The sequence below is a fragment of the Cohaesibacter sp. ES.047 genome, from assembly GCF_900215505.1.
Taxonomy (GTDB): Bacteria; Pseudomonadota; Alphaproteobacteria; order Rhizobiales; family Cohaesibacteraceae; genus Cohaesibacter.
The window spans coordinates 3,968,090-4,195,081 of sequence record NZ_LT907844.1 but is presented as its reverse complement, the minus strand read 5'-3'; the positions used below and the strand labels follow the sequence as shown (position 1 = coordinate 4,195,081).

The 226,992-nt window shown below is 54.4% G+C and carries 229 protein-coding genes, 4 tRNA genes, 1 pseudogene and 2 riboswitches (1 of these 236 running past the window's edge); of the genes and pseudogenes, 94 read left to right on the top strand and 140 right to left on the bottom strand.

The genetic code is table 11. The annotated features are described in order from the left end of the window. Positions 1–318 (bottom strand): IS5 family transposase gene (locus CPH65_RS19250; RefSeq protein ID WP_371359465.1) (it extends 491 nt beyond the left edge of the window). Within the gene, positions 1–318 belong to an annotated coding region that runs on past the window's edge; the region does not span the whole gene. Positions 319–456: 138 nt separating this feature from the next. Between CPH65_RS19250 and CPH65_RS19245 the strand changes: the two genes are divergently transcribed. After that, positions 457–1,575, top strand: coding sequence for an IS110 family transposase (locus tag CPH65_RS19245; protein ID WP_096175353.1), 1,119 nt, complete (start codon positions 457–459; stop codon positions 1,573–1,575). Between the two features lie 621 nt (positions 1,576–2,196). Here the strand turns inward: CPH65_RS19245 and istB are convergent. From istB to CPH65_RS19205, 6 genes are all read right to left on the bottom strand, one after another. Then, complete coding sequence (istB, locus tag CPH65_RS19235) at positions 2,197–2,955, bottom strand: IS21-like element helper ATPase IstB (protein WP_096174854.1); 759 nt, start codon at positions 2,953–2,955, stop codon at positions 2,197–2,199. An 11-nt stretch (positions 2,956–2,966) separates the two neighbouring features. Next, entirely contained in the window at positions 2,967–4,496 is a 1,530-nt protein-coding gene (gene istA, locus CPH65_RS19230) for an IS21 family transposase (protein ID WP_096171580.1), read from the bottom strand. A gap of 653 nt (positions 4,497–5,149) precedes the next feature. After that, positions 5,150–5,224, bottom strand: a tRNA-Glu gene (locus CPH65_RS19220). A 262-nt stretch (positions 5,225–5,486) separates the two neighbouring features. Further along, complete coding sequence (locus tag CPH65_RS19215; RefSeq protein WP_096175351.1) at positions 5,487–5,696, bottom strand: cold-shock protein; 210 nt, start codon at positions 5,694–5,696, stop codon at positions 5,487–5,489. Positions 5,697–6,114: 418 nt separating this feature from the next. Beyond that, on the bottom strand, positions 6,115–6,909 hold the full coding sequence (locus CPH65_RS19210; RefSeq protein WP_157747813.1) for a precorrin-6A/cobalt-precorrin-6A reductase: 795 nt from the start codon (positions 6,907–6,909) through the stop codon (positions 6,115–6,117). A 5-nt stretch (positions 6,910–6,914) separates the two neighbouring features. Continuing rightward, positions 6,915–8,069 (bottom strand): cobalt-precorrin-5B (C(1))-methyltransferase, encoded by a 1,155-nt coding sequence (locus CPH65_RS19205; RefSeq protein WP_371359464.1) that lies wholly within the window; start codon positions 8,067–8,069, stop codon positions 6,915–6,917. Positions 8,070–8,128: 59 nt separating this feature from the next. Between CPH65_RS19205 and cobA the strand changes: the two genes are divergently transcribed. Both cobA and CPH65_RS19195 read left to right on the top strand, forming a co-directional pair. Then, positions 8,129–8,986, top strand: a complete 858-nt coding sequence (cobA, locus tag CPH65_RS19200; protein ID WP_096175348.1) for a uroporphyrinogen-III C-methyltransferase — start codon at positions 8,129–8,131, stop codon at positions 8,984–8,986. A 27-nt stretch (positions 8,987–9,013) separates the two neighbouring features. Then, complete coding sequence (locus tag CPH65_RS19195; RefSeq protein WP_096176511.1) at positions 9,014–10,327, top strand: cobyrinate a,c-diamide synthase; 1,314 nt, start codon at positions 9,014–9,016, stop codon at positions 10,325–10,327. A 251-nt stretch (positions 10,328–10,578) separates the two neighbouring features. Here CPH65_RS19195 and cobM read toward each other — a convergent pair whose 3' ends face one another. The 15 genes from cobM to CPH65_RS19120 all read right to left on the bottom strand — a co-directional run bounded on the left by cobM (position 10,579) and on the right by CPH65_RS19120 (position 27,494). Beyond that, on the bottom strand, positions 10,579–11,373 hold the full coding sequence (gene cobM / locus CPH65_RS19190; RefSeq protein ID WP_096175347.1) for a precorrin-4 C(11)-methyltransferase: 795 nt from the start codon (positions 11,371–11,373) through the stop codon (positions 10,579–10,581). A 42-nt stretch (positions 11,374–11,415) separates the two neighbouring features. Continuing rightward, positions 11,416–13,287, bottom strand: a complete 1,872-nt coding sequence (gene cobJ, locus CPH65_RS19185; protein WP_096175346.1) for a precorrin-3B C(17)-methyltransferase — start codon at positions 13,285–13,287, stop codon at positions 11,416–11,418. Next, on the bottom strand, positions 13,275–13,994 hold the full coding sequence (gene cobI / locus CPH65_RS19180; protein WP_096175345.1) for a precorrin-2 C(20)-methyltransferase: 720 nt from the start codon (positions 13,992–13,994) through the stop codon (positions 13,275–13,277). The genes cobJ and cobI overlap by 13 nt, the downstream gene beginning before the upstream one ends. 35 nt (positions 13,995–14,029) lie before the next feature. Beyond that, on the bottom strand, positions 14,030–15,280 hold the full coding sequence (gene cbiE, locus CPH65_RS19175) for a precorrin-6y C5,15-methyltransferase (decarboxylating) subunit CbiE (protein ID WP_197703890.1): 1,251 nt from the start codon (positions 15,278–15,280) through the stop codon (positions 14,030–14,032). Next, positions 15,277–15,972, bottom strand: a complete 696-nt coding sequence (locus CPH65_RS19170; protein WP_096175344.1) for a precorrin-8X methylmutase — start codon at positions 15,970–15,972, stop codon at positions 15,277–15,279. Before CPH65_RS19170 ends, cbiE begins: the two co-directional genes overlap by 4 nt. Before the next feature lie 14 nt (positions 15,973–15,986). After that, a complete protein-coding gene (locus CPH65_RS19165; RefSeq protein WP_244574662.1) occupies positions 15,987–17,138 on the bottom strand; it encodes a sirohydrochlorin chelatase in 1,152 nt (383 codons plus the stop codon). A gap of 292 nt (positions 17,139–17,430) precedes the next feature. After that, entirely contained in the window at positions 17,431–18,078 is a 648-nt protein-coding gene (locus CPH65_RS19160) for an energy-coupling factor ABC transporter ATP-binding protein (protein WP_096175342.1), read from the bottom strand. After that, positions 18,062–18,874 (bottom strand): cobalt ECF transporter T component CbiQ, encoded by an 813-nt coding sequence (gene cbiQ / locus CPH65_RS19155; protein WP_157747812.1) that lies wholly within the window; start codon positions 18,872–18,874, stop codon positions 18,062–18,064. The genes CPH65_RS19160 and cbiQ overlap by 17 nt, the downstream gene beginning before the upstream one ends. Then, positions 18,874–19,560 (bottom strand): cobalt ABC transporter permease, encoded by a 687-nt coding sequence (locus CPH65_RS19150; protein WP_244574455.1) that lies wholly within the window; start codon positions 19,558–19,560, stop codon positions 18,874–18,876. Before CPH65_RS19150 ends, cbiQ begins: the two co-directional genes overlap by 1 nt. A 2-nt stretch (positions 19,561–19,562) precedes the next feature. Beyond that, the gene (gene cbiM / locus CPH65_RS19145; protein ID WP_096175340.1) at positions 19,563–20,180 is read right to left on the bottom strand and encodes a cobalt transporter CbiM; all 618 of its coding nucleotides are present in this window, start codon (positions 20,178–20,180) and stop codon (positions 19,563–19,565) included. 77 nt (positions 20,181–20,257) lie between these two features. Further along, the gene (locus tag CPH65_RS19140; RefSeq protein WP_244574454.1) at positions 20,258–21,049 is read right to left on the bottom strand and encodes a DUF4198 domain-containing protein; all 792 of its coding nucleotides are present in this window, start codon (positions 21,047–21,049) and stop codon (positions 20,258–20,260) included. 153 nt (positions 21,050–21,202) lie between these two features. Next, positions 21,203–21,428: riboswitch (cobalamin riboswitch) on the bottom strand. Between the two features lie 86 nt (positions 21,429–21,514). Continuing rightward, a complete protein-coding gene (gene cobO, locus CPH65_RS19135) occupies positions 21,515–22,138 on the bottom strand; it encodes a cob(I)yrinic acid a,c-diamide adenosyltransferase (RefSeq protein ID WP_096175338.1) in 624 nt (207 codons plus the stop codon). Continuing rightward, positions 22,135–25,926 (bottom strand): cobaltochelatase subunit CobN, encoded by a 3,792-nt coding sequence (gene cobN, locus CPH65_RS19130; RefSeq protein ID WP_096175337.1) that lies wholly within the window; start codon positions 25,924–25,926, stop codon positions 22,135–22,137. The genes cobO and cobN overlap by 4 nt, the downstream gene beginning before the upstream one ends. 21 nt (positions 25,927–25,947) lie before the next feature. Then, positions 25,948–27,042, bottom strand: a complete 1,095-nt coding sequence (cobW, locus tag CPH65_RS19125) for a cobalamin biosynthesis protein CobW (RefSeq protein ID WP_096175336.1) — start codon at positions 27,040–27,042, stop codon at positions 25,948–25,950. Positions 27,043–27,050: 8 nt separating this feature from the next. Next, positions 27,051–27,494, bottom strand: coding sequence for a DUF1636 domain-containing protein (locus tag CPH65_RS19120; protein ID WP_096175335.1), 444 nt, complete (start codon positions 27,492–27,494; stop codon positions 27,051–27,053). A 114-nt stretch (positions 27,495–27,608) separates the two neighbouring features. After that, positions 27,609–27,820, bottom strand: a riboswitch (cobalamin riboswitch). A gap of 200 nt (positions 27,821–28,020) precedes the next feature. Here CPH65_RS19120 and CPH65_RS19115 point away from each other — a divergent pair. The 4 genes from CPH65_RS19115 to CPH65_RS19100 are packed head-to-tail and all read left to right on the top strand — an operon-like array spanning position 28,021 to position 33,209. Beyond that, the gene (locus CPH65_RS19115) at positions 28,021–29,268 is read left to right on the top strand and encodes a sarcosine oxidase subunit beta family protein (RefSeq protein WP_096175334.1); all 1,248 of its coding nucleotides are present in this window, start codon (positions 28,021–28,023) and stop codon (positions 29,266–29,268) included. A gap of 14 nt (positions 29,269–29,282) precedes the next feature. Then, a complete protein-coding gene (locus CPH65_RS19110; protein ID WP_096175333.1) occupies positions 29,283–29,594 on the top strand; it encodes a sarcosine oxidase subunit delta in 312 nt (103 codons plus the stop codon). Further along, complete coding sequence (locus CPH65_RS19105) at positions 29,591–32,608, top strand: sarcosine oxidase subunit alpha family protein (RefSeq protein WP_096175332.1); 3,018 nt, start codon at positions 29,591–29,593, stop codon at positions 32,606–32,608. Before CPH65_RS19110 ends, CPH65_RS19105 begins: the two co-directional genes overlap by 4 nt. Beyond that, entirely contained in the window at positions 32,601–33,209 is a 609-nt protein-coding gene (locus tag CPH65_RS19100; protein WP_157747810.1) for a sarcosine oxidase subunit gamma, read from the top strand. Before CPH65_RS19105 ends, CPH65_RS19100 begins: the two co-directional genes overlap by 8 nt. 77 nt (positions 33,210–33,286) lie before the next feature. On the opposite strand, the gene CPH65_RS19095 is transcribed toward CPH65_RS19100, so the two are convergent. Together CPH65_RS19095 and folD are read right to left on the bottom strand one after the other, a co-directional pair. After that, on the bottom strand, positions 33,287–33,607 hold the full coding sequence (locus tag CPH65_RS19095) for a DUF1992 domain-containing protein (protein ID WP_096175330.1): 321 nt from the start codon (positions 33,605–33,607) through the stop codon (positions 33,287–33,289). A 129-nt stretch (positions 33,608–33,736) separates the two neighbouring features. Continuing rightward, complete coding sequence (folD, locus tag CPH65_RS19090; RefSeq protein ID WP_096175329.1) at positions 33,737–34,651, bottom strand: bifunctional methylenetetrahydrofolate dehydrogenase/methenyltetrahydrofolate cyclohydrolase FolD; 915 nt, start codon at positions 34,649–34,651, stop codon at positions 33,737–33,739. A gap of 282 nt (positions 34,652–34,933) precedes the next feature. Here folD and CPH65_RS19085 point away from each other — a divergent pair, with 282 nt between their 5' ends. From CPH65_RS19085 to CPH65_RS19070, 3 genes are all read left to right on the top strand, one after another. After that, positions 34,934–35,503, top strand: coding sequence for an NADPH-dependent FMN reductase (locus CPH65_RS19085; protein ID WP_096175328.1), 570 nt, complete (start codon positions 34,934–34,936; stop codon positions 35,501–35,503). A gap of 207 nt (positions 35,504–35,710) precedes the next feature. Then, a complete protein-coding gene (locus CPH65_RS19080) occupies positions 35,711–36,868 on the top strand; it encodes a saccharopine dehydrogenase family protein (RefSeq protein WP_096175327.1) in 1,158 nt (385 codons plus the stop codon). Positions 36,869–37,157: 289 nt separating this feature from the next. Continuing rightward, on the top strand, positions 37,158–38,342 hold the full coding sequence (locus CPH65_RS19070) for a saccharopine dehydrogenase C-terminal domain-containing protein (RefSeq protein ID WP_096175325.1): 1,185 nt from the start codon (positions 37,158–37,160) through the stop codon (positions 38,340–38,342). A 69-nt stretch (positions 38,343–38,411) separates the two neighbouring features. On the opposite strand, the gene CPH65_RS19065 is transcribed toward CPH65_RS19070, so the two are convergent. Beyond that, the gene (locus CPH65_RS19065) at positions 38,412–40,106 is read right to left on the bottom strand and encodes a U32 family peptidase C-terminal domain-containing protein (RefSeq protein ID WP_096175324.1); all 1,695 of its coding nucleotides are present in this window, start codon (positions 40,104–40,106) and stop codon (positions 38,412–38,414) included. A gap of 229 nt (positions 40,107–40,335) precedes the next feature. On the opposite strand from CPH65_RS19065, the gene CPH65_RS19060 reads away from it, so the two are divergent. Further along, complete coding sequence (locus CPH65_RS19060; RefSeq protein WP_096175323.1) at positions 40,336–40,956, top strand: hypothetical protein; 621 nt, start codon at positions 40,336–40,338, stop codon at positions 40,954–40,956. Between the two features lie 48 nt (positions 40,957–41,004). Here the strand turns inward: CPH65_RS19060 and CPH65_RS19055 are convergent, their stop codons facing one another. The 3 genes from CPH65_RS19055 to CPH65_RS19045 form a co-directional block, all read right to left on the bottom strand. Beyond that, positions 41,005–42,831: a monovalent cation:proton antiporter-2 (CPA2) family protein gene (locus CPH65_RS19055; RefSeq protein ID WP_096175322.1), complete on the bottom strand. Its 1,827-nt coding sequence runs from the start codon at positions 42,829–42,831 to the stop codon at positions 41,005–41,007. Positions 42,832–43,086: 255 nt separating this feature from the next. Next, positions 43,087–43,602, bottom strand: coding sequence for a D-Ala-D-Ala carboxypeptidase family metallohydrolase (locus CPH65_RS19050; protein WP_096175321.1), 516 nt, complete (start codon positions 43,600–43,602; stop codon positions 43,087–43,089). A 506-nt stretch (positions 43,603–44,108) separates the two neighbouring features. After that, positions 44,109–44,528: a VOC family protein gene (locus tag CPH65_RS19045; protein ID WP_096175320.1), complete on the bottom strand. Its 420-nt coding sequence runs from the start codon at positions 44,526–44,528 to the stop codon at positions 44,109–44,111. A 61-nt stretch (positions 44,529–44,589) separates the two neighbouring features. Here CPH65_RS19045 and CPH65_RS19040 point away from each other — a divergent pair, with 61 nt between their 5' ends. The 6 genes from CPH65_RS19040 to CPH65_RS19015 all read left to right on the top strand — a co-directional run bounded on the left by CPH65_RS19040 (position 44,590) and on the right by CPH65_RS19015 (position 48,702). Beyond that, the gene (locus CPH65_RS19040; RefSeq protein ID WP_096175319.1) at positions 44,590–45,351 is read left to right on the top strand and encodes a Sir2 family NAD-dependent protein deacetylase; all 762 of its coding nucleotides are present in this window, start codon (positions 44,590–44,592) and stop codon (positions 45,349–45,351) included. A 265-nt stretch (positions 45,352–45,616) separates the two neighbouring features. After that, complete coding sequence (locus CPH65_RS19035; protein WP_096175318.1) at positions 45,617–46,198, top strand: cold-shock protein; 582 nt, start codon at positions 45,617–45,619, stop codon at positions 46,196–46,198. An 80-nt stretch (positions 46,199–46,278) separates the two neighbouring features. Beyond that, on the top strand, positions 46,279–46,845 hold the full coding sequence (locus CPH65_RS19030) for a DUF192 domain-containing protein (RefSeq protein ID WP_096175317.1): 567 nt from the start codon (positions 46,279–46,281) through the stop codon (positions 46,843–46,845). A 106-nt stretch (positions 46,846–46,951) separates the two neighbouring features. Further along, positions 46,952–47,028, top strand: a tRNA-Pro gene (locus CPH65_RS19025). A 74-nt stretch (positions 47,029–47,102) separates the two neighbouring features. Further along, positions 47,103–47,414: an ETC complex I subunit gene (locus tag CPH65_RS19020; RefSeq protein WP_157747809.1), complete on the top strand. Its 312-nt coding sequence runs from the start codon at positions 47,103–47,105 to the stop codon at positions 47,412–47,414. 221 nt (positions 47,415–47,635) lie between these two features. After that, a protein-coding gene (locus tag CPH65_RS19015; RefSeq protein WP_096171592.1) for an IS630 family transposase occupies positions 47,636–48,702 on the top strand; the annotation gives its coding sequence in 2 pieces (ribosomal slippage) (positions 47,636–48,140 and positions 48,140–48,702; 1,068 coding nt in all). 31 nt (positions 48,703–48,733) lie between these two features. Here CPH65_RS19015 and CPH65_RS19010 read toward each other — a convergent pair. Next, entirely contained in the window at positions 48,734–49,642 is a 909-nt protein-coding gene (locus CPH65_RS19010) for a hypothetical protein (protein ID WP_096175315.1), read from the bottom strand. A 53-nt stretch (positions 49,643–49,695) separates the two neighbouring features. Here CPH65_RS19010 and CPH65_RS19005 point away from each other — a divergent pair, with 53 nt between their 5' ends. Genes CPH65_RS19005 through CPH65_RS18995 form a run of 3 tightly spaced genes read left to right on the top strand, consistent with a single transcriptional unit; the run spans position 49,696 to position 52,585 of the window. After that, on the top strand, positions 49,696–50,007 hold the full coding sequence (locus CPH65_RS19005) for a hypothetical protein (RefSeq protein ID WP_096175314.1): 312 nt from the start codon (positions 49,696–49,698) through the stop codon (positions 50,005–50,007). A gap of 41 nt (positions 50,008–50,048) precedes the next feature. After that, positions 50,049–50,741 carry a hypothetical protein gene (locus CPH65_RS19000; RefSeq protein WP_096175313.1) on the top strand — a complete coding sequence of 231 codons (693 nt, stop codon included), beginning with the start codon at positions 50,049–50,051 and terminating at the stop codon, positions 50,739–50,741. 59 nt (positions 50,742–50,800) lie between these two features. Further along, positions 50,801–52,585 (top strand): hypothetical protein, encoded by a 1,785-nt coding sequence (locus CPH65_RS18995; RefSeq protein WP_157747808.1) that lies wholly within the window; start codon positions 50,801–50,803, stop codon positions 52,583–52,585. Positions 52,586–52,587: 2 nt separating this feature from the next. On the opposite strand, the gene CPH65_RS18990 is transcribed toward CPH65_RS18995, so the two are convergent. Then, positions 52,588–52,959, bottom strand: coding sequence for a helix-turn-helix transcriptional regulator (locus tag CPH65_RS18990; protein ID WP_096175311.1), 372 nt, complete (start codon positions 52,957–52,959; stop codon positions 52,588–52,590). Between the two features lie 9 nt (positions 52,960–52,968). After that, the gene (locus CPH65_RS18985) at positions 52,969–53,256 is read right to left on the bottom strand and encodes a type II toxin-antitoxin system RelE/ParE family toxin (protein ID WP_244574453.1); all 288 of its coding nucleotides are present in this window, start codon (positions 53,254–53,256) and stop codon (positions 52,969–52,971) included. Between the two features lie 590 nt (positions 53,257–53,846). Here CPH65_RS18985 and CPH65_RS18980 point away from each other — a divergent pair. From CPH65_RS18980 to CPH65_RS18950, 6 genes are all read left to right on the top strand, one after another. Beyond that, positions 53,847–54,476 (top strand): hypothetical protein, encoded by a 630-nt coding sequence (locus tag CPH65_RS18980; RefSeq protein WP_096175309.1) that lies wholly within the window; start codon positions 53,847–53,849, stop codon positions 54,474–54,476. A 314-nt stretch (positions 54,477–54,790) separates the two neighbouring features. Further along, a complete protein-coding gene (locus tag CPH65_RS18970) occupies positions 54,791–56,368 on the top strand; it encodes a hypothetical protein (RefSeq protein WP_096175307.1) in 1,578 nt (525 codons plus the stop codon). Beyond that, complete coding sequence (locus tag CPH65_RS18965) at positions 56,365–56,847, top strand: hypothetical protein (protein WP_096175306.1); 483 nt, start codon at positions 56,365–56,367, stop codon at positions 56,845–56,847. Before CPH65_RS18970 ends, CPH65_RS18965 begins: the two co-directional genes overlap by 4 nt. Before the next feature lie 109 nt (positions 56,848–56,956). Continuing rightward, on the top strand, positions 56,957–58,561 hold the full coding sequence (locus CPH65_RS18960; protein ID WP_096175305.1) for a portal protein: 1,605 nt from the start codon (positions 56,957–56,959) through the stop codon (positions 58,559–58,561). Next, positions 58,561–58,956 carry a hypothetical protein gene (locus tag CPH65_RS18955; protein WP_096175304.1) on the top strand — a complete coding sequence of 132 codons (396 nt, stop codon included), beginning with the start codon at positions 58,561–58,563 and terminating at the stop codon, positions 58,954–58,956. Before CPH65_RS18960 ends, CPH65_RS18955 begins: the two co-directional genes overlap by 1 nt. Then, positions 58,953–59,792, top strand: a complete 840-nt coding sequence (locus tag CPH65_RS18950; RefSeq protein WP_096175303.1) for a hypothetical protein — start codon at positions 58,953–58,955, stop codon at positions 59,790–59,792. Before CPH65_RS18955 ends, CPH65_RS18950 begins: the two co-directional genes overlap by 4 nt. A gap of 160 nt (positions 59,793–59,952) precedes the next feature. Here CPH65_RS18950 and CPH65_RS18945 read toward each other — a convergent pair. From CPH65_RS18945 to CPH65_RS18930, 4 genes are all read right to left on the bottom strand, one after another. Further along, a protein-coding gene (locus CPH65_RS18945; RefSeq protein WP_096171592.1) for an IS630 family transposase occupies positions 59,953–61,019 on the bottom strand; the annotation gives its coding sequence in 2 pieces (ribosomal slippage) (positions 59,953–60,515 and positions 60,515–61,019; 1,068 coding nt in all). A 60-nt stretch (positions 61,020–61,079) separates the two neighbouring features. Beyond that, positions 61,080–62,167, bottom strand: a protein-coding gene (locus tag CPH65_RS18940; protein ID WP_096175302.1) for an IS630 family transposase whose coding sequence is annotated in 2 segments (ribosomal slippage) — positions 61,080–61,663 and positions 61,663–62,167 — 1,089 coding nt in all. Because the reading frame shifts where the segments join, the coding sequence is not laid out codon by codon here. 60 nt (positions 62,168–62,227) lie between these two features. Then, positions 62,228–63,331 (bottom strand): S8 family serine peptidase, encoded by a 1,104-nt coding sequence (locus CPH65_RS18935; RefSeq protein WP_096175301.1) that lies wholly within the window; start codon positions 63,329–63,331, stop codon positions 62,228–62,230. Between the two features lie 12 nt (positions 63,332–63,343). Then, positions 63,344–64,342 (bottom strand): AAA family ATPase, encoded by a 999-nt coding sequence (locus CPH65_RS18930; RefSeq protein WP_096175300.1) that lies wholly within the window; start codon positions 64,340–64,342, stop codon positions 63,344–63,346. A gap of 339 nt (positions 64,343–64,681) precedes the next feature. Here CPH65_RS18930 and CPH65_RS18925 point away from each other — a divergent pair, with 339 nt between their 5' ends. The 15 genes from CPH65_RS18925 to CPH65_RS18860 all read left to right on the top strand — a co-directional run bounded on the left by CPH65_RS18925 (position 64,682) and on the right by CPH65_RS18860 (position 84,726). Beyond that, entirely contained in the window at positions 64,682–65,587 is a 906-nt protein-coding gene (locus CPH65_RS18925) for a phage capsid protein (protein ID WP_096175299.1), read from the top strand. Between the two features lie 34 nt (positions 65,588–65,621). Continuing rightward, positions 65,622–65,900: a hypothetical protein gene (locus tag CPH65_RS18920; protein ID WP_096175298.1), complete on the top strand. Its 279-nt coding sequence runs from the start codon at positions 65,622–65,624 to the stop codon at positions 65,898–65,900. A 91-nt stretch (positions 65,901–65,991) separates the two neighbouring features. Continuing rightward, positions 65,992–66,609 carry a hypothetical protein gene (locus CPH65_RS18915; protein WP_096175297.1) on the top strand — a complete coding sequence of 206 codons (618 nt, stop codon included), beginning with the start codon at positions 65,992–65,994 and terminating at the stop codon, positions 66,607–66,609. An 11-nt stretch (positions 66,610–66,620) separates the two neighbouring features. After that, on the top strand, positions 66,621–68,648 hold the full coding sequence (locus tag CPH65_RS18910) for a hypothetical protein (protein WP_096175296.1): 2,028 nt from the start codon (positions 66,621–66,623) through the stop codon (positions 68,646–68,648). 11 nt (positions 68,649–68,659) lie between these two features. After that, on the top strand, positions 68,660–69,232 hold the full coding sequence (locus CPH65_RS18905) for a hypothetical protein (protein ID WP_096175295.1): 573 nt from the start codon (positions 68,660–68,662) through the stop codon (positions 69,230–69,232). A gap of 10 nt (positions 69,233–69,242) precedes the next feature. After that, the gene (locus CPH65_RS18900; RefSeq protein WP_157747806.1) at positions 69,243–71,915 is read left to right on the top strand and encodes a hypothetical protein; all 2,673 of its coding nucleotides are present in this window, start codon (positions 69,243–69,245) and stop codon (positions 71,913–71,915) included. Positions 71,916–71,917: 2 nt separating this feature from the next. After that, positions 71,918–77,227 carry an LPD38 domain-containing protein gene (locus tag CPH65_RS18895; protein ID WP_096175293.1) on the top strand — a complete coding sequence of 1,770 codons (5,310 nt, stop codon included), beginning with the start codon at positions 71,918–71,920 and terminating at the stop codon, positions 77,225–77,227. Between the two features lie 53 nt (positions 77,228–77,280). Then, positions 77,281–78,717 carry a pyocin knob domain-containing protein gene (locus CPH65_RS18890; RefSeq protein ID WP_157747805.1) on the top strand — a complete coding sequence of 479 codons (1,437 nt, stop codon included), beginning with the start codon at positions 77,281–77,283 and terminating at the stop codon, positions 78,715–78,717. An 83-nt stretch (positions 78,718–78,800) separates the two neighbouring features. Then, positions 78,801–79,259 carry a hypothetical protein gene (locus tag CPH65_RS18885; protein WP_157747804.1) on the top strand — a complete coding sequence of 153 codons (459 nt, stop codon included), beginning with the start codon at positions 78,801–78,803 and terminating at the stop codon, positions 79,257–79,259. A gap of 97 nt (positions 79,260–79,356) precedes the next feature. Further along, on the top strand, positions 79,357–80,031 hold the full coding sequence (locus CPH65_RS18880) for an N-acetylmuramoyl-L-alanine amidase (RefSeq protein ID WP_096175290.1): 675 nt from the start codon (positions 79,357–79,359) through the stop codon (positions 80,029–80,031). Continuing rightward, on the top strand, positions 80,028–80,270 hold the full coding sequence (locus CPH65_RS18875) for a hypothetical protein (RefSeq protein ID WP_096175289.1): 243 nt from the start codon (positions 80,028–80,030) through the stop codon (positions 80,268–80,270). Before CPH65_RS18880 ends, CPH65_RS18875 begins: the two co-directional genes overlap by 4 nt. Before the next feature lie 125 nt (positions 80,271–80,395). Next, positions 80,396–80,677 (top strand): hypothetical protein, encoded by a 282-nt coding sequence (locus CPH65_RS18870; RefSeq protein WP_096175288.1) that lies wholly within the window; start codon positions 80,396–80,398, stop codon positions 80,675–80,677. Positions 80,678–81,327: 650 nt separating this feature from the next. Next, positions 81,328–82,209 carry a hypothetical protein gene (locus CPH65_RS18865; protein WP_197703889.1) on the top strand — a complete coding sequence of 294 codons (882 nt, stop codon included), beginning with the start codon at positions 81,328–81,330 and terminating at the stop codon, positions 82,207–82,209. Between the two features lie 13 nt (positions 82,210–82,222). Then, positions 82,223–82,399: a hypothetical protein gene (locus CPH65_RS24015; RefSeq protein ID WP_157747803.1), complete on the top strand. Its 177-nt coding sequence runs from the start codon at positions 82,223–82,225 to the stop codon at positions 82,397–82,399. 311 nt (positions 82,400–82,710) lie between these two features. Next, positions 82,711–84,726: a protein rep gene (locus CPH65_RS18860; RefSeq protein WP_157747802.1), complete on the top strand. Its 2,016-nt coding sequence runs from the start codon at positions 82,711–82,713 to the stop codon at positions 84,724–84,726. A 5-nt stretch (positions 84,727–84,731) separates the two neighbouring features. On the opposite strand, the gene CPH65_RS24340 is transcribed toward CPH65_RS18860, so the two are convergent. From CPH65_RS24340 to CPH65_RS18840, 4 genes are all read right to left on the bottom strand, one after another. Next, positions 84,732–85,154, bottom strand: a complete 423-nt coding sequence (locus CPH65_RS24340) for a hypothetical protein (protein WP_197703888.1) — start codon at positions 85,152–85,154, stop codon at positions 84,732–84,734. Further along, positions 85,144–85,611, bottom strand: coding sequence for a Panacea domain-containing protein (locus tag CPH65_RS18850; RefSeq protein ID WP_096175285.1), 468 nt, complete (start codon positions 85,609–85,611; stop codon positions 85,144–85,146). The genes CPH65_RS24340 and CPH65_RS18850 overlap by 11 nt, the downstream gene beginning before the upstream one ends. 208 nt (positions 85,612–85,819) lie before the next feature. Beyond that, positions 85,820–86,875: a plasmid recombination protein gene (locus tag CPH65_RS18845; RefSeq protein WP_096175284.1), complete on the bottom strand. Its 1,056-nt coding sequence runs from the start codon at positions 86,873–86,875 to the stop codon at positions 85,820–85,822. Positions 86,876–87,158: 283 nt separating this feature from the next. Continuing rightward, entirely contained in the window at positions 87,159–87,629 is a 471-nt protein-coding gene (locus CPH65_RS18840; protein ID WP_096175283.1) for a hypothetical protein, read from the bottom strand. A gap of 197 nt (positions 87,630–87,826) precedes the next feature. On the opposite strand from CPH65_RS18840, the gene CPH65_RS24010 reads away from it, so the two are divergent. The 9 genes from CPH65_RS24010 to CPH65_RS18800 all read left to right on the top strand — a co-directional run bounded on the left by CPH65_RS24010 (position 87,827) and on the right by CPH65_RS18800 (position 95,390). Continuing rightward, positions 87,827–88,072 carry a hypothetical protein gene (locus CPH65_RS24010; RefSeq protein WP_157747801.1) on the top strand — a complete coding sequence of 82 codons (246 nt, stop codon included), beginning with the start codon at positions 87,827–87,829 and terminating at the stop codon, positions 88,070–88,072. After that, positions 88,072–89,202, top strand: coding sequence for a tyrosine-type recombinase/integrase (locus tag CPH65_RS18835; RefSeq protein ID WP_096175282.1), 1,131 nt, complete (start codon positions 88,072–88,074; stop codon positions 89,200–89,202). Before CPH65_RS24010 ends, CPH65_RS18835 begins: the two co-directional genes overlap by 1 nt. A 100-nt stretch (positions 89,203–89,302) precedes the next feature. Then, positions 89,303–89,379, top strand: a tRNA-Arg gene (locus tag CPH65_RS18830). Between the two features lie 210 nt (positions 89,380–89,589). Then, positions 89,590–90,564: a hypothetical protein gene (locus CPH65_RS18825; protein WP_096175281.1), complete on the top strand. Its 975-nt coding sequence runs from the start codon at positions 89,590–89,592 to the stop codon at positions 90,562–90,564. Positions 90,565–90,706: 142 nt separating this feature from the next. Further along, positions 90,707–91,321 carry a DUF938 domain-containing protein gene (locus tag CPH65_RS18820; protein ID WP_096175280.1) on the top strand — a complete coding sequence of 205 codons (615 nt, stop codon included), beginning with the start codon at positions 90,707–90,709 and terminating at the stop codon, positions 91,319–91,321. A gap of 166 nt (positions 91,322–91,487) precedes the next feature. Next, positions 91,488–93,275, top strand: coding sequence for a glycosyltransferase family 39 protein (locus CPH65_RS18815; protein ID WP_096175279.1), 1,788 nt, complete (start codon positions 91,488–91,490; stop codon positions 93,273–93,275). Positions 93,276–93,314: 39 nt separating this feature from the next. Continuing rightward, positions 93,315–94,163 (top strand): phosphatase PAP2 family protein, encoded by an 849-nt coding sequence (locus CPH65_RS18810; RefSeq protein ID WP_096175278.1) that lies wholly within the window; start codon positions 93,315–93,317, stop codon positions 94,161–94,163. A gap of 69 nt (positions 94,164–94,232) precedes the next feature. Continuing rightward, the gene (locus CPH65_RS18805) at positions 94,233–94,997 is read left to right on the top strand and encodes a glycosyltransferase family 2 protein (protein ID WP_096175277.1); all 765 of its coding nucleotides are present in this window, start codon (positions 94,233–94,235) and stop codon (positions 94,995–94,997) included. Between the two features lie 39 nt (positions 94,998–95,036). Beyond that, the gene (locus CPH65_RS18800; RefSeq protein WP_096175276.1) at positions 95,037–95,390 is read left to right on the top strand and encodes a lipid-A-disaccharide synthase N-terminal domain-containing protein; all 354 of its coding nucleotides are present in this window, start codon (positions 95,037–95,039) and stop codon (positions 95,388–95,390) included. A gap of 76 nt (positions 95,391–95,466) precedes the next feature. On the opposite strand, the gene metC is transcribed toward CPH65_RS18800, so the two are convergent. Further along, positions 95,467–96,654 (bottom strand): cystathionine beta-lyase, encoded by a 1,188-nt coding sequence (gene metC, locus CPH65_RS18795; protein ID WP_096175275.1) that lies wholly within the window; start codon positions 96,652–96,654, stop codon positions 95,467–95,469. Between the two features lie 322 nt (positions 96,655–96,976). On the opposite strand from metC, the gene CPH65_RS18790 reads away from it, so the two are divergent. From CPH65_RS18790 to CPH65_RS18775, 4 genes are all read left to right on the top strand, one after another. Then, a complete protein-coding gene (locus CPH65_RS18790) occupies positions 96,977–97,993 on the top strand; it encodes an amino acid ABC transporter substrate-binding protein (RefSeq protein WP_096175274.1) in 1,017 nt (338 codons plus the stop codon). Between the two features lie 161 nt (positions 97,994–98,154). Beyond that, complete coding sequence (locus CPH65_RS18785; RefSeq protein ID WP_096175273.1) at positions 98,155–99,348, top strand: amino acid ABC transporter permease; 1,194 nt, start codon at positions 98,155–98,157, stop codon at positions 99,346–99,348. Positions 99,349–99,357: 9 nt separating this feature from the next. Then, on the top strand, positions 99,358–100,653 hold the full coding sequence (locus CPH65_RS18780; protein ID WP_096175272.1) for an amino acid ABC transporter permease: 1,296 nt from the start codon (positions 99,358–99,360) through the stop codon (positions 100,651–100,653). Between the two features lie 25 nt (positions 100,654–100,678). Further along, complete coding sequence (locus CPH65_RS18775) at positions 100,679–101,479, top strand: amino acid ABC transporter ATP-binding protein (protein WP_096175271.1); 801 nt, start codon at positions 100,679–100,681, stop codon at positions 101,477–101,479. 12 nt (positions 101,480–101,491) lie between these two features. Here the strand turns inward: CPH65_RS18775 and CPH65_RS25095 are convergent. The 7 genes and pseudogenes from CPH65_RS25095 to CPH65_RS18740 form a co-directional block, all read right to left on the bottom strand. After that, positions 101,492–102,443: pseudogene (locus tag CPH65_RS25095) on the bottom strand (IS630 family transposase). A 188-nt stretch (positions 102,444–102,631) separates the two neighbouring features. Continuing rightward, entirely contained in the window at positions 102,632–103,285 is a 654-nt protein-coding gene (locus CPH65_RS18765) for an outer membrane protein (protein ID WP_096175270.1), read from the bottom strand. Positions 103,286–103,477: 192 nt separating this feature from the next. Next, the gene (gene sseA, locus CPH65_RS18760) at positions 103,478–104,329 is read right to left on the bottom strand and encodes a 3-mercaptopyruvate sulfurtransferase (RefSeq protein ID WP_096175269.1); all 852 of its coding nucleotides are present in this window, start codon (positions 104,327–104,329) and stop codon (positions 103,478–103,480) included. 244 nt (positions 104,330–104,573) lie between these two features. Beyond that, on the bottom strand, positions 104,574–104,915 hold the full coding sequence (locus CPH65_RS18755) for a carboxymuconolactone decarboxylase family protein (protein ID WP_096175268.1): 342 nt from the start codon (positions 104,913–104,915) through the stop codon (positions 104,574–104,576). 359 nt (positions 104,916–105,274) lie between these two features. Then, complete coding sequence (locus CPH65_RS18750) at positions 105,275–106,312, bottom strand: cysteine synthase A (RefSeq protein ID WP_096175267.1); 1,038 nt, start codon at positions 106,310–106,312, stop codon at positions 105,275–105,277. 284 nt (positions 106,313–106,596) lie between these two features. After that, positions 106,597–108,069: a bifunctional diguanylate cyclase/phosphodiesterase gene (locus CPH65_RS18745; RefSeq protein ID WP_172891548.1), complete on the bottom strand. Its 1,473-nt coding sequence runs from the start codon at positions 108,067–108,069 to the stop codon at positions 106,597–106,599. 530 nt (positions 108,070–108,599) lie between these two features. Beyond that, complete coding sequence (locus CPH65_RS18740) at positions 108,600–109,604, bottom strand: LacI family DNA-binding transcriptional regulator (RefSeq protein WP_096176507.1); 1,005 nt, start codon at positions 109,602–109,604, stop codon at positions 108,600–108,602. A 172-nt stretch (positions 109,605–109,776) separates the two neighbouring features. On the opposite strand from CPH65_RS18740, the gene CPH65_RS18735 reads away from it, so the two are divergent. Genes CPH65_RS18735 through CPH65_RS18720 form a run of 4 tightly spaced genes read left to right on the top strand, consistent with a single transcriptional unit; the run spans position 109,777 to position 113,158 of the window. Beyond that, entirely contained in the window at positions 109,777–110,811 is a 1,035-nt protein-coding gene (locus CPH65_RS18735; RefSeq protein ID WP_244574451.1) for a TRAP transporter substrate-binding protein, read from the top strand. 40 nt (positions 110,812–110,851) lie between these two features. Continuing rightward, positions 110,852–111,334, top strand: a complete 483-nt coding sequence (locus CPH65_RS18730) for a TRAP transporter small permease (RefSeq protein ID WP_157747800.1) — start codon at positions 110,852–110,854, stop codon at positions 111,332–111,334. Then, positions 111,331–112,608: a TRAP transporter large permease gene (locus CPH65_RS18725; protein ID WP_096175263.1), complete on the top strand. Its 1,278-nt coding sequence runs from the start codon at positions 111,331–111,333 to the stop codon at positions 112,606–112,608. The genes CPH65_RS18730 and CPH65_RS18725 overlap by 4 nt, the downstream gene beginning before the upstream one ends. Positions 112,609–112,618: 10 nt before the next feature. Next, positions 112,619–113,158: a VOC family protein gene (locus tag CPH65_RS18720; RefSeq protein WP_096175262.1), complete on the top strand. Its 540-nt coding sequence runs from the start codon at positions 112,619–112,621 to the stop codon at positions 113,156–113,158. A gap of 87 nt (positions 113,159–113,245) precedes the next feature. Here the strand turns inward: CPH65_RS18720 and pdxA are convergent, their stop codons facing one another. The 3 genes from pdxA to mnmD form a co-directional block, all read right to left on the bottom strand. Beyond that, the gene (gene pdxA / locus CPH65_RS18715; protein ID WP_244574450.1) at positions 113,246–114,223 is read right to left on the bottom strand and encodes a 4-hydroxythreonine-4-phosphate dehydrogenase PdxA; all 978 of its coding nucleotides are present in this window, start codon (positions 114,221–114,223) and stop codon (positions 113,246–113,248) included. A 228-nt stretch (positions 114,224–114,451) separates the two neighbouring features. Continuing rightward, complete coding sequence (gene mazG / locus CPH65_RS18710; RefSeq protein WP_096176505.1) at positions 114,452–115,288, bottom strand: nucleoside triphosphate pyrophosphohydrolase; 837 nt, start codon at positions 115,286–115,288, stop codon at positions 114,452–114,454. Between the two features lie 71 nt (positions 115,289–115,359). Beyond that, entirely contained in the window at positions 115,360–116,058 is a 699-nt protein-coding gene (gene mnmD, locus CPH65_RS18705) for a tRNA (5-methylaminomethyl-2-thiouridine)(34)-methyltransferase MnmD (protein ID WP_157747799.1), read from the bottom strand. A 94-nt stretch (positions 116,059–116,152) separates the two neighbouring features. Between mnmD and CPH65_RS18700 the strand changes: the two genes are divergently transcribed. Further along, positions 116,153–117,328 carry an FAD-binding oxidoreductase gene (locus tag CPH65_RS18700; protein WP_096175261.1) on the top strand — a complete coding sequence of 392 codons (1,176 nt, stop codon included), beginning with the start codon at positions 116,153–116,155 and terminating at the stop codon, positions 117,326–117,328. Positions 117,329–117,702: 374 nt separating this feature from the next. After that, positions 117,703–118,395 (top strand): glutathione S-transferase family protein, encoded by a 693-nt coding sequence (locus tag CPH65_RS18695; RefSeq protein WP_096175260.1) that lies wholly within the window; start codon positions 117,703–117,705, stop codon positions 118,393–118,395. Between the two features lie 43 nt (positions 118,396–118,438). Here the strand turns inward: CPH65_RS18695 and CPH65_RS18690 are convergent, their stop codons facing one another. From CPH65_RS18690 to CPH65_RS24880, 7 genes are all read right to left on the bottom strand, one after another. Continuing rightward, positions 118,439–119,242, bottom strand: a complete 804-nt coding sequence (locus CPH65_RS18690; protein ID WP_096175259.1) for an MBL fold metallo-hydrolase — start codon at positions 119,240–119,242, stop codon at positions 118,439–118,441. Positions 119,243–119,262: 20 nt separating this feature from the next. After that, positions 119,263–120,057 (bottom strand): TatD family hydrolase, encoded by a 795-nt coding sequence (locus CPH65_RS18685; protein ID WP_096175258.1) that lies wholly within the window; start codon positions 120,055–120,057, stop codon positions 119,263–119,265. Positions 120,058–120,059: 2 nt separating this feature from the next. After that, positions 120,060–121,625: a methionine--tRNA ligase gene (gene metG / locus CPH65_RS18680; protein ID WP_096175257.1), complete on the bottom strand. Its 1,566-nt coding sequence runs from the start codon at positions 121,623–121,625 to the stop codon at positions 120,060–120,062. A gap of 163 nt (positions 121,626–121,788) precedes the next feature. Then, a complete protein-coding gene (locus tag CPH65_RS18675; RefSeq protein WP_096175256.1) occupies positions 121,789–122,871 on the bottom strand; it encodes a DNA polymerase III subunit delta' in 1,083 nt (360 codons plus the stop codon). After that, a complete protein-coding gene (gene tmk / locus CPH65_RS18670; RefSeq protein WP_096175255.1) occupies positions 122,872–123,585 on the bottom strand; it encodes a dTMP kinase in 714 nt (237 codons plus the stop codon). Positions 123,586–123,738: 153 nt separating this feature from the next. Continuing rightward, positions 123,739–124,857, bottom strand: coding sequence for a D-alanyl-D-alanine carboxypeptidase family protein (locus tag CPH65_RS18665; protein WP_244574449.1), 1,119 nt, complete (start codon positions 124,855–124,857; stop codon positions 123,739–123,741). A gap of 234 nt (positions 124,858–125,091) precedes the next feature. Next, positions 125,092–126,327 (bottom strand): septal ring lytic transglycosylase RlpA family protein, encoded by a 1,236-nt coding sequence (locus CPH65_RS24880; RefSeq protein ID WP_096175253.1) that lies wholly within the window; start codon positions 126,325–126,327, stop codon positions 125,092–125,094. Between the two features lie 543 nt (positions 126,328–126,870). Between CPH65_RS24880 and CPH65_RS18655 the strand changes: the two genes are divergently transcribed. From CPH65_RS18655 to CPH65_RS18645, 4 genes are all read left to right on the top strand, one after another. After that, positions 126,871–126,958: transfer RNA gene (locus CPH65_RS18655), tRNA-Ser, on the top strand. Between the two features lie 132 nt (positions 126,959–127,090). Beyond that, positions 127,091–128,410: a DUF6538 domain-containing protein gene (locus tag CPH65_RS18650; RefSeq protein WP_096175252.1), complete on the top strand. Its 1,320-nt coding sequence runs from the start codon at positions 127,091–127,093 to the stop codon at positions 128,408–128,410. Positions 128,411–128,552: 142 nt separating this feature from the next. Next, positions 128,553–128,717: a hypothetical protein gene (locus tag CPH65_RS24005; RefSeq protein WP_157747798.1), complete on the top strand. Its 165-nt coding sequence runs from the start codon at positions 128,553–128,555 to the stop codon at positions 128,715–128,717. An 80-nt stretch (positions 128,718–128,797) separates the two neighbouring features. Further along, positions 128,798–129,070, top strand: coding sequence for a hypothetical protein (locus CPH65_RS18645; protein ID WP_096175251.1), 273 nt, complete (start codon positions 128,798–128,800; stop codon positions 129,068–129,070). Between the two features lie 40 nt (positions 129,071–129,110). Here CPH65_RS18645 and CPH65_RS18640 read toward each other — a convergent pair whose 3' ends face one another. The 5 genes from CPH65_RS18640 to CPH65_RS18620 form a co-directional block, all read right to left on the bottom strand. Further along, complete coding sequence (locus CPH65_RS18640) at positions 129,111–129,494, bottom strand: hypothetical protein (protein WP_096175250.1); 384 nt, start codon at positions 129,492–129,494, stop codon at positions 129,111–129,113. Continuing rightward, the gene (locus CPH65_RS18635; RefSeq protein WP_157747797.1) at positions 129,495–130,187 is read right to left on the bottom strand and encodes a hypothetical protein; all 693 of its coding nucleotides are present in this window, start codon (positions 130,185–130,187) and stop codon (positions 129,495–129,497) included. Then, on the bottom strand, positions 130,187–130,483 hold the full coding sequence (locus tag CPH65_RS18630) for a hypothetical protein (RefSeq protein WP_157747796.1): 297 nt from the start codon (positions 130,481–130,483) through the stop codon (positions 130,187–130,189). The genes CPH65_RS18635 and CPH65_RS18630 overlap by 1 nt, the downstream gene beginning before the upstream one ends. A 68-nt stretch (positions 130,484–130,551) precedes the next feature. Beyond that, positions 130,552–131,352, bottom strand: coding sequence for a hypothetical protein (locus tag CPH65_RS18625; protein WP_096175247.1), 801 nt, complete (start codon positions 131,350–131,352; stop codon positions 130,552–130,554). Positions 131,353–131,537: 185 nt separating this feature from the next. Further along, positions 131,538–131,978: a D-Ala-D-Ala carboxypeptidase family metallohydrolase gene (locus CPH65_RS18620; protein WP_096175246.1), complete on the bottom strand. Its 441-nt coding sequence runs from the start codon at positions 131,976–131,978 to the stop codon at positions 131,538–131,540. Between the two features lie 292 nt (positions 131,979–132,270). Between CPH65_RS18620 and CPH65_RS18615 the strand changes: the two genes are divergently transcribed. Continuing rightward, complete coding sequence (locus CPH65_RS18615) at positions 132,271–132,477, top strand: hypothetical protein (protein ID WP_096175245.1); 207 nt, start codon at positions 132,271–132,273, stop codon at positions 132,475–132,477. Positions 132,478–132,772: 295 nt separating this feature from the next. Here the strand turns inward: CPH65_RS18615 and CPH65_RS18610 are convergent, their stop codons facing one another. The 47 genes from CPH65_RS18610 to CPH65_RS25090 all read right to left on the bottom strand — a co-directional run bounded on the left by CPH65_RS18610 (position 132,773) and on the right by CPH65_RS25090 (position 170,283). Beyond that, positions 132,773–133,333, bottom strand: coding sequence for a hypothetical protein (locus CPH65_RS18610; RefSeq protein ID WP_096175244.1), 561 nt, complete (start codon positions 133,331–133,333; stop codon positions 132,773–132,775). Between the two features lie 47 nt (positions 133,334–133,380). After that, positions 133,381–133,632: a hypothetical protein gene (locus tag CPH65_RS24155; protein ID WP_096175243.1), complete on the bottom strand. Its 252-nt coding sequence runs from the start codon at positions 133,630–133,632 to the stop codon at positions 133,381–133,383. Between the two features lie 118 nt (positions 133,633–133,750). Further along, positions 133,751–134,869 carry a phage late control D family protein gene (locus tag CPH65_RS18600; protein WP_096175242.1) on the bottom strand — a complete coding sequence of 373 codons (1,119 nt, stop codon included), beginning with the start codon at positions 134,867–134,869 and terminating at the stop codon, positions 133,751–133,753. Between the two features lie 12 nt (positions 134,870–134,881). Next, complete coding sequence (locus tag CPH65_RS18595; RefSeq protein ID WP_096175241.1) at positions 134,882–135,112, bottom strand: tail protein X; 231 nt, start codon at positions 135,110–135,112, stop codon at positions 134,882–134,884. 3 nt (positions 135,113–135,115) lie between these two features. Next, on the bottom strand, positions 135,116–135,568 hold the full coding sequence (locus tag CPH65_RS18590; RefSeq protein ID WP_096175240.1) for a phage tail protein: 453 nt from the start codon (positions 135,566–135,568) through the stop codon (positions 135,116–135,118). Positions 135,569–135,577: 9 nt separating this feature from the next. Next, on the bottom strand, positions 135,578–138,142 hold the full coding sequence (locus tag CPH65_RS18585; protein ID WP_096175239.1) for a phage tail tape measure protein: 2,565 nt from the start codon (positions 138,140–138,142) through the stop codon (positions 135,578–135,580). A 77-nt stretch (positions 138,143–138,219) separates the two neighbouring features. After that, positions 138,220–139,077 carry a BRO family protein gene (locus CPH65_RS18580; protein WP_256385226.1) on the bottom strand — a complete coding sequence of 286 codons (858 nt, stop codon included), beginning with the start codon at positions 139,075–139,077 and terminating at the stop codon, positions 138,220–138,222. A 5-nt stretch (positions 139,078–139,082) separates the two neighbouring features. Beyond that, positions 139,083–139,322 carry a hypothetical protein gene (locus CPH65_RS18575; RefSeq protein WP_096175237.1) on the bottom strand — a complete coding sequence of 80 codons (240 nt, stop codon included), beginning with the start codon at positions 139,320–139,322 and terminating at the stop codon, positions 139,083–139,085. Between the two features lie 285 nt (positions 139,323–139,607). Next, positions 139,608–140,120, bottom strand: coding sequence for a hypothetical protein (locus CPH65_RS18570; protein ID WP_096175236.1), 513 nt, complete (start codon positions 140,118–140,120; stop codon positions 139,608–139,610). 276 nt (positions 140,121–140,396) lie between these two features. Then, the gene (locus CPH65_RS18565; protein WP_157747795.1) at positions 140,397–140,867 is read right to left on the bottom strand and encodes a hypothetical protein; all 471 of its coding nucleotides are present in this window, start codon (positions 140,865–140,867) and stop codon (positions 140,397–140,399) included. A gap of 23 nt (positions 140,868–140,890) precedes the next feature. After that, entirely contained in the window at positions 140,891–141,406 is a 516-nt protein-coding gene (locus CPH65_RS18560; RefSeq protein ID WP_096175234.1) for a phage major tail tube protein, read from the bottom strand. Between the two features lie 10 nt (positions 141,407–141,416). Next, complete coding sequence (locus CPH65_RS18555; protein ID WP_096175233.1) at positions 141,417–142,685, bottom strand: hypothetical protein; 1,269 nt, start codon at positions 142,683–142,685, stop codon at positions 141,417–141,419. A 160-nt stretch (positions 142,686–142,845) separates the two neighbouring features. Further along, positions 142,846–143,664, bottom strand: a complete 819-nt coding sequence (locus tag CPH65_RS18550) for a hypothetical protein (RefSeq protein WP_157747794.1) — start codon at positions 143,662–143,664, stop codon at positions 142,846–142,848. A gap of 79 nt (positions 143,665–143,743) precedes the next feature. Further along, positions 143,744–144,259 carry a DUF4376 domain-containing protein gene (locus tag CPH65_RS18545; RefSeq protein ID WP_096175231.1) on the bottom strand — a complete coding sequence of 172 codons (516 nt, stop codon included), beginning with the start codon at positions 144,257–144,259 and terminating at the stop codon, positions 143,744–143,746. 3 nt (positions 144,260–144,262) lie between these two features. Beyond that, the gene (locus CPH65_RS18540) at positions 144,263–145,417 is read right to left on the bottom strand and encodes a hypothetical protein (protein ID WP_096175230.1); all 1,155 of its coding nucleotides are present in this window, start codon (positions 145,415–145,417) and stop codon (positions 144,263–144,265) included. Positions 145,418–145,428: 11 nt separating this feature from the next. After that, positions 145,429–145,629: a hypothetical protein gene (locus tag CPH65_RS18535; protein ID WP_096175229.1), complete on the bottom strand. Its 201-nt coding sequence runs from the start codon at positions 145,627–145,629 to the stop codon at positions 145,429–145,431. 11 nt (positions 145,630–145,640) lie between these two features. Continuing rightward, complete coding sequence (locus CPH65_RS18530; RefSeq protein WP_096175228.1) at positions 145,641–147,902, bottom strand: hypothetical protein; 2,262 nt, start codon at positions 147,900–147,902, stop codon at positions 145,641–145,643. Between the two features lie 8 nt (positions 147,903–147,910). After that, the gene (locus CPH65_RS18525) at positions 147,911–148,567 is read right to left on the bottom strand and encodes a phage tail protein I (protein WP_096175227.1); all 657 of its coding nucleotides are present in this window, start codon (positions 148,565–148,567) and stop codon (positions 147,911–147,913) included. After that, entirely contained in the window at positions 148,564–149,490 is a 927-nt protein-coding gene (locus CPH65_RS18520) for a baseplate J/gp47 family protein (RefSeq protein WP_096175226.1), read from the bottom strand. The genes CPH65_RS18525 and CPH65_RS18520 overlap by 4 nt, the downstream gene beginning before the upstream one ends. A 13-nt stretch (positions 149,491–149,503) precedes the next feature. After that, positions 149,504–149,872 carry a GPW/gp25 family protein gene (locus tag CPH65_RS18515; protein WP_157747793.1) on the bottom strand — a complete coding sequence of 123 codons (369 nt, stop codon included), beginning with the start codon at positions 149,870–149,872 and terminating at the stop codon, positions 149,504–149,506. After that, positions 149,859–150,158 carry a hypothetical protein gene (locus tag CPH65_RS18510; RefSeq protein WP_096175224.1) on the bottom strand — a complete coding sequence of 100 codons (300 nt, stop codon included), beginning with the start codon at positions 150,156–150,158 and terminating at the stop codon, positions 149,859–149,861. The genes CPH65_RS18515 and CPH65_RS18510 overlap by 14 nt, the downstream gene beginning before the upstream one ends. A 12-nt stretch (positions 150,159–150,170) precedes the next feature. Further along, a complete protein-coding gene (locus CPH65_RS18505; protein WP_157747792.1) occupies positions 150,171–150,758 on the bottom strand; it encodes a phage baseplate assembly protein V in 588 nt (195 codons plus the stop codon). Between the two features lies 1 nt (position 150,759). Then, positions 150,760–151,560, bottom strand: a complete 801-nt coding sequence (locus tag CPH65_RS18500; RefSeq protein WP_096175222.1) for a hypothetical protein — start codon at positions 151,558–151,560, stop codon at positions 150,760–150,762. A 2-nt stretch (positions 151,561–151,562) separates the two neighbouring features. Next, the gene (locus CPH65_RS18495) at positions 151,563–151,967 is read right to left on the bottom strand and encodes a hypothetical protein (RefSeq protein WP_096175221.1); all 405 of its coding nucleotides are present in this window, start codon (positions 151,965–151,967) and stop codon (positions 151,563–151,565) included. Then, positions 151,967–152,362, bottom strand: coding sequence for a hypothetical protein (locus CPH65_RS18490; protein WP_096175220.1), 396 nt, complete (start codon positions 152,360–152,362; stop codon positions 151,967–151,969). The genes CPH65_RS18495 and CPH65_RS18490 overlap by 1 nt, the downstream gene beginning before the upstream one ends. Continuing rightward, positions 152,362–153,420 carry a major capsid protein gene (locus tag CPH65_RS18485; protein WP_096175219.1) on the bottom strand — a complete coding sequence of 353 codons (1,059 nt, stop codon included), beginning with the start codon at positions 153,418–153,420 and terminating at the stop codon, positions 152,362–152,364. The genes CPH65_RS18490 and CPH65_RS18485 overlap by 1 nt, the downstream gene beginning before the upstream one ends. 11 nt (positions 153,421–153,431) lie before the next feature. Further along, positions 153,432–153,779: a hypothetical protein gene (locus tag CPH65_RS18480; protein ID WP_096175218.1), complete on the bottom strand. Its 348-nt coding sequence runs from the start codon at positions 153,777–153,779 to the stop codon at positions 153,432–153,434. Continuing rightward, positions 153,776–155,122, bottom strand: a complete 1,347-nt coding sequence (locus CPH65_RS18475) for a S49 family peptidase (RefSeq protein WP_157747791.1) — start codon at positions 155,120–155,122, stop codon at positions 153,776–153,778. The genes CPH65_RS18480 and CPH65_RS18475 overlap by 4 nt, the downstream gene beginning before the upstream one ends. Continuing rightward, positions 155,115–156,761, bottom strand: a complete 1,647-nt coding sequence (locus tag CPH65_RS18470) for a phage portal protein (RefSeq protein WP_096175216.1) — start codon at positions 156,759–156,761, stop codon at positions 155,115–155,117. Before CPH65_RS18470 ends, CPH65_RS18475 begins: the two co-directional genes overlap by 8 nt. Positions 156,762–156,774: 13 nt before the next feature. Then, complete coding sequence (gpW, locus tag CPH65_RS18465) at positions 156,775–156,996, bottom strand: gpW family head-tail joining protein (RefSeq protein WP_096175215.1); 222 nt, start codon at positions 156,994–156,996, stop codon at positions 156,775–156,777. A gap of 45 nt (positions 156,997–157,041) precedes the next feature. Then, complete coding sequence (locus CPH65_RS18460) at positions 157,042–159,084, bottom strand: phage terminase large subunit family protein (RefSeq protein ID WP_096175214.1); 2,043 nt, start codon at positions 159,082–159,084, stop codon at positions 157,042–157,044. After that, positions 158,987–159,748 carry a hypothetical protein gene (locus tag CPH65_RS18455; RefSeq protein WP_096175213.1) on the bottom strand — a complete coding sequence of 254 codons (762 nt, stop codon included), beginning with the start codon at positions 159,746–159,748 and terminating at the stop codon, positions 158,987–158,989. Before CPH65_RS18455 ends, CPH65_RS18460 begins: the two co-directional genes overlap by 98 nt. Before the next feature lie 400 nt (positions 159,749–160,148). Further along, positions 160,149–160,700 (bottom strand): hypothetical protein, encoded by a 552-nt coding sequence (locus CPH65_RS18450; protein ID WP_096175212.1) that lies wholly within the window; start codon positions 160,698–160,700, stop codon positions 160,149–160,151. A 254-nt stretch (positions 160,701–160,954) separates the two neighbouring features. Continuing rightward, positions 160,955–161,614 (bottom strand): hypothetical protein, encoded by a 660-nt coding sequence (locus CPH65_RS18445; protein WP_096175211.1) that lies wholly within the window; start codon positions 161,612–161,614, stop codon positions 160,955–160,957. 268 nt (positions 161,615–161,882) lie between these two features. Then, positions 161,883–163,661, bottom strand: a complete 1,779-nt coding sequence (locus CPH65_RS18440) for a hypothetical protein (RefSeq protein WP_096175210.1) — start codon at positions 163,659–163,661, stop codon at positions 161,883–161,885. Continuing rightward, positions 163,658–163,933, bottom strand: coding sequence for a hypothetical protein (locus CPH65_RS18435; RefSeq protein ID WP_096175209.1), 276 nt, complete (start codon positions 163,931–163,933; stop codon positions 163,658–163,660). The genes CPH65_RS18440 and CPH65_RS18435 overlap by 4 nt, the downstream gene beginning before the upstream one ends. A 213-nt stretch (positions 163,934–164,146) precedes the next feature. After that, positions 164,147–164,524, bottom strand: a complete 378-nt coding sequence (locus CPH65_RS24335) for a hypothetical protein (RefSeq protein WP_197703887.1) — start codon at positions 164,522–164,524, stop codon at positions 164,147–164,149. Between the two features lies 1 nt (position 164,525). Next, positions 164,526–164,879, bottom strand: a complete 354-nt coding sequence (locus CPH65_RS18425; RefSeq protein WP_096175208.1) for a hypothetical protein — start codon at positions 164,877–164,879, stop codon at positions 164,526–164,528. Between the two features lie 334 nt (positions 164,880–165,213). Continuing rightward, a complete protein-coding gene (locus tag CPH65_RS18415) occupies positions 165,214–165,489 on the bottom strand; it encodes a hypothetical protein (protein ID WP_096175206.1) in 276 nt (91 codons plus the stop codon). After that, positions 165,479–165,979 carry a helix-turn-helix transcriptional regulator gene (locus CPH65_RS18410; RefSeq protein WP_096175205.1) on the bottom strand — a complete coding sequence of 167 codons (501 nt, stop codon included), beginning with the start codon at positions 165,977–165,979 and terminating at the stop codon, positions 165,479–165,481. Before CPH65_RS18410 ends, CPH65_RS18415 begins: the two co-directional genes overlap by 11 nt. Before the next feature lie 196 nt (positions 165,980–166,175). Further along, the gene (locus CPH65_RS18405; RefSeq protein WP_096175204.1) at positions 166,176–166,439 is read right to left on the bottom strand and encodes a hypothetical protein; all 264 of its coding nucleotides are present in this window, start codon (positions 166,437–166,439) and stop codon (positions 166,176–166,178) included. A 67-nt stretch (positions 166,440–166,506) separates the two neighbouring features. Continuing rightward, entirely contained in the window at positions 166,507–167,616 is a 1,110-nt protein-coding gene (locus CPH65_RS18400) for a CHC2 zinc finger domain-containing protein (protein WP_096175203.1), read from the bottom strand. After that, the gene (locus CPH65_RS18395) at positions 167,613–167,810 is read right to left on the bottom strand and encodes a hypothetical protein (RefSeq protein ID WP_096175202.1); all 198 of its coding nucleotides are present in this window, start codon (positions 167,808–167,810) and stop codon (positions 167,613–167,615) included. The genes CPH65_RS18400 and CPH65_RS18395 overlap by 4 nt, the downstream gene beginning before the upstream one ends. Then, positions 167,807–168,511 (bottom strand): hypothetical protein, encoded by a 705-nt coding sequence (locus CPH65_RS18390; protein ID WP_096175201.1) that lies wholly within the window; start codon positions 168,509–168,511, stop codon positions 167,807–167,809. Before CPH65_RS18390 ends, CPH65_RS18395 begins: the two co-directional genes overlap by 4 nt. Further along, the gene (locus tag CPH65_RS18385; protein ID WP_096175200.1) at positions 168,511–169,212 is read right to left on the bottom strand and encodes a hypothetical protein; all 702 of its coding nucleotides are present in this window, start codon (positions 169,210–169,212) and stop codon (positions 168,511–168,513) included. The genes CPH65_RS18390 and CPH65_RS18385 overlap by 1 nt, the downstream gene beginning before the upstream one ends. Further along, the gene (locus CPH65_RS18380) at positions 169,205–169,669 is read right to left on the bottom strand and encodes a phage regulatory CII family protein (RefSeq protein ID WP_157747790.1); all 465 of its coding nucleotides are present in this window, start codon (positions 169,667–169,669) and stop codon (positions 169,205–169,207) included. The genes CPH65_RS18385 and CPH65_RS18380 overlap by 8 nt, the downstream gene beginning before the upstream one ends. Before the next feature lie 347 nt (positions 169,670–170,016). Continuing rightward, complete coding sequence (locus tag CPH65_RS25090; RefSeq protein WP_371359463.1) at positions 170,017–170,283, bottom strand: helix-turn-helix domain-containing protein; 267 nt, start codon at positions 170,281–170,283, stop codon at positions 170,017–170,019. Positions 170,284–170,450: 167 nt separating this feature from the next. On the opposite strand from CPH65_RS25090, the gene CPH65_RS18365 reads away from it, so the two are divergent. Next, a complete protein-coding gene (locus tag CPH65_RS18365) occupies positions 170,451–171,263 on the top strand; it encodes a S24 family peptidase (RefSeq protein ID WP_096175196.1) in 813 nt (270 codons plus the stop codon). 14 nt (positions 171,264–171,277) lie between these two features. Here the strand turns inward: CPH65_RS18365 and CPH65_RS18360 are convergent, their stop codons facing one another. Continuing rightward, the gene (locus CPH65_RS18360; protein ID WP_157747788.1) at positions 171,278–171,757 is read right to left on the bottom strand and encodes a hypothetical protein; all 480 of its coding nucleotides are present in this window, start codon (positions 171,755–171,757) and stop codon (positions 171,278–171,280) included. A 219-nt stretch (positions 171,758–171,976) separates the two neighbouring features. On the opposite strand from CPH65_RS18360, the gene CPH65_RS18355 reads away from it, so the two are divergent. From CPH65_RS18355 to CPH65_RS18300, 12 genes are all read left to right on the top strand, one after another. Continuing rightward, positions 171,977–172,327 (top strand): hypothetical protein, encoded by a 351-nt coding sequence (locus tag CPH65_RS18355; protein WP_157747787.1) that lies wholly within the window; start codon positions 171,977–171,979, stop codon positions 172,325–172,327. A 5-nt stretch (positions 172,328–172,332) separates the two neighbouring features. Then, positions 172,333–172,632 (top strand): DUF2312 domain-containing protein, encoded by a 300-nt coding sequence (locus CPH65_RS18350; RefSeq protein ID WP_096175193.1) that lies wholly within the window; start codon positions 172,333–172,335, stop codon positions 172,630–172,632. Beyond that, positions 172,632–172,946, top strand: coding sequence for a hypothetical protein (locus tag CPH65_RS18345; RefSeq protein ID WP_096175192.1), 315 nt, complete (start codon positions 172,632–172,634; stop codon positions 172,944–172,946). The genes CPH65_RS18350 and CPH65_RS18345 overlap by 1 nt, the downstream gene beginning before the upstream one ends. A 2-nt stretch (positions 172,947–172,948) precedes the next feature. Next, a complete protein-coding gene (locus CPH65_RS18340) occupies positions 172,949–173,281 on the top strand; it encodes an HNH endonuclease signature motif containing protein (RefSeq protein ID WP_172891594.1) in 333 nt (110 codons plus the stop codon). Positions 173,282–173,388: 107 nt separating this feature from the next. Then, a complete protein-coding gene (locus tag CPH65_RS18335) occupies positions 173,389–173,607 on the top strand; it encodes a hypothetical protein (RefSeq protein ID WP_096175190.1) in 219 nt (72 codons plus the stop codon). After that, a complete protein-coding gene (locus tag CPH65_RS18330) occupies positions 173,604–174,329 on the top strand; it encodes a hypothetical protein (protein ID WP_096175189.1) in 726 nt (241 codons plus the stop codon). Before CPH65_RS18335 ends, CPH65_RS18330 begins: the two co-directional genes overlap by 4 nt. A gap of 2 nt (positions 174,330–174,331) precedes the next feature. Then, entirely contained in the window at positions 174,332–174,622 is a 291-nt protein-coding gene (locus tag CPH65_RS18325; protein ID WP_096175188.1) for a hypothetical protein, read from the top strand. Next, complete coding sequence (locus tag CPH65_RS18320; protein WP_096175187.1) at positions 174,612–174,797, top strand: hypothetical protein; 186 nt, start codon at positions 174,612–174,614, stop codon at positions 174,795–174,797. Before CPH65_RS18325 ends, CPH65_RS18320 begins: the two co-directional genes overlap by 11 nt. Further along, the gene (locus CPH65_RS18315; protein ID WP_096175186.1) at positions 174,794–176,029 is read left to right on the top strand and encodes a site-specific DNA-methyltransferase; all 1,236 of its coding nucleotides are present in this window, start codon (positions 174,794–174,796) and stop codon (positions 176,027–176,029) included. The genes CPH65_RS18320 and CPH65_RS18315 overlap by 4 nt, the downstream gene beginning before the upstream one ends. A gap of 29 nt (positions 176,030–176,058) precedes the next feature. Further along, positions 176,059–177,195, top strand: a complete 1,137-nt coding sequence (gene dnaN / locus CPH65_RS18310; RefSeq protein ID WP_096175185.1) for a DNA polymerase III subunit beta — start codon at positions 176,059–176,061, stop codon at positions 177,193–177,195. Beyond that, on the top strand, positions 177,195–177,677 hold the full coding sequence (ssb, locus tag CPH65_RS18305) for a single-stranded DNA-binding protein (RefSeq protein WP_096175184.1): 483 nt from the start codon (positions 177,195–177,197) through the stop codon (positions 177,675–177,677). The genes dnaN and ssb overlap by 1 nt, the downstream gene beginning before the upstream one ends. A gap of 15 nt (positions 177,678–177,692) precedes the next feature. Next, complete coding sequence (locus CPH65_RS18300) at positions 177,693–177,926, top strand: hypothetical protein (RefSeq protein WP_096175183.1); 234 nt, start codon at positions 177,693–177,695, stop codon at positions 177,924–177,926. Between the two features lie 315 nt (positions 177,927–178,241). Here CPH65_RS18300 and CPH65_RS18295 read toward each other — a convergent pair whose 3' ends face one another. Continuing rightward, positions 178,242–179,168: a LysR family transcriptional regulator gene (locus CPH65_RS18295; protein WP_096175182.1), complete on the bottom strand. Its 927-nt coding sequence runs from the start codon at positions 179,166–179,168 to the stop codon at positions 178,242–178,244. A 127-nt stretch (positions 179,169–179,295) separates the two neighbouring features. Here CPH65_RS18295 and CPH65_RS18290 point away from each other — a divergent pair, with 127 nt between their 5' ends. The 7 genes from CPH65_RS18290 (at position 179,296) to CPH65_RS18260 (ending at position 185,374) form a co-directional block, all read left to right on the top strand. Continuing rightward, positions 179,296–180,270: a tripartite tricarboxylate transporter substrate binding protein gene (locus CPH65_RS18290; RefSeq protein ID WP_244574448.1), complete on the top strand. Its 975-nt coding sequence runs from the start codon at positions 179,296–179,298 to the stop codon at positions 180,268–180,270. Positions 180,271–180,330: 60 nt separating this feature from the next. Then, positions 180,331–180,804, top strand: a complete 474-nt coding sequence (locus tag CPH65_RS18285) for a tripartite tricarboxylate transporter TctB family protein (RefSeq protein ID WP_096175181.1) — start codon at positions 180,331–180,333, stop codon at positions 180,802–180,804. A 10-nt stretch (positions 180,805–180,814) separates the two neighbouring features. After that, a complete protein-coding gene (locus CPH65_RS18280) occupies positions 180,815–182,314 on the top strand; it encodes a tripartite tricarboxylate transporter permease (RefSeq protein ID WP_096175180.1) in 1,500 nt (499 codons plus the stop codon). Between the two features lie 22 nt (positions 182,315–182,336). Then, entirely contained in the window at positions 182,337–182,768 is a 432-nt protein-coding gene (locus CPH65_RS18275; RefSeq protein WP_096175179.1) for an HIT family protein, read from the top strand. A gap of 79 nt (positions 182,769–182,847) precedes the next feature. Then, on the top strand, positions 182,848–183,849 hold the full coding sequence (locus CPH65_RS18270; protein ID WP_096175178.1) for a uroporphyrinogen decarboxylase family protein: 1,002 nt from the start codon (positions 182,848–182,850) through the stop codon (positions 183,847–183,849). Between the two features lie 29 nt (positions 183,850–183,878). Then, positions 183,879–184,265: a Rid family detoxifying hydrolase gene (locus CPH65_RS18265; RefSeq protein ID WP_096175177.1), complete on the top strand. Its 387-nt coding sequence runs from the start codon at positions 183,879–183,881 to the stop codon at positions 184,263–184,265. Next, the gene (locus CPH65_RS18260) at positions 184,265–185,374 is read left to right on the top strand and encodes a PLP-dependent cysteine synthase family protein (RefSeq protein WP_096175176.1); all 1,110 of its coding nucleotides are present in this window, start codon (positions 184,265–184,267) and stop codon (positions 185,372–185,374) included. Before CPH65_RS18265 ends, CPH65_RS18260 begins: the two co-directional genes overlap by 1 nt. A gap of 311 nt (positions 185,375–185,685) precedes the next feature. Here CPH65_RS18260 and CPH65_RS18255 read toward each other — a convergent pair whose 3' ends face one another. The 7 genes from CPH65_RS18255 to CPH65_RS18225 form a co-directional block, all read right to left on the bottom strand. Further along, the gene (locus tag CPH65_RS18255; protein WP_244574447.1) at positions 185,686–186,045 is read right to left on the bottom strand and encodes a PRC-barrel domain-containing protein; all 360 of its coding nucleotides are present in this window, start codon (positions 186,043–186,045) and stop codon (positions 185,686–185,688) included. A gap of 145 nt (positions 186,046–186,190) precedes the next feature. Beyond that, a complete protein-coding gene (locus tag CPH65_RS18250) occupies positions 186,191–187,168 on the bottom strand; it encodes a YihY/virulence factor BrkB family protein (protein ID WP_096175174.1) in 978 nt (325 codons plus the stop codon). A gap of 113 nt (positions 187,169–187,281) precedes the next feature. Next, positions 187,282–188,184, bottom strand: coding sequence for an aldose 1-epimerase (locus tag CPH65_RS18245; RefSeq protein ID WP_157747784.1), 903 nt, complete (start codon positions 188,182–188,184; stop codon positions 187,282–187,284). A 95-nt stretch (positions 188,185–188,279) separates the two neighbouring features. Further along, positions 188,280–189,278, bottom strand: a complete 999-nt coding sequence (locus tag CPH65_RS18240) for an ABC transporter permease (RefSeq protein ID WP_096175172.1) — start codon at positions 189,276–189,278, stop codon at positions 188,280–188,282. Between the two features lie 15 nt (positions 189,279–189,293). Next, positions 189,294–190,778: a sugar ABC transporter ATP-binding protein gene (locus CPH65_RS18235; protein ID WP_244574446.1), complete on the bottom strand. Its 1,485-nt coding sequence runs from the start codon at positions 190,776–190,778 to the stop codon at positions 189,294–189,296. A 197-nt stretch (positions 190,779–190,975) separates the two neighbouring features. Beyond that, the gene (locus CPH65_RS18230; protein WP_096175170.1) at positions 190,976–191,950 is read right to left on the bottom strand and encodes a substrate-binding domain-containing protein; all 975 of its coding nucleotides are present in this window, start codon (positions 191,948–191,950) and stop codon (positions 190,976–190,978) included. 32 nt (positions 191,951–191,982) lie between these two features. Then, a complete protein-coding gene (locus CPH65_RS18225; protein WP_096175169.1) occupies positions 191,983–195,393 on the bottom strand; it encodes a DUF5107 domain-containing protein in 3,411 nt (1,136 codons plus the stop codon). Positions 195,394–195,693: 300 nt separating this feature from the next. Between CPH65_RS18225 and CPH65_RS18220 the strand changes: the two genes are divergently transcribed. The 3 genes from CPH65_RS18220 to CPH65_RS18210 all read left to right on the top strand — a co-directional run bounded on the left by CPH65_RS18220 (position 195,694) and on the right by CPH65_RS18210 (position 198,298). Next, positions 195,694–196,599 carry an AraC family transcriptional regulator gene (locus CPH65_RS18220; protein ID WP_096175168.1) on the top strand — a complete coding sequence of 302 codons (906 nt, stop codon included), beginning with the start codon at positions 195,694–195,696 and terminating at the stop codon, positions 196,597–196,599. A gap of 196 nt (positions 196,600–196,795) precedes the next feature. After that, positions 196,796–197,704, top strand: coding sequence for a sulfotransferase (locus tag CPH65_RS18215; RefSeq protein WP_157747783.1), 909 nt, complete (start codon positions 196,796–196,798; stop codon positions 197,702–197,704). Positions 197,705–197,881: 177 nt separating this feature from the next. Further along, positions 197,882–198,298: a universal stress protein gene (locus CPH65_RS18210; RefSeq protein ID WP_096175166.1), complete on the top strand. Its 417-nt coding sequence runs from the start codon at positions 197,882–197,884 to the stop codon at positions 198,296–198,298. 146 nt (positions 198,299–198,444) lie between these two features. Here CPH65_RS18210 and CPH65_RS18205 read toward each other — a convergent pair whose 3' ends face one another. Genes CPH65_RS18205 through CPH65_RS23995 form a run of 3 tightly spaced genes read right to left on the bottom strand, consistent with a single transcriptional unit; the run spans position 198,445 to position 199,449 of the window. Further along, complete coding sequence (locus CPH65_RS18205; RefSeq protein WP_096175165.1) at positions 198,445–198,831, bottom strand: DUF302 domain-containing protein; 387 nt, start codon at positions 198,829–198,831, stop codon at positions 198,445–198,447. Further along, positions 198,815–199,276, bottom strand: a complete 462-nt coding sequence (cueR, locus tag CPH65_RS18200; RefSeq protein ID WP_096175164.1) for a Cu(I)-responsive transcriptional regulator — start codon at positions 199,274–199,276, stop codon at positions 198,815–198,817. The genes CPH65_RS18205 and cueR overlap by 17 nt, the downstream gene beginning before the upstream one ends. Beyond that, a complete protein-coding gene (locus CPH65_RS23995; protein ID WP_157747782.1) occupies positions 199,273–199,449 on the bottom strand; it encodes a hypothetical protein in 177 nt (58 codons plus the stop codon). Before CPH65_RS23995 ends, cueR begins: the two co-directional genes overlap by 4 nt. A 235-nt stretch (positions 199,450–199,684) precedes the next feature. On the opposite strand from CPH65_RS23995, the gene CPH65_RS24150 reads away from it, so the two are divergent. Beyond that, positions 199,685–199,861, top strand: coding sequence for a hypothetical protein (locus tag CPH65_RS24150; protein WP_172891547.1), 177 nt, complete (start codon positions 199,685–199,687; stop codon positions 199,859–199,861). A gap of 42 nt (positions 199,862–199,903) precedes the next feature. Here the strand turns inward: CPH65_RS24150 and CPH65_RS18195 are convergent, their stop codons facing one another. The 10 genes from CPH65_RS18195 to CPH65_RS18145 form a co-directional block, all read right to left on the bottom strand. Continuing rightward, the gene (locus CPH65_RS18195) at positions 199,904–200,974 is read right to left on the bottom strand and encodes an ABC transporter ATP-binding protein (RefSeq protein WP_096175163.1); all 1,071 of its coding nucleotides are present in this window, start codon (positions 200,972–200,974) and stop codon (positions 199,904–199,906) included. Next, positions 200,967–201,965, bottom strand: a complete 999-nt coding sequence (locus CPH65_RS18190) for a levansucrase (RefSeq protein ID WP_096175162.1) — start codon at positions 201,963–201,965, stop codon at positions 200,967–200,969. Before CPH65_RS18190 ends, CPH65_RS18195 begins: the two co-directional genes overlap by 8 nt. A gap of 7 nt (positions 201,966–201,972) precedes the next feature. Next, positions 201,973–202,854, bottom strand: coding sequence for a carbohydrate ABC transporter permease (locus CPH65_RS18185; RefSeq protein WP_096175161.1), 882 nt, complete (start codon positions 202,852–202,854; stop codon positions 201,973–201,975). Next, positions 202,854–203,924 carry a carbohydrate ABC transporter permease gene (locus CPH65_RS18180; RefSeq protein WP_096176501.1) on the bottom strand — a complete coding sequence of 357 codons (1,071 nt, stop codon included), beginning with the start codon at positions 203,922–203,924 and terminating at the stop codon, positions 202,854–202,856. The genes CPH65_RS18185 and CPH65_RS18180 overlap by 1 nt, the downstream gene beginning before the upstream one ends. Positions 203,925–204,094: 170 nt before the next feature. Then, positions 204,095–205,354 (bottom strand): sugar ABC transporter substrate-binding protein, encoded by a 1,260-nt coding sequence (locus CPH65_RS18175; RefSeq protein WP_096175160.1) that lies wholly within the window; start codon positions 205,352–205,354, stop codon positions 204,095–204,097. Further along, positions 205,351–206,433: a LacI family DNA-binding transcriptional regulator gene (locus CPH65_RS18170; protein ID WP_096176500.1), complete on the bottom strand. Its 1,083-nt coding sequence runs from the start codon at positions 206,431–206,433 to the stop codon at positions 205,351–205,353. Before CPH65_RS18170 ends, CPH65_RS18175 begins: the two co-directional genes overlap by 4 nt. A gap of 365 nt (positions 206,434–206,798) precedes the next feature. Beyond that, the gene (locus CPH65_RS18165; protein ID WP_096176499.1) at positions 206,799–207,785 is read right to left on the bottom strand and encodes an NAD(P)H-binding protein; all 987 of its coding nucleotides are present in this window, start codon (positions 207,783–207,785) and stop codon (positions 206,799–206,801) included. Positions 207,786–207,997: 212 nt separating this feature from the next. Next, positions 207,998–209,206 carry a response regulator gene (locus tag CPH65_RS18160; RefSeq protein WP_096175159.1) on the bottom strand — a complete coding sequence of 403 codons (1,209 nt, stop codon included), beginning with the start codon at positions 209,204–209,206 and terminating at the stop codon, positions 207,998–208,000. A gap of 29 nt (positions 209,207–209,235) precedes the next feature. Then, positions 209,236–209,928 (bottom strand): hypothetical protein, encoded by a 693-nt coding sequence (locus CPH65_RS18155; RefSeq protein ID WP_096175158.1) that lies wholly within the window; start codon positions 209,926–209,928, stop codon positions 209,236–209,238. A 433-nt stretch (positions 209,929–210,361) separates the two neighbouring features. Then, positions 210,362–211,582 carry an ATP-binding protein gene (locus tag CPH65_RS18145; protein WP_096175156.1) on the bottom strand — a complete coding sequence of 407 codons (1,221 nt, stop codon included), beginning with the start codon at positions 211,580–211,582 and terminating at the stop codon, positions 210,362–210,364. A gap of 735 nt (positions 211,583–212,317) precedes the next feature. On the opposite strand from CPH65_RS18145, the gene CPH65_RS18140 reads away from it, so the two are divergent. From CPH65_RS18140 to CPH65_RS23990, 3 genes are all read left to right on the top strand, one after another. Further along, positions 212,318–212,662 (top strand): helix-turn-helix transcriptional regulator, encoded by a 345-nt coding sequence (locus CPH65_RS18140; RefSeq protein ID WP_096175155.1) that lies wholly within the window; start codon positions 212,318–212,320, stop codon positions 212,660–212,662. After that, entirely contained in the window at positions 212,655–213,692 is a 1,038-nt protein-coding gene (locus tag CPH65_RS18135) for a permease (RefSeq protein WP_096175154.1), read from the top strand. Before CPH65_RS18140 ends, CPH65_RS18135 begins: the two co-directional genes overlap by 8 nt. A 199-nt stretch (positions 213,693–213,891) precedes the next feature. Then, positions 213,892–214,167, top strand: coding sequence for a hypothetical protein (locus CPH65_RS23990; RefSeq protein ID WP_157747781.1), 276 nt, complete (start codon positions 213,892–213,894; stop codon positions 214,165–214,167). A gap of 296 nt (positions 214,168–214,463) precedes the next feature. On the opposite strand, the gene CPH65_RS18125 is transcribed toward CPH65_RS23990, so the two are convergent. The 8 genes from CPH65_RS18125 to CPH65_RS18090 all read right to left on the bottom strand — a co-directional run bounded on the left by CPH65_RS18125 (position 214,464) and on the right by CPH65_RS18090 (position 223,387). After that, complete coding sequence (locus CPH65_RS18125; RefSeq protein ID WP_096175152.1) at positions 214,464–215,531, bottom strand: BMP family ABC transporter substrate-binding protein; 1,068 nt, start codon at positions 215,529–215,531, stop codon at positions 214,464–214,466. A 170-nt stretch (positions 215,532–215,701) separates the two neighbouring features. Next, positions 215,702–216,622 (bottom strand): ABC transporter permease, encoded by a 921-nt coding sequence (locus CPH65_RS18120; RefSeq protein ID WP_096175151.1) that lies wholly within the window; start codon positions 216,620–216,622, stop codon positions 215,702–215,704. After that, positions 216,622–217,707 (bottom strand): ABC transporter permease, encoded by a 1,086-nt coding sequence (locus CPH65_RS18115; RefSeq protein WP_096175150.1) that lies wholly within the window; start codon positions 217,705–217,707, stop codon positions 216,622–216,624. The genes CPH65_RS18120 and CPH65_RS18115 overlap by 1 nt, the downstream gene beginning before the upstream one ends. Continuing rightward, on the bottom strand, positions 217,697–219,286 hold the full coding sequence (locus tag CPH65_RS18110; RefSeq protein ID WP_096175149.1) for an ABC transporter ATP-binding protein: 1,590 nt from the start codon (positions 219,284–219,286) through the stop codon (positions 217,697–217,699). The genes CPH65_RS18115 and CPH65_RS18110 overlap by 11 nt, the downstream gene beginning before the upstream one ends. Positions 219,287–219,635: 349 nt before the next feature. Beyond that, the gene (locus CPH65_RS18105; RefSeq protein ID WP_096175148.1) at positions 219,636–220,538 is read right to left on the bottom strand and encodes a LysR family transcriptional regulator; all 903 of its coding nucleotides are present in this window, start codon (positions 220,536–220,538) and stop codon (positions 219,636–219,638) included. Positions 220,539–220,729: 191 nt separating this feature from the next. Continuing rightward, a complete protein-coding gene (locus CPH65_RS18100; protein ID WP_096175147.1) occupies positions 220,730–221,494 on the bottom strand; it encodes a TerC family protein in 765 nt (254 codons plus the stop codon). Positions 221,495–221,584: 90 nt separating this feature from the next. Further along, complete coding sequence (locus CPH65_RS18095) at positions 221,585–222,286, bottom strand: phosphatidylcholine/phosphatidylserine synthase (protein ID WP_096175146.1); 702 nt, start codon at positions 222,284–222,286, stop codon at positions 221,585–221,587. Positions 222,287–222,334: 48 nt separating this feature from the next. Beyond that, positions 222,335–223,387, bottom strand: coding sequence for a DUF2182 domain-containing protein (locus CPH65_RS18090; RefSeq protein WP_197703886.1), 1,053 nt, complete (start codon positions 223,385–223,387; stop codon positions 222,335–222,337). 133 nt (positions 223,388–223,520) lie between these two features. On the opposite strand from CPH65_RS18090, the gene CPH65_RS18085 reads away from it, so the two are divergent. Then, positions 223,521–224,756, top strand: a complete 1,236-nt coding sequence (locus CPH65_RS18085; protein ID WP_096175145.1) for a UbiH/UbiF family hydroxylase — start codon at positions 223,521–223,523, stop codon at positions 224,754–224,756. 26 nt (positions 224,757–224,782) lie between these two features. Here CPH65_RS18085 and CPH65_RS18080 read toward each other — a convergent pair whose 3' ends face one another. Beyond that, positions 224,783–225,733 carry an AEC family transporter gene (locus CPH65_RS18080; RefSeq protein WP_096175144.1) on the bottom strand — a complete coding sequence of 317 codons (951 nt, stop codon included), beginning with the start codon at positions 225,731–225,733 and terminating at the stop codon, positions 224,783–224,785. 221 nt (positions 225,734–225,954) lie between these two features. Between CPH65_RS18080 and CPH65_RS18075 the strand changes: the two genes are divergently transcribed. After that, positions 225,955–226,827 carry a lysophospholipid acyltransferase family protein gene (locus CPH65_RS18075; protein WP_157747780.1) on the top strand — a complete coding sequence of 291 codons (873 nt, stop codon included), beginning with the start codon at positions 225,955–225,957 and terminating at the stop codon, positions 226,825–226,827. The last annotated feature ends 165 nt before the right edge of the window (positions 226,828–226,992 follow it).

Sequence of the window (226,992 nt, the reverse complement as noted above, 5' to 3'; positions counted from 1 at the left end):
GCAATGCCCTGCCGGGCAGTGGATGATGGCGCGGGTGACGGTGCTGTCGATCATTTGAACCTGATTTGGTGCGGCGCCACTCTCGTTCAGCGCCTCAAGAACCATTTCCCAGAGACCCGCCAAAGTCCAGCGTCGGAATTGGCGATAGACCGACGACCATTTACCGAACTCCGCCGGCAAGTCACGCCACTGTGCTCCAGTACGAGCAATCCAGAAGACCCCGTCAAGTACCAAGCGATGATCTCCCGCCGGGCGACCGCCACGACCACGGATCGAGTGCATGAAAGGTTCGAAAAATGCCCATTCCGCATCGCTCATCGTCAATCGCAACAAGATAGCCTCCTTGAAAGCTATCTTGAGACCCCATGTCCATGAGAGTGCCGGTGACCCGTCTCGCTATATGCTTAAAACGAGGGTTAACTGAAGCGTCAGAGCCTCAAATATAGGAGACGAGCCGTGGATGATGATATAGCAATTTATGTTGGTTTGGATGTGAGCAAGGAAAAGATAGCCATCGGGCTAGCAGAAGCGGGACGCAAAGGCGAGGTTCGCTATTATGGTGAAATCGCCAACCGTGCTGATGCGGTGCGCAAGTTTGTCGGTAAGCTTGCTGATCGTCATGGTCGCTTGTGTTTTTGTTATGAAGCTGGCCCAACGGGTTATGGCTTGTATCGCCAGCTTACCAGTCTTGGTTATGAATGTCTCGTCGTTGCACCTTCGCTTGTACCCACGCGTCCTGGCAACCAGATCAAAACGGATCGCCGAGACGCTGTGTCTCTTGCAGCCTTTCTGCGCGCAGATGAGCTATCATCGATCTGGGTTCCAGATGAGACACATGAGGCTATGCGAGATCTGTGCCGAGCAAGAGAAGTAGCCGTCTCGAATTTGCGTCGTGCGCGCCAACATCTTCTTTCATTCCTATTGCGCCACGGCAAAATCTTCGAAGGTCGTACCCATTGGAGTAAGGCTCATCGTAATTGGTTGGCTCGACAACGGTTTGAACAACGGGCCCAACAGTTTGCTATGGAAGAGTACATTCACGCGATCAAACAGATTGAAGAACGTCGTGATCGACTTGTCCAGCAAATGCAAGAGCTCCTGCCTGAATGGTCACTTAGTCCAGTGGTTCAGGCGATCCAAGCTCTGCGAGGAGTTGCCCAAATCTCGGCGATGACACTGGTATCGGAAATTGGGGACTTTCGACGTTTCCAAAGTCCTCGCCAGTTCATGGCATGGCTGGGCCTCGTCCCCAAAGAACATTCAACCGGTGCAAGCATATCTCGCGGTTCGATCACCAAAGCTGGTAATACGCGTGCACGACGCATGTTGGTCGAAGGAGCCTGGACCTACAGATTGCCTGCACGCATCAGTCCAGAACTCCTCAAACGGAATGAAGGACTTCCGGAGGAAATCAGAATGATTGCCTGGAAAGTCCAAGTGCGCCTATGCCAGCGCTATCGCCGCATGCAGGCCAGAGGTTGCCTTACCAACATTGTCATAGTTGCGATTGCTCGAGAACTTGCGGCTTTTGTGTGGGCCATTGCCACAACAGTTCTCCTCGCATCACAAAGGTAACGCGACGAAACAGAGTTGGAAAATCATGGACAACAAAAACACAAAGGAGGAGGAGAAGGCTAGTTTATTCCATCAAGCTGCCGATTGTTGGGTGTGGTGGCCGGTCAGGGTAAACCTCGTTGTGATTCTGCGAGCCTGAAACGGTAACACGCGCCAATTTGAGACAGAGGAAGGCCCGAGACGAACCAAAGTCCTGCGGTACCCAATCCGCGTATCAGAGTCTGATCAACCGTCGTCTCAAAGCCGCCACGCCCTACAATCGGCAGCGCATGAATGCAAACGCTGGAAGGCGAGACGAAAACTAATGCCTAAATTCTTGAAAATGGACATCAGAATCATATCTCAGCTGATTTGGGAATACAGTTTGTCAACAGAACCTAGAGCATGCTCTGATCAGTCGATTTGGAACACTTGGTCGTGTCGATCGGGAATTCCTTCTCCGCTCGGACAATGGTTTGGTTTTTACCAGTCGGCACTTCACCGCAATCGTCAAAAGCTACGGGCTCAACCCGCTTGCGCATTCCGGAGCATTCGGCCGGCCATTCCGATAACATCCGGCCACCTAATCCGGAGTATCCGGCCACCTTTGGCGTGCCGTCTTGAGGCCTGAAGATTTAGGTATCAGCTTTTGTTGTTTTCGTCACCCGTTTTGACATGGGTTTTTCGGAAGGACTGGCCTTCGAGTTCGAGGCGATATGCGTTGTGCACGAGCCGATCGAGGATAGCGTCGGCGAAGGTAGGTTCGCCGATAACCTCGTGCCAGGTTTTCAGCGGCAATTGGCTGGTGATCAGGATTGACCCTGCACCATATCGTTCTTCGACGATTTCCATGAGGTCCCGTCTCTGGTTTGCATTCAGACGGTCGGGTCCCCAGTCATCGAGGATCAGGAGTTGGGTTTTGGTAAGGCTTCGAAAGAGGCGCGGGAAGCGCCCGTCTGCATGGGCCATCTCCAATTCGCTAAACAGACGCGGCACACGTTTGTAAAGCACGGTGACACCACTTCGACAAGCGGCCTGGGCGAGCGCACAGGCTAACCAGGTTTTACCGACGCCACATGAGCCGGTGATCATCAAGTTCCGTTTGTCCCGTATCCATTTACCTGTCAGCAGTTGCTGGAACAGCGCCTTGTCCAGCCCACGTCTGGTTTTGTAGTCGACATCTTCTGGGGCGGCTCCGACATGGCGCAGACGTGCGGTTCGCATTCGGCTCTCGAACCGCTTGGTCTCGCGGCTGGCAGCTTCTCTGTCGATGAGTAGCTCCAGCCATTCGGCGTGGGTCAGATCAGCCGTTCCGTCTTGGCTGGCCAGCTCGGTGAAGGCCTCTGCCATGCCGTCGAGCTTGAGGCTATTGAGCTGCTCCAGGGTTGGATGTGTCAGCATATCCTGTCCTTTCAATGGAAGTAATCTGCACCACGGATATTGGGGTGGGTGATCGCGGGGCCGTCCGTGGGCGTTTCTCGGCGTTGTCGATCCAGACCATTCTTGAGAATGGAATGCAGGGATTGGTAGGTGTAGCTGTTGATCTCGAGCGCGCGTTCACAGGCAGCATCGAGGCGAGCATTGCCAAAAGATCGGGCAAGCTTGAGCACGCCCATGCAACTGCGATAGGCTTGTTCTGGGTGTTTGCGTCGGCGCATGACGACCTCAACATAGGTATCGACATTGGGGCCGATGCGGACGGCTTGCCTTCGGATGCTTTCCGGCGTCCAGTCGGCACGATGGCGATGATTGGACGGCATATGTTCTTTCTGGGTGGAATGTTGGCGGTTACCAGAGATGCGGACGTGAGACGCAACCCTCTGACCTTTATGGAAGACTTCGATGGTCCGCGCGGCGACCCGCACCCATAGCCTTTGTTTGATCAGCTGGTAGGGTACCGAGTAATAGTGCCGGTCCACATCGATGTGATAGTCAATCCCAGCACGACACTGCTTCCATTCGGCATAGACGTATGGCTCCCGGGGCACTGGCTTCATGGCTGGTTTGTCCAGGCTCTCAAACAAGGCCCGGCGGCTGGTACCCAGATGCCGGGTGACCTTGGCATTGAGCTGATCTTGTAGAGGGCGAATTGCTGCGTTCAGCTCGTCCAGGCCAAAGAAGGTCTGGTTGCGAAGTCGAGCCAATACCCAGCGCTCGGCCAATTGAACCGCCGTCTCGACCTTGGCTTTGTCCTTGGGTTTATGCGGACGAGCGGGCACAACGGCGGTATCGTAATGTGCAGCCATATCCCCATAGGTGCGGTTGATCGCCGGGTCATGGAAACAGGCCTTGATTACCGCTGACTTCAGATTATCTGAGACAATCATCGCAGGCACACCGCCGAAGAAATCGAAGGCCCGCACATGGCTCGATATCCAATCCGGCAGGCTCTGGGTCCAACTGGCCTCCACATAGGTGTAGTTCGACGCCCCAAGCGTGGCCACAAAGATCTGAGCTGTGCGCACTTCACCGGTCTGAGGACAGATCACATCCACGGTCTGGCCCGCATAATCGACAAACAACCGTTCACCAGCGGGGTGACGCTGGCGCATTACCGGCGAAAGCTTGCCTTCCCACGCTGAATAGCGGGCACAATATTGGCTGTAACCATAGCCGTCAGGATGAACCTCGCGATATTCCTGCCACAACAGAGCCAGCGTCACACCTTTGCGGCGCAGCTCGGCATGCATATGAGCCCAGTCTGGCTGCGGTACCGCGCGAGAGGACGCCCCAGGTTGGGATGGGTAAAGAAGAAGTTCCAGATCACTGTCAGACAAATCAACCGGCAGAGGCCATGCCAAACCAGCCAAATCCGCGCGACGGAAATAGTCCGATATCGTTGCTCGTCCTATCGAAAGGCTTTGCGCCACTCGGCGTCCTGACAAGCCTTCTGCCCGAAGCCGAAGGGCTTCCCGGATCTTGCGCATTGGTAATCTCTTCATGGGGCTTTCTCACGCTCCAAAAGAACACAAGATAGCCGGTGAGTGATTACCTCAAAACGGTCGACAAATCCCCTTCACAAGGGGGGGCCGAATGCTCCGGAATCAATGGCCGGATCAAATCGGAATGGGTGGCCGGATGCTGTCGGAATCAGTGGCCGGATAAGACCGGAATGCGCAACCTAACTCTTCAGGAAATCATGGATCGTTCGAAGGGTGGCAAAGAAGCACTGAAACAGAAACTGGCACAAATCAAGAAAGAGCATTCTGCAAAAGCGGCTGCGCTTTCAAACCTGTATGCAGCGATCGAAGAAGGTCTCATTGACCTTAATGATCCGCAGCTCAAGGAACGCATCACCAAAACAAAAGCATACCGAGACGAGTTGGAAGAGCAGGTAGAGCTTTTGTCGCGACAGATCAGCGATGACGATCTCGCCATCACGCCCGAGAAGTTGGAAGCTTTTGCCAAACTCATGCGCGAAAAGTTTTTCGGCGGAAATCCGAGCATGCAAAAAGCATATTTGAACCTGTTCATAGAACAGATTATGCTGAATGATAATGAAGTGAGGATCAGCGGATCAAAACATGCTCTGGCGCATGCTATTTGCAACCCCGACAAACTAAGCACGTCTATAGTGCCCAGTTTTGTTCGGGAATGGTACGCCCTACGGGACTCGAACCCGTGTTACCGCCGTGAAAGGGCGGCGTCCTAACCGCTAGACGAAGGGCGCTTATGCGGTGAGTGGGGTTATAAAAAGCTTTGCGGTGAATCGCAAGCGCCAAATTCGCTTTTTCCTTGGTAACAAACGCTTATCCCAAAGCCTGACGGAGAGGCCGGCAAGACGACGCCTTTTTAAAGTTGGGACGGGAACAAGAAAAGTCTGGTGAGGGGGAGGGGCAGGTGTCTAGGAGAGCGGGAGCCAAAAGAGAACCCTGATGCGCGGCATCAGGGCCCCCTATTTCATGCGCCTACAATGGAAGCGAGTATGCCTGTTAGCCGATCACTTTCAGGTTGTCTGCATTCTCTTTGCCATTGCGACCCTCGACCATTTCAAATTCAACCTGCTGACCTTCGGTCAGGGTTGTCAGGCCGGAACGCTCAACCGCAGAAATATGAACAAAAGCGTCTTTGCCACCATCGGACGGCTCAATGAAGCCATAGCCTTTGGTTGGGTTGAACCACTTAACAGTTCCGGTTGCCATCTTGACTTTCCTTTTGACTTTTGGGCCTTGTCCCCGTCGCACCTCATATACGAAAGGGGGTAGTCATCTTTTCCGTCTGGCTCGATGCGACCAGCGCGATACACAACGGGCGTTTCGACGTCTCAGAAGAACCAACGGTAGAAGATTACATCATAAGCAACAATTGCGAAAGAATAGATTTGTTGCGAAAATGTGTTTTCATGAGATTGTTACAAATTTTCAATTTTGATCTTGTGAATATACAGCTAATGATATGATTTTTATAATCAAAACCTTAGCGAGTCTGGGCTGCTTTTGACGAAAACACGCTAGGGAACAATATACTTTTGCTTATAAGGCGAGCGTTGGAAGCCCAATTTTTGGCGCATTTGAACAAATGCTTCCAAAACCTCAAACTTGCGCCATCACTAGACTGACATCAGACCTTCAGATCGCTTTCCAGGAGCCATCTGTCGAGCGCAGTTGTATCGGTTATCTCAAGACATTCGGGCAACACTGGCCGCTCGATCATGATGACGGGCAGGCGCAACCGCCGCGCGGCAACAACCTTGAGATAGGATTGGCTCGCGCCGGAATTTTTGGTTACAAGGCACTCAACGCTTCTCGACTGCATCAAAGACAGCTCTTCTTCAACCGTCTGCCCGGGCATGGATCGAACATGTTCGGCATGTCCGGGAAGCTCGCTGGGATCGATGTCGCCAATACTGCGCACGACAAGGTGACAATCCGTTCTGTGCCTGAAGGGATCAAATGACAATCGCCCTACGGCGAGCATGGCAATACAATGAGGAATAAGCTGTTCGGCGGCCTCTTCAAGGCTGGACACCTGGATCCACAGGTCTCCCTCGACTGGCGACCAAGGCGCGCGTGTGTAGCGAATGATCTGTATGCCGGATTGTGCTGCGGCCGCGCAGGCATTCGTGCTCATGGCGTGCGCGAACGGATGTGTTGCATCGATGATCGCAGCAATGCTGTTGCTCGTGATGTAGCGGACCAGCCCCGCCGATCCACCAAACCCTCCAACACTGAAAGAAAGTCGATCGTCCGATGGCAGATCTCCTCTTTGGCGGAAGGCTTTTTCGGGGTCGGTGCCCAGAACGCCTGCGAGTGAGACGATAATCGGATGCTTCGTGTGCAGAACAAGAAACTGAACGACTGTACGCGCTTCCGCCGTGCCGCCAAGAACGAGAACAGGATCTGTCGTGTGCGTCATCGCATTCATCCTGATGGCGAACCGGCGCTGTGTTGCTCAAACGTAAGAGGCTCCGTTTGCGCCAGCAGCGTTCCTGCCCTGTCAATGACGATGATATCCAGAGCGATGGGGCCGTCACCGAGCAGGGCGAGCGCCTTTGCCTGTGCTTCGCTTGCGATCAGCCCGGCGATATCCAGCCCGACCTTTTGGGCCTCTTGGAGAATTTCAAGGGCGGTGTTCGCTGTGTGTGCACGTTCTATCAGGGAGGCATCGGCACCAAGCCTCTGCAAACGCTCGGCCATCCATTCGAAATCCACCTGACTGCGGCCGGAATGCAGATCCATGGCCCCTTGCGCCAGTTTGGAGATCTTGGCAAACCCGCCTCCGATGGTGACGCGCGCAACCGGATTTTTGCGTAGATACTTGAGCATGCCACCCACAAAATCTCCCATGTCGAGCATGGCGAAATCGGGAAGATCATAAAGCCCCTGAACCACCCGTTCGGACGTGGAGCCGGTTGAACCGGCCACATGCGTCTGTCCTTCGGCTATGCAGACATCAACGCCGCGATGAATCGAATGAATCCAGGCCGAGCAGGAAAAGGGAACGACGATGCCGGTTGTCCCTAGAATCGATAGCCCGCCGACGATGCCAAGACGCGGGTTCCAGGTTTTTGCCGCCAGCTTTTCGCCATTGCGGACGGAAATCGTGATTTCCACATCCGGCTGAAGGTCATGGGCGGCAGCAAGACTGTTGACGACCTGTGTCATCAGCGCGCGCGGAACCGGGTTGATCGCAGGCTCGCCAACGCCAATGGGTAGGCCCGGGCGCGTGACCGTCCCCACGCCGTCTCCGGCTCGAAAGACAATTCCGCAGCCTGCTTCCCCAAAAGCCACTTTTACGGTAATCAGGGCGCCATGCGTGACATCTGGATCATCCCCGGCATCCTTTATGATGCTGGCTTCTGCATGATCTTTCTGTAGCGATTCATGAGTAAGCGCAAAGGCAGGCTGTTGTCCTTTGGGTAAAGTAATGACCACCGGATCAGGAAACTCGCCACTGATCAACGCCGTGAGAGCCGCCTTTGTCGCGGCTGTGGCGCACGCACCCGTGGTCCAACCTCTCCGAAGGGCCGTGCCATTTTCTGAATTTTCTAGATGATCCGTCATGGAGTCAGATATATAACGGACCGCACAGCATGCGCCATGCCAAAGGTGCAAGGACAGGAAAAAAGAAAAGTATGTCAACTGAATTCACCAGCGACAGCTATAGCAAAACACTTTTTGAAGGCTTGCCGGAATTCCAGCCCGGCTGGGTCTGGCTCGTGGGCGGCGGTCCGGGAGACAGGGGGCTTCTGACGCTTCATGCCATCAATGCCATTCGGCAGGCAGATGCAATCGTTTATGATGCCCTGGTCGATGAAACGATCCTGTCCTTTGCGCGCCCGAACATTCTGGTTGAATTTGCTGGCAAACGGGGAGGGCGTCCGTCTCCCAAACAGAATGACATCACCTTGCGCCTGATTGCCCTCGCCAAGGAAGGCAAGCGCGTGTTGCGCCTCAAGGGTGGCGACCCGTTCATTTTTGGGCGCGGCGGTGAAGAAGCGCTCGGTCTGGTGGGGGCCGAAGTGCCTTTTCGGGTGGTGCCGGGCATAACCGCGGGGATTGGCGGGCTGTGCTATGCTGGCATCCCGGCCACACATCGCGACATCAACCAGTCGGTCACGTTCCTTACTGGCCACGATCAGACTGGCTCCATGCCTGACGCGCTGAACTGGGACGCCATCGCCAAAGGCTCGCAAGTTATCGTGATGTATATGGCCATGAAGCATCTCAGATCCATAACGGCCAAGCTGCTCGCGGCCGGTCGGGATCCGCACGAAGGGGCCGCGGTTATCTGCAACGCGACCACGCCGCGACAGGCTGTTCTGGTGTCCGACCTGCAGTCCATCGCCGAGGAAACCGAAAAGTCCGGCCTCAAACCGCCCGCCCTGTGCGTGGTTGGCAATGTGGTCCGGATGCGCGATGGGCTCGACTGGCTCGGATTCGCCACCCAAGGCAAGACCCTGACAGCCACGCCGCTCAAACCAAAAGAATAACTTGGCCTAATGTCTGCTTCGACCTTCATTCCCGGTCTCATTCTGGCAGCCGCCAGCTCCAACTCCGGCAAGACAACTCTGTCGCTGGGGCTTCAACGGCTGCTTCAGCGCAAGGGCGTGCGGGTGACGCCGGCAAAATGCGGCCCGGATTATATCGACCCGGCGTTTCATGCTGTGGCCTCAGGACAAACCTCGCTCAATCTCGACCCGTGGGCCATGCGAGCAGAAGATATATGTCTTCGTTCGCAGGCACATGCAGCGCATCGTGATCTCTTGTTTGTTGAAGGGGTCATGGGACTGTTCGACGGGGCAGCTGGCGGCCGAGGGTCCACAGCCAATCTGGCGCGAACACTGAAATTGCCCGTCTTTCTCGTGCTCGACGTCAAAGGGCAGGCGCAGACCGCTGCGGCCATTGCCGCCGGGATCAGGGATCACGACAAGACGCTGTCCATTGCTGGCGTGATCCTCAATAGAGTCGGTTCCGAGATCCATGAAGCGTTGCTCAGGGAGGCTTTTGGCGCCATCTCGATGCCAGTCGTCGGGGCGATAAGGCAGTCTTCAGCGCTTGAATTGCCTTCTCGTCATCTGGGACTCGTGCAGGCCGGCGAATATGAGGCGCTCAGCGACCGGATTGATGCGATCGCGGATCATATGGACAAGGATATAGACCTTGCACTCATGCTGGACATCGCGCGGCAGCAGTCAAATTTGCCGAGTGTGGCGACATCGGACGCATCCCCTTTGCGCCTTCCGCCACTTGGACAGCATATCGCCATTGCCAAGGACGCGGCCTTCACGTTTATCTATCCGCACATTCTTCAAGACTGGAAAGAGCAGGGGGCGAGCCTGTCCTTTTTCTCGCCTTTGGCCGATGAAGAGCCGGACAAAGGCGCGGACGCCATTTATCTGCCGGGGGGCTATCCAGAGCTTCATCTCGACGCACTGAGCACTGCTGATCGCTTCAAGCGGTCGATGAAACAAGCCGCTGCCGAAAACAGGACCATTTTCGCCGAATGTGGTGGCTATATGGTTTTGGGGCATTCGATCATAGGGGTAGGGGGAGAAGAAAAAGAAACCTTAGGGTTCATTCCACTTACGACAAGTTTTTCTAGCCCTAAGTTGAAATTAGGCTATAGAATACTTAGTCCTGCTGCGGGCGACCTGTTTTCATCCGCTATGACCGCCCATGAATTTCACTATGCCACCATTGAATGGCAAGGCGCCTGTGACCCTCTGTTTCATGCAACAACAGCAACGGGCGCGCCGCTACAGCCGATGGGGCAGCGTGTTGGCAGTGTCTGCGGCTCGTTTGCCCATATTATTGGCCTGAAGCCAAGTTGAGGCTGGTTTTGGTGGGCAAAGTGAGGCCGTGAGAAAAAGCTTCTCAAGTTGGGATAGCCAAAGAATCTGGGCCTTCCAATTCGCAAGAACAAGATGCTGTGGCCCAATCGCGTTTGGCAATTGGAACCGCGGGCAGGCAATCAACCCGGCAGCGGCTTTGATTGAAATCTAGTGGCAAACTGAGTGGCCAAGAGCCCGGCGAAGGTACAAAAAATGCCCGCGCCCGGCTCATTGGTGATGGGAATATGTTCCTAGACCTCTTGTTCCTTCGCCTTGTCGACTTCTCCCTTTGATCCAATCCTCAGGATGTGAGAGAAATCCGCATCATAAAGCCGGGAATCCTCAAAGTTCTGAGCGCCGATGGCGGGGCCGACAAGAATGAGGGCTGTCCGCGTGATTTTGGCTTCGCGCACCTTTTGACGAATGTTCGCCAACGTGCCCCGAATGAACATCTGATCAGGCCAACCAACCCGATAGGCAACCACCACCGGACAATCTGCACCATAATGGGGCGTCAGATCCCGCTCAATCTGAGGGATGTTGCGCACCGAAAGATGAATGGCCAGCGTTGCGCCGGATTTGCCCAATGTGTCGAGATTTTCCCGTTCCGGCATCGAAGAGGATTTCATGGCCGTTCGAGTCAGAATGATGGTCTGGGCAATGCCGGGGATTGTCAGTTCCGTCCCCAGGGCCGCTGCCGCTGCCGCAAAGGCTGGCACGCCCGGCACGACTTCATATGGGATTTTCAGCACTTGCAAACGGCGCATCTGCTCGGCCACCGCACCATAGATCGAGGGGTCGCCGGAATGCACCCGGGCAACATCCTCGCCCTTCTCGTGGGCGATCCGCATATCCTCGATGATCTCATCCAGATGCATCGGGGCCGTATCCTTGACAATGGCTTCCTTTGGCGCCTCCGCCACAATGGCTTCCGGCACCAAGGATCCGGCAAACAAACAAACCGGGCAGCGCTGGATGAGCTTTAATCCACGAACCGTGATGAGATCGGGAGCTCCGGGGCCCGCGCCGATAAAATAAACTGTCATTTCAATTCCTTTTGGGTCGGGAGCCGCGCAATTCGGCCAGTGTCAGCTTTTGTCGGCGTCAATGCGCTTGGCATAGCCACGCGGTGTATAGGCAACGGTCCCGTTGTCTCCAACGGATCGGTCTCCAAGCACAAGCGTGCGGGATTGGGAAGAGCCGACCAGCACCACCGTCAGCATGTCGACCTCGTCCACTTCAAGGGTTTCAAGGGTTCGTATCCGCAAGGTTTCATCTGGACGCCCCAGATTTGAGGCAAGGAGAACCGGGGCGCTTCCGGCGCGTTTGGTCAGGAGAATTTCCTTGGCTCTCTGCAACTGAGTGCGGCGCTTGCGCGAGACCGGATTGTAGAAAGCGACCACGAAGTCACCCGCAGCAGCAGCCTCAAGCCGCTGTTCGATTGTTTCCCACGGCGTTAGAAGGTCAGACAGGGAAATCGTGCAGAAATCATGCCCGAGAAAGGCACCAAAGCGCGCCGAGGCTGCCTGCAGCGCAGAAATGCCCGGCACGTGCACAATCTCGGCCCGTTTCGCAGCATCCGACACCCCGCCGTCATCTTCGGCGCGATCCAGTAGCTCCATCACGAGCGTACCCATGGCGTAGATGCCCGCGTCGCCGGAGCAGATCAGCGCCACATCAACGCCTTTGCCTGCCTGCTCCAGAGCATGACGGCAGCGATCCTCTTCGCCGCCGAGCGGGAAATCTTTGCGCTCCTTGCCATCTGCCAGAGAGCCCAGGAGATCTATATAAAGACCGTATCCGACAAGCTCCTGTGCTGCGGCAATTCTGCTGGTGGCTTCCGGCGCACGCCAGTCTCGCTGTCCCGGACCAATGCCAACAACCGACAGAGATCCGCGCCTTTGGCCGGGAAGGGTCGAGCCAAGCGGCGCATTGGCAAGGCCAACCGCACAGGTGGCCTTGTTGGTCTTTTCCTTGGAAACGAGAAGAGTTCCATCAGATCTGACGCCAGCAAGAGCGGCTCCCTCTGCAACGCCGTGGCACCCGACCTCGGCGAATACCACGTCGGACGGGGTGGTGAGGCGACCGGCTTCGGCTTCCAATTCCTCGGCTGAGAAAAACCGTGCGGGCACTTTGAAGTGACGTGCGGCTGCATGAATGGCCGCTTCGTCCATTTTGAGATCAATGGAAGCAAGCATGGCGATGGCTTGCGGCGCCAGATTGTGCGCGTCGAGCGTCGCTTCGATATGGGCGATCAGGTGCGTAGCATCGAGCCCACGTTCGCATCCAACGCCGACGACGAGGGATTGGGGTGCGTAGACCAATTGGTCTAGTCTGTCATCAGCGCAATGAACGTCGGACCGAACGGCAAGGCTTGCTTCATTTGAAAGGACAAGGCCTTTGTCCGACAGCCATGTCAGCGCCGGATCGAGTGCCACCGGTTCGCCATCGACAATCCGGGCCATGATCGGACCAGCGCTCCGCGGGTTCTGCAAGCGCCAGCCCTCAGGCGGCTTGTCAAAGGAGATCCTGTGTTGGCAATCGCCGGCGGTGGTAATAGCAGCATGGGCGTTAAGACCCTGCGCCAGACCCAATGCCAGATCATTGCCGCCATGATGGCCGCCCAGAAGCGGGACGACCGAACGCCCGTTGCGTGCGACCGATAAAACCGGCGGTTCTGAAAACTTGCTGTCGAGAATCGGGCCCAGAGCTCGAATGATGATGCCGCTCGCGCACAGGGCCACGATGCCGTGACCGGCAAGGAACAGATCGCGAAGATGCGTCAGCGTATCCCCAAAACTCCGGTCAGCGGTCTTCACATCGGGCTTGCCATGCAACTCGGCAGCCCAGCCGTCTGCCTTGAGGAGGTCGCGAACCTTGGTCGCCAGCGGTTCCGCAGACGCAGACGGGCACAGGACCACAAGCGAACGCCCGGTTTCTGTCCGCTTCACTTCTTCCATGCTTCACCGCCTTCATAAACGAGGATCATTGAAAAATAGGGCACGCAGCTTTCATCGACCTCAGCAAGGGGCATGATTTTCTCGCTGGGAAGGCTCGCTCTCTCGACATATCCCGCGTTGGCCAAAAGGCCGTTACGCTCCAGCAAAGAGCGGATGCGGGGCAAATGCCGACCAACCTTGATGATGGCGAAGGATCCGCCCAGAGATAATCTTTCTTGCAGTGCGGCGTCGTCCATCGGGCCGGGCAGGATCGTCAGAACGTCGTTGCGACCTGCAAGCGGCTGCGCGAGGCGCCCTGCGCAGGCAACCAGCGAGGAAACGCCCGAGACAATCTCGACATTGAACCGATTGGACAGCCGATTGTGCAGATACATGAAGCTGCCATAAAAGAACGGATCGCCCTCGCAGAGGACGACGACATCCTGCCCTGATGCCAACAGCGCTTCGATGCGCTCGGCGCTCTCGTCATAAACCGACTGGGCTGCGAACCGTTCGGTGCGCATCGGCACGGACATGACAATCTCTTCGCACTCATCTGGAATGTGTCTGGCCACGATCGAGCGGGCAAAGCTCTCGCCACCTTCGGGGGACGGATAGGCCAAAACCTTTGCCTGTTCGATCATGCGGGCGGCCTTCAGCGTCAGAAGTTCGGGGTCTCCCGGTCCAACACCGACACCATAAAGGGTGCCATTTTTTGTTTCGTTCATCGTCTGTCTCTAGTCTTTGTCTATGACCGTCACGCTCACAGCCCGTCGTCCTTGACGAATGCCCATTGCGTAACTGGCATGGCTGTCTTCCAGCCGTAATAGGGGCCAACCGCCTCGGCCTTGGCGATGGAAAGGCGGGTCAGCTCACCGCCGTTGCGTTCAAACATCTCAAGCAAAAGCTTTTCGGAGCCAAGGGTCACTGCATGGGCAACCAACCGCCCGCCCGGCTTGAGCGACCGCATGCAAAAATTGATGACATCGGCAGACAGGCCGCCGCCGACAAACACCGCGTCGGGGTGCGGCTCACCGCGTAAGCTGTCTGGAGCCGTGCCGTTGAGCAAGCGCAGCTTTGGCACGCCCAGCATGTCGGCGTTGTGTTGCGCAAACGCGCGACGCTTTTCCTGTGGCTCGACACCAATGGCCATGCAGCTTGGATGCGCGCGCATCCATTCGATGGCGATGGAACCGCAACCCGTCCCGACATCCCAAAGTAGTGCTCCGGGGTGTGGGGCGAGTTTGGCGAGAGCGCTTGCCCGAATGTCCCGTTTCGTCATCTTGCCATCATGCTCGAAGGCTTCATCTGGCAAACCGGGTACGGCGGGCAACCATCCGTCGAACCGTTCCGGCAGGGACACAGCCAGCAGATTGAGATCGGCAAATTTCAGATCATCCCCGCTGTCATCAAGAAGCTTGGCGGTGCTCTCTATGACCTTTTCTTTCTCGCCACCCAGATGCTCAAGCACCGTAACGGAGGCTTTGTCGAGGCCACGTTCACAAAGGAGCCGCGCCACCAATGCAGGAGAGGTGCCATCCTTGGAAAGGATGAGCAGCCGCGCCCCGGGCATCAGATGGGGAACCAGCGCCGCAGGATTACGCCCATGGATGGTCAGGCGAACCACCTTGTCCAGTGGCCAGCCAAGGATGCTGGCTGCAAGACTGAACGAACTGGGTGAGGGCAGAACACGCATCTCATGCCAATCGAAATGGCGCGTGAGACTGCCCGCGATGCCAAACTCCATCGGATCGCCGCTTGCCAGAATGACGACAGGGGTTCCGCGCAGCTTTTTGAGTTGATCGTAAACGAGAGACAGTGGCGAGGGCCACGTCATGCGCTTGGCCTTGGAGGAAAGCTCGTCGGGCACCATCGCCAAATGGCGTTCGCCACCCAGAATGACCTCTGCGTTGACAAGCAGCGACCAGGCCAGATCACCCAGATCGTCCATTCCGCCTTCACCGATGCCGATGATGGTCAGCCACGGTGCGCTGTTCATGTTGCTCTCTGTCATAGTCTTGCATCCTCCCGGGATGGCTGATCCTTCACGCCAAGGGCCGATATTGCGAGGGCATTGACCGCCGCGCTGGCAAGCGGTGTGCCGCCGCGCCGACCAAGAAGGGCGATGAAATCGACACCTAGAGCCGGAGCTGCCTTTACGAGCGCTTCCTTGGATTCGGCAGCACCGACAAAGCCAACAGGAAAACCGAGCACCAGTGCCGGTTTTGCCGCGCCGTCCTTGAGCATTTCGATCAGCCTGAAAAGGGCCGTTGGCGCATTGCCGATGGCCACGATTGCGCCATCCAAATGCGGTCGCCACAATTCCAATGCGGCGGCCGACCGTGTCGTTTGCATCCGACTGGCGAGATCCGCAACGTCCGGATCATTCAGCGTCACGATCACCTCATTGCCAGCACCTGACATTTGGGGCGATAGAAATCGTCTGGTGATGCCGCCAGCCACCATTTGTGCGTCCACCAAGATCGGAGCGCCGCCCTGTAGTGCTTTGATGCCAGAGGTGATCGCCGAACTGCTGAAACGCAGATCGGCGACAAGATCCGTCTGACCGACAGCGTGCATCAGCCGAACAGCGAGTGGTTCCACATCTGGCGGCAGGGTATCCAGAGCATCAGCCGCCTCATTTCGTATGATCTGAAATGACCGCCGGTAGATCGCGTCTGGATCCCGTTCATAAGGTTCGCTCATGACGTGAAACCCGCCTAGTCCTTCGGATACATGCTTTTGGGACCATGTGGATGATCCGCGTGCGGGTAGGGGTGATGGTGGTGATCGTCATGATCGTGCGAATGATCATGACCATGTGCATGGGAATGACCATGGTCGTGGGAATGCCCGTGATCATGGGAGTGGTCGTGGTCATGGCTGTGTTCATGCCCATGTGCATGATCGTGGGAATGGCTGTGGTCATGATGGTGATGATCTGTGGACGGCTGGTGCTTCAGGCACTCGTTCGTACACTTGTTATCCTCACAATATTCACAGTCCTTGGTGTCGACGCCTTCCACATGATGGTGGTGGCTTTCCTGCTTGAGGCCCACTTCCTGCTCGAACCCGAGAACCTGCGCACGGTATTTGCACAGTTGGCAGTTCATGTTGTTGGTGCCCTCGAGAATCTCGCCAACCCGGTCGACAAAAGTCTCGATCACATAGTCCTGATCGTTGAGATAGCCAGCCTTGATAAACTGGATGTCCGGGTGACGCGCGGCAACTTCATCGGTGAAATTGTAGATCCGGCGCACCAGAATGCCGGTGAAGAGGAAATAGGGGAACACGATGATCCGCTTGTAGCCAAGCTTTGCTGCATGCTCGAGGCCCGGCTCGACGAGCGGGAAGGTCACGCCGGAATAGCAGACTTCGCCCCAACCAAAACCCATGCCTTCCCACAAAAGGCGCATCAGCTTGTTGACGTTGGAGTTGGCATCAGGATCGGACGCCCCACGGCCGACAACCATCAGCATCGTCTCTGTCAGCGATACTTCGCCATGCTCTTCGTTGGCGGCATCAACCGCTTCCTGAACACGGGCGCCTGCGGCCTTGATCATCTTCAGGTCAAGACCCAGCTCGCGGCCATATTCGATGGTTATGCCGGGCGTTTTGGCCTGATAGGCATTGAGGACGGAGGGGATGTCATTCTTGGCGTGGCCTGCAGCAAACAGCATGCCCGGAACCGCGAGAATGCGCGTGCAGCCCTGTTCAACAAGATTGTCGAGACCATTGGAAATCACCGGATTGGCAAATTCAAGATAGCCGTAATCAACTGGCCAATCGGGAAATTTCGGTCTCAGGCGTTTTGCGAGTTGAGCGAACTGCCCGACAGCTTCTTTATTGCGGCTGCCATGGCCGCAAATCATCAGGCCAAGTTTTTCTTCTGGTTTGGAACTGGTCACGTCAGAGTCCCCTTTGTTGTTCATGAGACATCATTATTGATGCCGGTCTGGTTTAACAGCAGGGAGACTATGGCCGCATGCCAAGTCCAGCATGCGAAACCGATAATGCAATCCTGCAGGTCAGTCTTGGTCTCCGGATTGGATCAACCGCACTGACATGTTTTTCAGCTCTCATCTTGCGGGGGTGGTCCGCTTGGGAGAGCACTGCGAATAGGCAACAGAAGCCTAGACTGCCAGTGCGTGCCACAAAAGCACTTTAGCAGATTTGTCCACCTTCCATGAGAATAGTTCTGGTCACGACCTCTTCCCTGAAGGCTCTATCATGGGAGACGATGATCATGGATTGAGGCAGATCAGTGAGAATATCGATCAACCGTTTTCTGGTGTCTTCATCCAGTGCGTTGGTCGGCTCGTCAAGCAAAAGGATCTCTGGCTTCATGGCAAGCACCGTCGCCAGAGAGACGAGCCGCTTCTGCCCGCCGGACAGCTTGTAGGTTACGCGGTCCCTGAACTCGGTGAGACGCAAGGCTTCCAGCGTATCGTCGACAATCACCATTGCCTCTTCCTTGCTGTAGCCCAGATTGAGTGGGCCGAAAGCGATGTCTTCAGCCACAGTGGGACAGAACAACTGGTCGTCAGGATCCTGAAAGACAAGACCGACACGTCGCCGGAGGATACGGAAATCCTCTTCGGTTGCGAAATCCCGCCCAAAGGCCGAAATCGTACCCTCGGAAGGTTTGTCGAGCCCCACGAGCAAATGCAGCAAAGTGCTTTTGCCCGCTCCATTGTCACCCACGAGCCCCAGTCTCTCACCCGAATTCAGCGCAAAACTGACGCCGTCCAGACAGGGAGGAAAGCCCGGATAGGCAAAAACCAGATTTCGGCCCTCAAGCAGCAACGCCATAAACCACCTCAAGAGTGAGCAGCGTTAACAGCGCAAGGCAGGCAAAGCTGGCAAAGACAACGTCCAGCCGAGAGAATTGCATGTTGTCGAGTAGATGAAACTGACCATGGAAGCCTCGGCATTTCATCGCCTTCATAATCCGCTCTGAGCGCTCAAGGGATCGGATCAGCAGCATGCCGACCAGATAGCCGACAGTTCGATAGGTGTGCAAGTTGTTGCCCGGCGCGAACCCACGGCACTTCATTGCTGTGCGGAGACGCTGATACTCTGCGTGCAGCACGTCGATATAGCGCACGGTGAACAGCAACAGATGCACGAGGCGGTCTGGCACCTTGAGGCGGGAGAGGGCATGGCCCAGCGTCACGGCCTCAAGCGTGCCTATCAGTGCCAATGTCGCCATGACAATGGAATTGGCCTTCAGCAGGATGATGACCGCAGCATAGAGACCTTCATAAGACGCGGGAAAGCCCCAAACCGTGAACATGGCCACGCCCGGTGTCGTGAATGGCAACATCACGATCAGAAAGATGATGAAACTGTCCATCATTGCCACACGCTTCAGCGTTGACCAGAAGGGCAGCCGAGCCTGATGCATAAGAATGATCGAGAATGACAGGGCGAGCGCCAGAACGGGCAGGCTGGAGAGTTGCACCACACAGATAGCCATTGTCACCACCGCAACGATGCGGACACGCGGATCGAGTTCACGAAGCCACATGCGAGAGGTGCGATCCACACCACCCTTTGAGATATTGGTATTGTGGGCGCGTCCGGCCCGTTCTAGCACATCAGTCATCAGGCAGTTGTCCCCCCATTGGCGGATGCGGCTTTTTTGCGTTCCATCCGGGCGGCGACATAGAAGCCAACGCCGCATAGTCCGACGATATAGCCAATGCCACCGAGAATGGCCTGCATGTCATTCTTCTCCATGTAGGCAGCGACGGTTTTGCGCAGAGGTTTTGTCTCCTTGCGAACAGCCTTTGCAACAATCGGCTTGATCTGGGCAATCTGATCATTGACTGCGACTTCGATCAGCTCTTTGAGGGCGGCCGGGTCAACGCCTTCTGCTTTCAGCTCGCTTTGAGCAGCTGCGACTTCTTTCGCAGCAGGTGCCTCCACCGGAGCGTTGGCTGAGGCATCAGCCCCGATCCCGTCGGGCAAATCATCGACTTCCATGCGGAATTCGGCAACATGGCCAGCCCCGAGATTGGCCTTGAAAATATGGGGCACCGCTTTTGTTGGCGTGAACTGGAAGATCCCGTCCTCATCGGTTGTCGCCTCGCCAAGCTTGTTGTCTTGGTCATCAAAAACCTCAACCACGGCATCAGTTGCCATGTCACCATTGGAGAAGCCGATTTCACCTTCGATAATCGGGCCTTCAGCATAGGCTGACGCGATCACCTTGTGAGCCTCAGCCGGGACGACAAACCCGCCCACAAGCACCATCAAGGCGCCGAAAAACAGAGTTTTGAAATTGGTCATCACTACACCTTCCGACCCATTGCATCGAGCAATTCAGGTTTAACTTTGAAAATCAGATACATCGCAGCGGCAGACAACAATCCTTCGATGATCATGATCGGGATATGCGCAAAGAACACGAGCTTTGCTGCGGCGATGAAATTGTCGCCAGACAGGCTGAGCGCCACGGCAACAAAGATCGTGGTCAGGGCAATCGCTGCCCCGCCAGCGATCCCGCCTATAATGGCAAAGGTCGTGGCTGAAGAGGTTCCCAACAAAAACGGACGTGCAATCAGGCCCACGATCAGAGCGGGACCTGCGATATTGAGGGTATTAACCCCCAAAACCGTTATGCCGCCGAAGCCAAAGAAGACAGCCTGCAACAAAAGCGCGACAAACAGCGCGGGAAACGCTGCCCATCCCAAAATAATGCCCGCCAGTCCGTTCATGATGAGATGCACGCTGGAGACCCCCAGTGGCACGTGAATAAGAGACGCAACGAAGAACGTGGCACTGAGGACGCCTGCTGCCGGAATCAGATCCATGTGCAGTTTGCGCAGCCCCATGACGAGACCGCCCGCACAAAGCAAAGACCCTCCGATGACCACTTCGTTTGCCAATGCACCATCAACGATATGCATTTGTTTGTTCCTTTCTTCGAACCTTCAAGGCCCGAAGCCACCGGCAGACGAACTGCCGGTGGTGACATGAAGATCGATCAATCGAGGTCGAACGCCTTGATCCAGATGACAGCGTCCTGAGACAGTTCCTTGCCTTCAAATTCGGTGTCCGGACCTGAGCCGAGGGCAGCAAAGCCCCAGAACCCAGCCTTTGGAATACCGAAGGTGAAGTAGCCATTCTCATCGGAGATTGCGACAACAGAGCCGCCTGGAGCAGGGTCTGCCTTCACCTCACCGGGGGCGTTGGCATCCATGTCAGGCTCGGCAGCCATATATTCGATTTCGATTTCAATTCCGGCAGCGGGTTTGCCGTCATTCAACACACGACCTGTGAAGGTGGAGCCCACGAGAATGTTGGTCGGCTTGTTGAGCGGAACAATCTCGGTTTTCAGGCCAACCGGCTCATTCCAACCGGTCGGAATGCCGCCCTTGTTGAGGAAGCTCTTGGTGATCTGCTGAATGTAGATGTCTTCACTGCCTTCATAGTAGGGGGCAGGCTCGACAACCACGATGTAGTCGCCGTTGCGTTTGACAGGAAGGGTCGCATCATAGGCGTCCGCTTCGTTCCCCGAGCCTTTGAAGGTCATCGGCTTGAGGCTGTCCATCAGGTCGATTTTCTTGCCTTTGTGAACCGCGAAGACAGCTTCCGGCTTGCCCATGTCCATGACATGGCCATTTTCAAACGGGTGCCAGAAAATCAACTTGTAGGGGACATCTCCAGCACGCGAGACATTGACGTCTGGTGTGTAGGCAAGCTGGAAATGGGCGAATGCTGCGGTCGAGAACAGCATGGAGGCGGCGAGCGCAGTCGCAGTTACAAATTTGTTCAAAAAAATATCTCCCGTGACAGGTTTGTCAAAGTGGAGACGCGCGAAAAGAAATATTCTTGGAGAAGGGAGGGCCAACGACGAAAGCGAAGAATGCCGTCAGGCGGTCTCTCCACCAAACGCATTCCCCGGCGTCTTGATTAGAGTGTTGATCCGAATGATCAACGTCCTGATGGCAGGTCTCCTGGCTTACGGGTCGTCGCCAATTTCCGCTCAAGCCTTCCCAGTCATAAAGACCAGTGGCAAATCAGGAGCGGCGGCTCGCCGAACACAGTTGCGGGGACAGCCATGGATTTGGTCCCTGATGGGTACACCTCACCATGTTCCCTTTTAATCTCCCAACCACGCTCGGGAAGGGAGAACCATCATGACAATAGTCCTAAAGGACTTTGGTCAGGCAAGTCAACTTGCCCGTATGGTGCAATTCAATGCAAATCACACATTGATGCACCGCATTGGACTTGACCTTTAGAATTCGATCCCTTCCTGCGCCTTGACGCCGGAGCGGAACGGATGCTTGATCAGCGTCATTTCAGTAACAAGATCAGCGATTTCGATCAGTTCGTCCTTGGCGTTGCGGCCGGTGATGACGACGTGTGTATCGTCCGGCTTTTCATCCCTGAGGAAGGCGACGACTTCGTCGATCGGCAGATAATCATAGCGCAGAACGATATTCAGCTCATCGAGCAGCACGAACCGGATTTCCGGATCGAGAATCGCCTCCTTGGCGGCATCCCATGCCGAGCGGGCATTGTCGATGTCCTTCTGGCGATCCTGCGTCTCCCAGGTAAAGCCTTCGCCCATAGACTTGATGGTGACAAGCTCGGGGAATTTTTCCAGAATCTGCTTTTCGCCGGAGTTCCATGCCCCTTTGACGAACTGGATCACCGCAATCTTGTGGCCGTGTCCAAGTGAGCGGAATGCCATCCCGAAGGCTGCGGTCGATTTGCCCTTGCCCTTGCCGGTGTGAACCATCACAAGGCCTTTTTCGATGGTCTTGGTGGCAAGGATCTTGTCTCGGGCTGCCTTCTTTTTTTTCATCTTCTCGGTGTGGCGCGCGTTTTGTGTCTCTTCATTCATGTCATCTGTCATGAAAGCATCTCCATTTGGGGGTCCCCTCGTTTTGACCGGTTTTGATTGAGATGGAAGGCGGCGCTGTTGGATCTTGGTGTCCATAGGCCGCGCTCGATCGCTTCCAAAAAGCGATCCACCATATCGTCATAGGCCGGTCGGTTCTTTTCCTTCAGGAAGTCGGCGACGTCATCATCTTTGATATAGGCCTCATAGAGCTGATCGAAATGATGGTCACCGACTGCGTTTGTGGTGGCTGCAAAGGCAAACAGATAATCAAGGGTCGCCGCCATCTCGAAGGCTCCCTTGTAGCCGTGGCGCATGACGCCGGCGATCCATTTGGGGTTGGCCGCGCGCCCGCGAACCACGCGCGCGATCTCTTCATCCAGCGTGCGAATAACCGGACGTTCTGCGCGAGAATGGTCGTTGTGATAGACCTTAGGAGCGGTCCCCTTCAGGGCCTCGACACTGGCCGCAAGTCCACCCTCGAACTGGTAATAATCATCAGAGTCGAGGATGTCATGCTCCCGATTGTCCTGATTTTGCACCACGGCATCCACCTTGGACAGGCGGGTTTTGAGGCTTTCGGCGGCCCGATCCCCGTATTGACCGGCACCATAGGCAAAGCCGCCCCATGCAACGAAGGCTTCGGCAAAATCAGACCGATTGTCCCAGATCTTCTCGTCAATGAGCGCCTGAAGACCGGCCCCATAGGCACCGGGCATGGAGCCAAACACACGGAATGTGGCCTTGCGTTCAGCGAGGTCGGCATCAAGGCCTTGCTCCTCGGCATCCCGTCGCTCAGTCCGGACCCTTGCTGCGATCGGATTGGCATCATCGGGCTCTTCAAGAGCGGCCACCTGACGCACGGCGCTGTCGAACAAATCAATCTGGTGCGGAAAAGCATCGCGGAAGAAGCCGGAGATCCGCAACGTTACATCGACACGTGGTCGTTGTAGTTCTGACAGCTTGAGCACTTCGATGCCCGTCACGCGACCCGATTGAGGCTCCCAAACCGGTCGAACACCCAGCAGAGCCAAAGCCTGCGCGATATCGTCGCCACCGGTTCGCATGTTTGCGGTTCCCCAGCAGGTGAGGGCGATCGCCTGCAGCCATTCGCCCTCGTCCTGATAGTGCCGCTCGACGAGGCGCTGGGCTGACAATTCGCCAATGGCCCACGCTGTTTTTGAAGGAACGGATCGGACATCGACCGCAAAGAAGTTGCGGCCTGTCGGCAAGACGTCCGGTCTTCCGCGCGTCGGTGCACCGGACGGGCCGGGCGGCACGAAGCGACCGGACAGGCCTTTCAGCAAATTGCCGAACTCTTCTGAACCGCAGGCCTTGATGGTCGGACGCAAATCCTCAGCGATCCAATCAAGGACCGCGCAGGTTTTCTGCCACCCATCGGGGCATGTCATATCCTTTGAAACAAGTTTTCTTGCCAAGATTTCAATGCGCTCGACGGTGTCGCCACAATGACGCCATGGGGCATCAGAAACTGCGGCCAGCTCAGTCGGGCGCGGTCCAGTCCAGACTTTTGCAAAATCGCAGTCAATTGGATCAAACATTTCATTTGCAAGGATAAGATCAAGGTCAGAGGCTATCGCGCGATGGAGCGATGCGTCCCCGGAGCCACCCCCGCGCGGCACGCGCGCAATGGACACGAGAAGGTCGACGAGGAGCCCGTCTGTCGGTGATTGGCCCAGAATGTGCAAACCGTCGCGGATCTGCAGTTCCTTGATATCACAGAGATGGGCGTCGAGTTGTTGCAATGCCTGATCATCGCTGTCATCGGAGGCCACGCCCGCGTCCTTGTCGAGACCGGTTCGGCTCGCCAGAAAGCGAATTTCATCAAGCAACTTGGCCGACCGGCGCGGATCAACCCCTTGCGCGGTATAGAATTCATCGACCAAGGCCTCAAGTTCTTCGCCAGCTCCATGCGCCTCGGCGCGGGTCAGTGGCGGCGTGAGATGATCGATGATGACGGCGGACGTGCGTCGTTTGGCCTGACATCCTTCGCCCGGGTCGTTGACAATGAAGGGGTAGAGATGCGGCACCGGCCCGAGAACGGCTTCCGGGTAGCACGCGTCGCTGAGAGCCAGCGCCTTGCCGGGCAGCCATTCAAGATTGCCATGTTTGCCTGCATGAACGACCGCATGGATACCGAACCGTTCTCTCAGCCAGAAATAGAAGGCAAAATAGTTGTGTGGCGGGACGAGATCCGGATCGTGATAGGTTTCCTTCGGATCGATGTTATAGCCACGCGCTGGCTGAACCCCGACTACCAGATTGCCGAATGATAGAATGGGCAACTGGAATGCGCCCTCGCGCACCATCGGGTCTGACGAAGCATCACCCCAGCGTTCCGATATGGCATCGCGAACGGTCTCGGGCAGCGTCTTGAAAAATGCTTCGTATTCATTGACGAGGAGGCTGAATGCGCTTTTTCGGTTGGCGCTTCCGTCGGCATTGGTTGGCCCGGCGAGGATTTGCGTCATCAGCGCATCGGAATCCTCCGGCGCTCCATCCACGCAATAGCCTTCAGCGATCAGCGTCTTCATCAGGCCGACAACAGAGGCGGGGCTATCGAGGCCAACACCATTGGCTATCCGGCTGTCCTTGTTGGGATAGTTTGCCAGTACGAGCGCGATCTTTCGCTTGTCCGGGGCGGTTACGCGCAAGGTCGCCCAAGCGTGCGCCTGAGCTGCAACAAAGGCAATTCTGTTCTGGTGGGGCACCAGAGTGACAGGCTTGTATTCAGTTGCCGCATCCAGTTCGCCTTCTTCCTTGAACGCGATGGCGCGACTGAGAATGCGCCCGTCGAGCTCCGGCAAGACCACATGCATGGCAAGATCTCGCGCGGATAGTCCTCTGGGGCTTTCCTCCCATGCCTGTTGCGAAGAGCCGGACAGCATGACCTGTAGAACAGGGCAGTCGTAGCCATCCAGAAATGTCGGTTCGGGCGCGCCACCAGCCTTGGACAGTGCAAAGGCCGTGCAATTGAGAAAGACGTCTGGCTTAAGAGACAGAAAGACTTGCTGCAAAAATTCTTGCGCCTCAGAATCCTTAAGGCTCGGAACGAACAGCGCCAATGGATGAAGCCCGAGATCCCTCAAACCATCACATAGATCATCAATCGGAGCCGTCATGGCGCTTTGCACATAGGACCGATAGAAGAGGATCGGGACGACCGGTCGATTTGCCAGCGCCGTGGTTTCCTCGAGATAGCAATTTATGCCCTCGTCACCACTGTAACTCTTGCCCGCAGAATAGATACCAACGCGCGGCAGAGGAGACGGGAAGGGAACCGTGTCCGCCGCACCATCGAAGCAGATCGAGGCGAAGTCCATGAGATGGACAAGGTTTTCTTGCCCTCCCTCAACGAAGTATCGCCAAGCCCGACGCACCTCGGCGACAGGCTCACTGGACAGGGACGCCAGACTCTCATCCCACTTGTCATCGCCGGGCATGACGAAAAGCTTGACGCCAAACCCGCGCGACAGGCGTTGCAATTGCTCCAGCCCGTAGCGCCAATACTCGATGCCGCCCAGCACCCGCACGATGATCACCTTGGCATGCCGCGCCGTCTGCTCGACATAGAGATCAACTGAATAGGGGTGATTGAGCGCCATCAGATTGACGAGGCGCAGGCTCAGATCACGTCTCTGGCGCAAGGCCTCAGACGCACTCAAGGCGGACAGTTCGCTATCGGCGGCCGACAGGATCAGGATGTCGCCGGGCGATTGGCCCAGATCGACAGCGTCCTCTCCGTCATCAATACGGCCTGCCTGCGGAGCGAGTATATGCATATTGGGCTACCTCTTTGTCCGTCAGGACAGCTTGGCGGCAACGGCGGACTGATCGAAATCCTTGAGCCCGATAACCACCAGTCCCGTGGCATCCGACGCAACGCTGTCGAACCAGCAGTCAACACGGCGACCGACCGCCTGCACGACGACCCGTGCCTTCTTGCCCTCGATGGCGGCATATCCCTTGACCCTCAGGATCCCCGGCTGGGTCAGCGTTTCACCGACCGCCGCTTCGATTTCGGCCATCGACTGGAAAACGCGGGGTGGTACCACAACGGAGTGGAAATCATCGTGATGATGATGATGGTGATGATCGTGGTCGTGATCATGATCGTCATCGTCGTGATCATCATCATGGTCGTGGTGGTGATGATAGTGCGCGGCTTCACGTCCCGCCATGTCTTCTTCGGCCTCTGAATCAAGGCCCAAAAGCACCGCGGTGGAGAGATTGCCATTCGTTGACGGGATCATTTTCACACCATCGCGGGCATGATCGGAGACCAGTTTCTCGACGGCTGCCATGGCTTCGGCTGAGACCAGATCGGCCTTTGACAAGACGATGAGATCTGCGCACTTGAGCTGATCATTGAACAATTCGTCGATCGGACTGTCGTGATCAAGACTCTCGTCCGAGGCGCGCTGGCGGGCGATGGCCTCTTCATTTTGGCTGTAATGCCCTTCGCTCAAGGCGGCGGCATCGGCAATCGTTACGACCCCATCGACGGTGACAGATGCCCGGACGCTCGGCCACTGGAATGCCTGAACCAGTGGTTGGGGCAGGGCGAGGCCGGATGTTTCAATCACGATATGGTCCGGTTTTGGGTCCCGCGCGATGAGCTTTTCCATCGTCGGCAGGAAGTCCTCGGCCACCGTGCAGCAAATGCAGCCATTCTTCAGTTCGACCACGTCGTCATCGGTGCAATTCGGATTGCCGCAATCCTTGAGCATGTCACCATCGAATCCCATATCCCCGAACTCGTTGACGATCAGAGCGATGCGCTTGTCACCAGCCTGCGAAATCAGGTTGCGAATGAGTGTTGTCTTGCCGGAACCGAGAAAACCGGTCACGACGGTTGCGGGGATTTTCTTGCCAACAATGGGAGGAGTAAAATTCATGTCGAGCCTCAATCGGATCTTTCGGAGAAATTGGGAGAAGGGTGCAGGCGCACGAGGGTGTTCTTGCGCACATGTGGAGGCCGGGCACGCCATGGTGGGAGCCCATTTTCAGCCTCATGAAAACTTTGGGTAAAGGAGACGATGTCCGCAATGCGCTCTTCGCTTGGGTCCAGTTGGCCAATGACAAAGCCAAATTTCCCTTGCGCGCGCAGGGCAACCGTGCAGGAAGACTGACATCCATTCATGCATTCGACCGGCTCGACGCTAAACGCTTCATCGAGGTCCGGGGTGCGGCCAAAGGCATTCTGTAGCGCCTCGAACAGCTGTTGACCTTCACAGCTCTCGCTGGTCGCATCCGCGCTCTTGGCTTCGTCGTTGGCTGTGTCCGGATCAATCGCACGGGGGCGTTTGCAGCTTACGCAGACCTGCAGCACTCCGGCCTTGGAGGACATGGATGTTCCTTTCTTGAACCCGGCAGTCAAACTGCGGGAATCAAACAGGCCAGCCGAAAGGGAATCAAATGAGGAAGCAAACGCGCTGCCACACCTCCGATACACCCCGACCGGTCGTGAATGGGTTCGGGTGGCAGGTCTCCTGGCTCACGGTCTGACACCTTTTCCCTTCCCGGACCGGGCGGTCCAGTGGCTAAAAAAGGCAATCCGCTTACAGTTGCGGGGGCAGCCATGGCATTGGCCCCGATTTGGGTCGTCCGCACCATGTTCCCTTTTCATCTCTAGCGAGATCCATCTCGCAGAGAACCATCCTGAGCATTCTTGTGCGCGATTGTCATCCCGTTGTCAATGCGGCGCGTTTTCTGATTGCAAATCCGTCGAACTGTTGATGCACAATCTTGCTTTCAAACTGGATTGATCTTGATTTTGACCTCAGGACACTGTGAGATGGTGCTTATATAATCATAATCATGGCACGGTGGTTTCCACTGAACAGCGCAACCGCAATTATTACAGAGATTCATTCATGAAATTTTCCCTTGTCTCTCTTGCCAGAAATGCTCTGAATTATCATCAGGACTGGCCCCGTCAATGGCGCAGCCCGCCACCCAAGAAACAGTATGACGTGGTCATCATCGGCGGCGGGGGACATGGCCTTGCAACAGCCTATTATCTGGCCAAGGAGCACGGGATCACAAATGTTGCTGTGCTCGAAAAAGGCTGGCTCGGCGGCGGCAACACGGGGCGCAACACCACCATCATTCGTTCCAACTATCTGTGGGATGAAGCAGCCCATCTTTATGAGAAATCCCTCTCGCTGTATGAGGGCCTGTCAAAAGATCTCAACTACAACATCATGCTCAGCCAGCGCGGCGTGCTCAATCTTGCCCACACTTTGCAAGATGTGCGCGACACCAAACGGCGGGTCAATGCCAACAAGCTTAACGGCATTGATGCCGAGTGGCTGGATGCTGAGGGCGTGAAGAGCTTCTGCCCGACCATCAGCATCGACAAGGACGCCCGCTATCCCGTGCTCGGCGCATCCTTGCAGAAGCGCGGAGGCACGGCCCGCCATGATGCGATTGCCTGGGCCTATGCAAGAGCCGCCGACGAGCGCGGTGTCGACATCATCCAGAATTGTGAGGTCACGGGCATCACCAGTGATGCGGGCAAGGTCACCGGCGTTGAAACGTCAAAGGGTGCGATCAAGGCCAACAAGGTTGCTATTTGCGTTGCGGGCAACTCTACTGTGCTTGCCGACATGGCAGGCTTTCGCCTTCCCATCGAGAGCTACCCGCTTCAGGCCATGGTGTCCGAACCGATCAAACCTGTGCTCGACTGCGTCGTGATGTCCAATGCGGTCCATGTCTATGTCAGTCAGTCCGATAAGGGAGAGTTGGTGCTCGGGGCCGGGATCGACGCCTATCATTCCTACGCGCAGCGCGGTTCGTTCCATGTGATCGAACACCAGATCGCCGCTCTGACCGAACTCTTCCCGATCTTTTCGCGCCTTCGTCTGATGCGCACATGGGGCGGTATCGTGGACACCTGTCCTGACGCCTGTCCGATCATCAGCAAGACACCGGTTGAGCATCTCTACATGAATGGCGGCTGGGGCACCGGTGGGTTCAAGGCGATCCCCGGTTCGGGCTTTGCCTATGCCCACACGATTGCCCGCGATGATCCGCATCCGCTCAACGCGCCGTTTTCGCTTGAGCGGTTCACCACCGGGCATCTTATCGACGAACATGGCGCCGCAGGCGTCGCGCACTAGGGGAGGGACAACCAATGCTCAAGATCGAATGCCCCTATTGCGGCGAACGGGATGAAATCGAATTTCACTATGGCGGCGAAGCGCACCGCGCTCGCCCCGAGAATCCGGGCAAGCTCAGCGATGAGCAGTGGGCGGATTATCTCTTCATGCGCTCCAACAAGAAGGGCCTCAAGCGCGAGCGCTGGAACCATTCACACGGCTGCCGCCGCTGGTTCAACGTGGTCCGGGATACCACCGATCATACCGTCATCGGCTCTTATGGCATGGGTGAACAGCCAACTCTCGCCGATCTGAAAAAGCGTAAGACCGGAGGCAGCAGCAAATGACAGACAATCGACTCCCGACCGGCGGTCTGATCAATCGCTCTCAGCCGATCCGCTTCCAGTTTAATGGCACCTACTACATGGGCTATGAAGGCGACACGCTGGCTTCGGCCCTGTTGGCCAATGACATCCATATGGTCGCCAGAAGCTTCAAATATGGTCGCCCGCGGGGCATCATGACGGCGGGCCCGGAAGAACCCAACGCGATTGTTCAGTTGAACCGGGTCACGTCAAACTGCACGGAACCGGCCACCAAGGCAACGGAAGTTCCCCTAAGGCCATCGCTCGTCGCTAGCCAGATCACGGCTGCGCCTTCGCTCGACTATGATCTCAAATCCCTTGGCACCCTCATGCACAAGGGCATGGCGGCCGGTTTCTATTACAAGATGATGTTCGGCTCGCGCCTCCTCTGGCATCATCTGTTTGAGCCGATGATCCGTCGGGCTGCCGGTTTTGGCAAGGCACCCCAAGGCGCTGATCCGGACGTCTATGACCACATGCACAGGCATGTTGATATTCTCGTTGTTGGTGCCGGTCCTGCCGGGCTCGCGGCTGCCCGCGAAGCTGCCGCCAGCGGTGCCCGTGTCATGATCGCGGACATGCAAGGCCGTTTTGGCGGATCTTTGATGTCCCAGTCGCGTGAAATCGATGGTCAGCCCGGTCTTGAATGGGTGGATGGTGTGGTCAATGAGCTTGCCGCGAGTGACGAGGTCACGCTGCTGCCCAACACCAATGTATTCGGCTATTACGATCAGAACTATCTGATGGCGGTCGAAAAGCGTCTCGACCATACGGGCGAGGTTTCCTCTCCGGACAACTGCCGCCAACGCCTCTGGCACATTCGGGCCAGCAAGGTCATTCTTGCTACAGGCAGTCACGAAAGACCGCTTGTCTTTGGCGACAATGATCGGCCCGGTATCATGCTTGCCGGATCGGTGCAAACCTACATCAATCGCTATGCCGTGCTCCCCGGCAAACGCGCCATTCTGTTTGCCAACAACGATGCCGCCTATGAAGCGGCTCTCGATTTCCGCAAGGCAGGCGGCGATCTGGTCGCGGTCATCGACAGCCGCTTTGATCCCAGCGGCCCACTCTATGAAGAGGTTTTCGCAACTGGCACCATGATCCTCAGGGGCCATGTGGTCACCAGCACCTTGGGCAACAAGCGGTTCACGGGCCTTGATGCCGCGCCATGGGATGGCGAGGCCTTGATCGGCAAGACGCAGCGGCTGGAAGCTGACATCCTGATGATGTCGGGCGGCTATAGCTCCGTTGTGCATCTCTTCAGTCACGCGGGCGGTAAGTTGAGGTATGACGAGGACGCTGTTTGCTTCCGCCCGGATCGTTATGGCCAGAAAGACGCAGTCTGCGTCGGTGCGGCAAATGGAGAATTCACCCTTGCTGATGCCTTGCGTGCTGGCAGCAGGGAGGGAACAAAAGCCCTCAAGGAAACCGGCTTTGAAGGCCGCAAGACTGCCCGGCGCTATCGTGTCGTTGAGCCCGATACCGGATTGCCCGAGCCATGCTGGCTGGCTCCATCGGACCATCCCGTCGGCAAGGGGCCGAGCAAGCACTTCGTTGATTATCAGAATGATACCACTGCAGCCGATATTCATCTCGCCGCGCGGGAGGGCTTTGAATCCGTAGAACATATGAAGCGCTACACCTTGACCGGATTTGGCACCGATCAGGGCAAGCTGGGCAATGTCAACGGTCTTGCAATCCTGTCTGAAGTGTCCGGCATATCAATCCCAGACACCGGCACCACGACCTTCCGCCCGCCTTACACGCCGGTGACGTTCGGGGCATTGGCTGGCCGGGCCGTGGATGACCTCAGCGATCCGGTCCGCACCACCTCGATTCATGAGGCGCACGTCAAACTGGGCGCCGAGTTTGAAAATGTCGGCCAGTGGAAGCGACCCTGGTTTTACCCCAGAGGCAATGAGGGCATTGACGAAGCGGTGCGGCGAGAGTGTCAGGCGGTGCGTTTCCATGTCGGCATGCTCGATGCTTCGACCCTTGGGAAAATCGACGTAAAAGGCCCGGATGCAGCCGAATTCCTCAACCGTATCTACACCAACAATTTTGCTGCCCTCAAGCCCGGACGGTGCCGATATGGCATCATGTGCGGCGAAGACGGCATGGTGATGGATGACGGTGTGACGGCGCGCCTTGCTAACGACCATTTCACCATGACAACGACGACGGGCGGTGCCGCTGCGGTGCTTGATCATCTGGAGGATTATCTCCAGACGGAATGGCCCGAGCTCGACGTCTATTGCACCTCGGTCACAGAACAATGGGCAACCATTGCCATCAACGGACCGCTGGCCCGGCAGGTCATGCAGGCTTTAAACCCTGACGTCGACTGGTCGGCGGAAGCCTTCCCGTTCATGTCGTTTCAGCAGGTTGACATCGGCGGCGTCAAGGCGCGGGTGTTCCGCATTTCCTTTACTGGCGAGCTTGCGTTCGAAATCAATGTGCCATCACGCTACGGCCTTTCTCTCTGGCGCATGGTCTGTGCCGCAGGCGAGCCTTTTGGCATAACGCCCTATGGCACCGAGACCATGCATGTGCTGAGGGCTGAAAAGGGCTTCATCATCGTCGGTCAGGATACCGATGGCTCTGTCACGCCGCAGGATCTGGATATGGACTGGATCGTCTCCAAGAAGAAGGACGATTTCATCGGAAAGCGCTCCTTTTCGCGCCCCGACACGAGCCGCAGCGATCGCAAGCAGTTGGTTGGTCTGCTGACAGACGATCCAACCTTTGTGCTTGATGAAGGCGCGCAAATTCTTGAAAATCCGGACGCGCCAACGCCGATCCCGATGCTGGGCCATGTCACATCCAGCTACTGGAGTGAGCATCTGGGGCATTCGATCGCCTTTGCTTTGATTAAGAATGGTTTCCGGCGCAAGGGGGACTATCTGCACAGCTTCTCGTTGGGCAACTGGCAGAAGGTCAAAGTCGTTGATCCAATCTTCTATGACAAATCAGGAGCCCGTCGCGATGGCTGAACAAGAGCAAACACGCCTAACGGCCCGGTCGCCATTGGGGGCTTTCCCCGGATTTATCCAGCCTGAACGCTTCACGGATGTAGCTTTGGAAGAAGTCCCGCATCTCACTCAGATCAGCATCAGGGGCAATCCTTCGAACCGAAGCTTCACATCCGGGATCAAGCAGGGTCTTGATGTGGCGCTTCCCATCAAGGCTGGCAATGTGAATGAGAAGGGCGGCAATGCCGCGCTTTGGCTGGGGCCGGATGAATGGCTGATCGTGACGCCGGATGACGATCCCGCCGCCCGTGTCGGTGCGCTGGAAGCAGCCGTCGGCGAGGCCACCTGTTCAATCGTTGATGTCTCGGACAATCGCACCACGTTGAAGCTGTCAGGGCCGAACAGCTGGACGGTCCTAAACAAGGTCAGTTCGCTTGATTTCCATCCAAGTCATTGGAAGAGGGGGACATGTGCCGGTTCCCTGTGTGGCCACGCGCAGGCCTTCTTCTGGCAACGGTCAGCCGAGCCTGAGTTCTATATTCTTGTGCGCAATTCATTCGCTCGCTACACCGCAGCTTTGTTGCTCGATGCCATGCAGGAATTCCGCATTCGCGATGAGTGAGTCACCGCTTCAATTCATCAAAAAAACCGCCTTGCTACCAAGGCGGGTTTTGTCTTTCCAGATTTAGGACCAAAGATCTAGTCGGTATAGAATTTCCGCCGCGCATCCTGCTCAACGCCCAAAACCATCTGCAGCTCGGCGAGCTTGCGAAATTCTTCTTCGCGCTCTTCCTCGGTTTCGACCGTGTTGAGCTTTTCATACTGATCGGCGATTGCCTTCTTCAGCTCAATCTCACGCGGAAGTGCTCCGGTTTCTTCCAGAATCCGGTAGCCGGCCTTCAGAAATGTGTCATCACTCTGCTTGGGCGGATTGGGCTTGCGCGCGCGCTTGTAGCCATCCAGCAAACCTTCGGCTTTCACCTTGGCAACGAGATATTCCGTGACGTCTTTATTGGCCATCCTTCACTCCATCAAAGCGGTTTGCTTCCTCCCTGAAATATAGGAGCAAATCCGTCAATTTTCAATCAACACAAAGCGTTGCCCTCAACAGATAGCGATCTGTTCACTCACAAACGCAAGGGACTGGCGCTAACCGAGCAATTCCGCATAGTCGAGATCGTCAAGTCCTGCCTTGCGGCGCGCCGCTGTCAGCGTGTTCGCCATCAAAAGCGCAATCGTCATCGGCCCGATGCCGCCGGGCACTGGGGTGATATATCCAGCCCGCTCAGCAGCGCTATCATAGTCGACATCTCCAACAAGCCTTGTCTTGCCTTCGCCGCGTTCAGGGGCGGGTATGCGGTTCATGCCCACGTCAAGAACAACCGCGCCCTCCTTGATCCAGTCACCCTTGACCATCTGGGGCCGTCCGACCGCTGCAACAAGAATATCAGCGCCGCGCACGATGTCTTCCAGATTTTGCGTACGGCTGTGCGCGATTGTGACGGTGCAGCTTTCGGCCAACAACAACGCCGCCATCGGCTTGCCCACGATATTGGAGCGCCCGATGACCACGGCATCCTTGCCTGACAGGTTGCCAATGGCTCGTTTGGCTAGAATGAGTGTTCCGGCAGGGGTGCAGGGCACCATGGCCTTGTCCCGCGCGCCTGAGGTGAGCAGCCCGACGTTGATAGGGTGGAACCCGTCGACATCCTTGTCAGGACGGATGAGATCCAGAACCTTGGCTTCATCGATATGATCGGGCAGGGGCAATTGCACCAGAATGCCGTGGATGGCATCGTCTTCATTCAGCTTTGTGATGAGGTCCAGCAACTCGGCTTCGCCGATGTCAGCGGATAGAGCGTGCTCAACCGAATGAAAATGACATTCCTTGGCCGCCTTGCCTTTGGACGCAACATAGACCTTGCTAGCCGGATCCTCACCAACGATCACCACAGCAATGCCGGGCACGACGCCAGTCTCGCCAATCAGCGTTTCGGCCTCCTTGGCGATCTTTTCTCTCAGTTCGGCAGCGATGGCCTTGCCGTCAATGCGCACTGCAGTCATGGCGTTCTCCTGACGTGAATTGGCCCGAGAAGAAACACCGGGCGGAAGAGCTTGTGCCCTTCCTATAGACCGGTTATGGCCGTCCTTCAATCACGCCCGCGCGGAATAGGTGGAAAGATATCGATAAATTCGAGACCAAAGAGAGACCTTTTCCACTCGGAGGCGACCTTGCACCTCGACCTCAATCCCATATATTCAATATGAGGATGATCAAGCGGTGACAATCCATCCGGCTTGGTTGCAGGCATTTCAGCAAATTCAATTATTAGGAACAGAAATATCATGACCCTGAAACTCAAAGTCATTATCGGCTCAACCCGTCCGGGACGCGTCGGCCCCAAGATTGCGACATGGGTCGAAAAGGCGTCCAAGGCCCATGGAAAATTCGATGTTGAACTGGTGGATTTGGCTGATATCAATTTGCCGATACTGGATGAGGCAAAGCATCCGGCCATGCAGGACTATGAACATGAGCACACCAAACGCTGGAGCGCCATCATCGCCGATGCTGATGCCTTTGTTTTCGTCACACCCGAATATGACTTCCATGCACCTGCGTCTCTCGTCAACGCCGTGCAGACCTTGCTGAAGGAATGGGCCTACAAGCCCGCCGGTGTCGTCAGCTACGGCGGCATTTCCGCCGGCCTTCGCTCGGCTCAGGTTCTGCGCTCCCTGCTTGGCAATGTTGGCGTTGCTGCAATTCAGCAGTCCGTGCCCATTCCTTTCTTCCCGGACTTCATTGATGACGATGGTGTCTTTACACCGAACGAGAAAATGGATGAGGGCATGACCCTGATGCTCGTCGAGCTTGAAAAATGGGCCGGAGCGCTCAAGCCCCTACATACGAGCTGATCCTCTCAAGCTTTGGAACATTTTACGGCACCCGAATGACAGGTTCATTCCGGTGCCGTTTCATATTGGCGAGAAGCTCTGCCAAAGCTATGGACCAAGATAGACCAAGACATATGGGGATAAGTTTGCTGCAATTTCCCCTTCATCCCTTTCCCTTAAAAGCCCAAATGCTGTTAAATCGGACCAGCAAATAAAAGGAAAACAAACATGGCTAGAATTCACTGGCTTGGTGCTGGGCTGTCATCCGTGCCCGGCATCCGCCGTTTGATTAGCAACAATCACCCCGTCACCCTGTGGAACCGCACGATCGCCAAAGCCGAAGCCGCAACTGCTGGCCTCACTGGCGATTTCGATATCAAAGCCTTCACGTTCGAAGCGCTGGCTGAATGCCTGAAACCCGGCGACGTTGCGGTCTCCATGCTGCCCGCGACAATGCATCTTGAGGTCGCCAAACTGTGTCTTGAAAAGAAGGCGCATTTTGTATCTTCGTCCTATATCAGCCCCGAAATGGCCGAGCTCGACAAGCAAGCCAAAGCTGAAGGGCTGTGCAATGTGAACGAAGTCGGTCTTGATCCCGGTCTCGATCACCTGCTGGCCCATCTGCTAATGGCCGAGTATCAGGCGAGCGACGCGTTCGATCCGAAAAATTCCCACGAATTCCGGTCCTACTGCGGCGGCTTCCCCGCTGTTGCCAACGACTTCCGCTACAAGTTCAGCTGGTCACCGCTTGGCGTGCTCAAGGCACTGAAAAGCCCGGCCAAGGCCATTATGGGCAATGAAGTCGTCACCACAGAAAAGCCGTGGGACGCCATCAGTGACTATTCCGTCACGCTTCCCAAAGGATCGGAAACCTTCCAGTCCTATCCGAACCGGGACTCCTTGCCCTTCATGTCCCAATATGGCTTTGGCAACGATTGGAACATGCACACCTTCGTTCGCGGCACGCTGCGCCTTGATGGCTGGTCCGATGCCTGGGCCGACATTTTCCAATTTGTCGAGCATGATGCCGATGGGCAGGAGGGCCTTGCCAAACTGGAAGCGCTGAGCGAGCAGCTCTGGACCGATCATTCCTATGATGAAGGCGAGCCGGACCGTGTCGTGCTGGTTGTCGAACTCAAGGCTTCCCGAGATGGCGAAGCTGTCTGGCACAAGGATTATGTACTCGATGCCATCGGCAACAAGGACACGTCAGCCATGGCGCGTCTGGTGTCTGTCCCTGTCAGCCTTGCGATTGAAGCGGTGCTCAATGGCGAATTGCCGGCAGGGGTACAGGCAGGGCCGACCAGTCCTACGACCATTCACCGCTGGTTCGAGGAACTGAAAAAACAGGGCGACGAGTTCCACCTCACCAGCCATGTTGGCTGATGGGGCGTCACCCAATCTGAAATCCATGAAGGCAGTCTTTCCGGAGGCTGCCTTTTTTTGAGTCACCACGACATCAAGACCAAGCGCCAGTTTGCACAAATCTTTGCCATGGTGAAAATATCGGCAAACTGTTTCCTTCACACGACCAACAATCCACTTTGTCAGGCGAACTCCGGCAATCTGACGGAACCGGTATTTGACCGTCTTGCGCACCTTTATTTTTTCCAGCAAAGCTCTGAGAAAACACCGGTTTTCATAACCGGAACAATCATCTTTCTGGAGTAATTTCATGACCAATGAAAAGAGAAGAATCCATTGGCTGGGTGCCGGATTGGCGTCCGTTCCGGGCATAAGGCGGTTGGCCGTGAAGGGCTATCCGCTTCATCTATGGGAACGGGATCTGGACAGGGCGCGCGTCGCCATTCGCGGCTTGGAAGACAGGGTCAATCTTTGCTTGGCTGATGAGGGCGCGCTTGAGAAAGCCGTGCGGGCAGGGGATGTCGTGATCTCCATGCTGCCATCGGCTATGCACGATGAAACTGCAAAACTGTGCCTTGGCAAGGACGCGCACTTCATTTCGTCTTCCTACACATCGCCTGCGATGCGCGCAATGAATGCCAGCGCCAAAGCCAAGGGGCTGTCGTTCGTCAACGAAGTTGGCCTCGATCCCGGCATTGATCATCTCCTTGCCCATCTGCTGATTGACGACTATCGCAACAGCCCTGAGTTCGATCCGCAGAATGCCCACGACTTCCAGTCCTATTGCGGCGGGTTTCCGGCCATTGCCAATGATTTCAAATACAAGTTCAGTTGGTCCCCGTTGGGCGTCCTCAAGGCACTCAAAAGCCCCGCACGCGCCATCCTTGAGGGGCAAACTGTCGATATCGCCCGACCATGGGATGCGGTTGAGGATTACCCAGTGGATCTCAACGGTATGAGCGAGACCTTCCAGTCATACCCCAACCGGGATTCCCTGCCATTCATGGCTCATTACGGCATCGACGATAGCTGGAATGTAGAACGGTTCGTTCGCGGCACCCTGCGCCTTGATGGCTGGGCCGATGCATGGCGCGACATCTTCAAGTCGCTCGAAGCTTCCGACACGACGGAAGACGAGCTCAAAGGCCTCAGTGATCGCCTCTGGGCCGATCACGCCTATCAGGACGGCGAAAGGGATCGTGTGGTGCTGTCGGTGGAACTAAAAGTGACCAATCAAGGGGAAACAGTCTGGCACAAGGCCAAGAGCATTGCTGCCTGCGGCACTGCAAAGAGCAGTGCCATGGCGCGGCTCGTTTCCATCACCATGAGCCTGGCGGCTGAAGCGCTCTGGCGCGGACAACTCGATGCGGGTGTCATCACAACGCCAAAAGATCCCGCCACAATCCGCGCGTGGCTCGAAACCATCGCGGAAAACGGCGATTTGGTCCACCACACCGATTATATGGCCGAAGAACGCATGATCGCGGCTGAGTAAGCCTCGGGAGGAGGAAGGGCAGCCCTAAAAATAACAAACGGGCAGCCCTTCCTCAATAGATCGCCGAGATCAGGATGCTTGCTGAATGACTTCCTGCTGAGCCTGCTGTTTGGTCAGCAACTTGCCCTGTTCGTTGCGGGCCAGAAGCTCCCGCGCCTTGGCATATTTGTCGTCATACCAGAAGATGGTGCAACCGTTGCAGCCTCGGCCGCAGCAGCCCTCTTTGCCCAGACGCGGGCTTTTAATAGACCGTTTGGTCTGGTCGTCATCCATCGCGGTCTGAAGCTTGGCATTCTTGCGCTCATAAAGACCTGCGTCGCCATGGCCAAGCTCGAGATCGTGCGCCTCGGCGTCGTGCTTCAGACGTGCCCATTGGGCCGGTGTCAAGGCCCGTTCCTTGCGCAAAACCGTCATGACCGGCACATGCTCTTTGAGCATGTCGGGATCTTCATGATCGAACAGGGAGTAGGGGACGCGAATATGGGGTTTGGTGCCCGGATTGACCGTATCCAGCACCTTGCCGGACTTGGCATCCTCGAACTCGTAAAGCCGGATTGCGATCGGTGCCCGCAGGTTGGGCGACACCAGCTCGATGACATCACCGGCCTCGAGCTTGTTCTTGACCGCTACGATGAATGCGTCGTCCCGGACTTCCGCTACAAGACCGGCAAACTCCCATTCGGCGAAGGTGGACGTCTCTTCATAGCCATGGGCATAATTGGACAGACGACCTTCGTGGAAGGCAAGGGTGTAACCGCGGTTGGGCACCGTCGCCAATTCTTCCATGTAAGGTTCCGGGTCCCAGCTCTCCGGATCCTTGTACCAGTCATCGATTGCCATGCGATAGGCTCGCGCAACGAGTGCCACATAGTAGGGGCTTTTGCCGCGCCCCTCGACCTTGAGGCTGTCGATGCCGATGGAGAGATAATCGGGCAGTTTGGGCATGATGCAAAGATCACGGCTGTTCAGGATATAAGAGCCGCGTTCATCCTCGACGATCTGCATCAATTCGCCGGGGCGCTGCTCTTCCTCAAGGAAGAAGTCGAACAGTTCGAGATTCTCGTCACTGAGCTTTAGTTCGCGTACGGTGCCATCGCGCAGCTTCATGTGGACCTTGTACTTCCAGCGGCAGCTGTTGGCGCAGGACCCCTGATTGGCGCCACGCTCGGCCATGAAGTTGGACAACAGGCAACGGCCCGAATAGGTCATGCACATGGAGCCATGGACAAAGGCTTCAAGTTTGAGATCGGGGCATTTTTCGCGCACTTCGGCCAATTCCGCGTAAGAGACTTCGCGCCCCATGACCACGAGGCTGGCACCTTGTGTCTCCCAGAATTTGACCGATTGCCATGAGCAGACGTTGGCCTGGGTGGAGACATGAAGCTCCAACTCAGGTGCCTGAGCTTTTACGAACATGAAGACGCCGGGGTCAGCGACGATCAAACCATCCGGCTTGACCTTGCGCACGGTCTCGACATATTGCGGCAGCTTGTCGATATCCTTGTTGTGCGAGAAGAGATTGAGCGTCAGATAAACACGCTTGCCATGGGCATGCGCAAACTCGATGCCTTCGACGACATCCTCCAACGTCATCTGCGACTTCGTCCGCAATGACATATCGGGCGTTCCCATATAGATGGCGTCGGCCCCATAGAGCACTGCGATTTTCAGTTTTTCCAGATTGCCCGCAGGCATCAGCAGCTCCGAGCGTTCTGGGCGCACGGGCTTAACGGGGCTCTTGGCAAGATCCGGATCGACGGACATCGATATCTCCTCGGTTTTCATGAGGCGAGACTATTAGCAAAGTTGCGATGGGCTGACCAGTCCCAAAGAATTGTTCGGTTTCCGACAAAAAGAGTGGATTGGCGTGCTCACTTGATCGAGCTTCTACTATCCGTTCTCTTACCATGGTATTTTGCTCAGGAGAAACCGGCTCTGTCTGACCATTGGTGCCGACACCCCCTCAAGGGGCCGCTTTCTTTTGGAGGCAAGTATGTATCTTTCAGGTGAGCACCGGATCAAGTCCACTCCGGCAAAAGTTCGACGGCAATTTGAAAATCCAGAAACGCTGAAACGCACTGTGCCTCATGCCGTTTCGGCTTATACGAACAGCTCGGGCAAAACCATCATCACAGTCAACAGTCTGCGTTCCGAGGGCGAGGTCGTTCAATATGTGTATTTTGTCGAGCCGGGCGAAACGGTGAATGACTTCACGATCTATTGGAAGCCACTTGATGAAAAGGCTTTGTTTGCGGAAGTCGCCATTCATTGCACGCTCAGACCTGATGGAGACTCTACGGTCGTTTCATTCAACGCAAACCTAGAATTCCTGACGGAAGATCATTATCTTAAGGAGGATAAGAAAAACGCAGTGATGCTTGGCATCACAGAGCTGCTTGAAGAGGTGGCAGACAATATGGATAAGGAGCAAAGGCCCATGACCGACCAGAAATCCGACCTCGAAGAAGCGGTCTCCAAGGCAGAAGACGCCGTCACAGAACTGGAACAGGAAGCTGAAGAAGCCGCGGTCAAAGGCGTTTGGGGTGGCCCTCAAATGTGGGGGTGGATCGCCCTTGCCGTCGTTATTGTCGTTTTGCTGATCTTCTTCCGCTAGACGGTTTCAGCTCAGTGATCAGGGTGGCCGCTCAAGCGACGCATGAGTTTAGGATGCATTTCTGTTGCGATGCGGCGTGACCCGATGCAGGTCCTTTTCCTTTTCGTCCGTTCCGGAAGAGCGGCGGGGTGTTACGCGGTGGAGATCTCGCGATTCCTGCTCGGCTGCGTCACCCGCCTGCGTAACCAGACGCTCAAAGTCTCGCTCACGCACATCATGCTCGATGTCTTCGATCCGTTCGGTCGCAATCCCCATATGATCCAGAGCCTCACGCCCGAAGGTTATCCCACTCTCAAACGTTTCGCGGATGGAGTAATCAACATCGCGCAAGGATAGCTCAAGCGCGTGCGCCCTGTCCGTCGCCCGACAGAAAATCGCAGCCTTCGGAAAGGCCTCCTTGATCACATCAATGGCCTGAGCCATGACCTGTTCGCTTTCCACACACAGCGCAATCAGAATGGCTTCTTCCGCCCCGGCCGCACGCATGACGTCCTCTCGCGTTGCGTCACCATAATAGACGGGCAGGCCGAAACGGCGGGCGTTCGCGATACGGCGGGCATTGTTGTCTATGGCGACAACGCGCAACCCCTCGGCCATCAGCATCTGCGAGGCCACCATGCCGAAACGCCCAAATCCGACGACAAGCACATGTGGCGTGCTGACATCAACGGCGTCGATTTCCTGTTCGGGTATTTCCGGATGCCTTCTCGCGTAATAATCGGACAGCCAGTCGTAGGCCTTGCCAACGAACGGGGTGGCGACCATGGTCAGAATGACGATCGCGGACATGATGGAAAACTGCTCGCTCGCCAGCCCTGCAGCCGTTGCCGAGGCAAACAGCACAAAGGCAAATTCGCCGGCCTGCGGCAGGGCCACGGCGATATGAATTGCATCCGTATGTGAGGAGCCTGTCACGCGAGCAAGCAGCCACAGGATGCCCCCCTTGATCGCCATGACAACCACCACACCCGCCAGAATCAATGGCAGATAGGATAGGGTCACCGACAGATCCAGCGTCATTCCGACGGTCATGAAGAACAATCCCATCAGCAAGGAGCGAAACGGAAAAATATCAGCTTCGAGCGTGTGGCGAAAACTCGATTCAGCCAACATGATGCCGGCCAGAAACGTGCCCAGAGCCATGGATAGCCCGGCCCAGTTCATCAATGCCGCACTGCCCAAGGCGACGAGGAGAGCGGCGGCGAGCATGATTTCGCGCGCACCGGTGTTGGCAAGGAGCGAAAAGAGGTGCGAGAGAACATAGCGCCCGATGACAATCACCAACAGCACTGCCGTCACTGTCACTCCGATCTGTTCAAGAACGCTGCCATCTCGGTGTAAACTGGCAGATGGCGCCAAAATCCCGACCATCGCGAGTAGAGGAACAATCGCAATATCCTGCATCAGAAGGATACCGAAGGCGCGCTGTCCATAGGCAGATGAAAAGTGTCCGCGCTCTTTCAGGATCTGCACGGCAAAGGCCGTGGATGACAAAGCCATGCCAAAGCCGCCAATCAACGCATATTCCTGCGGCAACCCAATCAGCATCATCAGCCCGGCAAGCGCCAACCCGGTGAGGAGGATCTGGCTCGACCCCAAGCCGAAGATATCGCCTTTCATGCGCCAAAGACGGTTGGGTTTGAGCTCGAGTCCCAAAACGAACAACAGCAACACCACACCAAGATCGGCAATGGGCCGAACGCTATCGACACTCTGAATGAAGGACAGTCCGAAGGGGCCGATCACGACACCGGCACCCAGATAGCCGATGATCGCCCCGACGCCAAGCCGTTTGGCAATCGGAACCGCGACGACCGCAGCACCGAGATAAACGATTGCTTCATTGAAAATTGTCGGATCTGCTGTAGCGGCCATGAAAACAATCTTCTGGAATCAAAGAATTACCGATGTTATCCACCTAAGCGGAAGTACCGATTCAGAGTCTACACCAGTCTAGCAGTCTATGGGGTTGAAAATTCCTTTACGTACACTTTTTCAGCTCGGTAAGGGCTACTGAATCAAAACTGCCCGATGCGGGGGACATCGGGCAGTTATGTAACCTATGGGAAATCGTGCCGGACACTCAGACCCGAGACATGATCTCAGGCTGCGACCCATGCTGGACGCATTTTAGGCGCGGCGGCGACGTTTGCCGCATCCCCAATACCAGTCCCGACGTCCGCCCACATCAAGGTGCACAAAGGAAGAGCGGCAATAGATGCCAACCCCGCCAATGCCCGGAAGCGTCTTGGCATATTTGGCGAGAGCCGATTTTGAAACACCTGGAACACGGATATCAGCAGCCTTGCATTGAATATGCTGAGATTTCCGGGCTCCTCTCACGCGCCGATTGTAGGCAGCCGAGCGATAGCCTGAGGTAATGATCACAGGCTTTCCATAGTGGGTTTCGACCTTTTTCAAAAGCTTGACCAGTTTTGGCTTCAGGCAGGAAAGCTGAACCTTGGCATGCGCCACCTGAAATCCTCCCCTTTTTCCTTTTACTGATTTGGTTTCCAGACCGGCATAGGCAGCAACCGAACGATTGGAAAGATCGGTGTGGGTACTGACGGAGCTGGTGGTCGTTTGGCAAGCGGAAATCAGCATGGCCAGCCCGAGAAAGAGGGCAAGGCGAAGTGCAATAGTCATTCAGTCATCACGGAAGCAAAGGGCTATTCCGTGCCCATAATTCGACGACCGGCCCAGATTCAGCATGCATCTGGCATGCGCGAGCCTTCAAAATCGACGCATTCAAGTTGGCCCGAGCACATGCCGACATCAAACGGATGTGACGCACTCGGACGGTTCATTCAGGTCTCGTTCTAGAGACAGTTAAGAGCCGCTCTTCTGAGGAGCTGGACAGGCACTGCAACCTGGGTTCCGTTTCTGGACGATCCCGATCAAGACAGGTTTGAACACCATATCTTGATTTCGCAAAGGAGCCGTACGCGGTGAAACGATGCTAAAAAAACGACGGCATCGCGCACGCCTGTTTTCAGAACCGCGGGGACAGTTGAAACGGAATTTGGGCGCTTTTATGACAGGTTGGGGAGAAAAGAAACCGCAGCAACTGCATAGCAGCCATGAAAAAGCCCTCCGAAAACAGGTTTCGGAGGGCTTTATTAGTTTTTACTCTTTAACACCAGATCTTGTGTTTACCACTTCCCGGTGTTTTCCATCGAAGCCCAAGGCTCGGCCGGGTCGAGAGGCGGGCCTTTTTGCAACAGTTCAATCGAAATGTTGTTCGGCGAGCGAATGAACGCCATATTGCCATCACGGGGCGGGCGATTGATCACGACACCGGCGTCCATCAGGCTCTGGCAGGTCTCGTAGATATTATCGACTTCGTAGGCGAGATGGCCGAAATTGCGGCCCTCGTCATATTCCTCTGGGTCCCAGTTGTACGTCAGTTCGAGGCAATTTTCGTTGGTGCCGTCAGTGGACAGGAAGATAAGCGTAAATCGACCTTTTTCGTTTTCAACACGGCGAACCTCTTTCAGCCCAAGTTTGTTGCAATAAAAGTCGAGAGACTCTTCAACATCGGTCACGCGCACCATAGTATGGAGATATTTCATAAGATCACATCCTTAAAGCTGAATTGGCAAATGGATTTAGGGGAAATATAGGACCAACATAATGGATTGCAAGAGTCACGACGAAAAGCTCGCGCTCCTTGGCGAGATGATCGAAGAGGCAGAAACGATTGTCGCTTTTACCGGCGCAGGCATCAGCACAGAAAGCGGAATCCCGGACTTCCGCTCGCCGAACGGCCTTTGGTCGCAGATGGACCCGATCATGTTTGACGACTTTGTCGCTTCGGAAGAAACGCGGCTGGAGGACTGGCGCCGCCGCTTCATCATGAACAAGGATTTCGCGGTCGCAAAACCCAACGAAGGACACAAGGCGCTGGTCAGGATGGCCAAGTCCGGCAAGCTGATCAGCACGATCACCCAGAACATCGATGGCCTTCATCAACGCAGTGGATTGCCCGAGCATGATGTTGTCGAAATCCATGGCAACAGCACGTATGGGGCCTGTCTTGAGTGTGACAGCCAGGTTGATTTGAAGACGGTTCGCCGAACGATTGACGAGACCGGCGCATCTCCGCGTTGTGATCACTGTGGCGGATTGGTGAAAGCCGCGATCATCAATTTTGGTCAGGCCATGCCCGAGGCAAAGATGCACCGAGCCATGCAGGATGCGGCAGATTGTGATCTGTTTATCGTTCTGGGTTCCTCGCTTCAGGTCTACCCGGCTGCCAACCTGCCACAAATCGCAAAACACCACGACGCAAGGCTCGTCATCATCAACCGAGACCCGACGCCATTTGACAGGATTGCCGATTTATACATCCACGGAGAAATCGGAAGCACGCTCAAGACAATCGCCCGGACCTGACATTATCAAAGCTGTCAAGCGATCCGCGCCATCCAAGCCCTAAACAAGCTATGGGCTTGTTTGGCGCGGTTTTCGGCCATTTTTGGATTTATTGTGTCGGTTAGGCTTTCCGCGAGGGCAATCACGCAAGTAGGTTTGAGAGCCATTCTGCAAAAAAGTAAAAAAAGTCTTGATGCGATAGGTGTAGCAAGTGATATCCTCAACTCGAGAATCGACCAGAGTATTGAGTCGGGAACGAGGCTAGTCAGAGTATCGAGGCACCAAAATGGGGGTGAAACTTTCACCAGAGCGGCAACCGGTTGAAAGTGAGACATCCGAAGATGTTGCGTTGGATGTCACGCAGTTAGCTGGCAAGATCAAGTGGTTTGATGTGGCCAAGGGATTTGGTTTCATTGTTCCCGATGACGGCAGCGCCGATGTGCTGCTCCATGTCACCTGTCTTCGAAGGGATGGCTACCGCACAGCCTATGAAGGCGCGCGCGTCCTTTGCGAAGTGCTGCAGGGCCCCAAGGGACTTCAGGCTCTGCGCATACTCTCCATGGACGAGAGCACAGCCATACATCCCTCCCAATTGCCTCCCGCCAATACTCATGTCAAAGTCACGCCCACCAGCGAGCTGGAAACGGCTTGGGTCAAATGGTTCAATCGTGAAAAGGGCTTTGGTTTCCTCACGCAAGGCGAGGGGACGGAAGATATTTTCATCCATATGGAAACTCTGCGCCTTTATGGATTGACCGAACTGCGCCCGCATCAGGAAGTTCAGGTGCGCTATGGTCCCGGCCCGAAAGGCAAGATGGCAACAGAAATCCGCCCCTCGGATGGCGGCCACATTCCATCTTCCCATTAGCTTCAAACGTCCATATTGCCTGCGCTCAGCTTTCGCTGCCAGACTTCAGCTGCCAGACTTCATATGATCAGGACGGTCTTATGCATAGCACGCCCCGTGTTTCACGCTATCGTCGCCAGATCGTAAAGATCTTCGGTGCGCTGCTGGTCTGTCTGATCGGATGCTCGGCGCTGGTCGCTCCTTCCGTATCGATCGCCAAGGACAGCCGCGTGACTGAGGTACCTGCACCTTTCGCCCCTGACGACCAAGACGCCTGGCTCGCGCGCGACGATCATCTCATCCTGTCCAGCAGCACTGGCGACCATCCCTTTACGGTCGAACTCGCGCTGACCGATGTAGAGCGGGCCAAGGGTCTGATGTATAGAACCAAAATGGCCGACGATCACGGCATGCTGTTTGACTTTGCCCAGTCTGCCCCGGTCTATATGTGGATGAAGAACACCTATATCCCTCTTGATATGCTGTTCATCACCAAGGAAGGGCGTATCCACCATATTGTCACTGGAACAACGCCCTTATCCGAATCGATAATAGGGTCGGGCGGCTCAGTCCGCTATGTTCTTGAGGTCACAAAGGGAACTGTCGCTCGAACCGGCGTTCGGCCGGGCGATTTTGTCAAACACCAATTGTTCACACCCAATGAGTGAAAATAAGGATCGCGCGCGTTTTTGCGCTTGCCCCCCATTGCTGCTGTTGCTAAGCAGGCTCCATTGTGCCCAAGGGAAAACACGTTAATCCCAACGGGGCATGTGTCGGAGCGTAGCGCAGCCTGGTAGCGCATCTGGTTTGGGACCAGAGGGTCGGAGGTTCGAATCCTCTCGCTCCGACCATTTCAATCAAACGGCAAGCAATCGCAAAGGAAGCGTCTGATCTACCGCCAAAGGCGACGATGAGGAAATCGAGCATGACCAGAGCACGCATCTTCCGGCCAGCCAAAAATGCCATGCAGTCGGGCTCCGCCCGCAGCCGCGATTGGCAGCTCAAGTTTGATCAGACCAGTGCCCGTTCTGTTGAACCACTGATGGGCCACACCAGCTCCTCCGACACCAAGCAGCAGATTGCAATGTCCTTTCCCACAAAGGACGATGCCATCGCCTATGCCGAGCGGCACGGGATCGAGTATCAGGTTATCGAACCCAAGCCCCGGAAACGCGTTATCAAGGCCTACGCCGACAATTTCTCGCCCAACCGCATCGATGGCAACTGGACGCACTGATCCTTGCCGTTTTGATAGATGCATACCCTATGAATTTTCCGTGTTAGATGAGATGTTTTGCGCCTAGGGGAAAGAATATCTGCTCTGAATGACAGCGGTACGTAAAGGTGTTTCTGGCTTGGGTCAGCTCGCTCAATGATACCAAGGGCGTGAAGTTCTGACTCTTTAGGGATTCCATTTTTAGCACTGGCGTGATTCAACATGGCAAAGGAGATTTTGCCATGTCTGCCGCTTTGATTCTTAGCGATGCTTTTGACGCCGATAGTTTGCGCCGTCTTGCCAAAGGATGCCGCAATGCCAAACAGAGCCGCCGCCTACTGGCCATTGCGGCTGTCTATGACGGCATGAACCGTGCTGATGCCGCCAAAGTCGGCGGTATGGACCGCCAGACTTTGCGAGATTGGGTTCTTCGCTTCAATGAGCAAGGCACCGATGGTCTTGTCGACATCAAAGCAACCGGCGCTCCCATGCGCTTGAGCCCAGAACAGCTCGAAGAGTTTGTTGCTATCGTTGAAACCGGTCCTGATCCTGAGAAGGACGGCGTCTCTGTCTGGCGTAGCCAGGATCTGGTGCGTGTGATCCAAGAGCGGTTTGGGGTCTCCTACAAGGAACGTGGAGTACGGGATCTTTTGCGCCGCATGGGGTATGTGCGCATATCTGGTCGACCTCAACATCCAGAACAAAAGCCTGAAGTCATTGATGCTTTCAAAAAAACTTCTCCGCAACGTTGGCAGCGCATGTAGGCCATTTGCCAAAGAACAAGCCCATCGAGATTTGGTGGCAAGATGAGGCTAGGCTTGGTCAGAAGAATGGACTGGCCCGACTATGGGCAAAAAAGGGAACCAGACCACGTCTGCCAGCCGATCAGCGATATAAAAATGCCTATCTGTTCGGTGCAATATGTCCAGCGCGTGGCGTTGGCGCGGGATTGATGATGCCTTTTGCAAATACACAGGCCATGCAAATGCACCTCGAAGAAGTCTCAAGGACAGTGGCGCGCGGCGCTCATGCCGTGGTGCTGATGGATCGTGCCGGATGGCATACGACAAGCAGACTCAACGTGCCCAAGAATATCACCATCCTCCTGTTGCCTTCCAAATCACCGGAACTGAACCCAGTTGAGAATATTTGGCAGTATCTGCGCGGTACCTTCCTGTCCAATCGGGTCTTCGAAGACTATGCCGCCATTCTTGATGCTGGTTGCCAAGCATGGAAGAGCCTCTCCGCCAACCCAACCATCATCCATTCAATAGGTATGAGAAAATGGGCTCAAGAAGGTCAGAATTAAATGCCGTTGGTATGAATTGTTGAGGGGCGGGCTATCCCGTCTCCGTGGTCAGCTCGTCATCGGGCAAGGATTTCAATGATTTGTTGAGGGGGGAGTGATGGTCGCGGCTAATCTCATCAATAATTACCCCCCTTCTTTCTTGAAGGGTATTGTATTCGGAGCGGAGTTTCTCTTTTTCTTTATTAAAGAACGTTCTCAATCGCGAAATTGCAGCCTGAGTTTCTTTAAGTTTTTCTGTTTCACTACCAGATTCATCAAAATAGATGTCGAACTTAACACTCTTAGAAATTTTTTTAAAAACAGCTCCGATGTCTTCGCTGAATTTTCCATTCGCAGCGCTCTTCAGTGTTTCAAAAACAACACCAGAATCTTCGCCAAATATGTGAGTATATCTGTATTGATATCTGAGTATTTTGTTTATTTCCGCACCATATTCTTTGTCATAGTCACTGTTAATAAAGTAAACAGAAGAAGCACCCGACATCATGTCCATAGCAGATTTTGCCGCCCTGTAGGATGCCGAAAATTTAGGGGCCAGCATAAGAAAACTACCAAAATTACAGCTCATAAGCTGCACATAATTTTTGTGTATATTCTCCAGTATTCTAAGATTTTTAGTTCTCAAAGAAAAATCAGCGATGTCTCCCCTCAATCTTTCAGATTGCAAATCGAACAACTGGATAGACGCAATATTACTTTGCATCTGCATTTGATGCCATTGATTGCGCATCCAGCGGCTGGAGGAAAGCGCGGCATAACCAGCAGCCACAAGGGCTCCAATACCCGTTATTGCAGTTATCCAATCAGCAAGACTGCCAAAATCTCCGCCCTTCAAAATAAAAAATCCAAAAACAAGAAACAAAACGATCACAAATGCTGCAAGCAAGGCCCCAGCAATTACCTCAATAATCCATTTGTGGTTTCTATTCCCGTTTTCCATAGAACCACCAATACGCGAGTCTTACCCTATTGCCAATCAGGGAGGGCTGCGTGATGGACACTGCCACCAAAAACCTGTTCCGGGAAACCCTGACCCGCGCCCGAGGCAAAGGGCAAGCGCCTGACAAATGGGTGATCAACGGGCATGTGGCCAAAGCGCTGGTGCTCTCCAGCCGCAACCATGACACCAATTTCATAGACGTGGTGGACATCAAGGATCAGACGCTGGAACTGCTCGGGTTACCGGTCGTGAAAAGCTGGAAGATAGACCCGATGATTGTGCTTCTGGCCGAGGGCAAGAAGGGCATTGCCTGCTTTCCCGTTCCGCTGGTTCTGGACCTGACCGAACTGGGGCCAATCGCATGACTTTCGCAGCAAGAAGGCTCATCCCAAACAAGGGTAATATCATGACAAATGAAACGACAGCGCAGGTGCGGTCCGTGATGGACGTGAATGCAAAGAGCGTGGCGATGGCCGTTGGCCATGTTGCGGCGCTGGCTCTGGTGACACAAATGCGGGATGGAGGCCCTGAAGAGCAGGAGCTCTACTACCGCATGTTTCAGTCATTGGAAGAGGGGGCTGACACAGAAGCCGACCTTGAAATGATGGCGGATTATGTGTGCGGTCGGCCCGAGAATGTCTCCGGTGAGCAGCTGTTCCGCAAGGCCGCTGAACTGGCGCTGCATGACGCGCCGGCGTCCAGCTATTTCGAGCAATCCCACGAAGTGCGGGAAGCCTATCGCCTGTTTGCCAAGGCCTGCCGGCTGGTGTTTGTCGATCTGGAAATCTGGCAGCGGGAAGAGCAGGCCCGGCTTGAACGTGTGGCGCAGAAGCGCAAGCCCATTCCGCTCGAGGATCAGACCTATGCGCCGGATGAGCCGCCAATGGTCAAGGATCCGGTGCATGCGGCGGCGCTGAAAGCCATAGCGGAAATGCCCAAGACCAAAGTGGATATGGGGGAGACGGAAGCAGGCACCCAAACCCCGCCTCCGGTGGTGAGTGAGGATCTTCAAAGCCCGATGTCGATCGGCGAACGACCCGTTGCCCATCAGGGCAAACCGCAACGCGGCGGCGCACGCAACCCAAAGACCAATAAATAGACAAAGAAGGCGGGTGCATCGTGACGGCATCGGGTGTGCAGAAAATTCGGGATGCGGTGATGCCGGCGCTTCGAGAGGCGACACGGGAGCAGGAACGGCGCAAGGAGGCCATTCCCATTCCCATGGCGCCGGACTATACGCGCGGCGACGCCTATGCAGGTGAATGGGTGCCAGATGAAAATGGTCTGCCGCCGGATTGCCCGGTGCAGCCGCTCGGCATGGACGGAGACACGATCTTTCTGATCGATGCCATGGGGCAGTTGGCCGCCGTGTCGCCATCGAGCTTCGGGCAGGCCTTCATCCAGCGCCTGTTTGGTCGTCACATCGGCTATGCCTATTGGGCGTGGCCTGCCTATAGCAAAGACAACGGAATTCAGGGCTTCAAGGCCGAAAAGGTGCGGGAAACCTTTTACACTGCCGCAGACAACAAGGGGCTCTGGAATGCGGTCGAAAAGGTGCGCGGCCTTGGTGCCTGGCGCGGCGATGATGGCGAGCTGATCATCCATTGTGGTGATTGCCTATGGATCGATGGCCGGCGCTATGACACGGGCGAGAAAGGGCAGAATTTCTACCCGAGGCGGCCAAGGATCCACGGGCCATGGGAAGAAGCCGTTGGCCACGAGGACAATCCGGCACGGGATCTGTTTCGCCTGCTCAAGACATGGAACTGGCGGCGGCCGGACGTTGATCCGCTGTTGTTTCTGGGCTGGCTCGGGACCGGGATGCTGGGTGGTGCCTTGCCATGGCGGCCGCACATGTTCCTGATCGGCGACAAGGCCGTCGGCAAGTCATCGCTGCAGGACATCGTTAGCCAGGTGCTCGGCAATGGACTTGTATCCACGCCAGACACCACGGCTGCCGGCATCTATCAGCGGGTTGGCAATGGATCATTGCCCATCGCCATCGATGAGCTTGAAGCGGCGGCCGACAACAGGCGGGTGAATGCCGTGGTCAAGCTGGCGCGGCTTGCGTCCAGTGGTGGGTTGATGTTGCGCGGGGGGCAGGATCACTCCGGTGTTGAGTTTCAGGCGCGATCCTCCTTTCTGTTCTCGGCCATCAATCCGCCACCGCTTGAGCCTCAGGATCTGTCACGCATGGCTGTGATCTCCATTGATCGGCTGGATCCGTCCAAGGTGACGGACTTGCCCAAGCTGGACAAGCACACCGGGGCGAAGATCATGCGCCGGCTCGTGGATCAATGGGATCTGTTTGAAGGCACGTGGCAGGCCTATCGCGAGGCGCTACGCGAGGGGGATCACGACAGCCGGGGGCAAGACACCTACGGCACCTTCCTTGCGCTTGCACACCTCATTCTGGGCGATGAAGGCATGGATGAGGCTGGATACAGGGTGGATGATCTGTCCGGTTGGAGTGAGACGCTGGCTGCGCAAGGACTATCGGAGAAAGAAACGGCTGAAGAGAACTGGAAGGCCTGTCTCGAGCATCTGCTGACCAGTCGTGTTGATGCCTGGCGCGGCGGAATGCAGCACACCATCGGGGCGTTGCTGGAAGGCTATCGCGACAACGGCAACAGCTATCTCGACATTGGCAAGACGCGGGAAATGCTGGCGCAAGTGGATCTGGGGCTGCTGCCAAGAGGGCAGAACAAGATCGATGCTGCAAGCGATTTTCTGGCGATCCCGAACAAGGGCCCGAACCTGACGAACCTGTTCGAGGGTATGCCCTGGGGCAATGGCGTCTGGACCTATGCCCTCAGGCAAGGGCCGCCAGAGATCGCGGAATACCGGAAGGAATTCAACAAGGTGAAGATCGGCGGCGTGTCCAGACGCGTGACACTGATCAACCTGACGGCCTTCGAGGCCTATGCAGAGGAGGTGGGGTGATGTCAGACCAGGTCGTCCACATCCACTCCGAGGATATCAGAAAGGGCTTTGACCGTGTCGATAGAGCCTTGGCGCTTGCCGCTTTCGATCAGGGAGATCATCTCCTGCTTGATGCCGACAGAGTCAGCCAGTTGCTTCTGGGTGATGCCGCGATATTTGCGATAGACCTTGACGGGGTTCTCGCCGTCCAGCAGAGCATCGACCACATGGGACGGGAAATACTCGCCTTCTTCGGCCTTGGCCTTGTCATAAAGCTCTTCATCGGAGAGGGTGATGTCAGCGGCGCTCGGATCCAGAGCAACATAGTCTTCCCAGCTCAACTCCACCTTGGAAGGGCGACCTGCTTCGTCATAAATGATGTTTGGAACTGCCATGTTTCACTCCTAGCGCTTGTACACGTCGCCTCTGGGGCCGATCTTCTCGATGGAAATGATCTTGATGCCATCATCCCGATCAAACAGGACGCGATAGTCCCCAACCCTCAATCGAAATCCATCTCTTCCGGACAGTGGCTTGACGTTCAGCGCTGGGCTATCCGGATCTTCAGCCAGCGAATTGATGGCGTTGCGAATGGTCTTGGCCCGCTTTGGCTGTATGCGTCTCAACGCTTTCACTGCCTGCGACTTGTAGGCGACTTGGTACATGTCTGCTTCGTGTCCTTGATACGTCACGAATATAACTATGAGTTATTTTTGTGTCAATACCTTGGAGCGTTGAAACGACGTCGTGGCATAGGTCGCTGTAACAGTCTCCCTGACCCACCGGCAAGATACAGACCTCCTTTTTTTGACCTCAATACCCCGACCCTTTCTTTCAAAAGTGGACCGCGCCACGTCATGGCTTTTGCAAGAGGGCAAAAGCCCTGCCGGGCTGGCGGACAGTTGACCAGGGGTGAGCGGCGCTATGGTCGAATGGCTGCGGAAGTGTTTCCCGTTCAGATGAGCCCGGGGACACTTTGGGGGACACCGGGGACACTTGGAAATCCTTGGTGTCCCCGACATTTCAACATGAAATCAGAGGGTTAGGCGACGGTTCCACTAGGGACACCAAAACAGTCCTCACGTAACACACGCGCGCGCACGTATAGAGATATTGGTGTCCCTAGTGTCCCTAGTGGAACTATAGAGTTAAGTATCTGGGTTCATTGATAAATTGCGGGGACACTTGCGGGGACACCAAGGCATTCAGGTGTCCCCGGACACTCACAAGATCCGCTCTGCGGTCTGCTCGTTTGAATAAAATATCGAGATAAATCAGAGACATGACTGACGATATCGAACAACTGGACCTGCTTCAAACCGGCAAAATAGACGGGTGTGAGAGCACGCCGACGGCGGTTTTCCCGGCTGCGCGGGTGGAAAGTCGTGGTCCGGGCAGGCCAAAGGGCGCGATCAACAAGAAAACCGAGGCGATTGGCAAGCTCTACCAGTCCAAAGGCTTTCGGGATCCGCTGTTGTTCCAGGGCGAGATCCTGTCCAGTCATCCGCTCGACCTGCATCATTGGTTCGTGGTCATGCAGGCAAAGACGCAAGGCATCGAGGCGGATAAGGCTCAGGAAGCCTATCGGGCAGGAACGTTGAACGGTGTGCCATCCATTGCAGAGATCGTCGCGATGCAGACCAAGGTGGCCGATCAGGTGACGCCCTACATGTACGGCAAGAAGCCATTGCAGACCGAGAACAACGATGAACGACTGCCAATGCTGTTCATCGACCTGGGCGATGGCAGTCAATCCGGTGTTGACCAGGCGAATGAGGACAGTCTTTCGATCGGTCAGGCGCTCGAAGATCAAAGTCAACAAAATCAATCGCTTAGCGATAATGAAAGCAGCATGTCTCACGGCTCCATGTCTCATGAAGTAGCCAAGTCATTGAAAGACAAGGGGGAATAGCAAATGTGCCTACTGATAGATTATCAGAAGGAAGCCGGTGCCATTGATGGGGGACCGGCACATTTTGAAGACCCCTCCGAGAAAAATTTCCCCTCGTCCTTGGGTATGCTTGCTCGATCATCAGGGGCACGGGAAGGCCGGTCAGCGGGCGAGCCTTCCCCCGAAGCACCCCCCACCCCCCCATATAGGGGTATGGCGGGCCACACCGTTTCCGATTTTGGATCGGGAGATTTTGAAAATGTCGCGTTTTTCGGGGCCATAGGTCGGGGGTTGGGGATTGGCCCAAACCAAAGTGCCATGGAGGGGGTGAGGGGATGAGCTATCAATTCCCAGGCAAAAGCGAAGCCAATCTTGTCGCTCCGGACAATGTCGATATTCGCAAGCTTGTTCAGCAGTACGAGAAAGACGAAGATTTCGATCCCTACCACTTCAAGCCGGCCGGACCTGTGTCCAGTGCCTTCATCCGTGATGACATCATGTCCAAGTTCATCATGGGCCCCGTTGGGGGCGGCAAGACGGTCTCTTGCGTCTTTGCCCGTGTGCTGGCGGCCGCAAGGATGCCGCCGTGTAAGGATGGCTGGATCCGTGACCGGTTTGTTGTGGTCCGGACCAGCTTTCGCGATGCTGAGCGCACCGTGCTGAACAGCTGGAAGCAATGGTTCTCGAAGGACTATCCCGGGTCGAGCTGGACGGGCGGCAACGACAGGCCGGCAACGCATACGCTGAGATGGCGTTTGCCAAGCGGGCTCAAGGTCGAAGCGGAAACCATGTTCCTTGGCATCGGGGATGCCTCGATTGAGGACATCCTTCGCGGGCTCGAGATCTCGGGCGGCTGGATGAATGAGGCTGATACGCTCGCCAGCAACGTGTTGCGCTATATGGAGCAGCGCACGGGGCGCTATCCCAAGAAGGAAGATCTGGCAGACCCGAGTGCCCAGCGCGTTCGGACCATCCTCGGTGACTATAACGCCCCGGACATGGACAACTGGACCTATGAGGATCTGGTTGAAAATATCGCGCCACACAGACGGCTGTACCGGCAACCATCGGGCCTTTCGCCCAATGCCGAGAACCTGAGCCGGCTTGAGCCGGACTATTACTCGAAAATCGCGGAAGCCGAACCCGATTGGTATGTGCGCCGCATGGTGCACAACGAATATGGCTATAGCCGTGAGGGCCTGCCGGTCTATCGCAGCTTTGACCAGACCCGTCATGTCGCCGCCAAGAAACTGGATCCAGTCGAAGGCCTGCCGCTGTTGATCGGGATGGATGCGGCGCTCAATCCGGCGGCGATCCTCGGGCAACCGATGCCAAATGGTCAAATCCGGATTCTTGACGAACTGGTTCCGGGGCAGGGCTATGGTGCCGCGCGCTTCTCGGAAATGCTGCTTGATCTTCTCGAGCGCCGCTATCCCATGTGCAGCGACATTCGGCCCTGGGCTGATCCAGCCTGCCAATATGGGGCCGATCGGGAAGGGGGCGAACAGTCATGGCTCGAAACCATGCAAGTGGCCCTGGGCATGCCGATCCTCATTCCCGCCAATGGCTCCAACGAACTGGGCCTGAGGCTTGGCGCCGTGGAAGGCGAGTTGACCAAGTTCATCGACGGGCAATCCCCGCGGCTTTTGGTATCGCCCCATTGCCGGATCCTGATCCGCGGCTTCATGTCGGGTTATCGTTTCAAGAAGCTCTCGACCGGCTCCGAGAAGTTCGCGCTTCAACCGGACAAGAACGAATATTCCCACCCGCATGACGGGCTTCAATATCTGGTGCTTGGCTATCGTGGCCGGCCATCCGTGACGGGCATGGGATCGCGAAACCACGGCCAAAGCAGAGCCTCCCAGTCCACTGGCAAAGGGGGGCGGACGTTTGATCCGCACAAATATGCATGAAGATCGTCAGTCCCGCGTCCAATTATGACATTGCCTGCTGTGTTGGCCGCTGCCAATCCATCGTCTGGCAGTGTCTGAAGGCCCAGAGAGCCATGTCCGATACATGGGCCTTGCGGGGCGATGATGGCGAGGCCGTGATCGTGGCGGGCCTTTGGCTGCGCGGGGATGGCATCGCCGAGGCATGGTTTCTGGCCCGTCCTGCCGCCAGCCACCACCTCAAGCTCATTGTCCGCGCCATACGGTTGACCTTGCAGCGCGCGCCCTATGCTGAAATCGAAGTCAGGATTGCCACAAAAGCCGGAGCTCGCATTGCCCGCCTCTGTGGTTTTTCCCTGCATGACACCTTTCAAGGCGTGGAGATTTGGCGGTATGTCAGGACTATTCGGGGGCGGCGACAACGGCGCAGTGGCACTGCAAAAGAAGATCGCAAAGGAAAACCAGAACAAGCAAATCGCGGCGCTGGCCAAGGCCTCCTCTGAAGTCGACCAGACCAAGGCAAAGGCCAAGGGGGGTGGGCGGTCTGCCATGGGCAACCGGCTGTTGACCTTTATCGGCACGTCCGGCGGCCAAAGCACGCTGGGCTGAACCATGGCCAAATCCAGAAAAAAGCCAGCCATAGAGCCACCCAAACCTGACAAGGCGTCGGGCGACGGGGCGACCATCACCAAGCTGAAGCGCCAGTATGAGCGGGCAAACAAGGAATATATCCAATTCAAGCCCCTGCTGGATGAAGCCTTTGATTATGCCATCCCCTACCGGAAAGGATCGTCTGACGGCAAGGGACAGAAGCGCGTCAACAAGGCCTTTGACCAGACCGCCATTGTCGGATCCTTTCGATTTGCCGGTCGTCTCTGGCAGGATTTTGTTTCAGAGGAAATGTTCCGCCTTGCGCCCGGTGACATCCTGTCCGAGGAGGTCAAGACCGAGCTGCGGCCTCATCTGGAAACGACAACGTCCGTTATCACCGGCATGGCCAGCAATGGCGAATTCGATCTTGCGTTTCATGAAATGGCGCTGGATTTGGCCGCCTCGACCGGCGCGATGTATATCCCTGAAGGCGAGGACACAGACAGGCCGGCGCGGTTTATCACCGTGCCAATTGATGAATTGCGGCTGTTGTCCGGCCCATACGGCGACGTCGCGGGGATCTTCTGGGATCGCAAATGGAACAGTTGGGAAATCCGCGACGAATTCTGGGAAGAGCACGAGAAATTCGGCCCCAATCTCAAGGCCAAGCTGGAAGACAACAAGGACCATGAACTGCTGCTCCGCGTTGCCACCACCTTTGACAAGAAGGCAAAGAAGTGGGTCACGGTCACATGGGTGGATTGCGATGATGTGATCATCCGCCGGCAAGAGACCTTGACCAATCCTTGGCTAACCCCTCGCTATTTCCGCGTTCCGGGCGAAACATTCGGGCGAGGCCCGATCATGCTGGCCATGCCGTCCATTAAGACGCTGAACACGGCGCAAAGTCTCACCCTGCAAGCGGCGGCCATTGCCCTGATGGGCATTTGGACCGCCGTTGATGATGGCGTCTTCAACCCAGATCAAAGCGCCATCGAATCCGGTGCGATCTGGCGCGTGGCCCGCAACGGCGGGGTGCTTGGACCGACCATCAACCGAATGCAGGATCCCAATCTGGATACCAACAACATCATCCTCAATGACCTTCGCATGGCCGTGCAGGCCGCTCTCATGGATCAGAGCCTGCCACCAGACGGGGCCTCGGTGCGTTCTGCGACCGAGATCCTGCAAAGGGTCAAAAGGCTCGCATCGGACCATACGGGCGCGTTTGGCCGTCTGGTCTATGAAATCATCGTGCCCCTGGCGCGCCGCCTGATCGAGATCGCCTACAACAAGGGGCTGATCCCCAATGCCATTCCAATCGATCAGGTTTTGGTGAAGGTCAAAATCTCCTCGCCATTGGCTACGGCCCGCGCGGCGGAGCGGCTGGAGAAGATCGTGCAATGGATCGACATGGTTCTGGCCATCCTGCAGGACGGTGCACCGTCGGTCGCGCGGCTTCAGGATGCGCTTGAGCATATTGGCCATGAGCTGGGCGTGCCCTCGCAATTCATCATCACCGCCAAGGAACGGGCCGAAATGGCCGAGCAGGAAGCCGAGGCCAATATGGCCGCAATGGCCGCGCAAGCCATGGCAGCCGGAGAACCAACCACCGAGGGGACATGATGTCGCAAACCGGGATGCAGCTACAGGACATGATCGGCAATTTGCAAGGCGACCACAGCTGGGAAGCGCTGGACAACCTCATGGGCACCTTTGGCCATCCGGAGCGCAAGAAGCTGGCCAAGGAAGATCAGGCGCGGCGAGAGGCTATAGCTAATAGCTATCGCCACGACCTGCTTGCTATCTTCGCGACACCCGAGGGGCGGCGTGTCCTTGATCACATGATCGCAGGCACGCTGGGGCGGCCACCCGTCAATTTCGCACAGGCAGGCCTGTCAGCCGATCAGGTCGGCGTTATGGCCGCCTACAGGGACGGTCAGAACACCGTCGTCCACGCACTACTCACTGACCTGGCAGCCGTCGGGTTCGATCCATCAGACAAAGGAGACGCAGCATGACGCATCTGATGACCACCTATTCGCCCACAATCCTTTATTCCGCCGAAGATGGCACTGGCAACGGAAACGCAGGCAACGGGGGCGAAGAGGCCGCCAATGGGGCAGGAGAAGGCGCTGAGGGCGTTTCCGGACAGGAAGAGCATGGCGGGGACTCGACAGGCCTCTATCGCCCTGAGGGGCTTGATGAGGCCTTTCACGGCGAAACCGATCAGGAAACCATCGACAAGCTCATGGCTGGCATCAGTGACGCCAAGCCGGTTCTGCCCGAGGACATCACCGGGTATGACTATAGCCCGAGCGATGAACTGAAAGACTATTTCGAGGAAAAGGACGATCCGATCCTCAATGCGGCCAAGTCGGCGGCGCTCAAACACGGCATTGCGCCGGATGTGTTCCAGAATTTCATCAATGACACCTTTGGTGATCCGGTGGCCCAAGGGCTGATTGCACCGGCCTATGACCCCAAGAAGGAGATGGACACTCTGGCCAACATGTTGGGCGGTGATGCCAAGGTGGCGGAAAAGGCCATCAACGACGCCGAGGCCGTGGCGGGAAACATCGCACAAACCCTCAAACTGCCCGAAGGGGCAGGGGCCTTTTTCCAAGGGATGGCCGAAACGGCACCGGGCGTGATGATCATCCGTGCGGTGCAGGGGCTGGCAAAAGAGCGCGGCATTCCGCTTGGCGGCAACGATGCCGGGGCCTCGTCGCACTTCTCCAAAGAGCAGCTTGAAAATCTGGGCGCGGATCCGCGCATCAACCCCAGTTCGGGCAAATATGATGCCGAGCTGCGCAAGAAATACGACGCCAGTTTTCAGGCGCTGTATGGGGAGTAGGGGGGGAAGGCGGAAACCACTGGGCTGGAGATACGTTCAATATTTTTGCTATGTAGCAATAACAGAACACACTCTTGGACAATTCGTTGCGCATGATTATATTTAGCACATTAACTCGCACGAGGCTCCTAATACCAACGGCATTTAATACCAACGGCATTTAATTCTGACCTTCTTGAGCCCATTTTCTCATACCTATTGAATGGATGATGGTTGGGTTGGCGGAGAGGCTCTTCCATGCTTGGCAACCAGCATCAAGAATGGCGGCATAGTCTTCGAAGACCCGATTGGACAGGAAGGTACCGCGCAGATACTGCCAAATATTCTCAACTGGGTTCAGTTCCGGTGATTTGGAAGGCAACAGGAGGATGGTGATATTCTTGGGCACGTTGAGTCTGCTTGTCGTATGCCATCCGGCACGATCCATCAGCACCACGGCATGAGCGCCGCGCGCCACTGTCCTTGAGACTTCTTCGAGGTGCATTTGCATGGCCTGTGTATTTGCAAAAGGCATCATCAATCCCGCGCCAACGCCACGCGCTGGACATATTGCACCGAACAGATAGGCATTTTTATATCGCTGATCGGCTGGCAGACGTGGTCTGGTTCCCTTTTTTGCCCATAGTCGGGCCAGTCCATTCTTCTGACCAAGCCTAGCCTCATCTTGCCACCAAATCTCGATGGGCTTGTTCTTTGGCAAATGGCCTACATGCGCTGCCAACGTTGCGGAGAAGTTTTTTTGAAAGCATCAATGACTTCAGGCTTTTGTTCTGGATGTTGAGGTCGACCAGATATGCGCACATACCCCATGCGGCGCAAAAGATCCCGTACTCCACGTTCCTTGTAGGAGACCCCAAACCGCTCTTGGATCACACGCACCAGATCCTGGCTACGCCAGACAGAGACGCCGTCCTTCTCAGGATCAGGACCGGTTTCAACGATAGCAACAAACTCTTCGAGCTGTTCTGGGCTCAAGCGCATGGGAGCGCCGGTTGCTTTGATGTCGACAAGACCATCGGTGCCTTGCTCATTGAAGCGAAGAACCCAATCTCGCAAAGTCTGGCGGTCCATACCGCCGACTTTGGCGGCATCAGCACGGTTCATGCCGTCATAGACAGCCGCAATGGCCAGTAGGCGGCGGCTCTGTTTGGCATTGCGGCATCCTTTGGCAAGACGGCGCAAACTATCGGCGTCAAAAGCATCGCTAAGAATCAAAGCGGCAGACATGGCAAAATCTCCTTTGCCATGTTGAATCACGCCAGTGCTAAAAATGGAATCCCTAAAGAGTCAGAACTTCACGCCCTTGGTATAATTCTGACCTTCTTGAGCCCATTTTCTCATACCTATTGAATGGATGATGGTTGGGTTGGCGGAGAGGCTCTTCCATGCTTGGCAACCAGCATCAAGAATGGCGGCATAGTCTTCGAAGACCCGATTGGACAGGAAGGTACCGCGCAGATACTGCCAAATATTCTCAACTGGGTTCAGTTCCGGTGATTTGGAAGGCAACAGGAGGATGGTGATATTCTTGGGCACGTTGAGTCTGCTTGTCGTATGCCATCCGGCACGATCCATCAGCACCACGGCATGAGCGCCGCGCGCCACTGTCCTTGAGACTTCTTCGAGGTGCATTTGCATGGCCTGTGTATTTGCAAAAGGCATCATCAATCCCGCGCCAACGCCACGCGCTGGACATATTGCACCGAACAGATAGGCATTTTTATATCGCTGATCGGCTGGCAGACGTGGTCTGGTTCCCTTTTTTGCCCATAGTCGGGCCAGTCCATTCTTCTGACCAAGCCTAGCCTCATCTTGCCACCAAATCTCGATGGGCTTGTTCTTTGGCAAATGGCCTACATGCGCTGCCAACGTTGCGGAGAAGTTTTTTTGAAAGCATCAATGACTTCAGGCTTTTGTTCTGGATGTTGAGGTCGACCAGATATGCGCACATACCCCATGCGGCGCAAAAGATCCCGTACTCCACGTTCCTTGTAGGAGACCCCAAACCGCTCTTGGATCACACGCACCAGATCCTGGCTACGCCAGACAGAGACGCCGTCCTTCTCAGGATCAGGACCGGTTTCAACGATAGCAACAAACTCTTCGAGCTGTTCTGGGCTCAAGCGCATGGGAGCGCCGGTTGCTTTGATGTCGACAAGACCATCGGTGCCTTGCTCATTGAAGCGAAGAACCCAATCTCGCAAAGTCTGGCGGTCCATACCGCCGACTTTGGCGGCATCAGCACGGTTCATGCCGTCATAGACAGCCGCAATGGCCAGTAGGCGGCGGCTCTGTTTGGCATTGCGGCATCCTTTGGCAAGACGGCGCAAACTATCGGCGTCAAAAGCATCGCTAAGAATCAAAGCGGCAGACATGGCAAAATCTCCTTTGCCATGTTGAATCACGCCAGTGCTAAAAATGGAATCCCTAAAGAGTCAGAACTTCACGCCCTTGGTATAAGAGCCTGGATCATTGTCTGGAAAGCCATTCGGAGGTAAAATTTTTACAGATTCCACCCTATGTAGAAGTGAAATCGTACTCAGATCTTCAAGACGCGGCGCCAAATCACCAAGCAATGAAATTCCAGCCATGCCGGTACCATGACCGGCATGATCATCAACTTCCCAATCTGGGTTTACCGTCAATAGGTCGTCAGCAGAAACCGCTGGTTCTAGAAGCATATGACCCCGGTTTACTCCCGTATCAAGAACACACACTGATGGAACATCATTTGCAGGCCACGTTACTCTCTCAGCAAGATTTTCTGTCCAATGGATTTGTTCTTCTCGGTCAGCCTCAATGAAAAATACTGGACTTGCGGTCGCTCTCCTAAGTTCAGAAATCCCAGCCGTTGCAAACAAAAGTAACTCGATAGTAACTCTAGGAGCACGGATAGGAATGACAGTGCTTTCTGGAAAGACTAACCAATAATGCTCCTCCGATACGATACAATTGATGCTTTGGGCGGCTTCGGTAACTTTATCTGTGAGTTCGGCATAACACCAAACTTCCCACCAAATTTCGTCTTGGGCATTCTCAGGTAAAGAGTTGGGTTCATCAGTCCAGAATGTCTCCAGACGAGCTTGCCTAATAGACTCAATAGGTTCAATTTTGTCTTTTTGGGGAGGCTCTGAACGAGCATTCAGATCGCCATTTATATATTCGTCCAAAATGCTCTCTAGGACCGGCCTAGCTTTATCAGGAACGAACAAGGCAACTCGCAGATCATTATCTTGGGTTGTCGAAATAGCACCTGGTCGGATCTGATTTGTTTTGCGTTCAAGCGTATTTATGGGATTTGTTCCACGGCGGAGGTCAACCTCGAGAAACACTCCCTCTGGCTCGTCCAATCGATCATCATTCGGTCGAATAGCATCTGCTTGAATAAATGCTTCACGCATTTCAGCTTTAATTCTCTCACCATGCTGAGCTCGGATGCGCGGTGCAGCACCTCCTCCTATATTCTGTCGGGATGCCTGGTATTGACGAGTGTGAGATCGCCTAGAAATATCGATATGTGGTTTGTCAAAATCAGCCATGGGACAGGCACCTTATCTTTCCACCTTCAAGAATACTTCGCGCATTTCTCTCCGGTCATTTAGGCGCTTTAGAACGTCTTCCGACTTAATTGAATCGCGTTCATCCAAAATAGCAGTCTTGACTGCGTCTTCAGAAGCTCGTGCAATTTCTGATTGGCTGAGACCCTCGGCTGCTTGTATGATTTTCTTCCACGCGAGCCTTGGCCGTTTTAATGGTTTAAGATATTTTTCGATAAGAGCTCTAATCTGTTCTTCTGAGGGAGGTGTAAATTCAATTACAGCATCGAACCGCCTAAGCAAAGCACGATCAAGAAGTTCAGGGTGATTAGTTGCACCTAACAATATACTGTCTGTCGCGTTTGGTTGTTCCATGAGCTGAAGAAATGAATTTAACACTCGACGCATTTCCGCCACGTCATTAGTTGCACTGCGACGGCTTCCAATTGCGTCAAATTCATCGAACAAGTAGACCCCTCGATGCTTGAGCGTTTCATCAAAAACCAGACGCAGCTTTGAAGCGGTTTCTCCCATAAATCTTGTAATCAGGGATTCCAATCGGATCACAAACAAGGGGAGATGTAACTCTCCTGCAAGCGCTTCCGCGGTCATGGTTTTGCCAGAGCCTGGAGGACCTAAAAACAGTACACTACGATTTGGTGTTTTTCCATGTTCTCGCAGCCAATCACGTTTGGCTTGCTGACGAATTAAATCTTTTAATTTATCATTGATACACTCGTGCAACACGACATCCTGCATGCGCAGCTTAGGCTCTCTGAGATCAACAAGCGCTTCAAGATCTCCACGTGGTTGGGAAAACGGAATCGCAACACTAGCGTTTCGCGATTTTAAAGCTCTCGCCTCATCTACAGCAGAACGCAAATCGTCTGCCGTGGAGCGGCGGCCTTGTCTTGCTTCAGCAGCGGCGATCTGCAGAGCTATAGAATAAAATTGCTCATCATCTCCTGAGGCTCTGCTTCTGAGCATCGCTAATATATGCTTCGTGTTTGACATATTTGGTTTGCCTGTGCCCACATAAACGTGGCCTGAACTCTATTTGCTGAATCAATCTTAACCTATCAGTGATTTGGTTGAAATTGGTTTTTTCGAGCGTACGACTGGGAGATCATAACCGTTTGATATTTTACAGCTATCACACAGATCGATGAGCGACATTTTCCATGAATGAGTGAAAAGCTAAGGATACTAGCCCCCCAAAGCCCCCCCTCCATCGGTTGACCTCATTCCCGGCCCGTTAGCATCGGGTTCAAGCCAGAGCTCAATGCGCCGCCCTTTTCCGCAGCCGGTTTTCGAGCCTCTGGCGTGACACTCACGCTATAGAAGGCTGAAGACATGAGCATTGATGCACCGACCTGGTTTGTTGAACAATACAACAACGGGGTGATCCAGAAATTCCAGTCCGGCGGCTTCCTCATGCAGAGCACTGTTTCTGCTGCTGCCAGCATCGTTGGCACGAAGGCCCATTTCAACATTATGGGCAAGGGCAAGGCGCACAAGAAAAAGCGCGGACAGGCTGCCATCCCGATGAACGCCAAGAAGGGCCGCGAAGAAACCAACCTCGAAACCTGGGAGGCCTTTGACGAGGTTTACACCTTCGACCTGTCCCGCATGACCGCCAACGAAAAAGAATCCATCTCCGATGCCGGCTCCAAGGCGCTGGGGCGTGCTGTCGATGAAGAGCTGTTTGGCCTGTTCAATGCCAGGATGAGTTCAAGCCCCGGGACGGGCGTCGGCGCGGCCCCCAATCTCGATGCCAATGGCCTGCCGGGCATGATCGGCGGCAATGCGGTTGACTTCGAGCTGAAGCATCTGCTCCTGATGAGCAACGCCCTTCAGGCCGCCGATGTGCCATGGGATGGTAATATCTTCTGCCCGCTGCCTTCGGGCATCTGGAATCAGGCGATGGCCTACAAACAGTTCAACTCCGCCGACTGGACCGGGGATGATCTGTCGTTCCGCAAGACGACCGTTTCCAAGTTCTGGAATGGTGTCCACTTCTTCCTCGCTCCCAATGAATATTTCATTCAGAACGAGGAGGGCCACTATGACCTCCAGATGTATCACCGCAGCGGGGCCGGCTGGGCAAACAATACCAAACTGAAGTCCATCTGGGACTGGGACAACCGCCTTGGCTGCTGGACGGTCCGCATGGAATCCGAAGGTGCTGCTGCTGGTCTTCTGCCAGAGGGCATGGTGCGCGGGCGCTTCAAGATCCCCACCGACATCACTCTGAACTGATCCCGACATCCTCCAAATTTGAGAAAGAGAAACCATGGCTTTCAATCTTGATGGCTTCAAACGCCTAGCCTCTGTTGGTGCGATCGGAACCGGCTCGGGCTCCGTGAAGGCGCTTTGCACCTACCACACCAATGACGATGCCGCCGCCGTTGAAGCGGCTGGCTATTTCAACAGTCTGGCACCCGATGACGTGCGCACCGGCGACATTATCATGGCCGGCCTCGACATTGACGGGGCTCCGGCGCTCAAGACTTACATCGTCACCAACGTCACGGCATCGACGGTCGCCATCGCGGCACAAACCACCGCCTAAGCGATCGGCTTTATGCTGATCCTCCCAAGGTCAATGGCGGTCCGGTGTCAGATGCGCCGGGCCGCCTTTTGTTTGAACAAACAGGTGTCGCATGATCGATGAATTGGAAATTGTCCGGGCGGCCTGCAATCGCATTGGCCTTGAGGCTCCGGAAGACTTGTCTTCAGAGGTGCAAAGCGGAATCACGGCGCTGCGTGCCTACAACCTCGAAGCTCGGGCGGCGCTGGCTCTTTATCCCTGGTCTTTTGCGCAAAAGCTCTATCGTCTGTCCCGCTCGGCTGACGCGCCAATCGCTGGCTATCGCCATATCCACCAGTTGCCCGTCGAAGACATCGTGCTGGGCGCGGATCGCCTCATAGATGATCCGACCGTCGAGGATGACAATTTCACGACCTACAAGAAAGTTGGCACACGGATCTATTCGAACGTCGAGGATCTGTTCGCGATCATGCGGGTGGACGCCGGTCCGCACCTCTGGAATCCGATTTTCGCCAAGGCTGTTTCGACCGGACTTGCCGGGTTTCTGGCAGAAGCGATCGCCAGCGATGGCAAGACAGCCGACCGCCTCATCCGGGAAGCCTATGGAGATCCGCGAGAAGAACGCCGGGGCGGCTTGATGCGTGCCGCCATCAACGCGGACGGATATACGACACCGAACCGCAGGATGCGCAAGGGCAATAATCCGCTCTCTGCCGCATACATGAGCTGAGGATCCGCAAGATGGTAGCAAGACCGGGGCGGATCCAGACCACCTACACGGCAGGCGAGCTTGATCCGCATGAGACGGATCGAACCGAGCTCAAATATTACAACACCGGTGCGAAGCACTTCGAGAATGCCAAAGTCCATCCTCAAGGGGGCTTTAGTCTTCGGGACGGATTGCGCCACAAAACGGGCCTCTATCCCACCTCCGGGCGTCTTCTGCCGTTCAAGAACTCGCTAGGGACGGCCTACGAAATCGCGCTGCGTGATGGGCATGCAGATGTCATCGATGCGGACGGGATCACGGATACAGTCGCGGTGCCGCTGACCACAGACCAGTTGCCTCATGTGACCAACACGCACCGGCAGGACACGACTTTTCTGTTTCATCAGGAAGTGCCGTCCATCCGCATTGTGCAGGCCACTGATAGTTGGCAGGTCGATCAGCTGCCTTATGATGGCCTACCGAACTACGACTATGGCGCGTCCTACTCAAACGGTGTGCCTGCCGAATGGGAAATCAACTTCATCGGCTTTGATGCCGGCAAACGCTTCCGGCTGACGGTCTCCGGGCAACAGACAATCTCGATTACCTACAGCACGGACGCGGGTGCCCTGGCGGGATTGATCGAAGCCGCAATCCTTGAGCTTCCCAATGTCGCACCGGGGATCGTCGTTTCGGTCCTTGCTGGAACGAATATCAAGATCATTTTTTCCGGCACCGAGAACCAGGGCGACGGCTGGGCGGTGTCGGGAACCCCGATTGATGATGCGGATGGAGCCATTCCGGCTTTCAAGCTCAAGACGGGTATCCCGCCTGGTGAACCAATCATTTCCAACACGCGGGGCTGGCCGCGCTGTGGCCTGTTCATCCAACAGCGCTTGCTGACAGGCGGCTTCAAATCACGCGCCAGCAATTGGATGGCCTCCATCATTGGCCGCTACTTTTCCTTCAGCACGGATCTGGATGAAGCCAATGGGGCCTTTGTCGTGCCGCTCGACAGTGAGGGCGGGGAAACCATCAACCATCTGGTCGATGCCCACAATCTGCTGGTTCTGACCTCTGAGCGCGAATACTGGATCGCCGATCGCACCATCGACAAGACGGTGCCGACAAATCATGTCGAAGCCTCGACCAACGGCTGCAAGGAGGGGGTGCCGGTGGTCAAGAATGAGGGCGCATCGATCTATTGCCACAAGTCCGGCTCCGTTCTTTCCGAGATCCGCTACACCGACATTGACAGTTTTGTCAGCTCGCCGATCACATTGCTTTCCTCGCACCTGTTTGAAGACGTGTGCGACTTGGCGGTGCGACGGGCCAAGCGCTCGACCGACACCAACACATTGGGCGTCATCGATGAGCGTGGCCGGATGCGCATGGGGCACCTTTTGCGCGAACAGGATGTGACGGCTTTTGGCCGGGTTACCTCATATGATGCCCTGTTCCGGGCGGTTGCCGTCAATGCCCGCGATGAAATGTCCGTCATCTCTGAGCGTTCGGGATCGAGACGCCTTGAGCGGTTCGAGCGGGGGCTGTTGCTCGATGCCGCACATTCCTTCTCGTTCGACGCGCCTCAAATGGATATCACCGGTCTTGATCATCTGGAAGGCCTGAATGTCTGGGTGCTTGGGGACGGCAATGTCTATGGGCCCTATATCGTCACCGCTGCCCGGATCACCGTGGACGTTGAGGTGCAGTCCGGTGAGGTTGGCCTGTTTTTCCCGCCAAAGGTGGAGACCTTGCCGCCGCCGCGCGACATCGGCCCCAGAACGGTCTTGCGCCGCAAGGCCCGGATCCATTCGGTCTGGATTTCAGTCGTTGATACTACGTCTCTGGCGGTCGCGGTCAATGGCAAGGATCCGGTTGATGTGCCCTTGCGCACCTATGATCCGGATCTTGAAAAGCCCGAGCTCGAGGACGGCTACACAGGCCTGATCGAATTGCGGGGCCTGACCGGCTATTCCGACGAACCGACAGTCACCATCACACAACTGCGCCCCGGGCGGCTGACCGTTCGATCAATCACGGCTGAAGCAAAGCTATAGGAGAGTGACCAATGATGCTTGTGAGTGGAATTGGCGCAATGCTGGGCGGCACCGGCACAGCCGCCGCGGCAGCAGGCGCGGCAACCGCCGGAGCCGGAGCAGCAACCGCTGCGACCACTGCCGCGACGGCATCAACCGGACTTTTTGGCAGCGGCATTTCAGCCGGCACCATTCTTAAGGGTGTGGCCGGCTTTGCCAGTGCTGTTGCCGGCATGACCGGCGCGAATGCTCAGGCCGAACAGTTCGAGATGCAGGCCGATCAATCGGAAATGCAGGCAACAGACGAAGAGGCCAAGGGGCTGCAACGGACAACCGACATCAAGCGGCAATTGATGAAGTCACTTGGTGAGAATGCCGTCAAGTTTGCCGCCTCCGGCCAGCTGGTCGGTGAGGGTGTCTCGGAAGATATGGAGCTCGCCTTGGAAGATCGCGCGGCTCAGGACATCACTGTTGATCGGGCCGACACTGACGCCCGCAAAGCCATGCTCCGCGCCCGTGCTGCGGGATGGCGCCGGGTGGCAGGAAGAACAAAATCCGCTGGTGGGCTGAGCGCTCTGGCGGGATTTGCTGGTGCATTTGGCTAAGGAGTGAGATATGCCCAATCGCAATTCACGATCACCGGGAAAGCTGTCTCGTTTGGACACAGCCGGGCAGGTGAGCACGAAACCGGGCTTTGCCGTCGATGCCAATGCTGGTGTGTGGCGATCGCTCGCCTCTGATTTGCGCCAAACGGGCAGGTCATTGGGACGCCTTGCTGACAATGCCTTGAAGCGGCGCGAGCAGGCAAGCATCGAGGCCGGAAAGACGCAAGGCTTCTATGACGGCTACAACGCGGATCTTGGTACCAACAGTGAGGCAGACGGGGACACCTCAACAGCCGCACCCATGCCCGAAGGTCTGAAGGTTGTTGACGCTGGAAAGGGATTTACCACGATCCGTCACAAGGATGGATCAGTCGTTCGATATTCCGGGGCAAGGAATTGGCGCAACAACAATCCGGGCAATCTGGAATTTGGCGACTTCGCCAAGTCGCACGGAGCCATTGGCACAGACGGGCGGTTTGCTGTTTTTCCGGACTATGAGACTGGAAGGAAGGCAAAAGCCTCCTTGTTGTTCGAGTCGGGCTCCTACAAGAGCAAGTCCATCGCGTCCGCCATTTCTCGCTATGCACCTGCTTCGGAAAACAACACCAAGGCCTACTATTCAGCGATAGCCGAAGCGGTCGGCGTGCCAGCTTCAACCCCTCTTGGCAGCCTGTCCAAACAGCAGCGCACTGTCATGCTCGATGCCATGGAGCGGATGGAGGGATTTCGCGTTGGCAAGACGGAAACCCTTGGGACAGAGCAGAGACAACCCACCACAGCCGGAACCGGCCGCCCCGGTCCGTCTGGTCCCGCCCTTGCCTTGCGCAAGGACAAGTCCCTTCAGGGCGAAGCCTACCAGCACGCGCAAAACAGGGCGATCAGTCGCCGGCTGCCTTTGGAGGTCAGCCAGCAGCTTGAGGCGCTTTATGATGAGCACAAAGAGGATCCGGCCGCGCTTTCAAAGGCATTTGATGAGGCTGAAAGCGGCGTGCTCGAACGGCTCAACACACTGTCCGGAGACCCTGAGCTCTTGCTTCTGGGGCGAGAAACCTTTGCCCGTAAAAGGCGTGTTTATGAGAAATCGGCGCGGGCAGAAGAAGACAAACGGGTGCGCGATGGCGAGCGGGCCGACTATGACGAAGTTCTGAAATCCTCTCGCACCAGTTTGCAAAGACAGGCTTATCTCGTTGGCGATGATGAGGAAGCAGGGGCTGATCTCGATGTGGCTATGAATGAAAACCTGGCCAACATCGAAGACGCGCTCGAAGCCGGGCTGATTTCGCCGCAACTGGCCAGCAAACAGCAAAAAGTGATTTTCGACACGGTCACCCTTGCCCGGATCGACGGGGTGTTCGACAGCCTGCCGGGGCCTGATGAAAAGCAAGCCTTTGTCGAAGGCCTGAAAGACGAATGGAAAGAGGGCGAAGGCTTCCTGAAGGATCTGAGCCTTGAACAGGTCGACGGGCTGGATCGCAAATACTCAGGGGCAATCAGGGCAGAGCGCCAGCAGGCGACCGCCGATGTGAAACTGCAAACGAAGAAAATGCAGCGATTGCTCGTAGATGATCTCGCATCGATCGGAGAGACCGGCGTCGGCCTGTCCATCGATGGCGAAGAACTGAACTTTGATCAGGTCAAGGCAACGCTGGGTGAAGAAGCGGCAACGGACTGGCAGCGAAAGCGGCAAGTCCAGACTGCCACATTTGATGCAACGGCCGGACTGGACCTTCTTCCAACTGACGAGATCCTGATGAAGTTGGATGGCCTTGAACCCGAGCCGGGCAGTCTTGGCTATGTGGATCAGGTGGCGGTTCTGAACGCGACGAAGGCCGAAGCCAAACGCATTACAAAATTACGCAAGGAAGATCCCGCCGAAGCGGTTGATCAGGCGTTTGAAGATCTGAAAGGCCTAAAACAGCAGGCCTATGACGGCGATCCGGTTGCTCTGGAAGAGCTGATCAAGGGACGGCTGGATGCACAAGCCTCGCTTGATATTCCAGAAGCGGCACAGGCTGTTCTGACCAATGGTGAGTTGGGAAGAATTTTGGAAGGGCTTCCGGATGAAGCCGATAAGGCTGAATGGATGAAGCTTGCCAAAAGCTTCGATCAAACGTTTGGCCCATACTCGGGCGATGTGATGACCCAAGTATTCCAGTCCAAGGGACTGCATCGTGATTTGGTCAATGCGGCAAAGGCCTACTTGAAAGATTGGGAAGGAGAGGGGCCAAGCCTAAGTGAGCAGAAAGCGATCGGAGAAAAGGCCGAAGCGGCGACAGCTGATCAGGCGATGAATGGATGGGCTGCTATGAAGATGCAGCAACAGTCCCAGTATGATGACGTAATCGAAGCGAACTCGAAAGCCCGTGATCAACGTGGGCGCAAAGTCGAGCGGCCGGCACCGCCTGAAGTTCTTTGGCCCAACATAGACGCCATCACGGCTCTCGTTTCCAACCCAGAAAAAGCAAGCGATTTTGATGCGGCATTTGGCGCTGGTGCTGCCGACTATTTTCTGCAACGGCACGAAGCCTCAAAACAAGATCTTAAGGCCTATCTGGAAGCGGCCAGACATGATGAAGCCCTTTCATATGAAGATTGGCTGAAAGACCAAGAACCCCGAAAACCCAAGGCAGCAACAAAGCCGCCAAAACAAAAGCGTGACCACAGAGGACGTGTGAGGAACTAGATATGGCAGATAAACAGGAAAGTTCTTCACCAATTCCAAAAGACAATTTTTTTGCTCAATATTATCAAGATGACGAGCAAACGCTGAAGGAAGCCCCGCGTCCGGGTCTTGCCGAACGGTTCTATATCAACATGGAAGCAGCGACCCGGCAGGGAACTGCTGTTGGCGCATTGCGCGATGTTTCAAGGCCGGACAATCGTCATCGGTTTGATAGCCGTTATGAGAGCTTCCCTGACTACGATGGCGCGTTGGAGGGTACGGCGGCCTTGGCCGGACAGTTGGCCGGTACCATTTTTGATGCCGAGCGTGGTGCAACTCATCTTGAAAACCTGCTTCCGATCGGATTGGGAGAGAAGGCTGTTGCCCTGACTGGACGTGGCCTCGCAACCGTGCGCGCCAGAGTGTTTGCCGGTGCGATCGATGCGGCGGCAGTCAATGCGGCGACAGACACAGCTATTCAAGGCATCGAACTGGGGGCTGGGTTTCGAGAGGAATTCGATCCGATCCAACTGGGAGCCTCAGTCGGATTGGGGGCCGTTGCTGGTGGTGTCATGGGGCCTGTCACGCACCGGGCAAGCCGTGAAAGTCAAGCGGCTGGTGAGATTTCAGAATGGGCGAAAGATCAGAACCTCGCTGAAGCGCCCCGGCAATTAGATCTGATTGACAGTGCGGTGCGCTCCGAGCCCATCAATGCGCCCGAAATGGACGTTGCTGCACCCGAAGGCAAAACTCTGGACTTTGGTAAAGCTGCGCCGCTCACTGAGGCAAAACGCGCTCTGAGGGCATCTGAGGCCGATTTGGAGCCTGTTGCCCTTGGAGACCGATTGCAGCCAAAGCCTGAGCGTCCGGACGTCCAGAAGATGGCGGTCGATGACAGTGCAACGCCCACCAATGGGAAATGGTCGCTCGATGACCCCGATATCATCGGGGAAGGGGTGTTTGGCCCGGTGCTGGATATCGAGGCCCATGGCAAAGACTGGGGCAAGGTTGCTGCCCGTCTCAAAGACATGGAAACAGGAGAAGCACCAAGGGCGCTCGATCATCCGGAGATTGGCGACATCGATGTGATTTGGGGCAGCTATGATCCTAAAACCCGAAAAGGATCGGGTTTGAAAAAGGTTTTCGAAAAGCATCCTGAAGTCGTAGACAACCTGCCAGCGATCATTCGCCAAGCGGAAGTTTACACGCAAAGCCAAAACCGGATCCGATTGACTGACGGTGATCACAACATTGTTGTGCGTCTGGACTATGACGGTCAGGCCAAGACCTGGCTAATGACTGCATTTGAAAAAAGGAAAGACCGGCATACCAAGGGTACTACGGAGCGCCTTGATAGTCTCCAGGTGGACGCACACAGCTCCTCCACCTTGCCGGCAAAGGAAAAGATACAGCCAAACAGCAGCAAAGGCAAGGAAAGCCAGCGTGTAGAGGGTAGCTCTGAGCGCTCCGACAACCACCATTCAGACACACACAGCTCCTCTGCCCCCTCAGCCGATAAAACGCTGCGCCCATCCGGAACCGATGGCAAGACAGATCCAGATCTTCAAGCGATGATTGCCCAAATCGATGCAGAAGTGGATCCGACCCTTGAAGCGCGTCAGGTCAAAATCACGGGTGAACTCCGTCGCAGTGAAGACGGTGTGGCGCGCGGGACAGCGATAACGAACCACAAGGCAACCGGATTGCGTTTGGTTGATATTACAAACCGGTTGATTGACCAGACAGGTGTCGCGGCGGTTCGTCAGGGCATCAAGATGCCTCTGGGCAAGCGCAAGACAGGCGTGCTGGGCACCCATCACACAAAGACCGGTGTGATCCGTCTCGCCGATATGGAAGATTTCGAGGTCTTTTCGCATGAAGTGGGACACCACATCGACAAGCGACTGGGGCAGGACTTCTCCGATTTGATGGTTCTTTATCGCGGAGAATTGGAAGCAATGGCTCCGAGGGGCTATCATCCGTCCTTGTGGTTGTCTGAAGGATTTGCCGAATTTTTCCGGTCTTTCATGACCAATCCGAACTATGCTTCAAAGCATGCTCCGCGCTTCAATAAGGCCTTCACCGACTATCTGGCAAAAAACAATCCGGACTGGCTGAAGGGGCTTGTCGACATACAGGACACCTATCACGCCTGGCGCACCATGCCATCCGGTGAAGCCGTCTCGAACTCCATCATCACGACCAAGCGCAAAGGGCTGATCGGGCAGGTGCTTGAGGAAGCGAAAAGAACCGGCATCGGCCAGACAATCGGGGATCGTTTTCATGATGCCTATACAAACTTCAGCGACGGCAAGCATCCGATCCAGCAGGCCGTTACCGAACTGGCCAAAGTGTTTCATGAAAACACGGGCAAAAAGCTGGATCTCAAGGTCAAGGATGATCCTTATAAACTTGCTCGCATGATGGAAGGCGCACAAAGCGCCGGGCATATGGACCTGATGCATGGAGTGCACGGTTATCAAAGTCTCAACGCGGAAGGCCCTGCCTTGCGGGATGCGATCATATTTTCCCAAGGTGGTGGCAACGTATTGTCGAAATTCGATGACGCCGTGGTGAAAGATTTCGACTCCTATCTCTGGTCCCGTCGCTCCTTGGGGGAACATGATAGATTAGAAGCTGGCGACATTCCGAATATGCCGGACAAATTCACCAAGGGTGATCACCAACTGGTTGTCCAAGAGATGGAAGCGGTGCACCCGCATTTCGTGCGGGCTGCTGAAATGGTCTATGAATGGAACCGCAACCTTTGGAAAAAGAAGTACGATGCCGGTCTGATCAGTCAGGAACAGTTTCTTGATGGCTTGGCAATCAAGGACTATGTGCCGGGCCTCCGAAAGCAGGACTATCCGGGCAACACCAAGACCGAAGGCAAAGGCGTGCGAACAGGTAAGCAGGCGCAAGTCAATCGCTTCAAGGGATCCAATCTGGACGTGATCAGTCCGGTTGAAAGCCTGATGATGGATGCCTACGAAACCTCCGCCGCCATCGCCCACAATGACATGATCAAGAGCCTCAAGCGTTTGGGTGATATGGCCGGCCATGGATCGGGCCGCATCGTCGAAGAGATCCCGGCGCGGGAAATGCGCGCCATGATCATTGACCCGATCGAGGCGGTGGAAGCGGCGGCGAAACAGAAGGGCTATTCCAAACAGGATTTCGCCATTGTCCGCGATGCACTGGAAGCCTCCCTTGGGGACGAGAAGGCAAGACTGTTCCGGCCAGAAGTCATTTCAGAGAACGGACAACCGATCGTGTTCTATCGCGAGGGTGGCCAACTCCGTGCCTTCCGCCTGGCCGATGGCGAGCTTGGGCAACATCTGTTCCGAACATTCACGATGATGAACAAGATAGAGCAAAGCATGCTGACAAACATTCTGGCGGCATCTGCCAGCATGTTGCGCACCGGTGTAACGGCGGCACCAGAATTCATTGCCGCCAATATTATTCGCGATCAGGTCATGGCCGCCATCTTCTATGGCAAACCGTTCCAACGTTTGAAGGCGACAGCGCAAGGGGCAATAGACGAATTGTATGGCCGAGATGCTGCCCGCAAATACAATGTCATGGGTGGCATCATGGGTGGTGAGAACGTCGCATCCCTTCGCAACGGTGCTTTAAAACGTGACCTCAAAGCATTGGAAAAGAAAGGGTTTGTCACATCGAAACTGGCCAATCCCGTAACCAGTCCTTATCAGTTTGCCAAAGGGCTGGCATCCATCACGGAAATCTCGGAAATCTCGGAAACCTCTACCCGGCTCGGGCTTAACAAGACATTCTTCGAAGAAGCGAAATTGCGTGGGCTGGATGATTTTGAAGCGGCGGCCGAGGCAGCTTATCTCGCACGAGATCACATCGACTTTGATCGTCGCGGCCTGCAAATGGTGGCTCTTTCACGCCTTGTGCCGTTCCTAAACGCCAGCCTGCAGGGCATCGATAAAAGTTCGCGCTTGATGCTGATGCCTTTGGCCAAAAAGGCGATGGGCAAGGTTTTGACCGCAGAAGACGAAAAAGCCCTGCCGCTGGCGATCAAGGCATGGGCCCGGCTTGGTGTTTTGACTGTTGTGGGAATGGGCCTACACGCCCTGATGAGCCGCCATGATGAATACCACGAGATTTCGGAAACCACTCGTGCAACGCACTGGATGGTCAAGACTGGGAACAAATGGACCGCCATCCCGAAACCGTTCGAAATGGCCATGGTTCTCAACATCGGGGAAGCGGTGTTCGATGCGGTGATTGCCTCAGACCCGACCGCCTATGAGCGCTATATGGATGGTCTGTTCCAAGTGTTGCTTCCTCCCAATGTCATGGAAAGCAACCCGATTGTAAAAAGCTATTTTGAAAGCAAGAGCAATACGGACTTCTTCACTGGTGCACCGATCATTCCGGATCATATGCAGGGGCTGGAACCCCACTTGCAATACACGGCTCGCACCTCGGAATTAACCAAACAGATCGGGGACGTGATGGGCTGGTCGCCGGCGCTGACCGAAAAGATGATGATCAATTTCACCGGTGGTCTCGGACGATCCGCCCTTTCGCTTTATGATGCCTTTGGCAGCGACAAGCCGGGACAGTCGATTGATGACATGGCGATCCTGCGCCGCTTCATCAAATCAGCCTCCAAAGGCTCTCGCTCGATGCGCAAATTCTGGGCGCTGGTTGCCCCCAGTACCGGTGAATTCGAGGGGGCTGTCAAAAGCTATGACGCCATGTTGGACGCTGGTGACGAGGCGGGGGCGGCTGAGTATCTTTCCGGGCTTGGTGAGGAACAGCGAGTGTATTTGGTCTCCCGCAACCTTGACCGCAAAGAGGCCAAGATCAAGAAACTGCATCCTCTTGATCGTGCGCGACGTGCTGTGCGGGCCATCTCGAAATTGCGCAAGGATCTGGCAGACGATACCGTGACCGGAGCGGGTGGAGATGTGACAGGGATTTCGCAGAATGATCGCGGGGCTGTGGTGGACATTCTCGAAAATCTCGCAGTCAAAGAAGCGCGCAATGCCCTCGTGATGCTCAATCAACCCGGCTGGGTGCATCGCGGGCTCATGGATATCGAGGGGCATTATCGGGAACTCAAGGCAATCGATCCGGCTATTCTTCAGGTGCTGGCGGATCGCTACGCGACCGGGGGTGTCGTTCCGTTCGAGACTGTGAAAGAGGTTTGGCCGGACTATCGCAAGAGACTGCTCGAGGATGGCACAAACGCACCACTGGGCGATCTGGTTGCACGGACAAAGCAGGGCTATGAATTGAATGGCAATAGGATCAAACGGACAGCCAAGGCTGTTGTGCCGGGATTGATCAATTAGGCGACGGTTGACGCCTTGGCGAAAAGGACATGATAGGCACAAAGGAGCCTTTCATGTCCGAAAACGCCATCACTCAAGATAATCGCGAAAAATTCTATACGTCGGTTGCGGGCCAGACAGAATTTCCTGTGACCTTCAAATTCCAGCAGGACGATGATCTTGAATTCGGCATCATCGCGGAAGATGGCCTGTTTGGCGCACTTGTCCTGGGAGCTGACTTCTCGGTTAGTGGTGCCGAGAATGATGCCGGGGGCACAGTCACACTATTGGCTCCTGCTATTGCAGGCACTCAATATCGGCTTCGCGGGAAAGCCACACTAGAACTCAACAAGAAACTGACGGGTGCTCGCTATAGTCCAGAGACAACAAACAGTCTCTTCGAGCGTTCACTGATTTGGATCGTTGAGCAGGTGCGAGATGTAAACGCGATTAATCTTGCTTTTGACCACTTCACCGGCGTTACTCTTCCTGTTTTTTATAGCATTCGCGACCAAATTTCAGAACAATTACAGACCATTATCGGTCTTGAGGCGTCGACTCTAGCCGCAAAAAACGATGCTGTTTCAGCCAAAGACTCCGCCGTGTCGGCTAAAACAAATGCTGAAACAGCGAACAGTCAAGCTCAGGTTGCCAAATTCGGATCTGAGACTGCTCGCGACATTGCGCAATCCAGTGCCTCTTCGGCCACCTCAAAGGCCGCTGAGAGCGCTTATAGTGCGATTGCCGCCGAAGCCTCACGTCAGGTGTCTGAAGCCGCTCAGGATGCCTCCGAGGGTGCACGGGATCGGGCTGAGATCGCTGCCACCAATGCCGAAGCAGATGCTATTCTGACTGCTGCTGACCGTATACAGACCGGCCTTGATCGTCAGGCTGCTGCTGAAAGTGCTGCAGTAGCCGAACTGCACCAGCCCATTGAAGCTACGGCGTCTGGTCGGACGCTGATCAATCAGCCAAACTACACGACCATGCGTGACTTGCTGGAGCTCCCTTCCATCTTTGCACGTATAAGCCCCGCCACTCAAGACACTGGCCGTGAGGTTGACGATTGGGACAATGCCAACTCGAATGGCATTTGGATGGGTGATGATGCAGCTAATGCCCCTAAGGCTGGCTGGTTTATTGGGGAGGTTCAAAGCCATAATAAGCTTTGGCTAACCCAGCGCGTTTGGGGTTTCAGCTCCGATCATAAAGAGTATTTGCGCTTTAGCGCAAATGGCACATGGAGTGGATGGATGGTGGTCACTGGGGACTATCACAAAGTCTGGCATCCAGACAATGACGGCCACGGGTCAGGTTTGGATGCAGACACGCTGGATGGCTTTCACGCCAGCCAGTTTGCGAGAGATATCAGGCTCGGCTCCCAATGGACCCTTCCGAAATCGTCTGATCAGCCCGGCTATGTTGTTGTAGGATTCGCGGGCACACAGATGCAGGTTCGGCCTCTTCAGCGCTGGATTGATGGTGGTTGGTATACAGTAGGAGTGGCATAAATGAACAAGCTAGGTACTTTTCACACCTACACCCCAGTGAACCCCACAGAAGCCCAACAGGGGCTCATCGATAATGGGGGGTCTTGCTCTTCAAAAACGAGAAGGGGGAGGACTTCTACGGAATGATGCCTCTTGAGGGCGTCTTCGTGGGAATGATCGACGGGGCTGTTTGCTGTACAACGACTGATATCTCAGCCATCGCTCCACATGATTTGACGCTCTATCAATTGGTAGAGGGAGAGGAAGTGCCCCACATAGGCTGGGTTTTGGAGAATGATGCGTTTGTAAAACCGGAGCCGCCACTCACACCTCTCTCGTCCCGACAGATCAGACTTATTCTCAACCGGCACAACTATCTGTCGCAGGTGGAGCCAGCAATTAAAGCAATCCCTGATGAGATAACCCGCAACGAGGCCCACATTGAATGGACCTATGCGTCCTCTTTCGACTCCTCACATCCGCTCATTGAAACCATGCGTGTTGCCCTCGGTATCTCCGAAGCCGACATGGAGACGATGTGGCGTGAGGGTATGGTGCTCTGAAGGCGTCTTCAATGTTCCAATAATTCTCAAGGGAGGTTGACGAGCAATAGGACCGGGTATCCTACGTGCAGGACAACAGTAGTTTTGGAAAAACGTCATGCGCGAAATCAATGAACTCATCTGGCATTGCACAGATACCCCCGAAGGGCGGGAAGTCTCTGTTGCAGAAATCGATCAATGGCACAAACAAAGGGGATGGTGGGGCATTGGCTACCATAAGGTCGTGCATCTGGATGGCTCAGTGTCCGATGGCCGGCCAATCTGGAAGATGGGCGCGCATGTAAGTGGCCACAATCGCGGGACTATCGGTTATGTTTATGTGGGCGGTGTTGATAAGCACATGAGCCCGAAAGACACTCGGACCACGGCCCAGAAAGAAACCATGCGTCGGCTGACTCGTGAGGCCATTTCAGAGTACGGCATCAAGAAAGTCTCCGGTCACCGCGACTATGCGGCCAGGGCCTGTCCGTGCTTTGATGCTCCGGGCGAATATGGGTGGATGGTGAACAGCATGGCCTTCAATGATCCCGCCAGTTTGAAAACGTCCCGGACTGCGAAAGGTGCCACGATGGCCACCCTTGCAGGCACAGGTCTGACAGTTGACGCGGCGGCCAACACTGTCAATGAGGTGCAGGACGGTTTGGATCAGATCTCCGTGGGCAACGTGGTCTCTGTGGTTGTTGGCCTTGTCGTGATCACAGGGGCTTTGCTGGCGCTCTATGCCCGTTGGGATGATGCTGGCCGGCCAACGCTGAAAGAGATCATCACATGATGAACCTGCTTGCTTGGCTGGCAGGATCCCGATTGGGGCGATGGCTTGCGTCCTCCCTCATTGCCCTGATCGGGTATGTCGCCACTTCCTTCTATCGAAGGGGACTGAAAGCTGATCAGGCCAGACAGACCACCGAGGCCCTGAAGCGCCTGAAAGAGAGGATCCGGACAAATGAGGATATTCGCCGCATGTCTACTGATGAGCGTCGTAAGCGCCTGTCAGACGACTGGGTCAGTTGATTGCGGGGGATTGTCCCCGATCATTCCGAACAAGCAGGATGTTGAAACAATGCCCGCCTACCTGGTTGAGCAGATCCTTATCAACAATGAAACCGGACGAAAGAACTGTGGCTGGAAGCGGAACAATGAGCGATAGCAATTCTCAAGGATGGGTTCTGGACAAGCGGGTTCCTGTTGCCATCATCTTCGGCCTTGTCCTTCAGGCCATGGGTGCGATCTGGTGGGCAGCCACAATGGAGGGGCGTGTGGTTGCGCTGGAAGCCCGTTGGGCACAACAGGCAATGCAGTCTGAGACCATCATGTCTCAAGACAGGCGAGTGACGATTTTGGAGATAAAAATCGATGGTCTTACACAAGGGATCAAAGAGCTGAAAAATCTCATTGAAAAGCGCTACAGAGACCCTTAAAAGGAGCACTCAAATCGGTAAAGTCTCATATGAGACATGAGACATTGTTTTAGGTGTCTCACAGACCATCTCAAGAAACGAAATAAGTTATTTATTTCAAATAGATGGCCCCTTAGCTCAGTTGGATAGAGCAGCTGACTTCTAATCATTAATTATATCAATAATGACAACAACTTATATGTAAACCGTGTTGAAAATCGGCTATTACAAATCAATGCCTTACCAAAACGACTGTAAACCAAAACAAGGGCATTTTTCCTTATGTGAAATCATTCATTGATTGATCATTCTTTCGTTAAGGTTATCAATTATCGTATGTAATAGCAGGGATGCGTCGTCGCATGTTGTGATGCAATATGTTGACATATATCGTTTGATATAAGTGTGAGTTGTATTAAGGTTATTCATGCTTCGGGAGGACTCCCGACACATCGAGTCGGAAGAGGAGCAACACAAATGCCTGTAGGACCGAGAGGCCCCGAATATCCAGCTGACGTGATATGCAATGCATATACGGTAGCTCAGACTGAAACTGGCGAAATCGAAGAGAAAACTATTTGCGCTCGCTCAGTAACAGCTGAGGCAAGGGTCAGCTCATTCAATCTAACCGCAGATGAATGCCACGAAATAGCAAAACTTTCAGTGGAGGCTTGCTGAAGAAAATGAGCTTGGATCTATTTGACCGTTCCATTTTTGACCTCGTCAATGAACGAGCCAAGACACTTGAGGATCATTTAAAGGCAGATATCATCTTCTATAGCGGGGGCATAAATCCAAACTATTTTCGGAATTTTCGAGATTACGTTGAGGAGATGAAATCACGGAGCGACAGGCAAGACAATGCGGTGGCAGTTTTCTTAAGAACCGGTGGCGGATCGGCAGAAACCGCCGAGAGAATGGTTGCCGCACTACGAAAGCACTACGGCCTTGTCTATTTTGTAGTTCCTGATTTAGCGATGTCCGCAGGCACCATTCTTTGCATGGCTGGCGATAAGATATACATGGACTATTCATCAAGTCTCGGCCCTATCGACCCTCAAGTTCCCGCGCCGGATACGGGTGATTACGTTCCGGCGATGGGATATTTAGATAAGGTCAAGGAAATCACGGAGAAGGGTGAACTCGCTCCGGCAGATGTTGTTCTTCTGCGTAGTATGGATTTAGGAAAGCTTGCACTTTTCGAGCAAGCCCGAGATCTTTCAAAAGATCTGCTGAAACACTGGCTTGTAGAATACAAATTTAAGGATTGGACCCATCACCGAACCAACAATCCGGGATCGCCGGTAACAATTGACGAAAAGCGGGTACGCGCTGAGGAAATAGCAACTGCTCTGGGTGACCACACCCTGTGGCGCTCACACGGACGTAGCATCGATTTGCCAAAGCTGGCCGCGATGAGAATCGAAATTGACGATTACTCAGACGATGTTCCACTCCGCAATCTAATTCGAGAGTATAACGACCCACTGACTGGTTTTATCGATCGTATGGGGTTGGGATACTTTATACACAATCACAGAGTCGGACTATAAATGGAGAAGGCAAATGACTTTGGTCGAAGAGGTCAAGAAACGATTGGCTGGTTTGGAAGTTAATGAAGTTAGCAAGTCTAAGGCGATGCGTCGAGCCGAAGAACTTGCTGAAGAATTTTCTTATATTCAACCGAAGACCGACGTTCCCACTCCAGAAAGGTATTTCGGGCTACCATCGTTTTCAAAATGAGCTTTTGCCTGATTTTTGAATTTGTCGCTTCACGTCAAGAGCATGAGTAAACTGCCTTGATAACTGGATCGATGCTGGTCGAAGGACCCTCGATGCGATCTGTCAGGATCGCTTGAAAAAATAATCTCTTCGTATAAGGAGCGCTTTTTTTTAAAAAGCGCTCTTTTTTTGTCTTTTGGTTTCCGAGTCCTAAATTTCGAACCTATTTCCCAATCACCAAAAAACAAAGGCCGTCGACAAAATCGAACAGCCTTAAAAAATGATGCTGATCACCGGATTGCCGTCCGCATCAGCACTGCAAGGTGATTGAGATGAATAAACCCTACAGCAACCGTTACACTCTATCTGCGCCTGATCAACAAAGCAATATCCATCATCTGCGACCTGCCGATCCCAATATCCCTCTTTCTCAACAACTCGACAAACTATTTGCCGGAAAAAAGCAGGCCAGCCCGAAGGGCGGGGCGGCTCTTGGTACTATAATGGGTTTTGCTGATAGTGAAAATCGTTGTGGCACCATCCAACCAACTGAAAGAACGAATGAAAATCAGAAATCAAACAACGAAAAAGCAACGTTTGAAAATGAATACAGATTTTTCAGCAGTCTTTGCGGTGAAAATTTTTCAGACTATGAGAATAATCTTTCTGCAGCTCAGTTGTCTAGGCGCGAGAACTATCGACAAATGCACGTATCGGCCAAATATCTTCGCGGTATGAATACCAAAATCCTGAAAGACACAGCTGAGCGCATTGACTACGAAACCGGTGAAATAGTCGAGGAGCGAAAAGTTAGATATACAGGGGTGTGTTCTTGCCGAAAGTATCTGTCATATGGTCATTCTGGCGTGGATATCGAACTTTACAATGACCGGGCACGTTATGGGCACCTCGCTTCTTGCGGTAGGATTTGGCAATGCCCCGTCTGTTCCAGAAATATTTGCATGCAAAGAGAGCGCGAAATTCGCCATGCATGGAACTATATCGTCAATCTGACCGGCAAAAACGAAAAACCTACGTACACGGCAGTGATGATGACGCTCACATTTCAGCATAATCGCAGTGATGATTTACAGGATTTGGTCAAAAGAGCCCGCGATGCCTTACGTGGTTTTACTGCCTCCGCCAAAATGAAAAAGCTTCGTAAAAATGGCGATTTGTTGGGTAGCATTTGGGCGCTTGAAGTAACCTGGAGTTACAAGAACGGCTGGCACCCACATTTCCACGTGCTGCTTTTTTACCGTTCCGGTACCTTAAAACAGTCAATTCGGGAACTTTCGTGCCTGAGAAAAGAGTGGTCAAAGTGTCTCACGAAGCAAGAGCTTAAAGGCGGCAATCACGCATTCAACCTGACCGGCAGGGACATTTCAGCAGACAATAAGAATTCTCGCATTGAAGAATACATTGCAAAATTTTCTGAGAAGGCAGGGGTCAGTCTTGACGAAATTGAGGATAAGCGCAAATGGGCAACAAAGAATGCGGAAGAGATTCTTGCAAAGGGAGAAAGATGGGGAGTTGCTAACGAACTTGTAGGTGCATCGGGCAAAACAGGATCGAGCATCACCCTGACAGAGAAGATTTCCTACACACCATGGGAAATTCTCGCAATCCTTACCGCATATGAGAAAGGCAAAACAGTCAACCTTAAAGGCGCACCATCACATAAACAGGCAATTCGCTTGTGGCAGACCTTTAATAAGGCAATGTATCAACGACAGCAGATAAACTGGTCACGTGGTCTGAAAGACTTTGTTGGTCTCAATGACCTTACAGATGAACAACTGGCCGAACGAGATGAAGAATTTGAGCATGGCTATGCGCCAGAAATCCTTGCAACAATTGTCTGGCGGGACTGGTCTGATTTCTGCCATGCGGTTGGATCAAAGGCTTATCTATTGGAAATCGCCGAAAAGCAAGGAATGGACGGAATTTGGCACGAACTGGAACGCGTTCTTGGGCGGCGCGTCTGTCGATCTGCAGATGCCGAAAGGCGTCAGGTTGCCAACTCCCAACAGGCTTCGGCCAAAGAGTTGGCCGAACGGCGAAAGAACCATCATCTACACCGTGCCAAGCTTTGTGAAAAAATCGACCAAAACTCCGAAAAAGGTGAAAGTGACATTCAAGAAAACAGTCGCCCGAACAAATTGCTTTTTACGAAGAACGGCGCTTTATATCGTATCAAGGCACCAGAAACGAGGAGACAACGCAGAGAGCGTGTTCGAAGAAACAATCTTGAAGACCTGTTGATACCACCAAAGTCATCGGATGAATTGATTAGCCGTGTTTTTGCACGACTCGATGCTAAATATCGAATCATCCGTGTAGCGTAAATTTCCTATCCGGGATAAACGGCATGGTTACAATCAAGCCATACGACGTAAAAGCAGCTGCCGATCAAGAAACCATGAACTCTACCATATTCGTTTGCAGATAAACAAAACTGATATGGAGTATAGGCTTGGTATTGCTCATTTAATTGTACAAAACCGTCAGGTCTACTTGTTTTGTCCCAATTTATAGGATGACTGCGTATCGACCTGCTACGATTGCCGGTAAAATCGGAAACACGCCAAGACGAAAGGCTTTTGAGCCGATCCATAAGAGTTTGAGTATATCCAGCTTGAAATTCCGCGGGGCACACTTCAACATCAGTTGCATCAAAAAACTTAAAAGAAAACCGCAATATATCATCATCAGCAACGGCCGCCTTGACACCCGTACTTGAAACTATTTGGTTTTTTTTCTTTTTAATCGGCAATTTTCTGATAGAACTCTTTGGTGATTTTCTTTGAGATATAGGCGTTACAAGGCTCATCTTCCGAAATATCGCCACGAGCGGAAATCCATGGGCGCTCTTTATGCGTCATTATTTCCAAAGCAACCGCAGTTTCAGAGCCGAAAACATCAATAACCTCATCAATGTGTTTCTTCAGTTCCACCTTGAGATCAGGCTTCTCGATTTCTTCGTCGATAGGACGCCATTTGTAGCCCTTAAAACGATGATATTGAGACAAGGCCACAGGGCCATGGACCCATGCTTGAAACTGTTCCGGGGTTATCTCTTTGTCATAAAGCGCCAAATGCCAAGCGTCAGCATAATACATGAGCTTTTGAAGCTTAAGCGGAGTCAACAGTTCTCCACGCTCGCGTGATTCACATATTAAGTAATCTGCAAGAAGGGTGGATTCCTGATATTTTTCAGCTTCGCAAATCATATTAGGACCTCAACGCAGAAAAGCCACAAGGCAATCCTACCTTATGGAAATTAAAGACTCGTTCTTATATTGCGCCCGTAACGCATGTTATAAGATGAATAAATCAGCGCCATTGTCAATGACGCGACGAAAAATAGTGTTTCACAAATTGTTACACCAAGCGGATGCGCGTACAAAATTTCATTATATAAAACATGGTCAACCGTTTTTATCGTGAATTTTCACGTCTTTGCCTCTCCCTTGCGCTCATCAGAACAGCAATGCTTATTGTCTTTTCTCGTTCTGTAATTAAAAACTCTTTTTCGTTAAGCGTTTTTTCTCTTTCGTATATATATTTCATCTTTTTATTATATTCTTTTTCCAATTTATACTTTGTATCGCGAAGTTTAGATATTATTTTAGAGATCAAGCTTGAAACAGAACCTCTGGATTCAATGATTGATAGGTCCTTTTTACTTATCCCGTGAGGAGGACAAATTTCAATAGTTCCGCGCTCGAAAGCATCAAACTCACTTTGATCGCCACCTTCTTTGATAAAGAACGCGTCAACGCTTTCTTCAACCGCGTTCACGATCCTATTTCGTGAATATTCGAGAAACTCGACAGAGTGTTTCTGCAATCGTCGCGATATTTGAAGTTCAGTTTCAGCTGCGTTCAGCATTTCCGTGGCATGTTGACTTTTGGTTGTTGGTGATCTCGTATCTGTTGAACGGCTCCTTCTCAAGCCTAAAGGCTTGCAGACCGCCTCATATGAATCAAGCAGTCGATGATAGCTATCACGACCGGCAAACACAGGGTGTTCATGGTGGCTGACGTAAACTTTGCCGGGCTTTCCTTTGCGGAATTTTTGATAGGTAGGCACCACGGTTAAATGAGCGTGTTTGGTTTTTTCATCCTCATGAAATTCAAGATAAACCGCATTACTGCCGAATGTTTCCAACACCCATTTGGTGGTAATATTTTCCCATCTAGTGGAATTTTCAGGATTTAAATCGAAAAATTCAGGAGAAGCAGTCAGGATCAAAGAAGTGTATGGTGTTTCATTTCTTTTATGGATATGTGCCTTCTGAGATTCAATATAGTTTTTCGCTGATTGATAAGGGTCTTTCTCGATACCAATTACCGTTTTATTCAGCTTCGTTCTTTTTAGATCACAGTGGTCAATTCTACCTCTGGAACGACGACAATGATCCGTTTGTGACTTTAACTTACCGTCAGAAATTCGTTTTATATCTATAACAATATAGTTCTTTTCGTAATTCATCTACGGGCCCCATATCAATTTATTATTATAATGGGGAAATAGGAATTTTTTTAAAATAACGAAGGAATTTTTACATTGCTCACAAGGGAAAATGGATCCTCCTGAAGGCTCCTCCATTTTCCGTGAGCCAGAACCGCTGATCGCTCTTTCTGGACTTTCCGATTTCGGTCGGACTTCCGACCGATCATGCAATATCAATTCCGATATATATGTGTCTACATTGATATTGCATGATGCCTTTGCCAATCCATCGAAGGGCAAAGGCATGTGTTGGTTTGCAAAATCAGTGCATCAGGTGGCAATCCAGCCCTGTTTTCACGCTGATCTTTTCACAGGAATAGACTGTACCCTTATCCTGATCGATTATCGTGTATTTCCCGGGGTGGTCGAGACCGACTTTGGCGTTGCCATAAGGCAATGCCCATATACCGATCATCGTAACCGTTGCCCAGACGGGTATCATCAATATCACCGCGATAAGGATCTTGCGATTTGACACCACATGAAAGGATCTCTGCTTTCGAACAATATCCTCAAACTCCTTTTCTACCTTCTTCATCCCGCGCAGCATCCGGTCCATGATGGAGTTCGCAAGTGTCGCAACTTCCGTCATGGACGACCCCATTGCCTTGACGTGCTTCTCCGATTGTATCGTGGACTCCAGAAACTGATGTTTCTGTGTTTTGGCTATCTCGCTTTCGCGATTCAATAGGCGTTTAACAATGTCTTCTTCGTTGAATTTTTCGTCTGACAATTCAATTCTCCTCAACTGTTCGGTGGTCGTTGTTGGGGAAATAGGGCCTTTGTCTGTGATCGCATGTCATTTTGAAAAAATTAACCATAACCTTGATTAAAGTTGCCATTTTGTTCCGAATTTCCGGAGCCAGCCAATGATTCCGATGAGCGGCCATTTTTTGGTCCTCATTCCAAATTTGGTTGAAGGAAAAGCACTTGGATAAACGTCTTTTGAAACGGAAAGAAGCCGCCGCATATTGCAATATGTGCGCAACCACATTCTCTCACTATGTGACTATAGGAATGCTGCCAAAATCAATACCAGTTATTGGCCTTTATGATCGTAAAGCAATCGATTTGTGCCTTGATGCAATCAGTGGCTTGTCATCTAATGATCCTGACGATGACCCGTCAAATGCGGCATACAAACGTCGCCAAAGTCGGAAGAGCAGGGGGCTGTGATGGTGGCTGCAAAACTAAAAGGCATACATAAATATTCTAAAAAGCTCGCCGACGGGACGTGTACGTATTATTACAAGGTCAATCGCGAGAAAGGATCTCCGGTGTTTTGGCGGAGCAAGAACAAACCAGAACCTGAGCCTGTCAGCGACCAGTTTCTTGATGCGTACAATAACGCCAAGGCTTCCCTCAACGTCAACGGCACCCTTCCAAAATCGTTCTTCTCTATTAATGATCTGATTACAGAATTTCGAAGATCTGGAGAATGGGCTAAGCTCGCGCGAGATACCAAGCGGGGGTACGAAGAAGTATTCGCGCTTATCTCTGATGAATTTGGTGATGATGATATCAAGATTTTCGAGGCTACAGACTTTTTTGGTGACGTATTGGAATGGCAATATCAATGGTCCGATCGTCCTCGAAAAGCCGACCGACTTGTTCAGGGTCTTACCCGCCTTGCTAATTTTGCCAAATACATGAAGAAGATCGACAATCACGTATTGTCTGGTATCAAAAGACTGCATAGAGCTGATCGCTCTGACATTATCTGGACAACAGAAGAAATTGAAAGGTTTTGTGCAGATGCGAGCCCGCAGCTAAGGTGGGGATTGTTACTGGCCAAATATACCGGTCTTCGTCGGCACGATCTGGTGTCTATAAAAACCGACGCAGACAAAGGTTACAAGTTTGATTGGCACTCACACAAGAGCAAACGTCGTAATTCAAATGGAAGTATTGCGAAACAGAAAAGATTAGCCATTCCTATACATTCAGAAATACGAAAGATCCTTGAAGAAATAGCCCATTATAAAGGTTCGAGAAGCATTCCTGTTTCGACTCTTACGATACTTTGTAATGAAAATGGAAGAGCGTGGACCAAGGATGGGTTTTCTACCAGTTTTAATCGCCATCGCGATAAGCATGGGATTGATAAACATCTGCATGATCTCAGGGGTAATGCATGTACGGAGTTTAAATTGGCTGGCTTTTCCAATGATGAAATTGCACGTATCCTCGGATGGGAAAGGGAGCGTGTTGAAAAGTTGATTGAATTGTATGTTTCGGATAAAGAAATTGCAAAAAGCCAGAAGGAACGTTATGAACGCGCAACAGAAAGAGAACAGATTCTGTAAACCAGCTGTAAACCCGCTGTAAACCTCAGTTTCCGTTCTTTTTTGTTCTCCATAGCACCGCGCATCAAACATCTGTTTTTATTTGATGTTTTTGTGATGAGGCCCCTTAGCTCAGTTGGATAGAGCAGCTGACTTCTAATCAGCAGGTCGAGGGTTCGAATCCTTCAGGGGTCGCCATTTTCTCCATGGCCTTTCCGGTAACAGCTTCTGCAGGTGACGAATCCCTAAAGGTTTGTCCATTTAACCCTTGTTTTGGGTCAGAATCCCCTACTGTTTTGTCTATCCTAAGTTGCGTACAGAGTCTTAGATAATAATTTCTGTATCAAGAATAAGAAAACATTGCTTTTTGTCGGTCGAGCCTCAATCATATTCGCCTAGAGGTAGCAGATGACAGACTATTCAAACCAACTTATCGACTTTATGTATGTGGACCGTCCCAAGGTTTCTAGCTTCCTAGCTCAGTTCATGGCCGAAGGGCTAGTTGTAGAGCACAATATTTCTCAAGAGACAGAGGCGAATAGGAAGCTGGGCCTATCTACATCCGCTAGGATTGCCAGTTTTCTGGGAATGTCTGTCGATGCATCTGGAGAATATGAAAGAGGCTCAGCCGATAAGTCCTCAGAAACAATAAAGAAGAACCCAGAGTGGGCCCAGGCCAAAGCTCTTATACAATATGTAGCCGATGCGCAGGTGCAAGAGCCGGATGATCTGAAAGTTGGAACATTAAGAATTCTTATCGGTAAACTCCAAATATATGACCTAACACCATTCAGGCAAATAGCCGACAATTCTCGTCTTCTTGATGCAATAACAAAGGCCATAATGCTGAGACCTGAAACCTTGGTGCCAGATCTAAGTAGAATAGATGACGAAATTGCATCCTTGGATACAGGAAATTTAGGCCGAAATTGCTTAAAATCTGCTCCCCAAAAACGAAAGGAGCTTAAGCAGCAAAGAGAAACAATTATTGGCAATTTCAATATCTACCTCGACGCAATAGTGGAAGGCATTAGCCACGTTGTTCGGTATTCACCATTCTCGGTGGTTGCCGTGCTGGAAACATCTGACGACTGCTATTGGTTCTCATTAAAGCAAGAATCATTGCTGCACGATCAAGGCGATACTCTGTTGAAATATGGTTACGCCATTGATGGAGATTGGTCTGTCGCCTGTATACTTGACGGAGACTCCAAAGATTTTGAAAGCCGAGAAGAGGATGAACCGGCGGATGAAGCAATCATATGGGCAACGTTAGCCAGACCAATTGCAATTGCTGGTCGGAAAGTGGTCGGGAGGCCAGATCACTTTAGAAGTTTAATGCCTCTGGTTGTGTTTCGTAGCCTGGGGCAAATATTAAGATAAAACAACTGGAGTTTTTTGGCGGACAGAACAATGAGGAATTCCTGACCAAACCTTTTCCGCGCGTTTAAAAAATCTCAATGAAATCAAGGGCTGAAAATTGGCTTTTGGACAAACCTATCGGGATTCTACAGCAGGAGCGCCTATGTCCGGTTCCGCATCAAAACTCTCCAGTCCATCCGCTCAACGCAACCGCGAGCCAATTCGCTTGCTTTTGCAAGACGTTCTGCCAACAAGCGGTCTCGTTCTCGAGCTGGCCAGTGGCACCGGCGAGCATATCATTCATTTCGCACAGCATTTTTCCCACCTGATCTGGCAACCGTCTGATCCATCAGAAGAAGCACGGGCTTCCATCGCGGCATGGATCGAAGACGTGGAACGCGACAATTTGCGCCAACCATTGACGATTGATGCCTCACGTGAGGATTGGACCATCGAAGCGGCAGATGCGATCATCGCCATCAATATGGTTCACATCAGCCCATGGGCCGCAACTGAAGGGATGATGAAGACTGCCGGAAAGCTGTTGCCACAGGGTGGCAAGCTCATTCTTTACGGGCCCTATCGACAGAAGGGACAGCCCTTTGTCGAGAGCAACGCTGCATTTGACGGCTCATTGCGCGAACGCAATCCCGAGTGGGGTGTCCGTCATCTTGAAGATGTCGTTGATCTGGCAAAGCGCTCCGAATTGGACCTTGTCAGAACAGAAACCATGCCCGCCAACAATCTGTGTGTCGTGTTTGAGCGCCAATCGGCTTAAGCCACCGATGCCATCGATGCGCTTGCCTGAGAAAATGGGGCAGGGTTCTTTTTAGTTTTTGCACCCTGCGCCGGATCGCCCTGTGCAATCGGGAACAAATCCGTTATAGGATCGGGCAGACCCAACCATCCAGCGCCTATCAAAGGCTCAAGCCGGTGAGAGACACATGTCAGACCTTGGCCAATTCCCTCAGGATCCCAACCGCCCTGAAGGCCATCCAATGCCCAATACCAAGACCGGAGCGCATTGGCACCAATCCGGCGACAGGCACCCTGTTGAGCCTGATTGGATCACGTCCCTGAGCGATGCCATCCAGAACGGCCTCAATAGTTTGTGTTCCTCGCGCATCAGGTCTTTTCTTGCCCTGATGTTGTTCGCTCTGGTCTGCTTCCTGCCGGGCTTCAATTCCATTCCGCCGGTTGACCGCGACGAGGCGCGATTTGCTCAAGCCTCCAAGCAGATGATGGAGGCGGGCGACTATGTCGATATCCGTTTTCAGGATGGCACACGCTACAAGAAACCGGTCGGGATCTATTGGTTGCAGGTGCTCAGCGCAAAGGCGACGGGACAGGGGGAAAATGCCCCGATCTGGGCCTATCGCATTCCGTCTCTTGTCGGCGCGCTATTGAGTGTCGGGCTGACTTTCCTCATTGGGATGCGCATGGCTTCTGTGCGTGTTGGTTTTCTGGCCGGATTGGGCATGGCGGCGGCTATCCTTTTAGGGGTGGAAGCGCGCCTCGCCAAGACGGACGCCATGCTGTTGGCAACGATCCTCGCTGTGCAATGGCTGCTTTGGGAGCTTTATGATCAACGCTCGGGCCTCAAACGCTGGCAGGGGATCCTGCTGTGGGCCTCACTGGGCGTTGCCGTGCTGATCAAGGGGCCGATCATCCTGATGGTGTCCGGCCTGACCATTCTGTTTGTCACGCTACAAGAGCGCTCCATTGGCTGGCTGAGGGGGACGGGCTGGAAGATTGGTATTCCGCTCTTTCTCGTCATAACGTTGCCGTGGTTTATCGCCATTGGCATTCACACCGACTGGGGCTTCTATCTTGAATCCGTCGGCAAGGACATGATCGGCAAGGTGGCCTCAGGCAAAGAGTCGCACGGCGCACCTCCGGGCACCTATCTTGCCGCCACGATTGGCACCTTCTGGCCGGTTTCGGTCTTTCTGATCCTCTCGGTCGTCTGGATCTGGAAGCAGAAGAAGCTCAAGTCCGTCCGCTTTGCCCTCTCATGGATCGTGCCGACATGGATCCTGTTCGAGCTTGTGCCCACCAAGTTGCCGCATTACATCCTGCCGGTGCTGCCTGCGCTGGCGATTCTGACCGCAGCCGCTCTTGAAAACCTTGCAACCATCTGGCGTCCGCTTTGGGCGCGGATTGTCGCTCTGCTTATTCCGATCATCAGCATCGTGCTCGGTCTCGGTGCGCCCATTGCTCTCATCGTGCTTGAGGGCGCGATCAATCCCGCAGCGTTTGGGCTGGGGCTTGTCGCCTCTGGACTTGGCCTGTTGTGCTATGCTGTTTTCATCCGCGGGCGCGTGATGGCGGCCTTCATTCTGGCTGCCACTGTGGCGCCGATCCTCTACCTCTCGATCCACGGAACGATTTTCCCGTCCTTCCGATCCGTCTGGCTTTCGAACCAGCTTGAGGAAACGGTCAATCGGGTCAAGCCATGCGAAAGCGTGGAAGTGGCCAGTGCCGGCTATTCCGAACCCAGTCTGGTTTTCCTTCTGGGCACCGATACGCAGTTCAGGGGCGGGCAGTCAGCCGCAAAATTCCTGACCGAGGCCGGTTGCCGCATCGCCATCGTCGAGCGTCACGAGGAAAAGGGCTTTTTCGAAGTGATTGATAAGCAGCAGGCTCAGATCGAGGAAATCGCGCGTGTGGACGGTTACAAGCTGAACGGCGGTAAATGGCAATCCTTTGGCCTCTATCGCCTCAAGATGTAAGCTGGCACCGCACAATCAAACTGGATTAGACTGATAAGCATGGCAATTCTCGACGCTCTGACATCCGCCGCCAAACGCCTTGGACAACAATACCGGGCCTTTTCCCTTGTGCGCAGGAAACGAGGTTTTCGGGCGCGATCCGGACTTGATCTTCCAGCTATTCAACATCCGAATTGGCAGTTGATTCTGGTGGTGATGGCCAGCCTTGTGGCGCTCGGTTTCCTGTTTTTCGATGAAGCCGCTGGCCATTGGCGGAGCACCATTTCGGGCGAGACTTATCACTTCTTTCGCGCCTATACTGATTTTGCCAAATCCGAGGTTATCCTCGTACCAGCCGGGATCACTGTGCTCGCTCTTGGTCTGTTGCCATGGCACCGCCTCGACAAGGCATCAGTGGCCGTTGTGACCCGGTTCCAGATGTTCGGCCTCTATGCCTTTGTCGCGGTTGCCGGGTCGGGCATATCCAACAATCTCATCAAAATGATGATCGGGCGGGCGCGGCCACGTTACTTCGATCAATTGGGGCCGCACCACTTCGATCCCCCGGGCTTTTCCTCGGGCTTTCAGAGTTTTCCATCAGGCCATTCGGCGACTGCCGGAGCAATGGCCATCATCTTCATCCTGTTGTTCCCTCGGCTCAAGTGGATCTGGCTCGGTGTTGCCTTCTGGATCGGTGTGTCGCGGATCGTGGTTGGAGCCCATTACCCCTCTGATACGGTGGCAGGTCTGACTTATGGTGCCTCATTTGCATGGCTGCTCGCCCTTTGGTGTGCCAATCGCCGTCTGCTGTTTCGGTCAGAAGCCGGATTAATCAGGATCCCAAAAACAAGCGCACTATCTCTTGGCAAACTCTACAAGGCTCTTCACATGATGCGCCAAAAAGCCTAAGAGAAAGCGACTTCGGCGCAGTCACTGTGCCGGTCGATACCCATTTGCGTCTTGAGTCAGGACATCCTCATGCTGGACACCTTGCCACCGATATCCCACGCCTGCGATGTATCAGTCATCATCCCGTGCAAGAACGAACGCGACAACCTGGCGTTCCTGATCGACGAGGTTGGCAATGCACTGACAGATCTGAGCTTCGAACTCATCATCGTCGACGATGGCTCGGATGATGATACCGACACGTTGCTTCGGGACTATGCAAGGACGCGCCCATGGCTGCGACACCTTCGGCACGCGACATCTTGCGGCCAGTCAAACGCAGTGAGAACGGGTCTTTTGCATGCGCGCGGCGAATTCATCGCTACTCTTGATGGCGACGGGCAGAATGATCCTGCCTTTTTCCCGCAAATGGTCGCCGCCCTGAGAGAGAAGGGCCCTGACTATGCGCTTGCGGCAGGCCAGCGTATGAAGAGAACGGACGGTTTCGTGAAAAAACACGGATCCCGACTGGCCAACGCCATTCGCCAAAAGCTGCTCAAGGACAACACCCGCGATTCCGGCTGTGGTCTCAAGGTCATCCGCCGTCAGGTCTTTCTCAACCTGCCATTCTTTGAAGCCTGGCACCGGTTTCTTCCGGCGCTCGTGGTGCGGGAAGGACTCAAGATCGTCCATATCGACGTGATTGACCGCGGCCGTAGCCATGGCAATTCAAAATATGGAATCTTTGACCGGCTCTGGGTTGGCATCATCGACATGCTGGGGGTTTATTGGTTGCGGAAACGGCGTCAGAAAATACCCACCATTACCGAAATCGATCTTGGCAACTCTAATTAGACACAGGCAGCATCCGCGCACTCGTCAGAAAGACAGACAATGCTAGAGACCCTCTGGATCGACCTTTCCAACTGGCTTCATACCGTCTTTGTTCAGCAATTCGATGTTTGGCTCATTCTTGGCTTTCTGGCCCAGGCCATGTTTACCATGCGCTTCGTCGTACAGTGGATTGCGAGCGAACGGGTCGGGCGGTCTGTTGTTCCGGTGGCTTTCTGGTTTTTTTCTATCGGGGGCGGCGCGCTTCTGTTTATTTATGCGCTCAAGCGCGGTGATCCTGTCTTCATTGTGGGGCAGGGTGCCGGTCTTTTCATCTACCTTAGAAACGTGCGCCTCATTTATAAGGAGCACAAGTCCAACAAGCTGATGGAAAACTCGCCCGTCGAGAAAAGCTGATCCGATCACGTTCGCGTCTCGACAAAAAAATGGCGGCTCATTGGCCGCCATTGATGTTTGAAGTGGTCTTCACGGCTCAGCGTGCCGCCGCTTTAAAGGCAGCGAACCCCTGTTCGAGGTCGGCTTTGAGATCCTCGATATCTTCCAGCCCGACATGCAGCCGCAACAACTGGTTCGTCTCTTGCCAATTGGTTGCCGTGCGATGCTTTTTCGGTGCTGGATGAGTGACCAGGCTTTCGAACCCACCCCAGCTGAACCCGAAGCCAAAGAGGTCGAGCGCATCAATCATCGCGCGGGCCTGACTGACCGTGCTGTCCTTGAGCACCAGACCAAACAATCCGCAAGACCCCGTAAAGTCACGTTTCCACAGGGCATGCCCCGGATGGCTTGCGAGGCCAGGGTGCAGGACGCGATCAACCTCTGGCCGCGCTTCGAGCCAGCGCGCAATCTCCAACGCATTCTGTTCATGCTGGCGCAGGCGCATCGGCATGGTTCTAAGGCCCCGCAGCGCCAGATAGATATCGTCCGGTCCCACGTGATACCCCAGCGCACCGTGCACATCGAGGAGGCGCGACCAGTGCTTTTCATTGGCGGACACAGTCCCCAGCATCGCGTCGGAATGCCCCACGATATACTTGGTACCGGCAGTCACAGATATGTCGACCCCATGGGCGAAGGCATCGAAGAACAGCTGCGTACCCCATGTGTTGTCGAGAACAACCGCGATATCTTTGGCGTGGGCAGCTTCGACAATCGCTGGAATATCCTGAATTTCAAAGGTCTCGGACCCCGGCGACTCGGTGTAGACCGCGACCGTATTATCCTTGAACAGCTTGGCAATCTCCGAGCCGAGCAACGGATCGTAATATTCGACCTCGACCCCCATGGGAATGAGAATGGTATCTGCAAAATGCCGGGTTGGTTCATAGGCTGTATCGGTGATCAGAACATGCTCACCGGTTTTCACTACAGACAGCAATGCCAGAGTACAGGCAGATAGTCCGGAAGGGGTGAGCACCGTGCCATGGGCGCCTTCCAACTCGGCAACAGCCTGTGTCAACGCGTCGATGGTGGGACTGCTGCGACGGCCGTAATAGTATTTTGCCTTCTGAAGATAGAGGTCTTCGGTCTTTTCGAAAACAACGGTTGAACCATGGACGACCGGTGGATTTACAAATCCGTGATTGTCCGAAGGGGACCGTCCGGAAAGAACAAATTGGGTGTCCTTTCCGTATGATTTCTTATCTTTTGATTTGTCGCTCATTGCTTTGGCCAACCTCTGCTCTTCGCTGTTCTACATTCATGTGAAATAATCGTCGGAAACTCAGCCTAAAAGAACCAAATATTTCCGTTTAGCACCAATAGAGAACATTTTTCGTGTGTTTTATTCAAATTCGTGGATATCACTGCATATTTCCTCTTGACCGAAGTCGAATAATTTCCTTCGATGTCAAAGTCAATCGTCCGTGTGGCGATGTGACCAAGCAATCTCTTAGCAGTGCCGTCAGGCTTCACCCATAAAAAGAAGCCGGCGAGACTGTACAATAATGCAATCAAATTCTTTTGGGCAACAAATAGGCTGCAACATGAAAAAAGCTCTTACTTCCGTACTTCTGGGTTCTGTCTTCGCGATCGGTGCAACCGCTGCATCTGCTGCGACCCTTGATGATGTAAAAGAAAAAGATGCCGTTCAGTGCGGTGTGAGCCAGGGTCTGCCGGGCTTCTCCAATCCTGATGCTGAAGGCAACTGGACCGGCCTTGACGTAGACTTCTGTCGTGCAATGGCAGCTGCCATCTTCGGTGACGACACCAAAGCCAAATACTCGCCCCTTTCTGCCAAAGAACGCTTCACGGCTCTGCAGTCCGGCGAGATCGACGTTCTGCCGCGCAATACCACCTGGACCATGACCCGCGACACCGCTCTGGGCCTGAACTTCGCTGGCGTCAATTACTATGACGGTCAGGGCTTCATGATTCGCAAGTCCCTTGGTGTTACCTCCGCTCTGGAGTTGTCCGGCGCATCTGTTTGCACCAACACCGGCACCACCACCGAGCTGAACGTGACCGACTACTTCCGCTCCAACAACATGGAGCTGGAACTCGTTCAGTTCGAAAAATCGGACGAAGTTGTTCAGGCCTATGATGGCGGTCGCTGTGACGTATACACCACAGATGCTTCCGGCCTCTATGCACAGCGCCTGAAACTCACCAACGCCGACGATCATGTCGTTCTGCCGGAAATCATTTCCAAAGAGCCACTTGGCCCGGTTGTTCGTCAGGGTGATGACCAGTGGTTCAACATTGCCAAATGGGTGCTGTTCGCCATGGTCAATGCTGAAGAGCTCGGTGTGACCTCGGAAAACGTTGACGAAATGAAGGAAAGCAAAAACCCATCGATCCGTCGCCTGCTTGGTGTTGAAGGCTCCTTTGGCGAAAACCTCGGTCTCGGCAACGACTGGGCTTACAACATCATCAAAGAGGTTGGCAACTACGGCGAAAGCTTCGAAGCCAACGTTGGCCCGGAAACCCCGCTTGGTATCGCACGTGGCGTGAACGCCCTGTGGTCCAAAGGCGGTCTGATGTATGCGCCTCCAATCCGCTAAAATGCGTTGATTATGCCCCGGCAGGACGATTCCGTCCGCCGGGGTTTTTTGTCCGTGGCGCAGAAGAACTACAATTGCATAATCCCCGGTTTACAAGGGGTAACGCCACGTACCCGATCGTTCGGTCGACCTGACGGCGACCGGCCTTGGACGAGGTCATCATGGCTGCAAACACTCATGAGGTCGCCGATACGGCGCCCGCCAAGGGATCCATATTCAATGATCCCATGGTCAGAGGGATAGTTTATCAGGTCGCGCTGATTGGCGGTCTGGCTTATCTCGCTTGGAATATCATTCAAAACGCTGCCCACAACCTGGAAAAACAGAATATTGCCTCCGGTATGGGCTTCATGGACAACACGGCTGGGTTCCTTCCGAACCAGTCACTGATCGAACTGAGCGCCACCTCCACCTACGGTCAAGCGCTGCTGGCCGGTCTGCTCAACACGCTTCTTGTTGCTGTCATCGGCATCTTTTTTGCCACCCTTGTCGGCTTCATCGTCGGCATTGCCCGCCTCTCCAACAACTGGGTGATCTCGAAGCTGGCGACGGTCTATATCGAAATCATTCGAAACATCCCTTTGCTGCTTCAGATATTCTTTTGGTATTTTGCCGTTCTGCGCGCACTGCCCAATCCGCGCAACTCGTGGGATATGGGAGCCGACTTCTTCCTCAACAACCGCGGCCTCTATATGCCCAAGCCCATGTTCGGCGAGGGATCCGGACTCATCCTGATTGCCTTTGTTATAGCAATCGTCGGATCAATTGGCGTGTCCTACTGGGCGAAAAAGCGTCAGATGGCGACCGGGCAACGCTTCCCCGCCTTCTGGACGAGTGTGGGCATGATCATAGGTCTTCCCATTCTGGCCTATTTCATTGCCGGTATGCCTATCAACCTTGATGCACCGGGCCTTAAAGGCTTTAACTTTGCCGGTGGCATGAAGGTGATCCCCGAATTTGTCGGACTTCTCCTGGCTCTGACGATCTACACTGCGTCATTTATCGCGGAAATCGTGCGGGCGGGCATTCTCGCCGTTAATCATGGGCAAACTGAAGCCGCGCATGCGCTAGGCATCAGAAACGGGCCGACGCTGCGACTGGTCATCATTCCGCAAGCCATGCGGGTGATCATTCCGCCGCTCACATCGCAATATCTGAACCTGACGAAAAACTCGTCACTGGCCGTGGCCATCGCCTATCCGGACATCGTCTCGGTCGGCGGTACGGTGCTCAACCAGACAGGGCAGGCGGTGGAAATCATCGGCATCTGGATGATTGTCTATCTGTCGATATCTTTGTTCACATCCATGCTGATGAACTGGTACAACCGGTCCATCGCATTGGTCGAGCGCTAGGAGAAAACCATGTCTGAACACTCTTTCTCCTATGTCAGAAAATATATGGAAGAGGAACGTCCGGCTCCGTTGAGTACAACCGGAGCAGGGCACTGGATCAAAACCAAACTATTCTCTTCCATCCCGAATACGATCCTCACGTTCATCGGGCTCTATCTGATCTATCTGATTGTCCCGACACTCATCGAGTTTGCTTTCATCAACGCGGTCTGGACCGGTCAGGATCGTGACGCCTGCGCCGGTATTGACGGAGCTTGCTGGGCGTATGTGAGGGACTATTTCAATCTCTTCGTCTATGGACGTTATCCGCCGGAAGAATACTGGCGCGTGAATATCGTTTTTGTGGTGGGCGTGCTGGGCCTGATCCCGGCACTGATCCCCGATGCACCGTTCAAGCGTGAAAACATCCTTTTCATGCTGATCGGCTATCCGGTCATGACGTTCATTCTGCTCACGGGTGGCAATTTGGCGTTCGAAGCCTTTCTTTTCGAATATGCCATCCTGTTCCTTGTGATTGTTGGCCTTGGCGCGCTCATCGCCTATGCAACTCAAAGCGCAGTCAAACCGGTTGTGCTGTTGCTCGGCAGCATCGGAATTGCGATCGCCATCATCTTCGGGATCATGTCGTTCGATTTCGGTCTCGTGCCAGTTGAAACAGCTCGTTGGGGTGGCTTCCTCGTCACGCTCGTGATTGCTGTCACCGGGATTGCGGCTTCGTTGCCGCTTGGCATTGCTCTCGCCTTGGGTCGCCGGTCGAAGATGCCGGTCGTCCGTCTGGTTTCGGTGATTTTCATCGAATTCTGGCGAGGCGTCCCACTGATCACGGTTCTCTTCATGTCGTCGGTCGTGTTGCCGCTCTTCCTTCCAGACGGCGTCACCTTCGACAAGTTGCTTCGTGCCCTGATCGGGGTTGCGCTCTTCTCGGCCGCCTATATGGCCGAGGTGGTCCGCGGTGGTCTTCAGGCCATCCCGAAAGGGCAATATGAGGGGGCTGATGCCCTTGGCCTGACCTTCTGGCAGTCCACATCCCTTATCACCATGCCGCAAGCGCTCAAGCTTGTGATCCCCGGCATCGTGAACACCTTCATCGGTCTGTTCAAGGATACGACCCTTGTTCTCATTATCGGTCTGTTCGACCTTCTGGGGCAGGTGCAGAACTCTTTCTCAGACTCCACATGGGCCACCTCGACCCAGAGCCACACAGGCTATCTCTTTACGGCGACTGTCTTCTGGCTCTTCTGTTTCGGCATGTCCCGCTATTCAATTTTCATGGAAAACCGGCTACATACCGGTCACAAACGATAAGTTGCCCGGAAAGGTATTTAGTCCTATGTCAGAAACCGCTGTAGAAACCACCGAGCACCGCGAAGAACGCATCAAGATGCAGGTGTCTGAAACCGACGTTGCGATCGAAATCGAGAAAATGAACAAGTGGTATGGTGACTTCCACGTTCTGCGCGACATCAATCTCAAGGTCATGCAGGGTGAACGGATTGTCATCGCAGGTCCTTCAGGGTCGGGCAAGTCAACCATGATCCGCTGTATCAATCGCCTTGAGGAACATCAGGAAGGCAAGATCGTCGTTGATGGCATCGAGCTGACCAACGATCTCAAGAAGATCGACGAGATCCGCCGCGAGGTGGGCATGGTGTTCCAGCACTTCAATCTCTTTCCGCATCTCACCATTCTGGAAAATCTTACCCTGGCTCCGATCTGGGTACGCAAGATGCCCAAGAAGGAAGCCGAAGAGATTGCGATGCACTATCTGGAGCGGGTCAAGATCCCCGAACAGGCCCTCAAATATCCCGGCCAGCTCTCGGGTGGTCAGCAGCAACGTGTGGCCATCGCCCGTTCTCTGTGCATGAACCCACGCATCATGCTGTTCGACGAGCCAACCTCGGCCCTCGATCCGGAGATGATCAAGGAAGTGCTCGACGTGATGGTCGGCCTTGCTGAAGAGGGCATGACCATGTTGTGCGTGACCCACGAAATGGGCTTTGCGCGTCAGGTTGCCAACCGGGTCATCTTCATGGATGCCGGTCAGATTGTTGAGCAGAATGAGCCCGAGGCCTTCTTCACCAATCCGCAACACGAGCGGACCAAGCTGTTCCTCAGCCAGATCCTGCACTAAAGCATATCGCAATTAATTAACCTCATACCCGGCAGCTTTGAAGTAGTTCAGACACTCCTTGGCAGAATAGAGGTCACAAATGTCACCGATCGCGTCTGAGATTGTATCGAAGCTTCTGGCTGCTCGCTTGCGCAGCAGTGTCTTGAGTTTGGAATATGCCATTTCGATGGGATTGAGGTCCGGTGAATATGGCGGAAGAAACAGCAGCCATGCTCCCTTTGATTTGACGAGCTTTTGAGCTTTCTCACTTTTGTGGAAGGCGACATTATCGAGGATGACGATGTCGCCAGCTGACAGGGTCGGCAGTAGTTGAGTTTCAATCCAAGTTTCAAAGATACGTCGGTTCATCGGAGCATTGACGATCCAGGGCGCAACCATCCCACGGGATCTCAAACCAGCGATGAAGGTCTGGGATTTCCAATGACCAAAAGAAGCGTGGGCGCGATAGCGCTGTCCTTTTGGTGACCATCCAGACCGTTTGGTCAGCTTCGTGTTGGTTGATGTCTCATCGATAAAGATCAATCGGGACAATGCTTTGTTGAAGAAAGGCCGGCGCTGATTGATCCATACATACCGATCATGAGCAATCGCGGCCCGTAGCTGTTCAGTGGCTACCAGACTTTTTTTTATGGCTCAGGCCGAGCCTGTGAAGCACGCGCCCAACGCTAGAGCGATGCACATGGACCCCGCGTTCAGCCAATTCCAGACAAAGCTCATCAAGCGTCAGATCGCCATTCTCAGACATGCGCCTTGTGATCCATTCATGATGCACACCCAACTTGCCTTTGTCTGGTCGGCCTTGCTTGCGAGGCTGCACAGAACCCGTCTCTTTCTTGAGAAGCATCAGGTTATTGACAAACCGTGGTGACACGCGGAAATGGCTGGCGGCCGCCCGATGCGAATGACCGGCATCAACAAATGAAGCAACACGTTCGCGCAATGCAATAGGAAGTGATTTGCCCATGATGATCCCCTTTTCTCAAAGGGAATCACAATTGGCAAAAAATGGGAATCCTGAATCTCATTAACTGCGACACGCTTTAGAAGCAAGGATTACAGACAAACAAAAAGAGCCCGAACAAATCTGTCCGGGCTCTTTTTGTCTTTAAAGGTCAGTGGGGCCGGTCTGGCCCTGTCGCAAACAGGTCGACGTTAGAACTGGAACGTCAGACCGACTTTGGCGACCGCACCATCAATGTCTGTTTTGGAGCTGGACCCTGCAAAATTGTAGGTTTGGTCATTGGACCAGCGATAGCCGGCCTCAGCACGCAAGGAGATATTCTCGGCAACCATGGCTTCGACACCGCCGGTGGTGCTGATAAAGGTATGAACATTGTCGTCAGACGTGCCCGTTGCACGATCCGTCAACTTGCCATCCTGAAGACCTACGCCAAGGGCCGCATAGGGCAGAACGCCACCCATGTCATAGCCGACGCGTGCTCTGATCTCGGTATCCCAAGTGCTTTCGAAGCGGGACGTTGCACTGCTGTCATCGATGTTGTTGTAGTTGGCAGAAATCTCTGGGCCGAAGACGAAGCCGTCCTGAGCAAAGTTGTAACCGGCATAGCCGCCAATCGTACCACCATCGCCATCAACAGATGCTGCGCTACCGTTGGTGTCAGTGTCGCTCCAGATCCAGCCTGCGGCCACACCAGCATAGGCACCTTCCCACGGATTGCCAGACATCACTTCAGCAGGAGCCGGCGGCGCTGAATAGATAGGCTCCGACTGTGGCAGGTCTGCAGCCATGCTGGCGCCGGTTGCTGCCATTACCAATGCCGCGCTTGAAACTATTACTCTTTTCATTTTACTCACCGCTAGTTTGTTGTCATTCTGTGTGACTTCCTAATGACAAAACGTATAGCGGCGAGAGTTGTTCCTTTCGTGGTCGAATTATGCCATTTTTATGGCAGCCCAGTTCGTCGCATAAATGCAACAGTCTGGATGCCAACCCGCCGAAAACCGAGCCTTCGGCCTGTGCATTTCGTGGTTAAGACGTCAGTCTCGCTCGATAATGCTGTCTTCGCGGCTGGCCCATTCGGTCCAGGATCCGTCATAAAGGCCCAGACTCTTCACCCCAATGGTATCAAGAGCCAGCGTCAGAACAGCAGCCGTCACCCCCGATCCGCATGACGTGATGATGCGCTTGGACAGATCAACGCCCGCATCAAGAAATTGCTGACGCATGACTTCGGTGTCCTTGAGGCATCCCGACTCATCGATCAGTCCAACAAATGGCACATTCTTCGACCCAGGCATTCGGCCGGAACTCAACCCTGGCCGCGGTTCTGGGTCAGTTCCTCTCCACCGCCCGTTGGATCGCGCGTCAACGACTTCCACGTCCGGAATATCGATCGCCCTGAGCATTTCGGCATGATTGCACACCGCACCACGATCAAAGCGGGCTGCGAATTTGCCCTTTGTGATGATCGTCGTCTCATCAGTGACCGGGCGTCCTTCAGCTTTCCATTTGGGCAGGCCACCATCCAGAATATAGACATCCTCCACACCCATGATCCGGAAAGTCCACCAGATACGCGGTGCCGTCCTAATCCCGGCGACATCATAAATGATGATCGTTTTGCCATTGCTGATGCCCAGCTGTTCAACGGCCTTGGCGAACGCTTCGGAGGTCGGCAGCATATGAGGCAGATCGGTTGTCAGATCCGCAATGCCGTCCAGATCGAAAAAGACTGAACCGGGAATGTGCTCGGCGTTATACTCTGCTTCTGGATCGCGCTCTTCTGCTGGCATGTGCCAAGAGCCATCGACAACCACCACATCAGGGCTGTCGAGGTGAGCCTCCAGCCATTCCGTATCAACAAGCCATTTGTTTCGCTCACCCATCATGCTGCTCCTGATTTCTTAAAGGGCCGTGGAGGGACGCTGGGGTCTGACATCTGTCTAACTCTCTGCGCTCTCCTCTGGCGGTCAGAATGAACGAAGTCGTTGCGCGAAGCCATATGCATCTCACTGCAAACAAGGAGAAATTCTACATCTGTGGACATAAGCAAGCGGCCACGAGAAAGGGCCGACCCATGGTCGACCCTTTCAAAAACACGACATGTCGTCCCGCAGGACCAGTCAGCAAGCCTTAGTCGCTCAGCTGTTCCCAGCAGTCCATGGCTTTTGCTGCATACATCAGGGACGGTCCGCCACCCATATAGATCGCGGTGCCAAGGCATTCTTCGAATTCTTCCTTGGTGCAGCCCAGCTTGATCAGAGAGCGGGTGTGAAAAGCAATGCAAGGCTCACAGCGCTGCCCGATGGCAATGCCCAAAGCGACGAATTCCTTGGTCTTGGAATCAAGAGCACCCGGCTTGTCGGCACCAGACGACATGGACGAGAAACCACCCATGGTGTCAGGGATGTCCTTGTGGAGAGTGCCGACCTGTTTGGAAATGTCTGACATCAGCTGTTTGAAATCGGTCGCCATGATAATCCTCTTTTGGCCTTGTTCCGCCCGAACGGACGGAACCTGTTGAAAGATCTGGCACCTTTAATATCATTATATTCTAATATTGCAATATTTAAGTCCGAATAGCAGCTGTTCCGAAATTGGATGGATGCTCAATTTAGCTTGCGGGAAAACGCCGTTCAGGTTCAGCTCAAAAAAGGGGGGCTCAATAAACACAATATATTTCATGTGTTTAGCATGACTGAAGGTCTGGTTTGCGCATGCTGACGGTCTGGGAACGGTTTTGAATGATAGTGTCCATAATTCACAGCCCCGGCAATAGGTCGCATGGTGCGAGTGGGCGGGGGCTGAACCACATGTGCAAAAGCCACCAAAGGCTATTCCGCTTCAAATGGAATCGTGATGTCCGACGTGCGCGTCATCCATTCCGGCACGGGCAGTCCCTTGGCCTTCAGGAAGTCCGGATTGTAGAGCTTTGACTGATAGCGGGTGCCGTAGTCGCACAAAATGGTCACGATGACATGGCCGGGCCCAAGGTCCTTGGCGAGGTTGACCGCTCCGGCGACATTGATCGCCGACGATCCACCAAGGCACAGGCCTTCCTTGTCCAGAAGTTCGAAGGCATAGGGCAGGGCGTCCCTGTCGGCGATGCGATAGGCATGATCGACCTCAAGGCCTTCAAGGTTTCCGGTGATCCGTCCCTGACCAATCCCTTCGGAGATCGACGATCCTTCGGATTTCAAGACGCCTTCGGTGTAGTAGCTGTAAAGGGCTGCGCCTTCCGGATCGGCAAGACCGATCTTGATGTCCGGCTTGTGTGATCTGAGGCCCAGTGCTGTCCCGGCCAGTGTTCCGCCGGTTCCGACGGCGCAGATGAAGCCGTCCACCTTGCCGTCTGTCTGGTGCCAGATTTCCTCGGACGTGGTCTCCGCATGGGCGCGCCGGTTGGCGACATTGTCGAACTGGTTGGCCCAAACGGCTCCATTGGGCTCGGTCTGTGCCAGCTGCTGCGCAAGGCGTGCAGAAACCTTCACATAGTTGTTCGGATTGCGATAGGGGACCGCTGGCACCTCGATAAGGTCGGCACCGGCCAGACGCAGCATGTATTTCTTTTCCTGCGACTGGGTTTCGGGGATCACGATGACGCATTTGTAGCCAAGCGCATTGGCAATGAGCGCAAGACCGATCCCGGTGTTTCCGGCCGTTCCCTCAACGATGGTGCCGCCGGGCTTCAAGGCGCCGGATTCCACCGCATCACGAATGATGTATAGTGCTGCGCGATCCTTGACCGATTGGCCGGGATTGAGAAACTCGGCCTTTCCGAGTATTTCGCAGCCGGTCAGCTTGCTGACGCCATTGAGGCGAATAAGAGGGGTGTTCCCGATGGCATCAATCACACTGGTTCGCACGTCCATTGGCCTATCGTCCTTTCGTAAGGGCGCAACTCATCACCCATATTTATGGAACGTGGAGGCATCCCGCAAGCGCTGCACGCGGTGTCAGGGTATGCGAAGTGGGCCATTTTCCGCAAAATTGCCATTTGCCAACACGGCTTGGCAGGCAATCCACGCAGCGAAAAATCATTTCACCGAGGAGGGCTGCAAAAGGCAAGACTATTTCATGCACATGCGCCGCATCCACGACGCAAGGTCTGGATCAACGCGTTCCTTTGATGCTTAAGCTTCAAAGAGCCGTCAAATCATCCGGCCTGATCAAGAGACTGCCTAAGGTCACTGCGCTTTCGATGCTGAGCGACGAGGTCGAGAGCGGATGCAGAATCAACGGGCCGACCGAGAAGATATCCCTGCCCACAGCCACAACCGAGTTCCTTGAGTATGGCAAGCTGCTCACGGTTTTCAATGCCCTCGGCGGTGGTGCTCAACCCCAGAGATTCACTGAGCAACAGGATCGTCTTGACGATCGCCATCTGTTTCTCATTATCTTTGAAGTTGCTGATGAAGCTCTGGTCCACCTTCAGGCGATCAAAATCCAGCTGAGACAATTGTGACAGACTGGAATAGCCGGTTCCGAAATCATCAAGCGACAGCTTCACACCGATCGAGCGCAATTGGGACACAATCTCGGAGGCATGCTCAACATCCTGAACCAGAGCGCTCTCTGTAATCTCCAGCTCCAGTCTGTGCGAAGGAAAGCCGACTTGATTGATAATCTTTACAATCCGGAGGCCCAGAAGCGGATCCTTCAACTGCACAGGGGAGAGGTTGAAGGACAGAATGATGTCATTCGGCCATTCCATCGCGTCGATGCATGCCAACCGCAACAACTCTTCGGACAAACGGGTGATAATCCCCATGTCCTCAGCAACCCGAATGAAGTGCTCCGGCGACACATTGCCGTGACCCGGTCGCTCCCAGCGTGCCAGAGCTTCAAATCCATAGACTTCGTTGCTGGTAAGGTCAATCAGAGGCTGGTAATGCGGGCGAATCTCGCCATCATCAAGTGCCTTTTGAAGATCCTTCTCGATCTTGGCCCGCTCATCGTTTGCTGCCAACATGCCCGCGTTGAACCGCATAACGGTCTCATCACCCATCCGCTTGATCGCATACATCGCCAGATCGGCAAAATGGATGACATCATCGAAAGTCTTGCTATCGTCCGGATAGCAGGCCACGCCCATACTGGCTCCGATCGCATGAACGACCCCTTCGCATTTGACGGGTTGGCTCAGGGTATCACGCAAGGTCTCAGCGACTTCCATCAGATCATAGCCACCTGATAGATCCACCAGACCGACAAACTCATCACCACCAAGCCGAAAGACATGTTTTAATGGGGCAAAAGAAGACAGTCGTTTTGCCACTTCGATAAGCACGATATCGCCACCAGCGTGCCCGAGCAGGTCATTGGCTTTCTTGAAGCCATCGAGGTCAATCGAAAGCACACCAACATGACCACCAGCCTCGTCTGTGTAACCTTGAATGACTTCTTGCAAGTAGCGACGGTTGGGCAGCCCTGTGAGACTGTCGTGTTTCGATAGCCAGTTCAGCTCCTCTTCGGCAGAAATACGCCGCTTGATCTCTTGCTTCTTGCGCATTTCCGAGCGAAGGGCATAGGCATGGCCGGCAGTTCCCAAAAGAAACAGCAACAGAATTGCTTCATCAATTTCGTAAGCATCATATGGACGGCTCCATTGATGAAACCATTCATACAAGTCTCTCTCAGCGGCACCCCACCATAAGAGGAGAGCAACTCCAAAAAAGAGCAGAGGCTCGATAAAACGGCCTAATTTCATTGATCGTTTCATTACTTGCTTCATGACACACCATGACAATCACCGGAACATGCGCCGGAAAATCGGGCAAAGATGGTCCGTCCGAACTTTACCGCTATCGTAATACTACGCAGACATTTGTATACAGCTCGTTGATTTCCTGCACGGATCGGCGAAACACCAGAACTGATCGAATATATAATAAACAATCAATTATCAGATATTCAATTTACGCGAGCATTTATGAGTTTCAGCTAAGTATAAAGGTTGCATTATTAACCTTCTGAAAGCTTATCACGCGCATTTCCAGTTGTTTTGTAAAGTATAGAGCAAAACGAAACGAAACCAAGGCGATTCAAAGTTTCCTTCAAGCGCTGCCGACATCGATTTGTCGCCTTGATGCGAATTTTTTGGGGGGGGCTTTCATGGTTCTGCCTAAAAAGGAAGGTTTGAAAAAGAACGTTAGCAGCTCAACTCGCTGGCATCAGGTTTTCCCTTAGAAAAATGTCCATCTTCACCGCATGCCGTGATCGGGTGGCGCTAGGGTTGACGACAAGCCGTAAGGCGGTTTCCAGGATATACTCGGGGTCGGAATCGATGACTGCGTCCATGGTTCCGTCGATCAACATGCGGCGGGTGTCCGATGTCAGTCCATGGCCGACGAACACCAGATCGTGGCGCATCTTTTTTGTGATGGCCCGTGCGATGCCATCGGATGCGCCACCCACATTGTAAATTCCCACCAGATCCGGAGTATTGTCGATGACCGATATCGTGTGGTGATAATTTTCAGCCGCGTTATCATGACCCTCACGCATTCCGATCACTTTAAGGCCGGGAAACATCTCTTCCATCAAGGCATGAAACCCTGCAACGCGCTCGGAGTGGGCGCGATAGTTGCGGCTGCCGGCCACCATTGCGACACTTCCTGTATCCGCCCGAATGAAACGCCCCATCAAAAGACCTGCCGTTCGACCGGCCATCTGGTTCTCAAGGCCGACATAGGCACTGCGGGCAGGGTGCGGCAAGTCGGTGATGACGGTCACCACGCGCGTTCCATTTGATGTGATATCCTCGATGGCGGCGCGCACGGCTGGATGGTCGATGGCCATGAAGATGATGCCATCCGCCCACGCGGCGTGATGTCGCAGCGCCGAAGCCAATGCATGGGCATCAAAGCTCTCGATAAAGAAGCATCGAAGGGAAACCGTGTCCTGAATCGGCATGGCTGCACGCTCGTGAACCTTCTCACCCAACAGCCTCAAATAGGGATTTGTCCCGGCGGGAAGCAGCACCGCGACATTCATGGGGCCTTTGCCGGACAGGGACGCATATTCTTCATTCGAAATGAAGCCCAAGTCCAGTGCTATCGCCAAAACTCTTTGCAATGTTCTAGGCTTAACGCCCTTGCGCCGGTTCAGTGCCCGATCCACTGTCGCCAGCGAAACCTGAGCCTTTTGTGCAATATCCGACATCCCGCAGGACTTTTTTTTATTCGAAGCCGTCAATACATCAAAACCCATCATTGAATGCTGTTTGACTTGAAGTTGACCAACTCACAAACTCGTCGTCAAGCCAATTGTTTTGGAAGGACTTCAGTTGGAATAGGTGTAGTTAGCACCTCAGAAGACATCATGGGAGGTAATTTTGACTAACAGGAATTCAAAGAAAGGCCTGTCGGGCCTAACCCGTCGGCTTGCGCTGACGATGGGGGTCGCCATTGGTCTCGCAGCCATGGCTCCGCTGAGTGCCAGTGCGCAGTCGTTGACCTTGCGCTACGGCCACAACAATGAGCCGGCTTCCGTAGCAGGCGCTCAGGCAGACTGGTTCGCAGAAGCCCTTGCAAAGGCATCCAATGGCGATATCAAGGTGCAGGTGTTCCCGGCGTCCCAGCTGGGCAAGCTGCAGGAGCTTGCCGAAGCCGTCTCGATCGGCTCGATCGCCTTCTCACACAATACCGCAGGTGGCATCGGATCCCTTTATGAACCGTTCGCTGCGCTCGATACCCCCTATCTTTATCGCGACATCGATCACCTGATGAAAGTGACCGACGTTGATTCTCCGGTCATGCAGGAACTGAACAAGGGCCTGATCGAAGCTGCGAACGTTCGCGTGATCTACGCCCATTATTTCGGTCGCCGTCACATGACTGCCAACATGGCCGTGAAATCTCCGAAAGATCTGGCTGGCGTGAAGATCCGTGCCGTGCCGTTCCCCATCTATACGACCGCAGTTGAAGGTATGGGCGCCGTGCCGATCCCGGTTGACTGGTCCGAAGTCCCAACCGCTCTGGCAACTGGCGTCGCTCAGGGGCAGGAAAACCCTGTCAACGTTGTGCTGTCCGTCAAGCTCTATGACGTGCAAAGCCACCTGATGCTCACGGGGCATATGTCCAACGCCGAAGTCGTCGTGATGAACGAAGACGTCTGGCAGAGCCTGACCGACGAGCAGAAAGCTGCCGTGAAACAGGCTGCTGAAGAAACCCGGCAGAAAGCCACCAAGGCCATTCAGGACAAGGAAGAAGAGGAAACTCAGGCCTTGCGGGATCTTGGCATGACTGTCATCGGCCCGGACGAAGGTCTGGACATTGAAGCATTCCGTGCTTCTGTGAAGGCTCTTGTGCAGGAACGCTTCGGTGAGAAATATGGCGACCTTTACGAAAAAATCGCAGCGATAAAGTGACGATATGCAATCGAAATTGATAACAAAGGGCCGTGTCATCATGACACGGCTCAGCCAAACCGGCGTTTGGGCAGGCATGCTGCTTCTTGCGCTCCTAGCAAGTCTCATCGTCATTCAGGTGGTGGCGCGTAACTTCTTCGACAAGGGGCTGCCCTGGGCTGACGAACTCGCACGGTTCAGCTGTTTCTCTCTGGTGTTTCTGTCTGTCCCGCTTTTGGCTCTCAAGCGTGCAATGGTCTCGGTGACCTTGTTTCAGGAGTTGGTAGGAGACGCAGTCCGCCGCTGGTTACAGCTGCTCAGCGAAATGTCCCTGCTTGCTTTTGCCGGGTTCATGCTCTGGGGGTTCGCCGCCTATCTGCCGCGTGCGGGCAAGTTTCTGACGCCTGCAATGGGAATGCCCAACTGGTGGTTCTACAGTCTCGCACTGATCGGCACCATCGTTCTGGCCATTGTCGCACTTTTGCTGATTGCCGAGACGCTGACGAATGCCTCTCCCTCCAAACCTCGGGAGTCCGAACAATGAGCGTTACGCTACTTCTGCTCTTCCTTGTTTTGCTGATTGTCGGCGCGCCGGTTGCCGCCGCTCTCGGGCTCTCCTCTGCTCTGATGGTTGTCTTGAACAACCTCCCGGTCAGCGTGTTGGCTCAGCGCGCCGTGAACTCGCTTGACAGTTCCCCCTTGCTGGCCGTGCCGCTGTTCATCCTCGCAGCAAACCTGCTCAACTCAATGGGTGTCACAACGCATCTTTTTGATCTCGTCCGCATGGTTTTGGGGCGCATCAGAGGGGCCGTCGCCCAGGTCGGCGTGCTTGTTTCTCTCGTGTTCTCTGGCATTTCGGGTGCCGCGCTTGCCGATATCGGTGCTCTTGGTGCCATCCAGATCGGCCAGATGAAAGCGCAGGGCTATCGCGAAGACTTTGCTGCAGGGCTTACAATCGCTGCGGCCACCATCGGTCCGATCTTCCCGCCGTCCATTCCCATCATCATCTATGCCAGCGTGGCGAACGTTTCGGCCGTCAAACTGCTGCTTGCCGGGATTGTTCCCGCATTGCTGCTGACAGGTCTTTTGATGGTGCAGATCGGCATCATGGCCCGCATGTTCAATCTGCCGCGTGATACGGTCAAGCCGACACGCAAGGCTATCGCATTCAAGTTTGTCTACTCTTTCCCAGCCCTTATGGCGCCGATCCTGCTTGTCGGCGGTCTGGTGAGCGGCTATTTCGGCCCAACTGAAGTTGCTGGCATGACCGTGGCCTATGCGGTTCTGATTGGCATATTCATCTATCGGACGCTCACTCTTCGGAAAATGCTCGACTGTCTGGTCGAGACTGTTGAGGCCACGGCGAACATTCTTCTCATCGTTGCCGCCGCCGCGCTCTTTGCCTGGGTTCTGACACTCGATCAGGTGCCCATGAAAGCCAGCGCTCTCTTGCTGAGCATAACGGACAGCCCGTTCCTGCTGCTCCTGCTGGTCAATGTGATGCTGCTCGTCGTCGGCATGATCCTTGAATCAATCGCAGCCATTCTTATCATCGCTCCGATCATTGCTCCGGCATTGGTTGCCGCCGGTGTCGATCCCCTTCAACTGGGTATCGTCTTCGTCCTCAACCTGATGATCGGTCTGCTGACCCCTCCGGTCGGAATGAGCCTTTATATGGTTGCCATCATCACCAAGATGCCGGTGGCGCAAGTCATCCGCGGTGTGATGCCCTTCTTTGTGCCTCTGTTGTTGGCGTTGGTTCTGGTTTCGGCCGTTCCAGAGCTTTCCAATTGGCTACCAAACATAATGATTAAGTGAGGAAAGCTCCATGAGCAAACATATCGGGCCAATTCGGCAGCTTGGATTTGTCGTCGATGACATCGAAGCGGAAATGGAATACTGGTCCACCGTTATGGGTGTTGGTCCCTGGTTCTACAACCCGCATGTTCCCATTGAAGAGTACGCGTTCGATGGAGAGCACCACGAAGTGCATAACTCCGTCGCTCTGGCCAACGATGGCTACATTCAGGTGGAGCTCATCCAGACGCGCAATGATGCGCCGTCCATGTATCGCGACTTCAAGGGCAGGGGCCTGCGTGGCCTGCAGCATGTCGCCTATTGGACCAAGGCCTTCGATAAGGATCTGCAAGGGATGCTTGATGATGGTTTCACGGTCAAGATGAGCGGCAAAGTCGGTGATGACGGACGGTTCGTCTATTTCGGTCAGGAAAGCCACCCGGGAACCGTCATTGAACTCTCTGAGGTAATGGGCCCGAAAGGTCGCATGTTCGATCTGATCCGTGAAGCCTGCGAAAACTGGGATGGCAGCGATCCCGTTCGTCCATTCCCTGATCTGTCCAAGATCTAGACCCGGTCGCGCATATTGCCAGAAAAAACTAAAGCCCGCTGAGATGCTCTCTCAGCGGGCTTTTTTTTGATGGATTCACGAGCCGGATCAGGCCTGCTTGATGGGTTTCATCTTGCGCGCCATGGCGATGGCGGCCTGCATGTTCCCCGGATCGGCCACGCCCTTCCAGGCAATATCAAATGCTGTGCCGTGATCGACGGATGTGCGCAGGATCGGCAGTCCGGCGGTGATGTTGACGCATTCATGCCCACCGATCAGCTTGGCCGGAATGTGCCCCTGATCGTGATACTGGGCGACGACAATATCATAGCGTCCTGCAATGGCTTGTTCGAAAACCAGATCGCCCGGAATGGGACCGTAGGTATCGATGCCTTCTTCGCGCGCGGCAGCAACGGCAGGAACGACATAGTCATCATCTTCAGAACCGTAGTGGCCATTCTCACCACAATGCGGATTTAAACCGGCTACGGCAACGCGCGGCTTGGCAATGCCTGTTGTTTTGACATGTTCGTTGGCCACCCGGATGGTTTCGAGGACCGTTTCGGTGGTGCAGTATTTGGCTGCATCGGCCAGTGAAACATGGGTCGAGACATGAATGACCGAGAGTTTCGGGCCCGCGAGAACCGCGAAGTTTTTCTTCACCCCGGTGAACAGCTTGAGCAATCCGGCGTGGCCGCTCAGATTGTAGCCCGCATCGCGCAAAGCGGTTTTGTGCAGGGAAGCGGTGCACACGACATCGATCTCGCCAGCGAGCGCAAGGTCGACGGCCTTCTTCACACAGCGGCAGGCTGCTTCTCCTGCGTCGGGCTGAATTTCACCGTCGCGGATATCCTTGGCATTGGGTGCGTCGACCTGAAGAAGGGGAACCGCGCCCTTGGGCGGTGTCGCATCTGTCGAGAAGTGAAAATCAGCATCGATCAGATCTCTGGCTCTGTTCATGAACAACTGGTCCCCAATGACGAGCACGCCGGCGCGTTCTTCTGCGGACATCACGTTCAAAGCCTTGCAGACGACTTCAGGGCCGATCCCGGCCGGGTCGCCCATTGTGATCCCGATTTTATTCATTGCAGACACATCCTTCTTTTCGTTCCTGACATTGGGATTGTCGCGCTGAGGCCAAATCCCTGCCATTTAAATCAGCGTGCATTTCATATCACATTTAGTGATTTATATAGCACAAATTCTGTTACGATGACATGGATATGTGCGGTTTCTGGCCATATTTATGTTACATTTCCATAGATACGGCGGAAGCATGTTGTTTTGTGGACGAAAGGCTTATCTGAGCGCTGGCTACTTCTTCTTGGCCTGTTGCCACAGGGTTTCCATCTCTCCAAGAGTGGCCTCATCAAGGGATGAACCCTCACGGGTCAACTGCTCTTCGATATAGCCGAAGCGGGTGCGGAATTTCTGATTGGCGCTGGCGAGGGCCTCATCCGGGTCGACGTGGGCATGACGGGCGAGATTGGCCACGGCAAACAGAAGATCGCCGATCTCTTCCTTGATCGCCTGTTCATTCTCTTCCATGCCTTTGTTGATTTCCACGCGCACTTCCTCGACTTCCTCGGTGATCTTGTCGAGGACGAGCATCGGATCGTTCCAGTCAAAGCCGACCTTGCTTGCCTGCTTTTGCAGTTTGACGGCGGCCAGAAGCGAGGGGAACCCGCGTGGCACATCATCAAGAAAGGCCTTGGCCTCATCGGTGATGCCCATCTCGGCCCGGCGTTCGGCGCGTTCGGCCTTTTCTTCCTGCTTGATCGCTTCCCATGCACCGCGCACCAGTGCCTTGCCGCGCTGGCCGACATCGCCAAAGACGTGTGGGTGGCGACGGATCATCTTTTTGGTGATGGCGTGGACCACATCGCCGAAGTCGAACCGGGCAGGGTGGTCGTCCATTTCACTGGCCATCTGAGCATGGAAGATCACCTGAAGCAGCAGGTCTCCCAACTCGTCACGCATATCATCAAGGTCGTCGCGTTCGATCGCGTCCTGCACCTCATAGGCTTCCTCGATCGTGTAGGGAATGATCGAAGCGAAGGTTTGTTCTACGTCCCACGGACAGCCGGTCTCCTTGTCCCTGAGGCGGCGCATGATTTCGATGAGCATGTCGATGTCACGGGACGGGGCAATGGATTTGGTATCTGCTGACATGGGACCAATCGGGCTTTGTTGGAAAATGCGGCTGAGATCGTGAGGCAAGATCACCGTTTTGTGCCGGTGATCATATCCCGTTTATGCCCAAAGCCCTTGCGCTTTGCAATGGCAAAGCCCGCTGCGTCCAGATTGCGCCGGACCCAGCCCGCAGCGGTATAGCTGGCCAATGTCGCGTTCGGATTGGATGCATCTGCGACTGCCTGCATGAGATCAAGCGACCAGAGGTCGGGATTGGTCTTGGGGTTGAAGCCATCCAGAAACCATGCGTCGATCGCCATCGGCATGGAGCTGAGCGCATCTGTTGCGTCGCCAATGAAAAGATGGAGCGTTGCAGAGCGCAAGCTTAATTGCTGCCAGCCTTCGGCGTCTGGTTGCCAAGCACCGATGAGCTGATCGGCGAGGGGGGCAATGTCCTCCCATGGCGATAGAGCCTTGGCGAGGCTGTCGCGATCCAAGGGATACTTTTCGACTGAGACGAACGTCAGGGCCGGATCCTTGGTGGCGCCATTCGCATGTGCCACCATCCATGCCTGCCATGTCACGAGGAAGTTGAGGCCGGTGCCGAACCCCAACTCTCCGATGGTCGGTGCCTCGCCGCTCTTCCAGCGCGCGGCAAGCGCATTGCCATCAACAAAGACATACCGACTTTCCTCTATGCCGCTCTCGCGGGTGTAGTAGGTGTCGTTAAAGCGTGTGGATTTCGGTGTCAGATTGTCGAGCCAGACAAGCTCGGGGGACTGGGGCATATTGAATTTTCCCCTCGAAGGAGTAGGGTGCGGCAACTGTCGCTCAAGGTCCGAGACCTGTTGTTCCTCCCTTTCATAAGAAGAAATCGCACCGATGCCAAGTCCTCTTTCTCCCACCGAAACTGCCTCCCGTCCAGACTGCCTCATCATTGGAGGCGGTGTCTTTGGTCTGTCCATCGCCCGCGCCTGTCTTGGGGCTGGCATGCGTGTCACTCTGGTCGATAAGGGGGAGATCGGGCAGGGTGCCAGCTACGGTCTTCTGGGTGCGCTTCTACCCCATATGTCTGAGCGATGGAATGAGAAAAAAGAGTTTCAATTCAGAGCCTTGAAGAACCTTTCTGAAGTTAAGGTAGCACTTGAAGAAGAGGTTGGAATCTCAATAGGCTATGATCGTTGCGGTCGGGTCGTGCCGCTTGGCACAGAGAACCTCAGGGAGCGTCATTTCGTGCGCTCAAAAGAGGCGGAAACCTTGTGGCACGGGGCCGAGACCGGCTTTTACCACAAGGTGTTTGATGACACGAACCTGCATGGATGGATCAATACGGATCTGTGCCCGCAAGGCTACGCCTTTGACAATTTCTCGGCGCGAGCCAATCCAAGAGCCTATTGCGAAGCTGCCAAGGCCTCTGTGCTCAAGCGCGGTGGTCAGATCCTTGAGAACAGGGCGGTCCTCGACATCGAGGATCTTGGCGAAAGCGCCAGCGTGACGCTGGACAATGGCGACCGGCTTGAGGCTGGTGTGGTGGTCATGGCGGCCGGGTTCAGAAGCTTTCCCATGGTCGAGCAGCTGACGGGCATGCAAGAGCTTGGCAAGGGCGTTAAGGGACAGGCGCTGATCGCCAAGGTTGGGCAGGAGCCGGGTCTGCCGATCCTTTATGATCGCAGCGTCTATGTCGTGCCGCATGACGGCGGCGTCTGTGCCATCGGCAGCACGTCAGAGGAACACTGGGACGACGAACACAGTACGGATCATCAATGCGATGAAATCTGGCAGAAGGCGCTCAATCTGTGTCCGATGCTTGAAGGGGCCGAGATTCTGACCCGCTGGGCTGGTGTTCGGCCAAAGGCGTCGAAGCGTGATCCGATGGTCGGCTTTCTACCGGGATCAAAAAGCCTGTTCGTAGCGACTGGTGGCTTCAAGATCGGTTTTGGTATCGCTCACGCCATTGCCGAGGTTTCCAGAGAACGCATTGCTGGTCTTGCACCAACTTTGATGCTGCCTGCAAGCTTTGAAGCATCGCATCATCTTGATGGCAAACCCTGGTCGTAAACCACCGGCCGAAAGGCTGAGACACGTTCGTTCGGGATCAGTTGATTTTGTCTGGTTCCGAACGCGCTAGATGAGCGCTGAATCATCCTTGAGTGGGGGAGAGATGTTCTTGCGACTCTTGGTAACGCTTTTCTAAGGATGTTTGGATAGTTACAAATCACTGTTGATCAATGATTCGCATAATCTATATTATGGAACTTTATTAGTTCGCTCTGATATTTCTGTTGGCCTTCGTGAGCGCTGAAACTCTATAAGAATCAATCATTAAATGATGATCCTTGAAGTTTTTGTTCGTTGTCTCAACTGCGCACCGTGTGATCTTCTTTTCCCTTTGTCACGTATATGCTTCAACGACATTTGAAGAAAGGCTCACGATGATCCGCGTCCATTATCTCGAAGAATCCCGCGCCCACCGCATCCTGTGGCTTCTGGAGGAACTGTCCGTTGAGTATGACGTGATCGTCTACAAGCGCACGAAGGACTTTCGTGCACCGGATAGCTTGAAGTCTGTTCACCCTCTCGGCAAATCGCCTGTGATCGAGGATGGTGATCGGGTTCTGGCTGAAAGCGGAGCCATGATTGAGTATCTCGTCGATACCTATGGATCTGACGGCGGATCAGGCAACACGCTGAGACCCGCACGGGATACGGACGCCTATCACGACTATCTCTACTGGCTGCATTATAGCGAAGGTTCAGCCATGCCTTTGGTGACCAACAAGCTGCTTTTTCAGATGCTGCCAAAGAAGGTTCCAGTGCTGATCCGACCGATTGCGTCTTTGATTTGCAAGGGCGTAACAGACAGTCTGATCGATCCGCAATTGGTTGACCATGTGACATTCTGGAATGACACTCTGGCTCGTGATGGCTGGTTCGCAGGTGGCCAATTCAGTGCGGCGGATATTGCGATGGGATTTGTCGTTGAAGCGACCATGGATCGGTTCGCCGTTGATGGCGCGCCGAATGATCGTATCGAGGCTTACATTGATGCCATACAGGCGCGGCCCGCCTATCAGCGCGCACTGAAACGCGGTGGCAACAATTACAGCCTGTCGCAAAAGCGGTGATCCGCTTTGCTGGTTCAGCTTAGGCTTTGAGGCTGTTGTTTCGTCAGAAGGAAAAGACCATGCCGTCATGGGCCGGGACAACGCCGTCCGGCAAGTTTCGCACGAGCGTTTCGTAATCCATGTCGACATGCATGTGCGTCAGGATGGTTTTCTTCGGCTTGAGGCGGTCGACCCATTCAAGAACCTGATCGAGCATGAAGTGGCTTGGGTGCGGTGCATAACGCAAGGCGTCGACAATCCATACATCGAGCCCTTGGAGAAGATCGACCGTCGAAGGCTCCAGATCACTGACATCCGAGGAATAGGCCAGATCGCCGATGCGAAATCCCAGCGAGACGATGTCGCCATGGATCTGATTGTATGGCATGGCAACGATGTCGCCAGCAGGTCCCGAGATGGTAACCGGCGTGCCATGGTCAATGAGCTGGGCTTCAAGAATGGGCGGATAGGAACTGCCTTCTGGTGTTTCGAGGCAATAGCCGAAGGCTTCCCGAATGCGGTTGAGGGTCAGATCATTGGCGTAGATCTGAACACGCTCGCGGCGATTGAAGACAAAGGCTCGAAGGTCATCAATGCCATGCAAATGATCGGCATGCGGATGGGTATAAAGAACGCCATCAACCCAGCTGATGCCGGTCTGGAGCATCTGCTGACGAAAATCCGGGCCGGTATCGATCAGCGCCCGCGTGACCTCATTCCCGTCTGCCTTTTCGATCAGGACCGAACAACGCATACGGCGGTTCTTCGGATTGGATGGATCGCACTTTCCCCAGTCATTGCCGACACGCGGCACGCCCGGTGAAGAGCCGCAGCCCAGAATGTGCATTGTCAATCCGCTGTTCGCCATGGGGTGTTCGATCTATCCCTTTATCCTGCTTGTCCGCTGACGGGCTTTGCCTTTGAAAAGAAACGGAAAAAGTTGTCCGTCGTGATGCGCGTGATTTCCTCAAGGGATACGCCCTTGACCTCGGCCAGTACGGCGGCGGTGTGTGCCACATAGGCCGGTTCGTTGCGTTTGCCGCGATATGGCATCGGCGCAAGATAAGGAGCGTCGGTCTCCACCAGCAAGCGATCCAGCGGCACATCGGCCACGATATCCCGGATATCCTGACTGCGTCTAAAGGTCAGAATGCCGGAAAGGGAGACATACATGCCCATGTCGACGGCTCGCATGGCCAGTTCGCGCCCGGACGAAAAGCAATGGAGAAGTGCGGGGTAGGCCCCCTCCTCCATGCCTTCGCTCAGGATTGAGATCATGTCTTCGTCTGCATCGCGGGAATGGATCACCAGCGGCAGTCCGGTCATGCGGGCAGCGTTGATGTGGGTTCGCAGGCCTTGCGCCTGTGCTTCTCGCGGGGCGTTGTCATAGAAATAGTCAAGGCCAGCCTCGCCAATGGCAACGCATTTGGGATGCTCGGCTAGTTTGGCGATGTCTTCGGCTGAAAAGTCGAGTTCCTCATCAGCATTGTGCGGATGGGTGCCGACCGAGCAGAAGATGTTGTCATGAGCCTCGGCAATCGCCTTGACCTGATCGAACTGGCGGATGCGTGTGCTGATGGTGACCATATGGCCGACACCCGCCAATTCGGCGCGACGGATCACGTCGCCCAATTCTTCCTTGAAGTCGGGAAAGTCGAGATGGCAATGGCTGTCGACCAGCATGATCAGGCCTTTTCTTCTTCTTCGCTCTTCTCGACATAGCGCGGGAAGACCGGACTTGGTTTTTCAATTGGCGTGCCCGGCTTCAAGCGTCCTGTGTCACCAAGCGAGGCAAAGTTGCGATCAGCCGCATCAAGGGCAAACAGATCAAGTAGCTTTTCTGCCGATGCCGGAATGAAGGGCTGGGCCAGAATGCCAACCTGACGAATGACCTCGGCGGTGACATAGAGCACAGTTTTCATGCGATCGAAATCGGTTTTGCGAAGCGCCCAAGGTTCCTGGCTGGCAAAATAGCGGTTCGCTTCGCCAACGGTGTCCCAGATGGTTTCCAGTGCCTTGTGAATGAGGTTCTTGTCCATGAAGGCCTGACACTTGGCGCGCATGGCGTCGGCCTGATCAAGGATTGCCTTATCTTCGTCGCTGAAGGCGCTAGGTTCCGGCAGGGCATTGTCGCAGTTTTTGGCGATCATCGACAGCGAACGGCTGGCAAGGTTGCCAAGATCATTGGCGAGATCGGCATTGGTGCGGTTGACGATGGCTTCGTGGCTGTAGTTGCCATCCTGCCCGAAAGGCACTTCACGCATGAAGAAGAAACGCGTCTGATCAAGGCCATATTCTTCAATCAATCCAAAGGGATCGATGACGTTGCCGACCGATTTGGACATCTTTTCGCCGCGGTTGAACAGGAAGCCGTGGGCATAGACACGCTTGGGCAGAGGCACACCGGCAGACATCAGGAAGGCCGGCCAGTAGACGGCGTGAAAACGGATGATGTCCTTGCCGATGATGTGGGTCGCGTTGGACCAGAAATGCTTGAATTTTTCACTCTCGGTATCGGGATATCCAATCGAGGTGATGTAGTTCGTCAGGGCGTCAACCCAGACATACATGACGTGATTGTCCGTGCCCGGAACCGGAATGCCCCAGTCGAACGTAGTGCGGGAAATGGACAGATCGCGCAAGCCACCCTTGACGAAGCTGATGACTTCGTTGCGGCGCTCGGACGGGCCCATGAAATCCGGATTGGCTTCGTAAAGCTCCAGCAGTTTGTCCTGATAGCTCGAGAGCCGGAAGAAATAGCTCTCTTCTTCGGTCCATTCAACCGGTGACCCCTGCGGGCCATAGCGCACACCATCCTCGCGGACTTCAGTTTCGCTTTCGGCATAAAAGGCCTCGTCACGGACCGAATACCAGCCGGCGTAGCTGTCCAGATAGATGTCGCCGTTGGCTTCCATCGCCTTCCAGATCGCTTTTGACGCCTCGTGATGGCGCGGTTGGGTCGTGCGGATGAAGTCATCGTTGGAGCAATTGAGTGCCTTGGCCATGGCTTCGAACACCGGAGCGTTGCGGTCGGCCAGTTCAGCTGCGGTCAGGCCGATCTTCTCGGCAGTCTGCTGCATCTTCTGGCCGTGCTCGTCGGTTCCGGTCACGAAGAAAACATCAAAGCCATCCAGTCGCTTGAAGCGCGCCATCGCGTCCGTCGCCATCATCTCATAGGCGTGACCAATGTGTGGTGCGCCGTTGGGATAAGAGATTGCTGTAGAGATGAAGAACGGTTTTCTGTCTGTCATGCCGATGGTCGTTTTCTAATGTTCGATTGATGAGGGAGTGGCTGTTGGCACACCGGGTTTTAGGGCGTTGCCTTCATTCTGCTCCAAAAGTCCATAGTGGTTTTGGGCGATGGTGCCTTTGCCGTCAAGGCCTTTTGTCGTTTTCTCGGTGGACAGCGGACAGTCAGGAACCCTTGGACGCCTTTGCGATCATGCGCATCACTTCGATGACGGTCTGCTTCTTGTCGAGATTGAAAATCTGGGTTTGCCGGATCATCTCGCCACTTTCCTCCCATGCTTGGGACAGCGGATACAGATCGGCATTTCTGATGCCATCCTTGTTGTGCTGTTCATGCAGTCGTTTGGAGAGATAGCGCTGAACGAGATCGGCAAAGCCGGAAAAGCGCTCTTCCTTGCCGCGTTGGCTAATCATCTCGGCGAACGCATTCATGCTCTCATAGTCCGGTGCAAAGGGTGGCTTGAGCAGACGCTCGAAGGCATGCACGACAATGAGCCCATCCTCGGATTGCATTTCGGCGGCCCGTCGAACGGAGCCATCACATATTTCGCTCAGGCGTTCGGCGTCTTTGCCTTCGGCGATTTCAAGATCTGTGATCGCCTCTGTCAGCTCTGGGTTCTCTAACGGTGTAAAGGGCAGTTTGCGGCAGCGGGACCGGATTGTCGGTAGAAGGCGTCCCGGCGCATGAGAGATCAGGAAGAACACCGTGCGTTCGGGCGGCTCTTCGAGGATTTTCAGCAGCGCATTGGCCGCGTTGCTGTTGAGATCATCTGCCGGATCGACAATGCACACACGCCAGGTGTTTTCCCCTGCCGTGGAGCCAAAAAAGCCAACTGTGCGGCGGACTTCATCGACGGTGATCTCGGTCTTGAACTTCTTGCCCTTCTGGTCATAGGGACGGTCGATCAGCAAAAGGTTCGGATGAGCCAAATTGCCCACCTGCCGCGTGATGCTGCTCTCCGGGTTCACATCAAGGCTTTGTGCTCCTGCGTCATCAAGAAGCCCTCCTCCAGTGTTCTGCAGACGGCCTTCTGCGAACATGAAGCGGGCGGCCCGAAAGGCGAACGTGGCTTTGCCGATCCCTTTGGGGCCTGTGAGCAGCCAAGCGTGATGCATTTTGGATGATTGCCAGGTCGACAGAAAGGTCTGCTCGGCCTCGGCATGGCCGTGAAAGGCGAGTTGCAAATGAGGTGGTGGCAGGGTCTGCAACTGGTCAAAGACCTGATTGTCGGTGTTTTGATCTGCCATCTAGGCCTCTTCTGCCTCATTTTGCTCCGATGTCTGATCGGCATCGCGTTTTTCTTGCTCGGCCTTCGCCGGCTTGATCAGCACATTTTCGACCGTCCGCCAGATATCGAAGGCGATTTCGTCAATCGTCTGGGATGCATCGATGACGCGGCAGCGATCCGGATTGCGCGTCGCCAGTTGAAGAAAGGCGTTGCGGCGATTTTCGTGGATGGTGATATCCTCGCGCTCAAACCGATCAACGGCTTCGCTTGCCTTTCGGCGGGCATTGGCCCTGTGCAGACCGACATCGGCCCTGAGATCAAGAATGAATGTCAGATCCGGCTTGTGTCCATTGATGGCGATGCGTTCGAGACTGTCGACCAGTTCGGGCGCAACGTCGTCGCTTTCGCCCTGATAGACACGGGTGGAGTCCATGAAACGGTCACACAGAACCCACTTGCCCTGCTCAAGCGCAGGTTCGATCTTGCTGTCAACATGATCGGCCCGTGCTGCAGCGAACAGAATGGCCTCTCCGCTTGGGCCCAGTCCCATCTTGTCGGCCAGACCCGAAAGAAGAACATGGCGCACCGCTTCCGCCCATGGAGATCCGCCGGGTTCACGTGAGGAGATACACTCAATGCCCTTGGTCTTCAAATACTCGGAAAGCAGGCGTATCTGGGTCGTTTTGCCGACCCCTTCCCCACCTTCAAAGGTTATGAATTTTCCTCGTTGCATTCGCGACTCATTCCATGCGGACCCTAGTTGGGGGACAATATTATTCAAATGACGCGCCGTTGCACCCTCTTGGGGGAGCGAAAAGTGCGTCTGTCCCTGAAATTATGGTCTTCGCATGCAGGTTGGCTGCCCAGTTGGGTGGTCAGCTGACAGCTAGAGCCAGCCGAGCAGAAGCTCTTCGACGCCATCGATCGCACGCTGGGTCATGCTGCCCATACCGATGGATTCTCCGGTGATGAGAGACGTTTCGAGGATGAGCTTATCATCCGCCCAGACCTTGAGCGTTGCCACTTCCTGCCCTTCATCAATGGGGGCTTCGAGCGGACCATTGTAGTAGACGCGGGCTTTCAGGCGTCCTTGATTGGCGCGCGCCATGAACAGATTGACCGGCCGTTCGCTGACGAGAACGACCTCGGATTTGTTGCCGCCATGCACGCTGGCAAAGGCGATTTCCTCGTCGGCGTCATAGATGCGCTTCGAGACGAACGCCCTGAAGCCCCAGTCGATGATCTTTCGGGCTTCTTCGCGCCGTTCCTTCTTGGATTTCATGCCACCCAGAACGGCAATCAGGCGCTGGTTGTTACGAGCCGCTGAGGCGACAACACCATATCCGGCCGCTTGGGTATGTCCCGTTTTCAGGCCGTCAGCGCCTTCTGTTGCGCCAAGGATCGGATTGCGGTTGCGTTGGGTGATATTGTTCCAGGTAAATTCGGGAATGGCGAAATAATGATAGAGATCGGGATATTCTTCGATCAGATGACGGGCGAGATGGGCCAGATCGCGCGCCGTGACATATTGATCTTCCGCGGGTAAGCCGGTTGAATTGGCAAAGCGTGAGTGCTTGAGGCCGATTTCTTCCGCTCTCCGGTTCATCAACTGGGCGAAGGTGGCCTCGTTACCTGCCATCCCTTCGGCTACGGCGATGCAGGCATCGTTGCCGGACTGTACGATGATGCCATGAAGAAGATCATCGAGGGAAACAGAAGAGTCGAGTTTGGCAAACATCGTCGAGCCGCCAGAATTGGCGCCGCCTTTGCGCCAGGCGTTTTCGGAAATCAGGAATTCGTCATCAAGACTCAATTCGTTGTTCTTCAGAGCATGAAATACGACTTCGATGGTCATCAACTTGGCCAGAGATGCTGGTGGCATCTGCTCGTCTTCATCCTTGGAGAAGAGGGTGGCGCCGGAGTCGAAGTCCATCAGTGTGGCGTGTTTGGCGCTGGTCTGATAGAGCTGCGCTGCGGATGGCATGACCATCAGAGTAAGGCTCATTCCGACAAATATAGAATAAATAGCCAAACGTCTTGTAATATCGTTGAGCATACATCCCCTCCCAGCGCACAATAACTCTTTACTCAAACAGACCTATGCGAAAGCATGGACAGTAAATGCCTGTACGCGGATCCCACACAGCTATGGCGATACTACATAAGCTGGTGCAAAAGTGAAAGGATCCTTACCGAAATCGGCAAGGATTTGAAATGAAATTTTGTTGAACTTGACCGATCAACTGCTTTTGAGGCCAAATTTTTCCTTCAACTGATCGATATCAGACCACAAAACGCCGGATTTCAATCTGGTGATCCGCAAGGACACCAGACCACTGCCTTCTGCTGAAAGATCAACCGCAGCCAAAGCTGCAAATTCCTCGGCAATCCGCCGCGCATATGCCGGTTCTAAGGAACCGATGATCCTGTTGGTTGCCACGGATGGAGCGGGCTTTTTGCCTGATGTCTTCTTCCGCTTCAGGGCCTGCTGCAAGGCGTTTTGTTTGGGGGTGTCGAACAGCATGGCAATGGCTTCATGCGCCCTTCTCACACGCTGGGAGCTTTGTTCGGCATAGTTGAGCTGAACCGGGGCAATCTGAGCGAAGTTGATCGGCGCGGCCGGGTTGGCCTCATCTGGCGGAAAGTAGCCGTCCCCCACAAGATCAATCGGTGCCCAACCGTTTTCGGGAGCCTCAGCGAGTTGCACGGGCGTGGGAAAGGACAAAGAGGTTTTGGGGGCGTCCGGCTCACCCAGATTTGGCAGGTGCGCCAACAGGAAGGTGCCGCGCTGTTTGGAGGGCTTCTTCTTGGCCGGCGCTGCAGAGGCGACCATCACCTCAGGCGCCGCACGGTCCTGACCTTCAGCCGGTACGGCCCGGCGGTCGTCGCCGATTTTCTGTCCGGGTGCGCGATAAGACGCTTCAAGATATCTCGCATCCTTGCCATCCATGCGGGCCTTGCCAACATACTTCACACGGACATTCGCGATGCCGTCGTTTTTAAAGCTGAGCACTTCGGCGACGCGTTTGGAAAGGTCGATGACGCGGTTATGGGCGTATGGGCCACGATCGTTCACCCGGACGATGACCGAGCGGCCGTTCTTCAGATTGGTCACGCGCACATAGGACGGCAGTGGCAGCGTCGGATGAGCCGCCGTCAATTCATTCATGTTGAAGATTTCGCCGTTGGCGGTCAGGCGGCCATGAAAGTCATCCCCGTACCAAGATGCCTTGCCGGTCTTTTCGTAATTCGGCTGATGCTTGGGGACATAGGTCCGGCCGGCGACCTTGTAAGGTCGGCCGATTTTGTAGTGCCCTCCACCCTTTTTGAAATGGCTCTTGTCCGTGGCGACGCGTGTACTGGCGGATACGCCATACTTGGGGTCGTAGCGCCCCTTTTTGTTTTTGGACGTCGTGCCGGAGCAGGCAACCAGCGAAACGGACAGCGCCGCGATCGCAAAGAAGCGTAAAGACATTAAAGGTGTCCCTTGAGCGTTAAGAGGCGGCTGTAGGTCCCTTTTGAGGACCCATCTGATCAAATCTGACATGTCGACAGCACTCACAACTGTTTCGCCGACCAAGCGTTTCTCTTGCGAAGTAACCTAAAGCATCAAGGTTAATGGCACAAGGCGCTCGCGTCTGTGGCCTCATTCTAGCTCGCAAAGAATTGTTATGAATGAAGTGCGCATGAGATGCCAGCAAATTTAACGAATTCGTGCTTCTATGGTAAAGAATTCGTTAGTATGCAAGGGAAAAAGCGCGCAATGTCGATAACCTTGTTGACGCCCGCGGGGCTTTGCCCTGTGGAGCAATCCTCCCTTGTTTCCTGCCCTGCCCCAGGTTTTCTCGCTTACTGATTCCTCGTCGGATCATGCGGCAGCAAGTGAGCGGTTCCATCTGACCGACATGTTTTGCGCAAGGCCTTTTCAACAATCATTTCATAAACTGGATGCAAACTGGATATGCAGACTTGCATTTGGTGGGAAATAGCGGCAAAAGGGCGTCCATCATCTGACGCCGGAGGGGTGGCAGAGTGGTCGATTGCGGCGGTCTTGAAAACCGTTGGGCTTCACGGTCCCGGGGGTTCGAATCCCTCCCCCTCCGCCATTTGATTTTATCCTAAGATGTTGTTTTCATTGATTTAATCTGAGTTTATGCACACTCGATTTTGCCATTCATTGCCAATTGTACTACTAAATGTACTGCATTTTGTACTACAATTTGAGATGGTCTATAGGAATGGCTGACTATTTACAGCGTCGTGGGCGACATTATTACTATAATCGCCGTGTGCCAAAACGTCTTGTTGAAATCGAGGGTGCGACAGATATCAAGCTCTCTCTCAAAACTGACTCCTATGACTTAGCGAAGTCAAAAGCAATCGCAATCAATAGCAAAATCGAGCTTCGTTGGGATGCGCTACTGGCCTCGCGATCAGGTGATGCCGAGGAGCAATGGCAGGCTGCTCAAAAACTCGCGCGCTCTTTTGGCGTAACTTACGTCTCAGCGGATAAATTGCTAGAGGATGAGGTATCTGGCCTTGTTAGGCGGCTGGAGCTCATTGAGCAGTCAGGAAGGATCGAAAGCAAAGTTGTTGCTGATGCTCTCTTGGGGACAGCGGATCAACCGAGCCTAACTTTATCAAAGGCACTCTCTTATTTTTGGGATCTCAGCAAGACGGATACGCAAGGAAAAAGCCCTAACCAGGTCCGTAAATATAAAAATCCCCGCGAGAAGGCATTTCGAAACTATATCGCCATCAAGGGCGATCAGGTGCTTACGAGTGTGACGCGGGCCGATGCTCTTGATTTTCGGGATTGGTGGGCAGACCGCATCGTCAATGAAGGACTCACGCCAAACAGCGCCAACAAAGACATTGGATATCTGGATATCATTTGCAATCGCGTTTGTGATGCCAAGCGGTTGGAATGGGAGAAGCCATTCAAGGGGCTGAAATTCCGTGAAACTGAGCCTCTCAAAACACCACCTTACTCAACTGAGTTTTTGACTGCCAATTTCTTCAATCGGCAGTCTCTTAGCACTCTGAATGAAGATCAACAGCTCATGTTTTATATGTTAATAGAGACCGGCGCGCGACCGGGCGAAATCATCAACATGAAGCCGGAGCAGATAAAACTAAACCATCCCATTCCTCACATCGAGATCCGGCCATCCAATGGTCGTGAGTTAAAAACTAGAAATGCCGTCAGGTCTATTCCATTGGTTGGCATATCCCTTTGGGCTGCAAAGCAGCGGCCAGAAGGGTTTCCAGTTTATGCGGACAGGGAAGATGCGGTCAGTGCAAACATCAATAAGTATCTGCGCGAGCATCAACTAAGAGAGACGCCGGGGCATACGGTCTATTCGCTGAGGGCGTCATTTCAAGATAGGCTTATTGCATTGCGCCACCCTGAATTAGGTCAGGTGCCAGAGCGAGTTCAGGCCGATCTGATGGGCCATGCGACCAACCGGCCTAAATATGGCCAAGGGGAAACCCTTGAGACCATGCAAAAATACTTATCTCACATGGCTTTATGTTTACCAATTTGGGCGAAATGACTAGTGTCTTTGTTATTGCTGTATCACTCAGGTTGGATTGTTCGCGCACAGTTAGGACTTTTCTAAAGTACCAACCCTCAATCGGTAGATTTGACAATGTTCTGGTTTAATAACCACTCATAGGAGTGATGAGTGGTTAGAAATGAAGCAAGAAAAACAAGACTGCCAAAGAGCATTTATTGAATTACTCGAACACCTTGATGTTATACAGTCGCAAGATGGCGTTGTAATTTATGGTGAAATACCAGATGGCTTGTGGAGCCGCATTCTCTGCATCCAAAAATGCATCACGTTGCGCAAAAAGTAGTATGCTATTAATGGTTGATTTACCTTGACCTATTGATGCGCTGTTGCTTCTATACAACTCTATTTAAGAAGAGTTGTAGTATGGTGTTGAGTGAGCGTGAGATGCTGCTGAAACAGCAGCGGGGCCTGAGTGCCATTATTGAAAATGCCAAATTAAACGTCAGAAAAGATGGGCGCGGAGCTACGTTATTTGTCATACTTGATGGCGATGAATTGGAGGCTCTCATAGAGGCCTGTGGTCAAGTCGATGACCTTGAGCCGGACATGGATGAGCAGAGCTTATCTGACGCTAACTCCTGCAGGGCACTAGCGCCTGATATGCGCGAACCTCAGATTGATAAAAACCAGACATAAAAAAAGCCCGCCGGATCACTCCAGCGGGCCACAGTCAACATCATCTTTTCCCAAGCGGTAACCTCGGATTCTCGCTCCAAGCTTTGGCCATTTTAAGCGCGCCTTCAAGCAGGGCAATGCCTGCAAAGCCGGTTATAAATGCGGCGGACGTGCGAGGATGCTCGATCGCGATGCCTATCGTCCCGAGCAGCTTGACCATCACCGGCTCGGTGATATCGGTCAGATAGGCGGCTGTCATCAGCCCGACAGCCAGAGCACCGATAAAATAGCAGGCCGCCCGAAAGACAACCAGACACCCCTCCCCCTTCAAGATCATCCGCCAGCTGACCACGATGGCCCGAGCCAGGGCACCAAAAAAACCCGGCACAAGATCCGGGCGTGAGCTTTGAGTGAGACCCAGAAGCTCCAAAAGCTTATCGGGCATTCAGTCGCGCTCCTCTTCTGGTGGCTTGGACGTTTTGCCGTCACACCACCAGGCACCCTTGGTCAGGGCGTTTCTGTCCTCGATCAGGCGGCCATTCTTCAGCCGCGCCCCATAGATCACGGCCATGCCCTCTTTATAGAGCTTCATGGCGAGGGATTGCCAGACAACCGGGTTCTTTGTGCCCTCGACCGGATAGAGCAAATCGCCAACCACCCGGCCAAAATACTTGCCGCCATGGATTTCGGTCAGGATGACAGGGTCGCCCGGATGCAACAGGCCCGCTTGTCGCGGCTCGCCTTGCAGCAGGGCTTTGCACTTCTTGCTCTTGACGGCATCAGTTCCCGCTACAAAAGCGGTCGCGCGACAGCCGAGCAGATTCTCATGTGCCTTGACATCATCAGGCACTTTTCCGTCGTGCCAAAGTGGGTGCATGGTGCAGCCGGTGCCGGACTTCTCGGGCGTATCAATGCCGGCAATGCGGACGGCGACATCTTCGACCTTGATATCAAGCCAGGGGCGCACATCGACCGATACCGTGTCCGCATCGATCACACGGCGCACGATGGCCGGAGTTCGCTTGCCTTCTCGAAACAGGGTTTCTCGATCCTGTTTCCAACCAGCCACCGCTCCGGAAATATGCCAGAACACCAAAAGCGTCAAACCGGACGCAACAAGACGGACAAGGTGTCGCATCATTTCGATTGCCTCATGAGTTGACAGGCGGGCTGCTGGCCATTGATAGCACAGATTTGCCGCCTGAGTGTGTATAGATCCGCCGCACAGACGCGTGACGCACTGTCGATCGGCATGGCTTCAAGCTCGTCGGCCAGCCGGTCGACAAACGCCTTTTCATAGGTTTTGAGCCGTGGCACAGGCAGCGCCGCTGGTCCCGAAGATCCAGGGCGCGGGCCGTCAGAGGTGACCCTCCCGGCGCAGGCGGTCAACAATGCCATCTGGGCCATCAGGACCAGGATTATCCAGCGCTGCATCTGCCGCCCTCCCTTCTGCCTCGCGGGCGCGCTGCTCTGCATCCGCACGGTGTTTTAGATCGTCGGCCCTATCGGCCTTGCGGCGCAGGATCCATTGGTCCAGACCGGCCATAAGGAGACGCAGGGCGAAGGTTAAAACCAGTTTCAGTGTTGACATCAGACCGAGACTCCAAGTTCATCAATTCCCGCCTGAAATTGCCCGCGATATAGGCCTCAAGCGCCTTTGGCGTCAGCCCGAAATGTTTGACCGCCTGTGGCCCCCGCTCGACGATATAGTCGGCAACAGTTTGCAAAATCTGATGACGGGTATAATAGGTTGGTGCGTGGGCGCTGACTTGCTCAAAAGCAATCTGATTGAGTTTGCTGGCGGCAATCTGCGCCAGACTTTCCCGGTGCTTTTCATCCAGCTCAACGCCGACATATTTTTTAAGCAGCTTTGCAACGATGCCCAGCAACGCCGTGAAGGCCGCAAGGATGACCGGTTCAAAAAACGGCATGATGAGATCAATCATCGGCTTGGTATCGATCGCATATGTCTCAGCCGCAAAAGCCGGACGCCCGATGGCGAGTCCGCCCGCCAGCGCCGCGCCGAACAGCAGCAAGAGGCGGATTTTGCGCGGCACTTCGAGCAGCCACAAGAGAATGACTGCTGGAAATACAATCACCAGCGGCAGCAAGACCTCTGCTCGCTTGGACATCGCGAACAAGGCACAACCCAAGACCAGACCAGCACAGACCGAAGCCAACGCCGAATAGACGCCGCCAGAGGGATAGCCCGCCAACAGAGGCGAAAAATGGACGTTGGAAAAGACAATGGCCAGCAGGGCGAAAATGACGAGCGGAACCGTCGCGAAAGATGAAATTCGCATGGGTAACTCCTATAAGACAAGGCGCGAATGCGCCGACGGCGCAAGCACGCGCCAGTCAAGGCAAGCCGCAACAGCGGCGACGCCGTAAGCACGCGCCAGTTAATTCCGCGCCAGTTAATTCCGCGCAGCGGAAATAACGAGAGCGTTAGGGTGATGTGATTTTGAGGTTTACGGAATTGAGGTGCTTAGCCGTGCCAGTCGGCATCCACGCCGCGCGTGTCGATGTGAACGAATGTGTCGTACAGCCCTATCCCGCCACTGAACGCGCCTCTGTCACGCCGCCACATCAGGCGGTCATAGCAATATTTCGGGGATCGGGTCGCGGCAGTGAAATCAAGCGCCGTGAATTCCATGTGTTGGCTGGCAGCTGCTTTGCTAATCACAGCATTGTAGGCCGGTGACCGATAAGCGCTGACGATCCGGATCGGCTCGCCAATGTCGCGCCGCAGCCATTCCAGCTGCTCAACCGTCTTGATAATGTTCCACCAAAGCTCGGGCGGAGGGTCGGTGTTGAGACCAAAGCCGGGATGTTGCGGATTGACATGAGCATCACCCTTGAAAAACGCCTCCGAAGCGGTGAAGTATGAGAAACCAAACCCCGCGAAGAATTGTTCAAAGCTCATCATGGCTTTTTCCTTTCGGCTTTGCTTTTACTGTTGGGATTGTAGAAATTGCAGCCACACCGCAGGCGCGCCTATGCGCTCTGGCGAATTCTTCACGTGATGGGGCGGGTGGCGGAATGTAACTAGAGCCACACGAAAGCAATCGGGCGAGAACAGCACGCAGCCACCCTCGCCCGCGATAAAACGCCAGCGTGATCATGGATCACCTCCAACAATGTAGGGAAAGCGCCGCCATTGCCAATCAGCAGCAATTGCGGTAGCAAAGTCTACGGGTAAAACCAAAAGGGGCATTCGAATGACCGATCAGCCGACCAATCCAGAGGATCCGTGGTTCAAGGTCATCACCCTGATCAACCGCGCGCTGCTCCTCACCGAAGGCAACACAAATGCCGCCGTCGTGAACTATCTACTGGCAATGGCAAAACAAGAGGCAGAGACCCAGCAGGAAGCCGGATCAGCTATGTTGCCGCGCCCAGAAGATACCCCGACACTGCTCAACTGATTGCGTTCGCAAAAAGACTAACTTCGATTTAGTCGTCGGTATACCGCATCATGCGGGCCAACATCGAGCAGTCTAAATCTTGTTTGATGAATTTGGAGAATGACCAATCTGTCGCTTCGGCCTGAACGAATGGTCCAACAATCGCGCAGGCCTTTGAACTTGTGCCTACGCAAACCGGGATGGTCGGGATCGGTACTTAGCTTTTTGACCGTCTCTGTCAGTCGCTTTTGCTGCTGTTGCGAAAGCTTTTTAAATGCACTGACAAACTGTTCGGTATACTCGATCTCGCAAGTCACTAATCCATCAACGCCTCTAGAAAAGAGACCGTATCCTGAGGTGAATTCGTTTTCGCGATGACCTTGTTGGTTGGATCATGTTTACCACGTAAAAACCTGACACCATCAGCATAAATCAGGATCACATCAATCTCGCGCTTGTAAAGACCCAAAACAACATCAAAATCCGCCTTTAAGTCCGATGCATGCGCAGGAGAAAGTCTTCTACATTCCTTCACAAGAGTGCTGACTTCCTTTTGGGATTTTCGATACAAAGCTACATATTTATCAGCACGATCTTCAATAATCTCAACGAGTCGATTCAGCGAGGAGATATGCTGACCAGACAACTCGTGTTCTGAGAAAGCGGTATCCAAGCTATGTAGTATCATTTGCCCGTCTCGTTCATATTTATCGAGAGACGCCCGTAAACTCGCAATCTGTTTCTGATTGGATTCCTTCATTGCAGCAAATCCAGCGTCGGCATCAAAAAACGGGCGTATGATTGCTGGTGGATCGCCTATGCGCTGAAGCGCAGCAGCCTCCAAAAGAGCGTGATCAATGCTTACATCCATATCCATACCCGCTTTTCTAGCACATTGTTGCTTATCTAACCACTTACAAGATCTCAACTGATCAGCTTCACAGCGCTCCACATGATTTCCTTGTTGTCACCACAGGCACGGCAACGAAACTTGTATTCAATTTCCTTCAACCGCATATACGGCGGATGGTGGGCATGCATCCGCTCGGTGCTGACCACAGCCTCATGCCCGCACGGGCACTTGAGACGCAACCATATGCCGGGCAAAAAGTCCCGCACCCGTACCTGCCATCGCGGCCCCAGGATTACAGTTTCCCACTCTTCAGATTTTTCCATTAGCCATCAGACCCGCTTGAGCAACCGGATCCGAATGTATGCCCGTTTTGTCAACCAGCACAAGAACAAAATAAGAACTTTTAAGGTCTTAAAGCCCTCTGCGTTGCAGAAGTGCCGATCACCCGTTGCCATACCATTTCTCTGCATAATTCGAGATCTTGCTTGGCGTGGTGCTTTTCGTGCTGCTAGTGCTGTTGGCTGTCTTTTTCGGTTTGCGCTTGTCTTTTCCAGCCTCACCTTGCGGCTGTTCGACATGGCAATTCGCAATCCAGCCCCCCGTGCTCAGGGTCATGTTGCATGACTTGATCCGATAGGTGCCATCGGACAGGCTGTCGGCACCGGATAGCACCAGCGGCGCACCTGCAAAAATATTAGCGTCGCCATCCAGCGTGACTGTGCCGGTTCCGTCAGCCCTGTCAGCGCCGTCTTTCTCTGAGGTGGCGCTTTGCTTTGCTTCGGCCTCGGTTGCCCGTGCGCCCGGTCGCTGGGCTTTGGCTTTGCCATCCTCTTTCTGATCAACATCTGCAATGGCCCATTCACCTTTTTCAAAGTCGAACCACGGCGCGGATTGTTTTTGATAGTTGGCGCGCGAAACGCGCGGCGTGATCTGCCAACTGATGAGATTGACGCCCCAAGTAGCCTGAACTGTTGGCAGTGTCTGACCGCTTACTGATTGGCCGCTGTTGGCGGCCACAAGAACCGGTACCCTCCCAAACAACTTGAAGCGAGCGCCTAACTCCTTGGCAATCCTATAAGATCCCTCTTCAAAACTTTCTCCGTCAAAAAGCTCATCATCCCGGATGATCTTAGCAATTGATTGGTCGATCTTTGGCGTCATAAGATCGGCCTTTTTCGCGGCGTCGCCGAGAATGTGCTCGATCGATTTTCTCTTGTAGGATAGCTGTAAGGGCTCTTTGCTCTTGCTAGTCGGATCGCCGGATGAACAATTGACCGTACATATCCGCCCGCCGCCGACGCTGCCTGACATGGCGGGCCGATCGACAAAACCGATGAAGCGGGTCACCATGCCTGCCCGTGTCCGTCCGATCCGGATCATAACCGGGTCATTCTTCTGTGGGCCAAAAATGCGGTCATCAGTATTGTCGAGCGTAATCGACGCGGTGTCACTGCCCTCGCCGTCCGCATCGTTGATGGTGATCGATTGAACATCGCTAAGGCTCGATCCGGAGATCATCACCGATCCGCCGACGATCACCTCATAATAAAAGGTCTGCATAGCGTCCGCCTATCAGCTGAAAATTTGGATCGGCTCGTCAGTGATCGAACTGATGTCATCCTCGATATAGGGGATCTTGATTTCCGTTCCGACGGCCAGCTTCATTTCGCCCGACAGACCGGGATTGAGATCAAGGGTGGTCTCCAAAAGGCCCGTCACCCGCAATCTGCCCCTGTGTCGCCACAGGAGCCGCGATAGAGTGAGGCCGATGGTCTTGACGATAACAGTTTCATAATCGGCCATGAATCACCTAAACAGCTCGCCAATGATGGATGTAATCCTGTTGAGGATTGTCGAAACCGTACCAAGCTTTGTCGGGCTTTCCGTTGCCTCTAGTTGGATAGAAAAATCAATCAAGCGACCAATGCCATCGATATCAATATGACGGTGACCGTTATTGATGCTGGTCACAACATACCAACCCAAAGGCTCCGTTACCCCGCGCGTAACAAAGATCGGCACAGCATCACGACAGGCGGATTGCAAATAGCGCATATGTCGCAATCCGCCGAATTGCTTGGGAGCGATCTTGCCGGATATTTCCAGCACATCATCCCCCTGCTTGGTTTTTTCATGGCGTGCCTTTGCGCCAAGGATCTCTTTGCGCACTGAGCCGCTAGTGGTGTTTTCGCTGACAGTCATGCCACCAAAAAGCCACCCCTCAACGATTAGTCCGTCAATCACAAATATCTCGGACATGTTGTCACCTTATGCAAAGCTTGAGGATCCATAGGATTCGCTTTCCGCGTCGCCAAGCATTTTAATGATCAGGGATGCGAGCGCGTTTTCATCCATCCCTGCGGCGGGATAGATGTTCTGGACAATTGAACGCCCCTGCCCCTTACCAGCCATCGACCGTAGAGCCGCGTTTGAAGCAACGTGACCACTTTGCCCCATGGTTATGACCTCACGGCCATTCTCACCAACTTCCAGTGTATCTCCGGCATTGAAATCGCCGCCATGCGCCCGCTTTTTGTCGACCAGAGAATCCCCAATCACACGCGGACCACTAAATACCACACTGCGAATCTTCGCCGCCTGATCCCGCATTGCATTAGGAATCCCTGAATTGGCAATTTCGCCGCTCAGCTTTTGCGACGCCGCTCGCATTTCCTCAACAGCCGATTGCGCATTGGCCCGGATCTTGGCCCGATCCTCCTCGCTGGCCTCACGATAGAATTTGAGCCTCTGGCGTAGCTTCTCCACCTCATTGGTTGGAGCCATACCGTCGCCGATACGCTGCGACTGTTGCCAGGCCATGGCCCGCTCGACCTCGTCGCGAGGTTGAACACCCTGAAACTTCTTCAACCAAGCATCAGGATCCGCGTGCGCTCGTACCCGATCTTGCGCCCCCATCGCGAGCAAAGCGGCTGTGGCACTTGCCGCCGCAGTCGCTGGGACGGCCCGGCTAAGGACTGTCGTCGACGGCACGATACTGCGTCGCGCGCCTTTCTTACTAGCTTTGCCAGTATCAAGGATGCCATCACTAACCCGCTTGGATTTGTTCTCGAGGGTGGTGTACCGTTCGATTAGGCCGTCAAGCCCCTGTGTCAGGGCGATCCAGCCACCTTGCACCAGAGCCTTGGTGAGTCCGGCACCGGCGACAGCCAGCGTCAGCCCGGCAACAGCCCCCGTCGCACCGACGACGCTGGCCCCGACATTAGTCATGGTAGTCAGCGCATCGCCGTTCTTGTCCATCCAAGCTTCAAGTTTATCGAGGTATGGCTGGACCGTGTCGGAAAGCTTGCTCATACTGCTAAGAAACGACCCTGAGATCTTGCCGGAAATCCGCTCCCAACTCTGGGCCATCTTATCCATTTTGGCTTGAGGATCATTGAGGACCTCAGTCAGGTCGCTATCCAGTTTCCCGGCCCCTTCGAAGCCCGCTTTCTTATAAGCCTGATACTCATCGATCTGCGTCATTAGCGCTTGAGCAAAATTACGCGCCTGCTCATCTCCAAACATTTCATCGAGCCGGAATTTGTCACTTTTGGCCGCCTCCCTAATCACTTTACCCATGTGCAAAATGGGATCTTTGCCGTATTTCAGCGCCCCTTTCCATTCGGTCTCGGTATCGATGCCTTTTTCCCTGAAGCGCTTTTTGGTTTCATTTGATCCGAGAGCGGTAAAAAAGTTGCTGAAATTGTTGGCGGCTATTGCGGCGTCATTTGTACTATTCATAGATACCTGAAACGCAGCTGCCTGAGACGCCACCGCATCCATACCGGTGTACTTTAAACCCTCATATTTGGATGCCAGTTTCGCGCCATATTTGGCCATTGAGTCCATCTCGAACTTGCCGGACTTGCCAATAGAATATTGAATTGCCAACGCTTTTTCGATCTGTTTTGGATCAATTTTCAGATTGCGCAAATGCGAGTCCGTCAGATTGACCAGATCCCTTGTGTCCGCCCCGCCGACCTTGGCGACACGGCCCCAAGATGGCAAACTCTTTTGAATATTGCTGTTGGACATACCTGCTTCGATGGCCGCAAAGGCAGCCTCAGCGACCTGAGACCGATCAAGGGCCACTTTTGCGGAAACGCGATCAACGATCCGTTTGGTGTCCTCCGTTTCCTTGCCCGACAGCTCGCCCTTGATTTTATATTGCGTGAAACCGGCCTTATATTCCGCAGCGCTGTACACTTGACGCGCAGCGGCTCCTGTCAGCCTTTTGGTGCCGTAAAGCACTCCACCACTCACCAGCGCCCGACGGCCCCACTTGTCGCGGTTCTGCTCGATCTTGGATAGCTTCTCTTGCGCGCGGCGAGCCGATTCCGCGCGGCGCTCCCAAGCGGTGCGGTTGCGATTGATGTGGCTTTCAGTCTGTTTCAGCTCAGCTTGCAGGCGGTTTTCTGCGCTCGCGATATTGCGCACCGAAATGCCCATGCTGTCAAGGCTGTGCTTGGCCCGGAGTGTCTGTTGCGCATGCCGCTGCGTCGCGCGCCCCGCCTTCTCGACCGCCCGTGTTGCGCGCTCATACTCGGCCCGCATCTTGGCGGTGACTTTGCCACCCTTGGAAAGCTCGCTATGCAACTTTTTTTGGTGCTGCCGGAGCTTATCGAGGTTTTTGCGGCTGTCTTTCCATTCCTTGTCGAGCTTCTTATAGGCCTCAATCGATTTGATAGGGCCTTTAAGATCTTCGAGCTTTTTAAGCGCGCCACCGGCACGCTTGGCAAACTGCTCACATTGTTTCGCGCCACGGTCCAGCGGCCCCTTGATTTTCATCAGGGCACCAACCGACAGTTTGACATCAACCTGTTTGGTTGCCATGACTCACACCTTTCCATGCGCAAGCGGCCCACACCGCTGATGCGGGCAGGCTGTTGCTCTTGCTCGATTTTTCGCTTTTACCAGTCGATATGCCGCTGGGGGATGATCACCGCACGCGAGGGTCGCTTGCCAAATTTCATCGGGTTACCGGATCTGCACGCCCCATCAAGGGACAATAAGGCATCCCGCCAGTTGCCAGCCCACTGCGTTCCCTCAAACACACCCGACAAAAAGGGGTGTGTGTTGGAGATAGCGATGCAAGACTGCCGCCTCGGAACATCCACCTTGCACCCGACCCGGTGCGCGCCGTTCGTTGTCCGGTCATGCAAGGCGTTGGACAGCACTTGTTTGACCGTCATACCGCCACCAGCGCTTTGGTTGAGGAGATGCTTCAAGCATCCCTCCCCGTCATCGCGCGCCGTTCCGGCCAGCTCATTCACCCCGTCCCGTGCCACATCCGGCAGGCCGAGCATGGGCCACAAGGACATCGCCGCCTCGCGCCCAAAGGTTGTGCGACATTCCCGGATCATCGCAGCTCTGGCGTTCATCTCATTGTTGAGCAAAGCCCTGTCCGCATTGACCGGCACGGCAATCACCGGCTCGGGCGCCGGAGCATAAGACCCGGTCTTTCTGAGACTCGGCAGCACTTCACCGGTCACCCATTTGCGAAAACGGTGTTGTGGCGTCCCCGGCGTCACTGCCTTTCGGCTACGCAGTGTTAACGTGTAAAGTCCTGATTCTGTTACGTATATCATGTTCTTGGTAACAGGAGTCCGTATTAAACACGTACCTCTTTCGTCGTCATCCAGCTTCCGCACAGCTACTTCTGCGTCTTGAATTTCCAGACAATCGCAGACATCTCTCGCAACAAAGCAATGCTCACCATCCTTCTCGAACGTGCGCAAGGCATTTCCGTTGAAATCAAATGTGGTCATCTCGTTCATGACGCCATCCTCCGGCCTTCAGTTTTGAAGTGATCCAGCTGCTGTCGCGCCAGGCGCAACCGATCATTCATCGCCATTTGCATGGCGGTGGCGACCTTGTTGGCGGGCGCATTGGGCGGCATGTCGCAACAGGCATCGAACAGCACATCAAGATACTGTTCGAAATCAACGAATGCCGATTCCATGGATGTGAAAATATCTTCAGGTTTAGGGTCTGCGACCAGTCTCGGGGTCATGGCGAAAGCCTCTTTGTAAGCGTTTCAACGCCACTCACCAGCGCGCATTCTAAGACCCGCTGGTGAGCGGGAGGTTAGAAACCTGTACAAAGTCAGGCGGGCTTATTCCCCCGAAGGGTATTCTATTCACCGCCCTCCCGCCCATAGAATCACACGAGAAGCTGCCAAAAGCAGAAAATGGGCACAAAAATACCGCTGACTGACGGGTGCGGTATCCGCTTTGTAAAGGTTTCTACGCCTCATTTTTGAGTATGTTGCAACCCTGAGCGGCTGTCAAGTCCCTGACTATTTCTCAGGAGGTGGAGGTGGCATTTCGCAGGTGTTTATCATTTCCCTGATCGCAACCGTACTGCCTTCTACTGGGAAGGTGTGAATTCGCTCTCGCAAACGTATGGCTATCGTCTTTTTTGCCGCCCCTACATCTTTGAAAAAATAGAAAAGGTTGCTGTCACTTCCAGCTCGGAGAGTCAACAGCATCGTGTTTCCCTTGAAAAACTGGGCAGATAGTTTGAAGGATCTTACCTTTCCCTTATCCACCCTTGTATCGATAGAAATACCTTTGGTATCTAGCAAGCCCTCGATGTCAGGTTCATTTGCAATGGAAATGCCCATCAAAGTCGCACTTGGAATCCCTTGCCAACACTTGAATACAAGTTCTGATTGATTGAAGTCAGAAGCCGCCATTGCGGCCGCGATCTTAGTGTCCTCAAAAGGATCTTCGTCAATCAAAAATTCCCAACCTGCATAAGATGGGTTTGACCAAATTGCCAACAAAAGTGTCAGTACGATTTTGTGCATAACAGACCCGATTCCCCTTCGAGCGCTTGCGGTATCTGAATTACAACCACACAAAACGCCTGCTGACAACCCTGCGTGGATTGGTTGGGTTTTTCGTGTCTCTTGGTCTGGCCTATCTGGTCTGTCTGAACAATTAACCTTTTGCGCCTGCCAAAACAGCCCGAAGCTCCAGCGCATTCTCAGCGCGGCGTGACCACGCAAAAAGCTCTTGCATGGTCAACGCATCATACTGGTCATAGGTGAACATCATCGGGAAGATCCCGGCGACGGTTGCAATCAGGTCGTCACGCCCTGCCAGATCATCAGCTCGGCTGGATCTGTAAAAAAATTAAACGCCGCCTCGCACACCCGGTCGAAATCAGGCCCTTGCAGATCATAGATCTGATCGAGCGAGTATCCGCTGATCTTGACCGCACATTCCGCACGCAAATCTATAAGGGTCTTTTCACCAGAAACAACAGCCCGGCCACCTTCATCGACAATGAGCTGAGTGGCAAACCAGCTGCTTTCGCGACCAGTTGGCGTCTTGAGCTTGACCGATTTAACGACCTTGCCGTCGACGACCCACTCAAAGTCGATTGGCACCTCGGTCTCTTTCCAATAGTCCTCAACCTTTGGCTCCGGCTTGAGCTGGTCAATCCTGCTGTCGAGCACCAGCTTGATGGCCTCAAGGTCTGGGAGAGAGAGGAAGGCGTCACCGCCCTCCAGTAGATCAAGGATCTTATCCTTGGTTGTTGCTGTTTTCATTTCATTTGACATGAATAGTTCCCTTATCCGAGGATTGCCCGATTTTCGGCATCCACGTCAACACCTGCGATCTTCATGCCGCCCTTGACAGTCCAGGCGTAAAGCTGCTGGCCATTCGATGAGATCGCATAAGACATGACACCCCGGAATGCATATTCGTGATGATGCAGGCTTTTGCCGCTCCTCGCCTCTGGCGAGATTTTGGCCAACTGACCTTTATAGGTCATTTTGTAGCCCGTTTTTTCACCGGTGTTGGCGTTGACCACCACCCCATTGATGGTCCAGTTGGCGGCGGTCAGAAATGCCTTATACAGCTGGTCAAGATTGCCGACCAGCTTGAGCGTTGGCTCTACGGCCTGCAGCCGACCGGTCCCGATTTGCAACGTATGCCCGGACATGCCGGCGCTTTCGAAATCCTCGAAATCAGCCTCAAGATTAGGCAGGCCAAGTTCTGCAATCTCGAGGCGGATGACCTCATCAGGAAATAAATCGCAAAGTGCGGAAACATCCTGCAAGGTCTTGATATCATGGTAGGCCATCAGGCGCTCCTTATGCGGTCAAGTTTTTAGCGAAAGCTTCAAGCTGAGCGATCTCGATTTCGATGCCAGCGATATCCGGCGCGAGGGCCTGATCTGTGCGCATCAGTGGCGAGCGGAATTCCACACCACCAGACAGCTTGAGAACGCCCTCGCGCCAGTCATCAACCGACCCGCTATTCGGGATGAAATCGATATGCGGAGCGGTGTAGATATGCCGCTCATCTGCCAGCTCATTCAGCCAACCCTGGGCACCGGTGATCATGTTTTTGAACACCGCATAGTCGGTGTTGTTGATCAGATTGTGCTCAGCGTAATAGCGGGCCAACGTCAGCAACACATAGCTTTTCATGCGCGCTTTGTTGTAAAATTTCAGCTGGCTGTCATTCGACATGGAATGCGCACCGCGATACATGGTGCCGCCATCGCCGGTGGCGTTGTCATCAAGGCCGTTGCCAAGCGTTAGGATGCCGAGGCCCTGCGCAAGCAGGCGCTGGCCTTCGCAGGCGTCGCTGAAATCATTGTAGGCGATTTCGCGAGCCGGTCCTGAACACCTGATGGTACGCCCTCCAGCCACATGACTGGGGACGCCGTCATGCTTGAAGTCAACGCCAATCTGGAGTCCGGCAATATAGCCGGACGCGCCGCGCGTCACGGGATTGCCAGAACTATCCACGTCGAGGACATGGGTCTCGATCATGTGAGCGTTGACCATGTCATAAAGCGCACGTGCCGCAAGCGCGTCCGTCTCGTCAGTGTTGGTGCCGTTGACAAAGGTGAAGCCAAAATCGAAGGCGTTGACCTCGTCGAGGTTGTTGATGATGAGATTGGCCCCATTGGTAACGTCCGCATCATAGAGACCAGCAATGGTCTTGATGCGGGCCGTCTTGGCGCGGTGCGCTGCTGCCATCGTGAAGGCGTAGGCGCCAGAGCCATCAGCTGATGACCCCGCCAGATTGGCAATGGTCTCGGCATGCTTTGTCGCCTCGTCGGCGTTTTCACTTTCCGGCGCAATGACAACCGTCACATTGGTGGCAGAAACATCCTCGGTCAGACCGGCAGCGATGCTTTGGATTTGATCAAGGACATCACCCTCACCAAACCTCTCAAGCAAATCGCGGTCAGCAGTGGAGACGGTGTAACAGCGGTTATATTCAACACCGCTCGCCTTGTTTGGCGAAGTGCCCAGAACACCCGGAATGGACATGTCCATATCTTTGACGATCTGAACCGTCTGGCTGGTGTCATAAATGGCCGTCGCGCCTACAGTTGGTTTTCCCATTGGGTTACCTCATAAAAGACAAGGCGCGAATGCGCCGAAATCGATAGCCAGCGTCAGCTCATTGCACCGCAATGCGCGAGAGCGACCATCATTAAAAATCCCGCTCACGGCAGCCGTGGCGGGTGGTTCGGTTTTGATTGTGGGATTGACTATCCGGCGTTTACTCGGTCTTCTCAGCCTCATGAAAACGGCCAAGGTTATTGACAACAAAGTAGAGCTTTGCCTCATCGGCATGCCACTGCCGATAAAAGTCAACAGCAGCTTTGACCGTTGTATCTTTCAACAAGTCTGGTCCAAGTGCTTCTGCAATTGCGTCAGGCTCGCGCGGGGCATCCTTGCCAAGCAAATGCAACACCAGTTGATTAAATTGTTCTTTTTCGAGCCTCTCAGTTTTTTCGACAGCCTTCAAAACCATCGACTGGATGATCCTGCCAGCGATATTTGGATCATCAAATTTGGCAAAATCAGATGCCTCTTTTTTGTCAAAGCCGAGTTCTTTGAGACGCTCAGCCAACATTTTTCTGACCCGGTCATTCTGAGAGAGCGAACCGCCACCAAGCACGCCGCGCGACCTATTTCCGATATCGATAGCAATCTCTGCCAAGAGCTGAGCCAAAGCCTTGGCCTGCGCAGCATCCTTGGCAACAGCTTCCAGTTTAAATTGAAGATCAAGTCCCAAACCAGATAGCTTCATTTGCGAAAACTTTGTTCGAAATGTCAACACAGCTCCTACCGTTGCCCCAGCTAGAAAGCCTAAGCCGATGGTGACTGAGCTTGGCAAAAGATACTTCATTAAAACTGCGCCACCAGCTGCGCCGCCGAACATAAGCACAGCGCCCCTTAGATCATCCAACAAGTTTGCGTATGCTTTTTTCATATCCGACCAGAACCAATCCGATGGCAAATGAAGGATTGCTATCAGCTCCATCTTGGTTGGAAAGTCGTGTAGAGTCGATAGGTCTACTTCTGGTTTAGACATAAGAAGCATTCCTTACAAAAAATCCCGCTCACGGCAGCCGTGGCGGGTGGTTCGGTTTTGGATTTGGGTTTGGTTTTACCTACGGCACCGGCCAATAGGCGTCGTCGGTGTAGTCGGACGGGATCGGCGTTGCGGCCTTGAGATCCCAAGACGCCTGCATCACGGCAGAGATGAAAGTCGCCCCACCCTGCCAAAGCTCAAGGACTTGAGATGGTGTCAAATCATGATCGACGTTGTCGGCATCCCGAAATGTAATAGTCGTGGTGTCCCCAGAAGCGATATGGAGCTGAGCGCCTGTCACCAAACCCAAAAGATTGGTCTGATCTTGCGGACGCCCCTGCAAAGGGATTGGATCAACAACGCCAGTAACAGAAACACTGCACCCGGACTCGATCCGCCGCGACCTCTCGGCATTGACGTCATTACCGGTGGTTGCTTGGGCGGTATTAGGAGCAATAATACCGCCATCAGCCTCCCATTCAGAAAGAATTTGGCGGTGCCTATTGGTTGGATGATCAGGCACGGTCAAAACTCGCCCGTCAATGACCGCATTGATCGAACCATCTTGAAGATATTTTGCACTTTCGACCGGCATTTTTTAAATCTCCGCATCCAGTTCTACTATTGCTGAGTAGTAACTATCTCCATCAGAAGGTACATTTGTATACACCCTAAGACTTGCATCTGTGATCGGACCAAAGTTTATTGCGCCGATGTTTTGGCTCTCTAGCACCGACATTACACTGACTGCTGGTATAACTCTTTTCTTCGTTGGATATGTTACATGGCTTCCTACAAACCCATTCGAAACAACGTTCCCTATGAAAAAAACCGTTAGTTTTTCATAGTATCTTCGGCAAAGCTCAGCTTCAGCTTGATAAGATCTACAATCATAATCATAAGTCATCGCCCGGCAGTCGCCCTTGCAGACAGAAACCCGTGCCGCATCGGACGGAACAACGACAGACGTCTGGCCACCAGAAAGCCCGGTGACGTAGATCGGACTTGCCGCCGTCACGCCGCCAATTGTTCCCGTGCCACCACCGGTCCATGTCAGTGTGTAGTCACCGGCTGGCAGGCTTTCGATCATCTGCTCCAAGCCGTCGGCATGGCCTTTCCATCGGTCATAGCCATAAACGCCTATCCCCGGATTGCGAGTGCCGCCGCGCCGGTTGACCGTGAAGTCACCGTTGATAATCCAGTTCCAGCCTCCGCCTAGCCCGATGTTCGCCTGTGCCTGCCCCTTCTGGGCCTCAGTCAGCGCTTGGGCGTTGGCAAAGTCCAGATATTGATCCGCCGCAGCCTCTTGACTTAGAAAGAGGTTATCAGCCGCTTCCTTTGTGTAGCGATCAGCAATAGCCGCCGCTGCTGCACCGAGCGCCTGAGACAGTTCCAATATGGCCGCATCGAGTGTCTCCGCCTCGACACCGGATCCGTCCGGAATGCCCACATTCGTCGCCGAGATCCCGCCCTGCTGGATCGTGAGCAATTGATCCTTGGCGAGATTGATATCGGCAACCAGCTCTGTCAGTTTGGCTTGTTCGTTGGCCAGCTGTGGCGCGATCGTGTCCGTGATGTTCTGCAGGGCCGCCGACACGCCAGACGCCTCCAGCGCCTCAAAATCAGCCACCTTGTCAAGACAGGTCTGAAGCGACGAAAACACCGGACCAAAGATGTCCTGATAGAGTTGCCCCGTAAGGTGGGTGTCGCCGTCAATCCCATTGACCGTGTTGATTGCATCCTGCAGAGTCATGATGGATCCCCTTAGTCTTTGGTGCTATTGGCTTCAATCAATTCAGCACTTTTGATCTTGTCGCCGTCCCCCTGAGCGATGATCGCGTTAAGCGTCGAGCCTTTCATGTCCAGCTTGGTCTGGCGAGGGCGATAGACAAAAACCCCCGCCTCGACTTTCTTGCTGAAGCGCACCAGATAGCGCGCCTCGTCGATGTAGCTTGTTTCAGCCATGACGATACTTCCTAAAATGCGTTGATCTGGATGCTTTCGCCGAACGGCAACAGGATGTCGCTATCAGACGTTGCGTCGATCCGCCCGGCGAGCGTAGTAACGGCAGCGCCAAGCGTGAAGTTTGCCGTCACCTTGACGCGGGTGTCGCTTTCGCGATCAGGCTTGTAATCGATCGCGTCCGCATCGATAACCGAACCACCCACAATCAGCTTGGGCGCGACTGTGTGGTGGACCTCGTCAAACTCATCCATGTAGACAACAAGACTGACACTGTCAGTGGTCTCCTCGAATGTGTAATCCTCGGTGATGGCGACCATGTCGGTGCCCATCCGACCGCAGATGATCCGCGCGTCGGCATCAAGAATGATGAAAGGCGCATTGTCTGGCGTGCCAACAAGGACCGCCTGATAGGCACAAAGCACCGGTTTGGTGGCGAGCGGATTGTCTTCCCGCCCGTCCATGTCGATCCACTCATCAGTGCCAACGGGTTTGACCTGCCACGAGAGAGAAGCCGACCCGGTCTGCACCGCAGCGTAGGCCATCTGGATCTCGGTCATCCCGTTCTCCAGGCTGACCGGCTCCATCGGCACAACAGTCCGATTGTTCTTGAACTCGGCCATGATCAGGCGATGAGAAAGATCGTTCTCGTTCGAGCCCTGTGCCCACACACCATCCGTAGAGGCAAAACTCGTCCCCTCAGGAAAGGCGTTTCCGGTTGTCATCGAAATCGAGTGGTTGCCGGTTGTGACCGTAAACCATCCGTATCGATTGCCCGGCTCTTGCGCGACAGCCCCCAGATCAAACTCAACCCAACCCTCCCTGAGATCCACATGAGCCACCGTCGCGGTCTTCAACACGCTTTCAAAGTCCGGCGTGCCATCCACCCGAACCTCACACAGGCAGAGCGTCACATCGCCTGTCGATCCCACATGCGTGAAATACAACTGGACGCCCAGAAGGATCCCGTATTGAGAGCAAGGGAAGGTCTGCGCATAGATCGCCCCGGTCAGGCCAACCTCGGTTGTGATGTAGTCGGTGTAAGTCTTGGTCTCAGTGTAACGGATGATGCGCTTCAGGTTGTAGCCATAATAGCCGGAATGGGGCTTTTCCTTTTTCGTGATCGTATATTCCTGCCCGTTGATATAGACCAACTCGCCGACGTTCCGACCCCGCAGTGCACGCCATTGCGCTTGGTTGGAGCAGACCGAAATGGTCTCCCCATAGCGCATGGACTCGTAACTGACCGTCTTCTCGATCGCCGTCAGGACAGAGTAGGTCGTATTCGAAAGGTTCTGTTCACTGCCGCCCTTGGGCAGTTCGAACCGCACCACGCGATCATGCGCAGGCATGACAATCTTATTGTCATAGATGACGATGTCATCGCTTGCTGCATCCAACAGCTCGATGCGATCATTCGACATATTCACATAAGGAAAGCGGATCCCCTCCATAATGCGAAAATTCGCATTAGGATGATCGAGATCCCAAAAATCCTTTACCAATCCGTAGTCCGACTTGTAGTTGAAGGCCTCGTCTGGCATGTCCAACTCTTCGCGGATCTCCGCCTGCCCTCGCACCAGTTGATACGTCAGCCAGGGCGGCGGACCATCTTCGATCTGCTGGGCGATGCCAGCAACATCGGTCTTTATGGTGGTCACACTGTTGTTGATATTGGCGATATTTGCCTCTGCAGCTTGCAGGCGGATCTCGATCTCATAGACAGATTTGACCCGTGCATCCTCGCTGGCGACGATATCCTCGACGCCGGTCGACTTGAGCAAGACAAAGGCTATGCAGCAATCATCTTCGTCGATGGTTGGCTTAACCGCCGTTGGGCTGATCTCGCCGAGCTGCACGGTGATGCTGGCCGTTCGGGTGATGACCTTGGGAACGGACTGCGTCACTGGCTCTGAGCTATTGAGCGGCTCATCGCTCGTCTCCAGACGACGGTTTTTGTTGATCGTATCCTCATTGGCCCGTGCCAGCAGGGCGACCCATCGCCCGTCGCTTGCCACCAGAGGCTTGTAGACCTCAAGGTTTAGATCCTCAGCCTCAACATGATTATAAGTCGCGGAGCCATTGTAATAGCGCCCGATGCCGATGGTCACAGAGTCCGCATCAGCCGCCTGACTAACCGTGAAGCTGCTATAATGCGCAGGCCAGCCTAGGGCCTTGGCGGCGTTCTCGTCGAAATCATCGCGCGCATTCTCGCTGAGCGCGGTGAAGTCTTCAGGCTCGACGATCTCGGCCTCATTGAATTTAATGATGTCCATGGGTGAACCTACAAATGTTCGCGATCAAGGAAAGGACTGATCGTGTAAGAGCCATCAAGCGGCAAGGCATCCCCAAAGGTTGCGCGGCGCTTGTATGAAAAATTGACGAGATATTCGACATGTTCGGCCTTGGCAATGCGTGCCGCTTTCTTGGCTCGCTGCAGGGGTGTCAAATCGACCGGACGTGCCGCCGCCAGCCCCAATGCACTACGGCCCAGCACAAAGCTGTTCGCCTTGCGCACAACAAGCACCCTGATCAGATACCGCGCCTTGAAGGCCGGGAATTGCAGAGGCGTAAAGGACGGGCTTGACCGCCCCAGAACGAACCGGCACGGATAGGCGATCCGATCGACGATCTCAGCATCAACAAACCACAGATAACGCTTGAGACCTTCGAAGGTGCCCTTGAATTCTGCCAGCTGCTCACCCGGATGAATGACAGACAGCCCAGCGCATTGCGCGACCATCTCGCGTTTGCGATCCTCCGGCCAATCAGAGAACCACAAATCGACCGAATAGTGCGCCGCCAAACTCGGCAGCCAATCAGCTGGTGTCCGGTACGGATCCATAATAGTTGCATAATCAACCGGCAGATCATCGGACATTCCAGCTGTGATAGCTTTTTCGAACGGCATAGCATTGGTGCGCGTGGGGAGTGAGGTCATTCTGCAACCTCATACTTAATTGTGATGGATCCAAGCACCGGCACCAAATAGGGACTCGACGCGATAACCACTGGAGCATTGTCCAATACAGTCAGTACATTGCTGCCATAAGCGGCCCCTGCCAGCAGCCCGGTCGGAATCTGCCCACCGATCAGCGCACGTGCCAGAGCAGCTTTACGCACGCGGTCGAACACTTCCCCAACGACAACCTCAGGATCCGGACCAACACCGGGAACGACAATCTTTAGGTCAACGTCGTAAGCCTGTTGCGTAGCTTTAAGGACCGCCACACTGGCCGCCTCGGGCATCCGATAGGCATGCCGGACAGCAGCAGCCACCTGATCACGCTCGGCATCAGTAGGCAGAGCGCCATCAAGACCACAGATGACCACATCCGTATCCCCGCGCCGACCATGCACCAACTGGCCATTGACCCTTGCGTCGCCCATTGAAGGCCACGCAGTCCAGGCGTCGAACAGATATCGCCCCGCCGACCCGCTCGCAGGAACATCAAAGCTCAAAAGATAGCGACGTAGTAAATTCAGGTCTGTTTCCATAACCACATCGCTCGTCGCGGATGCTTCAGAAACAATAAGGCGCGAGATATTGCGACTTGCAACCAGATTATCAAGATCTGTGCCAGTGGAATAGGGAGCCAAAAGCGCCTTAATCGCGTCATTCACCCGACTGCGGTCGAGTAGACGCAGATAACTAAAGGCACGCCCGACTATCTTGGCCGGGTCGGTCTCCAGCAAATCAACATCATAATCCGGCAGGCTTTCGTCTGTAGCCTGCTCCTCGGCCCAGATTTCCAGAAATCGGTCACGATACCCGTCAAAAAGATCTTCAAAAGACAAAGCCTCAAGAACGGCAGGTCCTGGCACGTTGGACAGGTCGATCACTGTCGGAGCATAAAAAGCCATGGGAAACTCCAGCCTATACGCGGATTGTCACGTTGGCCTTGGCAACCGTGAAATCGCCAAGGTGCGCACGCGGCATGAAACTGCCGAGAATGCCAAAACTGAAAACGCCATCGCGGCGCTTGTCGACCGTCTCGTCTGGGATAAACCGAGTGAGCCTAAAACGGGGTTCCCAGAGGTCGATTGCAAGCGCAATAATCCAGTAGATCAGCGCGGCGGTACGATTGTCTTGGTTTTCCCGAAGCAACAGGGAGGTGACAAAGGAGCCAAATTCTTCCAGTTGCACCAACTCGCCAAACTTGGTTTGCAGTATAATTTCGATGCTTTGCACCACATGCTCGATCCCGACAAGTGGCTTGCCGGTCCGGCCATTAGTCCCCGCCATTGGTCGAACCATCCGGCTGCACCGACGCCTCGGAGCTTTCCGCTACAGCTTCCTTTTTCATCTTGGCGGCAAACTTTTTCCTACTGGCCTCACGTGACGCATTGGTCACTTGGCCGGTGCGCAGGAACGGCTCCATCTGCTTGGTCGTCATCTCGATCGGATCTTTGGCAACGCGTGGCTTTTTGCTCGCCACCTCGACAAGGACAACCTTGGTGGTGCCCGGAATGACAGGCTGCCCCAGCATGCGATTTGCCGCTTTCTTGGTTATAAAGTGATCAGTGCTCATGACACTCCCTTTCTATTGTGGTTTTCCGGTCAACGCGCCTCCGGGCAGCACATCCGTGTGCTTGTGTGTCTTGTCGATCGCATGACCGTCATTTTTGACATAGCCACCATTGAGATCGACGTTACCCGTGGTCGTAATGCCTGAGCCGTCAAGCAACAGGCTGGTGCCGCCGACCGACGCCTCCAGCTTGCCCGCTGTGATGTCGAGCTTGGAATCGCCAACAGAGGCTAAAAATCTGTCAGCTGTGATTTGCAGCTTGGCGTCACCATTGGTGAGCAACACCTCATCAGCCTCAGAGGATGGGCTTTGATTTTTCCCGGACCAGTCGCCGGGCTGGGCAAAGGCTTGCCTCGCATCGCCATTGGGGCAGAACAGTGTCACGACCTGCCCCACCGATGGCGTCACCCGGATTTTGATCGCCCCCGAAGCCAAAGACGGCCAGCGGGCATCAATCGGATCCCCATCACCAACTTTGACTTTGACCCTGTCGCCTTCATTGTCGACTTCGGTGATATTTCCGATACGGATGATTTTAGCGCTCACATGCTCAAGCCGCGAAATGCGATTAAACAGCCGTCGCACAGGGTCAGGAATCATCATTTCATTCCTCCGGCGGCGCAGTCTCGGTGACCAGGCCATCCATGGAAACACCAAGCGAACCGGTGATTTCCTTCACCCTGATCGGCACAAGCGCTTGCGTCCGGTTATAATCCTCGCGACTGTCGAGCCCAAGAATGATCGCGCTGGATCGATCTAGCCCAATCTGCTCGATGCCACGCACCCAATCGGCAAGATTGCCGGTGCCCTCGAAAACTTTGCGCATCAAAGTCGCAATGGCTTTATATTGCTCAAGACCATCGCTCTCGAACTTGCTAACCACGTCAGCCCAGACGCCCACCAGAGCGCCGCCGCGCACCGGTGACGGGTAGACGGACATTGGCATCACGATACGCCTCAGTGACCGCTTGTGGCCTTTTGCGTCAACTCCGCAATAACTTCTGACCGGCCCACTGAAATCAGCAAAGGAGCGCCAAAGCTCCGCCCACTCACCGCTGATCGACCGCATATGCGCGTCAATGTCATCCTCGACCAGATCGCACATCAGCTCAGCTTTGGCATTCATGCGCTCAGGGATGACCACCACCTCGCCGTCTGGCGTTGTGAAACTGTCCTGAACACCGGCAAGCAGGTCAATTGCAAGATCGACAATCGGCTTGCGCTGGCCCCCAAAATCCCTGTCCAAATTTTCGGTATAGACCGACGCCATAACATCAGGCCATTTGCGCGCATCCTTACCGTCATCAAGCGGCGCGATCAGGCTGTCCTCAACATTGGTCTTGAGCGATGGGATCTCCATCAGCATCTGGACCGTCAGCATGCGCAAGAGCGTCTTGGTCAGCATCTTTATGACTCCATGGAACAGCCGCAAATAATCCAGCCGTTACCCTCGTCGAGAATTTCATCGACGACATAAGCAACAGCCTCCAGATCCTCATCCTTATAGAAGCGATCGAGTTGGTGCGGCGCGCGCACCAGACCCGGCTGATCGGTGTGGATCGAAATAACAAATTCATGGTTGGCCAGCATGATCCGCATGCCGTCCTGCATATTGCGCAAATCCGCGCTATCAAGACGCTGTGTCGCAACCAGATCCGCCTTGACCTCAACTGGATCATCGTCCGCACCACTGGCCGACATGGATGACCAGCCGTCCGAATTGACACCAACAAAGAAAAGAGGCTTGCCGAAATACTCAGCAAGCCCCTTTGAGCGAGTTGCGAACCGCTCGCCGAATGACGAGCGCGCCATTATTTGGCAGCCGTGCCAGATGCGCCGTCTTTCTCGGTGCCGGACTTACCGTCAGCCTCGGTGCTAGACTTGCCGCCAGTTTCGGTCTCAGCGCCAGACTGGCCGTCTTTCTCGCCAGTGACGCCTCCCGTCTGATTGGACCCACCGGATCCGTCACCAGCTGTCGCCGCTTTCTTTCCCGACTCGTCATCATCCTTGCCGACTGCAACCGCCGTCACTTCTTTTTCCGTCACAGCCTTGTAGGTGTCGACAAGCTCTTTCAGCTCTTTGGTCGGGTTGCCCGTCTTTGTGAACAGCTTGGCATGCGTATCAGGCAGGATCTCGGTCCCAGCCGCAATCTTGCCAGCAGAAGTCACCAAGGCGCACGCCGCAACGTGAATTTTCACTTTTGCCATCAGATCAGTCCTTTGATTTTCATGGTGCCATTCGGGCGACCGGGAATCATGAGCGGAGCCGACTGTGTCATGGCAACATCCATTGATGGGTTGTCCTGTTCATAGACGCGCGGGAAAATAGGCAAAGCCTGAAGCCCGGCCTTTTTATCCTCGATCATACCAAACCCGCGAACACCATAAACGCCCTCGGTCCCCGTTGCGCCGACCGGAGCAACCATCAGAACCTCATCAGCCGCCAGATACCGTTTGGTCTGGTTGTCGAGCGGATCCCGATAGGTGCCATTATGCACATAGATATAGAACTCGCCGACCATGCCTTTGAAGGTGACGGGATTGGTCGGGTCGTCAGCAGTTGGCGACGTGACGATGGTGGAGACGTTGCGGATCGTGGTATCAAGCTCCTCCTTGATGGAGTTGTTTTTCTTGAATACCCTCCAAATATCGTTTGTCATGTAGACATCAGTCAACGGAGAGCCACACTGTGCCGCGCCTGCGCTGGACCAATTCTCAAGATCGCTCTTGATATCATGATCCACATCGGACCACTTTTCGGTCGGTTCGGTAACAACAATGGTGTTGTTGGCATTGCGACCAAAATCAACCAGTTTCGACGGATAGTCATCACCAACGATGGTCACCTGAGAATTGATCAGAGCCATCTGGGCGAGCCATTCCCAACGCCCCGTGATCTGCAATTTCTGACGCGCCAGCACCTGCAAGGCAGCCTGCTCCATCCGGTCCATCGCGCTCATGACACCGCCAAACGGCTCACCCGCCAAGCGAGTCTGAGCGTCACTTGGGCGAATGTTATCGATCGGTTTGAGATAGGCGGGAGCAAATGATTTGACCTCAAATCCTTCGCGACTTTGCGGGCGACCCGCCGAGGTCGGGATGACGAACGGTGCCAGCGTCACCTGCCCCTTGAACACGTCGTCAAAGTAGATTTTCGGCTTGTCGGACCGATGCTCAACCTTGAAATACTTGTCAAGGAAATGCGTCTTAGGGACGATGATGGTGTCGATCACCGAGATCAGCTCATGGAGCGTAAAAAGGTCCATATCGGATCACCTCATGCAGGAGTGTAGGAACGGCAATAAATGCCAACAGCGCGAAAGGCCCGCTTGACCACGGTCAGGTCAAGCTCGCCAATATTGATTAGATCCTCATTGAGATCATCGACCTCAACAATGACCGGGACTTTCTGATCGGCGGCGATAGTCATACCCTCCATGATCACCGCGTCGGCGTTGGCAGCGGTCGCAATCGGGATATAACGCCCATTTGCAGCATCCCATTCCAGCACGTCGCCGCGCTCATAGGTGCCAGCCAGAACCGTGAATACGGCGGTCTTGACATTCAGCCCATGCAGGATCTCAACCGTGCTGGAACCATGATTGGTGAAGCTGGCCAAGGTCATTTGACACCCCCATACTGTTTCTGAGCACGAGCCAGAAGGCGTCCGCCCTCAGACTTGCCGCCGGTTGCACCAGCGCCGAGATCCGGCTGGTTACTTTCTGCTTTCTGACGGCTGGCCGCATACTGTGCCGCCCCATCATCGGCGAGATCACCCGGCTTGGTGTCGTCAGTCGCAGCCTCCACCTTGGGGAGACTATCAAGCGTAGCCTTGGCTTGCTCGACGGTTTGGCCAGAGTGGATAGCAGCAAGAGCAACCGCGCCATGTTCCTTGGCACTTTCAAGGCCAAGGATGCCAGTCACCCGATCCTGCTCTGCCTTGATCCCTTCCTTCATCCCGTCCTCAAGAGCAGCCGCCACAGCAGCCCCCAATTCAGCCTGCGTGACCTGACCTTCGCCAGATGCCGCAGCCTGTCCGTTTTTCGTTGTCATGGACAAACCTCTGTGTTGCGCGGTGGTCACCGCAGTGTCATCGTAAAAAGCGGCCAGCGCATCGTCAAACGATCCGACCGCATCGATCAGCCCAAACTGCAAGGCATCCGGGCCATTAAAGGTACGCGCCTCAGTGGCGCGGACCGCATCGGCAGATAGGTGACGATGTGACACCACATGGTCGACAAACTGCTCATAAACTGTGTTGATTTCCGCCTGTAAGTCGGCCTGCGTTTCCGCAGACAACGGCGCATGCGGATGACCATCAACCTTGTGCGCCCCGGCGTGAATAAGGGTCGGCTTCACACCTTCCATTTCGTTTCTGGTTGACCGGTCAACATGCATCAGAACGACGCCGATAGAGCCAACCGCACCGCTCTGGATCGCCGTGACAAGATCACAGGCGGAAGCAAGGATGTAGGCCGCCGAACAAGCCATTCCGTCGGCGACCGCATGGATCGGCTTGACCACGCAGCATCTGGCGATATGGGCTGCCAATTCAAAACAACCCCAGACCTCGCCACCCGGACTTTCAAGGTCGAGCAGGATGCCTTTGACATCCTTGTCACTCATAGCCAAGTCAATCTGAGCTCTAAGACCCTCATAGGACTGCAAGCCGGAATAAGCGCCAACCCAAGCCCCTTTATTGATCAGAGCACCGTCGACCGTGATCACTGCCACCCCATCGACTAGGCGGAAATACTCTCGATGGTCATATTGACCACCAACACCACGCGACTCGCCAATGAAGCGCGAGGTACTTGGCGTTCGCTCGCCATCGGGCGCAGAAGGCGCAATCACATCAAGACCGATCCGACCACCAAGAACAGCCATCACCGTCTCTGCCTTGTTAGGCGTCAACAGCAGCGGTCTATTCAGCACACGATCAGCCAGTCGCAAGAGATCCTTACTCATCCTCATCCCCTTTGTTGCTGGCCGGAGCATCATCCCGCATCAACTCAGGCTCGATCGGCGGAGGATCACCCTCCGCCGGGTGCCGGATCCCGCGTTTTTGATGGTCTTCAATTTCAGCCATCAGATTGTCCATGTGTTCGTCGTAATCCTCGCCACGCTCGGCCAGGATCTTGCGTTTGGTCTTTACACCAATCTTCATTTCCAGATCCTCGGCGCGACCATCTTTGTAAGGATCCGCAGAGCCTCGACCCGGCCCAATCCAATCGCCGGATAGATAGGCCGACGGCATATCCCAGAAGGACGGCGCGCCACGCGGCACCCTGATCTTGCCGCGCGCAATGCCCTCCTCGATCACCACTCGGAACCACGGACGGACAAAAGTTGCCTCGAAGCCGGATCGTTCACAGGTCACCCCACGCCAAATGTTTGTGATCGCGCCCCGCCAACCCGAATAGCTGAGCTTGGAATAATCTGCCGTCAGCATTTCAAGGCTGAGGTTGGTCGCGCTGGCAACGTTCCGAAGCGCCGCCATCTCAAACTTGTCATAACCAGCTGAGGGTCGCGCCGGATTGGTGAAATTGACTTTTTCGCCAATCGCGGTTTGCATGAAGCGGACTCCATCCATTTCCAGCGGATTGGTCTGTCGGTAGACCTCTTGCTGAGCCGCCAGCGTGTCAAAGTAAGTGGCGACCCCAGCCTCGGCCTGCTCAATGCTGTCCGCATCACCGATCAAATGCTCGATCACGTCATGCTTCGCATCGGTCTCGACAAAGGCCGCAAGGATTGCATTCAGTGTCGCCGCCTGCAGCTCAGCCTCGTCAAACTTCGCCAGCTGGCGGAGCTTCTTGACGATCGGTGCCAACAGTGACCGCCCCCTAAATTCGCCCGGCTCTTGCGGCGTGAAGTAATGCAGAATCCGGCGGGTGCCATCCTCGTCATACTTGGCAATACGCACGCTTTCCGTCTGCCTGAATAGCGACAGCGTGTCATTTGGATGCGCAACCGTAAACCAATAGGCCAGAGCCTCATTGTGTTGCCCCAGCTCGATCCCGTCCCGAAAGCGATCGGTCGGCGGCGTGCCAAGCGGTTGCTTGAGCCGCGCCGAATGGATCAGCTCAAGTGCTGTGTGAGCTTCCCCACCTCGCTCTAGATAATGAAGCCTACCAAGAGCGTCGCCCGTAACCAGACAATGCTTGAACGCAGATCCCATCTGCATAGCAACGGACTCGCGCTGAGCCGCATCATTGCGCAGCTCCGTGTCACCGCAATAAGCTGCAATCCAAGCCTCGATTTCGTCGCTGAGATCGCGGGCCTGCTCCTTGCTGATACCCAATCGCTTGCTGTTTGGGCGGCTGGCAAATTTCCATCCAATACCAATCACCATTTCCAGCTTGCGCTGGAGGGCAGCCGATGCCCATGGATTGTTGCGGCCCATATCTTCTGTGCGAGCAACCATCATGTTGCGATCAACAGAGAGCGCCGACTGTGGGGCATGGCGCTGAGGACGCCAACCGCCATGACTTTGGCTTGTCAGGCTAGCAGCCTCATAAGCGCGCCCGATTGCTGCACGGGTTGCGACCTTTGGCCGGTGTGTAGCCAGAGGAGAACCGTGCTTGTCAATCAACGTCTTTGATTGCATGTCAGCTCCTCATCTAGAAACGAATACGTCGGTTGTGGTGACGGCGCGAAACAGGCCGACCAAGCTGCTGTTTCAAATCGTCGATATAAGCCCGAAGTTTGCTTTCGCTGGGCAGGTTAAAACTGGCTGATTTGCCGCCTTGCGACATTTCCCGCTCAAGATCACCGGTTAGCAACTTGTGCAAGGTGTTTTCCGCCTCGGCCAGTCGTGCCGTTAGCGTCTCGGTGTCAGCCATGTCGTCGCCTCTGTTTCACGGGAACTGAACGTGAAACAAGGGGCACTATGGCCCCTTGTTCTTTTTGCGCGCTTCTCGCCTCTCGCGTATTGCGCGTAAGGTCGGGCTTTCCACTTTGTCTGGATCGGGCGGCTTGTTATCGTCGATCGGCCCGGTCTGTTTCTGCAGATCCGTTAAGGCGGCATGCAGTTTGTCAGCTGTATCTGCAATGACAGCCGTTTCGCTGCCATGCCTTGTCATCATGTCCTCAATATCCATCTGAGCATCCGGGTCAGGCTGGCCAAGCTTGGCCTCCAGCATGTCCCAATACTCATCGGATACATCAAACACCCCAGACCGCCGCGCGGCGACCTCGGCCTGATTGAGCATATCCAGCGCCTCGTTTGCCTGATTAGGATCTTTCTCCCAGACATATTTGACAAAACCGGTCTTAGTGACTTTTCGGACTCGCTTCTCTGCTGCAACCTGATCGAAATAATCATCATCCAGCCCGCGCGGAAAGGCGACGTAGGAACGGCTGGCCGGGTCGTCGATTTTGGTCAGAGATCGGTAAAGAGCCCATTTGAAAGACCCGGCATTGAAGTGAAAGAACTGCCCGCGATATCGGTTGACTTTACGCTTGCCGCGCTTGCTGGTCTCCCACTTCACCTCCATAAGCGGTGGAACATTTTCACTTTGATGACCGCGCACCATGATCACTTTGGCTTTGCCGTAACGCGTCGCCCAATCCCCTACATCATCGCGAAAAGCGTTTGCGTCGATCGCGGTGCATTTGACCTCAAGATAATGACCAGCAAAATTGCGCCAGCGCCGTTTGACCAGATCGTCAAGTGCCGCCTTGGCCTCATCCTCTGAGATATGATGCGGAATAATGCCTTTCTGGATCACCGCCCGGCGGACATTCCTGCCATAAGCAACCAGCGTCCACTCGACGCGATTGTCCTGACAGTCGATACCATAGAAGAGCTCATAAAATCCGGCAGGCACCGCGCCGAGATCGTAGTCGGAATTTTCCGACCGCAGTTTGAGATCCTCAACCTTTGCACCAATCCCGGCCACCTCATAGGCGACGCCGACGTCGTTATTCATAAACACCTGTTCGGCGGTTGGAATACCACGCACCCGGATCCACTTGCGGGCAATCGAGCCGAAACTTTGCAAGGGCGAATGTGCCGTCCAGAGATAGAAACTACGGTGAATGGTCATTGCCTTTGGGTTGCGCGCAACAAACCGCCCCTTTGGCATGACCTGCGGGCGATGATAATCATGGATCTCGCAACCGCAATGAATGCAGGTAAAATGCGAATTATCCGGATTGTCCTCGTCGATATTGGCCTTGAAATTCTCCCATTCGAGCGCCTGATAGTCACCACAGTGCGGGCAAGGAACTTCCCATTCCTCTTGTGACCCGTCCCGGTAATTCTTGGTGATCTTGCAGCCCGGCCACAAAAGTGGCGTTGAGACCTTCAGGATCTTGCGAAATTCATAGGCACGCGATCGGTCGTCGGCCTGTTCCTCCGGATCACCGGCGGCGTTTTCTTCCCACTTCGACAGGTCATCCTGCGCCTGCTTTGGTCGCGACACTTGCGCCAGGTCATCCTTTGATTGCGCGCTGACCGCCTCAATCTTGCCGCGCCCGTCCTCGGTCGCCTTCTCCTGATCGGTATTCTTGGCCTTTGAACTGTTATCTAGAAACAACCGGCGCAGGGCTGGAACACCTTTCAGCAGAGGCCCCATCTTTTCCGAGAGCCATTTCTTGGCGGCACTTTCCGTCGCCTGTACATACATGAAATGAATCGGCCCGGTGATCATCGAGACCGCAACAAAAATCACGATGATGATCGTCCCGCCGAGCTGAGCCGACTTCATGATCGTTACGATCTGGCAAGGATCGTCATCCGACAGCGCATCCAGAATGGGCGGAAAGTATGGAAACTTTTCATCATTGTACGGGCCTGGGAAAGGCTCATCCGGACCAAAGACGATATTCTCACGCGCCCACTGGTTGTGGTCGATTTTCGGTGCTGGCTTGATCTTGCTCGCCGATGTCAGCTTTAGACGTTTCGCCGGGTTGGCCCACTGCAACATCACCTTCAGCCCCGCCACTCAACAGATCAGCTGCAACCAGATCCGGCTCTATTTCCGCCAGCCGGGTCAACTCGTCACTGATGTGAATCCGTAGATCCCGATAGGCATTACGCAGGAAGAACACCAGCGACCGCTTGTCACCGATCTCAAATTGCGCTGCCAGCTCATCACCAAGGCGATCAGGGTGACCCGTCAAAATGTCTGTAATCACCCCGACAATTCGCTCCATCTCCAGCACAGCGTCATCGGTTTTCATGAGCCGCCCGACCCTCAGCAACTCCTCCTCCTGCGCCTGCCGATCCTTGCGCTCGGCATCGCGCAGTTTGAATTCTCGCAGGCGGCGATTGAGGATTTCATCCTCGGATGGCTCCCTTTGCAGACGCGGACTGGTGTGGTCAGGATTCACTGACTGGGCAATGCCACCACTATCGTTCGGACCTAAATTCGGGTTTAGGTTTGTGGTTGCCCCATTGCCAAGGCTTTGGCCGATGTCGCGCCGGATGCCTATCTGCTTGCAGGCAACCTCAACATCGATCTTGGCGCGGCGTCCCTCACCATGCACAGCTTCGCCGGAAATCTTTCCCTCATTCAACATCTGGGAAACGCGAGCGGCACTAACGCCAATCCGCTTTGCAAATTCTGATTTGGAAACAATGTCGGCCATAACGCTCTAAGGATCCGTCCGGCCCTCACCTCTGTTTACCAAAACCAAAGACATCCCCCACAAGGCATCCCGCCCAGCCTTACAACAATCACCCACGACAAACGTGAGGCTTCAATTGTCCGGGCGGGTCGCCACTCCGGCGCGGCCACTCTTTCGGTGCATGGCTCAGGCTACTCCAAGGGAGGTTCCTTTATTGCATCGCTGCGATTTTCCGATGCCGCCGGACAACTTAAGCAAGCCGTGTGAAACGACTTTGTGAAACACCGACTTAAATTAAGTTTTTAAGGCTTTTTTTAAGCCAAATTTTCCGACATCCCCAACGGTCACATTCGCCCGCACCTTATGGCGAAGGACTGGAAAGGACCCGTGAAACAATCCCATGAAACATCTTTTGAATTGATCAAAGGGCGCGCTCCAGTAGGTCGTTGGCGAATTGTTCTAGGGCTTGAGCGGCGCGATCACCGCCATGTTCGAGCGCTTCAGAATTGTCGCGCTCAATTTCGCGCATGGGGTTGAGACCCCACAGCTCACGGACAGGAAAGCGCGCCGATCCGACGCGGGTGAAGATGCCACGGTGACCGCTGCCCATCGTGGCTTTGAATGTGCCGCGAAAGTAACCTAGTTTATTGGTGATCCCGCCACCGCCTTTGCGACCAAGGCCGTGATCCGCAAGACGAAACCAACCCGACGACATGATTGCGTCGGATGTCATGCTGCCGCCATTGAAATAGGCAACGGCAATAGACCGACGAACCTTTGATCTGGAAAGCCCTGTATCGGCCAAGTCGGAGGCGGTATCATCAAGCACCACATCAACACCCTGCTTGAGGGCTTTGCGGGTCACGCGAGCGATTGCTTTTCCGCCGATCCTTTTCTTGGCATTGTTCAGCGCATCGGCCAACTGGCTTAGATCCTCCAGCCGGGCATGCACCTGAAAATTTACGCTAGACATTGATCATACCCCAAAGGCGAACGGACCGGCGAAAAGCGCGGCCCGCTCTAACTCAACTCGACTCAAACGAACTTGGTGCCGAACTTGGGATATCTGCTACATCTCTTCACCTCTCGGTTGGGACTATGCATCATGCGTTTCCAGCGTCCAATGGAAGCCAGGCAAAGAAAAACCCGGCAGCGCCGTGCGCTCCGGGTTATCTTCTTTCTGGCCTTTTCCAGTGTCCTTAGTGTTGTCAAACTTTTTCCCGTCCGTCAATAGCTGACGGAAGAATGGCGGTTTTCTGCGACCAGCCACATGTCCGGGTTGTTGGTTCCGGTTCTATCGATTCCATTCCATGGTTCGGCGGGCAGTGTGCAGGGGGTTGGTTGGTAGGTGTTCAGTACGTCCGTTTTAGCTAATCGCTCATAGACAAGGTCAATTGAGGTGCGCCACAGCGCAAAATCCACACGGGCCTCGGTGATCAGGTCGAAGTCGCCGCCAAGCCACGGGATGACACAGGCAATCGGGTCGGCGGATCGCACTGGATTAGCATAAACCATCTTGATCCTGATTTTCCCCTTGGCGGCGCGTGGATCGATGTAGACATACTCGTCGGCCAGCGGGTCGGGATGATTGCGTAAAATCCCGTGCATCATAACCAGCTCGATGGCTCGGCGGTCCGGCAAATCCAGAACCTCGGCATGAACGGCGGCGGCGTCTGGATGAACCTCCCAGCCAAGCATCTGGTTGTCAGGGGTGCCACCGCCCGATGAGACCATGCAGCCAAGGGCGGCAAGATTGGCAAAGGCGTTCCAGTTGCTACCGCACCCACTCGGTGTGGACCAATGAGCGCCGGTCACCTCTGCCATATGGGCCATTTCGATGGCGTACGCCCATTCAATCAGTTTGTCGATCGCTATTGGTCTGGTCATATCTAGGCCCTTTGTTGTCGATGATCAGGGGTAACGGAGGTTTTTGAAGCGTTACCCCCGACCGTTACCCCTTATCTCTTTGATGCAACTAAACTAATCAATCAGGGGTAACGAAGGTAACGGGGTAACGGTATGTTTGATAGACAGGCGCGCACACATTAAGGGTGTGCATTTGTGGCGTTACCCCCGTTACCTTTGCAGATTTGCAAATAGTATCAATGCACTAGAGGTAACGGTGAGGGGTAACGGCGAGGTAACGGCGTTACCCCTATGGAATGCCCGGATCGTCCGTTTTCTGCGGTTCTGGCAAAAATTCAAGCGGAATGAAGGTGCTCTTTGCTGGTGTGCCAGCAAATTTCTTGACCTTGCCAAGTGCGTGCGCTCCATCGATGTAACGCAACGCCTGTTGCCACTGCTTTTTTGCCCATTTGGTACCTGAAAAAATTTCCTCTAACCTTGGGTGAGTGTTCGCGACCAATAGCCCCGGCGGCTCCCCTTCTTTGGCCTTGAACTCAGGCGTGATCCTCAACCCCATCCGGGCTAGTGCCTTTTCGTTTAGGTCGTTACCCGCCAAAGCCTGCCCGATCATTTCGCCAATTGTCAGCGTATTGTTGATGCGCAGCATCGATAGCGGCATCATCAGAATCTGGTTGAGACACTGGATGCCCTCGCCATCGTTGCCGTCTGACAAGGTTTGATCAATCAGCGGTTTGTAGAGCGCCGCCTCGGTGTCATAATAGTCGCCATCGAGCATGTCGTCATGCAGGGCGATGTCCCGGCCCGCAAGGACCGTCGAGAAGCGCAAGGCGTCGCGGGCACGGATGCCCATCTTGGCAAAGGATGCACGGTAAGCGGCGATGGAATGGTTGAACCGTTCCCAATTGTCAAAGGCTCGCCGCCTCAAGCGCGGCGACAGCTCATCAGTGCGGGCCAGCATGCGGTTGACCTTTTCCTCATTGGCCATTCCCTCACTCCCTTTGACGAGCGGACCGAGGTGGATCTCTACAAAGCGCGATCTATCCTGCGGTTCAAGCATGGGGGGCAGGATGGCCGTGAGGTAGGCGACGCCAAGCACAACGAATGTGCTTGACTTACCGCCAGCCGAGCCGCGCAAGGTGACCGCGCCAGCGCCGCCCGACATGCGCCGGATCAATTCGACAATGCGGGCGACAGACCCGCCCTCCTCCTTGCCTTCCACCTCGTCATAGATGATTGCGCCCGACCGACCGGCAGCACTTTGCCTGATCCCGGCCTCTGTTGCTTCGTTGACGAATTGTGCAAGCCCGCCGAGAAGCCCTTCAAGCAGCTGAGCCAAGGTCGATTTACCCGCCCCGTTTTCCGCCCCTGCCATCATGTGGACGCGCCACTCCGGCGCGCCGCCATATTGTGCGGCCATCATCCAGCCGAGCCAGAGGTTAGGCCCGCGCGGGCCGTCCTTGAATGTCCAGGTCTTGACCACGTCGAGGATTTCCTCGCAATCCGCAACGCTGGCGGCATCGGCAGGCTTGCTCATGCGCGGGATGGCGTTGGAAATGAGATAGAATGCCCCTTCTTTCTGAAACCCCGGATCCAGCTCGCGCCCGTCAAAATAGATGTGACTTCCTAGGTGAGCCAGCAGACGCGAATCCTCGCCGGTGCCGACTCGCCAAATGCCGGTCTTTCTGAGCTTGTGCTGTGCGGGGTCAAAATACCCCTTGATGCTGCATTCCATCATGATCCAGTTGAGCGCTTCCAGCCGGTCAAAATCCTGTCGGTGATCGCGCGGCGGGAACCGGTCCCTAAACCAAGAAATATCTCCATGCACCAAAGCGGCTTGTGTCGATTGTTTCTCCAATTGTGTTGGCGACAGGCTAACCAGTTCACCGGCGGCGTTGAGAAGGTGGTAATTCTGACCAGAAAAGCCAAGTGCCGTGAAGGGGCATTGCGCGTCCAGCTCGGCCTTGAAATCCTCGGTCGTGTGTCCCGTGCTGGCGATCGGCGGCGCGTCCAGCGGATTGGGCGCATTATGCGTCCGCGCGGTGTGGGCGATGGTTCCGGTGTCGGTCATGGAGCGATACCTGTGTCCCAAGAGTATGTTTCTGGCCCGTCTTCTCCTTTACAGGCTTTCTTTACGAGCTTTTGATATTCCTTACTTTCGCCTTGTGCGGTGTAGGTGTAAGGCCTGCCCTTACAATCTATTGCTTTTCCAGTAACATCTGGACAGCCGGTTAGGGCGCGCACCATTTGGTCAATAGCCCACGCCTTGTGATGAGCGCCATCTATGCCTCCCCATCGCACGGCGATTTCAATGGCTTTTGCAATCCGCTTTTTCTTACTCATCGGTCGATTTCCTTTTTAATTCTACTCTGGCGATCGCAACGCATTCCTTGGCGATGGATTTGAGCGACTCGCATGGCGTGCGCAGATGGTGGTTCTTGCAAGTGCAATTCCGGCGACCGTTGGCAAATTCGCAAATTCTATAGGCAACCTCTGTTGAGGCTGAGCGGATCGGTTCGGTCGTCGGAATTGGGCGGCGCGGCTTTCTTGGTGGCATCAGTCGCCACCAGTGGTATCCAGCGACCTCTCGCCAAATGCCTTGATGTCAGCGAGGGCGAAGTCGCGCATCTCATTCTTTTCGAGGTCGAACGCCTTCAAAAACCATTGCGGATCCGGATGCCATTCCGTTCTGCCGCACCAAATAAATATCGGCTCGACCTTTCTTATCGAGGTAACGCCGCGCCAATTGGTGTATGTGAATTGCAGGGTTGGAGTGTTAGTCAAACTAGCCCCCTCCTCCCACGCTTGCGGCAAGGGCGAATGTTTGGGCTTGCTGGCCTGTTTTTCGCGGATCGCCTCCTCAATGCGCGGAGTCAAAAGCTCTCGCTCGATGCCCTCTGGCGGGCGTTCCGGGCTGGTAAATCTCTCGGTCATGTCACTCGCCTCCGAGATTGTCTTGCTGCAACACAACAAAGCAACCGTCGAGAAACTCGGACACGGGGCGAACCCAAACGCGGCGATCCCGGTTCTCATAGATCACAACCGGCTCCAAATCGGCCTCAAGGAGGCCAACGTGAAGCACGCAGTATTTTTCGCCTGATTTGAGATTAACATGGGTCGGACGCCACAGGGTGGCAGGTGGAATAAGCTGGTCACCCATCGAAAGCAAAACGTCCTGAATATTCATAAGCCTCTCGAAACTGTCCGGATCACCGTAACCGGCCCCGTTGAGATAAATCTTGGTGTCCTTCAGTGCCTTGCGGTACTTTTCTTGAATATGTTCGGTCATGCGTCAGCCTCTCCCCGGATCTTTCGTTTCAGCCTAAAGATGAAATTGGAAACGTGAAAAGCGGCGCGACCATTCTTGTTGATGTATCGGCGCTTAGGTCCAGGCCAAAAGCAAAGGGAGTATCGCAGCGGGTTAAATTTCTTCCGCGCCGGAATGCATTTCCAGCTAGGATAGTCCGCAGACGTGTGAAGGATGACCATCACAAAGTTGCTATCAAAAACAATCATTTCCGGACAAAACATCAAGTACCTCCTGTTTGGTTGGTCGCTCTCACTGGTCGCCACAGCGACCAGTTGGCGCTGGCGTCGACGGCGGCGGCGATGCCGCCTTGTCGCTAGACCAACTCCCCGCTTTTGTGCAGTCCGTGCAGCATGGTGATGGACAGGGGGTATTTTTTGCCGACCAACAACTTGCGAAAGGCCATCAGATCAAGGCCGAGCGATCGGGCCGCTTCATTCTCGTTGCCGTGCATCTCAAGTGCCAGCTTGGCCCCGTATACCTTGTCCTGAATGGTCAGGCCATGCAGGCAGACCGGAGCATTCCTCCGGGTATCAGCGCTAACCGGATGCACCCCGAATGCACAAGAAACACGGGCGGCCTCAAGCGGCACGGGTTGGCCGGGTCTTGAACGCGGGCGGCGTGGCCTTTGAATGGTTGCGGTCATGGCTGGACTCCTTGGTCGGGTTGAGAAAGAAGGAAATCGGGTTGAGTGGGATGGCTTTGCACAGGGCGAGCATGGTGACGCTTTCAAGCGTGCGGCCTTGTTCAGCATTGCGCAGGGCAGTGCGGCTGATGGCGGCGCGGCTTGCCGCCTCCTCCTCGGTCAGATCGAGGCACTCACGCCAATAGCGCACATGGCCGCTGAAATCCGACCAGTCGACGGACGGCCCGCCCTCGCGTGGCTTGGTCAGATCCTCCAGCCGTGACACTTTGAGGCCGATGCGTTTGGCATGGGCCAATATACCGTTGTAAACGGTCGTGTGATGCTTGAGATCACAGGCAGCGGCGATGGCGTGGGTCGACTGACCATCTTCAACATGTGCCTTGAACCAAGCCGCATGGCGCTGACGCGTAGCGGCGCGCGATCTGTCGAGTTTCATGGCAGCACCTCGCATTCTAAGGCTGACCAATCGTCGATAGGGTCCAAATAAACCGATGAGAAATAGTCATTGCAACGCCAGCAAAAACCATCGCCCCGGTGGTCATCCTCTTCTGTCAAAGAGTTGCCGCAGGAGGAGCAAAACGTATTGCGATGATCTTCTAACTCATGCTCTACAAAGTGACGATCAACCTTACTCATGCCGCGACCCTCGCCTGTCCAGGATCCTGCCAACTCAGCACTTCAAAGCCCTCGCCGGTCCACGCCATGACTTTTTTTAGGGTGTAGGCGCTGCAAGGTTGTTGGCTTTCGATCCGGCGGACGGTCTTTGTGCAGACGCCAAGCTTGTCGGCGAGATCCCCCTCGCTCATGCAGTCGGCGACCCGGCGCGCATTGACGATGAGGCCGACAACACGCCAATTGACGGCGCGCAATGCGGTGCTTGAAAGGGCTTTCGTCATGGTGATTTCCTCCGGCGTCAAAAATAGGCGTTAAACTTCTGAAATGTTTACCTAAATGGGTTATTTCCTACTGACCGGTTGCGAGCGCATGGTGCAGCAATTGCTTGAGGTGCCAGTCATTCAGGTCATAGCCCGGCGGTGCTGGCTTGATATCCACATCGACATTGTGCTTGAGCCGCTGGCGATGCATGGTGTCGCACAGCTTCTCTTGATGCATCAGGGCGGCTTTTGGGGTTTTGGAGTCGCTGTCGCTGATAATGATCATGTGCTTGGTAACGGGCAAAAGCGGCATTGCGCCAAAGGCATTGAGAGAGACCGCAACCCAAACATGCCTGTAAGGCCCCAACTCCAGCGCCGTGAGGCCGTTTTCGATCCCCTCGGTGACCGCCAGCGTCTCGTCTGGCTGCGTCAGCATGATTGCGCCCCGGCCAAAATAGTCGCCATCGATCTTTTTGCGGGCGATCTCGCGGACCTTTCCGTCCGGCGCGGTGTAGATGATTTTTGGTTTGCCTTGGTGCTCATCGAGGTCAAACCACGTCCGGTGCAGAGCAAGAAAACGATGCTTGCCCCCGGAGTTTGGTTCAACCTCCTGAATGGCGGTCAGCAGGCAAGGCCAGCGCCCAACCATGACCGGCTTTTTCAGCCGGTCGCACCAGATCCAGCGCTCATGATTGTCGATGAAGCGGAATGGCATGCCAGTAAAGTCAACCGTGCGAATGCCGCGACAGTCGCGCAAATAGGTCTCGGCCTTGGTCCCCTCGATTGGTCGACCTTTTCGCCAATTACGAATGGCTTTTTGTCGGCGTTCTTCAGAGTTGGCCTTGATCTTTTCGCCGCGTTTGGCGGTGTCATGTTGCGGCAATGTCGTCGCGACCGAATGATCGCCCACAATGTCCTGCACCCGGCGAAAGACTTGGAGAAAATCCGCTTGTGGATCCAGTTGGTCAGTGTGCGCCACCCAATCAAATATGTCGCCGTGCGCACCACATGCGTGACAGATATAGCGCCCGCTGACGTCGCTGACCGAAAAACTCGGATTGTGATCCTCATGGAACGGACAGAGGCCGGTCATCCACGTACCACCTTGATGCAACTTGACTGACTTGCCGATTACATCGGAAAGGACGATCTGTTTCTTGAGCGCGGTGATAGCGTTGCGGTCGATAGTCAGGGTCATTGTTTTGCCCCCTCCCTGATTTCCTTGATCGCCAAGCTCAACTTATCGCGCAGCTCGATCGCCTCGGAGAGAGACAGGCCGCGATGGTAATAGTTTTCAGACTGGTTGGGCGCGATAACCCCGACCAACGGTGTCGATGAATAGCCCGGTTTGAACAGGCTCACATGAACCTTGTTGATGCGATCGTTACTCATGCCGCCCTCCTCTGCTCGCCCGCCTCGATCACCGGTGTCCATTGGTTGGCCATGGCGGTGGCGATGCCGGGAAAGAAGCGTGAGCGCTCTTTGCTTCGGTTGGCGCTGCGTCCCATACGATGAACCACCGACCAAGCTTTGTGTTCGTCGGTGCCGCGCTTTGGTGGCGTCAGGCGATCGGTTGCCACAAGTGGTGGCAGTTTGTGCAAATAAAGGCCGGTGCCCTTGAATTGCGGCTCACCAAACCACCACGGTTGCACGGTCTGCGTCGCGGGCTGATAGTTGATAATGCGCGCCTTGGCATGCGGATGCATGACCGGGTTTTCGACTGCAACATGGGGGATGTCGGCGTTCCAGAGCTTGGAAAACAACTCGGCCCCTTTGTCCAACTCGGACCACATAAAGGCGAGTTGATCAGTCTCCGTCCAGGTCTCATAGTCATCAGGGTAGCCCGGCTGGCGGTTTTTCGGCGGCTTGGTCAGCCAGCGCACACCGCTGTTGCAAAGCCGCGTGCAAGGCGGGTGTGCAACGATCAGACAATCCCAGCCGTCATCCAATATCTCGCGCACATCGCATTGAATGTGCCGATTGGATGGCGTCTCGCTTGGTAAAACGTCGCATGACCATGCATCGTGTCCCAGAGCCAGAAAGGCATCGCGAACCGTGCCGGAAAATTCACAAGCCACAAGAACTTTGGCCATTATCCAGCCCTCCGGTGATGCACTTGTTTGTGGATCCGGCTGCGGAAAAATCCCGTCGCCTTGGCAATGTCGCAAATATCAATCTTGTGCTGCCAGAACATGCGCTGTAGGAAAACTCGACGCGCCCTCTGCAACAGATCGGCCTGACCATGAAACACAGCCAGAGGCGTCACATCTAATGCCTTGGCTACGTTGCGCAGCTCGACCCGATAGACCTCTGGCAAAATGGGCTCTGGCGGCTCGATTGGTGGCTTTTGCCGGTTCCGGCACTCGCCATCAAACCGTCTGGCGGTCACCGGGGTCACGCCGATCAAGCTGGCAACATCTTTGATATGAAGGCCCCAACGTCGACGGAGGTTGAAAGTTAGTGTGCGGCGCGCCTCTAGGGCGTTGCCATCAAAAGGCTTGCCGAGCTGAGTCCGTTCAATCTTGTGAAGCCTCAAAACCCATTCGATCAATTCGTTGATGCTTTGATCAAGAGCAGCCTGCCAGTCCGGACTCTCGAGGACTGAATCCGAGAACGCCTCGCGTGGCTGATCGTCGCTTCCCTGTTTGACCATGTTGATGAGTGGAACGTGCAGGATAGACCGGATCTCATCAACCGGCAGATCATAGAAGCGAGCCAACATGCGCTCGCTGTTGCCGTGCTGGCGGTGGCGCAGGCGGATCTCGGCGTTGCGCTTGGCATGGCGATCAATCATCAATCTGGCCTCCACGCTCATTTTCACGGTCGACCATGGCCCGGATCTGCAAGAGGGTGACGATTGCCTCATCCAGCTCGCCATCAATGTGCCATTGGCGGATTTCGTCAGCATCGATCCGCCCGCCATTAGCAAAGGCTTGCAGGACCACATTCAGGGCCTCGCCGGTCTCCTTGCTCATGCTACCGACAGCAAGCGCCCAATCTTTTGGCGCAACGACCTCAGGCAATTTAACCAACTCATAACCGTGCAACCGAGCCATCGCCTGCGTCACCTCTGGCGTCTCGACATCCGCCTCAAGATCAAGAATTTCGCGCAGCGGCGGCCATTTGTTCATGTGTTCGCGATCAGGGCTGGCAAACTCGGAATATGCCTGACGACGAGCCCGGCCTGTCACTCGGCAGCAATCGGCGTCACCGCCGACCAGTTTGATCAACCTGCGAAGCGCAGCCTTCACTGACCTGTATTCACGTATGGAAAGAAAAAAATCAGACATAGACATCGCCCCGGACAATTTCGCCGTGTGACCGTGTGACAGAGTGCTGATCGTCTGTGACGATCAGGCCGCAACCATGTAGCCAAAAGGGATTTTTGAGATGGAGAAGGAAGCCGAGACCCGTGGTCGCCTTAGACTGATCATCAGCCAACGGCATGTGCTTGATTGGAACAAGGGGCCGGGCTCTGCCTATAAGCCAAGAGGCTTGGAGAGGATCGGCAGGCCCGGCACCGCATCGCCAAGTGCGCGGGAGGAGAGCGCGCCAAGCTTTGCGGAAGAAAGAGGAAGGTTTGGAAATGCTTGGGGCTTCACACATGGCGCATCTCCGAGGTGGAGTGGGCGCGCGTGTGGCTGGCCAAGGCGAGTTTGGGGATGTCAAAGAAGTCATTGGGCAATACGCGCCATTCGAGCGCGCGGCAAATTGCAAAAATAGTGCCGCCCGTGGCGTTCTCGTTGCTGAGCGCACGATGGATCGTCTTGTGATGCAATCCAGTTTGAGACGCCAACCAAGCGCGATTCTTGCCTTCTTTATGCAAAATCAGGTCAACCGGATGATCTTTTATGCAAGTCGTCATATGTGCCTCCATGCCATACGACGATATTTAGCGCATATATGCGCATTTGTAAATAATGAATGCGATATTAATCGCCTTAAAAAGTTGCGCTTAAAAGAGCCGCGCTTTTAAGCGCATGCCTTGGCATAATCAACCACTACAAAGAGCAAGAAAAATCGAGGAGCATTATGGCCAGAGATACCGGTGCACTAAAGGAAAAAGCCAAACGTCTGTTTGTGGAGATTGAAGCAAAATTTGATGCCAGTCCGTCGAGAATCGCCAAGTTGGCAGGTTTTGCTCCGTCCACACTCAATAAATCCTTGAACGATCCGGACTACAGACCCCCCAGCAGCAAAACTCTTTCCAAGGTTTTGGCGTGGTTGAGGACTCGCGATCTTGATCTTGATGGTGCGCAGAAAATCGCATCTCTCAAGATACAGGCAGACATGGCTAGTTTGATGAGCGACATCATCGCGTGGGAGAGTGATGGATTCGTTTCTAGTCATACCAGAGACATAGTGCAAATGGTCAAAGCTGTGGATTCCAAGGCGGCTGGTAGCTCCTATGGCCATGTTCCTGTTTTTGGAACCGCAGCCGGGTCGGTATTTGGTGCAATGCAATTGGAGGAAGGGATGCAGGTTGACCACATCGAGCGACCTGCGGGACTGAGATCCAGTCCGCACGCCTATGCCCTGAAGGTGGTTGGTGAGAGTATGTCACCGAAATTTGAGCCAGGAGATCTAATTTTTGCGGATCCACATAGACGCGTCGACATTGGTGATGTGGTTGTTATTCAGACCAAAAATTTCAACAAATTTTCGGACGATCCGGTACAGGCCTATATCAAGTTTTTCAAAGGCATAACTGACAAGAAGTTACTGGCACACCAACTAAATCCAGCGCTGGATATCGAGTACACTCGCAAAACCGAAAAAGATAATCAGGAAATCGTCTATGCCTACCATCGGGTGTTGAGTGTACGCGAGTTGTTTGATGTCTGAAATTCTCGTCACCTTCAACGCCAATCAGGTGCAATCTCTCGACCGTAAATCACCTCAAACAGGCGCGCTGCCTGCCCTTTTGTGACGCTCAAAGAAGCACCGTCTAGCCCGGCAGTGCAGATTTCAAGATTGGCAACGTCAACATCTGTTATCTCGACGTGACCTGACGCCAAGATGACAATCCGCCAAGCGCAGGATAGGGTTTTATTTAGAAACAGCGCAGCATCGCACCCACTTTCAAGACAATAAGCCAAGTTGCGCTGGGCTTGAAAGTCTCCATCATAGGCCTGCTTGAGATCCGCCAAAAGCCGCGCCTGTTCATAGGCGCACTCGGAATTATCATCCCCACAAAAACCAAGCCGCAAAGTGTAGCCATCCGGCATGGGATCGCTCTTATGTTGCTCTATATAGGTCTTGACTGCGCCTATGTCTTTTAGTGACGGCATTTCATAGGCAGGAGCCTGGCTTGACACCGTCATCAGACCGATCAGCAAACACCACCAAGCAATCAACAGTCGCATCGAAACACCTGCTATAACTCTGGCGACTCACGTCGCCATCAAATCACAGCCAAAGCCAGCCAAAAAGCGCAAGGATAACAATATTATACCTATTCGCGAATGCAATAGACGATAAATATCGCTTTACAAAAGCGCATTTAAGCGCATATTACTAATGCGATTTATATCGTCTTTATGATTTTGCGAGGTTCGATGTCCATGAACGCAGCCCTGCCTTACGCGCCCCCACCGCCCGGCAATCGCCCTCTATTCCGCCAGCTTCGCCCGGAAAGTGCCATCCTGTCACCCGGTCAGGCGATCAATATGACCGGCATAGCCGCTCGATCTGCCTTTGAGGATGTGGCGACATGGTCCGAGATCGACAGCAGATCCCCTCTTTTGGTGCTTGATCACCCACCCTGCCAGAGGTTGGCCAAGGCGTCGCCCGCTCACATGCTTTTGCGTCGCCTGAAGCGCGGTTTGCGCCTCGCTGCCCACGCCACCGCCAGCCTCATCGGCACCGGCGCGATCGTCCTGTCCCTTTATCTCTTTTTCGGAGCGTGACGAGCATGGCCAATCAATCATCCAATGCAGGCGGCGTCGCCAGTGATCAACTGCGCGCATTCATTGAGCGTGTCGAACGGCTTGAGGAAGAAAAGAAGGCCCTCGCCGATGACATCAAGGACGTCTATGCCGAGGCCAAGGGCAACGGCTATGACGTTGCCGTCATGCGAATTTGCGTTCGCCTGCGCAAGATGAACCCGGACCTGCGCGCCGAGCAAGAGGCCATCACGGATCTGTATTTGCATGCGCTCGGAATGGCAGGCGACCGTGATCCTCAGCCCTCCAGCGAAACAGGAGGTGCGTGATGGGCGCTTCTGTATCCGGCGGCGCAGCACAGCGCCAGATCGAAAGGGCTCTTGTCACTCAACAGAAGGCCGCACGGGCTTTGGAGAACACGGCCAACGAATGCCTGCGACCTGGTGCGGTTGTTGAGTGGCGATTGCGCAGAGACTCCGGTGACTACCTACATCGCGGCGTCATCATTCGCACAGTGGGCGCGCGGGCGTTGGTTCAGAACCTAGAAACTGGAAAGCGTAAGTTTCGATACGTCTCCGACTTCACCAAGTCCATGGGTGGCCGCGTCGTCTCTCTGCCGGTCACGGTCGAGGTGGGACAATGAGCATCGCGACCCGCCGGGATGACATCATCAAAAAGATCATGCAGCGCGTCGTCAAGACCGAGGATGGCTGCTGGATCTGGCAAGGGCCAACGTCTGGCGACGGTCGCGGCGGCGGTTATCCGCGCATGAACCTCGACGGTCAGACGGTCGCGGTGCATCGGGTGATCTTTACGTGCTTTTTCGGCTTCATTCCGGGCAAAAAGCAGATCGATCACACTTGTCGCAATCGCCTTTGCTGCAATCCTGAGCACCTCGAAATGGTGACGCACAAGAAAAACCAGCTGAGACGCGACCTCGCCAACCGGCAGGCGCGCACCCAATCCATAAGCCCCTGAAACCCATTCCGGCTTTTGCCAAAAAGGCGGAGGCCGCGCGCCGGGCCGGTTGAGGTCAGCCGCAAGGCTTCCAGTCCGGCGTCTCCCTCTCTTGAAAAGGTGATCTGATGAAAAGCTGCACTGTTTCCTTTCCCGTCTCGATCAATGATCGGGTGTTTGACCCTGATATCGGCAGAGTTGGACGCGTGTCCTCGTTGACCTTCTCCGATGGAGGCAGCCTCAAGGCTCGCGTGAGCTACATTGACAACAGCGGCAAGCCTGCCAGCCACTGGATCCCGATCTCTCTATTGCGTGAACCGCGCCAGCCAGTGGATGTGGCCAAATGATCAATCATCAGGAAATAAACGCGCGCACCACCGGCGCAGCCCAAGCATCAACCACCTTTGATTTCGACAACTACAACGGCGCGTTCAAATATCTCAAACGCGGCGGATATTGGTTGTTTGATTCACCAGAGCACAGCAAGTGGGACTGGCGCGGGATGGCCGAAAGCCTTGGCATGATCAACCGCTATGATGGTGCGACGCACTACCCTTATTCGGTCGCACAGCACTGCTGTCTCGGTCATGACTATGCGCCGCCGGAAATCCGCTTTCATTTCCTGATGCACGATTTGCCGGAGGTCATCATCGGCGACAAGACACAGCCAGTGAAAGACAATGAGGCGCGGCAATTCGACCGCCTCTTTCACAGCCTTCAAGAGGTGATGGATCGCGCCAAGGCCGAAGTATGGCTTCAGCGTGAGATTGAGTTAGGCTTTGTGATTGCTCGCCGCCTACATGCCGCCGAGGATGAACGAGTACTGCGCACGCTCTATCGGAGGGCTGGTGTTCCGCTGCCGAACGAAGGTGAGTGCGCCGCGATCAAGACCGTTGATCAGCGCATGCTGGCGACCGAAGTGCGCGACCTGATGGAAACCCCGCCTGCCAGCCTCCAACTTAATATTCCGGGCTGGATAGCGCCATATCCTCATGCCATCAAGCAGTGGTCATGGGACAAGGCTGCGGATGAATTTCTCAAGCGCTTGGCGCTCTACATCAAGGTGTGACCATGGCCAAAATCCCCCATTACGTCCGCAAGGCTGCGACTGCCCTCGTGGATGGTGCAGCCCTCTGTCGCCAGACAAGCCGCACCGCCCAAGGCCGCAAGGGGGGCGGATATGTCTATTTCCTCTCGCCTGGCGGCACCCCCTTCCCGCCCACCTCAGGCCGCTATCTCGTCGAGCATAGTCTGGTCTCGCCGCATGGCCCCGGCCTCCTACCTGATATGCCGCAAAGCTATCAACTGACGGCTGATGCGCGACAAAAGATGGAAAATCAGGAGGGTTGGCATGTCGACTAAAGCCACTCTCATCATCAGGGTCGACACTCGATCGCTTGCGCGAATGCGCCGCCTGATGCGCGGCTGGAATGCAATGATGGCGATGCAGGTCTTTCCGTCAGTCGATTGCGACGTTGACGCGATCGCGCAGGATGTAGTCGAGGGCCGCATCATGGACTGGAGGCGCGCGCAATGACCACTCCGACCCTGTTTCATGATGGCAAGGTTGCCCTTTATGGCGGCGATTGCATGGCTCTGCTCGACGAGCTGGAGCCGGACAGTATCGACAGCGTGGTCAGTGATCCGCCTTATCACCTCACCTCAATTGTCGCTCGTTTTGGTGGCAAGAGTGCGGCCCCGGCCATCTCGAATGGCCCCAGCGGTGTCTATGCGCGCGCCTCAAAGGGCTTTATGGGGCAACAATGGGATGGCGGCGACATCGCCTTTCAGGTCGCCCTGTGGCGCAAGATCTATCGCGCCATGAAGCCCGGTGCGTGGCTGATTGCCTTCTCCGCAACCCGGACCTATCACCGCATGGTCACAGCTGCCGAGGAGGCGGGTTTCGATGTCCGCGACATGGTGCCTTGGCTCTATGGCTGCGGCTTTCCCAAAAGCCTCGATATCAGCAAGGCGATCGACAAAAAGATCGGCTTGGAGCGCGAGGTGATAGGGGTTGTCAATCGAACCGGCAAAGAAACGGGAACATACGGAGCGATGAGCGGGGTGTGTCCAATTACAGCCCCCGCCAGCCCAGACGCCAAAAAATGGGATGGCTGGGGCACGGCGCTCAAGCCTGCTCTGGAGCCAGCCCTGCTTGCCCGTAAGCCGACGCCTCTGTCCTATGCAGACAATGTTCTGCAGCACGGCGTTGGTGGCCTCGATATCGCGAGATGTCGGATCGAGGCTGAAAAACAAACCGGATGGGGTGGCGCAGCTGCGGGTGCCCATACTTGGAACGAAACAAACAGCGGCCTTAGTAAGAGCGGTGAGGCTCGCCCTGTATATGGTCGCTGGCCTGCCAATGTGCTCTGGGATGGATCGGAGGCGGTGCGGCTGGCTTTTGTCGAGCATCACGTCGAGGACGCCCTCAACTTTTTCTATTCAGCCAAAGCCGACGCCGCCGACCGGCTCGGCAGCAAGCACCCGACAATCAAGCCACTTGATCTGATGCGCTATCTGGTGCGCCTCGTCACGCCGACTGGCGGCACGGTGCTGGATATGTTTGCGGGCACCGGCACCACCGGCGAGGCGGCGCTGCTGGAGGGTGCGCGCGCCATCCTGTTCGAGCGCGAAAAGCAGTATCAGGCCGACATCGCCAACCGCATGGCCTTTACAGGCATGAACAAAGCGCTGCGCAAAGCCTATCACAACAATCAGCGCCAGCCGCAAAGTGCCGCCGAGAAGGCGGGCCAAACCACCTTTTTTTGACCAGTCACCCATCACCACGGAGCAAGCGGATGCACATCATCGTTGATGCCAATATCCTGAAACCAACCCTCCAAAAACTTTGTACGATCGCTAATCGGTCCAGCAGTGTTCCTATCCTCAATTGCGTCTCGATCCGCACCCTGTCGCAAGACCGAGTACAGCTCACCGCGACCGATCAGGATGCGGAGCTGATCGTCACGATTCCGGCTGAGGTGATTGAGAGTGGCTATTGGGCAATTGAAGCGCACCGGCTCGCCAACGCGATCGCATCGGCTGCGGATGGTTCACAGATCAAGTTGAAACTTGTCAAGGACAATCACCGCATCGAGGTGCGGCATGGGCGCAGTGGATTCAAGTTGCCCTGCTTGCTGGGGGATGACATGCCTCATCTCAATTTCACCGGTGCTGAGTGGCGCATTGATCTCGCCGGTGTCGAGCTGACATCTCTGCTTGATGTGTGCAGTTTTGCAGAACCGGCCAAAGGACACCGACTTTACCTTCAAGGCGTCCAGTTGCGCACCCTCGATGGAAAACTGTGTAGTTATGCGTCTGATGGACATCGAGCTGCACGATCGCCAAGTGATATCGAGGTGCCAGATGGCTTTTGCGATGTCATCGTTCCGACCGGGAATTGCCACCGGATTATGTCGCTTTTCAAGGATTCAACAGATCTCAGCTTGATGGCGCATAAGCGCATGATTTTCGTTGGTGGTGGCGACTATCAGCTGATCAGTAAGTTGATTGATGCCGAGCCGATCGACATAGAGCGAATTATCCCGAAGCAACGTGAGCACGTTGTTAGGGTTGATCGAAAGCGCCTCATTGCCACCATCGACAGCCTGATTGGCCTTACCGACAAAGAGACGCGCACCTTGCGCTTTGTTGTGATGGAGGACGGTCTTTATATCTGCCTATCGGAAAAGACCGACGCCGAGGGCGAAAGCGTTCTGGAGGCGAAGTGTCAGGCCGCCGCTATGACGGTTGGCATCAATGGATCCTACGTCAAGGATGTTTGTGCCGCGTTTGATACCGCAGAACTAGATATCCATTTTGACAACCAGTCGGCAAATCTCTTTGTCGCCAACGGCAACCAAAAAACGACATGCGTCATGCCTATCCGCGTCCAGGATGTCGATATCAACAAAATCGGATTAGGGGCGGACTGATGGCTGGAAGTTTGAACCAGGTCGAATTGATCGGAAATCTGGGCGCGGATCCAGATATCAGAACGTTTCCTGATGGCGGAAAGGTTGCAACGCTTTCTATCGCCACGAGCGAAACGTGGCGAGATCGCAGCAGCGGTGAAGTGCGCGAACGAACCGAATGGCATCGCGTCAACATTCGCAATAGCGGTCTGGTTGGTGTTGTTGAACGCTTTCTCGCCAAAGGTGGGAAAGTCTATATCTCAGGCCAGCTAGAGACCCGTAAATGGCAAGACCAGAACGGTCAGGATAGATATAGCACCGAGGTCGTCGTCAAGGGATATTCCGGTAAACTCCTCCTGCTTGGCGGCAACAACAGTCAAGGCGGTCATCCCGATAACAACGCCAGCGGATCCCGATCAGGCGGGCAGGTTGGAGGATTCCAAAGCCAACCCCAAACGGGCGGCCATTTCCGCGATGAGATGGATGACGATATCCCGTTTTGACAGGCAGCAGAAGCAATGACCAACCCCATGACATTAGAAAGATTAAGGCACTGTCGCGACATCGCCGCGACTGTTGTCCATCTTCATGGCGATCAGTATCTGCCACACTTTGAGAAAATGCAAAAAGAAGTTGAGGTCCGTGAACGATCTGAAAACGTACGCGCCCTAGCCGCCAAATTCGCCAACCCAAACCTTTTGAAACGCCGTTCAAAAAAGCTCTCAGGGCACGCCAATGGAGCGGGTACTTGACCGGAATTTGTACTACTAAATGAACTACATAACGCACTACATGTGATAGCTAAAAACTGAAATAATACTTTAAAAACAATATTATAATTAAATCCATCAATTAAGTGCAAATCCCTCCCCCTCCGCCATTTGTTCTCGTAATTCTTTGTAGCGTTTCGCGCGGTTTTGCCACTTCTCAAGAACAGAAAGCGTGATGTCAAGACGTTCTGGAGCGTTCAAATAGATTCAGATATCGAGACCTGCGCCCTCAAAGCCCTGCTCATGAACTGACTTTGCGTCAAGTTCAGCGAAATGAATGCAGCTTTGGAAAGTTTGCTACGTGAGTAGCCTGCCGCTTAGTTCTCCTGCAGCCACAGCATCCTGAATCAGGTCTTCAATCAGGGACTTTGTTGCGAGAGCTGCATTTGATAGCTCAATGTCGTTGCGGAACACGATGCTCATAATGCGTTCGAGGGTTGGATTGACGATCTTGTGGGCCGACAGAATTCCCGCCTCGATGTCATGCGCAAAAATCGAATATGGCACGATCGTATAGATCTCTCCGCATCGAACGATTTCATGATAAATGGCTGAAGCATCTTGTTCATATTCGATATTGATAGCGTAACCATGCTTCATCGCTGTGGTTTGCAATTCAATTCTGAGTTGGTCATTTCTACCGCCCATGACCAATGGGTAGCGGTGTAGGTCTTTGAATTCTAAGTGGTTTGACTGAGAATCTCGGGTTTGTTTGGGACCAACAAGATATAGATCTTGCGCAATGAGTGGGAAGATCGTTACATCCTCAAGCGCCGGGGCATTTGGCAAAAGCCCAAAATCCACTTCACGGGTTTGAATCAACTCGCGTGAGTTTTTGACTGAAAGGTCTAGTAGGCGCAAATTGATTTTGGGAAAGCGCTCATGACAACGCCAGAAGAGTTTTCCTGCTAAAGGCGGCACCATAGATTTTGACAAAGCCACGACAACTTGACCCGACGGTTCCGAGCCCGCCTGAACCACTTCCTCACGTGCCTGTTCCACATGACGTAGAAGCGCGTCTGCATGTCTTTTGAGCTTTTTCCCTGCATCGGTGAGTTTGATACCGCGCACAGACCGCTCAAAAAGGACCGTACTCAAATTCTCTTCAAGTTGACGCATGTGAACGCTCAATGCCGGCTGAGCAATGGACGCAGCCCTGGCCGCCCCAGAGATTGAGCCATGTTGAGCGATCAGAAGGAAAAGACGTAATTGTTCAAGACGCATGGATTTCAAGAGGTATATGAATTTATTATGGGAGCTATATTAAACAAATATTTTTCTTAGAGCAAGGTTGTCAGTAAGCTTTCGAAAAAAGCAATTCAACAATGGCAATTACCAATAGGAGAACGCAATGTTCAATATGAAAAAGGTCGTTTCAGCGGGTGCTGCGCTGCTGCTTGCGGGGACAATTTCCGCAACATCAGCATATGCTGGCGACTATCCAGAAGAATCAATCGATGTGATCGTTGCTTTCGGGCCGGGTGGTGGCACCGACGTGGCCGCTCGCACGATTCAGCCATTCATCGAAAAATACCTCGGTGCCGATCTTGTTGTGATCAACAAGCCGGGCGCAGGCGGTGAAATCGGTTTCTCTTTGCTCGCTTCAGCCAAACCCGATGGCTATACGATTGGCTTCATCAACCTGCCTGCCATGTATGGCTATTCCTACGAGCGTGAAACCGCCTATACCCCGAAAAGCTTCAAGGGCGTTGCAAACCTTGTCTATGATCCCGGCATCATCGCTGTTCCCGCAGATAGCGATATCAAGGATCTCAAGCAGCTGATCCAGTTCGGCATCGATAGCCCGGGCGCTCTTCCGATTGGCACCTCCGGTTCCGTTGGTTCGAGTGAGCACATTGCTATTCTGCAAATGCAGGAAAAAACCGGCGCCAAATTCAACCATGTGCCTTTCGGTAGCACCGCTCCTCTGCGCACCGCGTTGCTGGGTGGCCATATTCCCGCAGCAGCCTTTAACCTGAGTGAAGCTGTTGAATATATGAACGAAGGGAGCCTGCGTATTCTTGGGGTCATGGCCAACGAGCGCTCCGAATGGGTGCCTGAGGTTCCAACCTTCAAAGAACTGGGTATTGATGTTGTGAACGGCTCTTCCCGCGGGCTCGCCGTGCCTACCGGAACACCGGAAGATATTGTTACGAAGCTGAGCGCTGCGGTAGAGAAAGCGATTACCGATCCTGAATATGTGAAAAAAGCGAAATCCGCTGGTGTTCCGGTCAAGTATCTCAACGACAAGGATTATGACCAGTTCTTGCTGGATACGAGCACGCGTCTGGATGCCATCTGGGAAAAGACTCCTTGGACCAAATAACAAGACTGAATCCGCCGGCAGCTTTCACAAGCTGTCGGCTGGTTTTTAAGGATCGGGAAAATGAATTATAAAATCGCTGAAATCAGTGTTTCGGTAGTATTTCTGATTGCTTCGTTTGTTTTTTGGTTTTCTATCAAGGACATCCCTGCGGACGCACAAATGTTCCCCAATTTCATCTTGGGTGGCATCGCTGTCTGTTCGGTCTTGATGATCATCAGAAGCATAACGGGAGCATCCCAGAAGGCTCTTGGTGAGGAGCTGAACGGTTGGACTTTCGCCATTAGCTGGAAGCGCGTCCTAGGTGGCTTTTTTATTTTCGTCGCCTACCTGCTGGTCGTTGACCACATTGGCTATTTCACCGCTTCTGCGTTGATGGTGATTGTAATGGCACGCTTTGCCGGTTTCAAGAATTGGGTTGCCCTGATTGGATCGGCAGCAGGTTTCTGCGTGTTTGTGTATCTTGTTTTCTCTGTGCTCTTCGACAGACCACTGCCGCAAGAGCTCATAGTAGCCCTCTTCACAAGCTCGAACTAAGGATACCGCTATGACTGATACAATTGCAGCCATCTTTCATGCTCTTCCTTATGTTCTGGAATGGCAAAATCTTCTGGGCATGTTGATCGGCGTTTTCTCAGGTATGGTGGTGGGGGCCCTCCCCGGTCTGACAGCGACGATGGCGATTGCTGTCCTCATTCCCCTTACTTTTGCGATGCAGCCGCTGGTGGCTTTGGGTATGATGGCCGGCATCTATAACGGAGCCATGTATGGCGGCTCCATTCCGGCAATTCTTCTCAATATCCCTGGCACGCCCCCTTCTATCGTCACCACGTTTGACGGCAACCCTCTTGCTCAACAGGGACGAGCCGCATTTGCAATGAAAGTTGCCTGCTGGTCTTCGGCTGTGGGCGGTGCGGTCAGCGCAATCTCACTGATGCTGTTTGCTCCACCTTTGGTGAAAGTGACTTTGCTTTTCGGCCCTGCCGAATATTTCTGGGTTGGTGTTTTTGGCCTCTCAGCCATTGCCGTGCTCTTGGGTAAAGATCCGATCAAAGGTCTTGTTGCCGGCCTGCTGGGCCTGATGTTCGGTGCCGTTGGCTCCGACGTCGTTACCGGCGCGGATCGCTTCGTGTTCGACCAGCGTGAGTTGCTTGACGGCATAAACATCCTGATCATTCTAACTGGCCTATACGCTGTTCCTCCAGCTCTCCGCATGGTGGAAAAGAAAATTGTCGATATCTCACAAAAGATCAAGATCGAGTCCGGTCCCGAAGACAGCTTCTGGAAAAATGTGGGACAGCTTATCCCAACCTGGATCCGAAGCTCGCTGATTGGCATCTGGGTTGGCATTCTGCCTGCAACGGGTGGCTCCATGGCGGCCTTCATTGCCTATAACGAAACCAAACGTGTCTCGGATGATCCTGACAGCTTTGGCAAGGGCAATCCGAAAGGTGTCGCTGCGGCCGAATGCGGCAACAACGCTGACAATGCGGCGGCCATGATTCCGGCTCTGGTGCTGGGTGTTCCGGGCAGTGGTGTTGCAGCGGTTATTCTCGCTGGTCTTCTCGTGCACGGATTGCAGCCAGGACCTCAGTTGTTCCGCAACACGCCTGATATTGCCTACGGCTTTATGTGGCAGATGCTGTTTACATCCATTGTTCTGTTTGCTTTCGGCGGTACCGTCTCGATCAAGCTGTTTGCCTACGTCATGCGACTTCCGCAAACTGTTCTTGCTCCGATGATCCTGTCACTGACTTTCGTTGGTATCTATGCCCTGTCAAACAACATGTTCAACTGTTGGCTGATGCTTGGTTTCGGTGTCATCGGTTATGTGCTCAATCGCGTGCATTTCCCATTGGCTCCCATTGTTCTGGGCTTGGTGCTGGGTGATATGGTCGAGAAGAACCTCCGCCTGACGCTATTGATAAACCAGGGCGATCCGACATCTTTGGTCGCATCTCCCCTGTCCTGGCTGCTGGTCACCCTGAGCCTTCTGGTTCTTGGCTATCCTCTGTACGGATACTTCCGTGACCGTCGGGCACACTAAGTCGCAGTTTAGGAGAAAAGAAATGACTGATGGAACATTCTCTCTGCATGAACGCCTAATCAAGGCAACGCGGCCTCTGTTGCAAACGGAGCTTAGCGATATCCTGATGATGGAAGAGCGCAGAATTCCCTGGCTTCTCCTTGTGCCAAGAAGAGAAGGGGTTGAGGAGTTCCATCATTTGTCCGCTGACGATCGCCAGATTTTCATTGAAGAAATCGCGGCGATCACCAGCGGGCTTGAAAAGGAATTCAACCCGGTCCGGATCAACGTTGGCGATCTGGGCAATATCGTCGGCCAGATGCATCTGCATCTGGTTGCACGCCAGACCGATGATCCTTTTTGGCCCAAGGTGGTCTGGAGCCGAGAACGTGAGCCTTTCAGAAATGATGAGGAAGCCGAAAGCATGCGCCAGCGCTTGATGCGTGCTTGCGGTTCATTTCTGCCGCCGGGCTGACGCTCCTCTCACTTTCTAAAACAACAATTCAAGCAATGCATAACTGCCCAATAGCGGCAGAACAGGAAGATATTGTCCGATGGCATACTCATCCCTCATCAAAGAAGTCTTCGGAAAACGTGCCGAAAAAGGTCCGCTGTTTTCGTTTTGGACGCATTTCCCCCAATGTGACATGGATCCGGCGGCGCTGGCAGAAGCCTCGATAGAGAACCAGAAGAAATTTGACTTGGACTTCGTAAAGGCAGCCCCCAACGGCATGTACACCATCGAAGATTATGGCGTTGATGTCGATTTCTCAGAGGTTCCAAAAGGTGGAATTGCCAAACTTGTAGATACGCCATTCAAAACGGCTTCTGACTGGAAAAACTTGCAGGAAATCGAACCGGACACCGGCGCTTTGGCTCGTGAAGTCCAGTCGATTAAAATCATGCGGCAGAACATGCCGGATGTGCCTATCTTTTTCTCTTCTTTCAGTCCGATGACGACCGCTTCCAAACTGAGCAACAACCGGATTCGCGAACAGCTGAAAGATCGTGAAAATGCCCCTCTCATCCATGAGGCACTTTCTCGCATAGCTTCGACAACCCAAAAGACAATTGCCGCGGCCATTGAAGCCGGCGCAACAGGCGTGTTCTTTGCGCATCAGGACACATCGCGCGAGTTGTTCAGCTATGACGATTTCAGCGAGTTTGTGGCTCCTTACGACCATGAAGCTCTGCTTGGAGCTGCGCATGCTCCCTTCAACATTCTGCATATTCACGGCTCATCGATCCGCTTCAACGAACTGCTTGATTACAATGTGCAGGCCTTCAACTGGCATGCATGGGAAACCCTTCCAAGCACAAGTGCCGGGCTTATGAGGTCTGGCCGCTGTGTTCTGAGCGGCATTGATCGCCGTTCTATCACCAATAACGATCTTGATGCCCTGAAACACCAAGTCAAAGCCTCGATTGAATCCGCACAAGGGTTTGGTGACCTGATCCTCACGCCCAGCTGCATTGTTCGTGCCGGTTTCAACGAAGAAACGGTACGCCAGCTCAGCGATTATGTTCATTCATACCGGATTGGCGTCGCAGCTTGAGCGATTTAGATTTAAGGAAAGGATGTGCCATGAAAGCCATCAGTACAAATAAAGCACCAAGTGCAATCGGTCCCTATTCTCAAGCGGTTTCTGCTTCGGGGCTCCTGTTCGTCTCCGGCCAGTTGCCGATTAACCCCGAAAGCGGGGCTATCGAAGCGACCGATGTGGTTGGCCAGCTTCACCAAAGCATGAAGAATATTGCCGCGATTGCGCAAGAAGCCGGAACCTCGCTCAAGAACACCGTCAAGACGACGATCCTGATGCAGGATCTCTCGGAATTCGCCGCGGTCAACGATGCTTATGGGTCTTATCTCAATGAACCTTATCCCGCTCGTGCCGCCTATGCGGTTGCTGCCCTGCCAAAGGGTGCGCTTATCGAGATTGAAGCGGTGATTGCCCTTGAAGGAGATGAATGATGCAACAGGTGCTTCAAGTGGCGGAAGCCAATCCCCAATACAGTCTTTGTCAGCATAACACCCATCAGGCTTGGGCGAGTGCAGCCCTTGATAAGCTGGAACGCGAGAAACAGCGCGCCGTTGATACGCATTTGATCATGCTGGATTTGCCCGGTTTTGAAGAGACGCCGATCTATTTCAAGGACGAGAGCACGCATCCTACGGGAAGTCTGAAACATCGGTTGGCTCAGTCCCTGTTTGCAAACGCAATCTGCCATGGTTATGTCGGCCCCAAAACAACGGTTATCGAAGCTTCTTCGGGGTCAACGGCTGTCAGTGAAGCCTATTTTGCTCAGCTCCTCGGGCTCCCGTTCATCGCGGTCATGCAGAAGGATACCTCACCGACAAAGATCAATTCGATCAAGCACTATGGTGGGAAATGTCATCTGGTAGAGCGCGGCGATCAGGTCTATGCCGAATCTGAACGCTTGGCAAAGGAAACCAATGGTCACTATATGGACCAGTTCACCAATGCAGCGGTGGCAACAGACTGGCGCAGTGACAAGTGCATTGCCGGTAGCATCCTGAGCCAGATGGAACGTGAGCCAAATCCGGTCCCTGCATGGATCGTTATGGCTGCTGGTACCGGTGGGAACTCTGCCACCATTGGCCGCTATCTGCGGTACCACAAACTCGCCACGAAACTCTGTGTGCCCGATGTCGAAAATTCGGTCTTCATGGACGCTTGGACAACGGGTGACAACAGCATCACATGTGACCTCGGTTCGCGCATCGAGGGCATTGGCCGCCCACGCGTGGAGCCTGCCTTCAAGCCCGATGTGGTCGACGCGATGATCAAGGTTCCAGATGCCGCGTCTGTCGCCGTGATGCTCAAGCTGTCTGAATTGCTGGGGCGTCCTGTCGGGCCTTCAAGCGGAACAAACTTCTATGGGGCATTGATCATTGCCAAAAAGATGCAGGAAGACGGCGAAAAAGGCCCGATTGTCTCTGTGATTTGTGACGGCGGCTATCGCTATCTGGATACCTATCACAATCGCGAATGGCGCTTGCAGAAAAACTTGGAGAGCCCGCGCTTTGTTGCGGAAGTAGAAGACTTGCTGCATCGATAGAAACCCAATACTGAGCCAAATTCCGATTTTGGTCAGGGATTTGTGAGGCTTTTCGGGTTGGTTCAGTTGAGTCGCATTCATCGCTTGGATTCAAGTTTCCAAGCGATGAATGCGGCATTTTTTCTCGGGGGCTCTGGTCTTGAGACGTCCAATTCCACTGCGTTTCGCCAGATCAACTGGCTCTTGCCAGAGCACCCTTCTCTCATCTGTATCAAACAGACCAACTCCGGCCTTCCGTGCCGGGGGATCACGAAAAGCCAGAGCTTACTTGTGCGGCCAGAGCCTAATTGTGCGGTATGGAGCAGGATGAACTAGATCATCCAATAGGGTGGAATGCCGTAATATCCATAGACGTTACGCCCCAATTCTGGTGTCCATGCGGAGTCTGATTCCGGATATTTCGGTGCGCCTTCAATGTCTTGGCGCGAAACATCCAAGCGATAGGCGTCCAGTTTCTCGTCATACTCGAGCTTCTCCCAAGGCAATGGATATTGGTCACCACCCAAGCCAAATACGTCACCGAATTTCACCACGGCATAAGCGACCCGTCCCGTCTGCTTTTCCAGCATGAGCTTGTCGATGTGGCCGATCTCAACGTTTTCCTTGTCATAGACATAGGTGCCTTCGACCCTATCGCTACCAATAAGATTGTGATTTTCAGAGTGTGCCATTGTGTCCTCCTTTGCGAACAGGCTCATTGTGCCCGTTGTAAGGGAAACGAATTCTTCAGGGATTGAGTTCCAAACTTTTTTGTATCATGGGTGTCCTATTGCCACCCGGCAGCCGCAGAATAATCGGCAAAACCGGTCTCAGGCACTATTCCCCCAGCGTGTCAGCGACAAAGGCCCCCCGTTCGCCCATGGGCTTTTCGGGTGGCTTGGTGGTGTCCATGGCGGTCTGATGCTCGGCTTCGGCGTTCAGCTTTCCACCCATGACCACAACGATCACTGAAATCCAGAGCCATGTAAGAAAGCCTATGGGAGCGCCCAGCGAGCCGTAGCTCGCGCCATAGTTGGCGAAATTGGACATGTACCACGAGAAGACCACAGACGTTGCGATAACGGCAATCGCGGCAAAACCGGCTCCCGGTGTGACCCAGCGCCATTTTGCGCCTGCCCTGTTCGGTCCCCAACGATAGATGGCGGACAGGCCCAACACGATGCCGATAGCAAACACCAGATAGCTGACGATGCGAACGAGCCATTCAAGCCCGGAACCAAGCTGCACGAACGAGACGATTGCCGGCAAGAGCACAACGGTCGCCAACGCGAAGAACGCCAACAGCGCTCCACCCAGCGTAAACATAAAGGCGAGGCCTGTCAGGGTAAAGAAATTCCGTTTTTCTTTCTCGCCATAAACAACGTTCATCGCTTCAAACATACCCTTCGCTCCCAGACTTGCACTCCACAGAGAAATCAGTAGGGCAATGATGAACGCCCTGTTCAGTTCACTGTCATTCTGAGCGGAGATTCGGACGAGTTGCGCTCGGATAAGGTCAAGGGTCTCTGCCGGCACCAAGCCTTGCAACAGAGCGATCTGATCCGGAATCGATTGCGGGTCTGATACAAGACCGTAGATGGACACGAAGAGGCTTAATCCCGGCACCATCGCAAGCAGGACGTAAAGGGTTACACCTGCTGAGATCAGCATCACCCGATTTTCCGCGAAGCTGGTGACTGTGCGCCTGAAGATATAAAACCAGCCTTTAAAAGGGATTTTGCGTACATGGCGCGCCTGTCTTCCGATCCCGGACTCAGTTGCTCCATGCTCGTTTTGTTCTGTCTGGTTTGCCATCTGTTTCTCTGCCTATAAAAACTCACTAAATATAATGGTGAACCGTTGAACGGGCAGATTGTTCCAATTTACTGATTGGCTGGGGCCTGTTTCTGATGACAGCGCTTCGCACGTCAGAGTGAAGTGGGACGGGGCGTCAGTGTCATGGTTCCGGACAGGGTTCCGCCGGGTGCCAGACGTTGCAGTCCCCCTCCACCGGCTTGATTGTGTGCATCAATGGCGTGTGACATCGGCTCAAAGCAGAAAAAGGTCCCGGCATTCTGCGGATCCCGTTCATGGTCTGGTCGATAGAGAACATATCGCTCAATTTCCCGACTCGTATCAATCTGAAGGGCGATCCCCTGCTCCGGCCATGTGATCTCTGCCCTGTTGTCCCAGCCTTCAAAGCCATTGTTGATCCAACGGTCAGGGATCGCGCCGGGCTGGTTGAAATCGAGATCAACGGGCAATTTTTCAAGCTTAGTGGGCAGATGATGCTCATTTTCCTGCCAGTAGGCCGTTGCACTCGCCTTGAGATGCGTATCGGGTGTCAGGGTAAAGAAGGGATGCCAGCCGATCCCGAACGGCAAGGCAACCGCACCTGTGTTCATCACAGACAGTCCGAGGATGAGGCTATCGTCTCTGATCCTGATGTTCTGTCTGGCGCAATAGGCATAGGGCGAGCGATCTTTACCGTCAAATTCGAAGTCAAGGGTGGCGCCACTTCCGCTTCTCTGGCTGATCGTCCAGTCCGACAACCAGCCATCTCCGTGCAGATAAAGCGGATCGCTGTCCGTGTTGGAGTGAAGGGAATAGTCTTTGCCTTCGAAGGAAAAGCGATTTTCGCGGATGCGATTGCCAAAGGGCACCAGCGGGAAGCAGCCTGATTGTGCCGCTTTGTCTCTTTCACGATCGCCACGCGCATTGAGGATCGGGATTGTGTTCTGTCGATGCTCGTAGTCGAATGACCAGATGGCGCCGCCTCTAGTAGAGATGACAGCGGAACAGGCTCCGTCCTTGAGCTTTAGACAAGACATCCCGACTGTCTCCGGTTTGATGAAAGAGATATAACACAAGCACATGAAGGAGACGCATGGCCTCCTTCATGTCTTTATCGCTTTACTGGATCGCTTTACTGGCGGTTCTGCTGGAATTCAGCGAAGACCACCGCAAGGATCAGCAAGGAGCCCTTGGCAAGCAGCTGATAGAAGGTCGGGACAGAGGTCAGGATCATGCCATTGTTCAGGATCCCGATCACGGCCACCCCGAGCAACGCACCGATGACACTGCCCTTGCCTCCCTGCATGGCACAGCCACCAAGGAAGGCAGCCGTGATGGCCTCAAGTTCCAACCCTTGCGAGCCGGAAATCGGCTGGCCAGACCCGGTGCGGGCTGCCAGCAGGATGCCGCCAATCCCCGCCACAGCGCCACTCATGACGAACGTGCCGATGCTGTAGCGATTGAGGTTGATCCCGGCGAAGCGGGCAACGATCGGGTTGCCGCCAATGGCATAGAAATTCCGGCCGATGATGGACTTGGACAGGAAGATGTGGAACACCACCGCCGTCATGATCAGCACCCAGATTGGCATTGGGATGCCAAGAAACCGGCCAATACCGATTGTCCGGAAGGTGTCGTTGAAGATCGAAATCGACTGCCCGTCGGAAATGATGAAGGCAACCCCGCGGAAGATCGCCATGGTGCCGAGGGTCACAATGATGTGGTTGACGCGGCCATAGGTGATGATGACACCGTTGAAGAGGCCTGCGAGCCCGCCGACAACAATGCCGAACACGATCCCCAAAAAGGCAGAACCCGTGATCTGGATCGCCGAAGCGACAGCAACCGTGGTCAGACCAACAATCGAGCCAACGGAGATATCCATGCGTCCAGAAATCACCACCGTGGTCTGAGAAATAGCCAGAACCCCGAGGATGGCGATGCCCATGCCCATGTTCAGAATGTTGCGCATGGAGAAGAAGACATCCCCGCGCAGGGAGCCGAACAGGACGAGGAGTGCCAGAAGGGCCAGGATCAGACTGACGTTGTGGACCCCGATGCGGCCGACTGTCGCTTCGTAGAAGGATTGGCGCGCATTTGCGCTGTTTGTGTTGAGCGTTTCTTCAGTCATTTTTCTGTTTCCCGTTCAGGCGACCATGGATGCTGATGGCATCGCGTGACGCAGAATTTCTTCTTCATTGACGGCCTCACCAGTCAGTTCGGCGGTGATGCGGCCCTCAGCCATGACCAGCACGCGGTCGGCAAGACCGATCAACTCCGGCATTTCCGAGGAGATCAGCATGATGGCGATGCCGCTCGCGGCCAGATCATCAATGAGTTTGTAGATTTCCGATTTGGCACCAACATCAATGCCGCGTGTCGGTTCATCAAGAATGAGCAGTTTGGGCGAGCGGGCCAGCCAGCGGGCAAGAACCACCTTCTGCTGATTGCCACCCGAAAGGTCAGCCACTTCCGTATCGAGGCTGGGGGCCTTGATCTTCATCGCACGGGCCGCCTCACCCACCAGCGACTTGGCTGCATTCCGGTCGAAAAAGCCGAAATTGGACACCAGATCGGGAATGACGATGGAGGCATTGTCCAGAATGGAGCGCATCAACAAAAGCGCCTCATGCTTGCGGTCTTCCGGTGCAAAACCGACCCCGGCGAGAATGGCGGCAGCCGTGTTCTGCTGCGGCAGGGTCTTGCCCTCCATGGACACACTGCCACTGGAAATGCGGTCATAGCCGAAAATCGCCTTGGCAAGCTCAGAGCGCCCTGCCCCCATCAAGCCTCCAAGTCCGACAACTTCGCCGGCCTTGATATGCATGGAAATGTCCGAGATAGCATCAGACGACAGGTTTTCGACCTTGAGGATCGTGCGGTCCTGCGTGCTGGGCGTGCGCTTGAACAGGGTGTTCAGCTCGCGTCCAACCATTTTCTGGGCAATGGTTTCTGTCGTCTCTTCACTGGTTTCCGTCACAGACACGATGCGACCATCGCGTAGAACTGCGACCCTGTCGGATAGATCAATCACTTCATTGAGGCGGTGAGAAATGTAGATGACCGCTTTGCCTTCGCTTCGAAGATCGCGGATGATCCGGAACAGGCGCCGTGCCTCGTCATCGGTCAGAGAGGACGTTGGTTCATCAAAAGCGATAAGCTGGCCGCCTGCGCGAATTGCGCGCATGATTTCAATCATCTGGCGCTGGGCAGGCCCCAACTTCTCGCACAATTGGTCGGGATCGAGCTCATCGCCCATGCCGAATTCCTGCAACAGCGCCGCAGTGTCCTTGCGAAGGCGGGAGCGATCAAGAAAGTTGCCAGCTATGCGCGGGAAATCTCCGATATAGACATTTTCGGCGACGCTCATTGTGGGAACGATTTCCGGCTCCTGATGAATGACGCGAATGCCCATGGAATGGGCTTCCCTGCTCTGGGAGAATTTAACCGGCGCGCCATCGAAGAGAACAGACCCGGTATCGGGCGGAAAGACGCCCTCCAGAATGCGCATCAGGGTTGATTTTCCCGCGCCATTCTCGCCAACCAGTGCAAGCACTTCTCCCGGTGTGAAATCGACTTGAACATCAGCCAAGGCCTGAACCACGCCAAAGCGTTTGGAGATGTTGGTCATTCCGAATATTTTTTGCATTTCGCCTCCTATCCAGATGCGAAGACCAGGTTGCTCGTCCTTGTGGCATGTAGAACTGCGCAGCGCGGCCGTGACATTTGTCTCTTGGCAATCCGCTGTTCTCAAAATCGAGGCGCATTGCCAAATGTCATCGTAAATCCTGAGACGGCCCCGCAGCGATGCGGAGCCGTCATGGCAGGTTAGTTACAAAGACGCTCCTTGTAGTCAGCGAAATTGCTCATGTTGACCAGTTCCGGAGACGAGTAGGTATTCTCTGGCAGCTCCTTGCCATCCTTGATGGCTCCGAGCAGGAGATTGACTGCAACCTTGCCCTGATTTTCAGGATTGAACCACATGGTTCCCTTGAAGGCAGACTCGCGATCATTGCCGAAAGCATCACAGGCGCGGCTGCCATCAATGCCGACACCAATGCCGTTTTCAGGCGCATAGCCGGAGTTTTCCATGGCGCGGGCAGCACCCAGAACGCCATCGTCGTTGCAGGAGTAGAAAATCCAGTTGGTGATCTGGGGATTGGCCGTCAGGGTCGTGGTCATGACGTCAATGGAATTGACCATGGTGTTGTCATAGGCAACGCGAGCAATGTCTTCGCGTTTGAACTCGGGATTGGCTTCGAGGAAGGCATCCTCGGCGCCCTTGTTGCGCAGCATGCAAGTGTCTGCCTTGCGGTCTTCGATGGAAGCGATTTTGACAGTGCTCGCGTCCCAGCCAGAGGCCTTGTAAAGGTTGGACAATTCGTCACCAACGGCAAGACCGATGTTGTAGGAATCAAGGCCAACGAAAGGAACCTTGGTGCCATCTTCATGGTAGATGTCATCATCGACGGCTACGAGTTTGACGCCGGCTTCCTTGGCACGGGCAGCGATAACCGGTCCGATACCGCGATCAGGCACAACAATCGCGATGCCCTTGACGCCGTCACCGATCATCGTGTCGACAGCCGTGATCGCCATGTCGGCGTTGAACTGTACATCCTGAGAGACCAGCGATGCGCCAGCGGCTTCAGCGGCTTTCTTTGCACCTACGACCTCTGCCACAAACCATGGATGATCACCCATTTTATTGATGTAGCCGATTTTGATATCGTCAGCATTTGCGACGTTGGCCAAGCTGCAAAGCGCAACTGCAGACCCTAGTAGTTTGGTGTATTTTCCCATTGTATCTCCTCCACAATGACTGGTTTCTTTCTTTAGACTGACGCAGAAGGTCGAATGTTCTGCGCCCCTTCAACTTCTTGATAAAGCTCGGTAGCAAGGGCGTGGTTGGGATCCCCTTCCAATGCCTTGTCGAGCCAGCTTGACGCCACTTCCTTCTGTCCACGCGCAAGAGCGACCTGAGCCAGCATCACATAGGCGGAAATATTCTGCCTGAGCTGGATGTCGTCTTCGAAAATCAACATCGTGGGAAGAGAGGTAGCAAAATAGTCGATGCTTGCCTTGCTCTCAAGCAAGTTTTGGGCAAATGCCTCCAATGCGTCACAGATGCTTTCTGCTTCCAACAATCTGTCCAATTCCCGCATCGACAAAATCGAATAGTAGGTTTTCTCCGAGAAAGCGCGTACCTCCATGCTCTGGAAGTCGCCCTTGAAGTTTGCTGCACTCTCCCAATGCTGGCTCGCAGCCTCATGGTCGCCTGCCTCGGCGTAAGCCATGCCTGCCCAATAGTGCGCATCGGACTGGTTGGCGAGCAAATGCCTTGCTTCGCCGAGGTTTTCCGGGCTGGTCATGGAGGCTTCGAAGGCTTCGAAGGCGGTCGTGGCATCACCGGCTCGGAGCGCGGACTGACCCTTGAGCAACCAGGCACGTGTGAATTGGTCTAGCACCATCCCCTCGCCGCCTTCCCAAGGCTGGAAGTTGCGGTTCTCGATGATTGTCAGTGCCCTGTCCGGCTGTGCGGTCTGGTTGAGCAACGCTGCATATTCGATGGTCAGAGCGTCGCGCTGTCCGACCAGTGCAAGATTGGCTTCGATTTCAACCAACCGCGCCTGAGGCGTTTCGCCGATCCGTTTCCAAAGCTGATCCCGCTCGTAGAGAAGGCACGCGTCGTGCGGGTTGGCAGCGAAGGCCTTGTCAAAAGCGTCGAGCGCCGCTTGGGTGTCATTGCGGATATTGTGATAGGCGATACCGAGGTTGCGCCAAGGAATGGAAAACGCTGGCTGAAGCGCAACGGATTGTTCCCAAAGCGCAATGGCTTCTTCATAGCGCTTTTTGTCGTAGAAGAGATTGCCCAGATAATAGGGCGCCATGGGATCATCCGGCGCTGCCTTGATGGCATCGGACAGAATGGCGATTTCTTCCAGCCGACACGGGAAGCAATAGTCGCTGCAGGCGTTTTGGGCCAGTTGGCGCTGTTTGGCGGCTTCCTCGGCCTGCCCGATGCGGTCGGCGAAATAGGCCGCGTAGTAATGCGCCATAGGTTGGGCACCGGCAGAAGGCGCGGTCATGAAGCGGCTGGTCAACTCGAAGGCCCGCGTGAAATGTCCCATGCGGGCATAATCGAGCGACAGATCAAGAAGGATCTGAGGATCCAAGCTGAGGGATTGGCCCATGGCATCACGGGCCAGATAATCGAGGGGATCAAGCGCCAGCGTGCTGCGGAAGATCGCGTCTGCCTCGTCGCTGCACCCAAGGGAGCGAAGGCAGAAAGCCTTGAAATTGCGCGCCCTGAGATTATCAGAGCCATGCAGCAGAACGATCTCGACGCGCGTCAGTGCCTCCGTCCAGTCGCCGCGCCGTGCATCAATCTCGGCCATCTCCATGTGGCTTTGTGCAATGAAGGCAATGTTCCAGCTTGCCTTGCCAAAGGCATCATAGGCAGATTCCTCAAGGCCCAGATAGCGCAATGTCAGGCCAAGATTGTAGAAGGCTTCCCCATCGATCGGATTGGGATTGAGCGTCCGCAGGCGTTTGAGTGTTTTCCGAAAATAGGTTTCAGCCGTTTCGAATTCGCCGCGGCGGAAGTGCCAAAGCCCCATGGCATTGTTGCAGCGGCTTTCCATCGGATCGCGTTTCAACGCCTCGCGCCAATAGGCTTCGGGCGCACGGGTCGCGTGGCGATACTGGCTTAGGTGCAATCCCGTAAGATAGAGCTCTTCGACACTGACGACGGCCTCAGGAGCAGCTGGTTCGCTGGCTGATTCAGTGGGATCGTCATCCCGCTCAGCGAACCGTCCCCACTGTAGAAGTGGCATCCCGGCCTCGTCGAGAACAACAAGTTCCAGATCCTCGCGGGCAACATCAGTCTTCAAGGTGGTGTCTAGGAACACCGCCGCTGTCGGGTCTGCATCTGTGCTCCAGGTCGCGACCGTCTCGCCTTTTGCCTTCAGTTGCACCAACAGGTTCGAAAGGGCGACCACGGCATGAAGTCCGATCTGAACTTTGCGACCGTCGAGCGCAACGCTGATCGCCATTTCCGACGACGCCTGATCGGCGGGGCCAATATCGCGAATGCCATACCAGTGCTGAACAAAAACCTTTGTCTCGCCCGGCGCGATGAAGGCAAAATCCGGCTGGTTGTCAGTGTAGACACCGGCCATCAACTCGATATAGGGCCGGTAAATTCCGTTGTCGTCCGGGTCGGTGAGATTGCGATCCCACGCATAACCGAATTCGTGATTGCCCCATGTCCATTGCTTCTTGCCCGGCGAGATATGGCGGTCAGCCACATGCACCAAGCCCGCCTTTGTTGCATGATCATATCCACCAAAGAACGAAGCGGTTGTATCGACGCACATATAGGAGGTGGGGACAGGAATGTTGGCATACCAACGCATGTCGTTCGGCGCATAATCGCCTTCAGGTACGAACTGCCGAGGCGCCTCCGATTGGGGCACCCCGGTTTTTGCACGCTCACCATAATTCACGCCATAATAATGTCCGTCGCAATGGGGGAAGGAAATCATTGCCCGTTTGGCATGATCGGCAACGTGATTGACGTCACCCGGGAAAAAGCTCTGATAATGCTCGTGTACTTCAGTCGCGGCGTTTGCCCACCACATTATGGTCTGTGTGAGCGAGGTCCGGTTGTAAAGGCGGACCAGAACGTCGAAGCGGGCCACGTCCGGTTTGAGCTGAATGCCGTGCATGCCTTTCATGCGGTTCATCGGCTCATGTTCACTGAGCCAAACTGTGCGGCTGCCGTCGTCGCCTTCCTCAATGGTCCAGTCTGTGGGCATATAGGTACTTGGCCGGTGGTGCTGTGGCCAGTTGAACTCGATGCCGCCGGATACCCATGGACCAGCAAGTCCCACAAGGGCGGGCTTGATCACCTGATTGCGGTAGATGATGTCGTAACCATTCACCTTGTCGATTGCAGCATAAATGCGCCCGCCGATTTCCGGCAGAACGATCACCCGGAGATAGTCATTCTCTATGAAGAGTGCCGTCCATTCATGATCGACCGGATCGCTTTCGACGCGGTCAATGAAAGGAAGCGGATAAACGCGCCCTGACGAGCCCTGAAACACCCGTTTCTCGAGGAACATCGGATTGCGCTCGGCCTCGGCTGGCTCGTATGTCGGCAGAACCAGTGTCTGGACCCATGCTTTTACCGGTCCCGTTTCCGCAGCCGGTGCTGGGGCAAGATGAGAATAGTCTGTCATTGCTGCTTTTGTCTCGACAGCCGTTTATCCTCAAGGCTGGAGACATCCTCCACCTTTACTGTTGCTCGAAAAGATGCGGATTTGAATGGCATATTTCCTGAACCCTATGGATTATATTCTGATCTATTGCGGAAGTCGGCCAATCATCCTTCGAACCTGTCTGTTTGATATGCTCAAATTTGCGAGCGATACGTTGATGCTCAGCTTCTTGCTATGGATTATTGTCCGGTTTATACTTCTGTATAAGAGGACGTTTTCGCGAATGAAAAAAACAGCGGGAAAGTCCAGAAAGGACAAGGGATGGATCGGCTTTTATTGCATGGACAACCGCAGATCCGTGACGGCTTCCCCGGTCAGCGTTCAGCGGTTCTGCCCAGATCCGTTGTATCATCCTGGCTTGCCGGCGATCCGCTGTTGGACATGGTTCCAAGCGATGTGGGGTATTACCCTTCAGCAGAGTCACACTTTGTGGACAGGCCAAAAGGATCAGCCCAGTTGATCCTCATCTATTGCTTTGCTGGTGAGGGTTGGGCGCAGATTGCGGGCAACGACTTTCGGATTGAATCGGGACAGGTGCTGGTGGTGCCACCCAATGCGCCTCACATGTATGGGGCACACCAATATGATCCCTGGACTATCTACTGGATTCATCTGGCTGGAAGGAAGACCAAAACCCTCTTGCGCCTTCTGGAGTTGGGAGAAACGGGCGCCACGCTCTACCCTGGTCACGACCCTGCCCTGCCGTCGCTGTTCGAGCGCATCTGGCATCTATTGAACAGAGACTATTCCGAAGAAAGCCTTCAGTCGGCTTCCACAGCGTGCCATCAATTGGCGGCCCATCTCATTGCCATGCGGCATCGTTTGCAGGATGGGGAAGATGGCCATAGCACACGGATCAAGGATGTCATAGAAGTCATGCATCAGGCACTTGATCGCAAATTGTCGCTCGAAGAGCTCGCGCAGACTGCGAACATGTCCAAGTCGCATTTTGCCTTTGTCTTCAAGAAACGAACCGGCTTTGCGCCGCTTGACTATTTCATGCGACTAAAAATGCAGCGCGCCTGTTTTCTTCTCGACACGACCAACATGCCAGTCAAGGCCATCGCTTCGGTGCTCGCCTTTGAGGATTCGCTCTATTTCTCTCGGCGTTTCAGGCACATCCACAATTGCTCACCTGTTCAATATAGAGCCATTCAAAAAGGCTGATTCCCGCCTGTATGGTATGAAGTTTCAGGGGGACTCTGATCTGCTTTTTTGCCGACAGGTTCGGCGCCGGGTAATGCTGCTTGTTGCTGTTGGGGGTGTTCAGAATAGCCCTTCTTTTTGTCATTCGTTATGCAAAATATGGTACGCAGTTTTGGATTGTTTGTACGACCGTGGATTGATATAGAACTACGATGCAGTGCTAGGTGATGGGCTTGTTAAGGCAAATCAGGCTCATGCATGGTTTATTTTTCTATGCGGCACCAAATCTCCGGTAACGGCCAACCCAACAGGCTCTGAAATCATGCGAAGCATTAGCAACACTGCCGAGTTATCAGGTAACTTCACGCCAATCTTTGTCTCCGGTAGTCCGAGAAGTGGCACGACCGTTTGCCATGGGATGCTGTGTACATCGCCGAATGTAAATGACTATATCGCCGAATGTTCCTATTTGACCGGAATGCTCGATAATATAGAGGCCGCCGTAAACAACCCGGTTCACACGGAGGGCCTTTTTGGATCCATTGATGGGTTCTCTGACTTGGCGCGCGAGCAGATCTCATCCTTTGTATTCAATGTCTGGCTCAACTTGGGATCACCACAATTCCTGGCATTTAAAGATCCGATGATGCTTGGCACCTTCAAATGGATCCATGAATTCATACCGCGGGCCAAGCTGGTTGTAACTGTCAGAGATCCCTTCGAGACGATCGCTTCCTATTTGTCTGTCGACAAAAAACTCGGTGTTGAGATAACCGATGAGTTTGTTGCTCATCGTTCGACCGAATATGCCAACAGGTTGCTGTTTACCAAGGAACTGGTGTCAACCAAGCCAGATCAAACGGTTCTGATCCATTACGATGACTTTTTTACCGGTGCATACAAGTCTAAATTCAAGGAAATTTCCGACGACATAGAGGTCGATGAAAGCCGTCTTTGGGAAAGCCAGTATGTTCCTGAGATGCCGCAAACTGCTTGGGTTACAGAGAACCATCGTAAAAAGCTTTCTGCTGTGAAACGATCACAGCCTGATCTGACATCGAACCAACGATCCATTGTCGAAGACATTGCCTCGGCGATCTATGCCGAATTTATGGGCGACATCTGATTGAATAGCGCAGATTTCTGCCTTGGTCTCATGGATAAGTGTGCTTGAATTCGTCCACTGACGGCTCCGTAGTGGATCAGAAATTTTTGCCTAAATACATTGAACCATTTCGGTTTTTTCGCATTTCTGTTAATATGAATTCTAGCAGACATCCTTTGGAAACGTGAGGTAGAGACAATGTTCAAAACGATCATGGTTCCGGTGGATTTGCGTCATGTAGCCAAATTGGACAAGGCGTTGACCATCGCTGCCGACATGGCAAAAAAAGACGAAGCAGACGTGATCTATGTGGGAATAACCGGACCGGAACCGGGCGCACTGGGGCACACTCCAAAAGAGTATGGCGACAAGCTGGACGCTTTTGCGGCTTCTCAAACCAAGGCGCATGGCATCAAGGCGACGACGCACATGATCGTCGCCAATGATCCCAGCATCGATATCGACAAGAAGCTGCTTGAAGCCGCAAAAGAGATTTCGGCAGATCTGGTCGTCATGGCGACCCATGTCCCCAACTTCTCGGATGCGATCTGGCCCTCTCATGGAGGACATCTCGCCAGCCACACGGATGCATCGATCTTTCTCGTGCGCGGCTAATACCTATTCAACGAGAAGCGGATGCGCAACACACAGTACATGGCTTGCATGAAAGCCAGAGTGTTGCGCATCAAATGAACAAAGGTCGCTCCTGTTTCGTTGCTCACTCGAATTTCATGCGATGTGGGGAATGGATGTGTTCTGGCCTAAATTTTGGCCACAACGTCGCTCAAAAGCTGCTGCACTTCGGTTGCAACTTCGATCAGGGCCGGATTGTCGACGGCGCTCATGGATGCGATCGGGTCTACCGCATTGACTTCCGTTCCGTTTTCCAACTCTCTCAAGATGACATTGCAGGGCAACATCACGCCGATCTTCGGCTCGGCCATCATGGCTTTATGAGCCAGGGCCGGATTGCAGGCGCCAAGAATCTTGTAGGGAGCGACGTCTTCATCGATCTTCTTTTTCAAGGTTGCCTTGACGTCGATTTCCGTCAGAACGCCAAAGCCCTTTGCAGAAAGAGCTTCACGGGTGCGGGCTTCCGCTTCCTCGATTTTAACTCCTTCAAGCATGCGATCAATCGTGTAGCTCATGTTCTTTCTCCCTTTCGCAACACCCTGTTTGAGTGGTGTTTCGGTTTGACCAATCTTCAGTGTCGCTGGAAAGACCGTCAAGAATGGGGCAGTCGGGCATGTTGTCACCATGACAGTGCGCGACCAGTTCGGACAAGGTCGATTTGAGTGATTGAAGCTCGGCTATTTTCTGGTCGATCTGGGAAATCTTGGCTTGAGCAATCACTTTGACGTCAGCGCTGGCGCGGTGCTCATCGTCGTAGAGCGACAACAGCACACGGCATTCATCAATGCTGAAGCCCAGACTGCGGGATCGCTTGAGGAAAATCAGTCGATGGATATCCTGATCCGAGTAGGTCCGATAGCCGTTCTCCGCCCGGACTGGCGATACAAGATCGATCTCCTCGTAATAGCGGATCGTCTTGGCGGGCAATTCCGTTTTGTGTGCAACCTGCCCGATATTCATTTCATCTCTCGATCGATGTGTGAGGCATACATGGCTTTGAGCCTTTTGATTTCCTGATCCGAAAAACCAAGGGACTCGGCCTTGGCCAGCAGAGCTGGCAAGGTCTCCTTCGTCTTTAATTCCTTGAGCTCTTTTGTACCCAGATCAAGCCCGGGCTGATCCAAATCGGCCATGCCAACCTCTCTTGTTTCCTCCTTAAGATAAAGGTTGCCATAGCAGGAAGGTCAAGGTGCAAAGCTGATAACTTTTGTCTCAAGCCGGAATGAGCCACCCGGCACGCGAAGCACGAGGATCAGGCCAAACGCTCTCTAGAGGTCACTGGCGCAGGCATAATCTGCATCTCTGTGTCGCGGTTGTTGGGGGCTGTTTGGTGGCATTTTTAAGGGCAAATTGAAAGGATCAAAAAAGATGCACGGAAATGGGATGGGGTTTGGCATGGGATTCGGCTTCGGCTTCGGCGGAATCGTCATGTGGCTTGTTCTTATCATCGGCATTCTGGTGATTGCCGCGCTGATCAAGTATCAGCTGAAGTCGCTTTGTTTTTCCCATAAGCGTTTGCGCCTCAGCAAGGTTTGGGCTTGCTGAGGCGGGTCTTGTTAACGGAGCTTGACGCTTGCTGGTTACCGCTCACTCGTCGGCGGTAAACAGATGAGCCTGCTCTGGATCGAAGATCAGGTCGAGGGGCTCACCGGGATTGACAATCAGGTCTTCGTCAAAAGATGCGATGACCTTGCCGCCGCTTTTAAGGGCTATATCGACCACGGTTTCGGTGCCAAGTCTTTCAGACAGGGTGACTGTTCCGTGCAACATGCCCGAGCCAGCCGGGGCCATTTTGAGATATTGCGGCCGGACACCGAGCACGGCCTTGTCGCCTTTCGAGAATGACCGCCCTTTCGTCTTGACCTTGGTCTGCTCAAGGGCCTCGTTGCTGACCGTTGCGTGCTCATCGCTCAGATCCGTGATGTCTACATCGAGGAAGTTCATGGATGGGGCGCCAAGGAAGCCGGCAACGAACTTGTTGGCAGGCTCGTGGTAAAGCTCCATCGGCTTACCCACCTGCATCACCTTGCCATCCTTGAGAACGACAATCTTGTCAGCAAGGGTCATGGCCTCGACCTGATCATGGGTCACATAGATCATGGTCGTTTTCAGCTGATTGTGCAGTTGGCCGATTTCCATACGCATGTCCATGCGAAGGGCAGCGTCGAGGTTGGACAGCGGTTCATCGAACAGGAAGACCGCAGGTTTGCGCGTGATCGCTCGACCAATGGCCACCCTCTGGCGTTGGCCACCGGACAGCTGGCTCGGTTTGCGGTCGAGCAGATCTTCCATTTGAAGTATACGGGCAGCTTCCTGCACCTTGGCCTCTTTTTCTTCCTTGGAAGCGCCGGAGATCGTCAGGCCGAAGGCCATATTCTCACGCACGGTCATGTGCGGGAAGATGGCATAGCTCTGGAAGACCATCGCAATGCCGCGTTCCTTTGGCTGGATGTCGTTGACGACTTTGCCGCCAATTTCCAGCGTGCCGTCTGTGATGTCCTCAAGGCCTGCAATCATGCGCAGCAAGGTGGATTTGCCACAGCCTGACGGGCCAACAAAGACAACGAACTCGCCGTCTTCGATGGTGATGTCGACACCCTTGATGACGTGCGCCTTGCCAAAGTTCTTGCGCACTTGTTTGAGAATGACGTCACCCATTGCGTCCCCCTTCCCCGCTGCTATCAGCGACATGCAGATACCCATGATCGTCGACTTCGACCGGCTCGGGATCTCGCACCTTACCGACGAAATTCTCTTTGCCGTTGTCGTCAAAGCCCATGATGACCAGCCCGGCTTCGGTCTTCAGAATCCGGCCTGCATACCGGCGGCAGGGCAAGGCGCCATCCAGAAAGCCCGGCGCGATCGTCCATGGGCCGCGCGGGTCATCGGCGATGAGATAGTGATTGCCAGTCACTGGCGGGACGCCGGCTTCCGCGATCCGCTGTTTGGACCAATGTTCGGCGGCGGTGCAAAAGAGGCAGTACCATTTATCGCCAACCTTGAAGACTTGTGGCACCTCAAGCTGCCCGAACCCACCGACGAACACGGGCGGCTGAAGGGACCAGTTCATCAGGTCTGACGATGTTGCAAAGCCGATAGCGCCGGCCGCATTGGCCTCTTCGATACCGGGCGCTCTGGCGGTGAAGAACATCAACCAGCCATTGCCGTCCGGATCAGCCATGACCCAGGGGTCACGCATGGCACGATCGTGCCAGTGGCCGACCGCGTGGTCGGCTTCATAGTGCACGGCATTGGGGCCGGTGAGGTCAAGGCATAGCCCATCCCCTACCCGCTGCCAATTGTGCATGTCGTCAGAGACGGCGTGGCCGATCCTTTGATACATGGCACCGTCGCCCTTGGACGCACCGGTATAGAAAAGATGCCATGTCCCGTCCGGGCCCTGAAGCACGGATCCTGTCCAAGTGGTCTTGTCATCAAAGGCCGGGCCTTCAGATGGCTTCAGGCATGTCCCCAGATGGGTCCAGTTGATCAGGTCGGTGCTGGTGGCATGACCCTGACTGACGTTCCAGTGCCTGAGATCAGGATCCCCCAAAGACTTGTCTGCCTTGAGAAAATATCCATGCCAGCGCTCGCCGTCATGGGCGTACCAGCTGTCCCAGATCCATTGGTTTTCGAGTTCAATTGTCATTGTATTTTCAACCTTTAACCCCAGTGGAAGCGATGGAGGCGATGAATGCCCGTTGCATGATCAGGTAGAAAAGCAGGACGGGGATGGAAATGAGGGTGAGGTAGGCCATCAATTCTCCCCATGCAACATCAAGCTGGAAGAAATACCCCAGACCCACCATGATGGGGCGGTGTGATTCGTCCTGCACCACGATCAGCGGCCAGAGATATTGTTCATTGTACATCTTGAGCGATTTGAGGATGGCGGCAGTCGCCAGCACCGGGCCAGAAAGCGGCATCACGACGCGGCGGTAGATCTGCAACCAACTGGCGCCTTCGGCTCTGGCCGCTTCGATGAGTTCGCGCGGCAGATCCTTGAAATACTGCACGAAAAGGAACACCGTCAGGGCGTCAACAACCCATGGAATGATTTGGACCCGATAGGTATTCAGCCAGCCCCATTCCATGCCTTCAAGCCCCAACCACGGCAAGCGAGAAACCAGCAGCAGGAGCGGCACAGCAATCGTTTCAAATGGAATGATCAATGTCGCCAGAATGACCGAAAGCAGAATGTTTCGACCGGTCCACTCGAGGAAAACGAAGGAGAAGGCCGCAATCGAACAGATGGCAATCGAAAGGACGACGGTTGTGATGGTGACAAACACCGAGTTGAGCATGAAGCGTCCAATGGGCGCTCTTTCAAAGGCGGCGAAGTAATTCTCCAAACTCACATCCCCAACGGGCAGGAAGGCTCTGAATGAGCTTGTGTCCGACAGCAATTGGGCATCCGGTTTGAGGGATGACACCATCATGAAGATGAGCGGAAAGAGAAAGATTGCCGCAACCAGCGCCAGAACAAGATAGCGCGAGAGAAGCCGGAAGCCTTCGTTTTGGGGTGATACCTGTGCCATTAGCGTTTCTCCCGTGTCAGGTAACGCTGGATCAGCGAAATCAGCAGGACGATGAAGAAGAGGATGACCGAAATGGTCGAGCCGCCGGAGATGTCCTGTTTGCCATAGCCGCGTTCAACCGCCTGGAAGACAAGCGTCTGGGTGGAATCGAGCGGTCCGCCGTTGGTCATGACATCGATCTGGGCAAACAGCGCGAAGGATTGCATGGTGATAACAATCAGCACCAGCACGGCGGTGTTTCTCAGCCCCGGCCACGTCACATAGCGGAAGGTCTGCCAGCTTGAGGAGCCTTCGATGGCGGCAACCTCGTAAAGCGTTGCGGGGATCGTCTGAAGCCCTGAAAGCCAGATCACCATATGAAAGCCCATGGCCTGCCATGCGGACATGACGATGATCGAGCCAAGCGCCGTATCCGAGTTGCCCAGCCAGTCGACCGGTTCAAATGCTCCAAAAGTCAAGGCAGCAAGGATATTGTTGAGCAATCCATCCTGTCCGTCATAGATGAAGCGCCAAAGAAGCGAGATGACGACGATGGAGATCACGACGGGCGTGAAATAGATGGCTCGGAAAGCGTTGATGCCCCTCAGCTTCTGATTGATCAGCAAGGCCAGTCCTAAAGCCCCTCCCCCTTGCAGCGGGACGATGATCAAGGCGAACAACAATGTGTTCGTCAGGGCTTTCATGAAGACAACATCCTTGGCCACCACGACCGTTGCATTGTCGCCGCTTTGCCATCGGAACCATTCGCGCATGCCTTTATACTGCGGAAAATCCGCATTGCGCGTGATGGTGCGGACCCTTGGATAGGCGATTTCGCCATCACTGTCTCTGACGACAGCACCAGCGTCGTCGCGCTCTGGCTCAAGTGTAATGACAGATACGCCCAACAGATTCTCATAGTTCGACAATCCAACAAATTCAGTCGGATTGGGTGAGATCAGCCGCTGGTTGGTCAGCGAAAACCAGAAGGCGAAAAAGAAGGGCAGAATGATGAACATGAACAGCAGGATGAAACCTGGCAGGGCAAAGGCCCATCCGGCTCCATTCGAGCGGGTAAGCTTCGAAGCCATCATAGTCTCCGGTTCAGCTGGATAGAGGCCGAGGTTTGCCAATTTCGCTTTGGCAGACCTTGGCAGTTCAAAGCCCACCTTGAATTGGCAAGGTGCGCCGCGATAATGCCCCGTAGCTAATCAGGGACGAAAGGCAGGGCCCGCCGATCTGTGGCGGGCCCGAAACCGGATCAATGGCCGTAGCCGTTGTTTTTCTCGATGTCGGCATTGATTTCATCAACCGCTGCATCGAGCGTATCGGGAACATCCGCACCGTTCGCCAAATCAGCTATGGCTTTGGTGAAGACCTTGGACTGAACCACATAGCCCGGAGTGACCGGACGCACCTTTGCTTGTTCGGAAGACAGGTCATAGAAGACCGCCAGAGGACCACCCTTTTTGTAGTTCTTGGTCATCTCGGCCGCGGACGCGGTGGATGGAATGAGGCCGATACCATCGGAGAAGGCTGCCATATATTTGTCCTGAATGGCAAATTCGATAAAGGCAGACGCCCCATCTGGATGCTCGGACGTTTCCGCAACGCCAAACTGCCACGAGCCTGCGCCGATCGCTGAGCCCTCACCAAAATCTGGGGCCGGTAGGAAGACGACATCATCCACTTCAGCCATGGTTGCCACTGCGCGCCAGTTGCCATTCCACTGGAAGGCAAAGCTGCCATCAATGAAGCCGGTTTGCTGATCTGCGGGGCTTTCAGATGTTCCCGGGGCGTAGCCTTCGGTAAACAGCATCTGCCACCATTCGCCGAATTCGAGGGCTGCATCGCCGTTGAGAGCGCCTTCTGCGGTCTGATAGGTGGAACGATCAATGATGTCGCCACCAAAGCTCTGCAGGAAGGGCGAGAAGGCATAAGGGTACCATTCTCCCTGATCATTCATGCCCAGATCGAGAGCATAGTCATATTTGCCCGAGTCCTTGGCTTTCTTCAGAGCTTCGTTGAACTCTTCCTTGCTCCATGGCTTTTCGAGGGTCGGAGTGCGCAGGCCCAGCTCTTCCAATGTGGACTTGCGGGCATAAAGTGCAACCGCGGCATCCCAAAGGCCGATGGAGTAGAGCTTGCCATCCCACATGCCCTTTGTGCCGGGCAGGAAGTCGGTGATTTTGCTTTCATCGATCTGCAGAGGCTGCATGTAACCGGACCATGCCCAGTTCGGCATGACAGGGCCGTCAACATCGATGATGTCCGGCAGGTTGCCAGCAAGGGCGGCCGCGACGACGGAATCGTTGTAGCTGGTCTGCGGGAAGCTTTCGATGGTGACTTTCCAGTCGTCCTGACTTGCGTTGAAATCATCGACGATCTGGTTGATGATCTTGCTTTCCACATCGTTGCCTGCGCCGTGATACCACATGGTCAGGTCTGTCTGGGCAAAAGCCGCACCGGACATCAGGGTCGAAGCGCAGAGTGTGGCCAAGAGTGTCTTGGTGAGTTTCATTGGTTATTCCTCCCTTTTGGATTTAATACACTTACAGAGTTCAAAGCAGTGATCGACGAGCGCCAGCAAACCGGACCTTCTACCAGTCTCGGTTTTTCCGGCTTATGGTCACTGTCCGAAATCAGTTTCAGCAAATGTTTTGCGGCGATCTGCCCCATTGAGAGATAGGGCAGCTCGACTGTGGTGAGCGGCGGGAAAAGTGTGTCGGCGATCACCTGGTAATTGTCATAACCGGCAACGGAGATTTCTTCCGGCACCTTGATCCCGCGAGAGCGCAGCAGGCCATACAGCCGCAACGCCATTTCGTCATTGCCACAGCAAATGACAGTGGGTGGTTCCTTGAGTGACAGGAGACGCTCCAGCGCCCGCATCAGGATCTGGCTCTCCTTCTCCTGACCTTCCTCGTAGCCCATGGTCACCAATTCGTCGGCATAGGGAATATCCGCTTCGGCCAATGCTTCCCGATAGCCGCGATAGCGCAAACCGGTAGCAACGAGGGTCCGGTCGAGCGTTAAATAACCGATGCGTCGGTGGCCGCTCTGAATGAGTTTGGATATCAGGTCCTTCTGTCCTTTTCTGTCGTCCGGCAGGATGGACGCGTGCCCTTCACTGTCGAAGCAATTGGCCAGAACAATCGGGAAATCATCAGGGACTTGCGGCAGCGTCACTTGCTTGTGGTGATCGGCCACATAGATGATGCCCTCGACCCGGTGTTGCAGGAAGGTCCGTATCAGGTGCGGGACGCGCTCTGATACGCCATCTGTATCGGCAATCATCAGGGTCTTGCCGCTGGCGCCCATGATCTGCTGGATGCCTTGAACGATGAAGAGATCGGGAAGACCTTGCGGCTCGGTCGGCTCGATGCCGTGGGAAATGGCGCCGGTGATTAGACCGACCAGTCCAGACTTGTTGGAGCGCATCATACGGGCTGCATTGGAGGGAACGTAGCCAAGTTCCAGCATGGCTGTTTCAACCGCATCTTTGGTCTGCTTCTTGACGGGGGCATCCCCGTTAAGCACCCGTGAGACTGTCTTGGGCGAGACCCCTGCCAGCTTTGCCACATCATAAATTGTCGTCACGGAGCCCTCACCTAATTCGCTTTGTGACCCGGTCATTTACTTATGACATCGGTGTCAGACATCGATGTCATAACTGGCACTTCATAAATTGTCAAGGATCGGCGGCCATCCCGAAGCTGCGACTTTCGTGTCAGAAACCGGCGGGAATTCGACTAATTATCTGAAAATAGGAGGATTTCAAATTTATGCACGTTGTGCGGATTCTTCCCCAGCCGTATGAGGTCTGGCGGCAGAGGGGCTGCTTTCGGCATGGGTAGAACAAAGTGGGGATTCGCGATGGCTCGCTTTGATGGGCCAAAGGAAGCGCCGACCTGTAAAGGCCCATCCGTGACGGGCCCCTCATCTTCGTTTCGGTACTGACGTTATTAGCCGAACGGGCGGGACTTTAGCCATTCGCTGACTTCGGCAATGGTTGTTTCGGAATCGCGCATTTCGACGCCCAGACTGTCGCGGCGCGTGAAGTCAAAGCGGGTCGGCTCTTCGGGGTCTCCTTCGAATGGTGCGGGCAGAACCGATGCCGGGATGTGCTTGGCCAGTTCGCTGTAAAGCTCCCTCCAGGGCAAGCTGTCATAGACAGCAAAGAAGCGCCCGGCGGCCCCTGTCTCATAGGCGTTGAGAAAGAGCTTTGCGACATCCCCCACATGGGCAAGGGACATGGAGCCTTTGGGCACGCGCTCGTGGTTGGCCTTGCCCTCCAGGATCGGGCGGGCCAGAAACCCCTGATGCTCTCTAATATGCTGAGGCAGGATCACCTGACCGAGCATCATGGTGGGCAGGAAGATCGCAAGGCGCATGTTGTGGCGAACGCAAAAATCACGCGCCGCTGTTTCCATGACGATCTTTTCCGCCGAGGTGAATTTCTTCTCGGCCATCTGGAATTCGGCATCTGAGATGGCGTTGGTCTCTGTTTTCACCGCAACGCCTTCGGGCGGGTTGGTTGACGAGGTCGAAGAGCAGAGCATAACATGCTTGACCCCTGCCCGCTTCGTCGCTTCCAGAACATTGAGACAGCCATCTCGGACCGGTGCGACGATTTCCTGATAGCCCCTTTCGCGGTCGAGCTCACGCGCGGGTGTGCCGTCTGAAGCGAAATAGATGGGCGGGAAGCATGCAATGAAGATGGCGTCGGCTCCTTCGAGTGCCGGGCCAAAACTGTTGCTATCTCTCGCATCGGCCGAGAAGAGCTTGAGGCGCTCTGCAGCTCCCGGAAGGGCCATCAACCATTTGGTCTTTTCGGTGTCTTGGGCATCGCGCATGGTACCGTTGACCTTGTAGCCGCGTTCCAGTGCTTCTCTAATGATGTTAGAGCCAACGAGGCCGGAAGCCCCTGCGACTGTCACGGTGGTTGTCATGGCGATGTCTCCAAATGATTGATCGGTTGGCATGGTTGATGTCGACGATCCGCAAGCGCCGGACAGTTTCAAGATCATCTGATCAAACATGTCATGATGATGCGGCCGGTTTCAACCGCCTCAGTCAGCGAGATCGGACAAACCTATGCAAAAAGGCGATGGCAAGAAGAGCCGCTCTCGTTGCGATCAGCCCTATGCGTCCTTGAATGCATTCAGTTCAGGAGGTCCTGATTGAGGGGGATACGGCACCTGATTTCCAGATTCTCGCCTGATTTGCCGATATTCCAACTGCCCCTGAGCTTATGGAGCATGCTTTCGGCGACTAAGAGGCTGCCAGTTCGCTCCGAGCCGAACAGGTTCGCAAACTGAATGGCACTCGGGATATCAAGCTCGTAGTTGCTGACTTCCGGGTCCTCGCTATTTCCGAACTCGGAGATATAGATCTCCAGATGCTCCGGGCCCAGCTCGTAGCTGACCGAGACATCGGACTGTTCTTCAGCATAGCGCAAAGCCCCCCGCAACAGCACCGTCAACAACTCCTTCAGCAGCCGGTCATCGCTCAGAATGATCGAATCCGCGATCTGCTCATAGAAGCTGAGTTGCTTTCCAACCTGTTCGGCTTCGATACGGCAATCCTCAACCGCTTCGGCCAAAAGGGTGCTGACATCGAAAGGTCTTAGGTTGAGATCTCCCGCGCTTTGACGCGAGGTCATTCCAAGTTGGACGTAGGAGGTTTCGTTTCTCAGTTCCGACATGCGATCAATGGCTTGGGACAGCAAATGCTCAACAGTTTCGACGTCGCCGGATTTCAAGGCGTTTAGTGCAAGTGCAGCAAAGCCGTGTGAGCTGTCCAGCATGTTGCGCAGATGCTTGGTCCAGTCGGCGATCTTCTCGGCATCCAGCAACCGTTGGTCCCGCACTGACTGGGTTTTTGACGCTGCCTGCACAATGTTGCGCAACATGAGCTCCAACGTCTGTTTCGAGAGCTCTTGCTTGGCCAGAAACAGATCGGCCCCGGATTGCATGCTCACTTCCTGAAATGCCTGATCATCAAGGGAGGACATCACCACGATGGTGCTGGAGCCTTTGCAGGCATCATTAAGGCTTTCGAGCAGGGAAACCGATGATTCCTCGCCCATCCAATAGTCCAGAAGATAAAGGTCAAACCGCTCGTCGGTGCAGATGCTTCTGGCTTCTTGCAGAGTATGTGCCGACTTTATATCGAGCTGGAAGCCGGTCATTTGCTGCAAGAGCCAGCTGACATATCGGCGGTCGATCGGATCGTCATCAAGCAGAAAACAGGACAGCTGGATGGCCATACCCGACGACGCTGCATCAGGTGTTCCACCGATTGGTGCGTTGGCGCTCCCGTCTTTCCATGCGGCGCACATGATCAGACCTCCGTGATCGTATTGAACCATTCCGTTGACCCTAGGAAAAAAACAATCGTCTATAAATACAGATTCATGGAAAGCTCATTATTGTTGTTCGTGTGCAGAAAAATCTTCCAACCCAGACGGTCTGCCAATTGTGAGCTTTCAATAATAGCGAGACTTTGAAGTAGATCTCCTCGCGCAAATGTCGAAAGCTCGAGCAAAGACATTTTGTTAGGTATTTCAAGAGGAAAATCAGGAATTCTTAGCATCAGACCAAGACTCGAATGCACATCTTCATTGAGCTTGAGACTTGCATTTTCTATCTGACCAGACCCAAGGGGCAGAAAGAAATTCTGGAAGAGATTGTAAAAAAAAATTGAAAAGAGTTCCGGGTCTGTCCAAATCGAAGGGGCATTATCGATCTTTAGAAGGTTTGGTGGAAGCTTTGAGTCGATTTCAATCTCTTCCAGAAGACAGTCGAGTTCGATCTGCTGCATGTTCAATTCACGTAAGAACGCATTGGACAGGGAGCGCACCGAGTTAACAAGGTGGGCCATGGTTGAGGCGCGTTCACGCATCATGATTAGCGACTTAAGGGATTCTTCGTCCAGCTTGTCCGCGTTGTCCTCAAGGATGATTTCCGAGAGTTGTGAAATCTGGCGGATTGGTGCCTTCAGATCATGGGTGATCCGTCTTGTAAGATCATAATAGAATGAGTTGTCGCCAATTGTCTTTCTGCCGTCCGTCATATTGTTCCGCCGATTCATGCCACCCCTCCAATCTGGACTTGGAATGGTGTGGTGAAAGCCTCGTCACGTCAACCTCGGGCTTTGCAGCCGCTTCGGTCTATTGCTATGATTTGCAGGAAGGTTTGTCTCTTCGCATGACCTGTTCCCATACGAAGGGTTCAAATGCCTTTGTCAGACATTTGCAGTTTTGCACTTCGGACCGGGCTAGATATCAAAATTGATCACAGGTCCTGCAGGGGATTGAAGCGATCGATATCCGGTCAGAGCTGCTGTCGATCTTCAAAGTCATCGACAAACGCAAGGACATGATCCTTGGAGTTTTAAGAGCTCTTTTGACAAGGAAGATGTCTGCAACGGCATCCTCAACCAACAGGCCTGTGGTGGTTTTGTTTTGATTTGCAGCCAAAGTTTGCACAAGTCGCTTTTGGGTGTGCGACGTCGCGAACCGTTATCAGCCAATCACCAACATGCGTAGGGTAACGCAGGTTCCATCAGCAGGATAGCTCTTGATTTCCATTTCGCCATCATGGCAGGACATGATTTTGTCGACGATGGGAAGTCCCAATCCCGTTCCGTCCTGAGACTGATGGATCGGTAGCCTGACGCGACCATAGGGGGTTCTGGCCAGCTCTATGTCGTCTTCGCTCATGCCGATGCCATTGTCTTGAACTCTTACCATGGCTTCGCTGTCCGTCGTCGTTACGCGGATATTGACCTCGCCTCTTTCCGGCGTGTATTTTATGGCGTTGGATAGAATATTGACGATGGCCTGCGTCATCAGCGAGCTTTTGCACGCGATGTAGATCGGCTCGTCGGGCGCGTGAAGTCTGACTCTTATGTTCTTCTGCTCGGCAAAGATGCGCAACAAATCCATGCCCTTTCGAGCGATGTCTATCAGGTCCGCTTTTTCAAATTCGGTGCGCATTTCTTCAAGCGCGTCGCCGTTGGACAAGACGATATTGTTAATGACTTCGAGCAAATGCAGGCCACCTGACATGATGCGGACTGCAAATTCCTGATAGCGCGAGGGGACCGACAAATCGAGCGTGTTTTGTGAGATCAGTTCGGCATAGCCGAGGATTGCGTTGAGCGGGGTTCTCAGATCATGGCCCATGCTGGCATAGAAGTGATCTTTAGCCTCGTTTGCCTCGCGCAACTGCTCAATCGTTTTCTTGAGTTCACTCTTCAGACCCTGCGTGTGTTGAGCGCTGCGGAAGGTTGTCTCCATAAGCACCGGGCTCAGGTGATCCTTGTTGATGCAATGCACGACGCCTGCTTTGAGCGCAATTTTCTGGATATCTTCTCCTGGCATCCCGGTGAGCAGGATGAGGGCAGCGTTTGACTCTTCGCCACCAAAGACATTGATGACCGGCACTCCGGTCTCCATGCCAAGGCAGAAATCAATCAGGACGATGTCATAGTCTGTCCTTTGAGCAGCGAGCTGCGCCTCTCTCAAGTCACATGCTCGATCGATTTCCGGTTCATAGGAATCCAGTTGCAGGAGAACCTTGCGGGTAATGCGAAAGTCGAGATCATCGTCTTCAACGACGAGTACCTTTGTCTTCGGTTTGAATTGATCTGCTTCGACAATCAATACATTCCGCTGTTCGACTTCACTTTGAGCAAAACCTGCTTCTAACACATTGCTCCGTGCTGTATTTGCAGACCGCATGGAAATGTCTCCTTGGATTGAAATACACACGAATTGACAAAATGCGCTGTAGAGCGATTCTTTCGATTTCTTTGAATTGTTAATAGAATACTAACATGCAGTTCGCCTGTTTCAAACTCTCAATTGTAAGATCATCTAAATAAAACCTGAGGAACTGCCGTTTGACTTCAATTACTTACGGGCATGCTTGATAATAAATTTTGATAAACTCTGGCCAATACTCGACAAAAATATCCACTTTTAATTGTACAAAATTCATTTTCTACTTTGTTTGAGATTGTCCAATATAGGCCGCGTAATGCAGACCTTAAGTTGCGCTCAATATTGTGCTAAAATTATGAAATGATTCATTCATGGAGATGGACGATCCATAATTCACTTTGATTTGGTTCGTCACATGCTCACTTTCGAGACCTTCTAATTAGGCTGCATCCCTTAGTACAAAGGGATGGGGTGCGTGGGATATTTGCGTCCAGTTTTCTTCTCTTGTTCCATTTTGTTCCTTTTTTGTTTTGTACAGCTGATGCTAGTATACCGTAACGTCATATGCGTTATGTGGTCTCATGGCGAGGTCTTGACCTCTTTGAAAACTGAAGAGACCTGCGTCTGACATTGGCGCAGATATGGAATCCTGACCGAGAGAGATACAATCATAGGATGGTGAATGGGTGTATCTTGACATTCTCAAAAGAAACTATAAAACTAGTTATATAGATTCACACAAAGGAGATGAGGATGAAAATCGAACTGGCTGCTCAGGGATTTGCCTCCATGGGATCGGAAGCGCGGCTCACCGTATTGCGCTGTCTTGTCCGTGCAGGTGAATCCGGTCTCAGTATTGGTGATATTCAGGACCGAACACGAATCGCGCCATCAACGCTCGCCCATCATCTCAAATTCCTCACCGGAGCGGAGTTGGTGCAGCAGGAAAAGCAGGGGCGGACAATCATCAACCGGGCCAACTTCGAACGGTTGCGTCTTCTCGCCTCCTTCATTCTGAGCGAATGCTGTGCCGATACGGTCGACCTCAGCGCGCTTGGCGACTTGACTTCCAATGATAACGAGGACCGGCATGGCTGATACCTCTCTCTTGCGTTCAGGTGGTCGGGACTTGCTTGCCGCGATCAGAACCCCTTGGACCGTCGTCATATTGGCACCAATGCTTGTTGCCTTGCTCGACAGTGCAAGCTTCGTGCCGGTGATCAGCATCGCCGTGCGGGCCTTTGTTGGCACGCTTCCCGTCATCGTTTTTGCCGTGCTGTTGATTGCCTATCTCAAGGCTGCGGGCGCTGAGGCTATGGTTGCCGAGGCCTTCAAGGGTAAGGAAGTGCGGATGATCTTTCTGGCCGCCCTGCTCGGCGGGCTCGCTCCCTTTTGCTCCTGTGAGGTTATTCCCTTCATTGCGGGGCTTCTGGCGCTTGGCGCGCCCTTGTCGGCGGTGATGGCCTTCTGGCTGTCTTCGCCACTCATTGATCCCCCGACCCTCCTCATCACCGCATCCGCGCTCGGCTGGCCGTTTGCCGTGGGCAAGGCCGTAGCAGCGGTTGCTTTGGGCCTGTTTGGCGGATTTGTGGTGCTTCAATTGTTGCGCATGGGCCTGTTTGGCGATCCACTCAAGCAGAATACGGTCGGCTGTTCGTCCTGCGGCTGTGGCCCCTCCCCGTTTAGCGGCAAGCCACAGTGGGCCTTTTGGCACGAAGAGGCGCGCGTGACGACATTCCGCCAAGAAGCCAAAAGCAATGCACTCTTCCTGATCAAGTGGCTCGCCCTTGCCTATGTCCTTGAGGGGCTGCTTATCACCTATGTGCCGGCAGAGTTCATCGCCGGAATTGTCGGAGGGGAAGGATTGTTCCCCATTGGCATCGCGGCCCTTGTGGGCATTCCGGCCTATCTGAACGGCTACATTGCACCGCCCCTTCTTGCCGGGCTTATGGAGCAGGGCATGGGGTCTGGTGCGGCCATGTCGTTCATGGTGGCTGGTTCTGTCAGCTCCATTCCGGCAATGACGGCGGTGTGGTCCCTGGTCAAGCCCGGCGTCTTTGCGGCCTATCTCGGTCTGGGTGTGTTTGGTGCGATCCTGTCCGGCGTGTTGTTCGAGTTTCTGGTCTGATGGACATGATTGGAGCAATGCCCCTTGCAGCAAAGCAGAAGTTTTTTGTTTCTTGAGGAAGCAAAAATCTTTCCACTTGAATGGCGAGGAGTTCTGTGGATAGGCGTGACTAGAATTTAATTACTACCAGTTACGTCTGTCCAGTGGCATTTTTATGGGTGTCCTTATGAATTGAAGCAAAACCTTGCTCCCAGCCGTTATGGTTTCCACTGTTGCTTCGCTTTGCATCGTCCCGGCAGAAGCACAATGGATGAAAAACCACCGGCCAGCGATGAGAGAGGTGAAGAAAATGAGGCGAGCTGGCATGATGCCCGCTTCGATGTTCTGCTGCAATTCTCCCAAAGCGGGGTCATTGCTCAAGCCTGAAGTGAGCTTTAAAACCAAGAAGAACACGGAAAATCAGGCATGGGTCGTTTTCGCCTATTTTGGTGATCTGGACTGGAAGCCCGGCGGCGTCGGTCAGAAGCAGATGTAGCGAAAGCTCTATGGCAAGCGCATTGGTGCTTCGGGCAGCGGGAAAACTTTCAATTGTTCGCTATGGGGCGGGCCGAAGGGATCGTTGAAAGCCATGAAAAACACGCGCTATTGGGCACAGTCGGGCGGGAGTGTGGTTAGCATGAGATAGCAGGTGTGATACCGCAATTTGCGGAAACATTGATATCTGATTGCTTTGGCCGGGGTTGATGTGGCCACGAAAAAGCCCCCTGAGATGTGCATCTCAGGGGGCTCTTTTTTTTGGAAAATGCCGAAGCATTCGAATGCTGTTGAGGCTTATTCGGGCACTTTGCCGTCAACACCTTTGACGTACCAGTTCATGCCCAGGAGCGTGCCGTCGTCAAGGGTTTCGCCTTCGCCGATGACCTGCGTGCCGTCCTGTTTGAAGATCGGGCCATTGAAGGGATGCAGTTCGCCGGATTTGATGGCAGCTTCGGTTTCCATCGCCATTTTGGCAACGTCTTCGGGCATGTTGGTGAAGTCGGCCATGTGGACCATTTCAGCGTCAAAGCCACCCCAGGTGTCTTCGGACTTCCAGGTGCCATCAAGAACCGCCTGAACGCGGGAAATATAATAATCATCCCAGTTGTCGACAATCGCGGTGAGCTGGTTGTCAGGAGCGAACTTGATCATGTTGGACGCCTGACCGAAACCATAGACGCCGCGCTCTGCTGCGATCTGCAGGGGCGCTGCTGAGTCAGTGTGCTGGGCAATGATGTCAGCGCCCTGATCGATGAGAGCTTTGGCAGCGTCTGCTTCCTTGCCCGGGTCGAACCAGCTGTTGACCCAAACGATTTTGACTTTCATGTCCGGATCGATGGATTGTGCACCGAGCATGAAGGCGTTGATGCCGCGGATCACTTCCGGGATCGGGGTTGAGCCGATGTAGCCGATGGTTTTCGACTTGGACATCTTGGCGGCAATCTGGCCAATGACGTAGCGGCCTTCATAGAAGCGTGCGGCATAGGTGGAGACGTTGTCGGAGCGTTTGTAGCCAGTGGCGTGCTCGAACTTCACATCCGGATATTTCTTCGCGACCTTGAGGGTCGGGTTCATGTAACCGAAGGAGGTGGTGAAGATGAGGTCGGCGCCATCGCGGGCCAGTTTCTCGATGACGCGTTCGGCGTCAGGGCCTTCGGAAACGCTCTCGACAAAAACGGTTTCAACCTTGTCGCCGAACTTCTTTTCGACTGCAAGGCGACCCTGATCGTGCTGATAGGACCAGCCCATGTCACCGACTGGGCCGACATAGATGAAGCCGACCTTGACCGGGTCAGCGGCCTGTGCCATCGCGGCAGTCAGACCAAGTGCTACAGCTGCAGCCGCTGCGAATAGCTTACGCATTTGTTGCATCCCTCTTCGTTGGTGGATCCGCTTGTGCGGATCGATTTTGATTGTCTGTGTGATGCATGTCCCGAAAGTTATGTTCCCGGGAGATGCTTCCGATGATCCACCTTGCCAGAAAGGCAGATCATCCGGTTCAAGAAACCGCCGGATACCGGCAGCGTAACCCACTAGCGGTCTGGCACAAAAGCCTGACCAAGGCATGAGGGGGTGTTGATCCGTGCGACCGATCTGTTCCGTGAAATGATGACAAGGGCCAGAATGGTCGCCAGATAAGGCAATGCCGCCAGAAACTGGGTGGGGATAGCCCACCCTGCCCCTTGGGCATGGTACTGAAGAATTGAGACGGTGCCAAACAGATAAGCACCAACGATGATGCGTCCGGGCAACCAGGACGCAAAGACAACAAGAGCCAGTGCGATCCAGCCGCGTCCGGCGGTCATATTCTCGATCCAGAGCGAGGTGTAGACAAGCGACAGATAGGCACCGGAAAGCCCGCAACACAAGCCGCCGAACAAAACTGCAAAATAGCGTACCTTGATGACATCATACCCAAGCGCGTGCGCCGAATGGTGGTTTTCTCCGACCGCTCTGAGGATCAGCCCCCAGCGAGACTTGAATAAGAGCCAGCTCACGCCGACAACGAGCGCCAGCGAGAGATAGAACAGAATATCCTGCGCGAACAGGCTCTTGCCAACCACAGGCAGGTCCGACAAAAACGGAATGTCGATCGTGGGCAACTTGATGCCCGGTGTTCCGACGAAATGCTCGCCAATCATGCCTGACAGACCAAGGCCGAGCAACGTCAGGGCAAGTCCGGTTGCAACCTGATTGGCCACCAGCGTCAGGGTCAGAAAGCCGAACAACAGGGACATGGCGATGCCGCCAAACATGCCCGCCAGAACGCCTAGATAGGGGTTGCCCGTAACCAGTGACGTTGCAAAGGCACACACCGCGCCCATGATCATCATGCCTTCGACACCAAGATTGAGAACGCCAGACCGCTCGGTCACCAACTCGCCAATTGACGCCAGCAACAGCGGCGTTGAGGCCGTGATAATCGAAATCAGCAATGCTTCTGCGAATTCCATCAGGCGGCCTCTTTCTTGTTTGCCTTGCTGGTAACAAGACGAATGCGATAGTGGATGAGCGTGTCGCAAGCGAGCACATAGAAGAGAAGGATGCCCTGAAAGGCCTTGGAGGTCTTCTCGGACACGCCGAGCTCAACCTGAGCGGCTTCTCCGCCGATATAGGACAGGGCCAGCAAGAGACCGGCAAGGATCGCACCGAGCGGATTGAGACGCCCCAGAAAGGCAACGATGATCGCGGTAAAGCCATAGCCGGGCGAAATGGTCGGGCGCAACTGGCCGATGGGGCCTGCGACTTCGATGATGCCGGCAAGACCGGCCAGCGCACCCGAGACCACGAAGGCAAAGGTCGTCATGCGTTCTCGGGAGAAACCCGCGAACTTGCCTGCCCGCGGTGTGACGCCGAGCACCTTGATTTCGAAGCCTTTGAGTGTCCGCGCATACAGAACGAAGACGGCGACGGCTGCGAGGATCGCAAACAGCGCGCCAATATGCATCCGGCTGCCCGCAATCAGGCTGGGCGCGGTGGCGGAATCACTGAACAGAAGGCTTTCGGGGAAGTTGTAACCATCGGGATCCTTCCATGGACCGCGCACCAGATAGTCCAGCATCAACAGAGCGACATAGGAAAGCATCAGGCTGGTAAGGATTTCGTTGGCACCAAACCGGTTCTTGAGCACGGCCGGGATATAGGCAAACATCCCACCACCAGCAGCGCCAAGCGCGAGCATGACGGGAAAGACCAGCGGATCCTGCCATCCGGGCATCATGACCGGCACGATTGCTCCGCATATGGCGCCGACTGTGAATTGGCCTTCGGCTCCGATGTTCCAGTTGTTGGAGCGATAGCAGATCGTCAGGCCGACACCGATCAGAACAAGCGGAGAGGCTTTGACCACCAGTTCCTGAAGGCTCCACGGATCAAGCAGGGGTTCGACGAAATAGACGAAAAGGGCCTCTGCAGGATCAAAGCCGAGGAGCGCGAAGATTACGGCTCCCGTGATGACGGTGAGAAAAATGGCCAGCACCGGTGACATCAGCGCCATGGTTTTAGACGAAGCTGTGCGTTTTTCCAGTTCAAGATGCATGAGCACCTCCCGAGTTCGCGCCGTCCGTGCTCGGGATGGAGGCTGAGGCGGTCTTGTGCGGGTCTTCTCCATGTACGCCGCCCATCAGCAGACCGACTTTTTCAAGGGTCATGATCTCTGCCGGATCCGCCGGTGACATGGTGCCCTGATTGATCACTGCGATACGGTCGGCGATTTCGAAGATTTCATCAAGATCCTGCGAGATGATCAGCACGGCAGCACCTTCGCGTGCAAGATCGAGCAGGGATTGACGAATGAGTGCCGCAGCTCCGGCATCGACGCCCCATGTGGGTTGAGAAACAACAAGTACGCTGGGATTGCGGTCTATCTCACGGCCCACGACAAATTTCTGCAAGTTCCCGCCGGAGAGGCTGCCAGCCTGCGGGTCGGGCTCACCCTTGCGAACATCAAAGTTGCTGGAAATCCGTTTTCCGATCTCTCCTGCCTGGGTGCGCTTGAGAAAAACACCGCGTCTTGTCAGACCCTTGTCCGAGCCATGGCGAGTCAGCAGGACATTCTCAGAAAGGCTGAGCCCGGGCACAGCGGCATGGCCCAGACGCTCTTCCGGCACGAATGCCGCGCCAAGATTGCGGCGTGCCGTCACACTTTTCGTGCCAACCGGCTCGTCGTTGATCACGACGGCATCGGGCAGAACCTCGCGCTCACCGGAGAGCGCGTCGAACAATTCGGACTGGCCATTGCCTGCGATGCCTGCGATGGCGACGACTTCGCCGCCCCTGACTTCCAAAGAAATATCCTTCAGTTCGACAGAAAACGGACCAGCCGGAACCAGATCAAGCCGATCTAGACGCAGGCGAACGGGCGCGCGTGACAGGTCGGGTTTGATCCGTTCCACCGCCTGAACATTCGTTCCCACCATCAGGGTGGCAAGGGACGAGGCCGTCTCTTCGGACGGTGTGCAATGGGCAACCAGCTTGCCATGACGCAGGATGGTGGCCGTGTCGCAGATCCGTTGCACCTCTTCGAGGCGATGGCTGATATAAAGGATGGACTTTCCTTCGGAGGCCAGACGCTCGAGCGTTTCGAACAGCAGTTCGGTCTCCTGCGGTGTGAGAACCGATGTCGGCTCGTCCATGATGATCAGTTCGGGCTCCTGCAGCAGGCAGCGAACGATCTCAATGCGCTGGCGCTCGCCAACGGACAGGTCGGCAACCAGATTGGTGGCGGTTAGCGGCAGGCCGTAGTTTCTCGAAACGGTCTCGATCCGCTTGGCCAGATCAGACATTTTCTGGCCCTTTGGCATGGCAAGGGCAATGTTCTCAACCACTGTCAGGCTGTCAAACAGGGAAAAATGCTGGAACACCATGCCGATGCCAAGCTTGCGGGCCTCGGACGGATCGGACAGGTTGACCGCTTGCCCTTTCCAAAAAATCTGGCCCTCCGTGGGAGACAGAGAGCCATAGAGCATCTTCACGAGGGTGGATTTGCCAGCGCCGTTTTCTCCCAGCAAAGCGTGAATTTCGCCTGGCTGGACCAAAAGGTCCACAGAGTCGTTGGCAAGGAGGCTTCCAAAGGCTTTGGTGAGGCCTCTTGCCTCTAGTAGGGGCTCATTTGTCATGTCGACCTGTCTGACAAAGATGAACTTGTTGGGGGACTGTCGCTTATTGCATCTCGTGCATTTGCTGGCGATTCAACCGCAGCCTTGCTGCTCCAACCCACCCGCAAAACGGCGCCATTGTCCCCTGTGACGTATCTTACGGTCATGTTTAAGTGACATCTCAGCGACAATCCATATGGAACTCACGCAAGCTTGCAAAAATAGTAAGCTTATGCCGAGCTTTTATGCTCGCAAATTGAGCAAAAAGCGCATTTGTGCTCAAATCGTGATCAGTGCCCGGGTGACTGGTCTCAAAACGAGAGTGATCAACCCATATCCGATGACTAAGGATTCTTGCGGTGTCTATAAATCAGTCAATGGTGAGATCCTGCCCGAACAAATCGGAGAAGAACTGATTGGCATGGGTGAGAAACATCGCCGGGGCCAGCTTGAGCTGACGCTGTTGATGAGTGACGATGGACAGGCGATTGTGTTGCAGCTGTTCATCGGTCAGGGGAATGAACACCAGTTCCGATTGATCCATGGTGTCGGTCAGGCCGATCCGAGTCTGAAAGCAAAGGCCCAGATTGCGTGCGGTCAGGCGACGCATCATGTGCAGGGTGCTGACTTCTGCGAAGATTGATGGCTCAGTCGATGTATCTGAAAGCAATTTGTCGATTGCGGTGCGCAGGGATAGTCCTTTTGAAGGCAGGATGATCGGATACTGCAGGCAGTCCTCGAAGGAACAGGCGCTCTGCCGCGTCAGGGGATGGGCTTTGGGAGCAACCGCCCCGATCTCGAAAGCGTGGGAAAAGTTGTTTGCCAGTTGAGCATCGTCGGGCGGATCGAACGTGAATCCGATGTCCGCTTCCGAGTCGAGGACCTGCCGCGCTATCTTGTCAGAATGGGTGACCTGGATGCGCAACTGGATATCGGGATAGGCCTTGCCGAACGAGGCAGCAAGATCGGACAGCAATTCTGTCGCGACGCTTTCAACGCTGGCGATGCGGACGATCCCGCGTTTAAGGCCTCTGAGTGCATCAAGCTCCGATGCCGTCTGTTCGAAATCTTGCAGAACGTGCTTGACGTGGCGCAGCAGAATGTCCCCGGCAGGGGACAGTTGCAAACGCCGCCCTACCCGCTCGAACAAAGGCATGCCCAGACTGTCCTCCAGCCAGAGGATCTGGCGATTGACGGCGGATGAGGCCACATTCAGTTCGCGGCTGGCGGCGCGAATGGCTCCATGCTCCGCAACGGCAGCAAAATACCGCATGGCGGGCGAATATAACAGGCGTGCGCGGTCCAGGATCTCACTCCTTGATCATTTCGGGCTTGCTCAGAGCTTGGCATATTCAACAGGTCTAAACAAGCGGGGGCTTTATGGCGTTTATGGAAAAAAGTAAAGAAATCATGGCGCTTGACGGATTCGGAAGATAATCGAGGCGGCTATGCAAACTTGAGCCGTCATGCGGCATCAATGTGATTTTTCTGCATGGCCAGTTTGCGTCTACGGTGGGCGTCCAATGCAAAGATGTTCAGAATTTCGACCAGCACGGCAAAGCCCATCATCGCATAGATGTATCCGCGCGGAATATGCATGCCGACGCCATCGCCAACCAGAGCAAAGCCGATCAGCATCAGAAACGATAGAGCCAGCATCTTGGTGGTCTTGTGCCGCTCGATGAAATGGGCAATCGGGCCCGAGGCTGCATACATGACGGCCATGGCAATGACCATCGCGGTGATCATGACTTCAACGTGCTTGGCCATGCCAATGGCGGTGACGATCGAGTCAATCGAGAAGACCAGATCAATGATGACGATCTGAAGGATCGCAGCTCCGAACACCATCTCCGCCTTGCCTGTTCGGATCTTGGTCTCGTCGCTTTGAGAAAACTCGACTTCGAGATGGATCTCTGCCAGTGCCTTGTAGATGAGGAACAGGCCGCCGGCGATCATGATCAGGTCCCGCCAAGAGAAGGCAAGGTCAAACAGCGTGAAAACCGGCTCGGTCAAACCGATGAGCCACGTCAGTGCAAGCAGAAGGGCGATGCGGAACACCAGCGCCAGCAGAATACCAATGGCGCGTGCGCGCTTGGCCATATCGGCTGGCAGTTTGCTGACAAGCACAGAGATGAAGACCACATTGTCGATGCCCAGAACGATTTCCATAGCCGTCAGGGTCAGAAGACTGGCAAGAATGGTTGGGTCTAACAGGTTTTGGAACATTGTGCCGTCCTGATTGGCTGGATGTGACCGGCCCGCCGCACTTTGTGCAGCGGATCGCAGAAGCTCAATCTAGGCGAGCCGGAGATCCAATCAAGAGGCTGGGGACTTTGACTTGCGCATATATTGCAAAATCATCCCAACAAAGAAGAAATAAGCGCCGGTGAGGACAAGAATGCCCTTGTCGAGGGACGTGGCGCTCATGTCCGCAAAAATCACGCGCATGGAAATAGCCAGCCAGACAAAGGTCAGCGCGATGGAAATCCATCTGAGCTTTTTCACCCGGACCGGGTGGACAAAGTCGAGCGGCACAAATTGCGCGATTGCTAGAAGTATGATGATCACCCCGGCGATCCCGGTGGGCACCTGAAACACGAACAGATAGAAGACCACACAGTTCCAGACAGCGGGAAATCCGAGAAAGGCGTTGTTGTCGGTTTTCATGCTGTCGTCGGCGAAGTAGAGCCCGCCAGTCAGAACGATGACAAAACCAAGCAGATAGCCGTAGATCTCGGGGAAGTAGCCCGAATGCACCAGTGCAAAGGCGGGAATGAAGACATAGGTCGCATAGTCGATGACGAAATCGAGGCTGGACCCGTCCCAGCTGGGATAGCGTTTCTTGAGCTCGAAGTGGCGGGCCAGAGGACCGTCAATGGAATCGATTACCTGAGCTGCGATGAGCCAGAGGAACATGTCACTCCATTGCCGATTGGCCACAGCGATGGTGGCCAAGAGCGCAAAACATGCGCCTGATGCCGTTAGGAAATGGATGAGAAAGGTTAGTTTATTGCGCATTGACGAACTGACAGCTTTCGCTCTTAAGATACGTTGCCTGTGGCTTTATCACAAGCCCAACAGGGTTCGGCCGGCGGGAGAGATGGATAGAACGAGCAGTCCCCACATGATCAGGAAAAGACCAATCCCTCTGGTCACCCATGGATTGGGAACAACTTTCTCGATCCCCATCAACAGGCCCAGTATGGCCATCCATATAACATTCATGACGCCAACGGCGAACATGACCACCATCAGCGCCCAAGTGCATCCGGTACAAAAGAAGCCCTGCTCCAGCCCCATAACGTAGGAGCCGGCAAAGGATCGAAAGTATCCCTGCTCGGAACGCCGGTTGAAATATGGGAATGGCAGTTGACAGCGCAAAAGGCAAGCCTGTTTTGCAGGTGTAAACTGGTAAAATCCCGCCAACAATAGGGTTGAGGCAGAAAATACCATGGATGCGGGTGCCATTACCGATGACATTGCCTGTATCTCGGTCAGTCCCCACTGCGCCAACGTTGCGACCAATGCAAAGCTGATCCAGACACTCAGATAGCCCAGCGCCAGCAACAGAACGGAAAACGGGCCGACCGGTTCGCCCCGCCCTTCGCGCACGCTGGCGTAGCTCTTGAGGATCGGAGCTGCGGTGGGCAGCATCATCGCGATGGCCATCATCACCCACATGCCAAAGACGATCATCAGATCCTCGATACCCCATGCGCCAAGACTGGGCATGCCGAAATGCCCCAGAGCTGCCGACGGAGCACAAACCGCAGCAATGAAGGCGCGTGTCGTGGCATCGAGGCTTTCAAATCCGTTAAAGACATTGAAGGCCGACATCCCCGGCCCCAGGGAACGCATGTCCATGTCGGGCGCCATGTCGATAACCATGGCGACCAGATAGGTCCAGGCGAACAGCGAGGCAACGGCAATGGCCAGAAATAGCACGATGCGGGGCTTTTTCTCGGCGCGTGCGAGATCCGGATGTTCGGCGCGAAACCGCTTCATCTGGTCTTGAAGTTGCTTGGCATTGCTGTTGTCAAAGAAGTCGTTGAGAAATGTCATCCGCTCAGGCACCGTTGGCGTATCAGGATTAGTCAGAGCATTTGGCGCAAAATCCATCCCATTCGCAAGCCCAACAATGTCAGATGTGCTGGAATGTCTCAGATAAATTGGGTATAGCCATTGCGAGTTCGGATCGCTAGAGCTTTTTTCAAAAGGCGAAAATCAAAATCAACACAGGCAAGAGAACACCATGAGCAACGAGCGCGAGATAGACATTGCCATCGTCGGTAGCGGGCCGGCGGGTCACGTGGCAGCCCTCCAAATGGCGCGACTTGGCTTCTCTACGGTGTTGATTGGCCCTGCGCATGCAGGCACGGATGGACGTACAACCGCTCTCCTTGGCAGTTCAGCGCAATATCTCGAGAGCCTTGGTTTGTGGGATGCTGTCCGTGCACGCGGGCAGGCCTTGCGCGTGATGCGGCTCGTTGATGATACCGGACGGCTGTTTCGTGCTCCGACAACCGAATTTGACAGCTCGGAAATTGGTCTTGAGGCCTTTGGCTACAATATTGACAACAATTTGCTGGTCGAGGCGCTGGATGAGGGCCTTGAGGGGATCGATTCATCGCTTTTGCATCAGGATCAGCAATTTGCCAAATCGGTCGAACTCCATGATGACCATGCTCTCATCGAAATGGCAGACGGATCGGCGTGGCGCGCGAAGCTGGCCATTGCAGCCGATGGGCGCAAGTCTTTGGTCAAGGACGCCGCAGGCATCGAGATGCGCAAGTGGGGCTACCCCCAAGCCGCCATGGTGGTCAATCTCTCCCACCCTTCCACGCCGCACGGCAACGCTTCGACGGAGTTTCACACGCCTACCGGTCCCTTTACCCTTGTTCCCTACCGGGATGGCCGAACGTCCAGCCTTGTGTGCGTTGTAACGTCCGAGACAGCGGAGCGCTTGAAGGCGATGGACAAGGACGCTCTTGAGGCCGAACTGGAACGACGGGCCCATTCCATCTACGGGGCTTTCGAGTTGGCAAGTGAGCCGCAGGTCTTTCCGCTCTCGGGCATGGTCGCCAAGGCCTTTCATGGCAAGCGTGCTGCCATGATCGCGGAAAGTGCGCATGTCTTCCCGCCCATTGGGGCACAGGGGCTCAATCTGTCCTTGAGAGACATTGAGGCGCTCGCCAAGGCCATAACCTCTCAAGGTGAGCAGGACGGCACAAGAGACCCCGGCAGTGATCAGGTGCTGTCCTCTTATGGCAGCGCAAGGCTTGCTGATATCTGGTCGCGAACCGCAGGGGTGCATATGCTCAATATGTCCCTTCTATCCTCCCTGCCCTTCGGGCAAGGCGCAAGAACCGCCGGGCTGGCACTGGCCAACATGGTGCCGCCCTTACGCAAGTTCATGATGAAAGCGGGACTGGATGCGCCGACACGGATCGGCAAACTGGGCAATGCTCTGCGAAAATCCGATCTCTGAACGCACAGGCAGAGAAGACGGGCCATTTAGACCGGCAACAGGTTTTGCGTGATGAGATAGAGAAAGAGCGTCACGGTAACGATGGAGGCGATCGTTCCGACCATCACAGCCGATGATGCCCGTTCCACATAGACATTGTATTGTTGGGCGATGATGAAGACATTGGCCGCTGGCGGGAGACAGGCCATCAGCACCGCTGTCTGGACCCATGCCGGAGGAATGCCGCCAACGGTCTTGAGCAGCAGAAACAGCAGCAGCGGGTGTAGCAACAGCTTGATCGGTAGGAGCACCGAAAGCTCCACGGGTACCCGCTTGAGCTTTCTGAGGCCAACATTCACCCCCATGGCAAACAGGGCACAGGGCGCTGCCGCGTTGGAGAGATGCTCCAGCATGGTGTTGATCCAAGTCGGTGGCTGAACCTTCAGAGCCGCGGCAAGCACCGCGATGATTGTCGCCAGAACGAAGGGATGGAGAAACACTTTCCTGAGGACCAGAATGATCAGTTCCCGCCAGTTCTTGTTGTCCGTCCCGGCCAGTGCCATGAAGATCGGGATCAGGGTGAACAGCAGCATCGAATCAAAACAGAAGATGAGCGCCGTCGGTACGGTTGCCGCCGGTCCCAGTGCTGCAAGGGTCAGCCCCGGTCCCATGTAACCGATATTGGAGTAGCTACCTGCCAGCCCCTGTATGGTTGCCTCTGCCATGTTGCCACCTGAGCGCCAAAGACCAAAGGCAAAAGCCAGAATGAACATGAGGTAGGTCATGGTCGTCGTTGCCAGAACGAAACTCCAATTGCTCAATTCCTCAAGTGGCGTGCGGGAGATCAGCCGGAAGAAGAGCGCCGGCAAAGCGATATAGACAACGAAGAAATTGAGCCAACTGAGCCCGGCTTCCGGCAAGTCGGCAATCTTGCCAGACAGGAAGCCCAGAACGATGAGGCCGAAGAAGGGCAAGGCCAGTGTAAAAACGTCGCTCATATTGTACTCGAATGGGTCTTTGGGGTTGGGCGCGATGTGCTCTGGCGTTTGACAGCATGAATTCTGTCTGTTGCGCAAGGCCCGTGTCTTTCAAAACGCGAGGATATGCAATGAAACCTTGTTTCACAGGTCTCTCACCTGTCCACATCAAGCGTTGCGCTTTGATCCAAGTGAGATTAAACGGGAGAACACCTGCCCCCGACCCGACCTTGCGAGCATCAATGCGAAAGATCACTCTTACCCACAGACTGGAGTATGCGGTCCTCATCACCGTGGTGTTCCTGTTGCGTGCCATGCCGTTGTGGATGGCGTCCGGCCTGATGGGGTGGTGCTGGCGCATGGTGGCGCCCAGACTGTCACGGCAGAAGCGGGCAATGGATCACTTGCGGCTCTGTTTCCCCAATAAGAGCGAAGACGAGCTCTACAGGCTCACCCTTGGCATGTGGGACAATCTGGGGCGGACCTTCGCGGAGAGTTTGCTGGCCGAGAAATTCATGCTTGCGGCGCATGATCTGGTCGAGATGCCCGAAGACATTACCGACCTTGTTGAGCGTATGCATGAAGTCGGTGGCGTGATCGTTTCCCTGCACTCCGGGAACTGGGAGCTCGGGGGCGTGCTTTCCGCCGCTTATGGCTTCAATTGCGCTGTGATCATCCAGAAGCTCAAGAACCCGCTGGTGCACGACTTCATGGTATCCCAGCGTGGCTCAACCTTCCGAGGCGGCATCTTTGCCAAGGGGGATAGAGCTGGTATGCGCATCATGAACACGTTGAAAGGTGGCATTCTTGCAGCCGTGATGGGGGATTTGCGCGATGGACGTGGTGTGACGATCCCATTCTTTGGCATGCCTGCCAAGACCAACCAGTTCGCCGCCCTGCTCGCCCGGCAACAGAATGTTCCGCTCGTGGCTGTGCGGATCCTGCGCACTGACGGCATTCACTTCAAGCTCGAGCTGACCGAGATTGATGTGCCGCGCACGGATGATGCCGATGGGGATATTCTAAAAGGCACCATGCGCATGACAGCCCAGTTCGAAGACTGGATTCGTGCGCACCCCGAGCAATGGATGTGGGCGCACAAGCGCTGGAGCTGATCGCTCTGTCCCATTTCACTCGTCGAAAATGCTTCTCTCAGGAGACTTGATCATCAGTCTTATTGCATTGCAGCAATTTTTGCGCTGCAAATAGACATGAAGTTCAAGTCGCGCCACGCAGCCATGCCATCAAGAGCAACAGTGCGCGCACCACCGGGGAGGAAT

Excerpts from the sequence above, each read along its gene's own strand:
- CPH65_RS18725 (WP_096175263.1), top strand. The coding sequence starts at position 111,331 with ATGAGCGTTACGCTACTTCTGCTCTTCCTTGTTTTGCTGATTGTCGGC.
- CPH65_RS19095 (WP_096175330.1), bottom strand. The coding sequence starts at position 33,607 with ATGGCCAATAAAGACGTCACGGAATATCTCGTTGCCAAGGTGAAAGCC.
- CPH65_RS18515 (WP_157747793.1), bottom strand. The coding sequence starts at position 149,872 with ATGGCGGGGACTAATGGCCGGACCGGCAAGCCACTTGTCGGGATCGAG.
- CPH65_RS19080 (WP_096175327.1), top strand. The coding sequence starts at position 35,711 with ATGGCTAGAATTCACTGGCTTGGTGCTGGGCTGTCATCCGTGCCCGGC.
- istA (WP_096171580.1), bottom strand. The coding sequence starts at position 4,496 with ATGAAGAGATTACCAATGCGCAAGATCCGGGAAGCCCTTCGGCTTCGG.
- CPH65_RS18665 (WP_244574449.1), bottom strand. The coding sequence starts at position 124,857 with ATGAGCCTTACTCTGATGGTCATGCCATCCGCAGCGCAGCTCTATCAG.
- CPH65_RS18565 (WP_157747795.1), bottom strand. The coding sequence starts at position 140,867 with ATGAAAACAGCAACAACCAAGGATAAGATCCTTGATCTACTGGAGGGC.
- CPH65_RS19065 (WP_096175324.1), bottom strand. The coding sequence starts at position 40,106 with ATGTCCGTCGATCCGGATCTTGCCAAGAGCCCCGTTAAGCCCGTGCGC.
- CPH65_RS18675 (WP_096175256.1), bottom strand. The coding sequence starts at position 122,871 with ATGGCAGATCAAAACACCGACAATCAGGTCTTTGACCAGTTGCAGACC.
- CPH65_RS18255 (WP_244574447.1), bottom strand. The coding sequence starts at position 186,045 with ATGGCACACTCTGAAAATCACAATCTTATTGGTAGCGATAGGGTCGAA.
- CPH65_RS18155 (WP_096175158.1), bottom strand. The coding sequence starts at position 209,928 with ATGAATCGGCGGAACAATATGACGGACGGCAGAAAGACAATTGGCGAC.
- CPH65_RS18995 (WP_157747808.1), top strand. The coding sequence starts at position 50,801 with ATGCCGGCGCTTCGAGAGGCGACACGGGAGCAGGAACGGCGCAAGGAG.
- CPH65_RS18185 (WP_096175161.1), bottom strand. The coding sequence starts at position 202,854 with ATGGCACAGGTATCACCCCAAAACGAAGGCTTCCGGCTTCTCTCGCGC.
- CPH65_RS18580 (WP_256385226.1), bottom strand. The coding sequence starts at position 139,077 with ATGACCACATTTGATTTCAACGGAAATGCCTTGCGCACGTTCGAGAAG.
- CPH65_RS19000 (WP_096175313.1), top strand. The coding sequence starts at position 50,049 with ATGACAAATGAAACGACAGCGCAGGTGCGGTCCGTGATGGACGTGAAT.
- pdxA (WP_244574450.1), bottom strand. The coding sequence starts at position 114,223 with ATGAATAAAATCGGGATCACAATGGGCGACCCGGCCGGGATCGGCCCT.
- CPH65_RS18195 (WP_096175163.1), bottom strand. The coding sequence starts at position 200,974 with ATGGGTGACGTCATTCTCAAACAAGTGCGCAAGAACTTTGGCAAGGCG.
- CPH65_RS19085 (WP_096175328.1), top strand. The coding sequence starts at position 34,934 with ATGACCCTGAAACTCAAAGTCATTATCGGCTCAACCCGTCCGGGACGC.
- CPH65_RS24005 (WP_157747798.1), top strand. The coding sequence starts at position 128,553 with ATGAAGCAAGAAAAACAAGACTGCCAAAGAGCATTTATTGAATTACTC.
- CPH65_RS18810 (WP_096175278.1), top strand. The coding sequence starts at position 93,315 with ATGGCAATTCTCGACGCTCTGACATCCGCCGCCAAACGCCTTGGACAA.
- CPH65_RS18720 (WP_096175262.1), top strand. The coding sequence starts at position 112,619 with ATGAGCAAACATATCGGGCCAATTCGGCAGCTTGGATTTGTCGTCGAT.
- CPH65_RS18960 (WP_096175305.1), top strand. The coding sequence starts at position 56,957 with ATGGCCAAATCCAGAAAAAAGCCAGCCATAGAGCCACCCAAACCTGAC.
- CPH65_RS18225 (WP_096175169.1), bottom strand. The coding sequence starts at position 195,393 with ATGACAGACTATTCTCATCTTGCCCCAGCACCGGCTGCGGAAACGGGA.
- CPH65_RS18970 (WP_096175307.1), top strand. The coding sequence starts at position 54,791 with ATGAGCTATCAATTCCCAGGCAAAAGCGAAGCCAATCTTGTCGCTCCG.
- CPH65_RS18330 (WP_096175189.1), top strand. The coding sequence starts at position 173,604 with ATGATCAATCATCAGGAAATAAACGCGCGCACCACCGGCGCAGCCCAA.
- CPH65_RS18455 (WP_096175213.1), bottom strand. The coding sequence starts at position 159,748 with ATGGCCGACATTGTTTCCAAATCAGAATTTGCAAAGCGGATTGGCGTT.
- CPH65_RS18125 (WP_096175152.1), bottom strand. The coding sequence starts at position 215,531 with ATGCGTAAGCTATTCGCAGCGGCTGCAGCTGTAGCACTTGGTCTGACT.
- CPH65_RS18210 (WP_096175166.1), top strand. The coding sequence starts at position 197,882 with ATGTTCAAAACGATCATGGTTCCGGTGGATTTGCGTCATGTAGCCAAA.
- sseA (WP_096175269.1), bottom strand. The coding sequence starts at position 104,329 with ATGATGGGTGAGCGAAACAAATGGCTTGTTGATACGGAATGGCTGGAG.
- CPH65_RS18325 (WP_096175188.1), top strand. The coding sequence starts at position 174,332 with ATGGCCAAAATCCCCCATTACGTCCGCAAGGCTGCGACTGCCCTCGTG.
- CPH65_RS18635 (WP_157747797.1), bottom strand. The coding sequence starts at position 130,187 with ATGCGACACCTTGTCCGTCTTGTTGCGTCCGGTTTGACGCTTTTGGTG.
- CPH65_RS18730 (WP_157747800.1), top strand. The coding sequence starts at position 110,852 with ATGACACGGCTCAGCCAAACCGGCGTTTGGGCAGGCATGCTGCTTCTT.
- CPH65_RS18335 (WP_096175190.1), top strand. The coding sequence starts at position 173,389 with ATGAAAAGCTGCACTGTTTCCTTTCCCGTCTCGATCAATGATCGGGTG.
- CPH65_RS18140 (WP_096175155.1), top strand. The coding sequence starts at position 212,318 with ATGAAAATCGAACTGGCTGCTCAGGGATTTGCCTCCATGGGATCGGAA.
- CPH65_RS24335 (WP_197703887.1), bottom strand. The coding sequence starts at position 164,524 with ATGACCGAGAGATTTACCAGCCCGGAACGCCCGCCAGAGGGCATCGAG.
- CPH65_RS18905 (WP_096175295.1), top strand. The coding sequence starts at position 68,660 with ATGATGCTTGTGAGTGGAATTGGCGCAATGCTGGGCGGCACCGGCACA.
- CPH65_RS19030 (WP_096175317.1), top strand. The coding sequence starts at position 46,279 with ATGCATAGCACGCCCCGTGTTTCACGCTATCGTCGCCAGATCGTAAAG.
- CPH65_RS18650 (WP_096175252.1), top strand. The coding sequence starts at position 127,091 with ATGGCTGACTATTTACAGCGTCGTGGGCGACATTATTACTATAATCGC.
- CPH65_RS18930 (WP_096175300.1), bottom strand. The coding sequence starts at position 64,342 with ATGTCAAACACGAAGCATATATTAGCGATGCTCAGAAGCAGAGCCTCA.
- CPH65_RS18535 (WP_096175229.1), bottom strand. The coding sequence starts at position 145,629 with ATGGCTGAAACAAGCTACATCGACGAGGCGCGCTATCTGGTGCGCTTC.
- CPH65_RS18425 (WP_096175208.1), bottom strand. The coding sequence starts at position 164,879 with ATGACCGAACATATTCAAGAAAAGTACCGCAAGGCACTGAAGGACACC.
- CPH65_RS18530 (WP_096175228.1), bottom strand. The coding sequence starts at position 147,902 with ATGGACATCATTAAATTCAATGAGGCCGAGATCGTCGAGCCTGAAGAC.
- CPH65_RS18540 (WP_096175230.1), bottom strand. The coding sequence starts at position 145,417 with ATGACTCTGCAGGATGCAATCAACACGGTCAATGGGATTGACGGCGAC.
- CPH65_RS18785 (WP_096175273.1), top strand. The coding sequence starts at position 98,155 with ATGGCTGCAAACACTCATGAGGTCGCCGATACGGCGCCCGCCAAGGGA.
- CPH65_RS18820 (WP_096175280.1), top strand. The coding sequence starts at position 90,707 with ATGTCCGGTTCCGCATCAAAACTCTCCAGTCCATCCGCTCAACGCAAC.
- CPH65_RS19100 (WP_157747810.1), top strand. The coding sequence starts at position 32,601 with ATGGCTGAACAAGAGCAAACACGCCTAACGGCCCGGTCGCCATTGGGG.
- cobW (WP_096175336.1), bottom strand. The coding sequence starts at position 27,042 with ATGAATTTTACTCCTCCCATTGTTGGCAAGAAAATCCCCGCAACCGTC.
- CPH65_RS18135 (WP_096175154.1), top strand. The coding sequence starts at position 212,655 with ATGGCTGATACCTCTCTCTTGCGTTCAGGTGGTCGGGACTTGCTTGCC.
- CPH65_RS19055 (WP_096175322.1), bottom strand. The coding sequence starts at position 42,831 with ATGGCCGCTACAGCAGATCCGACAATTTTCAATGAAGCAATCGTTTAT.
- CPH65_RS18860 (WP_157747802.1), top strand. The coding sequence starts at position 82,711 with ATGAATAAACCCTACAGCAACCGTTACACTCTATCTGCGCCTGATCAA.
- CPH65_RS18510 (WP_096175224.1), bottom strand. The coding sequence starts at position 150,158 with ATGAGCACTGATCACTTTATAACCAAGAAAGCGGCAAATCGCATGCTG.
- CPH65_RS19005 (WP_096175314.1), top strand. The coding sequence starts at position 49,696 with ATGGACACTGCCACCAAAAACCTGTTCCGGGAAACCCTGACCCGCGCC.
- CPH65_RS19035 (WP_096175318.1), top strand. The coding sequence starts at position 45,617 with ATGGGGGTGAAACTTTCACCAGAGCGGCAACCGGTTGAAAGTGAGACA.
- CPH65_RS18205 (WP_096175165.1), bottom strand. The coding sequence starts at position 198,831 with ATGAGCTACACGATTGATCGCATGCTTGAAGGAGTTAAAATCGAGGAA.
- CPH65_RS18645 (WP_096175251.1), top strand. The coding sequence starts at position 128,798 with ATGGTGTTGAGTGAGCGTGAGATGCTGCTGAAACAGCAGCGGGGCCTG.
- CPH65_RS18615 (WP_096175245.1), top strand. The coding sequence starts at position 132,271 with ATGACCGATCAGCCGACCAATCCAGAGGATCCGTGGTTCAAGGTCATC.
- CPH65_RS18640 (WP_096175250.1), bottom strand. The coding sequence starts at position 129,494 with ATGCCCGATAAGCTTTTGGAGCTTCTGGGTCTCACTCAAAGCTCACGC.
- CPH65_RS18700 (WP_096175261.1), top strand. The coding sequence starts at position 116,153 with ATGCCAAGTCCTCTTTCTCCCACCGAAACTGCCTCCCGTCCAGACTGC.
- CPH65_RS18955 (WP_096175304.1), top strand. The coding sequence starts at position 58,561 with ATGTCGCAAACCGGGATGCAGCTACAGGACATGATCGGCAATTTGCAA.
- CPH65_RS18435 (WP_096175209.1), bottom strand. The coding sequence starts at position 163,933 with ATGAGTAAGAAAAAGCGGATTGCAAAAGCCATTGAAATCGCCGTGCGA.
- CPH65_RS18910 (WP_096175296.1), top strand. The coding sequence starts at position 66,621 with ATGGTAGCAAGACCGGGGCGGATCCAGACCACCTACACGGCAGGCGAG.
- CPH65_RS18965 (WP_096175306.1), top strand. The coding sequence starts at position 56,365 with ATGAAGATCGTCAGTCCCGCGTCCAATTATGACATTGCCTGCTGTGTT.
- CPH65_RS18920 (WP_096175298.1), top strand. The coding sequence starts at position 65,622 with ATGGCTTTCAATCTTGATGGCTTCAAACGCCTAGCCTCTGTTGGTGCG.
- CPH65_RS18230 (WP_096175170.1), bottom strand. The coding sequence starts at position 191,950 with ATGGGAAAATACACCAAACTACTAGGGTCTGCAGTTGCGCTTTGCAGC.
- CPH65_RS18570 (WP_096175236.1), bottom strand. The coding sequence starts at position 140,120 with ATGCACAAAATCGTACTGACACTTTTGTTGGCAATTTGGTCAAACCCA.
- CPH65_RS19040 (WP_096175319.1), top strand. The coding sequence starts at position 44,590 with ATGGATTGCAAGAGTCACGACGAAAAGCTCGCGCTCCTTGGCGAGATG.
- CPH65_RS18600 (WP_096175242.1), bottom strand. The coding sequence starts at position 134,869 with ATGCAGACCTTTTATTATGAGGTGATCGTCGGCGGATCGGTGATGATC.
- CPH65_RS18245 (WP_157747784.1), bottom strand. The coding sequence starts at position 188,184 with ATGTCTTGTCTAAAGCTCAAGGACGGAGCCTGTTCCGCTGTCATCTCT.
- CPH65_RS18805 (WP_096175277.1), top strand. The coding sequence starts at position 94,233 with ATGCTGGACACCTTGCCACCGATATCCCACGCCTGCGATGTATCAGTC.
- CPH65_RS18545 (WP_096175231.1), bottom strand. The coding sequence starts at position 144,259 with ATGCCGGTCGAAAGTGCAAAATATCTTCAAGATGGTTCGATCAATGCG.
- CPH65_RS18800 (WP_096175276.1), top strand. The coding sequence starts at position 95,037 with ATGCTAGAGACCCTCTGGATCGACCTTTCCAACTGGCTTCATACCGTC.
- CPH65_RS18755 (WP_096175268.1), bottom strand. The coding sequence starts at position 104,915 with ATGGCGACCGATTTCAAACAGCTGATGTCAGACATTTCCAAACAGGTC.
- CPH65_RS19115 (WP_096175334.1), top strand. The coding sequence starts at position 28,021 with ATGAAATTTTCCCTTGTCTCTCTTGCCAGAAATGCTCTGAATTATCAT.
- CPH65_RS18120 (WP_096175151.1), bottom strand. The coding sequence starts at position 216,622 with ATGGAATTCGCAGAAGCATTGCTGATTTCGATTATCACGGCCTCAACG.
- cbiQ (WP_157747812.1), bottom strand. The coding sequence starts at position 18,874 with ATGACTGATGTGCTAGAACGGGCCGGACGCGCCCACAATACCAATATC.
- CPH65_RS18445 (WP_096175211.1), bottom strand. The coding sequence starts at position 161,614 with ATGACCAGACCAATAGCGATCGACAAACTGATTGAATGGGCGTACGCC.
- CPH65_RS18395 (WP_096175202.1), bottom strand. The coding sequence starts at position 167,810 with ATGAGTAACGATCGCATCAACAAGGTTCATGTGAGCCTGTTCAAACCG.
- ssb (WP_096175184.1), top strand. The coding sequence starts at position 177,195 with ATGGCTGGAAGTTTGAACCAGGTCGAATTGATCGGAAATCTGGGCGCG.
- CPH65_RS18560 (WP_096175234.1), bottom strand. The coding sequence starts at position 141,406 with ATGGCCTACCATGATATCAAGACCTTGCAGGATGTTTCCGCACTTTGC.
- CPH65_RS18765 (WP_096175270.1), bottom strand. The coding sequence starts at position 103,285 with ATGAAAAGAGTAATAGTTTCAAGCGCGGCATTGGTAATGGCAGCAACC.
- CPH65_RS19010 (WP_096175315.1), bottom strand. The coding sequence starts at position 49,642 with ATGGAAAACGGGAATAGAAACCACAAATGGATTATTGAGGTAATTGCT.
- cobJ (WP_096175346.1), bottom strand. The coding sequence starts at position 13,287 with ATGGAAGAAGTGAAGCGGACAGAAACCGGGCGTTCGCTTGTGGTCCTG.
- CPH65_RS19045 (WP_096175320.1), bottom strand. The coding sequence starts at position 44,528 with ATGAAATATCTCCATACTATGGTGCGCGTGACCGATGTTGAAGAGTCT.
- CPH65_RS18285 (WP_096175181.1), top strand. The coding sequence starts at position 180,331 with ATGAATTATAAAATCGCTGAAATCAGTGTTTCGGTAGTATTTCTGATT.
- CPH65_RS18180 (WP_096176501.1), bottom strand. The coding sequence starts at position 203,924 with ATGGCTTCGAAGCTTACCCGCTCGAATGGAGCCGGATGGGCCTTTGCC.
- CPH65_RS18385 (WP_096175200.1), bottom strand. The coding sequence starts at position 169,212 with ATGATTGATCGCCATGCCAAGCGCAACGCCGAGATCCGCCTGCGCCAC.
- CPH65_RS18845 (WP_096175284.1), bottom strand. The coding sequence starts at position 86,875 with ATGAATTACGAAAAGAACTATATTGTTATAGATATAAAACGAATTTCT.
- CPH65_RS18280 (WP_096175180.1), top strand. The coding sequence starts at position 180,815 with ATGACTGATACAATTGCAGCCATCTTTCATGCTCTTCCTTATGTTCTG.
- CPH65_RS18980 (WP_096175309.1), top strand. The coding sequence starts at position 53,847 with ATGACTGACGATATCGAACAACTGGACCTGCTTCAAACCGGCAAAATA.
- CPH65_RS18585 (WP_096175239.1), bottom strand. The coding sequence starts at position 138,142 with ATGGCAACCAAACAGGTTGATGTCAAACTGTCGGTTGGTGCCCTGATG.
- CPH65_RS18105 (WP_096175148.1), bottom strand. The coding sequence starts at position 220,538 with ATGCGGTATTTTGCTGCCGTTGCGGAGCATGGAGCCATTCGCGCCGCC.
- CPH65_RS18405 (WP_096175204.1), bottom strand. The coding sequence starts at position 166,439 with ATGACGAAAGCCCTTTCAAGCACCGCATTGCGCGCCGTCAATTGGCGT.
- CPH65_RS18575 (WP_096175237.1), bottom strand. The coding sequence starts at position 139,322 with ATGACCCCGAGACTGGTCGCAGACCCTAAACCTGAAGATATTTTCACA.
- CPH65_RS19050 (WP_096175321.1), bottom strand. The coding sequence starts at position 43,602 with ATGACTATTGCACTTCGCCTTGCCCTCTTTCTCGGGCTGGCCATGCTG.
- CPH65_RS18525 (WP_096175227.1), bottom strand. The coding sequence starts at position 148,567 with ATGACCTCACTCCCCACGCGCACCAATGCTATGCCGTTCGAAAAAGCT.
- CPH65_RS18555 (WP_096175233.1), bottom strand. The coding sequence starts at position 142,685 with ATGGGAAAACCAACTGTAGGCGCGACGGCCATTTATGACACCAGCCAG.
- CPH65_RS18850 (WP_096175285.1), bottom strand. The coding sequence starts at position 85,611 with ATGATTTGCGAAGCTGAAAAATATCAGGAATCCACCCTTCTTGCAGAT.
- cbiE (WP_197703890.1), bottom strand. The coding sequence starts at position 15,280 with ATGACAGAGAGCAACATGAACAGCGCACCGTGGCTGACCATCATCGGC.
- CPH65_RS24155 (WP_096175243.1), bottom strand. The coding sequence starts at position 133,632 with ATGGAAAAATCTGAAGAGTGGGAAACTGTAATCCTGGGGCCGCGATGG.
- CPH65_RS18190 (WP_096175162.1), bottom strand. The coding sequence starts at position 201,965 with ATGACAATTGAACTCGAAAACCAATGGATCTGGGACAGCTGGTACGCC.
- metC (WP_096175275.1), bottom strand. The coding sequence starts at position 96,654 with ATGAGCGACAAATCAAAAGATAAGAAATCATACGGAAAGGACACCCAA.
- CPH65_RS18315 (WP_096175186.1), top strand. The coding sequence starts at position 174,794 with ATGACCACTCCGACCCTGTTTCATGATGGCAAGGTTGCCCTTTATGGC.
- CPH65_RS18160 (WP_096175159.1), bottom strand. The coding sequence starts at position 209,206 with ATGGTTCAATACGATCACGGAGGTCTGATCATGTGCGCCGCATGGAAA.
- CPH65_RS18085 (WP_096175145.1), top strand. The coding sequence starts at position 223,521 with ATGAGCAACGAGCGCGAGATAGACATTGCCATCGTCGGTAGCGGGCCG.
- CPH65_RS18835 (WP_096175282.1), top strand. The coding sequence starts at position 88,072 with ATGGTGGCTGCAAAACTAAAAGGCATACATAAATATTCTAAAAAGCTC.
- CPH65_RS18815 (WP_096175279.1), top strand. The coding sequence starts at position 91,488 with ATGTCAGACCTTGGCCAATTCCCTCAGGATCCCAACCGCCCTGAAGGC.
- dnaN (WP_096175185.1), top strand. The coding sequence starts at position 176,059 with ATGCACATCATCGTTGATGCCAATATCCTGAAACCAACCCTCCAAAAA.
- folD (WP_096175329.1), bottom strand. The coding sequence starts at position 34,651 with ATGACTGCAGTGCGCATTGACGGCAAGGCCATCGCTGCCGAACTGAGA.
- CPH65_RS24015 (WP_157747803.1), top strand. The coding sequence starts at position 82,223 with ATGACTTTGGTCGAAGAGGTCAAGAAACGATTGGCTGGTTTGGAAGTT.
- CPH65_RS18450 (WP_096175212.1), bottom strand. The coding sequence starts at position 160,700 with ATGTCTAGCGTAAATTTTCAGGTGCATGCCCGGCTGGAGGATCTAAGC.
- CPH65_RS18295 (WP_096175182.1), bottom strand. The coding sequence starts at position 179,168 with ATGCGTCTTGAACAATTACGTCTTTTCCTTCTGATCGCTCAACATGGC.
- CPH65_RS18880 (WP_096175290.1), top strand. The coding sequence starts at position 79,357 with ATGCGCGAAATCAATGAACTCATCTGGCATTGCACAGATACCCCCGAA.
- cobM (WP_096175347.1), bottom strand. The coding sequence starts at position 11,373 with ATGACAGTTTATTTTATCGGCGCGGGCCCCGGAGCTCCCGATCTCATC.
- CPH65_RS18610 (WP_096175244.1), bottom strand. The coding sequence starts at position 133,333 with ATGGATATGGATGTAAGCATTGATCACGCTCTTTTGGAGGCTGCTGCG.
- CPH65_RS18220 (WP_096175168.1), top strand. The coding sequence starts at position 195,694 with ATGGATCGGCTTTTATTGCATGGACAACCGCAGATCCGTGACGGCTTC.
- CPH65_RS23990 (WP_157747781.1), top strand. The coding sequence starts at position 213,892 with ATGGTTTCCACTGTTGCTTCGCTTTGCATCGTCCCGGCAGAAGCACAA.
- CPH65_RS19060 (WP_096175323.1), top strand. The coding sequence starts at position 40,336 with ATGTATCTTTCAGGTGAGCACCGGATCAAGTCCACTCCGGCAAAAGTT.
- CPH65_RS19120 (WP_096175335.1), bottom strand. The coding sequence starts at position 27,494 with ATGTCCTCCAAGGCCGGAGTGCTGCAGGTCTGCGTAAGCTGCAAACGC.
- CPH65_RS19070 (WP_096175325.1), top strand. The coding sequence starts at position 37,158 with ATGACCAATGAAAAGAGAAGAATCCATTGGCTGGGTGCCGGATTGGCG.
- CPH65_RS18265 (WP_096175177.1), top strand. The coding sequence starts at position 183,879 with ATGAAAGCCATCAGTACAAATAAAGCACCAAGTGCAATCGGTCCCTAT.
- CPH65_RS18520 (WP_096175226.1), bottom strand. The coding sequence starts at position 149,490 with ATGGCTTTTTATGCTCCGACAGTGATCGACCTGTCCAACGTGCCAGGA.
- CPH65_RS18750 (WP_096175267.1), bottom strand. The coding sequence starts at position 106,312 with ATGGACGTGCGAACCAGTGTGATTGATGCCATCGGGAACACCCCTCTT.
- CPH65_RS18625 (WP_096175247.1), bottom strand. The coding sequence starts at position 131,352 with ATGCGAATTTCATCTTTCGCGACGGTTCCGCTCGTCATTTTCGCCCTG.
- CPH65_RS18620 (WP_096175246.1), bottom strand. The coding sequence starts at position 131,978 with ATGATGAGCTTTGAACAATTCTTCGCGGGGTTTGGTTTCTCATACTTC.
- CPH65_RS18275 (WP_096175179.1), top strand. The coding sequence starts at position 182,337 with ATGACTGATGGAACATTCTCTCTGCATGAACGCCTAATCAAGGCAACG.
- CPH65_RS18270 (WP_096175178.1), top strand. The coding sequence starts at position 182,848 with ATGGCATACTCATCCCTCATCAAAGAAGTCTTCGGAAAACGTGCCGAA.
- CPH65_RS18350 (WP_096175193.1), top strand. The coding sequence starts at position 172,333 with ATGGCCAATCAATCATCCAATGCAGGCGGCGTCGCCAGTGATCAACTG.
- CPH65_RS18695 (WP_096175260.1), top strand. The coding sequence starts at position 117,703 with ATGATCCGCGTCCATTATCTCGAAGAATCCCGCGCCCACCGCATCCTG.
- CPH65_RS18895 (WP_096175293.1), top strand. The coding sequence starts at position 71,918 with ATGGCAGATAAACAGGAAAGTTCTTCACCAATTCCAAAAGACAATTTT.
- CPH65_RS18240 (WP_096175172.1), bottom strand. The coding sequence starts at position 189,278 with ATGACTGAAGAAACGCTCAACACAAACAGCGCAAATGCGCGCCAATCC.
- cobO (WP_096175338.1), bottom strand. The coding sequence starts at position 22,138 with ATGACAGATGACATGAATGAAGAGACACAAAACGCGCGCCACACCGAG.
- CPH65_RS18320 (WP_096175187.1), top strand. The coding sequence starts at position 174,612 with ATGTCGACTAAAGCCACTCTCATCATCAGGGTCGACACTCGATCGCTT.
- CPH65_RS18690 (WP_096175259.1), bottom strand. The coding sequence starts at position 119,242 with ATGGCGAACAGCGGATTGACAATGCACATTCTGGGCTGCGGCTCTTCA.
- CPH65_RS18485 (WP_096175219.1), bottom strand. The coding sequence starts at position 153,420 with ATGGACCTTTTTACGCTCCATGAGCTGATCTCGGTGATCGACACCATC.
- CPH65_RS18740 (WP_096176507.1), bottom strand. The coding sequence starts at position 109,604 with ATGTCGGATATTGCACAAAAGGCTCAGGTTTCGCTGGCGACAGTGGAT.
- CPH65_RS18475 (WP_157747791.1), bottom strand. The coding sequence starts at position 155,122 with ATGAGTAAGGATCTCTTGCGACTGGCTGATCGTGTGCTGAATAGACCG.
- CPH65_RS18110 (WP_096175149.1), bottom strand. The coding sequence starts at position 219,286 with ATGACAAATGAGCCCCTACTAGAGGCAAGAGGCCTCACCAAAGCCTTT.
- CPH65_RS18480 (WP_096175218.1), bottom strand. The coding sequence starts at position 153,779 with ATGACCTTGGCCAGCTTCACCAATCATGGTTCCAGCACGGTTGAGATC.
- cueR (WP_096175164.1), bottom strand. The coding sequence starts at position 199,276 with ATGAATATCGGGCAGGTTGCACACAAAACGGAATTGCCCGCCAAGACG.
- CPH65_RS18790 (WP_096175274.1), top strand. The coding sequence starts at position 96,977 with ATGAAAAAAGCTCTTACTTCCGTACTTCTGGGTTCTGTCTTCGCGATC.
- CPH65_RS18250 (WP_096175174.1), bottom strand. The coding sequence starts at position 187,168 with ATGGCAAACCAGACAGAACAAAACGAGCATGGAGCAACTGAGTCCGGG.
- CPH65_RS18355 (WP_157747787.1), top strand. The coding sequence starts at position 171,977 with ATGTCCATGAACGCAGCCCTGCCTTACGCGCCCCCACCGCCCGGCAAT.
- cobN (WP_096175337.1), bottom strand. The coding sequence starts at position 25,926 with ATGCATATACTCGCTCCGCAGGCAGGCCGTATTGATGACGGAGAGGAC.
- CPH65_RS19105 (WP_096175332.1), top strand. The coding sequence starts at position 29,591 with ATGACAGACAATCGACTCCCGACCGGCGGTCTGATCAATCGCTCTCAG.
- CPH65_RS18410 (WP_096175205.1), bottom strand. The coding sequence starts at position 165,979 with ATGAAACTCGACAGATCGCGCGCCGCTACGCGTCAGCGCCATGCGGCT.
- CPH65_RS19150 (WP_244574455.1), bottom strand. The coding sequence starts at position 19,560 with ATGACCAATTTCAAAACTCTGTTTTTCGGCGCCTTGATGGTGCTTGTG.
- CPH65_RS18345 (WP_096175192.1), top strand. The coding sequence starts at position 172,632 with ATGGGCGCTTCTGTATCCGGCGGCGCAGCACAGCGCCAGATCGAAAGG.
- CPH65_RS18165 (WP_096176499.1), bottom strand. The coding sequence starts at position 207,785 with ATGACAACCACCGTGACAGTCGCAGGGGCTTCCGGCCTCGTTGGCTCT.
- CPH65_RS18935 (WP_096175301.1), bottom strand. The coding sequence starts at position 63,331 with ATGGCTGATTTTGACAAACCACATATCGATATTTCTAGGCGATCTCAC.
- CPH65_RS19215 (WP_096175351.1), bottom strand. The coding sequence starts at position 5,696 with ATGGCAACCGGAACTGTTAAGTGGTTCAACCCAACCAAAGGCTATGGC.
- CPH65_RS18145 (WP_096175156.1), bottom strand. The coding sequence starts at position 211,582 with ATGCGGTCTGCAAATACAGCACGGAGCAATGTGTTAGAAGCAGGTTTT.
- CPH65_RS25090 (WP_371359463.1), bottom strand. The coding sequence starts at position 170,283 with ATGACGACTTGCATAAAAGATCATCCGGTTGACCTGATTTTGCATAAA.
- CPH65_RS18875 (WP_096175289.1), top strand. The coding sequence starts at position 80,028 with ATGATGAACCTGCTTGCTTGGCTGGCAGGATCCCGATTGGGGCGATGG.
- CPH65_RS19110 (WP_096175333.1), top strand. The coding sequence starts at position 29,283 with ATGCTCAAGATCGAATGCCCCTATTGCGGCGAACGGGATGAAATCGAA.
- CPH65_RS18390 (WP_096175201.1), bottom strand. The coding sequence starts at position 168,511 with ATGGCCAAAGTTCTTGTGGCTTGTGAATTTTCCGGCACGGTTCGCGAT.
- CPH65_RS18825 (WP_096175281.1), top strand. The coding sequence starts at position 89,590 with ATGACAGACTATTCAAACCAACTTATCGACTTTATGTATGTGGACCGT.
- CPH65_RS18870 (WP_096175288.1), top strand. The coding sequence starts at position 80,396 with ATGAGCGATAGCAATTCTCAAGGATGGGTTCTGGACAAGCGGGTTCCT.
- CPH65_RS18775 (WP_096175271.1), top strand. The coding sequence starts at position 100,679 with ATGTCAGAAACCGCTGTAGAAACCACCGAGCACCGCGAAGAACGCATC.
- CPH65_RS19160 (WP_096175342.1), bottom strand. The coding sequence starts at position 18,078 with ATGGCGTTGCTGCTTGAGGGCCGAAATCTGGTTTTTGCCTATCCGGGC.
- CPH65_RS18400 (WP_096175203.1), bottom strand. The coding sequence starts at position 167,616 with ATGACCCTGACTATCGACCGCAACGCTATCACCGCGCTCAAGAAACAG.
- CPH65_RS18100 (WP_096175147.1), bottom strand. The coding sequence starts at position 221,494 with ATGTTCCAAAACCTGTTAGACCCAACCATTCTTGCCAGTCTTCTGACC.
- CPH65_RS18550 (WP_157747794.1), bottom strand. The coding sequence starts at position 143,664 with ATGTCTAAACCAGAAGTAGACCTATCGACTCTACACGACTTTCCAACC.
- tmk (WP_096175255.1), bottom strand. The coding sequence starts at position 123,585 with ATGCAACGAGGAAAATTCATAACCTTTGAAGGTGGGGAAGGGGTCGGC.
- CPH65_RS18590 (WP_096175240.1), bottom strand. The coding sequence starts at position 135,568 with ATGTCCGAGATATTTGTGATTGACGGACTAATCGTTGAGGGGTGGCTT.
- CPH65_RS18095 (WP_096175146.1), bottom strand. The coding sequence starts at position 222,286 with ATGCGCAATAAACTAACCTTTCTCATCCATTTCCTAACGGCATCAGGC.
- CPH65_RS18460 (WP_096175214.1), bottom strand. The coding sequence starts at position 159,084 with ATGTTGCAGTGGGCCAACCCGGCGAAACGTCTAAAGCTGACATCGGCG.
- gpW (WP_096175215.1), bottom strand. The coding sequence starts at position 156,996 with ATGGCTGACACCGAGACGCTAACGGCACGACTGGCCGAGGCGGAAAAC.
- CPH65_RS18685 (WP_096175258.1), bottom strand. The coding sequence starts at position 120,057 with ATGCTGGTCGACAGCCATTGCCATCTCGACTTTCCCGACTTCAAGGAA.
- CPH65_RS24150 (WP_172891547.1), top strand. The coding sequence starts at position 199,685 with ATGCACGGAAATGGGATGGGGTTTGGCATGGGATTCGGCTTCGGCTTC.
- CPH65_RS23995 (WP_157747782.1), bottom strand. The coding sequence starts at position 199,449 with ATGGCCGATTTGGATCAGCCCGGGCTTGATCTGGGTACAAAAGAGCTC.
- CPH65_RS18080 (WP_096175144.1), bottom strand. The coding sequence starts at position 225,733 with ATGAGCGACGTTTTTACACTGGCCTTGCCCTTCTTCGGCCTCATCGTT.
- CPH65_RS18780 (WP_096175272.1), top strand. The coding sequence starts at position 99,358 with ATGTCTGAACACTCTTTCTCCTATGTCAGAAAATATATGGAAGAGGAA.
- CPH65_RS18915 (WP_096175297.1), top strand. The coding sequence starts at position 65,992 with ATGATCGATGAATTGGAAATTGTCCGGGCGGCCTGCAATCGCATTGGC.
- CPH65_RS18090 (WP_197703886.1), bottom strand. The coding sequence starts at position 223,387 with ATGGATTTTGCGCCAAATGCTCTGACTAATCCTGATACGCCAACGGTG.
- cobI (WP_096175345.1), bottom strand. The coding sequence starts at position 13,994 with ATGAACGAAACAAAAAATGGCACCCTTTATGGTGTCGGTGTTGGACCG.
- CPH65_RS18440 (WP_096175210.1), bottom strand. The coding sequence starts at position 163,661 with ATGACCGACACCGGAACCATCGCCCACACCGCGCGGACGCATAATGCG.
- mnmD (WP_157747799.1), bottom strand. The coding sequence starts at position 116,058 with ATGCCCCAGTCCCCCGAGCTTGTCTGGCTCGACAATCTGACACCGAAA.
- CPH65_RS18890 (WP_157747805.1), top strand. The coding sequence starts at position 77,281 with ATGTCCGAAAACGCCATCACTCAAGATAATCGCGAAAAATTCTATACG.
- CPH65_RS18365 (WP_096175196.1), top strand. The coding sequence starts at position 170,451 with ATGGCCAGAGATACCGGTGCACTAAAGGAAAAAGCCAAACGTCTGTTT.
- CPH65_RS18630 (WP_157747796.1), bottom strand. The coding sequence starts at position 130,483 with ATGCAGCGCTGGATAATCCTGGTCCTGATGGCCCAGATGGCATTGTTG.
- CPH65_RS24880 (WP_096175253.1), bottom strand. The coding sequence starts at position 126,327 with ATGTCTTTACGCTTCTTTGCGATCGCGGCGCTGTCCGTTTCGCTGGTT.
- CPH65_RS19210 (WP_157747813.1), bottom strand. The coding sequence starts at position 6,909 with ATGACGCACACGACAGATCCTGTTCTCGTTCTTGGCGGCACGGCGGAA.
- CPH65_RS18470 (WP_096175216.1), bottom strand. The coding sequence starts at position 156,761 with ATGCAATCAAAGACGTTGATTGACAAGCACGGTTCTCCTCTGGCTACA.
- CPH65_RS18495 (WP_096175221.1), bottom strand. The coding sequence starts at position 151,967 with ATGGCGCGCTCGTCATTCGGCGAGCGGTTCGCAACTCGCTCAAAGGGG.
- metG (WP_096175257.1), bottom strand. The coding sequence starts at position 121,625 with ATGACAGACAGAAAACCGTTCTTCATCTCTACAGCAATCTCTTATCCC.
- CPH65_RS18300 (WP_096175183.1), top strand. The coding sequence starts at position 177,693 with ATGACCAACCCCATGACATTAGAAAGATTAAGGCACTGTCGCGACATC.
- CPH65_RS19165 (WP_244574662.1), bottom strand. The coding sequence starts at position 17,138 with ATGATTTGCGGCCATGGCAGCCGCAATAAAGAAGCTGTCGGGCAGTTC.
- cbiM (WP_096175340.1), bottom strand. The coding sequence starts at position 20,180 with ATGCATATCGTTGATGGTGCATTGGCAAACGAAGTGGTCATCGGAGGG.
- CPH65_RS18505 (WP_157747792.1), bottom strand. The coding sequence starts at position 150,758 with ATGATGATTCCTGACCCTGTGCGACGGCTGTTTAATCGCATTTCGCGG.
- CPH65_RS18175 (WP_096175160.1), bottom strand. The coding sequence starts at position 205,354 with ATGAAACTCACCAAGACACTCTTGGCCACACTCTGCGCTTCGACCCTG.
- CPH65_RS18235 (WP_244574446.1), bottom strand. The coding sequence starts at position 190,778 with ATGACCAACATCTCCAAACGCTTTGGCGTGGTTCAGGCCTTGGCTGAT.
- cobA (WP_096175348.1), top strand. The coding sequence starts at position 8,129 with ATGTCAACTGAATTCACCAGCGACAGCTATAGCAAAACACTTTTTGAA.
- CPH65_RS18290 (WP_244574448.1), top strand. The coding sequence starts at position 179,296 with ATGTTCAATATGAAAAAGGTCGTTTCAGCGGGTGCTGCGCTGCTGCTT.
- CPH65_RS18925 (WP_096175299.1), top strand. The coding sequence starts at position 64,682 with ATGAGCATTGATGCACCGACCTGGTTTGTTGAACAATACAACAACGGG.
- CPH65_RS19170 (WP_096175344.1), bottom strand. The coding sequence starts at position 15,972 with ATGAGCGAACCTTATGAACGGGATCCAGACGCGATCTACCGGCGGTCA.
- CPH65_RS18900 (WP_157747806.1), top strand. The coding sequence starts at position 69,243 with ATGCCCAATCGCAATTCACGATCACCGGGAAAGCTGTCTCGTTTGGAC.
- CPH65_RS18490 (WP_096175220.1), bottom strand. The coding sequence starts at position 152,362 with ATGGCAAAAGTGAAAATTCACGTTGCGGCGTGCGCCTTGGTGACTTCT.
- CPH65_RS18990 (WP_096175311.1), bottom strand. The coding sequence starts at position 52,959 with ATGGCAGTTCCAAACATCATTTATGACGAAGCAGGTCGCCCTTCCAAG.
- CPH65_RS18595 (WP_096175241.1), bottom strand. The coding sequence starts at position 135,112 with ATGGCCGATTATGAAACTGTTATCGTCAAGACCATCGGCCTCACTCTA.
- CPH65_RS18115 (WP_096175150.1), bottom strand. The coding sequence starts at position 217,707 with ATGCATCTTGAACTGGAAAAACGCACAGCTTCGTCTAAAACCATGGCG.
- CPH65_RS18075 (WP_157747780.1), top strand. The coding sequence starts at position 225,955 with ATGCGAAAGATCACTCTTACCCACAGACTGGAGTATGCGGTCCTCATC.
- CPH65_RS18950 (WP_096175303.1), top strand. The coding sequence starts at position 58,953 with ATGACGCATCTGATGACCACCTATTCGCCCACAATCCTTTATTCCGCC.
- istB (WP_096174854.1), bottom strand. The coding sequence starts at position 2,955 with ATGCTGACACATCCAACCCTGGAGCAGCTCAATAGCCTCAAGCTCGAC.
- CPH65_RS19020 (WP_157747809.1), top strand. The coding sequence starts at position 47,103 with ATGACCAGAGCACGCATCTTCCGGCCAGCCAAAAATGCCATGCAGTCG.
- CPH65_RS18500 (WP_096175222.1), bottom strand. The coding sequence starts at position 151,560 with ATGCTGACCAAGACGCTCTTGCGCATGCTGACGGTCCAGATGCTGATG.
- CPH65_RS18260 (WP_096175176.1), top strand. The coding sequence starts at position 184,265 with ATGCAACAGGTGCTTCAAGTGGCGGAAGCCAATCCCCAATACAGTCTT.